Source organism: Pseudomonas sp. S5D5 (assembly GCF_003013355.1).
GTDB classification, from domain to species: domain Bacteria; phylum Pseudomonadota; class Gammaproteobacteria; order Pseudomonadales; family Pseudomonadaceae; genus Aquipseudomonas; species Aquipseudomonas aylmerensis.
The window spans coordinates 57,285-285,693 of record NZ_PTEO01000001.1; the positions used below are offsets into that span (position 1 = coordinate 57,285).

Genomic DNA, 228,409 nt, shown 5'->3' on the forward strand with positions numbered 1-228,409 from the left:
GCTGGGGACATCGAAGAATCTCCTGAACGAAAAACGCCGCCGGGCCCAGAGCATGCCCAAGGCCGGGCGGCGTGTCATCTATCTAGGCTTACGACGCTCAGCGTTGCGCTTGAGCGTTCAGTTCAGCCGATGCTTGAGCCGTTGGCTGCGACTTCACCGGATTCGCCGGCCAGGCCTTGCGATCCAGGTCCAGGTCAGGGAACTGGCTGGAGTCGAACACCGGGGTCTTGATGCCCGCTGCGCGCTGGTTGTCGTAGTCATTCAGGATGCGCATGGCGATCTTGAACAGGAACGCCAGGGCGAACAGGTTGACGAACGCGAGCATGGTCATGGTGATGTCGGCGAAGGCGAACACGGTGCTCAGGTTCTCGATCGAACCCCAGAAAATCAGCACCAGCACCAGCGCGCGGTAGCCCATCAACACTTTGCGGTTGTCGCCCACGATGAAGCGCAGGTTGCTCTCGCCGAGGTAGTAGTTGTACATGATCGAGGTGAACACGAACAACGCCAGGGCCACCGAGATGAACATCCGGCCCCAATCACCGACCACGGCCGCCAGGGAGTTCTGGGTCAGGGCAATGCCGTCGCCTTCAAAGCCCGGGGTGTAGAAACCGGAGAGCAGGATCAGCAGCGCCGTACAGGTGCAGATCACGAAGGTGTCGAGGAACACGCTGAACGCCTGCACCACGCCTTGGGCGATCGGGTGTTCTACCGACGCCACCGCTGCCACGTTAGGCGCACTGCCCAGGCCGGCTTCGTTGGCGAACACGCCGCGCTTCACACCCATGATGATCGCGCTGCCCACCAGGCCACCGAAGGCCTGGTCCAGGCCGAAGGCGCTCTTGACGATAGTCGCGAGCATGGCCGGCACGTGGTCGAATTGCAGCACGATCACGTACAGGGTCACGGCGATGTAGACGAGGGTCTTGACCGGTACCAGCAGGTCGGCGATCGAGGCAATACGCTTGATCCCGCCGATGAACACCAGGCCCAGCAATACCGCCAGCGCCAGGCCGGTGTAGGTGGTGTCCAGGCCGAAGGCGTTGTTCAGCGAGTGAGTCACGGCGTGGGCTTGCAGGCCGTTGAAGGCAAAGCCGAAGGTCACCAGCAGCAGGAAGGCCATGACCATGCCCAGCCAGCGTTTCTTCAAGCCATGCTGGATGTAGTAGGCCGGGCCGCCACGGTAGGTGCCTTCGGCGTCGGTGCGCTTGTACAGTTGGCCGAGGGAGCATTCGATGAAGCTCGAGGACATGCCCACCAGTGCGGTGACCCACATCCAGAACACGGCACCCGGGCCGCCCAGGGTCACGGCAATGCCGACGCCTGCGATGTTACCGGCGCCGACGCGACCGGCGAGGCTGAGCATCAGCGCCTGGAACGAGCTGAGCTGGCCGGAGCTGCTTTTCAGGCTGTCGCGAAACACCGAAAACATGTGGAAAAAGTGACGCAATTGAACGAAACGCGAGCGGATCGTGAAGTAGCCACCGAGCCCGACAATGAGCACGATCAATACTTTCCCTGAGAGGAAGTCGTTGATGACTTCTAGCATGGAGTGTTCCTCGCTGATTTTTCTAATGGCAAACGCAGGACGGTCCGACACGTCGTATGGCACCAGGCAGTGCACGACGGTTCGACCCCAATCCTTTTGCGGGTGTTGTTATTCATGCGGTTTCGCGCTTCCAGGGTCTCGTTACCGACGACCGCTGACGCGAAGAGGGGCGGCACTATACCTAGGAGTGTGTGATCCGTCTGCACGAGGCGATTAAAGGTTTCAGCAGGCCGGAATCGGGCAAGGCGGGTTTGCAGGGCGATATTGGAGTTTTTATGGACGTCATTTCACAACCTTGAGGCAAAAAAAAGGGCCTGAAGAACGAGCCTTCAGGCCCTCAAAAGGTGAGAGGTGTCTAGTCCCTCAACCTGGTGAGCGGTGCAACAAACGCTTAGGCCTTCAACGGGACCAAACGTGGGGCAATCATGTTTTCGGGGCGCAGGATGTCGTCGAGCATGGCGTCGTCGAGCAAGCCTTCTTCACGCACCAGTTCCAGCACGCCGCGGCCGCTTTCGAGGGCGATGCGCGCGATGCGGGTGGCGTTTTCATAGCCGATGTATGGGTTCAGCGCGGTGACCAGGCCGATGGAGTGCTCCACCAGTTCGCGGCAGCGGGCTTCGTTGGCGGTGATGCCGACGATGCAGTGCTCGCGCAGCATGTCCATGGCGCGTTGCAGCAGGCGGATCGAGTCGAAGATCTTGAAGGCGATCAGCGGCTCCATCACGTTCAACTGCAGTTGGCCGCCTTCGGCTGCCATGGTCAGGGCCAGGTCGTTGCCGATGACCTGGAACGCCACCTGGTTGACGGCTTCCGGGATGACCGGGTTGACCTTGCCGGGCATGATCGAGCTGCCTGGCTGACGCGCCGGCAGGTTGATCTCGTTGATGCCGGTACGTGGGCCGCTGGACAGCAGGCGCAGGTCGTTGCAGATCTTCGACAGCTTCACCGCGGTGCGCTTGAGCATGCCGGAGAACAGCACGAAGGCGCCCATGTCGGAGGTGGCTTCGATCAAGTCGGCAGCCGGTACCAGCGGCTGGCCGCTGATCAGGGCCAGACGCTGTACGGCCAGGGCCTGGTAACGCGGGTCGGCGTTGATGCCGGTACCGATCGCGGTGCCGCCCAGGTTCACTTCGGTCAGCAGCTCCGGCGCCAGGGTTTTCAGGCGGGCCAGGTCTTCACCGAGGGTAGTGGCGAAGGCGCGGAATTCCTGGCCGAGGGTCATCGGCACGGCGTCTTGCAATTGGGTGCGGCCCATTTTCAACACGTGACCGAACTCGACGCCTTTGGCAGCAAAGGCCTGGATCAGGCTGTCGAGGCTGGCCAGCAGCGCGTCGTGGCCCAGCAGCAGACCCAGGCGGATCGCGGTCGGGTAGGCGTCGTTGGTCGACTGCGCCATGTTCACGTCGTTGTTGGGGTGCAGGTACTGATATTCGCCCTTGTTGTGGCCCATGGCCTCCAACGCGATGTTGGCGATGACTTCGTTGGCATTCATGTTGGTTGAAGTGCCGGCGCCGCCTTGAATCATGTCCACCACGAACTCTTCGTGGAAATCGCCGCGGATCAGGCGGGCACAGGCTTCGCTGATGGCAGCGTGCTTGGCTTCGCTGAGCTGGCCCAACTCGCGGTTGGCGTCAGCGGCTGCTTGCTTGACCATTGCCAGGCCGACCACCAATTTCGGGTAATGCGAAATCGGAACGCCCGAGAGGCGGAAGTTATTCACCGCTCGCAGGGTCTGGATGCCGTAATACGCTTGGGCAGGTACTTCGAGTACGCCAAGCAGGTCTTTTTCTGTGCGGAATGATGCAGCGGAGGACATGACGGAAATCATCTCGATATGGACCCGGAACAGGCCGGAACGCTGCGAATGCTAGGCTTGTAGAAGTTTTTGGGCCAATGCTGTTAAACACTGGCCTATGCACAAACGGCATAATGTCGGTGTGACCCGGTTATCATGGCGGGCGTGTGTGCCAAAATGGTGCGTACCCGTGGGAGGAAGTGATGAACCTTGAGAGCAAATGGCTGGAAGACTTCAGCGCCCTGGCGGCAACCCGCAGCTTTTCCCAGGCGGCGGAGCGGCGCTTTGTCACCCAGCCGGCGTTCAGTCGGCGTATTCGCAGCCTGGAAGCTGCGCTGGGCCTGACCCTGGTCAATCGCTCGCGCACGCCGGTTGAACTGACGGCAGCGGGGCAGTTGTTTCTGGTGACCGCGCGCACGGTGGTCGAGCAGCTCGGTGAAGTGCTGCGCCATTTGCATCACCTGGAAGGCGGGCAGGGCGAAGTCATGCAAGTGGCGGCCGCGCACTCCCTGGCACTGGGATTCTTCCCGCGCTGGATCGCGCAACTGCGCAATGAAGGCCTGAACATCGCCACGCGGCTGGTGGCCACCAACGTCGGCGACGCCGTGCATGCCCTGCGCGAAGGCGGCTGCGACCTGATGCTGGCGTTCTACGACCCGGATGCGGCGATGCAGATGGACGCCGAGATCTTCCCGTCGCTGCACCTGGGCAACACCGAGATGCTCCCGGTGTGCGCCGCCGATGCGGATGGCAAGCCGCTGTTCGACCTGGAAGGCGAGGGCAGTGTGCCGTTGCTGGCGTACAGCGCCGGTGCGTTCCTGGGGCGTTCGGTACATCTGCTGCTGCGCCAGCGCGCATTGCGCTTCACCACCGTGTACGAAACCGCCATGGCCGACAGTCTCAAAAGCATGGCCCTCGAAGGCCTGGGCATTGCCTGGGTGCCGCAGTTGAGCGTGCGCGCTGAACTGGCACGGGGCGAACTGATGGTGTGCGGCGGGCCGCAATGGCATGTGCCGTTGGAGATTCGCCTGTATCGCTGCGCGCTGGTGCGCAAGGCGAACGTGCGGTTGTTGTGGCGTAAGTTGGAAGGTGGGGCGGCGCAGAATACTTGAGCCAACACAGATCAAATGTGGGAGCTGGCTTGCCTGCGATAGCGGTGTATCAGCCGACATTTCAGGCACTGACCCTCCGCCATCGCAGGCAAGCCAGCTCCCACAGTATTTTGTGGTGCTTTCGCTGACCTGGAAGTCAATAAAACCGCCTGTTTGAGGTGTAAGACAGATGGTCATCCAAGGGGCTGTTTATCTGGATTATTACGGTATACTGCGCGGCCTTCGGCCGGTCCAACCGGCCAAATTTCGTACAACAAGCCACGCCGGATTTCCCGCGTGGCTTGTTGTTTTTTGACGCGCCTGCGGGCGCCCAGAGAGAAGAGGCACGACGATGAGTGCATTGGTTGGCGTGATCATGGGCTCCAAGTCCGATTGGTCCACCCTTAGCCACACCGCCGATATGCTGGAAAAACTCGGCATTCCGTATGAAGTGAAAGTGGTCTCTGCCCACCGCACCCCGGATTTGCTGTTCCAGTATGCCGATGAAGCAGAATCCCGTGGCATCGAGGTGATCATCGCCGGTGCCGGCGGGGCGGCTCACCTGCCAGGCATGTGTGCGGCCAAGACTCACCTGCCAGTGCTTGGCGTACCGGTGCAGTCGTCGATGCTCTCGGGCGTGGATTCGCTGTTGTCCATCGTGCAGATGCCGGCCGGTATCCCGGTGGCGACCCTGGCGATCGGCAAGGCCGGCGCGATCAACGCCGCGTTGTTGTCCGCCAGCATCCTGGGCGCCAAGCACCCGCAGTTTCACGCGGTGCTGAAAAAATTCCGTGCTGAGCAGACAGACAGCGTGCTGGACAATCCAGACCCACGTATCGCCTGAGGTTGTTGACGATGAAAATCGGTGTAATCGGTGGCGGCCAACTGGGCCGCATGCTGGCCCTGGCGGGTACCCCGCTGGGGATGAACTTCGCTTTCCTGGACCCGGCGCCGGACGCGTGCGCGGCTGCACTGGGTGAACACCTGCGTGCGGACTACAGCGACCCGGACCATCTGCGCCAACTGGCCGACGAAGTCGACCTGGTGACCTTCGAGTTCGAAAGCGTCCCGGCCGAAACCGTGGCATTCCTCTCGCAGTTCGTGCCGGTGTACCCGAGCGCCGAAGCCTTGCGCATCGCTCGCGATCGCTGGTTCGAGAAGAGCATGTTCAAGGACCTGGGCATCCCGACCCCGGCCTTCGCCGATATCCAGTCCCAGGCCGACCTCGACGCTGCGGTGGCCAGCATCGGCCTGCCGGCGGTAATGAAAACCCGCACCCTGGGTTACGACGGCAAGGGCCAGAAAGTCCTGCGCACCGCCGCCGATGTGGTCGGTACCTTCGCCGAGTTGGGCAGCGTTGCCTGCCTGCTGGAAGGCTTCGTGCCGTTCACCGGCGAAGTCTCGTTGATCGCCGTGCGTGCCCGTGATGGCGAAACGCGTTTCTACCCGCTGGTGCACAACACCCACGACAGCGGCATCCTCAAGCTGTCCGTGGCCAGCACCGACCACCCGTTGCAGGCCCTTGCGGAAGACTATTCCAGCCGCGTGCTCAAGCAGCTGGATTATGTCGGCGTGATGGCGTTCGAGTTCTTCGAAGTCGACGGTGGCCTCAAGGCCAACGAAATCGCGCCGCGTGTGCACAACTCCGGGCACTGGACCACCGAAGGCGCCGAGTGCAGCCAGTTCGAGAACCATCTGCGGGCAGTGGCCGGCTTGCCGCTGGGCTCCACGGCCAAGGTCGGCGAGAGCGCCATGCTCAACTTCATCGGCGTGGTGCCGCCGGTTGACCGCGTGATCGCCATCGATGACTGCCACCTGCATCACTACGGCAAGGCCTTCAAGGCCGGGCGCAAGGTCGGCCATGCCAACCTGCGCTGCAAGGACCGTGCGACGCTGCAAGCGCAGATCCTCAAGGTCGAAGCGCTGATCGCCGAGCAATAACCCAAGGATCGGCGGGAACCATTGGTTGCCGCCGTCTCTCTGATTGCAGGATGGCGAAGCCTGACTAGGCTTTGACATGACTCACATTCAATCAGAGGGAAATGCCATGGGTATCATCGGAACCATCTTCATCGGCTTGATCGTCGGCCTGCTGGCGCGTTTCCTCAAGCCAGGCGATGACAGCATGGGCTGGATCATGACCATCCTGCTGGGTATCGCAGGTTCGCTGGTCGCCACCTACGGTGGTCAGGCCCTGGGCATCTACCAGGCGGGCCAGGGCGCAGGCTTCATTGGCGCGCTGATCGGTGCCATCGTGTTGCTGGTGATCTACGGCCTGCTGCGAAAAAAATGATTTAGCTTCATGGCCCTCTGCGCTGCGCAGGCGCGGAGGGCTAGAATGCCGACACTGTTAACCTTGTCGAGCCTCTCCATGCGCCGTCTTCTGTTCACTCTTCTATTACTGGGCTGCGGCCTGGCCCACGCCGGTGAATTGCCGGAAACCGACTGGCTCGACCTGATGCCGCTGTCGGACCAGAAAGCCCTCGAAGCGATGCCCGAGATCGATCACAACTCCCCCGAAGCCCAAGGCACGTTCACCGACAAAGGCGGCTTGAAGCAGAGCAAGGGCTTGCCGGCTGTGATGTATTCGACCAAGACCGTGGCCGCCATGAATGGCAAGAACATCCGCATCGGCGGTTACCCGGTGCCGCTGGAGACCGACGCCAAGGGTCGCAGCACGCTGTTTTTCCTGGTGCCCTACCCAGGCGCCTGCATCCACGTGCCGCCACCGCCACCCAACCAACTGGTGCTGGTGCGGTACCCCAAGGGTTTGAGGCTGGATGATATCTACACGCCGCTGTGGGTCACGGGCACGTTGAAGGTGGAGAAGGTCAACAATGACCTGGCCGATGCGGCCTATGCACTGGATGCGGGGAAGGTGCGGGTGGTGAAGGAATCCGACCTCTAGACACCGCGAAACCCGTAGGCGCTGGCAAGCCAGCTCCTGCATCGGGTTCGGGTTTACAGGGCTAGCGCTTTGATGCTCACGCCCAGGGTATGACTTTCGCCCGGCGCCAGGCTCACCACATCATCCAGCACATTCGCCGTCTCGATGCACAGCATGCCTGTCCACCCATCATCGGCCATGTCATCAAACGCCTTGGCGCGTTCGGTCCAGGGGTTCCAGATCACCGTCGACTTCGAGCCCTCGGCGGTGAGTTGGATGCGGCGCTGCCAGTCTTTGTCGACAATAGTCTGCTGGGGCGGCGTGTCGAGGTAGATGCGATCCGTCTCGGCGGTGAAGTGCAGCAGCCCCGATTGCGTCTTCTCGGTCCAGCCGTCGGCGGTATCGATGTACGCCAGACCGTCCAGGCCCTCGACCTGCACGTTGCGCACATCGCTCACGGCGAAGTAGGTGTGCAGCGCCTGGCTGAGCGTCACGGTATCAGTGCCGCGGTTGTGGCTGGTCAGGTGGATATGCAGTTGGTCGTCCAGCCGCAGGCTCAGTTTCAGGTCGACCTGATGCGGCCAGCCGGGGAAGCCTCCCGCAGGCACCGGCAACACCAGGTCGACCCGCAGCGTTTCGCCTTCGAGTTCCGTCGCGGCCAGTTCCCACAGGGCGGTGCGCACAAAACCGTGGGCGCCGGCGGGCTGGTCACTCTGGCGCATTGCCTTGACGCTTTGCGGATTGCGGTCAAACACGCCAAACCATGGCCAGCACACCGGAACGCCGGTGCGAATGCCTTTGCCTTGCTTGAACACCGCCTCAGGATTCGGCCAGATCAGCGGCTGCTCGCCTGCGCGTTGGTAACTGAAGATGTGCGCGCCTTGTCGGGCGACTTTCAGTTCGGCGCCGTTGTGGCGAATGTGCCAGCAATCCAGCTCGTCGATTTTCACGGTTTCAACGTGGGGCGTAGGCATACACAGCACTCTTTATGGCAGGCAATGGGGCAATTGACCGTCAAAATCCGATGAGGTTTAACGCGCGCGCGACGGGACCGAACGCGTGCGGCCGCTGCCATCGATGGCGACGAACACGAACACCGCCTCGGTGACCTTGCGCCATTCGCTGGACAGCGGGTCATCGCTCCACACTTCGACCATCATCTGGATCGAGCTGCGGCCGATTTCCAGGGCCTGGGTATAGAAGGAAAGCTGCGCGCCCACCGCCACCGGGACCAGGAACGCCATGCGATCAATCGCCACGGTGGCCACGCGGCCACCCGCGACCTTGCTGGCCATGGCGGTACCCGCCAGGTCCATCTGCGCGACCAGCCAGCCGCCGAAGATGTCGCCGAAACCGTTGGTTTCACGCGGGAGGGCGGTGATTTGCAAGGCGAGATCGCCTTGCGGGATAGGATCTTCTTGTTCGAGTTCGATCATGCCGAGGGTGCCTCTGACCCGTGACGCTTCATGGGTATTTCAAGTGGATAGCCGTCTTCTGGAAAAACGTTTCAGCACCAACATACACCGCGTGATGCGTTTCTCGTAAGGCGTACTAAAAGGGAAACTCTGCCAAATCGGCTGGATGGCACCCAACGACGTTTTGGCACAGCAGCCCCTCAAGACTGGGGTTCTGCGCTTGCAAGGGCCGAGTATATCGAGACACATGCGTCACGACGACCTCTGGGCACTCATTTGGTCGGCAATTCGCGGCTGTATCGCGGCTTTTTCCGGCAACTGTGCTTCTGATTGCGGTTAATGTGCGGTCACCGGGGATAATTTGCACACTGGAACTGTTATCAGCTCACCGCTGTGCTTTTCCAAGCGATTTGCTATCTTGCCGAACCCGCCCTGGCGCAGCCAGCACCCCGGATCTGCCGTCCTGACTAATAAGAGAAGCCTTGCCATGTCCTCCGTGCCCGCAAGCAGTGCGCAACCTTCGCGCCCGCTGACCCGCAACGACTACAAAACCCTGTCGCTGTCTGCCTTGGGCGGGGCGCTGGAATTTTATGATTTCATTATTTTCGTGTTTTTCGCCACCGTGGTCGGAAAACTGTTCTTCCCCGTGGACATGCCCGAATGGCTGCGCATGATGCAGACCTTTGGCATCTTCGCCGCCGGCTACCTGGCGCGTCCGTTGGGCGGCATCATCATGGCGCACTTCGGTGACCTGCTGGGCCGCAAGAAGATGTTCACCCTGAGCATTTTCATGATGGCCGTGCCGACCCTGATCATGGGCCTGCTGCCGACGTACGCGCAGATCGGCCTGTGGGCGCCGATCCTGTTGCTGCTGATGCGCGTCATCCAGGGCGCGGCGATTGGCGGCGAAGTACCGGGCGCCTGGGTGTTCGTTTCCGAGCACGTGCCACCGCGCCATATCGGCTACGCCTGCGGCACCCTGACCAGCGGCCTGACCGCCGGGATCCTGCTGGGCTCGCTGGTGGCCACCGCAATCAACACTATCTATAGCCCGGAGCAGGTCTCGGATTACGCCTGGCGCATCCCGTTCCTGCTCGGCGGTGTGTTCGGCCTGCTGTCGGTGTACCTGCGCCGCTGGCTGCATGAAACGCCGATCTTCGCCGAGATGCAGCAACGCAAGACCCTGGCCGCCGAGCTGCCGTTGCGCGCCGTGCTGCGTGATCACCGCAGTGCCATCGTGTTGTCGATGCTGCTGACCTGGCTGCTCTCGGCCGGCATCGTCGTGGTTATCCTGATGACCCCGACCGTGTTGCAGACCGTCTACCACTTCAGCGCGACCGTGGCGCTGCAGGCCAACAGCCTGGCAATCGTCACATTGAGCCTGGGCTGCATCGCCTCCGGCGCGCTGGCCGACCGTTTCGGCGCCGGGCGTGTGTTGATCTTCGGTTGTGCCCTGCTGCTGGCGACCTCCTGGACGCTGTACCACAGCCTCATCGCCCACCCCGACTGGCTGTTCCCGCTGTACGCCTTGACCGGTTTGTTCGTCGGCACCATCGGCGTGGTGCCGTACGTCATGGTCAAAGCCTTCCCGCCGGTGGTGCGTTTCAGTGGGTTGTCGTTCTCCTATAACGTCGCCTACGCCATATTCGGCGGCCTGACGCCGCTGGCGGTGTCGCTGCTGATGAAGGAAAGCCCGATGGGCCCGGCTTACTACGTTGCTGTCCTGTGCGTGATGGGGATGGTTGTGGGTGGGTTCCTGTGGAAACGCGGGCGCTAAGACCCGCCCGATCATCCAGTGTGGCGAGGAAGGCGGCTCGCGCAGCGGCGAAAAAGGCAGTGCTGCGCAGTCCCGCGGGAGCCAGCGCCCTCGTCACAATTCAATGTTTCTGCCCTCGTAGCCTGCGCTCCTCTCGATAGTGGCCTTTCATCTAATTGTCACATTGCAGACATAGAGTGTTCACACGGCCTCTCGATACTTGGCCCCGATCCAACTATCCCTATCTGCTAGGAGCAAGGCATGAAACTGAAGCGTTTGATGGCGGCAATGACTTTTGTCGCTGCTGGCGTTGCGACCGCCCACGCGGTGGCCGCTGGTGTTGACCCGGCAATTCCGGCTTACGCCAAGACCACTGGCGTATCGGGCAACTTGTCCAGCGTTGGTTCCGACACTCTGGCGAACCTGATGACTTTGTGGGCTGAGTCCTACAAAAAGGAATACCCGAACGTCAACATCCAGATTCAAGCTGCCGGCTCCGCCACTGCGCCACCTGCGCTGACTGAAGGCACCTCCAACCTGGGCCCGATGAGCCGCAAGATGAAGGACACCGAACTGGCGGCCTTCGAGCAGAAGTACGGCTACAAGCCAACCGCAATCCCGGTTGCCGTGGATGCCCTGGCGGTATTCGTCCACAAGGACAACCCGATCCAGCACCTGACCATGGAACAAGTCGATGCGATTTTCTCCTCGACGCGTCTGTGCGGTGGCAAAGCCGACGTGAAAACCTGGGGTGACCTGGGTGTGACCGGCGACCTGGCCAACAAGCCAGTGCAATTGTTCGGTCGTAACTCGGTATCCGGCACCTACGGCTACTTCAAGGAAGAAGCCCTGTGCAAAGGCGACTACAAGCCAAACGTGAACGAACAACCGGGCTCGGCGTCGGTCGTGCAGTCGATCAGCTCCTCGCTGAACGGCATCGGTTACTCGGGCATCGGCTACAAGACCGCCAGCGTGAAGACCGTGGCCCTGGCCAAGAAAGGCAGCACTGACTACATCGAAGACAGTGAAGAAAACGCCCTGAACGGCAAATACCCGCTGTCGCGTTTCCTCTACGTTTACGTCAACAAAGCCCCGAACAAGCCTCTGGCCCCGCTGGAAGCCGAGTTCGTGAAGCTGGTTCTGTCCAAACAGGGCCAGGAAGTTGTAGTGAAAGACGGCTACATCCCACTGCCAGCCAAAGTTGCCGCCAAGGCCCTGGCTGACCTGGGTCTGAAAGAAGGCAACTGATTGCCTCTGCGGGGCCGGCCTGCCGGCTCCGCATCCGAATTTTCTAGTCCGCTGCCAGCTTTGCTTCGCGGCGGATTTGTTGCGTCACTGCACTGTCATCTTTCTGTCATACAGGATCGCTAGGGTGTGCGCATGAATGATCTGGCCAATTCCACCATGACGACGACTTCCCCTCCCAAGCGCATTGATTTCAATACGCCTGAGCTGCAACGCAAGCGCCGCATCCGCGCCCTCAAGGATCGCCTGACCCGTTGGTACGTGCTGGTAGGCGGCCTCGCCGTCCTCGGCGCCATTACCCTGATCTTCTTCTTTCTGGCCTATGTCGTCGCGCCACTGTTCCAGGGCGCCTCGCTGACCAAGGAAGACGCCCTGACCCCGGCCTGGATCCAGGACGCCGGCAAGCCGCTGATGATCTCCCTGGAAGAACAGAACCAAGTCGCCATGCGGGTTTCCGACAAGGGCCAGGCGCTGTTCTTCAACGTCGAGACCGGTGCCGAGCTCAAGCGTGTCGACTTGCCACTGCCCGCCGGCACCCGTGTTGCCTCCATCGGTGAAGACCAGCCCGGCAGCCCGCTGGTGATCCTCGGTTTGTCCAATGGCCAGTCCCTGGTATTCCGCCACACTTATAAGGTGTCCTACCCGGACGGCAAGAAAACCATCACCCCGGCGATTGAATACCCTTACGGCGAAAACCCGATCGTGCTCGACGACGCCGGTCGCGCGCTGGAGCATGTGGCCCTCAACGCCACCGACTCCTCCCTGGTCGTTGCAGGCTCCGCCGGTTCGCACTTGAACGTGCTGACCCTGAGCCGTGAAGAAAACATGATGACCGGCGAAGTCACCAGCGAGCAGAAGCGCATCGAGCTGCCGCAGATGACCGAGCCGGTGAAGGCGATTTTCATCGATCCGCGCCAGCAGTGGCTGTACGTGATCAACGGTCGCGCGCTTGCGGATGTCTTCAGCCTGCGCGACAACAGCCTCAACGGGCGCTACAAATTGTCGGAAGATGGCACTGCCGAAATTACCGCCAGCACCCAGTTGGTGGGCGGCATCTCGCTGATCATCGGTAACTCCAAGGGCGGCCTGGCTCAGTGGTTCATGGCCCGTGACCCGGATGGCGAGCAGCGCTTCAAGCAGATCCGCACGTTCCAGATGGGCACGGCGCCTATCGTCGAGATTACCGCCGAACAACGTCGCAAAGGCTTCACCGCCCTGGATGCGTCCGGCAAATTCGGCGTGTTCCACAGCACCGCGCACCGCACCTTGCTGGTGGACCCGGTGGTCGACGGCCAGGGCGTGTTCGGCATGTCGCCACGGGCCAACCGCGTGATCGTCGAAGCCGGCGGCAAGTTGCAGCCGCTGGTGCTGGACAACCCGCACCCGGAAGTGTCCTGGAGCGCGTTGTGGAGCAAGGTCTGGTACGAAAACTACGACGAGCCTAAATACGTCTGGCAATCGACCGCCGCCAACACCGATTTCGAACCCAAGATGAGCCTTGCGCCGCTGACCTTCGGCACCCTGAAGGCCGCGTTCTACGCGATGCTCCTGGCCGCGCCACTGGCGGTTGCCGCCGCGATCTACACCGCCTACTTCATGGCCCCGAGCCTGCGCCGCAAGGTCAAGCCGGTGATCGAGCTGATGGAAGCGATGCCGACGGTGATCCTTGGCTTCTTCGCTGGCCTGTTCCTGGCGCCGTATGTGGAAGGGCACCTGCCGGGGATTTTCAGCCTGCTGATGCTGCTGCCGATTGGCATCCTGGTGGCCGGTTTTGTCTTCAGCCGCCTGCCTGAGTCGCTGCGCCTGCGGGTGCCGGACGGTTGGGAGAGTGCGATCCTGATCCCGGTGATCCTGTTTGTGGGCTGGCTCTCGCTGTACATGAGCCCGTACCTGGAGACCTGGTTCTTCGGCGGTGATATGCGCATGTGGATCTCCCACGACCTGGGCATCACCTACGACCAGCGCAACGCCTTGGTGGTCGGCCTGGCCATGGGCTTTGCGGTGATCCCGAACATCTACTCGATCGCCGAAGACGCCGTGTTCAGCGTGCCACGCGGCCTGACCCTAGGCTCGCTGGCCCTGGGTGCCACGCCGTGGCAGACCATGACCCGCGTGGTGATCCTGACCGCCAGCCCGGGCATCTTCTCGGCCCTGATGATCGGCATGGGCCGCGCCGTCGGCGAGACCATGATCGTGCTGATGGCCACCGGTAACACGCCGGTGATGGAGATGAACCTGTTCGAAGGCCTGCGCACACTCGCGGCCAACGTCGCGGTGGAGATGCCCGAGTCGGAAGTCGGCGGCAGTCATTACCGCGTGCTGTTCCTCTCGGCGCTGGTGCTGCTGTTGTTCACGTTCGTCATGAACACCCTCGCCGAGCTGATTCGTCAGCGTCTGCGCAAGAAATACTCGTCGCTTTAAGAAAGGTAGAAGTCTGTGAAACAGAACTCCCTGAATGGATGGTTCAAGAGCGGCGCCCCCGGCGTCTGGATCAGCGGTGGCGCAGTGTCCATCGCGGTCATCATGACCATTGGTTTGCTGGCCGTGATTGCAGTGCGTGGCTTGGGCCACTTCTGGCCGGCCGACCTGATCCAGGCCAACTACGACGTGCCGGGCCAGGCTAACCATATCGTCATCGGCGAAGTGGTGCAGAAAGAAGAAGTGCCGCGCGAGCGCCTGAAAAGCGCGGGCCTGCCGGTGCCGGATGCGGGTCCGGAATTCATGACCCGCGAGCTGATCAAGGTCGGCAACCGCGACCTGAACGGCAATGACTTCACCTGGATTGTCGGCGAATGGCTCAAGGACCAGACCACGCCGGCGAACTTGATGACCATCGAGCGTCGTGAGTGGGGCAACTTCTACGGCACCCTGGTCAACGTCAAGCAGGATGGCAAGGTCATCGCCGAAGGCGACGCCGCGTGGCCGGAGCTGCAGGCGCGTGTCGACCGCGTCAACAAGCTCGCTGCCCAGCTCAAGACACTCGAAAAATCTGACATCGGCGCGATCAACGCCGGGCTTGAACGCATCCGCCTGCATGGCCGCAAACTGGAACTGGAAGGCAAGCTCGACGCCGCCGCCCAGGCCGACATGGACTCCGGTCGCGCCGAGCTGAATGCCCGTTACCAGGACATCGAAGCGCGCCTGGCCGACCTGCACGCCCAGTTCAATCGCGATGCCCTGACGGCGCGTGATGCGAACGGCAAGGAAGTCGAAATCGGCATCGGCAAAGTCGTTCATGCCTACCAGCCGAACGCCATGGGTACACTGACCAAGATCGGCTTCTACTTCAGCAAGGTCTGGGAATTCCTCAGCGATGACCCACGGGAAGCCAACACCGAGGGCGGGATTTTCCCGGCTATCTTCGGCACCGTGATGATGACCCTGATCATGGCAATGATCGTCACCCCGTTCGGCGTGCTGGCAGCGGTGTACCTGCGTGAATACGCCAAGCAGAACACCCTGACCCGCGTTATCCGGATCGCCGTGAACAACCTGGCCGGCGTACCGGCCATCGTCTACGGCGTGTTCGGCCTGGGCTTCTTCGTGTATGTCCTGGGTGGCTCGGTTGACCGTCTGTTCTTCGCCGAAGCCCTGCCGGCCCCGACCTTCGGTACGCCGGGCCTGCTGTGGGCCTCGCTGACCCTGGCGCTGCTGGCGGTGCCGGTGGTGATCGTGGCCACCGAAGAGGGCCTGGCGCGGATTCCTCGCACTGTGCGCGAAGGGTCCCTGGCTCTCGGCGCGACCAAGGCGGAAACGCTGTGGAAGATCGTACTGCCGATGGCCAGCCCGGCGATGATGACCGGCATGATCCTCGCCGTGGCCCGTGCCGCCGGTGAAGTGGCGCCGCTGATGCTGGTGGGCGTGGTGAAACTGGCGCCGTCGCTGCCGCTGGATGGCAACTACCCCTACCTGCACCTGGACCAGAAGATCATGCACTTGGGCTTCCATATTTATGACGTCGGCTTCCAGAGCCCCAACGTCGAAGCCGCGCGGCCGCTGGTGTACGCCACCGCCTTGCTGCTGGTGCTGGTGATTGCCACGCTCAACTTGTCGGCGGTGTGGATTCGCAACCACCTGCGCGAAAAATACAAAGCGTTGGACAGCTAAAGCTATTAGCCACAAGCGGCAAGCTACGAGCCGCTTTTGCCCAAATCTTGCAGCTTGCAGCTAGAAGCTGGCAGCTACGAACGGAGTGAGACCATGCAACACGACACCCATTCCCACGGCATCAACATGTCTGCCCTGGGTCGCGACAAGCAGGGCCTGAACCTGGCCCAGGAAACCGTGGCCATTGAAGTGCCAGGCCTGAGCCTGTACTACGGTGAAAAGCAGGCGCTGTTCGACGTCAGCATGAACATCCCCAAGCAGCGCGTGACGGCCTTCATCGGCCCCTCGGGCTGCGGCAAGTCGACGTTGCTGCGCACCTTCAACCGCATGAACGACCTAGTTGACGGTTGCCGCGTGGACGGCGCCATCAACCTCTACGGCACTAACATCTACCGCAAGGGCGAAGACGTGGCCGAGCTGCGTCGCCGGGTGGGCATGGTGTTCCAGAAGCCCAACCCGTTCCCCAAGACCATCTACGAAAACGTGGTCTACGGCCTGCGCATCCAGGGCATCAACAAGAAGCGCATCCTCGACGAAGCGGTTGAGTGGGCTCTCAAGGGCGCGGCGCTGTGGGACGAGGTCAAGGACCGCCTGCACGACTCGGCACTCGGCTTGTCCGGTGGTCAGCAGCAGCGCCTGGTGATCGCCCGTACCATCGCGGTGGAGCCGGAAGTGCTGCTGCTCGACGAGCCGTGCTCGGCACTCGACCCGATTTCGACGCTGAAAGTCGAAGAGCTGATCTACGAGCTCAAGTCCAAGTTCACCATCGTCATCGTGACCCACAACATGCAACAGGCGGCGCGCGTTTCCGACTACACCGCGTTCATGTACATGGGCAAGCTGGTGGAATTCGGCGACACCGATACGCTGTTCACCAATCCGGCGAAGAAGCAGACCGAAGACTACATTACCGGTCGTTATGGCTAGTAGCGGCAGTTGCAAGCCGCAGGTTTCAAGCGGCAAGTAAAAGCAGCTCAATGGAACGACACACATCAGCTTGCAGCTTGTAGCTTGCGGCTTACAGCTTTTGCGGAGCAAACGCATGATTAGCAAAGAAGGCCTTACCCACCACATCTCCGCGCAGTTCAACGCCGAGCTTGAGGAAGTGCGCAGCCACCTCCTGGCGATGGGCGGGCTGGTGGAGAAGCAAGTCAACGACGCAGTCACCGCGCTGATCGAGGCTGACTCGGGCCTGGCCCAGCAAGTGCGCGAGATCGACGACCAGATCAACCAGATGGAACGCAACATCGACGAAGAATGCCTGCGCATTCTGGCCCGTCGCCAGCCGGCGGCGTCCGACCTGCGTTTGATCATCAGCATTTCCAAGTCGGTGATCGACCTGGAGCGCATCGGCGACGAAGCCACCAAGATCGCCCGTCGCGCTATCCAGCTGTGCGAAGAAGGCGAAGCGCCACGCGGCTACGTGGAAGTGCGCCACATTGGCGACCAGGTGCGCAACATGGTGCGCGATGCCCTCGACGCATTCGCCCGCTTCGACGCCGAGCTGGCGTTGTCGGTGGCCCAGTACGACAAGATCATCGACCGCGAATACAAGACCGCGCTGCGCGAGCTGGCCACCTACATGATGGAAGACCCACGCTCTATCTCGCGGGTCTTGAGCATCATCTGGGTCCTGCGTTCGCTGGAGCGCATCGGCGACCACGCGCGCAATATCTCCGAGCTGGTGATTTACCTGGTTCGCGGGACCGACGTGCGGCACATGGGCCTCAAGCGCATGAAGGCTGAAGTTGAAGGGTCAGCCGATCTAATCCCTAATGTTCCGGGCGAAACTGACGATAAGTAAGGTTGCCCGAGAAATTAACGCCCGGCCCTTGGCCGGGCGTTTTTGTTTGTGGCAGCTGGATTTTTTGCGCGTCGGGTCAAAGAAAGTCCCGCCGTGACTACAGAGTTTTGGCAAAATGCCATCAGTCAGGCGTTCTGCGTGCCGCGGTTTTTATAGGAAATAGGGTCGATGAGTAAAGTCAGTGTATTAGTGGTGGATGACGCCTCGTTTATTCGCGACCTGGTGAAGAAGTGCCTGCGCAACTACTTCCCCGGGATCAAGATCGAAGATGCGGTGAACGGCAAAAAGGCCCAGGCCATCCTGATGCGCGAGACCTTCGACCTGGTGCTGTGCGACTGGGAAATGCCCGAGATGTCCGGGCTTGAGCTACTGACCTGGTGCCGTGAGCAAGCGCACCTCAAGGCCATGCCGTTCGTGATGGTGACCAGCCGCGGCGACAAGGAAAACGTGGTCCAGGCCATCCAGGCCGGGGTTTCCGGCTATGTCAGCAAACCGTTCACCAACGAGCAGTTGCTGAACAAGGTCAAGCAGGCCCTGCACAAGATCGGGCGTCTCGACGCACTGATCGCCAGTGCGCCGACCAAGATGAACTCGGCCTTTGGCAACGACTCCCTCAGCGCCCTGACCGGCGGCAAGCCCGAAGCCGTGCGCGCGGCCCCGGTTGCAGCGGCTGCCCCGGCGCCCAGCAAAGGCCTGCTCAACAGCCCACCGGTGCAAGCGCCTGCCGCCTCGCCGGCGGGTGGTCGTGGCCAGGGCCAATTGCGCCTGTCCAGTGGCAACCAGCAATGTGTGATCAAGGCGCTGAGCATCAAGGAAGCGCTGCTGGTGGTGCGTCGCGGTGAAGTGCTGCCGCAGGTGTTGGAAAGTGCCGTGCTCGACCTTGAGCAAGGCGACAACGCTGAAATCGCCCGCCTCAATGGCTACCTGCACGCCGTCGTCGCCTTCGAACCCAAGCCTGATAGCGACTGGCTGCAACTGACCTTCCGGTTTATCGACCAGGACGCGCAGAAGCTCGATTACATCTCCCGCCTGATCGCCCGCGGCACCGCGCAGAAGCACTTCGTGCCGGGTGCGTGACCCCCTGAATACCGGAGTCGACCGGTTGTCTGATTCGCGCTCGATGCCCGACGGGCAGCCGGTTTTCAGTTGGATCTCTTGCAGGCTGCACTAAGACTTCGGATCAGCCAGCCCCGTCTTAACCACGTCCTCACTGGCAAGATCGACAAACTGTCTCTGGATGCGCGGGTCAATTTGTCGGCGGCGGCCCGGATAAACGTGGGTATCGGTTTCAACGGACTGCCAGCCTAAAGCTGTCATCAAGCCTTGCTAGCCTGCCGTTCAGTCATCCTGGCAGGTTTGCGTCATGCTCCTTCGCCTATTGCTGTTCTGCATGCTGTCCACGGTCGCCACCTCGACCCTGGCCATGACCCTCTATCAATCCACCGATGCCAATGGCGCGGTGTTTTTCAGCGATCGACATACCCCGGGGTCCCAGGCGTTCGTGATCCAGGAACGCAGGGTCGAGCCTGTACGACGGCCGCTGTTGCAAAGGCCACGCGCAGTTAACCCACGACAAGCCTACCGCTACCCCTTGCCCTGGCGTGGCGGTCCGTTCCGCCTGACCCAAGGCCCCAACGGCAGCTTCAGCCACACCGACGCCAAGAGCCGCTATGCCATGGACATCGCCATGCCCGAAGGCACGCCAATCATTGCGGCGCGCAGCGGTACGGTAGTGAAGACCGAGAACAGCCAGATCGGGCGCGGTAACGATGCGTCCGGCAATTTTGTGCGCGTGCAGCACGATGACGGCACCCAGGGCGTGTACCTGCACCTCAAGCAAGGGTCGGTCAGGGTGCGGGTGGGGCAGCGTGTCACGGTGGGAAGCCTGCTGGCACTGTCGGGCAATACCGGCAACAGCAGCGGCCCGCATCTGCACTTCGTGGTGCAGCAGAGCACCGAGGCCGGGCTGGTGTCGATCCCGTATGAGTTCAACCAGCCCGTCGGTACATTGCCCAACTTCGCAGCGGGACTGTAGGAGCCGGGCTCCTACAGGGGTTTGGGGTGGCTCAGTCCAGCAGCAGGACTTTGGCCAAGACGATCTTCGGCCCTTTCATCTTCTTGATGATGATCCGCAGGCCTTCAACCTCCAGCACTTCTTCCTCTTCCGGCACGCGCTTGAGGGTGTCGTAGATCAGCCCGGCGAGGGTTTCGGCTTCGATATGGTCGAGGTCGACACCCAGCAGGCGCTCCACCTTGAACAACGGCGTGTCGCCACGCACCAGCAATTTGCCGGGCTGGTAGGCGAGGATGCCGCGCTCGGCCTTGCGGTGTTCGTCCTGGATATCGCCGACCAGCACTTCAAGCACGTCCTCCATGGTCAGGTAGCCGATGATCTTGCCATCGGCTTCTTCGACCAGGGCGAAGTGCGCGCCGCCTTTGCGGAACTGCTCCAGCAGTTGCGACAGCGGCATGTGCCGCGACACACGCTCCAGCGGGCGGGTCAGCTCGGCCAGATTGAACGATTCGGGGATGTGGTCCAGGGCTGCCAGCTCGAGCAGCAGGTCCTTGATGTGCAGCAGGCCCACGAACTCGTTGCGCACCGCGTCATACACCGGGTAGCGGCTGAATTTGTGGCGACGGAACAGCGCGAGGATTTCCTTCAACGGCGCGTTGAAGTCCAAGGTGACCAGGTCTTCCCGGGAGTTGGCCCAGTCGACCACTTCCAGTTCGCCCATTTCCACGGCCGAGGCCAGCACGCGCATGCCTTGGTCGCTCGGGTCCTGGCCACGGCTGGAGTGCAGGATCAGCTTGAGTTCTTCACGGCTGTAATGGTGTTCGTGATGCGGGCCGGGCTCGCCTTGGCCGGCGATGCGCAGGATGGCGTTGGCGCTGGCGTTGAGCAAGTAGATGGCCGGGTACATGGCCCAGTAGAACAGGTACAGCGGCACTGCCGTCCACAGCGACAGCAGCTCGGGCTTGCGAATCGCCCAGGACTTGGGCGCCAGCTCACCGACCACGATGTGCAGGTAGGAAATCACGAAGAACGCAGCAAAGAACGACACGCCCTTGATCACTTCCGGCGACTCGACGCCCACGGCGCCCAGCAGCGGCTCGAGGATATGTGCAAAGGCCGGCTCACCGACCCAGCCCAGGCCCAGGGAGGCGAGGGTGATACCCAGCTGGCAGGCCGACAGGTAGGCGTCGAGCTGGCTGTGCACGGTGCGCAGGATCTGCCCGCGCCAGCCGTTCTTGTGGGCGATGGCCTCGACCCGGGTGGCGCGCAGTTTGACCATGGCAAACTCCGCCGCAACGAAGAAACCGTTGAGCAGTACCAGGATCAGTGCAAAAAGAATCATGCCGAAGTCGGCGAAGAGTGTAGCGAGGGTGATACCAGGGGAAGGGTCCATGATGGGGTTTTGCAGGTTCCGTGTGTTCAATTAGGGGTGGCAGGTGGGCCTGAAAGACAGGCGCAAGTCGGCCAATGTAGCGGCTGACGGGGCGCTTGCCTAGTGCCCACTGCCCGGCGGGACTTGGAATGCCCTTTCCACGACAACACAAATCCAACGTGGGAGCGGGCTTGCTCGCGAATGCAGTGGGTCAGTCAACCCATGTGTCGCTGACCGACCGCATTCGCGAGCAAGCCCGCTCCCACATTTAGGGGTGTGTCGTTTTCAAGTTACTCATCTGTTCCAACCCCCCGCGAACGGGTTACCTGCGCCGGCGGAAAATGGCAGGTGAACGTACTGCCATGGCCCAGCACGCTACTGATTTCCAGGCGCGCGCGGTGGCGCAGCAGCACGTGCTTGACGATCGCCAGGCCAAGCCCGGTGCCGCCGGTGTTGGAGTTGCGGCTGGAGTCGACGCGGTAGAAACGTTCGGTCAGGCGCGGCAGGTGCTTGGCGTCGATGCCGATGCCGGAGTCCTGCACGCTCAAGTGCGCGCCGTGCTCGTCGGCCCACCAGCGGATGCGGATATTGCCCTTGTCCTGGGTGTACTTCACGGCGTTGAACACCAGGTTGGAAAACGCGCTGCGCAACTCGCCTTCGCTGCCCTTGAGCAGCACGGCCGGATCGGCTTCCAGGGTGATCTGCTGCCCGCGTTGGCCGGAAAGCGCCTGGGCGTCGTTCTTGATGGTCTGCAACAGGCTCTGCACGGCCACCGGATGGTTATCCGAGGGGTAGTCGGTGGCTTCGAGCTTGGCCAGCAACAGCAGGTCGTTGAGCAGTGTCTGCATGCGTGAACCCTGCTGCTGCATCTGCTGCAGGGCACGGCTCCAGCGCGGGTTGATCTCGTCGACATTGTCCAGCAGCGTCTCCAGGTACCCGCAGATCACCGTCAAGGGCGTGCGCAGTTCGTGGGAGACGTTGGCGACGAAGTCCTTGCGCATCTGTTCCAACTGGTGGATACGCGTCACGTCGCGCACCAGCATCAAGTGCTCGTTATTGCCGTAGCGCGTCAGGTACAGCTGGATCCGTACGCGGTCATTGGTGGGCGAGGGGATTTCCAGGGCTTCTTCGTAGTTCTCCTGCTCGAAGTACTCCTTGAAGCGCGGGTGACGCACCAGGTTGGTCACCGGCTGGCCGCTGTCCTGGGGCGTCTTGAGGCCCAGCAGGGTTTCGGCGGCGCGGTTCCACCATTCCAGGTTGCCGTCGCTGTCGAGCATGATCACCGCGTCTTTGAGCGCGGCGGTGGACTCCTGCACCCGGTCGATCACCGCTTGCAGGCGTCCGCGCACCCGTTGGTCGCGGCGTTGCAGGTGGTAGATGCTGTCGAACACCTCGCCCCACAAGCCGTAGCCGTCGGGCGGCGCTTCGTCGGGTTTGTGCTGGCGCAGCCATTCATGCAGGCGCAGCAATTGCTTGAGGGTCCAGCCCAGGTACAAGGCAATGCCGACTGCCAGGCTCCAGCCGTAATAACCACTCACCAGGCCCACCAACAGGCAGCCGGTGATCAGCAAAAGCATGTGGCGGATCAGGGTGCCATGCCAGTTTTGGTTCACAATCGGTCCTTCGGACAGTGAAAATTTTCAAGCTGCAAGCTTCAAGTCAGAGCAGATCAGCTTCTACTTGCCGCTTGTAGCTGAGAGCCTGCAGCTGCTTTCAACCCTTGGTGGAAAACCGATAACCGGTGCCGCGCACGGTTTGTACCAGATTCTCGTAGGCATCGCCCAAGGCTTTGCGCAGGCGGCGGATATGCACGTCCACAGTGCGCTCTTCGACATACACGTTGCCGCCCCACACCTGGTCGAGCAACTGGCCACGGGTATAGGCACGCTCCTGGTGGGTCATGAAGAATTGCAGCAGGCGGTATTCAGTCGGGCCCATCTCGGCTGGCTTGCCGTCGATGGTCACGCGGTGGCTGATCGGGTCCAGCAGCAGGCCGCCGACTTCGATCGGTGCTTCACCATCGGTAGGGCCGGCGCGCCGCAGTACGGCTTTGAGGCGAGCGACCAGTTCGCGGGGGGAAAACGGCTTGGTGATGTAGTCGTCGGCGCCGACTTCCAGGCCCTGGATCTTGTTGTCTTCCTCGCCCTTGGCCGTGAGCATGATGATCGGGATGTCCCCGGTCAGCTCATCGCGCTTGAGGCGGCGGGCCAGTTCGATACCGGAGGTGCCGGGCAGCATCCAGTCCAGCAGGATCAGGTCCGGCTTGCGGTCGACGATAATGGCATGGGCCTGCTGGGAGTTCTCCGCCTCCAGGCAGTCATAGCCGGCCATTTCCAACGCAACGGCGATCATCTCGCGAATGGGCGCTTCGTCGTCAACGATCAGAATGCTCCTGCCAACCATGCCTAAAATCCTCTTGTCATTTAACTGTCTTGCGCCGCATTAGATAACGGAATTATTGCAGTCGTGTGACAGTAATTTAGTCGCTTGGGCAATTCGCGCCTCTCTGGACTACGCTTTGGGTCCGAATCCTTACAACCAAAAAAGGAAGGTTCCGATGACTTACAGCACAATTTCCTGGAAAGCCCTGCTGGTCACGGCGGCGTTGACGCTGCCGACCCTGGCATTCGCGGCGGAGCCGGCGATGACTAAAGACGGGATGCTTGTCGACCACAAGGGCTTGACCCTCTACACCTTCGACAAGGATGCCGACGGCAAATCCGTGTGCAAGGATCAATGCGCGACCAACTGGCCGCCGCTGAAGGCGGATTCCACCGACAAGTCGACCGGTGATTGGACGGTCATCACCCGTGACGACCAGACCAGCCAATGGGCCTACAAAGGCAAGCCGGTGTACACCTACAAGGATGACAAAAAGGCCGGTGACAAGACCGGTGATGGCAAGGGCGGTGCGTGGCACATCATCAAGCCGTAAGGTAATCCTGTCGCGGGCGGGCCTGTCGTGGTGAGCGGGCTTGCCCCGCGTTGGGCTGCGCAGCAGCCCCAGTAGAAACTACTGCGGTATTTCAGGAATAACGCGTCGCCAGGTTTTGGGGGTGCTTCGCACCCCAACGCGGGGCAAGCCCGCTCGCCACATCAAGCTCCATCGCCCTGGCAGCCCGGCTCACCGCAATGCGTAATCCGCCACAATCCCGACAAATATCGCCAACCCGGCCCAGTGGTTGTGCAAGAACGCCTTGAAGCATTTGAGGCGGTCCCTGTCGCGGGTGTACCAGAACTCCCAGGCAAAACAGCCTGCCGCCGCCAACAATCCCAAGTGGAACCAGCCACCCAGCTCAAACCTTGCGCCGGCGAGCAACAGGCACACCAGTGCCAGGCCCTGCAGGGTCAGGATGATCACGCGGTCCGCATCGCCAAACAGAATGGCGGTGGATTTCACGCCGATCTTCAAGTCGTCGTCACGGTCTGTCATTGCGTAATAGGTGTCGTAACCCACCGTCCACAGCAGGTTGGCGATATACAGCAGCCACGCCGTGGCCGGCAGGTGGCCGGTCTCGGCGGTGAACGCCATCGGCATGCCCCACGAAAACGCCGCGCCCAGCACCACCTGCGGGTAATAGGTGTAGCGCTTCATGAACGGGTAGCTCGCCGCCAAGGCCAGGCCGCCCAGGGACAGCAGGATGGTGGTGGCGTTGGTCAGCAGTACCAGCAGGAAGCTGATGCCCATCAGCACCGCGAAAAACACCAGCGCCTCTTTCGAGCTGATCTTGCCGCTGACCAGCGGGCGTTGCTCGGTGCGCTTCACATGGCCGTCGACCTTGCGGTCGGCCCAGTCATTGATCACGCAGCCGCCGGCCCGGGTCAGCACCACGCCCAGCACGAAAATCACGATATTGCCCAAGGACGGCGAGCCCTTGCCGGCGATCCACAGCGCCCACAGCGTCGGCCACAGCAGCAGGTAGATGCCGATGGGCTTGTCCATGCGCGTCAACTGAATGAAATCCCAGGCCCTAGGGTTTAGGCGGTTCAGGGACTTGAGCAGACGTTGGTACATCAGCAGTTCTCCGGATGATCATGCAGCGCCTGCCAGAAGCTCGGCAGGAAGATTTCCGCCACCAACACGCTCAGCGGCCCGCGATCAAAGCGCGAGCGACGTGCCCACAGCCCGTCGACCTGGTCCGCGGTGGGCAGCCATGGGCGAGGGTAGCGGCATACTTCGATGGCCTGGCGGGTGAACGCATGGTCGCAGAACAACAGTTCGCCCAGCGAGCGGCTGCCGAGTTCGTCCATGTGCAGCCCGTCGCCCTGCAGTGCGCTGCGGGCCGCGACGCTGCGGGCGAACACCCACGGCTGGCCGTGCCCGCGCAAATACACTTCGCGTACCCAGCCGATCGTGGCCGGGGCCAGGCCCAATGCGGCACATTCATCGTCGCGCAGCGGCTGCCAGCCTTCGAACAGCGGTGTCACGCTGAAGCCGTCGTCGGACAGCCACGTCAGCCGGCGCGTGAGCGAGCCTTCGTCGAACAGCCAATCGAGGGTCAAGGGTGCAGGCGCTGGGACCAGAAGGCTCTGGGTCAGCCATTGGCAAGCATCGGGAAGGGCGGTTGAGTGCGGCACAGTGAGTCAGTATTGGCAGCAAAAGAGGCGGCGAGCTTACCATGGCATCCTGAGCTTTTGCCGGGCGGAACCCGCCGTTTGCGTCGATCATGCTTGCATCTGCCGGCCCCGATCAGTACAAAACGCCCTGAGCCGCACGGCAACGTTGGTCTATCGACCGTCGGCCAAGATGCCTGGACCCTGAGGAAGCAAGTAATGAAGAAGTGGCAATGTGTAGTCTGCGGCCTGATCTATGACGAGAAAGACGGCTGGCCGGATGACGGAATTCTGCCTGGCACCCGTTGGGAAGACGTCCCGGAAGATTGGCTGTGCCCGGACTGCGGCGTGGGCAAGATGGATTTCGAAATGATCGAAATCGGCTGATCTGAACATTTAAGAAACGTACTACAAGGAGAAAGGAATGAACGCACCTGTCGTGATCATCGGCACAGGATTGGCCGGTTACAACGTGGCCCGGGAGTTTCGCAAGCTCGACAGCGAGACCCCGTTGCTGCTGATCACTGCGGATGACGGCCGCTCCTACTCCAAGCCCATGCTCTCCACCGGCTTTGGCAAGAACAAGGAAGCCGATGGCCTGAGCATGGCCGAACCGGGAGCCATGGCCGAGCAACTCAAGGCCGAGGTGCGCACTCACACCCGCGTCAGCGGCATCGACCCCGGCCACAAGCGCCTGTGGATCGGCGAGGAAGCCGTGGCCTATCGCGACTTGATCCTGGCCTGGGGCGCTGAAACCGTGCGCGTGCCGGTCGAAGGCGATGCGGGCGAGCTGGTGTTCCCGATCAACGACCTCGAGGACTACGCGCGCTTTCGGGCTGCCGCCGCCGGCAAGCGCCGCGTGCTGCTGCTTGGCGCCGGGTTGATTGGCTGCGAATTCGCCAACGACCTGATCCTCGGCGGCTATGAAATCGACCTGGTGGCGCCGTGCGAGCAAGTCATGCCGACCCTGCTGCACCCGGCGGCAGCCGCGGCCGTGCAGGCCGGGCTCGAGAGCCTGGGCGCACGCTTCCATCTCGGCCCGGTGCTCAATCGCCTGCAGCGCAGCGCGGACGGCCTGGAAGCGCACCTGTCCGACGGTGAAGTGGTCCACTGCGACCTGGTGGTCTCGGCCATCGGCCTGCGTCCGCGCGTCGACCTGGCGGCGGCTGCCGGCTTGCAGATCAATCGCGGGATCATGGTCGACCGCCACCTCAAGACCTCCCACGCCAATATCTACGCCTTGGGCGACTGCGCCGAAGTCGACGGTCTCAACCTGCTGTACGTGATGCCACTGATGAGCTGCGCCCGTGCCCTGGCCCAGACCTTGGCCGGCAACGCCACGGCGGTCAGCTACGGCCCGATGCCGGTCACCGTCAAGACGCCGGTCTGCCCGCTGGTGGTGTCGCCACCGCCACGCGGCACCGAAGGCGTGTGGAGCGTTGAAGGGCAGGGGGCCGACATCAAGGCCTTGTGCCGCGACGCCAGTGGCCGCCTGCTGGGTTATGCCCTGACCGGCAGCGCCGTGATGGACAAACTGGCCCTCAACAAAGAACTTCCGCCTTTGCTGGCGTAAATACCGGTCGTTCTGTCGGAATAAGCACGTTTTTGTGCCCAGAAAGGTCGCGGCGAGACTGGCGGAGCGTGCGAGGGCATGCCATCCTCACTCCCGTCTGCCGCAGAGTAGAGCCTGCGGCGCCTTGGGCGCTGCTCCAGAAGAGAGCAGCACGGACATAACAACAAAAAACCGTCAAAGAGGCTTCACTTATGCGTAAACCAGAACTCGCAGCCGCTATTGCAGAAAAAGCAGACCTGACCAAAGAACAGGCCAACCGCGTACTCAACGCCGTACTCGAAGAAATCACCGGCGCGCTGCATCGCAAGGACAGCGTCACCCTGGTTGGCTTCGGCACCTTCCTGCAACGCCACCGCGGCGCCCGCACCGGCAAGAACCCGCAAACCGGTGAGCCGGTGAAGATCAAGGCGAGCAACACCGTTGCGTTCAAGCCGGGCAAGTCGCTCAAAGACAGCGTCAACCCGTAATAGCGATACCGTCTCGTAGGGAGGCGGGGCGGTAAAGAAGATGGGCACGCCGACTGGGTCGGGTGCCCATTTTTTGTGGGGCGGAGCTCAAAAATAAGAAAATGGAAGTTTGTACAGGTCGATGCCCAGCGACGACAGTGCCTGAACGGTTTCTCTTTCGTCCTTGGGTGAGGGGTCTGCTATTTCCATTTTGGCTTCTAGTTGACGAATGATGTCGGCCAACATGATCCAATCCTCGATGGAAATACCCATGTTCTTTATAGTTTTCAGCGACAGGTTTTCGTCATTGTGTTCGTAGTAGCCAACCTGGTTCTCAGTTCTTCCCAGCAACCAGAAATCACCTTGCCCACTGGCGGCAAACACTGTCCATAGAGGGCTCGCTGCAGGGCATTCGGTGTGCAGGAAATCGTTATACGCCTGTTGGGTATCAGGATCACAGACGATGAAGTCACTGGCCAATTCGATGCCTGGCAATTTCCCAAGCGTGGTAGTGGCATAGCCAGGAAGGTCCAGTGGCGATGTACTTACCTGGGCGTGCTCATCGACGATGGCTTTCAAGGACCTGCATTTAATCGGCATTTGGCTATTTTCCACATTTAGATTGGAACTGAGAAATACGCGCTTTTTTCGCAATACTTCTCAAATGTCGGGTAATTGATTTAGCCGCTCTTGTCTTGCCCATAGACGTTAGTCGCTTGTTATTCCTGCCGATCCATTTTTTCCAATGAGCGTTCCATTCCTGGCCCAATGGGCTGGAGTTTGTATGTACGCCATCCGGCTTCAGAATGTGATTCTTGGCAGGCAGATCATAGAAGAATTCACCGTTATTGACGTCCAGATCGCCGAGCGCCATGAAAGTGTCTTTCATTTCTTCCGGTAGACCATGGTGAATCTGGTTGGAAGACGCTTCGCCCGTGTAATCTTTCCAGATCCTACGGAGCTTTGCGGTAGAGGTTTTTGCCAAGCCCAGAGGGTCGATGTAGCCCTGTGGGTTAGGCGCGTACTGATATAGGTTGATCCCGCCTGCCAAACCAATGGGGTCTGGACTGATAAAGCGGCCGATGTCCGGATCGTAAAAGCGGAATGTGTTGTAGTGCAGTCCCGTTTCGCGATCCAGATACTGCCCCTGGAATCGCAGATTCTGTTCTTCGATATAGAACGGTTCGCGAACCTCTTCGAGCGTATTGCCCCAAACCCGATAGCTCGCGCGCCAGACAAGTGCGCCGGCGCTGTCTGTGAGTTGTTCAGGCATTCCGTTGACGTCGGTGTGGTAATAGCGAACGTGTTGCTGAAAGCCAATACCGTCGATACGGGCCAATGGCTCATAGCCGCCATCCGAATACAGGTACAGGCTGGTTTGATTATTGCTGTGCTCCTGTATCAGCTGCGGCCCATCCCAAGTGAACCTGACGGTGTTCAGTGGATAGCCGGCGCTATTTTCCTGAGTTTTTTCAATCCGTCTTCCCAGTGGGTCGTAAACCATCCGAACCACTGTGTGATTGGTAGAATCCTGGCACCTGACCTCGACCAGTCGATGTTCCGCGTCATAGCGAAAGTGCTGAACTCCGTAGCGGGCACTGCGCTTTTCAACCATTCGGCCAAAGCTGTCATAGCGATAGCGCTTGTCCTGATGGACCAGCAGTTGGTTGTGCACAACCAAACCGCCTTGTTGTGGCCCCTCCAGCAAATTTGCAGCGGCGTCATAAGCGAACACCTCGCTTTGCCCTTGAGCGCTGCCCTGGCAGGCGATGATGCGGCGTGTGGCGTCGTAGTGCAGCAGTTGCCGGTGCTGGCCCTCGGGGCGCTGGTCAAGTTTGCCGACCAGATTATCGCTGGGGTCATACTCGAAAATTTTCTGGTCGGCAGGCGGTAGCAGGGATGATTGATTATTGCGCCGGCTCAGACGACTGCGTAGGCGACCGTTACGATCATATTCCGTGCGGGAGGTCATCTGCCCTTGCGTGCGCAAAACCTCGCGATGCAGACGATCTCGTTCGAAGTCGCTGATGACCATGCCATCGACATTCAGTTGATGGAGATGACCACTGCCATAGTAAAGCCGGTTTATCCAACGACCGTCGGGCAATAGAGTCTGTGTGACGTTGCCAAGCTCGTCGTAAAAATGTTGCAGGCTGCCAGCCGAACTGTCTTCTTGGGTCAATTGGCCCAAGGCGTCGTAAGTCAACCCCAGCTTTTGCTGTGTGCCGTCTTTGTGTGTGAAGACCACGGCTATCGGTTGGTCAAGCGGGTCGTATTGATACTCCGTCCGACCATCATCGGTGATTTTTACAACCAGGCGACCTACGGCATCACGTTCAAAATAGTGGAACTGAGATTCGTGAGGGGTAGACGGTACGATAGCCATCCCGTTGCCGTGAGGCGCCGGGACAAACTCCAGGGCCGTCATATTATCCAGGGTGTCGTAGGTATAGCGTTTGGCCCCCCCATCCAGTCCCTGTTGTGATGTCATCCGATCGCCATCGTCCCAGGCAAATCGATAACTCTCGCCGTTTTCGTTGGTCAGGGCGAGCAATCGGCCATACGAGTCGTAGGTAAAATTGACTTTTCGGCCATGAGCATCGGTTCGTAAGCGAACCTGGCCTCGGCTGTTGTATTGGTAGCACGTTGTGTGGCCGGAAGCATCGGTGTAGCTCATGAGCTGTCCGCTGGCGTCCCGATGAAATTGTTCCACGCTAGCATCGGGTGACTGGCTAGATATCAGGTGACCCTGAGCGTCGTAGCTGAACCGTGTACGCTCGCCTAGGGCGTTGGTAATGACTAGCAAGAGGCCCTGGTGGTTATAGTCAAACCGAGTGGGGGAGCCGGAACAGTCGATATGTTCAATCAGTTGCCCGAACGGGTTCCAACGAAGTTTCTTGGATTTTCCTGTTGCGTCGATGATCTCTGTAACCAGGCCGTGGGTGTCATAACGGTATTGAGTGACATGGCCGAGCGGGTCGATTTCGCGAATGCAGTTGCCGCGTGAATCATAGTTATATTTCCAGCTGTTTCCGGCTGCATCTGTCTCCGCCAGCGGCAGTGCCCAATGGCCCAGCCATAGGGCTGAATCCGTACGCCCCAGTGGGTCCAGCACACCCATCAAGTTGCCTGATTCGTCGTAGCTGAACGAGTAGACACCACCTTGCGGGTCAGTTGCACTGAGCCACTGACGCTCGTCGTTCCAATCAAATAACCACGTTTGGCCAAGGTTGTCGGTGTAAGCAGTAATCTGGTGCTGACGGTTCCAGATCCTTGTGCTGACACGCTGCAAGCCATCGATGACGCGCGTGACGCCCGCCTGCAGGTCATAGTGGAAACGGTACTCGTCGCCTCCATCTGTCCAGTGCCGCACAACACGCCATTCAATACCCTCTATCAGCGCCCATTCGTAGAAGCAACGTAGCCCGGTCGGCAGTTGATGCTCGACCATTCTTCGCGATACGTCGTAGGTGAAGCGCCGTTGAATCTGGCCGGCAGCATCACGCACGATTGCCAGGTCGCCGGCCGAGTCATATTCATAACTGACAAGCACTTCCCGCGACTGATCGGCATAAACGCGTTGAATGCGGCAGACGCGACCTTGCTCGCGAATCAACTCGACCTGTACCAGGCTGAAGGTATCGTGCAACCCGACCAAGCGCCCGGCGTTGTCATAGTCTAGATAAATACGGTTGTCGTTGCGGTCGCCCAGTTGGCTCAAGCGCATCAACGACATCGCCCCGGGTGTCGCGTCAAACAGGCGATACAGCCCTTCATCGCTCTCGATCAACAACTGCCCGTTACGGTGACGACGAATGTTAAGTCCTTCGCCAGGACTGAACATCGCGCTGCCCAGCGCCATCGAGCCCAGGTTTATCCGCCGGCCCTGTTCGTCGGTATAAATCAGCTCTTCGCCACCCTCCGGATGCGCGCAAATCTCGACGGAAATTTCGTAGGGGGCACTCCAACCTGCGCCAAATATCCCGTTTTGGCGCTCGTCACGGCTGTTATAAAATCTGCGCCACTCAATAGGCAAAACACCGGGCAAGGCAAAATCCAGTTCGGTATCCCCGCCCAATACCTTGGCGCCCGTCGCTGCATGCACCGGGTTCATAGAGCCCATCGTTGCATTCGTCATCGCCCCGATGGCCTGGCTCACCGCGTATGAACCCACCCCGCCGAGCAACATGCACGGCAAATTACTCAGCGTCTTGCCCTTGGCTCCTTTAAGCATCATCAATGCTTCAATTGCCAACCCCACTCCTGGGGTTTTCCCGCTGCGGATCTCCTGCACCACCACCGTGCCGCCGCCAATCGTGACATTCGGCGAGATCAGCCCCGACGACACCACAGTCGCCTCGCACATGCTGCGATCACCGCTGCGCACGGCGGGTTGCCCATTGATGGTGACCTTGTCCGAACCCTCGGCCAGGAGCTGCGGCGGCATCGGTGGGTGGCGGGCACACAGGACCATGTCGGTAAGCGCCGGTACCACGCCCGGTGCAGGCGTGGCGACGGTGGGCCGCCATAGCTGGGAGAAGAAACCCTCGGCCATGTCAAGGAAGCCAGGCTCGGGTTGTGGCTCGGGGTCGGGCTCAGGCGGTGCCTGCTCAAGCTCCGTGCCTGCGGGAGCCACGTGCGAGGGGATCGACCCTGCAGCACGCGCAGCCGGAATGCTGTTGACGAAAGTGTCGGTCGAACCCACCGCAATCGTGGCTTCCACCACGGGCGGGAACAGCGCGTTGGCGAAACTCTCGCACATCTTACTGAGGCCCTTGTCGGCCCCTGTCTTGCTCATGGCCATACCGACCACGATGCCCACCACTGCACCGAGGATGCAGCCACCGATACCTGCAGTGGCGACGGTGACGCCAATCGCCGCCGCCACCGCCGCAGTCGCCAGTGCCGTGATCGCCACGTTGGCCGCCACCTCCAGCACCCCACCGAGGATATCCGCCATCATCGAGGTGTGGGTCAGTGCATCGCCCATCCGGGCCGCCCATAACGCGTCAGACATGCAGGCAACTCATCAGGAAACAGCGTCGAACGACAGCGAGTTTTTGATCAATGCCCAGTGCGCCGCCTCGGCATCCCCAAGCGTGTCTGCCTTCACATAACTCAAGGCGAGCATCTTGCGCGTGCCCGGTATCACCAATGCCAGCTGATACTGGAAAACCTTGTCATTGCCCTTGTTGAACTGGCTGCGCAGCTCGATGCCTTGCACCTCTTGGGCGGCGCCCAGACGCACATCGACCCCCGGTTGGTAGCGCAGATCCTGCACCTGTTTTTCCAGGCGCTGGAGTTGGTCATTGAAGTTGCTGTGCAGGGTTTCACCCTCGGCGAGCAGGCTGCGGCTGACGATCAGGGATGTCCCCAACTCCGGAAACTTGAGGATATTGATGGTCGCGTCCTGCAGCTCGCTGGCGGGCAGTTGAAACTGGAATTCGTTAATCCGATACGTCATGAAAACAGGTCTCGTCAGGAGCTTTTAGGCGCGGGGAACGCGGCTTTGATGTTGGCGTCGATGGCGCTTTTCTGGCCTTGGCCATCGGGTGTGGCGCCGGGGCCGCCGCCGTTGTTCAGGTGCAGCACGCCGCCGGTGTTGAATTCGGCATCACCGCTGGCGTAGAAGCTGATTTGCACGCCGGTGAGGTTGATCTGCCCGCTCGCGTTCAGCTCCAGGATGCTTTCACCGCAGACCAGGCGCAGGTTTTCGCCCACTTCAATCACGTAGCTCTGGCTGATGCTGTCGGTCTTTCTCTGGCCTACCGAGAGGATGTCTTGCTGCTTGACGATGCGCAGGCGGTTATTGCCAATCGTCACCGTCTCGTTGTGGCCAATACTTTTGTTACGGTCATGCCCCACCGAGTGGCTTTCATCCACCTCCACCACGATGTCCTGATTACGCTCGGCATGGATGTACAGCTGCTCCAAGCCCTTCTTGTCCTCCATACGGATTTCATTGAAGTTGGCCGGCGTGCCGCCCTTGCTCGAGCGGCTTTTCATGCCGCTCTGGGTCGCGTTTTCCGGCAGGTCGTAGGGCACCGTCTGCTCGGCGTTGTAGACGCGTCCGGTAATGATCGGCCGGTCCGGGTCACCTTCCAGAAAGCTCACAATCACTTCCTGGCCGATCCTTGGGATCTGCATCGAGCCCCAATTCTTGCCGGCCCAGGATTGCGACACGCGAATCCAGCACGAGCTGTTTTCGTTGGATTGGTCGTGGCGGTCCCAGTAGAAATGCACCTTCACGCGGCCGTACTGGTCGGTCCAGATTTCTTCGCCTTTGGGGCCGACCACCAGCGCGGTTTGCGGGCCCTTGACGATTGGGCGGTGGGTGTTGGCCAGTGGCCGGAAGCTTTGTTGCGCGTCGATGCAGGTCAGGCTGCTTTCGAACTGTGCAGACCCCGAGCCGCCGCCGCTTTCCAGGCTTTCCTGGACGATGTAGTAACGGCAGCCGACGATCAGGTATTCGCGGTTCTGGTCCTGGCGGCTGAAGCCGGTAAGGCTGAACAGGTGACCCGAACCCAGGCCGCGGGCATTGCCGCTGAACTCGATCTGTTCATGCAGGGTTTGCAAGGCTTCGATCCGGGTGCGGGCGTAGTGTTCGCCGTCTGCGCTTTGCACGTAGGTGCCGGGATAGTCATACAACGGGTAGTCGCCGGCGGTGTGCGGGCGCGGCATTGCCGAGCGCACGTCGATGCTGGCGCTGGGGCGCTGGAAGTCGTAGTCGTTGAGCTCCAGCGAGCCCGGTTGTACTTCCTGCGCCAGGTGCCAGTTGTGCATATGGTCGCGTTCGCGCTGCTGCTCGTCCTTGGGGTAGTACGGGATCGACGCGTAGCCGGGCACTGTGGCGTGGGCGCCATAGGCGTCGGCCAGCACCAGCACGTGGCGGTCCTGTTCGTGACGGAAGAAGTAGTAGATGCCTTCCTGTTCCATCAGGCGGCTGACGAAATCGAAACTGGTCTCGCGGTACTGCACGCAGTATTCCCACTCGCGGTACGGCCGGCTCAGGGCGTCCTCGAAGTCGGAAAAACCCAGGTCGCGAAACACCTGCTTGATGATCTGCGGGATGCTCAGGTTCTGGAAAATCCGGCAGTCCGAAGTGCGGCTCAGCAGCCACAGCCATGGGCGCAACGTCACCTGGTAGCTGGCGAACTGGCCCTGGTCGATATTCTGGCTGCAGCGCGCGACGATGCCGTGAAAGTGTCGCTCGCCACCGTCCGCCAACTGCAGGCCGACGCTCATCGGCTTGCCCAGCAACTGGTTGAGGTCGATGTTGGCGTCCAGCGAGGTCAGTTGCAGCTCGTAGTTGAACAACCGGCCCAGCTCTTCACCGCCGCCCATTTCATTGAGCAGCAGCACATCCGGCCCGAGGGGGCTGGTGATCTTGGCCAGGCGTGTGGCTTGGTTGAATAGCATCGGTTAACCCGTAAATGACTTAATAACTGAAGAAACCGAATCCAATGTGGGAGTTGCCTTGTGTGGGAGCAGGCAAGCCAGCTCCCACACAAGGCAACTCCCACAGTTTTTATCGCATTCCGTCAGGTCAATCGTTGAAGTCGTAGTGCAATTCGTTATCCCGCGTGCTGATACCCACGCCCGCCAGCGCCTTGCCTTCGAGCATGCGCGTGAGGAATTCACGGCTCATGTCCGGCAGCAGGCTGTTGGTCAGAATGGTGTCGATCATGCGCCCGCCGCTTTCGGTTTCGGTGCAGCGCGAGACGATCAGGTCGACCACCGCGTCGTCGTAGTCGAAGGCGACCTTGTGGGTGCTCTCCACGCGCTTCTTGATGCGGTCCAGTTGCAGGCGAGTGATCGCCTTGAGCATCGTGTCGCTCAGCGGGTAGTAAGGAATGGTCACCAGGCGGCCGAGCAGCGCCGGCGGGAAAATCTCCAGCAACGGCTGGCGCAGGGCCTTGGCGATTTCTTCCGGCTCGGGCGTGTTCGCAGGGTCTTTGCAGACATGCGAAATCAGCTCGGTGCCGGCGTTGGTGGTCAGCAGGATCAGGGTGTTCTTGAAGTCGATCACCCGGCCTTCGCCGTCTTCCATCACGCCCTTGTCGAACACCTGGAAGAAGATCTCGTGCACGTCCGGGTGGGCTTTTTCCACCTCGTCCAGCAGCACCACGCTGTAGGGTTTGCGCCGCACTGCTTCGGTCAGCACGCCGCCTTCGCCGTAGCCGATGTAGCCCGGTGGCGCACCCTTGAGGGTCGACACCGTGTGGGCTTCCTGGAACTCGCTCATGTTGATGGTGATCACGTTCTGCTCGCCGCCGTACATGGCTTCGGCCAGGGCCAGGGCGGTTTCGGTCTTGCCCACGCCCGACGTGCCGGCGAGCATGAACACGCCAATCGGCTTGCTCGGGTTGTCGAGGCCGGCGCGGGAGGTCTGGATGCGCTTGGCGATCATCTGCAACGCGTGGTCCTGGCCGATGATGCGCTTCTTCAGGTGCTGGTCGAGGTTGAGCACGGTCTCCAGCTCATTGCGCGCCATACGGCCCACCGGGATGCCGGTCCAGTCGGCGACCACCGAGGCCACGGCCTGGTAATCCACGGTCGGCAGGATCAACGGGGTTTCGCCTTGCAGGGCTGTGAGGCGCTGTTGCAGGTCGACCAATTGGGCGCGCAGCTCATCGTTGCCGCTGTCCACCACGCCGGCTTTTTCACGCAAGGTTGCGCGGGTCGCCAGCAGTTCGTCGACCAAGGTTTTCTCTTCGGCCCAGCGGCTTTCCAAGGTGGCCAGGCGTTCACGCTCGGCACTCAGCAAGGCTTCGCTGTTGGCCTGGCGTGTACCGATGGCGATGCCGATCGCGTGTTCGCGGGCGATGATCTGCAACTCGGTTTCCAGCGCTTCGATGCGGCGGCGGCTGTCATCGACTTCAGCCGGCACGGCATGCAGGCTGATGGCGACACGGGCGCAGGCGGTGTCCAGCAAACTCACGGATTTGTCCGGCAGCTGGCGCGCAGGAATGTAGCGGTGCGACAACTTCACCGAGGCTTCCAGGGCTTCGTCGAGAATCTGCACCTGATGGTGTTTTTCCATGGTCGAGGCCACGCCGCGCATCATCAGCAGTGCCTTGTCTTCCGACGGCTCGGCTACTTGCACGACCTGGAAACGCCGGGTCAGCGCCGGGTCCTTCTCGATGTGCTTTTTGTACTCGGCCCACGTCGTCGCGGCCACGGTACGCAAGGTGCCACGGGCGAGGGCAGGCTTGAGCAGGTTGGCGGCGTCACCGGTGCCGGCGGCGCCACCGGCACCTACCAGCGTGTGGGCTTCGTCGATGAAGAGGATGATCGGCTTGGGCGAAGCCTGGACGTCTTCGATGACCTGGCGCAGGCGCTGTTCGAACTCGCCTTTCATGCTCGCGCCGGCTTGCAGCAGGCCCACGTCGAGGCTGCGCAGTTCCACGTCTTTGAGCGCAGGCGGCACATCGCCGGCGACAATGCGCAGGGCGAAACCTTCGACCACGGCGGTCTTGCCCACCCCGGCTTCACCGGTGAGGATCGGGTTGTTCTGGCGCCGACGCATCAGGATATCCACCAACTGGCGGATCTCTTCGTCACGGCCCACGATCGGGTCGAGCTTGCCGCTGCGGGCCTGTTCGGTGAGGTCGACGGTGAAGCGCTTGAGGGCTTCCTGCTTGCCCATCGCACTCGGCGCCATCGCGCCGCTGGCTTCGCCTGGTACCGCACCGGCATTGAAACCGTCGCTGGCGCTCAAGGCATTTTCGGGCGAGTCGCCGACGTATTCGTCAAAACGTTCGCTCAGGGCTTCGGCCTTGATCTTGTCGAACTCCGAAGACAAGCCCAGCAACGCGTGGCGCAGGCTCGGGGTCTTGAGAATACCGAGCACCAGGTAACCGGTGCGCACCTGGCTTTCGCCGAACATCAGGCTGCCGTAGACCCAGCCGCGTTCTACGGCCTCTTCGACGTGGGATGACAGGTCAGTGATCGAAGTCGAGCCGCGCGGCAGGCGGTCCAGGGCTTCGGTCAGGTCGCGGGCCAGGCGTGCCGGCTCGACGTTGAACTGGCGAATGATGCGGTGCAGGTCCGAGTCCTGCAGCTGCAGCAACTGGTGAAACCAGTGGGCCAGTTCCACGTACGGGTTGCCCCGCAGTTTGCAGAACACGGTGGCGGCTTCGATGGCCTTGTAGGCCACGCTGTTGAGTTTGCCGAACAGTGCGGCGCGACTGATTTCACCCATGCTCTGGATTCCTTGAGGTGGTGGCGTGATCGGCGTAGTGCCGGGCCAGGATTAGGTCGTTGGCGTCTTGTGCAGGTTTGCCGAGCCAGGTGTTGAAGCCCAGGCGGAACTGGCCGTTGAGTTGCAGCGTCGGCACTTCGGGTTGTTGCAAAACCAGGTTCAGGTCCCAGTCCAGTTCATGGCCCAGGTACTCGGCCACCCACGCCACCAGCTCATTGAACGGCTGGCTGCCGGGCAGCATGCCCATGTAGTCATCGAGCTTGAGCGGGCCGAGGCGGATGCGAAATTTATGCTGGCGGTCCCACACGTGGCTGCCCAGGCAAAAGTCCACGCCCAGTTGATTGGCGCTCACGCTGACGCGGCTGCGCTCGGGCAGTTCCAGCCATTGACCGACGTATTCCTCGATCTCCACGGGCAGGCCGAAGTACTCGCCGAGGATCGCCTTCAAACCGTCCGGGTAGCGGGTTTGCGCCGACAGGTGACCGCTGTAGTGCAGCTTCGCGGTGTCCGGAATCAGGCCCTGGTTGAGCAGGCTCGGCATGCCGCGGCCACTCAAGGCCGCCAGGCGTGCGGACCAGTAGTCGTCGTCCGGACGGTCGTGGCTGACGGTCGGCCGCGCCTCGGCCCAGGCCCGGTAGAACAGGCTCAGCAGGCGGTGGTGGAAAATATCCAGGAACTGTTTGCTGGTGCTGTCGGCGTTGTTGCGCTGACGCTCGCGCACGTACTCGGTGATGTGCAGCGGCAACGGGCCGTTGGGGCCGCCGAGGCCGAAGAAGAACTGCTCCAGCCGCGCCGGCTTGCCGTCGCCACCCGGATCGACCGAGGCCAGGGTCGCCGGGGCGAAGGTGCAGTCGGCCTGTTGCCCGAGGCGCAGCGGGTCATCCGCCAGGCGCAGGGAATGGCCCAGGCGTGGCAGCTCCGGCGATTCGCACTCGATACGCCGCAATGCCTGGAAAAAATCGTATTCCCAGGGCTCCTGATGCATCGCATCCAGAGTATTCACAGGGTCGGACGCCGCCCGGGCTTGGCTTTCCATCGCATGATCTCGCCGCGTTCGGTGGTACGGATCACCGTCTCGGTAAAACTGTTGATCGACACGTAGCGTGCCAGGAAGCGCTCCAGCACTGCACCGAGCAGGAACACGCCAGTGCCGCGAAACGCGTTTTCATCGAATTCCAAGGTAATTTCCAGGCCGCGACCAAACACGATCGGGCCGGGCATCGGCAAGCGTCGGGTCACCGCTTTGCTGCTGACTTCGCGCAGGCCTTCGATCTGCAATTGCAGGGCGGCATCGTTGCTGTCGCCGTACAGGCGCAGCAGTTCGCGCAAGGCGCCGGCGCCCTGGCCTTGTTCGCTCAGCGACAGGTAGTTGAGCGACAACTGGCTGATCAGGCGCCAGGCCTTGGCATCATGGGCGTGGCTGGCGCGCGGGCGGCTCGGGCCGGCAACGCAACGCACGGCCAATACCGGGGCACTGTCGGCCAAGGTGAAGTCGGTCTTGCCGTTGCCCACACTCATGAACAGCGGCAAATCGCGGTTGGTGCACAGCGCGGTCACGCCAAGTTGGCGCAGGTCGTGGCGGTACGGCGCCTGCTGGCTGTCGACCAGGCTGACGAAGGTTTCACTGCCCACATACGTGGAGCGCGGACCATTGCGGCGCTGATCGCTGGACAGCACACGCGGCTCGCGGCGCACGGTGTAGTAGGCCTGGTCCCGACCATACCGCGACGGATCGCGTACCGCGTAGAACGGCAAAAACGGCTGTTCCGGCCCCGTGCCGTGGCCGGTGATGCCGCTCAACGAATGAATCTCGAAGTCCATCGGCCGGGTGCGGTCGGCGATCACATGGTGTTCGTTGACCCGGTCGGACAAGTGGATGCGGTCCACCCGTTTCGGAAACAGGTTGATGGCCGGCGTGCAGAACGGCATGAACTGCGCGGCGCCGACACTGCCTTCCAGGCTCGGCTCGTGACGGTCGAACAGGACGATCAGCTCCAGTTCCTGGCCGTCGCAGCGTTTGACCGCGCGGCCCAGCTCGGCGAATTCGACGAACAGGAAACGGTGGGGCAGGGCGAAGTATTCCTGCAGCAGGCGATAGCCCTGGAATGCGCGCGCGACCACGGGCATCGCCGCGTCGGCGTCGTCAAACCCCCGCGAGCGCAACGCGCCTTGAGGCAGGCGTTCGACCCAGTCGCCACCGGGCTTGCGCGCGAACACCGCGCAGGCGTTGCCGAGCAATTGCTCGTAGAGACGGAACGGTTGCTCGTCGGCGCCGCTCAGGTACAGCGGCAGGTTATCGAGGTCGAGGCTGTTGAACGGCAATTCGGCGCCGGTGCGCAGGGTCAGGCGCAGGCCGGCCTTGGCTTTCGGCTCGCTGGCGGCCAGGCGGCCGAGCACGGCGGCGGGGTTGCCGAAGTACTCGGCGCCGCTGACTTGCAACGGCCACAACGTCACCGGGTGTGCGGTGCGGTACTCGCAGCAGGTCTGGGTCTCGCGGCCCAGCGCGGCACGCAACACCGTGTCACGCGGCAGCGGGAAGCCACTGGCCAGGGAGCCTTCATCGGGATCGGTCTGCAATTGCACCACGGTCATCGACGGTGTCGGTGCCAGGTAGTGCGGGTAGGCGATTTCCAGCAGGTTGTGGGTGAAGGTCGGGTACTCGGCGTCGAGCTTGAGCTGTACGCGGGCCGTCAGGTAGGCAAAGCCTTCGAGCAGGCGTTCGACGTACGGGTCGGCGCAGTCCATGCCGGACAGGGTCAGCCGACTGGCGATCTTCGGGTATTCCTTGGCGAACTCGGCGGCGCTTTCGCGCACGTGGTGCAGTTCCTGGTTGTACAGCTCCAGCAGGCGCGGGTTCATGGGCGCCTCCGCTGGTCGGCATTCACCACGCGCACGTGGCCAGACTCCAGGTCGAGGTCGGTTTGCAGCAGCAGGCGCAATGGCACCGGTTGTGCCCACAGGTCGCCTTCGATCTCGAAACTCAGCGCGTTGTGGTTCATCTCGCCATGGCCGACGCGGGCTTTGACCCGCAAGGTGTGGCGCAGGATACGCGGCTCAAACGTGGCGATGGCCTGGTAGATCAGGGCTTCCAGGGCCTTGATATCGACGCTGGACACACTGTTGCCCGCCAGTGCCGGCAAGCCGTAGTTGACCACCGAAGTACCGGCCGGGGTGTGCAGGGTGGCATCGGCATCCAGCAACGACGTGGTGTTGAGCAGCCACGCCAGGTCGCGCAGAACCGAGGCTTTCAATTGGGTCAGGGACAGCACGCGTTTGTCGGCGCTTTCCTTGGGATTGGTCGGGTCGTCGTCGGTCAACCGGTCCAGCAGGGACGGTTGCAGACGGTCGCGGGAAGCGATTTCAGTTACCACCAAAGCAGCTCCACGGACGGATTGCGAGAGGAACACAAAGCCTTGGGCCGTGGCGCCGGGCCACGGCCACAAGGGCTATCAGCGCTTGGTGTTGGAACGGATGTTCCAGCCAAACTTGATCGCGCCGCCGTCTTTGGTGCCGTCGGCTTTCTGCGGCTGGTAGTCGACCATCACTTGGGCGAAGTTCAGGGTGACGTTTTCGGTCAGGCGGTCATCGGTGCCCGAACCGCCGGTGCTCAGCGAGGTGACCAGCACTTCTTCCAGGTTGATCACCATGTACTCGACCTGGCTCTCGCCACCGGCCTTGCGCACGGTCAGCTTGACCTTGTCGATGTGCTTGCCGCTGGCGCAGTGCATCATCAGGTTCGGCGACGCCTTGTCGACGTACTTGGTCAGCGACAGGTCCTGGATATTCACCTTGCCCGCACCGCCGCCACCGCCCACGTGCATGTTGCCGGACTGGGCCATGCCCCAGCTCCAGTTCAGCACGTCGATTTCGTCCTTGTGGGCCTTGTCCATGGACTCGCCCTTGATGTCGCCGATCTTGATGAAAATATCAACAGCCATGTTTTCTCCCTGTGTGGCGTGCGCCACTCGATTTGGTTTGTGTGGGAGCCCGCTTGTGTGGGAGCGGGCTTGCTCGCGAAAGCGGTGTATCAGCCTGAGATGTTTCGACTGACCCACCGTATTCGCGAGCAAGCCCGCTCCCACACAAGCCCGGCTCCCACAGAAGAGCTAGCTCATCCGATGTTTAGGCGCTTTTCGCCGAAGGCAGCTTCGATACCAGGCGCAGCGACACGGTCAGCCCTTCGAGCTGGTAGTGCGGGCGCAGGTAGAACTTGGAGTTGTAGTACCCCGGGTTGCCTTCGACGTCTTCCACGATCACTTCGGCTGCCGCCAACGGGTGCTGGGCCTTGGTGGTTTCGGTGGAGTGCGCCGGGTCGCCGTCGACGTAGTTGAGGATCCAGTCCTGCAACCAGCGCTGCATCTCGTCCTTCTCTTTGAAGGAGCCGATCTTGTCGCGCACGATGCACTTCAAGTAGTGGGCGAAACGGCAGGTGGCGAACAGGTACGGCAGGCGTGCGGCCAGGTTGGCGTTGGCGGTGGCGTCCGGGTCGTCGTATTCGGCCGGTTTCTGCAGCGACTGCGCGCCAATGAATGCGGCGAAGTCGGTGTTTTTCTTGTGCAGCAGCGGCATGAAACCGTTCTTCGCCAGTTCCGCTTCGCGGCGGTCGCTGATGGCGATTTCGGTCGGGCACTTCATGTCCACGCCACCGTCATCGGTCGGGAACGTGTGGGCCGGCAGGTTTTCCACTTCACCGCCGGACTCCACGCCACGGATGCGCGAGCACCAGCCGTAGTGCTTGAACGAACGGTTGATGTTCACGGCCATCGCGTAGGCGGCGTTGGCCCAGGTGTATTTGGAGCTGTCGGCGCCGTCGGTGTTTTCTTCGAAGGCGAAGGCTTCCACCGGGTCGGTCTTGGCGCCATACGGCAGGCGCGCCAGGAAGCGCGGCATGGTCAGGCCGATGTAGCGCGAGTCTTCCGATTCACGCAGCGAGCGCCAGCCGGCGTATTCCGGGGTGGTGAAGATCTTGGTCAGGTCGCGCGGGTTTGACAGTTCCTGCCACGAGCCCATGCCCATCACGGTCGGCGACGCTGCAGCGATGAACGGCGAGTGCATGGCGGCGCAGACTTTCGACAGCTCGCCCAGCAGCTCGACGTCGGGTGGCGATTGGTCGAAGTAGTAGTCGCCGACCAGGCAACCGTACGGTTCGCCGCCGAACTGGCCGTATTCTTCTTCGTACATCTTCTTGAAGATCGGGCTCTGGTCCCAGGCAGTGCCCTTGAATTTCTTCAGGGTCTTGTGCAGGTCCGGCTTGGAGATGTTGAGCACGCGGATCTTGAGCTGCTCATCGCTCTCGGTGTTGTTGACCAGGTAGTGCAGGCCACGCCAGGCGCTTTCCAGCTGCTGGAAATCCTGGTGGTGGATGATCTGGTTGACCTGGGCGGTGAGCTTGGCGTCGATGGCGGCGATGATCGATTCGATCGACTTGATCGCGTCATTGGACACCAGGTCGGTTTGCGCCAGGGCCTGCTCGGCCAGGGTGCGCACGGCGGTTTCCACGGCTTCGCGGGCACGCTCGGTCTTGGGCTTGAATTCTTGCAGCAGCAGATTCGCGAACTCGCTGGCTTCTTCGGTAGCCCCCAGGATCTGGGAGCCTTCGCGGGCGGTATTGTCCGTCATGATTATTGGTCCCCTGCAGGCTTGGGTGCGCTGGCAAGTGCCTGGAGCAATGCCGGGTCCTTGATCGCCTTCATGATGATTTCTTCAGCGCCAGTCTTGCCGTCCATGTAGGTCAGCAGGTTGGCCAGCTGGGTACGGGCTTCGAGCAGCTGGTTCAGCGAATCGACCTTGCGGGCCACGGCCGCCGGGCTGAAGTCGTCCATGCTTTCGAAGGTGATGTCCAGGCTCAGGTTGCCTTCGCCGGTCAGCTCGTTGGGGACGTGGAATGCCACGCGCGGCTGCATGGCCTTGAGGCGCGAGTCGAAATTGTCGACATCGACTTCAAGGAACTTGCGGTCGGCCACGGGCGCCAGAGGCTCGGCTGGCTTGCCGGCGAGGTCGGCCATCACGCCCATCACGAAGGGCAGCTGGACCTTTTTCTCGGCGCCGTAGAGCTCGACGTCGTACTCGATCTGCACTCGAGGCGCGCGGTTGCGCGCGATGAATTTCTGAGAACTTTGCTTCGCCACGTTGCTGCTCCTGGTCGCTTGAGCGACGGTGTTGTTACTGCACGCTCGGGCGGCTTACTCGCCGTCCGGACCGCGCAGGTTTTCAAATTGGGACATGCCGTCGGGAATCAGGTTGCGCACGATGGCCGCGAAGTCGGCGTGCACCAGATTCTTGGCCCGGTTCAACAACACCGGCAGCGGGCTCGAAGGCTCGTGCCGGGTGTAGTACGCAAGGATTTTGTCGAGGCTGCGCAGCACGTCATCGCGGCTGGCGATGTCGCCAGTGGGGCGCGGTGCTGCGGGGGCTGCGGCGAAGTCGACCGAGGGGGCATTGTCGTCACTGACGGCCTCGGGTTCGCTGCGGGTGTCGCTGTTCGGTACGAATTGGTTGAGGATTTGCAGGGCCTGCTTGAGCGGTTGCTTCAACAGGCTGAGGTCGACGCCCTGGGCCGAACCGACCTGGTCGCTGACCTGTTGTTCGATGGCTTCGCAAGCGGCGCGCGCGGCGCCCAGGGCATCGCGGGTGGCCTGTAATTGCTCGGGGTCGCTGTCCAGGAACGCGGCGTTGAGTTGCTGCGCGCCGAGCTGTTCATCGGGGAAATTCATCAGGCCGCTGGCGTTCAGCGCGGCCCGCAGGCTGACCGGGCCGAAGGTGCGCGAGCGGGTGAGGATGCTTTCGCGCAGCAGGCGAATGGTCGCGTCGCTGGTCAGGCCGGACAGTGCGTTGATGCGAACCGTGGGGTCGTTATCGTCGTCGGCATCCAGGCGCGGGTGCAGGTCGGCCCAGTATTCGCGCAGCAGCGCGTTGATCAGCGTGAGCACTTCTGCGAGCCCGGCCACGCCTTGCAGGGCGAGCGAGCTTTGCAACAGGAAATGGGTGATTCGCAGGTCCTTGCTGCGCTGCAACAAGTCGAGGCTTTGCTGCTGGATGCTGCGCCATTCCGGCGGTTCAGCGGGCAAAATCGAATCGCCCATGCTGCGCTCGGGTTGGCCCTTGGCATCACGCTCCAGTTGGAGAAAGTCCGCGTCATATTCCATGTCTTCGCCACACGGCGAAGTTGCGGAAACGGCGGTGAGCAGCAACGGCACATCCACTGAAATTGATCTCCCTATCAGCCCGTTAGATGGCGGGCAATGCATGCATTAGTTGCGCGAGGAACTTTGCATGTTTTCTTGGTCATATAAGCAAGATGCCACTAATGTGCCATCACTGGTATTCAAGAAGTTGTGCATTTTTGGTGTAGTACTTAGGGCTTGTCAAGGTAAGCTATTCGCCCTCTGTGACAGATGTGCGGTGCTTAACAACCTGCACGACTGGTGGGTCGAACGGCGTACCCGGACAGGATTTTTGTCATGGAGCCCAGTTAAGATCAGCGATCATGCTGGTATCGGCAGGTTGTGGACGGTCGATTGCACGACCAGATGGGGATCTCCCGGGAACCGCTCGGCCCGGGAATCGACTGCGCGCGAAGTATCAGCAAGGAGGCAAGATGTCGCTGTGTTTGACTATCACTAGTTATCACAAGATCACCCCTGGGCAATGCTCGGAAAAGTCCATGAATCAGGGCTCGATGGCTATCGGCCGCAGCGCGGACAATGACTGGGTGTTGCCTGACCCTGAGCGGCTGGTGTCTTCACAACACTGCGTTATTCAATACAAAGAAGGCCGTTATTATTTAACCGATAACAGCACCAATGGCGTGGAGTTGGTCAACGCCGGTATTCGGATGCGCCGGGGTAACAGCGAACCCCTGCAAAATGGCGAGTTGATCCGCATCGGCGATTACGAGATCCAGGCGCGTATCGACTTCAACGTGCAGGCGGTCGACAGCCAGCCGTTTGCCGGGGATTCACCGAACAGTTTTGAAGCGCTGATGGGCGCCGTGGTGAGCACCCCCACGCCGACGCCGGTGATTGCGCCGCAGTTCCATGGGGCGTCGTCGATGGACACGCTGCCGGACCTGTTCGACTTCCTCAGCCCCACTGCCGTACCGCCCGCGACGGTACCGGACCACGTGCCGTCCGAGCAGCATGACTTCCGCCCCCCGACCCCTGTGGTCGTTGAGAAACCCGTGGTGCCGAGTTCGGTCATTCCTGAAGACTGGGACCTGTTTGGCGACACGCCCGCACCGGTCGTCAGCGCACCGCCACCTTCGCCGTCACCGCCACCTGCGCCCATTACCCCGCCGCCGCCCGTGGTCGAGCCCGTGCTCCCCGTGGCCGACAGCCAACAGCCGGATCTGTTGCAGGCCTTCCTGCGCGGTGCCGGCCTGGACCAGTTGCGCCTCGACCGGGCCGATGCCTGCGCGCAGATGGAAAGTATCGGCCGCAGCTACCGGCTGATGGTCGAAGGCTTGATCGATGTGCTGCGCGCTCGCGCCAGTCTCAAGGGTGAGTTCCGCATGCAGCAGACGATGATCCAGCCCGCTGAAAACAATCCGTTGAAATTCGCACCGAATGCCGACGAAGCGTTACTGCTGCTGCTTCGCCATGGCAACCAGGCGTTTATGGCGCCCGATGCTGCCGTGCGCGACAGTTTCGACGACTTGCGCGCCCACCAGTTGGCGGTGATGGCCGGTGTGGAAGCAGCGATCAAACACCTGCTCGGGCGTTTCGAGCCGGCGCAGCTGGAAGAGCGCATGGGCAAGCCCGGCGGGCTCTCGAGTCTTTTCAACGGCTCACGCCAGGCCCAGTACTGGCAGCAGTTCACCGAGCTCTACAGCAACATTTCCCGCGAAGCCCAGGAAGACTTCCAGGACCTGTTCGGCCGCGAATTCAGCCGAGCCTATGAGGAACACAGCGCACGCCAGCGTCGCTGACCCGCAACACATGGATTAACGGATAGCTAAGTACGTCATTGAGGACGCAGGATGATTCCCAGGTTTTTATTCGCAGTCGCCACACTGCTTCTGCTGACGGCGTGTGCCAAGGATGCCGCCAAACCCGACGCCGCCACCGAGGCGCCAGCGGACACTGCCGCCGTCGAGCTGCACTTTCACGCGATTGCCGGGCTCAACCCCGGCGCCAACGGCCAGGCCGCCCCGGTACGGGTGCGCATCTTCGAACTGAAAAACGCCGCCACCTTCGCGCGCTCCGATTACTTCGCCCTGGCTGACCGCGCGCAATCCACCCTCGGCCTGGACCTGCTGGACCAGGATGAAGTCATGGTGCAGCCCGGCGAGCAAATTAGCATCCAGCGCGACCTCGACCCGTCCACGCGCCAGATCGGGCTATTGGTCGGCTATCGCGAGCTGGACCGCGCGCAGTGGCGCACGGTGATCAACGTGCCAGCGCGCCAATACACCGAATACCAGATCAGCCTCGATGTACGCGCGGTGCGCGCCGACGTCGTGGTTGCCCCATCCAGCCCTGCCCAATAACGCAATCGGAGCCCCCATGTCCTGGAACAATCGCGTGGTCTGGTCGGAAGGCATGTTCATCGGAACGCAGCACTTCCAGCAGCATGACCGTTACCTGGAAAACCTGATCGACGCCCGCAGCCGCCCATTGTCCGTGGGCGCCTGGGGGTTCTCCGAGCTGCTGATCGACCAGGGCCTGCTGGCCCAGGGCAAGCTGGCGATCGTCTCGGCGCGCGGCCTGTTACCCGACGGCACGCCGTTCAACATCCCCCAGGATGACCTGGCGCCAAGCCCGCTGAATATTGATGACTCCCTGCGCGACGGCCTGGTGTACCTGGCCTTGCCGCTCAAGCGTGCGGGCGCCCGTGACACCGTTGATGACGGCGAAGACTTGGGCGCTGCGCGCTATGTGAGCCAGGTGCGCGAAGTGCGCGACGACAACGCGCCGTTCGAGAACCGCGCGCCGGTAGCCGTCGGTTCGCGCGCCTTGCGTCTGTTGACCGCGCAGGATGGCATCAGCGACTACGCCGCCATCGGCCTGGTGCGCATCAAGGAAAAACGCGCCGACCGCGCACTCGTGCTCGATGACAGCTACATCCCGCCAGTCCTCGATGTGGCCGCGAGCAAACCGCTGACCGCGTTTCGCAGCGAACTGCTCGGCCTGCTGCACCAGCGTGGCGAAGCCCTGGCTGGCCGCGTGGTCGCCTCGGGCGCGGGAGGCGCCTCGGAGATTGCCGATTTCATGCTGCTGCAACTGGTCAACCGGGCGCAGCCGCTGCTCCAGCATTTCAGCCAATTGAGCCCGCTGCACCCGGAGCGCTTCTTCAGCGAACTGGTGAGCCTGGCCGGGGAGTTCTCGACCTTTTCCACCGCCGGCCGACGTCCGCAGGAATACCCGCAGTACCAGCACGACGACCTGGCCCTGAGCTTCGCGCCGGTGATGGCGGCCCTGCGTGAGGCCCTGTCGATGCTGATCGACAGCAAGGCCACGCCGATCCCCATTGTCGAGAAAGCCTATGGCGTCCACGTGGCGATGCTGGCGGACAAAACCCTGCTCGACAGCGCCAGTTTCATCCTCGTGGTGCGCGCCGATGTGCCGGGCGAAACCCTGCGCGGGCGCTTCGGCCAGCAGAGCAAGGTCGGCTCGGTGGAGCACATCCGCGACCTGGTCAACCTGCAACTGCCGGGCATCGGCCTGCTGCCGCTGCCGGTGGCGCCGCGCCAGATCCCGTACCACGCAGGCTCCACCTACTACGAGCTGGACCGTGGCAGCGAGCACTGGCAGCAACTGAGCAACTCCGGTGGTTTTGCCTTTCATATCGCCGGGCAATTCCCGGGCTTGAACCTGGCCTTCTGGGCGATCCGAGGATAATCCGCGATGCATCCCAATGACGATGACCGCACCCAGTTCATGCCGCGCCCGGGTGGCCGGGCGCCGGAGCCGGTGCGTGCACAACCGGCCCCGCTGTCGATGCCGGCGGCGCCGATCCTGACCGGCAAGAGCCAGGGCCTCAACCCGCTTGAAAGCGCCGCCGGCCCGCTGCTGGCTCTGCTCACGCGCCTGCGTAGCACCATCGCCCATCCGGCGCCGGCCAGCCTGCGCGCGCAATTGCTGGCCTACCTGCGCCAGTTCGAAGAACGTGCCGAAGCCGCCGGCGTGGCGCGCAACGAAGTGCTGCTGGCGCGTTACGCGCTGTGCACCGCCCTTGACGAAGCAGTGCTGAGCACGCCGTGGGGCAGCACCAGCGACTGGGGCAAGCAGAGCCTGCTGATCACTGTGCACAACGAGGCCTGGGGCGGCGAAAAGGTCTTCCAGCTACTCGACCACTGCCTGCAAAGCCCACGGGAACGCCTGTACCTGTTGGAGCTGTTGTACCTGTGCATGTGCCTGGGTTTCGAAGGTCGCTACCGCGTGATGAACGACGGTCGCAGCCAGTTGGAAGCCCTGCGCGAACGCACCGCCGCTGCCATTCGCAGTGCGCGTGGCGAGCACGAGCGCGAGCTGTCGCCGCATTGGCGCGGTGTGACGGTGGCGCGCGACCGGTTGGCGCAGTTCATGCCGCCGTGGATCGCCGTGGCCATCGGCCTGGCGCTGCTGCTGGCGCTGCTGTTTGGTTTGCGCATGAAGCTGGCCGCGGACGCCGAGCCGGTGTTCAAGAATATCCATGCCCTGGGCGAAATCCCGGTGCAGGCCATCGACCGTCCGGTGGCGCAGCCCAAAGTCATCGAACGGCCGCGCCTGGCGGGTTTCCTGGTGGAAGACATCAAGGCCGGTCGCGTTGCGGTGGAGGATGCGGTCGACCGTTCCGTGGTGACGATCCGCGGCGATGAACTGTTCGCCTCCGCCAGCTCCAGCATTGTCGATGACTACCAGCCGCTGATGCTGCGCATTGCCGACGCCATCCGCAAGGTCAAGGGCCAGGTGCGCGTGACCGGGCACAGCGACAACCGCCCGATTGCCACGCTGCGCTTCCCATCGAACTGGGCGCTGTCCGAAGCACGCGCCAAGTCGGTGCTGGAGATCCTGGCGGCCAAGACCGGCCAGGCCGATCGCTTCAGTGCCGAAGGCAGAAGCGACACCGAGCCGGTGGCGACCAACGCCACTGCCGAAGGCCGTGCCCGCAATCGTCGGGTTGAAATCACCGTATTGGCGGAGGGCGTCGAGTGAAGGCGTTTTTCAGTTTCATGATTCGCTGGGTGATCCCCGTCCTGGGCCTGATCGCCCTGAGCCTGATCATCTGGTTTGTCGGGCCATTGCTCGACGTGCTGGTGCCCGAAGGGCGACGCTGGGCGCTGATCATCCTGGTGTTTGCGCTGTGGATCGCCTACCGCGTGTTCCGCATCCTCCAGGCCCGGCGCCAGGCCGCCGAAGTGATGCGCAGCCTGGCGGCGGAAACCCCGGCCGACCCCAACAGCGTGGCCACCGCCGAAGAACTCACCACCCTGCGCCAGCGCATGGACGAAGCCCTGGCGCTGCTGAAAAAGGCCAAGCTGGGCGGTGATGAGCGGCGCAACCTTTACGAGCTGCCGTGGTACGTGATCATCGGCCCGCCGGGTTCGGGCAAGACCACTGCGCTGGTCAATTCCGGGCTGCACTTTCCTCTCGCCGCCCAGTTGGGCGCCGGAGCGGTGCGCGGTGTCGGTGGTACGCGCAACTGTGACTGGTGGTTTACCGACCAGGCCGTTTTGCTCGACACCGCCGGCCGCTACACCACCCAGGACAGCAACTCCACGGTGGACAAGGCTGCGTGGCTGGGCTTTCTCGACCTGCTGAAAAAGCAGCGTTCGCGCCGCCCGATCGATGGCGCCTTTATCGCCATCAGCCTGTCGGACCTGCTGTTGGGCAGTGACGAGGAACGCGCTGCCCACGCCGCCGCGATTCGCCTGCGGATCCAGGAGCTGTACACCCAGCTGGGCGTGCGCTTCCCGATCTACCTGATGCTGACCAAGCTCGACCTGGTGCCGGGCTTCATGGAATTCTTCGACAACCTGAGCAAGGAAGAGCGCGCCCAGGTGTGGGGCATGACCTTTGCCCTCGATGACGGCAAGAACAGCGACAGCCCGCTGGCGCACTTGCAAAGCGAATTCGCCGGCCTGGAGCAGCGCCTCAACGAGCGCCTGGTCGAACGCCTGCAACAGGAACGCGACCCGGCGCGACGCGACCTGATCTATGGCTTTCCGCAGCAGTTCGGCGCCTTGAAGGATTGCCTGCAAAGCTTTCTTGAGGGCGTGTTCAAGCCCAATGCCTTTGAAGAGCGCGTGCTGCTGCGCGGCGTGTACTTCACCAGCGGCACCCAGGAAGGCAGCCCGATCGACCGCCTGATCGGCGCCATGGCCCAGAGCATGAACCTGGACCGCCAGCACCTGGCGCGCCAGAGTGGCACCGGGCGCAGTTACTTCATCGAAAAACTCTTCACCGCCGTGGCCTTCGCCGAGCGCGGGCTGGTGGGGGTGAACCCTAAGGTCGAGCGCCGACGCAAGTGGATCGCGCGCGGCGTGCTCGCGGCCACCGTGGCGTTGGTGGTGGTGGTCAGCGGCCTGTGGTGGGTGAGCTATCGCGCCAACCAGGCGTATATCGCCCAGGTCGACCAGAAGGTCGCGCCGCTCGGCCAGACCGTGCAGAACCTCAGCCCGGCGCAGCGTGATGTGCTCGCGGTGCTGCCGCTGCTCAACGCGGTTAAAAACCTGGCGGGCGACTCGCCGAGCTGGTCCGAAGGGTTGGGCCTGTATCAGGGCGACATGCTTGAAGCCGAGTCCGCCAGCGTCTATCGCAAGCTGTTGATCGCCGTCTTCGCGCCACGCCTGGTGACGCGCATCGAAGAGCAACTGCACGGCGGCGGCAATTCGGACTTCCTCTACGAGGGGCTCAAGGCTTACCTGATGCTCGCCGACACCGAGCACTACGACCCGGACTTCATCAAAGCCTGGATCGCCCTGGACTGGGATCGCAACCTGCCGCGCGACTTGCCGGCCGACCAGCGCCAGGCCTTGACCGGGCACTTGCAGGCCCTGTTCGAACGCCATCCGCCGAGCGCGCGGCTCGACCCGCGCCTGATCGACGACCTGCGTCGCCAGCTGCAGCAACTGCCGGTGGCGCAGCGCGTCTACGACCGGGTCAAGCGTCAGAAGCTGCCCGAAGGCATCCCGGACTTTCGCCTCAACGAAGCCGCTGGGCGTGACGCGGCGCTGGTGTTCAGCCGCAAGAGCGGCAAGCCGCTGGGCGAGCCGTTGAGTGGGTTCTTCACCGCCAAGGGCTATCGCCAGGCGTTTCTGCTGAGCAGCCTGAATCAGACCGGCACCCTGGCCGAGGAGCAATGGGTGCTCGGCCATGAGCAGGCCGACCAGCAAAACGTGGTGAGCCTGGCCGCCGATGTGCGGCGCCTGTATTTCCAGGATTACCAGCGCCAGTGGGATGCCTTGCTCGCCGATATCGACTTTGTGCCGATCACCAGCGTGGCCCAGGCCGCCGACGTGCTGCGGGTGATTTCCGGCCCGACCTCGCCGCTGAAAAAACTGCTGGTGGCGGTGGCCAGGGAAACCGATCTGCAAGCGGAAGAGCGCCAGCTGGCGGCCAAGGGCGTACCGGTGGAAGGCGGCGTCGACAAGCTCAAGGAGCGTCTCGGCAGCCTGCTCGGCCAGGAGCAACCTGTCGCCAATGCACCGCAGGCGGCAGACGATCCGGTGACCGCGCACTTTGCCGAACTCAACAGCATCGTCAGCAAGAACGAAGGCGAGCCGGCAGCTATCGACGGTTTGCTGGCGGACATGAACGCGCTGTATGTGCAGGTCAGCGCCATGGTCGGCGCCAGCGGTGATGCCTTGCTCGGCGAGGCGAAGAACCAGGCAGCGGCGGCAGCCACGCGGGTCAGCCTGAATGCCGAACGCCAACCGCCGCTGGTGCAGGGCATGGTCAAGTCGGTGGTCAATTCCACTACCAACAGCATGATGGGCGGCGTGCGCAACCAGCTGAACGCGGCTTGGGTCAGCGAAGTGGTCAACGTGTATCGCCAGTCCCTGGCCGGGCGCTACCCGATGGCGCCGGGCAGCGCGCGGGATGCCACCCTGGATGACTTCGGTCAGTTCTTCGGCGTGGGCGGGGTGATGGACAACTACTTCCGCAAATACCTGCAGCCGTACGTGGACACCTCCGCGCAGACCTGGCGCTGGCAGCCGGGCGCGGCGCAGAAGCTCGGCATTGCGCCGGGCGTGCTGCAGACCTTCCAGCGCGCCGCGACGATTCGCGATGCGTTCTTCCGCGCCGGCGGCACCCAGCCGATCGTGCGGTTCGAACTCAAGCCGGTGTCGATGGACCCGACCATCACTCAGTTCCTGCTTGACCTCGACGGACAGCAATTGAGTTACGACCATGGCCCGAGCCGCCCGGTGGCGATGCAATGGCCGAACCCTGGCAGCATTGGCGTGGTGCGTATTTCGATCATGCCGCCGTCGGCCAGCGGGCGTTCCGGGGTGACGTTGGACGGGCCGTGGGCATGGTTCCGCCTGCTGGAGCAATCGGACCTGACCGCCGGCAACTCGCCGGATCGCTTCAACCTGCGCCTGCGGGTCGACGGCGCGAGCATTGCCTACGAACTGCGCGCCAACAGCGCTTTCAACCCGTTCAAGAGCCGTGTGCTCAGTGGCTTCAGCCTGCCGGAGCGGCTATGACGACCCTGGGTTTCTACGGCAAGCTGGCCAGCCGCGGTGACTTTGTCAGCCGCGCCTTGCCGCAGAGTTTTATCGGCCCGTGGGACAGCTGGCTGGCGGCGGGACTGCTCGCCAGCCAGCACAGCCTCGGCGCCGACTGGCTCAACGTGTACCTGGTCAGCCCGCTGTGGCGCTTTGTACTGGCGCCGGGCGTGTGCGGGCCGGACGCGGCGGCAGGCGTGGTGATGCCGAGCATCGACCGGGTCGGGCGCTATTTCCCGCTGGCGGTGGTGGCCTTGCTGGATCACGACACCAATCCTGCCTCCCTGGTGGGCGGGCCGGACACCTGGTTCGAACACGCCGAAGAGCTGTTGCTCAGCACCCTGGATGCCGGCGCCTCGTTCGAAAGCTTCAATGCTGGCCTCGACAGCCTGGGCGTGCCGGCAAGCACATTGCGCGCGGTGGACAGTCGTTTCGCCGGCCTGCAACGCGTGGCGGCCAGCGAGCCCGAGCAGCGCATGAATGCGCTCGCCGAACAGGCCTGCGACGGTGCGAGCCTGTGGTGGGGCCGTGGTTCGCAGACGATTTCCCCTGGTTTATTGCGGTGTCAGGGCCTGCCTGCCACCGGCGATTTTGCGCAGTTTTTGCTCGGACAAGAAGGTGTGGTGTAGATGGGGTCGACGTACAAATCCGCGAGCAAAAGCCATGTGGGCATGGTCCGCCAGGTCAACGAAGACGCGTGCCTGGACCTGCCGGAGAATCGCCTGTGGGTGGTCGCCGATGGCATGGGCGGGCATGCGGCGGGGGACTACGTCAGCAGCCTGATCGTCGACAGCCTGCGCAGTCTCCCTGTGGGGCGTTCCCTCGACGAATACTCGGCGGCGCTGCGCAATGACCTGATCCGCATCAACGCGGCCGTGCGTGAAGAAACTGCCAACCGTGGTGTGACGATGATGGGCAGCACCGTGGTCGTGCTGGCCGCGCGCGGCTTGCGCGGCGTATGCCTGTGGGCGGGCGACAGTCGCCTGTACCGCCTGCGCGACGGCGTGCTCGAAGGCATCTCCCGCGACCACAGCTACGTCCAGGACCTGCAAGACAGCGGCCTGCTCAGCGAAGCCGACGCCCGTGTGCACCCGCGCGCCAACATTGTCACCCGCGCGATTGGCGTGGAAGCCCAGTTGGAGCTGGCGGTAATCGACCTGCTGATCGCACCTGGCGACAGCTACCTGTTGTGCAGCGACGGCCTGAACAAAACCGTCGAAGACCATGAAATCCGCGAAGTGCTCAGCCACGACGCGCCGGATGAAATCGTGCGCAGCCTGGTGCACCTGGGGCTTAACCGCGGTGCGCCGGACAACATCACCGCCATCGTCGTGAAGGTATCGGCATGAACATCCTGATTCCCGGCTATGACATCGAAGGCGAAATCGGCGAAGGCGCCATGGCCAGCGTGTACCTGGCGACCCAGCGTTCGCTGGAGCGCAAGGTCGCGTTGAAGGTGATGGCGGCGGCACTGGCGGCCGACCCGAGCTTCTGCGAACGCTTCCTGCGCGAGGGCAAGACCCTGGCGCGTTTGTCGCACCCGCACACAGTGACCATCCATGACATCGGCAATGTCGGTGAGCTGTATTACATGGCCATGGAATACCTGCCCAACGGCACGCTGAAAGAGCGCATCGCCGCCGGCCTGACGCCGGAGCAGGGCGTGACGCTGATTCGCCAGATCGCCTCGGCACTTGGCTATGCGCATGCCCAGGGCCTGGTGCATCGCGACGTCAAGCCGGCGAACATTCTGTTTCGCGCCGATGGCACGGCGGTACTGTCGGACTTCGGCATCGCCAAGTCCCTGGACGACCGCACCCAGTTCACCCAGGCCGGGTTTGCCGTGGGCACGCCGAGCTACATGAGCCCGGAGCAGGCGCGGGGCCAGGAGATCGATGGCCGCGCCGACCTGTATGCGTTGGGCGTGGTGTTGTATGAAATCCTCGTCGGCAAGCTGCCGTACAACGGCACTGATGCGCTGTCCACGGCACTGGCGCACCTGACCGAGCCTTTGCCGGAGCTGCCGGTGCACCACGGGCGTTATCAGGACGTGCTGCGCAAGCTGTTGGCCAAGGACCCGGCGGAGCGTTTCCCGGATGCGGCGGCGTTGCTGGCAGCGCTGGACAACCTGCCAGCGGAGTCGTTGGAAGCCACCCTGGTGCGGCCGTTGCCGATCCCGCTGAGCTTCGACCTGGCGGGCATGACGCCGGTCACCATCGACATCCCGACCGATAAACCCCAGCCGCAGCCGGTGCGTCAGCCGGTGGTGACGCCGACCCAGCACAACGCCGTGTCCGAGCAGCGCCGTGGGCCGGTGTTGGCATTGGCCGCCGTGGCCGTGGCGGTCGCGTTGGCCATTGGTGGCGCGAGCTACTGGTGGCTGAGTGGCAACGATGAGCCCGCCAAGCCGCCGGCTGCCGTGCTGCCCAAGGCGCCGCCGGCCGAGGCGACACCGGCAGTGGCCGAGGTGGACGGCGGTCAGCGCCCGCTGCTGATGGCCGGCAAGAAAACCTTGTTCCAGCGCGTGCTCAGCAAGCCGGGCGCCAAGCTCTCGCATGATGCCGGTGGCGCGCCAGGCGAAGGACTGCCGGCGTTTTCCGTGCTCTACGTTTATCAGCGCAAGGACGTCGATGGTAGCCCGTGGGTCCGCGTCGGCGCCGCCACCGATGGCCGCAGCGATGGCTGGTTGCCGGCCGCGCAAGTCAGTGACTGGAAGCAGAGCCTGGTGCTCAAGTTCACCGAGCGCTCGGGCCGGGCGCCGGTGATGTTCCTGCGCCAGTCCAGCGAAGTCGAGAAGCTGCTGGCGGACCCCGCCGCCGCCAAGGGCGCGTTGGCCAAGGCGCAGAAAAACAGCGACGACAACGGCCAGGTGCTGGCCCTTGAACCGACCGCCAGTGCGGTGCCGCAGAACCAGTTCTACCTGCTGCCGATCTTCGATTCCAAAGAGAGTTTCGACGAAAACGGCCAGCCGGTGCAGTTGCTCAACGTAGCCTCCATCGACCCCGGCACCGCCGCCGCAAAACCCGCCAAACCGGCCACGCCGGTGCTCAATGCCAACGCGGACGCCTTCCGTACCGCTGTGGTGTTGGTGGTCGATACCACCGTGTCCATGCAGCCCTATATCGACCAGATCCGCGATGTGGTGCACGAGCTGCAAACCCGCATCGCCGAGCGTGGCGAGTTGGACAGTGTCAGCTTCGGCATGGTCGGTTTTCGTAGCAGCATCAAGAAAACCCCGGGCCTGGAATACGTGGCCAAGACCCTGATCACCCTCGACCAGGGCCGCGAACCGCAGCGTTTTCTCGACATGGCGCGCCAGGTCAAGGCGTCCACCGTGTCCAGCCACTCGTTCAACGAGGACGCGTTCGCCGGCGTGATGCAGGCCGTGGACGGCATGGACTGGTCCGGCTATGGCGGTCGCATCATCCTGCTGGTGACCGATGCCGGCGCGCTGCGCAAGAACGACCCTTTTGCGGCCACCCAGATGAACGAAGCCGAAGTGCGCCAGGCTGCGCTGGGCAAGCAGATCAAGATCTACGCGCTGCACTTGCGCACCGACGCCGGCAAGAAAACCCACGCCGGTGCCGAGAGCCAGTACCGCATCCTCACGGCCGACGCCAACCCGCAGATCGGCGATCTGTACACCGCGGTGCCGGGTGGCGATGTGCGCAAGTTGGGTGAGCGTGTCGACGAGATCGGCACGGTGTTCGCCAACCTTGTCCACCAGGTGCGCAGCAATACGCCGCAGCCGGTGCCGCAGTTGAGCAGTGCACCGAGCCTGGCGGACAAATCGGCGGCGGTCGGCTACGCGATGCACATGGATTTCCTCGGGCGCAAAACCGCGAGCCAGGCGCCGCAGCTGGTCAGCGCCTGGACCGCCGACCGCGACCTGACCAACCCGGCGCTGCCGGCGTTCCAGGTGTGTGTGATGCTGACCAAGCTGCAGCTCAATGACTTGCAGCAGTCGCTGAAACTGATTGTCGACGCGGCGCGCAAGACCCAGACCTCGCCCAAGGATTTCTTCCAGGAAATTGCCAGCGCCTCGGCTTATATGAGCCGCGACCCACAAGCCCTGCGCAAGGGCGGCAACCTGGCCGACGGCGGCATTCTCGGCGAATACCTGGAAGGCCTGCCGTACCGCAGCAAGTCCCTGAACATGACCCAGGACTTGTGGTTGTCGTTGAGCGTGGCCGAGCAGGAAGACTTTATCGACGAGCTGGACTCGAAAATCCGTCTGTACGAAACCTTCCACAATGACGTGGCCAACTGGGTCCGTTTCGGCGATGCCGAGCCGGGCGATGCGTTGTACCGCGTGCCGCTGTCGACGCTGCCTTGATGCTGAACCTGAGCGCGGTGCACAAGAGCCGGGGTGTCGGTAGCCAGCGTTACAGCCTGGTGATTCCGGCGCTGGCGCTGCGTGCCGGTGAGCAAGTGGCAATCGTCGGTCCGAGCGGCTGTGGCAAAAGCACCTTGCTGGATTTGCTCGCGCTGGTATTGGCGCCGGATCAAGTCGGCCAGTTTGACTTCCATCAGCAGGATATCACCGCGTTGTGGCGCGCCGATCAGCAATCCACCCTGGCCGAGCTGCGCAGCAGGCACCTGGGTTATGTGCTGCAAACCGGCGGGCTGCTGGGGTTTCTGGATGTGCGCAGCAATATCGCGCTGTCGCGGCAACTGCTGGGCCTGAAGGATGACGGCAGCGTGGCGCGCCTGGCCGCGCAGTTGGAAATCAGTGATCAGTTGATGAAGAAGCCGGCAGCGCTGTCGGTGGGGCAACGCCAGCGTGTGAGCTGCGCCCGCGCGCTGGCCCATGCGCCGCAGCTGGTGCTGGCGGACGAGCCGACCGCCTCGCTTGACCCGCTGAACGCCGAGCGCGTGATGCACGCGCTGCTGGCCCAGGCTCGCGAGCATCGCGCCGCCTGCGTGATTGCCACCCATGACGAGGCCCTGGCGCGTGCCAGCGGCTTGCAGGTGCGGCGCATCAGTTGTCGTCGCGACACCGACGGTGGTGTCACCGCGACGCTCGGGGAGGCGAGTTGATGCGCATCCCTCTGGTGGCCTCCCTGGCTTGGCAGGATTACCGCAACGACGCGTGGCTGTCGGCCTGCTCGGTGCTGGCACTGGTCGCCGTGATCGCGCCGTTGCTGGTGTTATTCGGCCTGAAATTTGGACTGGTTAGCAGTTTGACCGAACGTTTGGAGACCGACCCCGCGACGCGTGAAATTATTCCGTTGGGCGGTGGTCGATTCAGCAGCGCATTTGTCGAGCAACTGGGCCGGCGCCCGGATGTGGCTTTTGCACTGCCACGTACACGGCAGATTGCAGCCACCGCGCAAGTGGGCACTCTGACCCTGGAAATGCTGCCGACGGCGTCGGGCGATCCGTTGCTGGCGGGCGTGCCGATGCCGCGCGGGCTGGATCAGATCGTGCTGAGCCACACCGCCGCCGAAAAGCTCGCGGCGCGGCCAGGCGATTGGCTGGAAACCAGCTTTGCACGGCAGGTGGCGGGGCGCGTCGAGGCCCGGCGCACACGCCTGCAGGTGCTGGCGGTAGTGCCGCTGGAAGCCTTTGCGCGCGACGGGTTGTTTGCTGATTTGAGTTTGCTGGAAGCGGCCGAGGATTACCGCGATGGCCGCGCCGTACCGGCATTGGGTTGGGACGGTGAAGCCGTGGGTGTGAGCGAGCAGCGCGTGTACCCGGCGTTTCGCTTGTATGCGCGCAGCCTGGTCGACGTGGAGCCGCTGCGGGTGTATTTCGCCGGGCAGAACCTGCTGGTGTCGACCCAGGCGCACACCATCGCCCAGGTGCAATCGTTGAGCCGCAACCTGTCGATTGTGTTCTGGATCATCGCCGGGTTGGCGTTGGCGGGGGCGTTCGCAGCGATCTTCGCCGGGGCGTTGGCTGCGGTGGCGCGCAAGCGTCGGGAATTGTCGGTGTTGCGCCTGCTGGGCTTTTCCACCGGCGCGCTGTTGCTGTTTGTGGTGATGCAGGCGCTGTACAGCGCAGGTGTTGCCGCCGTGCTGAGTGCCGGGCTGTATGCACTGGCCGAGGCGGGGTTGAATCAATTATTCGTGCAGGTGCCGGGCGAACACGCCAGCCACCTGCTGGCGCGTCATTACGCCCTGGCCCTGGTTGCAGTCCTTGGCGTCAGCGCCGTGGCGGCGGCCTGTGGCGGTTGGCGAGTGGCGCGTATCCAGGCTTCTGAAGGAATCAGAGATGTATAAGTTACTGGGCGCCTGTGTGGCGCTGAGCCTGGCCTCGATGGCCTGGGCCGATGAGGCAAGCGACAAGCTCGACAACCCCAAGCCGTTGCCCGGCGACGTCAGCCTGCCGCTGCCGTGCGAAGGCAATATGCTGTTTCGCTACGCCTACGTCCTGGCCCAGGGCACCCTGGACGATCGCGAGATCAGCCTCGGCTATCCCTTTGCCGAAGGTGAGGCCGGCTACCAGCAGTCGTTTATTTCCGGTTACCGCCGCGACTTCATCAACGGCCAGTTCACCCTCAAGGACCTGCCGAAGGAGTGGAACAAAGTCATCGCGCCACTGATGCCGAAGACCGACGCCAAGACCCCGCTCAAGCCCATGCTCTACTTCATCGGCAAGTACGAAGTGACTGCCCGCCAGTACGCCCAGGTGATGTCCCAGGCGCAGTCGCTGGCCAGCGGCGAGCCGGCGCCGGCCTGCGATGTTCCCAGCGGCATGGCCGGGCGCTTGCCCAAGGTCAAGCTCTCGCGCTTTGAGGCCGAGCGCTTCTCGGCGGTGTACAGCGCCTGGTTGATGAAATACCACCGCGACTTGCTGCCGGTCAGCGGGCGCGGTTCGTCGGCGGATGACGGCGGCCTGGGGTTTGTGCGCCTGCCCACCGAAGTGGAATGGGAGTTCGCCGCGCGCGGCGGCCACGCGGTGAGCCGCCAGGATCTGGAAGGGCGCCTGTTCCCGCGCCGCACTGACGGCAGTGACAGCGACGGCCCGCTAGGTGATTACGCAGTCTTCAACCAGGTCGCCGGTGGCACCGGGCAGGCGGCGCGGTTGATGCCCATCGGCACCAAATTGCCCAACCCGATCGGTATGTTCGATGTGATCGGCAACGCCGCGGAAATGGTCCAGGAGTCTTTCCAACTGGTGCACGCCGGGCGTCGCCAGGGCACCTACGGCGGCTTTGTGGTCAAGGGCGGCAACTACCTGGAAGGTGAGGGCACGCTGTTCACTGGCATGCGTCGCGAATACCCGCTGTTCGCTGCCGATGGTACCGAGCAGAGCAACGAAACCACCGGCTTCCGGGTGGCGATGGGGGCCTTGTCGGCGCCGCGCTCGCGCTACAAGGAATTGTTCGCGCAGTGGCAGAAAGAAGGTCGCCTGGCCGCGCTGACCGACGCCATCGACGATGCCCAGGACCCGACCAAGCGCCTGGACAGCATCATCGCCGCCAGCGCCAACCCCAAGCTGCAGGCCGAGCTGGGGCTGGTCAACGAAGAGCTCAAGCGCAATGTCTCGCTGATCGCCCAGCAACGCGAAGAGGCGGCGGGCAACCTGATCCAGTCGGCCGCGTTGGTGGCCGAGACCATCAGTAACTACAACATCCGCCTGGCCAACCTGCAGAAGAGTCGCCAGCAGGCCCTGGACAACAAGGACGAGGCCAGCGCGCAGCTGTTCGCCACCGCCATCGACAACGGACGCAGCGCCCTCGACGGCGCGGTGGCGATCTACATCGACAACCTGGCCACCGGCACGCGCTACACCGATGCGGTGATCCAGGCGCAGTTTCAACGAATCAAGGAAGAGTTGGATCGCAAACCCGTGCTCGGCAAGAGCCTGGTGACGCGCGCAACACTGTTCGTTCGCCATGTCGGCAACTACCGCAAGCAACAGCGGGCCGACCCGGCGACGATCTTGAAGGAATTGCTCGCAGCGAGCGGTCAGCGGTCTTGATCGTTGGCTGTATGGCGAGCTTGGAAGGGACTCAGGCGGCGGTGGGCCGTGCTGGGCAAGTCAAACTTAAAAGAGAACACATCTATGCTTTTTTCCCGTAAGGCGGTTTCCAAGCGTCACTTGCTGCTGATCGCGGCCGGTTTCAGTACCGTGCTGACTGGCTGCGCCACGTCGCCGGCGTCCAAGGTCGCGTCGAGCACCAAGGTCGAGTACTACCCCAACTGCTACGAGCCGGTGCAGCACCTGCGCGCCACCGATTCGGACATGACCAAGTCGGTCGTCACCGGTGCCGCCCTCGGCGCGGCCGGCGGTGCACTGCTTGGCGCCTTGACCGGTGACTCCGACAAGCGCGGCCGCAACGCGGCGATCGGCGCAGCGGGCGGCGCCCTGGCCGGCGGCGCGGCGGGTTACTACACCGAGCGTCAGAAGCAGATCACCGATGACAACCAGCGCATCGCGTCGTACTCCACCGACTTCAACAAAAGCGCCTCCGACATCGACCGCAGCACCGCGTACGCCAAGGCGTCCCAGCAGTGCTACCAGAGCGCGTTCACCAAGCTGGTGGCCGACCGCAAGGCCAAGACCGTCAACGACACCGAAGGCCGCAAGCGCCTGGCAGAAATCGTCGCGGGCCTGAAGGAGTCCAATGACCTGATCGTCGCGGTCAACGGCAAAGCCAGCGAAGACCTGAACAACTATACCCAGGCCTACGAGCAAGACCTGCAGCAGGTAGGCGTGCAGCGCGCCGACGTGGTCACCGTGGCCACCGCCGACACCACGCCGCCCGTGGCCCCGGCCAAAGGCAAGAAAGCCGTGAAGCCAGCGAAGAAGCCTGCGCTGCCAGTGGTGCCTAAAGAAGCGGTAACCACCGAGAAGAGCATCCAGACCGTGCAGGCCAAGCAAGCTGAAAGCAAGCAGGTCGCCAGCGCCGGCAAGGCGCAGATCGAAGGCACCTGCCGCGATCCAAACCTGGCCGACTGGGCGCCGGTGCCTTGCCCTAACGTTTAAGCAACATGTTGCTATAAGCGTTAAACGCCAGCCGATCTCCGTCTAAAGCGCGAGATCGGTGGCGTTTCTCGATCAAATCGTTACACTGCTGCGGCCACTCAATAATTACACCGAGGCCGTGTGCATGAAATTTCGTCTTCTGCTGTGGGTGCTGGGCCTGCTGATGGGCAAAGCCAGCCGCACCAATCCTGCCTTCCAGCAACAGCTGGGTGACAAAGACCTGGCGTTCCAGTTGCAGACACTGGACGGCAAGGTTGCCCGTCACTTCATCGTCAAAGACCAGCGCATTACCAGCCACTCGGGTGTTCACCCGACGCCGGCGTTTGCCATCGCGTTCAAGGATGCCGCCTATGGCTTCGCCACGATGCAGGCGAAGAACAAGCAACTGGCGTTCATGACGGGGATTCAGGACAAGTCGATCCAGATCAAGGGCAACCCGGCGCTGGTGATCTGGTTCCAGGGGCTGACCAAGTATTTGAAGCCGAAGAAAAAGAAGAAAACCTGAAGCCACCTTTTTCGCAGGCGATCCTTTTTGTGGCGAGCGGGCTTGCCCCGCGTTGGGCTGCGCAGCAGCCCCCTGTTCAGGCCACCGCGTCATTTCATCAAGCGTGGGACGTCAGGTTTTAGGCCCGCTTCGCGGCCCGACGCGGGACAAGCCCGCTCGCCACAATTGCACTTGAGGGTTAGGCCTGGCTGAACTGCGAAGCCAGCTCACGCAACAGCACCTCGGCATCCAGTACCTTGCCTACAACTTCTTCAGCCTTGTCGCGCGTCAGTCCCAGGCGCTCAAGCAGCGCGTCCGGAATCGCCTCGTCCGGCCCGGAGCCGATCCCACGGCTGCGCAGCAGGCGCACGGCCAGGCACACCAGGTTCGGGTACTCGGCGTATTGGCCGTCGTAGGTCGGGTCGTGCTGGAAGCGCAGGGCGGTGGACAGTTCGTCCGGCATGTCCCAGTAGCGCATCAACCAGGCGCCGATCTGCTCGCGGCTGATGCCCAGCAAGTGCTGTTCGACATAGCTGTGGCACAGGTGCGGGTTGACCTCCAGGTGCCGGCAGATCAGCGAAAAGTGCGGCGGGAACACGTGGGCCAGCAACAGGTAGCCGAAGTTGTGCAGCAAGCCGGCCAGGTAGGTCAGGCCCGCTTCCGGGCGCTGGGCGCGCGGCATGGCGCGGGTCAGGCCTTCGATCACGGCGGCGGTGTAGATCGACTGGTGCCAGTACGGCGTCGACTGATGCGGGTGGTCCTTGGGCAGGCTCAGGGTCTTGCCCAGGGCCAGGCCCAGCGCGAGGTTGATCACCAGGTCAAAGCCCAGCACGCGCACGATGGCGTCTTCCACCGAACGGATCTTGCCCGGCGACGCGTAGTACGGCGATGCGGCCCAGCTCACTACCTGCGCGGCCAAGGCCGGGTCGGTTTCCACTACACCGGTGATGTCGTCGATGGTGGCGTTGGGGTCGACCCGCAGCTTGATGATTTTCTGCGCGGTATCGGCCAGCGGTGGAATCTCGATGGTCGCTTCCAGGCGCTGCTGGATCCGGCGGGCAGTGAACGCCTGCATCGCCTGGGTGATTTCCTCGCGGTCATCATTGGGGCGATCGAGGTTGGGGCGAATATTACTCAGCGGCTCGCCGAAGTGGCCGGCGCTGGCCTTGGTGAGCATCGTCTTGAATGCGTCGCTGGTGATTTCCAGCAGCAGCCCGGCTTCGCCCGAATGCACCAGCAGGCTCGGCTCGTCGAGCAGGCTGCCTTCATACAGGCACGGCGAACTGGTGAGTGGCGGCAGGCCCGGCAGCAGGCTCAGGTCATGCTTGCCCAGCATGCGTTCAACGCGGTCCGGCGACACGGCGGTGAGGCGGCGCCCGGTGAGTTCGGCGAGGCGGTTGAGATCGAGCAACTGGTTCTGCGGGAACAGCACCATCAGTGCGCCCACCGCATCTTCCAGCAGCACGGCCTGGACCTTTCGCGCAGGATTCAGGCCCGGTTGGTCGGCAACTTCCGTGTAGCTGACGGCGAGCTTAGCGAGCAGAGCCCGAATGACCGGCGGGGCGGTCAGCGGGGCTGTGGCGAGGGCAACTTCTGACATGGCCTGATCCAATTTCCTACAGTCACCGAAGTATAACCAGCTTGATACATATGTTGGTCGACTAACTGCGGTTTGTGACGCGGTTAGCGAAGGGGCCGGGCGTTCTGGCGCTATCGCCGGCGGGGAGGGTCAGACCTGGCCGTATTGTTGGCCGTGGCGCAACCAGCGATCCAGCAGCGGGCTGACGTGGTCCGGCCAGCGCTCGAGCAGCGCCTGCGCGGCATCGCGTACGGCGGGCAGCAGGTCGGCGTCGCGCATCAGGTCGGCGACCTTGAATTGCAGCAGGCCGGTCTGGCGCGTGCCGAGCATTTCGCCGGGGCCGCGCAGTTCGAGGTCCTTCTCGGCGATGACAAAGCCGTCGTTGGTTTCACGCATGATGCCCAGGCGCTGGCGGCCGATCTGCGACAGCGGTGGGTGGTAGAGCAGCACGCAGTGGCTGGCCGCGCTGCCCCGGCCGACGCGGCCGCGCAATTGGTGCAGCTGCGCCAGGCCCAGGCGTTCTGGGTTTTCGATGATCATCAGGCTGGCATTGGGCACGTCCACGCCGACTTCAATGACGGTCGTGGCGACCAACAGTTGCAGGTTGCCAGCCTTGAACTCGGCCATCACCGCGGCCTTTTCTGCGGGTTTCATGCGGCCGTGGATCAGCCCGACCTTGAGTTCGCCCAAGGCGCTGGTGAGGTCTTCATAGGTGGTTTCGGCGGCCTGGCAGGTCAGCTCCTCGGACTCCTCGATCAGCGTGCACACCCAATAGGCCTGGCGGCCCTCGGCGCAGGCTCCACGCACGCGCTCGATGACTTCGACGCGGCGGGTGTCGGTGACCAGCACGGTGTTGACCGGGGTACGACCGGGGGGCAGTTCGTCGAGGATCGACGTGTCGAGGTCGGCGTAAGCGCTCATGGCCAGGGTGCGCGGGATCGGGGTGGCGGTCATGATCAACTGGTGCGGGCTCATGCGTCCGCCCACGCCTTTCTGGCGCAGCGCCAGGCGTTGTTGCACGCCGAAGCGGTGCTGTTCGTCGATGATCACCAAGGCCAGGTTCTTGAATCGCACTTCGTCCTGGAACAGCGCGTGCGTGCCCACCACCATGGGCGCGCCGCCGGCGATTTGCTCCAGCGCTGCTGCGCGGTTCTTGCCCTTGAGCTTGCCAGCCAGCCAGGCCACTTCCAGGCCCAGCGGTTCGAGCCAGCGCTTGAACGTGATGAAGTGCTGTTCGGCGAGAATCTCGGTGGGCGCCATCAGCGCCACTTGGTAGCCGGCCTCCAGGGCTTGCAGGGCCGCGAGGGCCGCGACCACGGTCTTGCCTGCGCCCACGTCGCCCTGGATCAGGCGCAGCATGGGTTCTTTCTGGCTCAGGTCGTAGGCGATTTCATTGCCGACGCGCTGCTGGGCACCGGTCGGGGCAAAACCGAGGTTGGCCAGGTATTGCGCAGGCAGGCGCGTGGCCTTGGGCATGGCCGGCGCGCGCAACGAACGCATGCTTTCGCGCAGGCGCTGCTGGGACAGTTGGTGTGTCAGCAATTCTTCGAAGGCCAGGCGGTGCTGGGCCCAATGATGACCGAGGGCCAATTCGTCGACGTCGGCGTCGGCCGGCGGGTGATGCAGGTAGCGAATCGCATCGTCCAGTGGCGCCAGTTGGTAGTCGCGAGCCAGCTCCAGGGGCAGCCAGTCGGGCAGGCTCTTGGGGCCGAGCAGGGTCAGGGTTTGCATGCACAGCTGGCGCAGGCGCTGTTGGGTCAGGCCTTCGGTCAGCGGGTAGATCGGGGTGAGCGTGGTGTCCACCGGCGGCGGCTCGTCGCCGGTGATGGCGCGGTATTCCGGGTGGTAGATCTCCAGGCCGGACGCGCCGGGGCGAGCTTCACCGTAGCAGCGCACGCGGGTCCCGCGCTTGAGACCTTCTTTCTGGGCGTTGCTGAAATGGTAGAAGCGCAGGCTCAAGCCGCCGGTGCCGTCCTGAAGGCGCACGACCAGACTGCGGCGCTTGCCCATCACCACGTCGGCGCCGCTGACGGTGCCTTCGACTACCGCGTCCTGCCCAGGGCGCAAATGGCCAATCGGCACCACGCGGGTACGATCCTGGTAACGCAGGGGCAGGTGGAACAGCACGTCCTGGAGGTTTTCCAGGCCGACCTTGGCCAGCTTTTCAGCCATGGCCTCACCGACACCCTTGAGTGCCGTCACCGACACCTGCGACAGCTCAGTCATACCGTTAATCAGCTCGCAGCAGGCGGCTTGGCCACCGAGCACAGGCGGATCGAGTCCGCGAGGATCTCAATGGCCTTGGGCCGTGGGAAGCTCGCGCGCCAGGCGATCGCCACGGTACGAAACGGCACCGGTGGCGTCAGTGGGCGTACTTCGATCACGCCGGGGGCGTAGTGATGGCTGTCCACCGCCGACAGCGGCAGGATCGAAATGCCCAGGCCGGAGGCCACCATGTGGCGGATGGTTTCCAGGGAGCTGGATTCCACAGTGGTGTGCTTGGCGCCGTCGTTGCCTTTGGTCAGGGTCGGGCAGGCTTCCAGGACCTGGTCGCGGAAGCAGTGACCTTCGCCGAGCAGCAGCAGGCTCTTGTCGTTGAGCAGGCCGGCGTCGATGGTGTCTTTTTTCGTCCACGGGTGGGAGGCCGGCATCAGCACGTAGAACGGCTCGTCGTAGAGCGGCAGGGTCAACACATCCGCTTCATTGAACGGCAGGGCGATGATGATCGCGTCCAGTTCACCGTTGCGCAGCTTGTCGCGCAGGATGTGGGTGAAGTTTTCTTCGATATACAGCGGCATCTGCGGCGCGACGCGATGCAGTTGCGGGATCAGGTGCGGGAACAGGTACGGGCCGACCGTGTAGATGGCGCCGACTTTCAGCGGTGCGGTCAGCTGGTTCTTGCCGGCCTGGGCCAGTTCGCGAATGCTTTGCGCTTGCTCCAGCACCTTCTGGGCCTGGGCCACGATACCTTCGCCCACCGGGGTGAGGCGCACGGCGCTCTTGCTGCGCTCAAAAATCAGCACACCGAGTTCGTCTTCAAGCTTTTTCACGCCCACCGACAGCGTCGGCTGGCTGACGTGGCAACGCTCGGCCGCATGGCCAAAGTGCTGCTCTTGGGCGAGGGTAACGATGTAGCGTAATTCTGTAAGAGTCATAGCGGGCGTCCATGAGGTTGCGAGCCAAGCATACCGGCTGCAATCGATAGACGCACGTTATCAGAACTTTGGTGGGGATTGAGCGGGGAGTGTGGCGGATTTTGCTGAAGCGATAAAAACAATCTGGGCTTGCCTGCGATGCACACACCTCGGTCTATCCGTTGCACCGAGGTGATGCTATCGCAGGCAAGCCAGCGCCCCCACAAGTTGACTCCCGCAATCCTTAGCGGCGGCGTTTCTCGATGTTGTACACGAACGGTGCAACGATCTCGATGCTGCCGCCCTTGAGCATGTCGGCCGGAGGCTTGGGCAGCGGCTGGGCACGACGGATCATGTCCAGGGTGGCGCGGTCCAGGTCGGCGTTGCCGGAGCGGCCCACCAACTCGTAGGACAGCACATTGCCGTCGGCGTCGACCACAAAGCGCAAGCGGTTCAGGCCTTCCTTGCCACGCGCCTGGGCACCTGGCGGGTACTTCTTGTACTTCTGCAAGTGAGCCAGCAGGGTGCCTTCCCAGGACGCCTTGGCCGCGACTTGCTGCGGCGACGGGCCTGGAACCGGCTGGGCCGATTTCTCAGCCGGCGCGTTGGTCGGCGGCGCGTCGCTCGGCGGCTCTTCGGACGGTTTCTCCTTGGGCGGCTCGGGCTTTTTCTCCACCGGCTTGGGCGGTTGTGGCTTGGGCTTGGGCTTGACCGGCTTGGGCACCTGGATCGTCGGCTTGGGTGCCTCGGCCAGTTTCGGCAGCGGCAGCTCTTCCACCGGCGCCGGTGGTTGCGGCGGCGTTACGACTTTGGGCGGAGCCGGCGGCGGCGGTGCAGGCATCGGTGCCAGGTCGATGACCATGGCGGCCGGTGGCAGCTGCACCGTATGCGGCGCCGACCAGTGGAGCGCGATGGCAATCGCGACGGCATGCACGCCCAGCACGACGGCGAGGCTGGTGCCATAACGCGTCAGTTTGTGGCGCGTCGTGATCATTTTTTGGCTGCCGTCTCGAGTCCGACCAGGCCCACCTTGAGGTAGCCGGCTGCCCGCAGGGCATCCATCACGCTCATCAGGTCGCCGTAGTCCACGCCCTTGTCAGCCTGGAAGAAGATCGTCGTGTCTTTCTTGCCTTGGGTCTTGGCGTCGAGCACCGGCCCCAGGGTTTCAGCCTTGACTTCTTCTTCGCCCAGGAACAGGCGTTGGTCCGCCTTGACGCTGAGGAAGATCGGTTTCTCTGGCCGCGGCGCCGGCTTGGCGCTGGAGGCGGGCAGGTCAACCTTGATGTCCACGGTCGCCAGCGGTGCCGCCACCATGAAGATGATCAGCAGCACCAGCATCACGTCGATAAATGGCGTGACGTTGATTTCGTGGTTCTCGACGAGTTCGTCGTCGCCTTGATTCAAATGCAGGCCCATGGCCGATTACCCCACTTTCACCATGTGCGGTTGCGAGCTGCGCTCGGTAGGCAGGTGATCGAGGTCGCGGCTGACCAGCAGCAGGACTTCTGCCGACGCGTCCGACACCTGGGCCTTGTAGCCGGCGATCGAACGGGCGAAGACGTTGTAGATCACCACCGCAGGAATTGCCGCAACCAGGCCCAGGGCGGTTGCCAGCAGGGCTTCGGCGATGCCCGGGGCAACGACGGCCAGGTTGGTGGTCTGGGTTTTGGCGATGCCGATGAAGCTGTTCATGATGCCCCATACGGTACCGAACAGGCCGACGAAAGGCGCGGTGGAACCGATGGTCGCCAGCACGCCGGTGCCGCTGCTCATGTTACGACCGCAGGCGGCTACCAGGCGCTCCAGGCGGAAGGCCACGCGTTCCTTGATACCTTCTTTTTCGCGGGTGTTGGCCGACAGGCGCATTTCTTCCAGCGCGTCGTGCACCAGGGTGTTGGCCAGGGTGCCCTTCTTGGTTGCCGTCTCGCTGGCTTCCTTGAGGGTGGTGGCTTTTTTCAGGTGGACGATCTCGGTGCGCAGGCGACGCTTGGCGCCCAGCAGCTCGAAGCCCTTGGCGATCCAGATGGTCCAGGTGATGATCGAGGCGATGGCCAGGCCGATCATCACGGCTTTCACCACCACGTCAGCGTTCTGGTACATGCCCCACGGCGACAGGTCGTGGGCCATGCCCAGGGTGTTGTCTTCTTCCAGGACCACACCGGTATCGTCAGCGGGAGCGGCTGGGTCTGCAGCCTGGGCCGGGTCGGTGGCGGCTGGCGCAGCGGCTGGAGCAGCCGTGCTGTGCTCGGCTGCCGGGGTCGTGGCGGGTGCGGTGGCGTCAGCGAATGCGGCGGTCGGTGCCAGCAGTACGCTGAACAGCAGCGCAGCAATCGCGCGCCAGGCGCGGGATGGGCTGTGAAGCTTGGTTGGCGAAGCGGGGTTTGTATTACGTGTCATGCTGGCCGGACCTGAGTAAAGAAAATGAGTTGAGCGTCCTTCCAGGCCTGGGGGCCGAGGACAAATGGGCGGTTATTATTGCAAGTAATTCTTGTTAACAGAAGTAATACAGTTACTTTATTTGTCCTTTTTGTGGCCGCCTGTCATGTGTGAAGGCTAACCTAGACCTTTCTGTACGGAGTTTTCTGATGTCTGCGCCTTCTGTTGTGATTGCCGGTTGTGGCGATGTGGGTAGTCGGCTGGCTAGCCAATTGCTTGCCTCGGAATGGGAGGTTTATGGCCTGCGACGTGATATTTCACGCCTGCCCGACGGGGTGATCGGCATCGCCGGCGACCTGTTCAAAAAGGATTGCCCTGACACCTGGCCGATCGGCGGGGTGGATTACCTGGTGTATTGCGCCGCCGCGACGGATCACGATGAGGCCGGCTATCGCGCAGCCTACGTACAAGGTTTGCAGCACGTGCTGGAGTGGCTGGGCGACTACGGCCAGGCGCCGAAACACCTGCTGTTTGTATCCAGCAGCAGCGTCTACGGGCAGCAGAACGGCGAGTGGGTCGACGAAACATCCGAGACCCAGGCGAAGGGCTATTCCGGCCAGGTGATGTTGGAGGCCGAGCAAGTCGCGCTCAACAGCGGTATCCCCGCCAGCATCGTGCGCCTGACCGGCATCTACGGCCCGGGCCGTGAGTGGCTGTTGAGCCAGGTCCGGCAGGGTTACCGCGTGGCGATCGACCCGCCTTTATATGGCAACCGGATTCACGCGGACGATGCCGCGGGCCTGTTGGCTTTTTTGCTGCGGCACGTGGAGCAGGGCGGTTCGCTGGACAAGGTCTACATCGGCGTCGACGACGCGCCTGCGCCATTGGCGGAAGTGGTGGGCTGGTTGCGTGAATACCTGGGCGTGACCGAGTGGGCCGCCGACGCCAGTGTGCGTCGTGCCGGCAGCAAGCAGTGCAGCAATGCCCGCGCCAAGGCGCTGGGCTGGAAGCCTACGTACCCAACCTATCGAGAAGGCTACGCGTCGATTCTCAAAGGCTGAAACACGGCCAGAGAATGTGGGAGCTGGCTTGCCTGCGATGACGGTGGCACATCCAGCAAATAGGGTGACTGGTAAACCGCTATCGCAGGCAAGCCAGCTCCCACATTGAGGTCGCAGCGCCCGAGCCAATGCGCTGATCTGGAAGCCGACTTATCCAACTTACCGAGAAGGCTACGCGTCGATTCTCAAAGGCTGAGCACGGCCAGAGAATGTGGGGCTTGCTTGCGATGACGGTGGCACATCCAGCAAATAGGGTGACTGGTAAACCGCTATCGCAGGCAAGCCAGCTCCCACATTGAGGTCGCAGCGCTCCAGCCAATGCGCTGGGCTGGAATCCAATTTACCCGACTTACCGAGAAGGCCGCGCGGCGCTCCTCGAGGATTGAAACGCGGTGAAAATGTGGGAGCGGGCTTGCTCGCGAATGCGCAGTATCAGTCACTGAATATGTTTCTGATGCACCGCTTTCGCGAGCAAGTCCCGCTCCTAGATTCAGTTCAGCGCTCGGCCGCTTATTGCTTTTCCAGCAACCACTGCCGAGGGCCTGGGGTGAACGAGGGCACTTCGTCTGTCTGGGCAGTGTTGATGGCCTGGAAGATTTCCAGCTGCTTGCCCTTGCGCACGAAGATCCACGGGTTGCCCTGGCCGTTGAGCTGCAGCCAGATACTGTCGTAGCCGCCGCTCATGGAGGCGCAATCGCCCGCCAGGCACAGTGAGTACTGATCCACATTGGGCAGGCCCGCGACCTTGCCGTTGGCCTGGAACTGCACGATGGCGCCGTTGCCGAAGCCGTCCGTGATCTTCCAGTCGCCGCCCATGTAGGCCGCGTACAGTGCCCGCTCGAAGTTGGCGCCCAGGGGCGCCCCCTCCGGGGCCGGGTCTTTGGCGCGGGCGAACAGTTGCTCGGGCTCGTTATCGTTGGCCACCTGCAGCAATTGCTTGCCTTTGCGCTTGAGTTCGGTCGCGGAGCTGCCGTAGAAATCCACGCTCCAGGCACCGGATTTTTCGCCGAGCAACTTGCCCTCGGCGACTTCGAAACCGTTGTAGTAGCGCGCCTGCGAAGCCTTGGTGTTGATTTCCCACTCAAGGTTCGGGCCGTAGCTTTGCAGCGCTTCACGCAAAGGGCCGCCCTTGGACGCCGCGTCGATGGCGGCCTGGTTGATCCAGGTACCGCTCACATCCACATCGGCAGGGTTGCTGGCGCAGCCGCCGAGCAACAGGGCCAGCGTTGATAGGGCTACAAGCGCTTTGCGCATCATGAAATCCTTCTGAAACGAAGTCGGCGCAGCTGGGGAAGCTGCGCCGGGTGTTTTACTCGATGACCAGGATCGCGTCCATCTCAACCTGCGCACCCTTTGGCAGGGCGGCAACGCCAATGGCGGCGCGGGCTGGGTACGGCTGTTCGAAGTACTTGCCCATGATCTCGTTGACCTTGGCGAAGTGGCTCAGGTCGGTGAGGAAGATGTTCAGCTTGACGATGTCCTTGAACGAACCGCCAGCCGCCTCGGCCACCGACTTGAGGTTTTCGAAGACCTGTACAGTCTGTGCTTCGAAGCCTTCAACCAGTTCCATGGTCTTTGGGTCCAGCGGGATCTGGCCGGACATGTAGACGGTGTTGCCCGCCTTGATGGCCTGGGAGTAGGTGCCGATGGCGGCCGGGGCCTTGTCGCTGGTGATAACGGTCTTGGTCATGAGTGACTCCTTGTAAGAGGTGGGTTATGCACGCATACGGGTGATGCGGATCACACCGGTCAAGGCGCGCAGTTTCTTGATCACGCGGGCCAGGTGCACGCGGTCGTGCACGCTGACCACCAGTTGGACCACGCTGATGCGACCATCACGCTCGTCCATGCTGATTTTCTCGATATTGCCGTCGGCCGCGTTGACGCTGCTGGCCAGCAGGGCGATCAGGCCACGCTGGTGCTCCAGCTCTACCCGCAGCTCGACATTGAATTCGCCGGTGACATCCTTGGCCCAAGAGAGCTGGATGCATTTTTCCGGGTTGTGGCGGATTTCGCTGATATTGCGGCAGTTGTCCAGGTGCACCACCATGCCTTTGCCCGCCGACAGGTGGCCGACAATCGGGTCGCCCGGGATCGGCGTACAGCACTTGGCGTAGCTGAGCACCAGGCCCTCGGTACCACGAATCGCCAGTGGGCCTTCCGGGCTCGGTAGCTGTTCGCCTTCGCCGAGCAGGCGGCGGGCGACCACGTAGGCCATGCGGTTACCCAGGCCGATATCTTCCAGCAGGTCTTCGATGGTTTCCTGGCGATACTCATGCAGCATCGCTTGCACGCGCTCTGCAGGAATCTTGTCCAGGGCGCTGTCGAAACCGTTGAGCACTTTGTTCAGCAGGCGTTCGCCGAGGCTGATGGATTCGGAGCGGCGTTGCAGTTTCAGGGCGTGGCGAATATGCGTACGCGCCTTGCCGGTGACCACGAAGTTGAGCCAGGCCGGGTTCGGGCGAGCGCCTGGAGCGCTGACGATCTCGACCGTGGAGCCGCTTTGCAGCGGTTCGGACAGCGGCGCGAGACGACGATTGATCCGACAGGCAATGCAGCTGTTGCCCACGTCGGTATGCACCGCGTAGGCAAAGTCGACAGCCGTGGAGCCTTTGGGCAGCTCCATGATCCGGCCTTTTGGCGTGAACACGTAGACCTCGTCCGGGAACAGGTCGATCTTCACGCTTTCGATGAATTCCAGGGAGTTGCCAGCACGTTGCTGCATCTCCAGCACACCCTTGACCCACTGGCGGGCGCGGGCATGCGTGCCCTTTGGCTGCTCGTCGCCGGTGGACTTGTACAGCCAATGGGCGGCAATACCGTTGTTGGCCATCTCTTCCATTTCGCGGGTGCGGATCTGGATCTCGATCGGCACTCCGTGCATACCGAACAGCGTGGTATGCAGCGACTGGTAGCCGTTGGCCTTGGGAATCGCGATGTAGTCCTTGAAGCGTCCCGGCAGGGGTTTGTACAAATTGTGTACAGCACCGAGCACGCGGTAGCAGGTGTCGACCTTGTCGACGATGATCCGGAACGCGTACACATCCATGATCTCGTTGAAGGCCCGGCGCTTGCCGCGCATCTTCTTGTAGATGCCATAGATGTGTTTCTGCCGGCCGCTGACTTCGCCCTCGATCTCGTCGATCGCCAGGCAATGGCTCAGCGACTCTTCGATCTTGTTGACGATTTCCTTGCGGTTGCCCCGGGCGCGCTTGACCGCCTGGTAGATGCGCGCCGAGCGCATCGGGTGCATGGCCTTGAAGCCGAGGTCTTCGAACTCGATACGAATGGCGTGCATGCCCAGCCGGTTGGCGATGGGCGCGTAGATTTCCAGGGTTTCCTTGGCGATGCGCCGGCGTTTTTCGCCGGACAGCACTTCCAGCGTGCGCATGTTGTGCAGCCGGTCGGCCAGCTTGACCAGGATCACCCGGATGTCCCGTGCCATGGCCATGGCCATCTTCTGGAAGTTTTCCGCCTGGGCTTCGGCCTTGGTCTCGAAGTTCATCTGGGTCAGTTTGCTGACCCCGTCGACCAGTTCGGCCACGGTTTCGCCAAATTGCGCGCTGAGCGCTTCCTTGGCGATGCCGGTGTCTTCGATCACGTCATGCAGCATCGCGGCCATCAGGCTCTGATGGTCCATGTGCATGTCGGCAAGAATATTTGCCACCGCAAGAGGATGGGTGACATACGCCTCGCCGCTGCGGCGGCGTTGGCCGTCGTGGGCTTGTTCGGCGTAAAAATACGCTCGGCGGACCAGGTTGACCTGGTCTGGGCCGAGGTAGGTCGATAAGCGATCGGCGAGGGCGTCTATGCTCGGCATAGGAATGACTCCTGCCGTTGGCTGTGACCCTGCGCCGTGCTACGTCGACCAGGCATAGGCTTAGACGGCCTCGTTGGACTCGTCCTCGAACGCTGCAAACAGCGGTTCGTCTTCAACGATTTCGGCGTTGGCGATGAACTCGTAGCTCATCAGGCCTTCAGCGATTTCACGCAGCGCTACAACGGTAGGCTTGTCGTTTTCCCACTGGACCAGGGGCTCTTTGCCGCCAGTGGCCAGTTGACGGGCACGCTTGGTAGAGAGCATGACCAGCTCAAAGCGGTTATCCACGTGTTCTAGGCAGTCTTCAACGGTTACGCGGGCCATGGTATTCCTCGGAGCGAATGCAAGATGCGCGCTGCCCGGTTGGGCGAGCGGACTAAACAGTTTAAAAAATCACCAGCGTTTAGGGAAGCGCTGATTTTTCCCGCGTCCTCGCAAAACCGCTACAAGTGCCAATGTAAAGCCCTTGCAGCGGTTTTGGGAAGAGCCAATCAGCCGAGCAGTTCAGCGAGTAATTTGCCGAAACGTTGCTGTTGACGCTTTTGCTGGAGCTGATTGGTGCGGAAAATCGCCTTCAAATCATCCAGCGCGTGGGCAAAATCGTCGTTGATGATCAGATAGTCGTAGTCGACGTAGTGGCTCATTTCGCTGACGGCTTCACGCATGCGGCCTTCGATGATCTCGTCGCTGTCCTGGCCACGGTTGGTCAGGCGCTGGTGCAAAGCCTCAAGCGACGGCGGCAGGATGAAGATCGAGCGCGCCTTGGGCATCAGTTGGCGCACTTGCTCGGCGCCCTGCCAGTCGATTTCCAGGATCAGGTCGTGGCCTTCATCCAGGGTCTGCTGCAGGTGGCTTTGCGAGGTGCCATAGAGGTTGCCGAACACTTCGGCGCGCTCGAGGAAGTCGCCGTGCTCGATCATCTTGACGAACTCGGTGCGCTCGACGAAGTGATAGTGCACGCCGTTCACCTCGCCCGGGCGCATGGCGCGGGTGGTGTGGGAGACCGAAATGCGGATCTGCTCGTCGGCGTCGGTCAGGGCCTTGACCAGGCTGCTTTTGCCCGCGCCCGAGGGGGCGGAAATGATGTAGAGGGTGCCGGTGCTGTGGGTCATGGAGGTTGCCTTACTCAATATTCTGTACTTGTTCGCGCATCTGCTCGATCAACACCTTGAGGTTGACCGCTGCCTGTGTGCTGCGCGGATCGAATGCCTTGGAGCCCAGTGTATTGGCTTCGCGGTTGAGTTCCTGCATCAGGAAGTCCAGGCGCCGACCGGCGGCACCGCCGGACTTGAGGACGCGGCGCACTTCGAGGATGTGGGTGCTCAGGCGGTCCAGCTCTTCGGCGACGTCGCTTTTTTGTGCGAGCAGCACCATTTCCTGTTCCAGGCGAACCGGGTCCAGGTCTGCCTTCATGTCGGTGAAGCGGTCGAGGACCTTCTGGCGCTGGGTGGCGAGCATCTGTGGCACCAGTTCGCGCAGGGTCACCACGTCTTCTTCGATCGAGGTCAGGCGCTCGTTGATCAGGCGGGCCAGTTCGGCGCCTTCGCGTTCGCGGCCAGCCTTGAGCTCCTTCAGGCCCTGGTTGAACAGGGCAAGGGCTTCGGCATTGAGGGCTTGCGGATCGGTGGCGTCGGCCACCAGCACGCCAGGCCACGCCAGCACTTCCAGGGGGTTGAGCGCGGCCGGCTGCTTGATCAGGCTGGCGATGGTTTCGGCGGCGGCAACCAGTTGCGCAGCGCGCTCGCGGTCGACCTGCAGCGGCTTGCCGGTGGTTTCCTCGGTGAAGCGCAGGGTGCATTCCAGCTTGCCGCGGGAGATGCCCTGGCGCAGTGCTTCACGCACGGCCCCTTCGAGGTCGCGAAATGATTCGGGCAGGCGCAGGTGCGGTTCCAGGTAACGGCTGTTGACCGAGCGCAGTTCCCAGCTCAGGGTGCCTTGTACGCCGGCTTTTTCGACGCGGGCGAAGGCGGTCATGCTGTGCACCATGGAGGTACCTCGCGATGCAGTCCCGCATAACGGGCTGGTGGATGGGTTGCAGCCGACCGGCTGCGAAGGCGCAGGAGTGTAGCGCAACGGCGTGGGAGGCCCCAAACGCTGGCGTTAACAAAGCATGACAAACCGCCCATTCGTAACCGAATTTTAAGAAGTGCCCCGAATCGGCTCGCGGCTCTATAATGCTCGGCAGTTTTTCGTCCTCAGTACAGGTATCCCCTATGAAACGTCCAAGTGGTCGCGCTGCCGATCAGCTCCGCTCGATCCGCATCACCCGCAACTACACCAAACACGCCGAGGGATCCGTACTGGTCGAGTTTGGCGATACCAAGGTGATCTGCACCGTCAGCGTCGAAAATGGCGTACCACGTTTCCTCAAGGGCCAGGGCCAGGGCTGGTTGACTGCCGAATACGGCATGCTGCCGCGCGCCACCGGCGAGCGTAACCAGCGTGAAGCCAGCCGTGGCAAGCAAGGCGGGCGTACCCTGGAAATCCAGCGCCTGATCGGTCGTTCGCTGCGCGCCGCCCTGGACATGTCCAAGCTGGGCGACGTGACCCTGTACGTCGATTGCGACGTGATCCAGGCCGACGGCGGTACCCGTACCGCGTCCATCACCGGTGCCATGGTGGCCCTGGTCGATGCGCTGAAAGTGATCAAGAAGCGTGGCGGCCTGAAAGCCGGCGACCCGCTCAAGCAGATGATTGCCGCTGTCTCGGTGGGCATGTACCAGGGCGAGCCAGTGCTGGACCTGGACTACCTGGAAGACTCGGCCGCCGAGACCGACCTGAACGTGGTCATGACCAGCACCGGTGGTTTCATCGAAGTGCAGGGCACCGCCGAAGGTGCGCCATTCCAGCCGGCCGACCTGAACGCCATGCTCGCCCTGGCCCAGAAAGGCATGACTGAAATCTTCGAACTGCAGAACGCCGCCTTGGCTGACTGAACCCGCCTCAAGGAGAAGCGCCATGAATGACAACCAGATGCTGGTGCCCACGCCTTCCTACGAAGTGCGCCAGGCGGCAATGCTGTGCCATCTCGCGGCGTTTCTCGGGTTTGTGTTCCCCTTCGGCAGCGTCGTCGGGCCGCTGATCCTGTGGCAGATGAAGAAGGAAGTGGACCCGTTCATTGATGACCAGGGCAAGGAAGCCTTGAACTTCCAGATCACCGTGGCCATCGCCTGGATAGCCTGCATCGTGCTGGCCTTCGCGGTGGTCGGGTTTTTCCTGATGTTTGCCCTGGCGATCGCCACCGTGGTGCTGACCATCATTGGCAGCATCAAGGCCAACAAGGGGATCGTCTATCGCTACCCCTTGACCTGGCGCGTGATCAAATAATGAGCGCCCACAAAAAAACCGACAGTGATGTCGGTTTTTTTGTGTCTGGGAAAAGACCTCAGATGGTCAGTGTCCAGTCGTAGTCCACGATCAGTGGCGCGTGCTGTGAGAAGCGCGGCTGGCGCGGCAAGCGTGCACTGCGCACGAACCGACGCAGGCCCGGAGTCAGCAACTGGTAGTCGAAACGCCAACCCAGGTTGAGCATCTCCGCCTGTTCGTTGTCCGGCCACCAGCTGTACTGGTCGCCTTCGCGACTGACTTCGCGCAGGGCATCCACATAGCCCATGTTGCCGACAATCTCGTCCATCCAGGCCCGTTCCGGCGCCAGGAAACCCGGGGATTGCTGGCTGTCGCGCCAGTTCTTGATATCCAGCTTCTGTTGCGCCACGTACAGCGAGCCACAATAAATGTACTCGCGACGTTTGCGTCGCTGTTTATCCAGGTAACGGGCGAAATCGTCCATTAGCTTGAACTTCTGGTTCAAGTCTTCATCGCCGTTCTGCCCCGAAGGAAGCAGCAAGGTCGCGATGCTGACCTTGTCGAAATCGGCTTGCAGGTAGCGCCCGTAGCGGTCGGCTGTCTCGAAGCCGAGGCCGCTGATGACCGCCTTGGGTTGCAACCGCGAATACAAAGCCACGCCACCTTGGGTGGGCACTTCGGCATCGCAGGCATAAAGGAAGTAGCCATCCAGTTGGAAGGCTGGGTCGTCCAGTTCAAAGGCGGAGGCGCGGGTATCCTGCAGGCAGATGACGTCGGCATTCTGGGCTTGCAGCCAACTGAGCAAACCACGCTCGACTGCAGCCTGAATACCATTAACGTTCACACTGATGATCCGCATAAATGGCCCCAAAAATCGCGTGCGTGTATGATACACGCCGTCTACCTAATTAGCTAAATCCGTGGTATCTGAGGCTTTTTTCATGCAGGCGTATCAACGCGATTTCATTCGTTTTGCCATCGATCGCGGGGTTTTGCGCTTCGGTGAGTTCACCCTGAAGTCCGGGCGCACCAGTCCATACTTCTTCAATGCGGGCTTGTTCAACTCGGGTTCGGCCCTGGCTCAGCTGGGTCGTTTCTACGCGGCAGCCATCGTTGACAGCGGCATTTCCTTCGACGTGCTGTTTGGCCCGGCCTATAAGGGCATTCCCCTGGCGGCCGCGACCGCCGTGGCGTTGGCTGAACATCATGAGCTGGATCTGCCGTGGTGCTTCAATCGCAAAGAAGCCAAGGCTCATGGCGAAGGCGGCAGCCTCGTCGGGGCTGCGCTCAAAGGCGACGTGCTGATTATCGACGACGTGATCACCGCCGGTACCGCGATCCGTGAAGTGATGCAGATCATTGCTTCCCAGGACGGCGCCAAGGCCGCGGGTGTGCTGATCGCGCTGAACCGCCAGGAACGCGGCAACGGTGAGTTGTCGGCAATCCAGGAAGTGGAACGTGATTTCGGCATTCCCGTGGTCAGCATCGTGTCGCTGAACCAGGTGCTGCAGTTCCTGGAAGATGATCCACAGCTCAAGCAGCATCTGCCGGCTGTACGTGCGTACCGCGAGCAATACGGCGTCTGATACCGGACCTGTAGGAACCGGCTTGTGTGGGAGCGGGCTTGCTCGCGAAAGCGGTCTGTCAGTGACACATGTGCTAACTGACCCGACGCTTTCGCGAGCAAGCCCGCTCCCACAGGGGGATGCATTTAGCAGTTGGATCGCGATCGCACGCATAAAAAAGCCCCGCTCAATTCGATTGAGCGGGGCTTTTTTGTTTTTGCTTAAGGACGCTTGCGGTTACTGATCAGCGTGCCCATGCCGGTATCGGTGAAGATTTCCAGCAGTACCGCGTTCGGAACCCGGCCATCGATGATCAACGAGCTGCCCACGCCGCCTTGCACCGCTTCCAGTGCGCAGCGGATCTTCGGCAGCATGCCGCCGTAGATGGTGCCGTCAGCGATCAGGTCGTCGACCTGTTGGGTGGTCAGGCCGGTCAATACCTTGCCTTCCTTATCCAGCAGGCCGGCGATGTTGGTCAGCAGCATCAGCTTTTCAGCCTTGAGTGCCTCTGCCACTTTACCGGCTACCAGGTCGGCGTTGATGTTGTAGGACTCGCCATTGGCGCCCACACCGATCGGTGCGATCACCGGAATGAAGTCGCCCTTGACCAGCAGGTTCAGCAGGTCGGTGTTGATGCCGATCACTTCGCCCACTTGGCCGATGTCGATGATTTCCGGCTGTGTCATTTCCGGCGTCTGGCGGGTCACCGTCAGTTTTTTCGCGCGGATCAGCTCCGCGTCCTTGCCGGTCAGGCCGATGGCGCTGCCGCCGTGGCGGTTGATCAGGTTGACGATGTCCTTGTTGACCTGGCCACCGAGGACCATCTCCACCACGTCCATGGTCTGCGCGTCAGTGACACGCATGCCATCGATGAAGTGACTCTCGATCGACAAGCGCTTGAGCAGGTCGCCGATTTGCGGGCCGCCGCCGTGGACCACTACCGGGTTGATCCCCACGGCTTTCATCAACACGATGTCGCGGGCAAAGCCGGTTTTCAGCTCGTCGCTTTCCATGGCATTGCCGCCGTACTTGATCACCAGCGTCTTGCCGACATAGCGTCGGATGTAAGGCAACGCTTCGGACAGGACCTTGGCAGTATTGGCAGCGGCTTCGCGTTCGAGGGTCATTCAGGGCTCCGGTAAAAAATCAGAACGGTAATTGGAGATCAGGGGCAACACGTTTCAACTGGGCGTGGAACACGTCCTTGATGCGCTGCAACTCAGCCTCGGTATCCGCCTCGAAGCGCAACACCAGCACCGGTGTGGTGTTGGATGCGCGCACCAGGCCCCAGCCTTTGGCGTAATCGACTCGCACACCATCAATGGTGGTCAGGTTGGCGCCTTCACCCCATTGCGCATCGTGCAGTGCGTCAATGATGCTGAATTTGCTCTCCTCGGTCACATGGATATTGATCTCTGGCGTAGAAATATCGTTCGGGAAGGTCTCAAACAGCCCTTGCGCGGTGGATTTTTCCTTGCTGAGGATCTCCAGCAGGCGCGCAGCACTGTAAATGCCGTCGTCAAAGCCGAACCAGCGTTCCTTGAAGAATACGTGACCGCTCATTTCGCCGGCCAACAGGGCGCCGGTTTCCTTCATTTTCTTTTTGATCAACGAATGACCGGTCTTCCACATTAGCGGGCGGCCGCCATATTCCTTGATCAGCGGGGTGAGACGGCGGGTGCACTTGACGTCGAAAATGATCTCGGCGTTGGGATTGCGCGCCACCACGTCACGGGCGAAGAGCATCAGCAGGCGGTCCGGGAACACGATTTCGCCGGTTTCGGTCACCACGCCTACGCGGTCGCCGTCGCCGTCGAAGGCCAGGCCGACGTCGGCGCCGGTTTCCTTGACCTTGGCGATCAGGTCGACCAGGTTTTCAGGCTTGCCGGGGTCCGGGTGGTGGTTGGGGAAGTGGCCGTCGACATCGCAGAACAGCGGGATCACTTCGCAGTTCAGGGCTTCGAGCAGTTGCGGGGCGATCACGCCGGCTGCACCGTTGCCGCAGTCCACCACGACTTTCAGGCGGCGCGCGAGTTTGACGTCGCGGGTGATTTCATCGGAGTAGCGCTGGAGGATGTCGACCCGGGTGATGCTGCCTTTGCCGCTGGTCAGGTCGTTGGTCTTCAGGCGCTGATGCAGGGCCTGGATCTGTTCGTTGGCGAGGGTGTCGCCCGCGATGACGATTTTGAAACCGTTGTAGTCAGACGGGTTATGGCTGCCGGTCAGCATCACGCCGGACTTGCCGGCCAGCACGTTGGCGGCGTAGTACAGCGCAGGCGTGGGCACCAGGCCGACGTCGCTGACATGGCAGCCGCTGTCGGCCAGGCCCTGGATCAGTTGCTCCACCAGCTCCGGGCCGGACAGGCGACCGTCACGGCCGACCGAAACATTGGGCTCACCCTGGGCCAGGCTCTGGGAGCCGATGGCGCGGCCGATCCAGTAGGCGGTTTCGGCGGTCAGGGTCTTGGGCACTACGCCACGGATGTCATAGGCGCGAAAGATGCTGTCGGGGAATGTCGGGGCTACTCGGGCTGCGGTACTCATCGCGGGGGGAAACTCCATCTGAAGGGGGCAAGGCTGGCCTTAAAGTGGCGGACCGGCAGGCTCAAACTGAAGGGTATGACGGTGTTTTCGGCAGAGAGTTCGTGGTGCAAAAATGCCATCGGCGCTTGCGATTCGACTGTTATGTGCCGTAATACATTGATTTCAAAAGGGAAATCTTGATGATTAAATCCGCGCATTCTTCGTCCTGAAAAGCCTTGCGGTGGGCGTCGAGCCGGGCAGTGACGCCCGGCCAGAATCAGCTTAGTCAGTGACTGCCGGAATGCCCAAACCCCCCTGCGCCACGTTGTGTTTCATCGAATTGCTCAACCAGTTCGAAATGCGCCTGCACCACGGGCACCAGCACCAGTTGGGCAATGCGCTCGCCGACCGCGATGTTGAACGCAGTCTGGCCACGGTTCCAGCACGACACCATCAGCTCGCCCTGGTAGTCGGAGTCGATCAGGCCGACCAGGTTACCCAGCACGATCCCGTGTTTGTGGCCCAGGCCGGAACGCGGCAGGATCAGCGCCGCCAGGCCTGGGTCGCCGACGTAGATCGACAGGCCGGTGGGAATCAGAATGGTCTGGCCCGGCTCGAGGACGGTGTCTTCCTTGAGCATGGCGCGCAGGTCCAGGCCGGCGGAGCCCGGGGTGGCGTAGGCCGGCAGTGGGAAATCGGTGCCGATGCGTGGGTCGAGGATCTTGGCTTGCAAAGCGTGCATGGAAATTAAACCTGGTTCAGCCGTTGGGCGATAAAAGAGATCAGTTGGCGGGCAATCTTGCCCTTGCTGGTCTGGGCGAAAACGGTGGCGTGCAACTCGCGGTCGATCACGCTGATGGCATTTTCCTCGCTGTTGAAGCCGATGCTCGGGTTGGCGACATCATTGGCAACGATCAGGTCGAGGTTTTTGTCTTTCAGTTTGCGTGCGGCGTAGTCCAGCAGGTGCTCGGTCTCGGCGGCAAAGCCGACGCTGAACGGACGGTCCGCACGCGTGGCGATGGTGGCCAGGATGTCCGGGTTACGCACCATTTGCAGGAGCAGGCCGTCGCCGCTCGTAGGGTCTTTCTTGAGCTTTTGCGGGGCGACGACTTCCGGGCGGTAGTCTGCAACCGCAGCGGAAGCGATAAACAAATCACAGGGAATGGCCGCCTCGCAGGCCGCCAGCATGTCCCGCGCGCTGACTACGTCGATTCGCGTGACGCGATCGGGGGTCGGCAAATGCACCGGGCCGGTGATCAGGGTGACGCGTGCGCCTGCCTCGACCGCGGCTTCGGCCAGTGCGAAGCCCATTTTTCCTGAGCTATGGTTAGTGATGTAGCGCACCGGGTCGATGTTTTCCTGGGTCGGGCCGGCGGTGATCAACACGTGCTTGCCGGTCAGGGCCAGGTGCTGGAAGCACTCGGCGGCGCACAGCGCCAGGTCAGTGGCTTCGAGCATGCGGCCCATGCCGACGTCGCCGCAGGCCTGGCTGCCGGAGGCCGGGCCGAACACCTTGAGGCCACGGCTTTGCAGGAGTTGAGTATTGGCTTGGGTGGCCGGGTCGCGCCACATGGCCTGGTTCATGGCCGGGGCGATGGCGACGGTGGCGTCGGTGGCCAGTACCAGGGTGGTCAGCAGGTCATCGGCGATGCCCTGGGCCAGGCGGGCGATCAGGTCGGCAGTGGCCGGGGCGATCAATACCAGGTCGGCCCATTTGGCCAGCTCGATATGGCCCATGGCAGCTTCGGCCGCCGGGTCCAGCAGGTCCAAGTGAACCGGGTGCCCGGACAAGGCCTGCATGGTCAGCGGAGTGATGAACTCACTGCCGCCGCGGGTCATGACCACGCGCACTTCGGCGCCCTGGTCCAGGAGCCGGCGGACCAGCTCTGCGCTCTTGTAGGCGGCAATGCCGCCGCCGACGCCGAGAACGATGCGTTTCCGATACAGACGCTGCATTGGTTTGCCTTTCCAGTTCAGTGATGCCAGTTCAGTGACGCGTGCGATGCCCCCTCCCCAGGTGAAATCGCATGCAAAAAAGAGGGCCTACGATAACACAGCGCCTGCCGTGCAACAGCGGCGTACATGTGGCGCACAGGGAGAGGGAGGTGAGATGAGTATTCGCGATTGGCCATTGGCAGAACGGCCGCGGGAGAAACTTCTGGAGTGGGGGGCGGCGAGTCTGTCCGACGCCGAGTTGCTGGCAATCTTCCTGCGGACCGGGGTTTCCGGCAGGAGTGCAGTGGACCTGGCGCGCCATCTGTTGGCGCAATTTGGCGGCCTGCGCCCGCTGCTGGAAGCCAGCCAGACGCTGTTCAGTCAGCATCTGGGCCTCGGCCCGGCGAAGTTTGCGCAATTGCAGGCTGTGCTGGAAATGTCCCGACGGCATCTGGCCGAGCGGCTGCGCAGCGACTCGGTGCTGGAAAATCCGGTGGCGGTGCGCGATTACCTCAAGGCCCTGTTGCGTCATGAGCCCCACGAGATCTTCGGCTGCCTGTTCCTGGATTCAAAGCACCGGGTGCTGGGTTTCGAGGCGCTGTCCCAGGGCACTATCGACGCCGCGACCGTTTATCCCCGGCAGGTGGTGAAGCGCGCCCTGGCGTACAACGCTGCGGCCTTGATCTTGTGCCACAACCATCCATCGGGGAGCGTGGAACCCAGCGCGGCTGATCGAAAATTGACCAAGCTGCTGCAAAAAGCCCTGGAAGTGGTGGATGTGCGGGTGCTGGATCACATCATCGTGGGCGATGGTGACCCACTGTCGATGGCCGAATATGGATGGATGTAAGTGCTTTCAGCAGGAGCCGGCGTGCTGGTGATGACATCCGCAAAATCACCAGGGATTTAACGGACGCCATCGTCGGCAACTCGGCTTCTACAAGAGGATGGTCAAGGTTTCACGCTGACCTTGGAGAAATCCTGGCGCCCGAACGGGCTCACCTGGTATCCCTCGACGTTCTTGCGCGCCAGGGCAAATGCCGTCGGGTGTGCCAGTGGTAGCCACAGTGCCTGCTGCTGGATCTGTGCCTGGGCCTGCTGATACAGCTTGCTGCGCACGCCTTGCTCGTTGGTGGTCTTGCCGGCGCTGATCAGCTTGTCCAGCGCCGGGTCGCAGTAGCGGGCGAAGTTGGTGCCGGATTTTACCGCCGCGCACGAGAACTGCGGGGTCAGGAAGTTATCCGGGTCGCCGTTGTCGCCGGCCCAGCCCATGAACAGCAGGTCGTGCTCGCCGGCCTTGGCGCGGCGAATCAGTTCGCCCCATTCGATCACGCGAATCTCGGCCTGGATGCCGACCTTAGCCAGGTCAGCCTGCAGCAATTGCGCGCCGAGGTTAGGGTTGGGGTTCAGCAGGCTGCCGGTGGGGCGTGTCCAGATCGTGGTCTTGAAGCCGTCCTTGAGGCCGGCGCGATCCAGCAGTGCCTTGGCCTTGGCGAGGTCCTGTGGATAACCCGGCAGATCCTTGGCGTAGCTCCAGGTGTTGGGCGGGTAGGGGCCGTTGGCGGCTTCGGCGGTGCCTTCAAACACGGCCTTGAGGTAGCTGGCCTTGTCGAAGGCCAGGTTGATCGCCTGGCGCACTTCGGGCTTGTCCAGCGGTGGGTGCTGGCTGTTGATGGCGACGAAGGCGGTCATGAAGGCGGCAGTCTTTTCTACCTTGAGTGCGGGATCCTTCTCGGCCTTGCCGACATCCAGGGGCTTGGGCGACAGGGCGATCTGGCATTCATCGCGATGCAATTTCTGCAGGCGCACGTTGGCGTCAGGGGTAATGGCGAAGATCAAGTTATCCACAGCCGGTTTGCCGGCGAAGTAGTCCGGGTTGGCCTTGTAGCGCACCACGGCGTCTTTCTGGAAACGGCTGAAGATAAACGGGCCGGTACCGATTGGCTGGCTGTTGAGTTTTTCCGGGGTGCCGGCCTTGAGCAGTTTGTCGGCGTATTCGGCCGGGTAGATAGAGGCAAAGCCCATGCTCAGGGCAGCGAGGAAGGTGGAGTCGGCGTGGTCCAGGGTAAAGCGCACGGTCAGCGGGTCGAGGGCGTCGATCTTCTTCACCAGCGTGGGCAATTGCAGGGACTGCGCATGCGGGAAACCGCTCTGGGCGATCTGGTGCCATGGGTTGGCCGGGTCGAGCATGCGCTCGAAGCTGAAACGCACGTCTTCGGCGGTCAGTGTGCGGCTTGGGGTGAAGTAGTCGGTGCGATGGAATTTCACCTCCGGGTGCAGCTTGAACGTGTAGGTCAGGCCGTCTGGCGAGACTTCCCAGCTGTCCGCCAGGCTGGGCACCAGTTTGCCGCTGGCGGCGTCGTAGTCCACCAGGCGGTTCATCAGCACGTCGGCCGAGGCGTTGGTGGTGGTCAACGAGTTGTATTGCACCACATCGAACCCTTCGGGGCTGGCCTCGGTGCAGACGCTCAGGTTGCTGGCGGCAGAAGCCAGCGGCGCGATAAATAGAGGGGCTAGCAATAGCGGTAGGGCAGCGAGGCGCATGTTCGGTTTCCTTTGCAGATCGAAGGCCCATCTGCGAGTGCAGTCTGGAAAAGTCCTACCGTAGTGGTCTGCCGGATAAATGACTAGCCCATTTTTGCCTGTGCTTTTGCCTCAAATGCTGTTTTGATGGCGCCTCAGCGCGTTTCGTCGTGCGCTTTGCCGCGCGCAATGCCGCTGTAAATCATTCTGTGCGACGAGCGGTCGGCTGTTGCAGCGGCCCCTCCTGGCAACGGTTCGGGCGTCTGTCGCCGAGATTTACGCCGGGAAAAACACACGGGCTGTTGTTGCACTGGGGTCTTTCTGGTATAAAGCAGCGCTCTTTTCTAGGGGCCCGGTTCCTTCGCTTGTAGGTGTAGCCGGTAAGACCCTAAAGAAACGCGGCGCCTGGCGCCAAATGACTGAGAGATTAAGCGGCCAACCCATGCCGGGTTGGGCATGTGGTTTTAGAGGGCTGAGGCATGTCGAGAGTCTGTCAAGTTACCGGTAAGGGTCCGGTGACTGGGAATAACATTTCCCACGCAAATAACAAAACCCGTCGTCGTTTCCTGCCGAACCTGCAGCATCACCGCTTCTGGGTTGAAGAAGAGAAACGTTTTGTACGCCTGCGCGTATCCGCCAAAGGCATGCGCATCATCGACAAGCGTGGCATTACTGTCGTGCTGGCCGAAATCCGCGCCGCTGGCAAGATCTAAGGAGCTCTATCATGCGTGAATTGATTCGAATGATCTCTAGCGCCGGTACTGGTCACTTCTACACTACCGACAAGAACAAGCGTACTACCCCGGACAAGCTCGAAAAGAAAATGTTCGACCCGCGCGTTCGCAAGCACGTGATCTACAAAGAAGGCAAAATCAAGTAATTGATTTTCCTCCTTGTGAAAAAGCCCGTATCTCACGATACGGGCTTTTTTTTTGCCTCGGATTTGCCGGATCAGGCTTTCTGCTCGAACACCACGTAGATCTTGCGGCACGGCTCCAGCACTTCCCAAGTGCCGCTGAAGCCGGCGGGGATCACGAATCGGTCGCCGGCGCGCAAGGTCTTGGCGTTGCCCTCGGCATCGCGCAACACGGAAACACCCTGCACGATCTCGCAGTACTCGTGCTCGGTGTAGTTGACCTTCCATTGTCCGACGTCACCTTCCCAAACCCCGGCACTCATCTGGCCGCACGGGCTGTTGTAGTGGTTGTAGATCGTTTGTTCGGGGTCGCCCTTGAGGATTTTTTCCGCGGCGGGGCGGTAGCGGTCTGGGGCGGTATTGGCCTGGCTGAAGTCGACGATGTCCTGGATGCTCATGTGCGTGTCCCGTCTGGCCTGCGGTTGGAGAGCCCAAAGTCTATGTTTATTAAAATGAACATCGCAAGGGCGTTTACCGGCGTTATGTCAAATATATTGAAACATCCCCAGCCGCTGGTTTAGGGTGGTAGCCGCCTTGAGCCGAACAGCAGGCTGGCCGGGCAAGAATTCTTTGAGGCTGCCGGGGGACATCACCTGGCCCTTGTATTCAATAAGAGGAGGACACTCGCATGACCACCCTGACCCGTGCCGACTGGGAACAACGCGCCAAGGATCTGAAGATCGAAGGTCGCGCCTACATCAACGGCGAATACACCGCCGCCGCTTCCGGCGACACCTTCGAATGCATCAGCCCGGTCGATGGCCGCCTGCTGGCCACCGTTGCCAGCTGTGACGTCGCCGACGCCCAGCGTGCGGTAGAAAATGCCCGCGCCACCTTCAATTCCGGTGTGTGGTCGCGCCTTGCGCCGGCCAAGCGCAAAGCCGCGATGATCCGTTTCGCCGCGCTGCTCAAGGACAATGCCGAAGAGCTGGCGCTGCTCGAAACCCTCGACATGGGCAAGCCCATCAGTGACTCCCTCGGCATCGACGTGCCCGGCGCTGCCAACGCGCTGAGCTGGAGCGGCGAGGCGATCGACAAGATCTACGACGAAGTCGCCGCCACCCCGCACGATCAACTGGGCCTGGTGACCCGCGAGCCAGTGGGCGTGGTCGGTGCCATCGTGCCGTGGAACTTCCCGCTGATGATGGCCTGCTGGAAACTCGGCCCGGCGCTGTCCACCGGTAACTCGGTCATCCTCAAGCCGTCCGAAAAATCCCCGCTGACCGCCATTCGCATCGCCGCCCTGGCCGTTGAAGCCGGTATCCCGAAAGGCGTTTTCAACGTGCTGCCGGGCTACGGCCATACCGTGGGCAACGCGCTGGCGCTGCACATGGACGTCGACACCCTGGTGTTCACCGGTTCCACCAAGATCGCCAAGCAGCTGTTGATCCGCTCCGGCGAGTCGAACATGAAGCGCGTGTGGCTGGAAGCCGGTGGCAAGAGCCCGAACATCGTGTTTGCCGATGCGCCGGACCTGCAAGCCGCCGCCGAATCCGCCGCCGGGGCGATCGCCTTCAACCAGGGCGAAGTCTGCACCGCGGGTTCGCGCCTGCTCGTCGAGCGCTCCATCAAGGATAAATTCCTGCCACTGGTGATCGAGGCCCTCAAAGGCTGGAAGCCGGGCAATCCGCTGGACCCGGCGACCAACGTCGGCGCATTGGTGGACACCCAGCAGATGAACACCGTGCTCTCGTACATCGAAGCCGGCCATGCTGACGGCGCCAAGCTGGTGGCGGGCGGCAAGCGCACCCTGGAAGAAACCGGCGGCACCTACGTCGAACCGACGATTTTCGACGGTGTGACCAACGCCATGAAGATCGCCCAGGAAGAAATTTTCGGCCCGGTGCTCTCGGTGATCACCTTCGACAGCGCTGAAGAGGCGATCGCCATCGCCAACGACACCCAATACGGCCTGGCCGCAGCGGTGTGGACGGCGGATATCTCCAAGGCGCACCTGACTGCCAAAGCGCTGCGCGCCGGTAGCGTGTGGGTCAACCAGTACGATGGCGGCGACATGACTGCGCCATTTGGTGGCTTCAAGCAGTCGGGCAATGGTCGCGACAAGTCGCTGCACGCGTTCGACAAGTACACCGAGCTGAAGGCGACCTGGATCAAGCTGTAAGCCTGTAGGCAACACCGCCGGCCAAATGTGGGAGCCGGCTTGTGTAGGCGCTGGCTTGCCGGCGATAGCATCACCTCGGTGCAACTGAAAAACCGAGGTGCCTGCATCGCGGGCGAGCCCGGCTCCCACATAAGCCCGCTCCCACGCTGCTTTGTGTGAACTCGAAAATTATCCACAGGAGCGTGGACATGCGTTGGGCGACTTACTTCGCCGTGCTGGCCTCGGTGCTCAGCGTCGGCCTGGCGCTGGGCGTGAGCATGCCGTTGGTATCGCTGCGCCTGGAGGGCTGGGGTTATGGCAGTTTTGCCATCGGCGTGATGGCGGCGATGCCGGCCTTCGGCGTGCTGCTGGGTGCGAAAGTCTCCAGCCGGTTGGCCGCGTGGCTGGGCACCGCCAACCTGATGCGCCTGTGCCTGTGGGCCGGCGCGGTGTCTATCGGCTTGCTGGCGATACTGCCCAGCTATCCGGTGTGGCTGGTGCTGCGCCTGATGATCGGGGTGATCCTAACCATCGTGTTCATTCTCGGTGAAAGCTGGATCAACCAGTTGGTGGTGGAGCAGTGGCGCGGTCGCCTGGTGGCCCTGTATGGCTGCAGTTATGCCTTGAGCCAACTGTCGGGGCCGTTGCTGCTGGGCCTGATTGGCACAGACCATGACTACGGTTTCTGGGTCGGCGTCGGCTTGTTGATGGTCGCGCCGTTGTTGTTGCTGGGGCGCTCCGGCGCGCCGACCGCCGAGTCGTTCAGCGTGACCTTCGGCGACCTGTGGCGCTTCTGCCTGAGCCTGCCGGCGATTGCCTGGGCGGTGGCACTGTTCGCCGCCTTCGAGGCGATGATTCTCACCCTGCTGCCGGTGTATTGCCTGCAGCAGGGCTTCACTGCCGAGATTGCCCTGGCAATGGTCAGCACGGTGGTGGTCGGCGATGCGTTGCTGCAGTTGCCCATCGGCGCGTTGGCCGATTACCTGCCACGGCGCACGCTGTTCCTGGGTTGTGCGCTGCTGTTGCTGGTTTCGAGCCTGGCGGTTCCGCTGTTGATGCACACGCCGCTGATCTGGCCGGTGTGGGTGCTGTTCGGGGCGAGTGCCGGTGGGTTGTTCACGCTGTCGCTGATTCTGATCGGCGAGCGCTACCGCGATGACGCGCTGGTGCGCGCCAATGCCCACGTGGCGCAATTGTGGGGGATCGGATGCCTGATCGGCCCTCTGGTGGCCGGTGCCGGCAGCCAGTGGATCAGCGGGCATGCACTGCCGTTGCTGATGGCGGCGGGCTCGCTGGGCCTGGTCGTGCTGTTGCTGCGTCAAGGCGCATTCGGCGCCGCACAACCGGCCTGACTTGAAATGCATTCACCGTAGGCGCTGGCTTGCCAGCGACCACAGTTGATCTGTGTCGTTTTAGAGCATGCGTTCCAGCCCCACCGAGGTGGCGAACCAGGCATTGAAGCGACGCCACCAACTGCCGGGTTCTTCGGTGATTGTGTGTAACTGGCCGTTATCTTCGGTCACCCACACCACGTTGCCGTCCTGCAGTTTCGCCTCATAGCTCAAGGCTGGGGCCATGCCTTGCAGCGCCAGGTTGCGCACGTGCTCCGCCAGTTCGGGGCTGTCGACCAGCACGCCGACTTCGGTGTTCCACAGCACTGAGCGCGGGTCGAAATTGAACGAGCCGATAAACGACTTCTCGCGATCGAAGATCATCGCCTTGCTGTGCAGGCTGGAGTCCGAGCCGCGAAAGGTGCCGCGTCGGAACAGGTGCGGCCCACTGCCTGCGCTCGGGTCGCCCGGTTGGCGGCGCAATTCATAGAGTTTCACCCCATGCTCCAGCAGCGCCTTGCGGTAGGGCGCGTAGCCGCCATGCACGGCGGGCACGTCGGTGGCTTCCAGGGAGTTGGTGAGCAGGCTCACCGACACGCCGGCGTCGGCGCGCCCGGTCAGGTACACCAGGCCCGGTTGCCCCGGCACGAAGTACGCCGAAATCATCATCAGCTCGTGATTGACGCCCTCCAACTCCGGCGCCAGCTGTGTGGTGAGCAGCAATCGCGGGTCCGGATCGGCCTTGGCCAATACCTTGCTCGGTGCGTCCCACAGCGCCTGGTTCCAGGCCCAGATCAGCTCGCGGCGCCAGGTGTCCATGCGCGGTTGGGTCTGGTAGGTGCGCAAGCGGTTGTACAGCGCGTGATTCTGCTGGCGCGACTCGGCCAGGGAGTCTTGCAGGCGTACACGGGCAGCGGCCAGGTCGCCTTTGGACGGCGTGTTGGCGACAAAGTCGTCGATGGGCTTGCTCAGCGCGCTGTTCCAGTACTGGTCGAAGCTGTGGCCGAGTTGCTCGGCCACCGGCCCGACGCTGAGCATGTCGATGTCGGTGAAGTTCAGGTTGGGCTCGGCATCGAAATACTCATCGCCCAGGTTGCGCCCGCCAACGATGGCCACGCTGTTATCTGCCAGCCACAGTTTGTTGTGCATGCGCCGGTGTTGCAGCGACAGGTTGAACAGCCGCCCCATGGCCCGCGTCACACCGGTGCTGCGCCCCAGGTGCAGGGGGTTGAACAGGCGGATCTCGATCTTGGGATGAGCGGCGAGGGTGGCAATGATCTGGTCGAGGCCGTCGCTGGTGGTGTCGTCGAGCAGGATGCGCACGCGTACGCCACGGTCGGCGGCCTTGAGCAGTTCATCCACGAGCATCCGCGTGCTGATGCCGTCGTGGACAATGTAGTACTGCAGGTCGAGGCTGGTCTGGGCATTGCGGATCAGCTCGGCGCGGGCCATGAACGCTTCGCTGCTGTTGGGCAGCAGGCGAAAGCCGGAGCGACCTTGATAGGGCGCCGCCTGGGCCTGGATCGAGCGGCCAAAGGAAGACTGCGCAGCGGGCAGGGCATCGCTGGGGATGCGCGGGGAATCGATGGTTGCGCAGCCGCCCAGCGTCAAGGCGCCCAGCAGTAAAAACGGTAAAAGCCGTCGAATCATCAAGGGCACTGCTTCCAGGTCAGGGCGGTTGTGGGTATATGACGGCTATTTTCGGTGAAAGGTCAGTCTGCAACCTCGGCAAGCATCTTGATTGCGGCGGCACCGACTTTGCGTACCGCTTCTTCGATCTGCGGGGTTGGCTTGGCAGCGTAGTTCATGCGCAGGCAATTGCGGTACTTGCCGGACGCAGAAAAGATACTGCCTACCGCCACCTGTACGCCTTGTTCCATCAGGACGCGGTTGAGCTTCAACGTATCGAAGCCTTCCGGCAGCTCGACCCACAGCATGAAGCTGCCTTGCGGGCGGCTGGCGCGGGTACCCGCCGGGAAATAACGACTGACCCAATCAAGCATCAAGTCGCGATTGCGCTGGTATTGGGTGCGCATCCGCCGCAAATGCGGTTCGAAATGGCCGCCCTTGAGAAACTCTGCAATCGCAATCTGCGGCTGGGTGGCGGTGGAGCCGGTGCTGATGTATTTCATGTGCAGCACCCGCTCGAGGTAGCGTCCCGGCGCGACCCAGCCAATGCGCAGGCCCGGCGCGAGGGTTTTCGAGAACGAGCTGCACAGCAGCACGCGGCCGTCTTCGTCGAAGGATTTGATGGTGCGCGGGCGCGGGTAGCTGTAGGCCAGTTCGCCATACACATCGTCTTCGATGATGGCCACGTCGAAACGCTGGGCCAGGGTCAGCAACGCCCGTTTGCGCGCCTCGGGCATGATGTAGCCGAGCGGGTTGTTGCAGTTGGGGGTCAGTTGGATGACCTTGATCGGCCACTGCTCCAGCGCCAGTTCCAGGGCTTCGAGGCTGATCCCGGTGAGCGGGTCGGTGGGGATTTCCAGGGCTTTCATGCCCAGGCCCTTGAGGGTCTGCATGGCGCCGTGAAAGCTCGGCGAGTCCACTGCGACGATGTCGCCCGGCTCGCAGATCGCGTGGATGCTGGCCGACAGCGCTTCATGGCAGCCGGTGGTGATCACGATGTCTTCGGCGGTGAGTTGGCAGCCGGAGTCCAATGACAGCCGCGCAATCTGCGCGCGCAGCTCCATACAGCCAAGGATGTTGTCGTAATACAGGCCTGGCAGATCCTGGCGCCGGCTGACGCGTGCAAGGCTGCGCAGCAGTGGCTTCAGGGTGGGCGACAATACATCCGGCAAGCCGCGACCCATCTGTATGACATCTTTGCGCGGTACTGCGCGAATCAGCTCGAGCACCTGGTCCCACTGGGAAATCTCCACCGGCCGTTGGGCTGGGCGACCGATCTCGGGCAAGGCCGGCAGCTCACGGCTGACCGGTACAAAGTAGCCGGACTTGGGCTTGGGCATGGCCAGGCCGTTGTCTTCGAGCATCCGATACGCCTGCTGCACGGTGCTCAGGCTGACTCCATGTTCGACGCTCAAGGCCCGCACGGAGGGCAGTCGATCACCGGGGCGATAGAAGCCTTGCTCGATGCGCGTGCCCAGCAATTCGGCGAGATTGATGTAAAGCGTCATGGCGGTCGCTCCCGGGAGACCAGTACAGATACGGGGAAAATACAGGATTCAGCCGCGCATAGGCAGTGTCTGTATGGATTTAATAAAAGTTGGTTGAATCTGTAATGGTTTTGCCCGCTCACCCATTCTAGTCACTCAATGGCAACAGGCAATTGAGGGGCAAGACAATGAACGGCATGAGCGATGTGCGACTGATGTTACACAGTCAGGAATTGCAGGCAGGGCAGGAGCGGGCGACGGCGCCGCGCGATATCAATCGCTGGAGTCTGTTCTGGCACCGCCGCCACACGCGCAAGGCCTTGCTGCACCTGACCCGCGAGCAATTGCGGGATGTCGGATTGTCTGCTGAACAGGCGCGCCAGGAAGGGTTGAAACCGTTCTGGCGGGATTGATCAGAGCAGCTCTTTGAAGCGATGCCAGAGCATGCCCAGCGCCAGCAGCGGCGAGCGCAAGTGCTTGCCGCCGGGGAAGGTGATGTGCGGCACCTGGGCGAACAGATCGAAACGCGCCTGTTGCTGGCCGCTGATGGCCTCGGCCAATAGCTTGCCCGCCAGGTGCGTGGCGTTGAGGCCGTGGCCCGCGTAGGCCTGGGCGTAATACACATTGGGTTGATCGGCGAGCCGGCCGATCTGCGGCAGGCGGTTGGCGCCGATACCGATCATGCCGCCCCACTGGTAATCGATGTTCGCCTCGGCCAGCTGGGGGAACACTTGCAACATCTTCGGTCGCATATAGGCGCCGATATCGTTGGGATCGCGTCCGGAATAGTGGCAGGCACCGCCGAACAGCAGGCGACGGTCGGCGGACAGGCGGAAGTAATCCACCGTCACGCGTTGGTCACACACCGCCATGTTCTGTGGCAACAGCTCGGCGGCCTGGGCTTCGCTCAACGGCTCGGTGGCGATGATGTAGCTGCCGGCGGGCAACACTTTGCCGCTCAAGTGGGGGTTGAGGCCATTGAGGTAGGCATTGCAGGCCAGTACCAGGGTCTTGGCGCGTACATTGCCGTGGGCGGTGTGAACGTTGACTTCAGGGCCGTAGTCGATCCGCGTGACTTCGGACTGCTCGAACAGCTTCACGCCCAATTGCTGCGCGGCGGCGGCTTCACCCAGCGCCAGGTTCAACGGGTGCAGATGGCCGGAGCCCATGTCGATCATGCCGCCCACGTAGCGTTCGGAGCCGATCACACTGCCCATTTCGCCGGCTTGCAGCAGGCGCACCTCGTGGCGATAGCCCAGGCTGCGCAGTTCTTCGGCGTCTTCGGCAAGGCCTTGCAGGTCCCGGGGTTTGTTGGCCAAGTCGCAGTAGCCCCAGGTCAGGTCGCAGGGGATCTGGTAGCGCTCGACGCGTTCACGCACGATTTCCACGGCTTCCAGGCCCATCAGCTTTATCTGGCGCACGCCGTCGCTGCCGATGATCGGGGTGAATTGCTCCAGGCCGTGGCCGACGCCGCGAATCAGCTGGCCGCCATTGCGCCCACTGGCGCCCCAGGCGATCTTGCGCGCTTCCAGCAACACCACGCTGAAGCCGCGCTCGGCCAGCTCCAGGGCGGTGTTGAGCCCGGAGAAACCACCGCCGACCACGCACACATCGGCGCGCACATCACCCGTCAACACCGGGTAATCGGGCTGCGGCACGCTGCTGGCGGCGTAGTAGGAATTGGTGTGCCGGGCGCTGGCAGTCATCGGGAGCATCCCTGTTTGGAAAATTTGACGCAGGATACAGCGGTCGGACGAAGCTGTCTGCGCAGGGCGTTTTGCGTCAGAATCCACGCCTATTCGCCGTTCGGTACGTGTTTCGATGAGTTGCAACAGTCAGAAAATCAGCGCGCTGCGTCGACAGATTCCTTCGTTCGAGTGTGTCCCCGGTTGCCATGATTGCTGTGGGCCGGTGACGACTTCGCCCGAGGAAATGTCGCGCCTGCCACGCAAGACCGCCGCCGAGCAGGACGCGGCCATGGATGAGCTGAACTGTGTGCACCTGGGCCCCAATGGCTGCACCGTGTATGACGAGCGCCCGCTGATCTGTCGCCTGTTCGGCACGACGAAGACCTTGCCATGCCCGAATGGGCGGCGGCCGGTGGAGCTGATTCACCCGCGGGTCGAGAAGCAGATCCACGAATACATGGCGAGCACCCGGCAGGTGCTGGTGTAACCCGATCAAGCGGTAGACGCAGGCCTGGCGATGAAGATATTGACGCTAGAATCGCCATCGCCGACAAGCCGGCGCGTACAGTGATCTGCGCTGTGAGGTCAGTCCGGGATCGGCAGGTTCAGGCTCTCTTTCACCTCTTCCATCACGATATAGCTCTTAGACTCCCGCACGTGGGGCAGCTTGAGCAGGATATCGCCGAGCAATTTGCGGTACGAGGCCATCTCGGAAATCCGCGCCTTTACCAGGTAGTCGAAGTCGCCTGACACCAGGTGGCATTCCAGCACGTGGGGCAGTTTCAGCACGGCGCGGCGGAACTCTTCAAAGGTATCGCCGGACTTGTAATCCAGGCTGATCTCGACAAATACCAGCAAACTCCCCTTCAAATGCTGCGGATTGAGTCGTGCGTTGTAGCCCATGATGATCCCTTCACGCTCCAGCCGACGAACCCGCTCGGTGCACGGCGTGGTCGACAGCCCGACCTTTTCTCCCAGCTCCGTGAACGAAATACGCCCATCGGTCTGCAGGATGCGCAGGATATTGCGGTCGATCTTGTCCAGCTCCCGCTTGGTCTGGGTGTTGGTACGCATAGGGGATACGCCTCTGTGAAAAGGGTTTTTGCCGAGAATTGTCGCCAAATATAGGCATTTATATAGTGAAATGCACTGGCGATTGCTTTTTATACTGCGCCCATCATTGCTCGAATAACACACGTCAGCGGCTAAGCCCGTGATGAGGATATAAAAATGCGCGTTCTGGTCTTGGGTAGCGGCGTCATTGGTGTGACCAGTGCCTACTATTTGGCTCGGGCCGGTTTCGAGGTGGTTGTCGTCGACCGCCAGCCCGCCGCGGCCATGGAGACCAGTTTCGCCAACGCCGGCCAGGTGTCCCCAGGTTATGCGTCGCCATGGGCCGCACCGGGCGTGCCGCTCAAGGCCATCAAGTGGCTGCTGCAGCGCCACGCGCCCCTGGCCATCAAGGCCACCGCCGATATCGATCAATACCTGTGGATGGCGCAGATGCTGCGCAATTGCACCGCCAGCCGTTATGCGGTGAACAAAGAGCGCATGGTCCGCCTGTCCGAGTACAGCCGCGATTGCCTCGACGAATTGCGCGCCGAGACCGGCATTGCCTACGAAGGCCGCAGCCTGGGGACTACCCAGCTGTTCCGCACCCAGGCCCAGTTGGATGGGGCTGCCAAGGACATCGCGGTCCTCAAGGAGTCTGGCGTTCCGTTCGAACTGCTCGATCGCGCCGGCATTGCCCGCGTTGAGCCCGCCCTGGCCAGCGTCACCGATATCCTCGCCGGTGCCCTGCGCCTGCCGAACGACCAGACTGGCGACTGCCAGATGTTCACGACGCGCCTGGCCGACATGTGCAAGCAGTTGGGTGTGGAGTTCCGTTTTGAACAGGACATCCAGCGCCTCGACTACGCCGGCGACCGCATCAACGGCGTCTGGATCGACGGCAAGCTGGAAACGGCCGACCGCTACGTGCTGGCGCTGGGCAGCTACTCGCCGAAGTTGCTCAAGCCGTTGGGGATCAAGGCCCCGGTGTACCCGCTCAAGGGTTACTCGCTGACCGTGCCGATCACCAATCCGGCAATGGCCCCGACTTCGACCATTCTCGACGAGACCTACAAGGTCGCGATCACCCGTTTCGACAACCGCATCCGCGTCGGCGGCATGGCTGAAATAGCCGGTTTTGACCTGTCGCTTAACCCGCGTCGGCGCGAAACCCTGGAGATGATCGTCAACGACCTTTATCCTCAGGGCGGCAATTTGACCGAAGCCACATTCTGGACCGGCCTGCGCCCGACCACCCCCGACGGCACGCCGATTGTCGGTGCCACCCCGTTCAAGAACCTGTTCCTGAATACCGGCCACGGCACCCTCGGCTGGACCATGGCCTGTGGTTCCGGTCGTTTGCTGGCTGATTTGATGGCGAAGAAAACGCCGCAAATCAGCGCCGAAGGTCTCGATATTTCCCGTTATGGCAACCACCAGGAGTCCGCAAAACATGTCAATCCAGCGCCAGCTCACCAATGAGCGCATGAGCCAGATCGTCGTTCACAGCGGTACCGTGTATCTGGCCGGGCAAGTCGGCGACGACATGAATGCCGGGATTGAACAGCAGACCCGTGAAACCCTGGCCAATATCGAGCGGCTGCTCGACCTGGCCGGTACCGACAAGACCAAGCTGCTGTCGGTGACGATTTACCTGAAGGACATCGACGCCGATTTCGCCGGCATGAATGCGGTATGGGACAAGTGGCTGCCCAAAGGCGTCGCTCCGGCCCGTGCCACGGTTGAGGCGAAGCTGTGCGAGCCGCAAATCCTGGTCGAGCTGTCCGTCGTGGCCGCGCTGCCTTAAACAACGATCCCTCTCCCGGTGCCGAAGTGGTTGGTCGGTGCCGGTTTTTTCTTCACTCTGCCGCCTAGAAGCCTGCCGCCATGCGTCCTGCCCGTGCCCTGATCGACCTTGAAGCCCTGCGCCACAACTACCAATTGGCCCGTGAAGTGACCGGGGCAAAAGCCCTCGCCGTGGTCAAGGCGGATGCCTATGGCCATGGCGCCGTTCGCGTTGCCCAGGCGTTGGAAGCCGAGGCGGATGGGTTTGCCGTGGCGTGCATCGAGGAGGCATTGGAGCTGCGCGCTGGCGGCATTCGTGCGCCGGTGTTGCTGCTCGAAGGTTTTTTTGAAGCCGACGAGTTGCCGCTGATCATCGAGCACGATTTCTGGTGCGTGGTGCATTCGCTGTGGCAATTGGAGGCAATCGAACAGGCCGTGTTGAGCAAGCCGCTCACCGTGTGGCTCAAGCTGGATTCGGGCATGCACCGCGTCGGCCTGCATCCCAAGGATTACCACGAGGCCTACCAGCGCCTGCTGGCCAGCGGCAAAGTGGCCAAGATTGTATTGATGAGCCACTTCGCCCGCGCCGATGAACTCGATTGCGTGCGCAGCAATGAACAAGTAGCGGTGTTCGACGCGGCGCGCCAGGGCTTGTCGGCCGAGGTCAGCCTGCGCAACTCGCCGGCGGTGATGGGTTGGCCGAATGTCTCCAGCGATTGGGTACGCCCGGGCATCATGCTCTACGGCGCGACGCCGTTTGGCGAAAACCAGGCCATCGCCGCGCGTTTGCAGCCGGTGATGACCCTGGAATCCAAAGTCATCTGCGTGCGCGAGCTGCCAGCCGGCGAGCCGGTGGGCTATGGCGCCAAGTTCATCACGCCAAAACCGATGCGCATCGGCGTGGTCGCCATGGGTTACGCCGATGGCTACCCGCGCCATGCGCCGACCGGTACGCCGGTGCTGGTGGCAGGGCAGCGCACTCAGTTGCTGGGGCGCGTGTCCATGGACATGCTGTGCATCGACCTCACCGACGTGCCTGAAGCGGGCCTGGGTTCCACGGTGGAACTGTGGGGTAAAAACATCCTCGCGAGTGATATCGCGACCGCCGCCGAGACCATTCCCTACCAGATCTTCTGCAACCTGCGTCGGGTGCCAAGGCTCTATTCCGGCGCTTGATCGCACGCTACGAACGCCGCTGCCCGGGATTTAGGCCCAAGTGTTGTAAATACTGAACGCTGTCGCCATGATAACGCTCAACTACAACAAAGCCTGAATCCTAGGAGGCACCTGCATTGGACGTCGGCGAACGACTGCAATCCATCCGTAAACTGAAGGGTCTTTCCCAGCGTGAGCTCGCCAAGCGCGCGGGTGTCACCAACAGCACCATTTCGATGATCGAAAAAAACAGTGTCAGCCCCTCGATCAGCTCCTTGCGCAAGGTGCTGGGCGGCATCCCCATGTCGATGGTCGAGTTCTTTTCCGAGGAGATCCTCCAGGAAATACCGACGCAGATCGTCTATAAAGCCAATGAGCTGATCGACATCTCTGACGGCGCCGTCACCATGAAACTGGTCGGCCGCGCACACCCGAGCCGGGCCATTGCCTTTCTCAACGAAATCTACCCGCCGGGCGCCGACACGGGCGAAGAAATGCTCACCCACGAAGGCGAAGAAACCGGGATTCTGGTGGAAGGTCGCCTGGAACTGGTGGTCGGTCTTGAAACTTTTGTGCTCGAAGCCGGCGATAGCTACTACTTTGAAAGCACCAAGCCGCATCGTTTTCGCAACCCGTTCGACGTGCCGGCGCGACTAATCAGCGCAGCCACACCCGCGAACTTTTAACAATAGAGGCGCCCTGCCAGCGTTGCAGAGGTTCCCGTGGCAGTATTCCGTGAGGCTGAATCTCCCTTTGTTTAATAGGGTTGTTTCGGCCAGACGGGCTAACCGTTATACTTTCGCCGCCTGCGAAACCGTGGCCGCAGGCGTGAATAGCCACCATTGAGGGTGAACGCGTGAACCTAATTATGAAAATGCTGGCTGCACCAGCAACCGTACTGGCCCTATGGGCTGTCAGCGCTCAAGCTGCGACCAATGATGAAATTGCCAAACGCCTGGAGCCGGTCGGCCAAGTCTGCGTCCAGGGCCAGGAATGCAAAGGGATGGAAGTGGCGGTAACCGCTGGCGGAGGCGCTGCGAAGACGCCGGACGACATCATTGCCAAGCACTGCAACGCCTGCCACGGCACCGGCCTGTTGGGCGCGCCGAAGATTGGCGACACCGCGGCCTGGAAAGAACGTGCCGATCACCAGGGCGGCCTTGATGGCATCCTGGCCAAGGCCATCACCGGCATCAACGCCATGCCGCCTAAAGGCACCTGCGCGGATTGCACGGATGACGACCTGAAGGGCGCGATCAAGAAGATGTCCGGCCTGTAACCGCCGATCTTCGCCAAAAATGCCGCTTACGAGCGGCTTTTTTGTGCCTGCAATTTGTGTTTCGAGTCTGGTCTTTGCAGCAAAGACCCGCCACTCTCTGTCCAACCCCTAATCATGGAATGTTCAGGAGGGTCGGATGGTGCAGTTGTGTTCAATCGAGCAAGCAGTTGACGACGTACTGGCGCGCTTGCCGGCGCATATCCACATGGGCATGCCCCTTGGGCTGGGCAAGCCGAACCTGTTTGCCAATGCCTTGTACCGGCGCATCGCCAAGTTGCCGGACCGAGCGCTGACGATCTACACCGCGCTGAGCCTGGGCCGCCCGACCTTGGGCGACGGCCTGCAGAAGCGTTTTCTCGAACCCTTCATCGAACGCGTGTTTGGCGATTACCCTGAGTTGGACTTCCTCGCCGACCTGCAGAAGGACAGCCTTCCAAAAAATATCCACGTGCAGCAGTTCTTCATGCAGCCCGGCAGCCTGCTTCACAGCACCTCGGCCCAAGAGGATTACGTCAGCAGCAACTACAGCCATGCGGCCCGCGACATCAACGCCGCCGGCCTGAACCTGGTGGCGCAACTGGTGGCGAGCAGCGCCGAACACCCTGATCGCCTGAGCCTGAGCTGCAACCCCGATATCACCCTCGACCTGTTGCCGATGATCGCCAAGCGCCGCGCCGCCGGGGAAACCATCCTGGTGGTCGGTCAGGTGCACAGCGATTTGCCCTACATGCCCGGTGATGCCGAGTTGGGCATGGACGAATTTGACTACCTGCTCGACGAAAAGGACAACACCACGCTGTTCTCCACGCCGAACATGCCGGTGGGGTTCCAGGATCACTTTATCGGCCTGCATGCCAGCACCCTGGTACGTGATGGTGGCACCTTGCAGATCGGCATCGGCTCGATGGGCGATGCGCTGACGGCTGCGCTGTTGGCGCGCCAGGCCGACAACGAGTCCTACCGCTTGCTGCTGACGGATCTGGATGTGTACCAGTGGGCGCCCCTGATCAGCCATGAAGGCGGCGTCGATCCGTTCGCCCGTGGCCTTTATGGCTGCAGCGAAATGTTCGTCAACGGCTTGCTGGTGCTGGCTGACGCCGGGATCGTGCGGCGCAAGGTGTACCCGGATGTGGCGACCCAGGAGCAGGCCAATGCCGGCCTGATCGATGATGCCGCGCAGCCCGACGGTGTGTCGATCCATGGCGGGTTCTTCCTCGGGCCGCGTAGTTTTTACCAGCGCCTGCAGGAAATGACCCACGCCAAGCGCCTGGAATTCAACATGACCCGCATCAGCTACATCAACGAGCTGTATGGCCAGGAAGACCTCAAGCGCCTGCAGCGCCAGGACGCGCGGTTTATCAACAGCGCGATCATGGTGACGTTGCTCGGCGCCGGGGTGGCGGACCAGTTGGAAGATGGCCGCGTGCTCAGCGGCGTCGGCGGGCAGTACAACTTCGTGGCCCAGGGGCATGCGCTGGAAGGCGCGCGTTCGATCCTGATCCTGCGCAGCTGGCGCGAGTCGGCGGGGGAGGTCAGTTCGAATATCGTCTGGGAGTATGGCCACTGCACGATTCCGCGGCACCTGCGCGATATCGTCATTACCGAGTACGGCATTGCCGACCTGCGCGGTCAGACCGATGCCAAGGTGATCGAGGCCTTGCTCAACATCACTGACTCACGTTTCCAGGCTGACTTGATCGAGCAGGCGCAAAAGGCCGGCAAGTTGCCCAAGGATTTCGAGCTGGACCCGCGTTTCAGCGATAACACGCCGGAGCGCCTCAAGGCCATCCAGGCACGGCATCGTCGGCTGTTTCCGGAATATCCGCTGGGCAGTGACTTCACGGACGAGGAGCGGGACCTGCTGCGGGCATTGAATTGGCTCAAGAGCAAATTCAAGCTGACGGAGATCCTGGAGCTGGGCAAGGCGGCGTTGGACGCGCCGGAGCCGGAGGCGTTTCCCAAGCATCTGCAGCGGATGCGCCTGGATCAGCCGGAGGGGCTGAAAGAAGATTTGTATCAGCGCTTGCTGCTGGCCGGCCTACAAGCCACCGCGCACTAAAGCCCGTCACAAACCTACTGTAGGAGCCGGCAAGCCGGCTCCTACACGGTTTTGCGATTATTCGATGAAGGTGACCACACCACCGGCGAGGGATTTGACCCGTGCCAGGGATTCCACTCGGTATCCCTGCGCATCCAGCTCCGCACGGCCGCCCTGGAACGACTTCTCGATCACAATCCCCAAGCCGGCCACGGTGGCGCCGGCCTGCTTGATGATCGAAATCAGCGCCTGGGACGCCTTGCCGTTGGCCAGGAAGTCATCGATCACCAGCACGCGGTCGCTGCTGGTGAGGTGACGCGGCGAGATCGCGACGGTGCTTTCGGTTTTCTTGGTGAAGGAATACACCGTCGCCGACAGCAGGTTTTCGGTCAAGGTCAGTGATTGCTGCTTGCGCGCGAAGATCACCGGTACGCCGAGGTTCAGCCCGGTCATGATCGCCGGGGCGATGCCGGAGGCTTCGATGGTGACGATCTTGGTGATGCCCGAGTCCTTGAACAGCGCGGCGAATTCGTCGCCGATCAGTTTCATCAGCGCCGGGTCGATCTGGTGGTTCAGAAAAGCGTCGACCTTGAGTACCTGATCGGAAAGCACGATGCCTTCTTCGCGAATTTTCTTGTGCAGTGCTTCCACGGAAAGCTTCCTCTAATGGCGCGTTGTGCGCCGAAAGTAGATTAAAAAGTAGTCGATTCTAGCGCTTTAACATCGCGCGTATATCCGCCAGGGCGGTGTTGCCGCGAACGGCCTTGACCTCGGTCGGGGTGTCGTCATTGCCTTCCCAGGCGAGGTCGTCCGGTGGCAGCTCATCGAGGAACCGGCTGGGGGCACAATCGATGATTTCGCCGTATTGCTTGCGCTTGGCGGCAAAGGTGAAGGCCAACGTCTGACGCGCGCGGGTAATGCCCACGTAGGCCAGGCGCCGTTCTTCCTCGATGGTGTCGGCTTCGATGCTGGAGCGGTGCGGGAGGATTTCCTCTTCCATGCCCATGATGAACACGTAGGGGAATTCCAGGCCCTTGGACGCATGCAAGGTCATCATCTGCACACCTTCGGCGCCGTCTTCTTCTTCCTGCTGGCGCTCGAGCATGTCGCGCAGCACCAGTTTGCCGATGGCGTCTTCGACGGTCATCTCGCCGTCTTCGTCTTTTTCCAGGGTGTTCTTCAGCGCTTCGATCAGGAACCAGACGTTGCCCATGCGGTAATCCGCGGCCTTGTCGCTGGAGCTGTTGGTGCGCAGCCAGTTCTCATAGTCGATGTCCATGACCATGCTGCGCAGCGCGCTGATCGGGTCTTCGCCGGCGCACTGCTCGCGCACCTTGTCCATGAAGCGCTTGAAGCGCGACAGGCGATCGGTGAAGCGCGAGTCCAGGTGTTCGCCCAGGCCGATTTCATCGGTGGCGGCGTACATCGAAATCTTGCGTTCGGTGGCGTAGTTGCCGAGCTTTTCCAGGGTAGTCGAACCGATTTCCCTGCGTGGGACGTTGATCACCCGCAGGAAGGCGTTGTCGTCGTCCGGGTTCACGATCAGCCGGAAGTAGGCCATCAGGTCTTTCACTTCCTGGCGTCCGAAGAAGCTGTTGCCGCCTGACAGGCGATACGGCACCTGGTGGTGCTGCAGTTTCAGCTCGATCAGCTTGGCCTGGTAGTTGCCGCGATACAGGATCGCGAAGTCGCTGTACGGCCGGTCGGTGCGCAGGTGCAGGCTGAGGATCTCGACGGCCACGCGCTCGGCTTCGGCGTCTTCGTTGCGGCAGCGGATCACGCGGATCTCGTCGCCATGACCCATCTCGCTCCACAGTTGTTTTTCAAACTCGTGGGGGTTGTTCGAGATCAGCACGTTGGCGCAGCGCAGGATGCGGCTGGTGGAGCGGTAGTTCTGCTCCAGCATCACCACTTTCAGGGACGGGTAGTCGTCCTTGAGCAGCATCAGGTTTTCCGGGCGGGCGCCGCGCCAGGCGTAGATCGACTGGTCATCGTCGCCGACCACGGTGAACTGGTTGCGCGTGCCGATCAGCAGCTTCACCAGCAGGTATTGGCTGGCGTTGGTGTCCTGGTATTCGTCCACCAGCAGGTAGCGCACCTTGTTCTGCCACTTTTCGAGGATGTCGGCGTGCTCCTGGAACAGCTTCACCGGCAGCAGGATCAAGTCGTCGAAGTCCACCGCGTTGAACGCCTTGAGCGTGCGCTGGTAGTGGGTATAGACAATGGCGGCGGTCTGCTCCTTGGGGTTGCGCGCGGCTTCCAGGGCTTCGGCGGGCAGGATCAGGTCGTTTTTCCAGGCGCCGATCATGTTCTTGATCTCGTCGACGCCGTCGTCGCCCGCGTATTCCTTCTGCATGATGTCGGTCATCAAGGCCTTGACGTCGGTCTCGTCGAAGATCGAGAAGCCCGGCTTGTAGCCCAGCCGCACATGCTCCTTGCGGATGATGTTCAGCCCCAGGTTGTGGAAGGTACACACGGTGAGGCCACGGCCTTCGCCACCCTTGAGCAGGGTGCCGACACGCTCTTTCATTTCCCGCGCCGCCTTGTTGGTAAAGGTCATGGCGACGATGTACTGGGCGCGGATGCCGCACTGCTGGATCAGGTGCGCGATCTTGCGGGTGATCACGCTGGTCTTGCCGGAGCCTGCGCCGGCGAGCACCAATAGAGGGCCGCCGACGTAGTTCACGGCTTCTTGCTGCCGGGGATTGAGTCGGGACATACAGAATTCAGGGAGTCGTTGTTCAAAAGGGCGGGCATTTTAACAGGCTGGCAGGATTCTGCTCTGTCAGAACGACAGTGTGACGTACCACTCGATCTAAATTTGCCGGTTTTGATACTTTGCCGCAGGATGTCGGAGGCTTTTTGTGATTAGCTGCCACTAACCTTTACAGATGGCGTATTTGATAACCCCTATCATTGGTGATTATCAGGCCGCACGTCATAATGCCCGCCGCCAACGAAATTTTGCAGAGTCTAGGGAGCTAGCTTGTCTACGCCTGTCGAACCCTTGCGTTTGCTGCTACTGGCCGATGAGCCAGCGTGGGCAGCGTTGTTGCGCGAGTGCCTGGCGCCGATGGGCGATGGGGCTGTGCTGATCAGCGCACCAAACTGGGAGTCCGTGAGTCGTCTGTTCGATGACGATCACAGCGCCGTTCTATTGACCACGCCCAGCCTGCAACCCGGCCCTGGCCGTTGCAGCCTGCCGTGCGTGTTGTTGCTGGAGCAGGAACCCCTGGTTTCGCCCCTGGGCGTCAGTGACTGGCTGGTTCGTGCGGTATTGGACGCCGACACCTTGCGCCGCTGCCTGCGCCACGTTCGCGAGCGCGGCCTGCTGGAAAATACCCTGCAGCGCCTAGCCGAACAGGACCCGCTGACCGGTATCGCCAATCGCCAGGGCTTCCAGACCCTGCTGGCTGCGCGGCTGGCCGAGAATGAAGGTCGCGGCCTGGCCCTCGGTCACCTGGACCTCGATAATTTTCGCCATGCCAACGACGCCCTCGGCCACCAGGCCGGTGACCGCCTGATCCTGCAAGTGGTCTCGCGGCTCAAGAGCCAGCTAGAAGCGGGCGACCAACTCGCGCGCCTCGGCAGCGATGAATTCGCCCTGCTGATCGACACCCGCCGCGCACCCCAGCGTGCCGAGTGGATGGCCGAGCGCATCACCGAAGTGATGGCCGAGCCCTACTGGGTGGATGGCGAAAGCCTGCTGATCGGCTGCAGCCTGGGCGTCGCGCATGCCCGCGCACGCGCCGGTGCAGACCCGCTGATGTGGCACGCGCATATCGCCATGCAACAAGCCAAGAGCACCCAGGGCTGCACCTTTCATATCTTCAACGAACGCATCAACCGCAACGCGCGCAGCCTGGCCGACCTGGAAACCGAGCTGCGTCGCGCCTTGCGCCGCGACGAGTTGGAGCTGCACTACCAGCCTCGCCTGGACCTGGACGACGGCCATATCGTCGGCCTCGAAGCCCTGGTGCGCTGGCGCCACGGCGAGCGCGGCCTGTTGCCGCCCAGCGAGTTCGTACCGCTCGCCGAGCAGAGCGGGTTGATTGTGCCACTGGGTTACTGGGTGATTTCCCGGGCCCTGCGTGACATGCAGGACCTGCGTGAACGCGGCCTGCCGCCGTTGCACATGGCGGTCAATCTGTCATTTCGCCAGTTCCAGGACAGTCAGTTGCTCTCGACCCTCAGCCGGCTGATCAGTGAGCGCGGAGTGGAAGCGCAATGGCTGGAATTCGAACTCACCGAAACCGCCGTGATGCGCCGCAGTGACCTGGTCAAGCAGACCATGGACGCCCTTGGCCGCTTGGGCGTGCGGTTTTCCCTGGATGATTTCGGCACCGGTTTCTCATCCTTCGTGCACCTCAACAGCCTGCCGATCGCCTTGCTGAAGATCGACAAAAGCTTTGTCGGCGGCATGGAAGAGCGCGAAGAGAACCGCAAGCTGGTGCACGCGATGATCAACCTGGCGCACAACCTCAACCTGGAAGTGGTGGCTGAAGGTGTGGAAACTCCTGAGCAGCTGGCGTTGCTGCGCTTGTTCGGCTGCGACCAGGCCCAGGGTTACCTGATCAGCAAACCGCTGCCATTGCCGGAGCTTGTGGAGTACCTGACCTTCGGCAAAGGCCAGCAGGCCTTGCTGGGCTGAATCGAGTCTCGAACCCCACCAACTGTAGGAGCTGGCTTGCCAGCTCCTGCATTGATCCATGCAGCCTTCAGTCCGCCTGGGCAGCCTGCAGGGAGCTGTAGGTCTGCGGCTCCTGCCGAATCATGCGCTTCATCTTCGCCTCAAACGCCCAGGTCAGGCTGAGCGCCGCACATGCGAGGCCCAGCGCCAGCCCCCACCACACACCGGTCGGCCCCCAGCCAAGGGTGAAGGCCATCAGCCAGGCCGACGGAGCGCCGATCAACCAATAGCAACCCGCGCCGATCAGAAAGGTGGTCTTGGCGTCTTTCAGCCCGCGAATGCAGCCCATGGCGATGGTTTGCACGCCGTCGAACAGTTCAAACCATGCGGCCACGGCCAGCAGGCTGACGGCCAGGACGATCACGTCGTGGAACGCCGGGTCGTTGGGGTCGATCAACAGTCCGATCAGTGGAACGGAAAACAGCCACAGCACTGCGGCGAATCCCAACATCACCGCTGCGCCAAATCCGATGCCGACGCGACCGGCCAGGCGTGCATGCAGCAACTGCCCGGCGCCGTAATGTTGGCCGATACGCATGGTCACCGCGTAGGACATCCCCGCCGGCACCATGAAAGCCACCGAGACAATTTGCAACGCGACCTGGTGCGCGGCCAGCTGGGTGCTGCCCATCGTGCCCATGCACAGTGCGGCGAAGGCAAACAGCCCGACTTCCACCGCATAGGTGCCCCCAATCGGCAGGCCGAGGCGCCACAACTCCCGCAGGTACTGGGTGTTGAGGCGCAGCAGGCCGGTGCTCAGCGGGTAGGCGGCATAGGTGCGATTGCGGTGGATGTACACCATCAACGCCAACGCCATGCCATTGGCGACGAGGGCCGTGACCAGGCCGATGCCCATCAGGCCCAGTTTCGGCAGGCCGAACATGCCTTCGATCAATGCGTGGTTGAGCAGGTAGTTGGCCACCGCGCCGCCGAGGCTGATGACCATCACCGGCTTCGCCTTGCCAATCGCGCTGGTGAAACCGCGCAAGGCCATGAAGCTCAAGAAGCCCGGCAACGCGAACGGCAGGATCGTCAGGAACTGCCCTGCAGCGTGCACGTTGGTTTCGGTCTGGCCAAACATCAGCAAAACCGGCTTGAGGTTCCACAGCAGCAAACCGGCCGCCAGGGCCATCAGCCACGCGAGCCACAGCCCGGCCTGGGTCAGGCGGGTGGCGCCTTCGATATCGCCCGCGCCGTGGCGGATGGCGACCAGGGTGCCCACGGCGGCAATCACGCCGATGCAGAAAATCGACACGAATGAATAGCTCGCCGCACCCAGGCCGCCACCGGCCAGGGCCTCGGGGCTCAGGCGCGCCATCATCAGGGTGTCGGTCAGCACCATCAGCATGTGCGCCAACTGTGAGGCAATCAACGGCCCTGACAGCCGCAGAATGGCCCAGAGTTCGGTACGTGCCGGATGCTGCATGATCATCACGCTCAAAAAGTCAGAGGGTTGGGGGAGGGTTGATTCTCGGCGCTCCCAGCGCATTGCACAAAGGGATAAATGCGATCGCTTGCATGATTAAAACTCATGCCTGTTTGATTCTGGTAGGGTTTTGGCATTGCGCTGTCGGAGCTTTCCCTATGTCTCGTCGTCTTCCTCCGCTTTACGCGTTGCGTGCCTTTGAGGCCGCTTCCCGACACAACTCCTTCACCCGTGCGGCCGAGGAGCTGTCGATCACCCAAAGTGCGGTGAGCCGACATATCCGCACCCTCGAAGAGCACTTCGCCTGCCGGTTGTTCCAGCGCAGCGGCCGCAACCTGCAGCTCACCGAAGCCGCGCGCCTGTTGTTGCCTGGGGTGCGCGAGGGCTTCGCCGCGCTGGAACGCGCCTGCCATACCCTGAACGCCGAAGATGACATCCTGCGCATGAAGGCGCCGTCGACCCTGACCATGCGTTGGCTGCTCGCACGGCTCAGCCGTTTTCGGGCGTTGCAGCCGGGCAACGAAGTGCAATTGACCAGTGCCTGGATGAGCGTGGACGAGGTGGACTTCAACCAGGAGCCCTTCGACTGCGCGGTGCTGCTGAGCTACGGGCATTTCCCGGCGGACTGGGAGGCCAGCTACCTGTTTCCTGAACTGTTGATCCCCGTCGGCGCCCCGAACCTGTTGGCGGATGGGCCCTGGGATGCCGCCCGGCTGGCCACCGCCGAGTTGCTGCACCCCACGCCGGACCGGCGCGATTGGCGCAATTGGCTGGAGCGCATGGGGTTGTCATCCCAGGTGTCGCTCAAGGGCGGGCAGGTGTTCGATACCCTCGAGCTGGGCATGATCGCTGCCGCGCGAGGCTACGGCGTGTCGATGGGCGACTTGCTGATGGTGGCTGAGGACGTGGCCCAAGGGCGGTTGAGCCTGCCGTGGCCGACCGCCGTGGCCAGTGGTGAAAATTATTACCTGGTGTGGCCGAAGACCCGCCCCGGCGGCGAGCGTTTGCGCCGGCTGGCAGACTTCCTACAGGGCGAAGTGCGGGCGATGGTTTTACCACCGGTCGAGCGCCTCGATTGAGTGGCCCGAGGCACGGGCGCGCAACCGTTTGCGAGATACCCCTGTGATTCGCTCAAGTATTTCCCGCGTCCGCCGAAGTAGGTGTGTTGGAACCATCGTGCACCAACGTTTCCCATCAGATAATTTGCCGAGCAGCGCTATGAGATCAGGATGATCCTGGCCTCGGCCAGGAGCCGTCATGTCTCAACCTCGCGCCCGGATTGCCTCACAGTTAGGCCTCGCATTAGCCGTGATACTGGCTGTTGTCATCAGCGGTAGTACGGTATTCGCCTTGCGTTCCCTGGACTCCGCCAACCTCGACACCCGCGAAGAGCACCTGGCCAGCGAGGCGCGGCTGCTCGCCGATCAACTCAACACCTTCCACAGCACCTTGCGCGAAAGTACCCAGCGCTTGAGCGGGCTGTTTGAAAAGCGCTTCGGCGCCGGGTTGAGCGTGCATGCGGATCAACCGGTTACCGTCGCCGGGATGCAGACGCCAGGCCTGTACCTGGGCAATGACGTGTTGAACAACGATTTCGATGAGGTCGATGAATTCAAGGACACCTCCGGCGGCGTGGCCACGGTGTTTGTGCGCAGTGGCGAAGACTTCATCCGTGTCAGCACGTCCTTGACCAAGCAGGATGGCAGTCGCGCCATCGGCACGGTGCTGGACCATCAGCACCCGGCGTATCAGCGCCTGCTTGCCGGGCAGAATTATGTGGGCCGTGCGGTGCTGTTCGAACGTTCCTACATGACCCAGTACACACCGGTGCGCGACGCGGCCGGCAAGGTGATCGCGGTGCTGTTTGTCGGCTTCGACTACACCGACGCGCAGAATGCCCAATTCGAAAACCTCAAGCGCTTCCGCATCGGCAAGACCGGCTCCCTCGCGTTGTTGGACGAACAGAAGCGCTGGCTGGTGCCGCCCGCTGGTGTGCAGGCACTGGATCAGGCAATCCCGGTGATGCTCGACCTGGCGAAGAAGCCGGGCGAGGGCCGTTTCTGGAGCGACAAGAACGAAGACTTCTACAGCGTCTCGGTACCCTTCGAAGGCGGCCCGTGGTCGGTGGTTGCGAGCATGCCCAAGGCTGAGATCCGCGAAGTCACCTGGGCCGTGGGTATCCGCCTGGTGATCGGCAGCGTGCTGGCGATGCTGTTCGCGGTCGGCGCGGCGGTGTGGCTGTTGCGCAGCAAACTGCAGCCGTTGAGTGATCTGGTGAGTCAGGCCGAGGCCTTGGGTGCCGGTGATTTGAGTGCCCGCTTGAACGTGTCCAGCCATGACGAAATCGGCCAGTTGGCACGCAGCTTCAACCAGATGGGCGAGGCGCTGTCGACCATGGTCTCGCACATTCGCAGCGCAGCCGAAGAAGTTAATAGCCGTGCCCAGGCCTTGTCCGGTTTGTCCGGCGGGGCCTATGAGGGCATGGAGCAACAGTCGGGCGAAATCACCAGCATGGCCGGCGCGGTGGAAGAGTTCAGCGCCACCTCGCTGAACATCGCCGACAACATGGGCAATACCGAACGCCTGGCGCAGGAAAATGCGCAGCAGACCCGGATTGGCCGTACCTCGATGCAAGAGGCGTCGTCGTCGCTTGAGCACATCGCCACTGCGCTGAACAGCACCGCCACGGTGATCAACACCCTCGGCCAGCGCTCCCAGGAAATCGGCGGGATCGTCGGCGTGATCACCTCGATCGCCGAACAGACCAACCTGCTGGCACTCAACGCCGCCATCGAAGCCGCTCGGGCCGGTGAACAGGGCCGCGGGTTTGCCGTGGTCGCCGATGAAGTGCGCAACCTGGCGTCGCGTACCCGCCAGGCCACTGATGAGATTTCCGGGATGATCCAGAGTATCCAGCAGGAAACCGGCAATGCCATCAGCACCATGGAGCACGGCAATGTGTTGATGCAGGAAGGCCTGTCGCGCAACGCCGACGTAGCCTCGGCCCTGGCACGGATCGACGAACAGAGCCGCTCGGCCGGCCAGCAGTTTGCCGCGATCACCACCGCCACCCAGGAGCAGAGCAGCACCGCGACCTTGCTCAGCAGCAACTTGCAGAGCATTGCGCTGGCCAACAGCGAGCAGCGTGAAGTGGTGTCGAACCTGGCGATTACGGCCAAAGAGCTGGAGACGCTGGCAGCGAGCTTGCGGCATGAGGTGGATCGGTTTCGCTGAAACTGGATTTGCGCACACTTCCTGCCCAGGCCCTGCTGATGCTCAACAGGCTCAGGTGATCGCTGCCGGACGATATTGCAGCGCCTCTTGCAGGTGATGGCGAGCGATAGTGTCTGCTTGTTCCAGGTCCGCCAGCGTGCGCGCTACCTTGAGCAGCCGGTGGGCCGCGCGCAGCGACAATGTCAGTCGCTCGCAAGCGGTCTCCAGCCAGCTTTCGTCGACCTTTGCCAGCGTGCAATGCTTGCGCAGCCCCGGTAGATCCAGGAAGGCATTGGCGCAGCCCTGGCGCTTCAGCTGACGCTCCCGGGATTCGGCAACCTGCGCCGATGCCTTCGCCGTGTTATCGCCATCCTGCAGGGCCGGGTTCAGCGCGGTGGTCTCCCGGGCGACGGTGACGTGCAAGTCGATCCGGTCCAGCAGCGGCCCGGAGAGTTTGTTGCGATAGCGCTGAATCTGCTCCGGCGTGCACCGACAGCGCCCGCTGGGATCGCCCATGTAGCCGCAGGGGCAGGGGTTCATCGCCGCCACCAGTTGAAAGCGCGCCGGAAAACTCACCCGGTCGCGGGCGCGAGAAATCACGATATGCCCCGATTCAAGGGGCTCGCGCAGCACCTCCAGGACCTTGCGATCAAACTCCGGCAACTCATCCAGGAACAACACCCCGTGATGGGCCAGGGTGATCTCCCCCGGCTGCGGCTTCGAGCCGCCGCCCACCAAGGCCGGGCCTGATGCAGAGTGGTGCGGCTGACGAAACGGTCGGTGCGGCCAATGGCTCAGCGGCGCGAGGCTGACCACTGACTGAATCGCTGCCACTTCCAGGGCTTCCTGTTCGCTCAACGGGGGCAATAACCCAGGCAGGCGGCTGGCGAGCAAGGTCTTACCGGTGCCGGGCGGTCCGCTCAGCAACAGGTTGTGCGCGCCTGCAGCGGCAACCAGTAGTGCACGCTTGGCCATTGACTGGCCTTGCACTTCGCTCAGGTCCGGGTACGGCTTGTTCAGGTACAGCAGTCCATCGGACTTGTAGGGCTCAATCGGCGCATGCCCATTCAGGTGTGCCACCACTTGGAGCAAATGGTCGACTGCAATCACCGTCAGCCCGGACGCCAGGCACGCTTCCTCGGCATTCGCCCGAGGCACTATCACGGTGCGTCCGGCCTTGCGTGCTGCCAGCGCCGCGGGCAGCACGCCTTTCACCGCTCGCACCGCGCCGGACAGTGCCAGTTCGCCCAGGCATTCCACGTTATCCAGGGTCAGCGCCGGCACCTGCACGCTGGCCGCCAGGATCCCCAAGGCAATCGCCAGATCAAAACGCCCGCCGTCCTTGGGCAGGTCGGCGGGCGCGAGGTTGAGGGTGATCCGGCGGTCGGGGTATTTCAGCGCTGAATTGAGAATGGCACTGCGTACACGATCCTTGCTTTCCTTGACTGCGGTTTCCGGTAAACCCACCAGAGTCAGGGACGGCAGCCCATTGGCCATATGCACTTCGACGGTGACGGCAGGGGCTTCGACGCCAATTTGGGCGCGGCTGTGGACAATGGCGAGGGACATGCTCGTTCCTTGAAAGGGAGGGCCGCTTCCTGCGGTTTTTCAAGGGTAGACGAGGTGGAATAGAGCGGGGCGTGGAGGTTTTACAGAACGTATCCAGAGAACGAGGCAGAACAAATGTGGGAGCAGGCTAGCTCGCGAAAGCGCTGGATTTGCCAGCATCTGCATGTCTGACAGACTGCATTCGCGGGCAAGCCTGCTGCCACATTTTGACCCCGTTGCGTCAGTTACTCGGCCGGGGGTGTCAACCGCGCTTCCAGCTCAGCCACTTTGGCTTCCAGGCTCTCCAACCGTGCACGTGTGCGGGCCAGCACGACCATCTGGCTATCAAACTCTTCGCGGCTCACCAGGTCGAGTTTGCTGAAGCCGCTTTGCAGCAGCGCCTTGAACTGGCTTTCGATTTCATTGCGGGGCAGCGGGGTGTCGCCGCTGAACAGGCGAGAGGCGTGGCCGCTCAGGGCATCGAGGAGATCTTTGGGCGCGAGCATGGGAAATATTCCGGAAAACTGTTGGCCGGCAGTGTATCACGCAGCGTCTATAGTGATTTTCACGGCCTGCCGCGCACGCTTTTCGCGCAGCTGGCCGTAGGGCGACGCACTGTTTTTGTGCGCATTGCGTTCGCCAGAAAGCCCCGCAGGTGGGCATAAGTGAGCAAAGGACTGATTTCAGTGATTTTTACGGAGCTGGCAAGGTTTCTGCTTAGACGATCATGACCCATGCACTGATGCAGTCGCTGTGACGAATGCAGTGCGCCGACGGATCAGGGGTACAGGTTTCGTCACCAGTGGTTCGCTGGCGTCGCCACGGCAATTGCCCTTGCGACGACGCGTTACAAAGCCAGGCACTGCGCTTAGACTTGAGACGGGTTTGTTTTCCTGGGGCAAGTCCACCAATTCGGGAGAGAGTTTTCATGAAGCTAGTCACTGCCATCATCAAGCCGTTCAAGTTGGACGATGTACGCGAGTCGTTGTCCGAGATCGGCGTGCAGGGCATTACCGTTACTGAGGTCAAAGGCTTCGGTCGGCAGAAGGGTCACACCGAGCTGTATCGCGGCGCGGAATACGTGGTCGATTTCCTGCCGAAGGTGAAGATTGATGTCGCCATTGACGACAAGGATCTTGACCGGGTTATCGAGGCGATAACCAAGGCCGCCAACACCGGCAAGATCGGTGACGGCAAGATCTTCGTGGTCAATCTGGAACAGGCTATTCGCATCCGTACCGGCGAAACCGATACCGACGCAATCTAAGCCGCCAAACCCCAACGCCCCAGGAGAAAACAATATGACTCTGCGTAAATTCGCAGGGCTCGGAGCCCTGTTGTCCATCGTAATGCCCAGCCTGGCCATGGCGGCAGACGAAGTGGCTGCTCCAGTCCTCAATTCCGGCGACACTGCATGGATGCTCACATCCACTGCGCTGGTGCTGTTCATGACCATTCCAGGCCTGGCGCTGTTCTACGGCGGCATGGTGCGTTCCAAAAACATTCTTTCCGTGATGATGCAGTGCTTCGCCATCACCGGCCTGATCACCATCCTGTGGTTCGTGTACGGCTACAGCATGGCGTTCGACACCACCGGGATGGAAGCGGGCGTCGTCAACTTCAACTCGTTCGTCGGCGGCTTGTCCAAGTTGTTCCTGTCGGGCGTGACCCCTGCGAGCATCACCGGCCCTGCGGCGCTGTTCCCTGAGGCGGTGTTCGTCACCTTCCAGATGACCTTCGCGATCATCACCCCGGCGCTGATCGTCGGTGCCTTCGCCGAGCGTATGAAATTCTCCGCGATGCTGATCTTCATGGGCGTCTGGTTCACCCTGGTCTACGCACCGATTGCCCACATGGTCTGGGGCGGCCCGGGTTCGTTGCTGGGCGACTGGGGCGTGCTGGACTTCGCAGGCGGCACCGTGGTGCACATCAACGCCGGTGTGGCTGGCCTGGTGGCGTGCCTGGTACTCGGCAAGCGCAAAGGCTTCCCGACCACTCCAATGGCGCCGCACAACCTCGGTTACACCCTGGTGGGTGCCGCGATGCTGTGGGTCGGCTGGTTCGGCTTCAACGCCGGCTCCGCAGCGGCAGCCAACGGCACTGCCGGCATGGCGATGCTGGTCACCCAGATCGCTACCGCTGCTGCAGCGCTGGGCTGGATGTTCGCCGAGTGGGTCACCCACGGTAAGCCAAGCGCACTGGGCATTGCCTCGGGTGTGGTCGCTGGCCTGGTGGCAATCACGCCAGCTGCTGGCACCGTGGGCCCGATGGGCGCCCTGGTGATCGGTCTGGCTGCCGGTGTGGTGTGCTTCTTCTGCGCCACGACGCTGAAACGCAAGCTGGGCTACGACGACTCCCTGGACGCCTTCGGCGTACACGGTATCGGCGGTATCCTCGGCGCGATCCTGACCGGCGTGTTCGCTGCCCCTTCGCTGGGCGGCTTCAACGCGGCCACCACTGACATCGCGGCGCAAGTCTGGATCCAGTGCAAAGGCGTCGGCTTCACTGTGATCTACACAGCCATCGTGACCTTCATCATCCTCAAGGTGCTGGACGTGGTGATGGGCCTGCGTGTGACCGAAGAAGAAGAGGCGGTCGGCCTCGACCTGGCGCAACACAACGAGCGCGGCTACAACTTGTAAGTACGCGAAAAAAAGATGCCCGGCTTGCCGGGCATTTTTTTGCCTGGCGTTTGTCAGTCATAACAAGCTGTGTCGGTTTTTGCGCCCAGTTTGTGATGGGGCGCACGCGGCACTTTCCAGCGTGCGAATGTCTTACAGGCATGTAGGCGTATTCGGCACTTTGTTTTTTCCCAGAGCGCGCTAGAATGCGCGCCGATGGGCGGAGAACTGTATGTGGCAACAGACCCTGATCACCCTGCGGGCAAAGCCCCGGGGCTTTCACCTGGTAACCGACGAGTTACTTGCCGGCCTGCCTGAATTGAAGGCATGTCGCGTGGGCCTGTTGCATCTGTGGCTGCAGCACACCTCGGCCTCGTTGACCGTCAACGAGAATGCCGACCCGGCGGTTCGTCGTGACTTCGAGCGTTTCTTCAATTCGCTGGTGCCGCAAGGCCGGGCAGGATTCGAGCACAACGACGAAGGCCCGGACGATCTGCCGGCGCACTTCAAGGCCAGTCTCCTGGGCTGCCAGCTGAGTTTGCCGGTAAAGAACGGCCGCTTGGCGATGGGGACCTGGCAAGGTGTTTATCTGGGCGAGCACCGTGATCATGGCGGTGCTCGTAAAGTCCTCGCCACTCTGCACGGTGATGGGGCATAAGCCACTGGTTATCCAGTGGATGTTGATTTTTTTCCGGCGACCTCGACAGAGGGTGAAGCTGGGCTATAACTAATCTGCTTTTCGCAAGTCATGAGGTAGAACATGAGCGACGATGATCTGGAAAACGACGAACTGGAAGTAGGTGACGAAGACGACACCGAAGAAGGTCTTGAAGCGGCGGCTGAAGACGTTGCTGACGACGACGGTGGCGATGATGCGCCTGTTCCGGCTGCCAAGGGCAAGGCCAAGGCTGCTGTTTCGGTAGACGAACTGCCGAGCGTCGAGGCCAAGAACAAAGAGCGCGATGCGCTGGCCCGTGCGATGGAAGAATTCCTCGCTAAAGGCGGCAAAGTGCAGGAAGTCGAGGCCAACGTGGTGGCAGATCCACCGAAGAAGCCAGATAACAAGTACGGCAGCCGACCTATCTGAGGTCTGCCACCTGCTTGCTGAAAGAGCCCGCCGTCGCTGCGGGCTTTTTCATGCCTGTAGCAAACTGGCTGGCCCACCGCATTCCTGTGTGGGCGCTGGCTTCAGTGTGTATGCCAACTGCGCAGCAGTGGCGGCAGTTCGGTCAAGCTGCGAATCTCGGCATCCGGGCGCTTTTCACCTTCCCACGGCTTGCCTGTCGGGTTGAACCACACCGCACGCAGGCCCGCCTGCTGCGCCCCGGCGATGTCATCACCCGGGTGGTCGCCCACGTGCACCGCCTTACTGGCATCCACGCCACCGCGCTGCAACGCTTCCTGAAACAATCGCGCATCCGGCTTCGCGATGCCGACATCTTCGGCGCGCAGGGCAAAGTGAAAGTAGTCCGCCAGGCCCACGCGCTGCACATCAGCATTGCCATTGGTGATCACCCCCAGCAAAAAGTGCTGGCGCAAGGCTTGCAGCATCGGCTCGGCTTCCGGGAATACGCTGAGCTGGTGGCGTGCGTGGATGAACGCCTCGAAGCATACATCGGCCATTTCCGTGGCCTCGGGCTGTGGATAACCGGCCTCTTCAAAGGCGTGCATCAACACCCGGTGGCGCAGGATGCTGATGCGGTATTTCAGCTCGGGATGACGCTCCAGCACGTGTTGGCGCAGCTTGGCGAAATGCTCCAGGGGCAAGTCGCCGACCTTGGCGGCGTTCACCGCCAGCCATTCGCGCATCGACGCCTCGGCGCTGATGATGACGGGTACGTTGTCCCAGAGTGTGTCGTCCAGGTCGAAGGTGATCAGCTTGATACTCATGAGTCGCCGCCCTTGATGCGTTTGGCCCGTGGATGGGCGCTGTCGTACACCGTTGCCAGGTGCTGGAAGTCGAGGTGGGTATAGATCTGCGTAGTCTTGATATCGGAGTGGCCGAGCAGCTCTTGTACCGCGCGCAGGTCCTGGGACGATTCCAGCAGATGGCTGGCAAAGGAGTGCCGCAGCATATGCGGATGCAGGTTCTGGCCCAGCTCGCGCTCGCCGGCAGCCTTGACCCGCACCTGAATGGCCCGAGGCCCCAGGCGCCGACCTTGCTGGCTGATAAACACGGCGTCGTCCACCGGGTTGGCCAGGGCGCGTAGCGGCAACCAGAGTTGCAGCGCCTCGCGGGCCTTCCTGCCGACCGGCAGCACGCGGGTCTTGCTGCCTTTGCCAAGCACTTGCACCAGGCCGTCCGCCAGGTCCAGTTGATCCAGGTTGAGGCCGGTCAGCTCCGACAGGCGCAGGCCAGAGGAATAAAACAGCTCGAGGATCGCCTGGTCGCGGTGGGCGAGGAAGTCATCCTCTACCGCACCCTCCAGCAGTTGCAGGGCGCGATCGGTGTCGAGGGTCTTGGGCAGGCGCCGCTCGCCCTTGGGCGGGGACAGGCCGTTGGCCGGGTCGTGGTCGCACAGGCCTTCGCGATTGAGGTAGTGATAGAGGCCGCGCACCGCCGACAGCAGGCGCGACAGGCTGCGCGAGGACTGGCCCTGCTGGTGCAGGCGCGCGATCAGGCTGCGCAGGCCCTGGATATCCAAGGCTTTCCAGCTGCTGATCTGGTGTTTTTCGCAGTACGCCAGGACCTTGTTCAAGTCCCGTCGATAAGCTTCCAGGGTATGGGGCGACACCTGGCGCTCGTTGCGCAGGTGAGCGCAATAAGCGTCCAGTTGCCGTTCCATGGCTAGCGCACCGCGCGCAGGGCGGTGGTAAAGCGCGGTAATACCCGGCCCAGCACTTCGGCGATATAGGTCAGGAACAGCGTGCCTACCGAGCTTTTGTAGTGTTGCGGGTCACGGCTGGCGATGGCCAGTACGCCGTGCAGGCCTTGATGGCTGAGCGCGACCACGGCGGTGGAGCCGATCTGTTTGCGCTGTTCGGCGCCAAACAGGAAGTCCAGTTCGTGCTCGCGCAAGGTACCGCTGATGGTCTTGCCTTCGGACAACAGGCCGCCGATCGCGGTTTGCGCATCGCCACCGCTGACCCAGCGACCCACCGGCATCGGGTTGTCGCTGAACAGGATCAGGCTGACAAAGGGCACCTGGAAGTCCTGGCGCAGGCTGTCTTCGACGGCGATCACCGTTTCTTCCAGGCTGGTGGCGTCCATCAGGGTGAGAATCAGGCGGCGGGTCTTGTCGAAAAGGCGGTCGTTGTCGCGGGCCACGTCCATCAACTGCGAGAGCCGATGGCGCATTTCGATATTACGCTCGCGCAGGATCTTCATCTGCCGCTCCACCAGCGACACGGTATCGCCGCGCTGGTGAGGGATGCGCAGGGCCGGCAGCAGCTCTTCGTGCTCGACGAAGAAATGCGGATTCGCCTCAAGGTACGCCGCGACGGCAGCGGCCTCCAGACTGTCGCTCGGGGTAGCTTGTGCGGGTACTTGAGGCTTATCGGTCATTAGCTTTGCTCACTCATAGACGGACCTGTCCTTCGTATACACGCGAGGCCGGCCCGGTCATCATCACCGGGTGGCCAGGGCCTGCCCATTCGATGGACAGGCGTCCACCGGGCAGGTCGATCAGCAGCGGCGAATCCATCCACCCCTGGCTGATCGCGGCCACGGCAGCGGCGCAAGCACCGGTACCGCAGGCCTGGGTTTCGCCGGCGCCGCGTTCCCACACACGCAATTGCGCGCGGGTACGGTCGATCACCTGCAGGAAGCCCACGTTGACCCGTGCCGGAAAGCGCGGGTGGTGTTCGATCTTCGGCCCCAATTCATGCACGGGCGCGTTGTTGATGTCGTTGACTCGCAGTACGGCATGGGGGTTGCCCATGGACACCGCGGCGATATCGACAGTCTTGCCTTCCACGTCCAGCGCGTAGCTGGTGGCCTGCTCGGTGGCCTGGAACGGAATGTCCGCCGGCACCAGGCGAGGGGCGCCCATGTTGACGCTGATCTGGCCGTCGCTGCGGATATCCAGCTCGATCACGCCGCTCTTGGTCTCGACGCGAATCTGCCGCTTGGCGGTCAGGCGCTTGTCCAGCACAAAGCGGGCGAAGCAGCGCGCACCGTTGCCGCACTGTTCCACTTCGGAACCGTCGGAGTTGAAGATCCGGTAACGGAAGTCCACCTCCGGGTTGCTCGGTGCCTCGACGATCAGCAATTGGTCGAAGCCAATCCCGGTATGCCGGTCGCCCCACTGTTTAGCGTGCTTGGGCAGGATGTGCGCGTGCTGGCTGACCAGGTCGAGGACCATGAAATCATTGCCCAGCCCGTGCATCTTGGTAAAACGCAGCAGCATGGCTTACTCCGGCAGCAGGCTTTCGCCAGCATACAACTCGGCTACCGTCTCGCGGCGACGCACTTCGAACGCTTGATCACCGTCCACCAGCACCTCGGCGGCACGGCCGCGGGTGTTGTAGTTGGAACTCATGACAAACCCGTAGGCACCGGCCGAATGCACGGCCAGCAAGTCGCCTTCCTCCAGTGCGAGCTGGCGGTCCTTGGCCAGGAAGTCGCCGGTCTCGCAGATCGGGCCGACGATGTCGTAGGTGCGCGGGGCGCTGTCGCGAGGTTTCACGGCAGTGACGTCCATCCAGGCCTGGTACAGCGCCGGGCGGATCAGGTCGTTCATCGCCGCGTCGACGATGGCGAAATCCTTGTGCTCGGTGTGCTTGAGGTACTCGACCTGGGTCAGCAGCACGCTGGCGTTGGCGACGATGTAGCGGCCCGGCTCGAACATCAGCGTCAGGTCGCGGCCTTCGGTGCGCTCCCGCACGGCCTGGATGTAGTCGGCAATCAGCGGCGGTTCTTCGTCGCGATAACGTACGCCGACACCACCACCCAGATCGATGTGGTGCAGGTAGATGCCGCACTCGCCCAGGCGATCGATCAACGCCAACAGGCGGTCGAGGGCATCCAGGAACGGTGGCAGGGTGGTCAGTTGCGAACCGATGTGGCAATCGACACCCAATACTTCCAGGTTCGGCAGCTGGGCGGCGCGGATGTACACGTCCTCGGCGTCGGCAATGGCGATGCCGAACTTGTTCTCTTTGAGACCGGTGGAAATGTACGGGTGGGTGCCGGCGTCGACGTCCGGGTTGACGCGCAGGGAAATCGGCGCGCGAACGCCCATCTCGGCGGCCACGGTCTGCAGGCGTTCCAGCTCATCGGTGGATTCGACGTTGAAGCAGTGCACGCCCACTTCCAGGGCGCGGCGCATATCTTCGCGGCTCTTGCCGACGCCGGAGAACACGATCTTGTCAGCCTGGCCGCCAGCGGCCAGTACTCGTTCCAGCTCGCCACGCGACACGATGTCGAAACCAGCGCCCAGGCGCGCCAGGACATTCAGTACGCCGAGGTTGGAGTTGGCTTTCACCGCGTAGCACACCAGGTGCGGCACGCCGTTCAGCGGGTCGGTGAACGAGCGGTACTGCGCTTCGATATGCGCGCGCGAGTACACGTAGGTCGGGGTACCAAAGCGCTCGGCAATCGCGGACAACGCCACGCCTTCCGCGAACAGCTCGCCGTCCCGGTAGTTAAAAGCGTCCATGATCTTCCCTTAGTAGGTGTCGTGCTTATGCGCTTTAGCGGGTTTTTGCGACGATTGCGCCTGTTCATTCGGATCTTTGCTGTCATCGGGCAGGTACAGCGGGCCTTTTTGACCACAGGCACTAACGAGGCAGGCGACCGCGACGAGCGCAGCAAGGGAAGAGATCAGGCGCTTCATGGCGAAATCCTTGAATATGCATTAATTGCGCCCGAGTATACCGACCACCCGCCAGCTTGCCTATGCGCTGGAATACCCGTCCAGCGGGGGTTTGCCGAGATAGTCGGGAAACGTCCTACGCTCGATGGGGATATTTCATTCCGTCGATCGTGATGAAATCGGTATCCTTTGCAATCGGCGGGGCTCGCCCGTATCGTGCGGCGCTTGAGCAAAACCAGACACTTTTGAGGTTGCCACAATGAGTTTGACCGAAGCCCGTTTTCACGACCTGGTGGATTCGACCCAGCAGGCACTGGAAGATATTTTCGACGACAGCGGCCTGGACGTGGACCTGGAAAACTCGGCCGGCGTGCTGACCGTCAAGTTCGAGAGCGGCCAGCAGTTGATCTTCAGCCGCCAGGAGCCGCTGCGTCAGCTGTGGCTGGCGGCGCGCTCCGGTGGCGTGCACTTCGACTACGAAGAAGAAAGCGGCAAATGGCAGTGTGACAAGAGTGAAGAGCTGTTGGGCGAGATGGTCGCGCGCCTGGTCCACGAATATACCGGCGCCGAGCTGGATTTCGACGAGATCTGACCGTGACCCAGCCTGTACCTGTCCGCCCGCCGAAGCCGCTGTTCAGTAACGTCAGCCCGGCGGTACCGTCACCTTGTATCAGTTTGTGTCGCCTGGACGAGCATAAAGTCTGCCTTGGTTGCTTCCGCCACGTAGAAGACATCCGTGAATGGCGCTCCGCCGATGATGCCCGGCGCCGGGTGATCTGCCTGGATGCCGAGCAGCGCAGGGCGCGCGCCTGAGGTCGTCTTGTTTATTTGTGACGCTGTGGTAGTGTCCGGGTACGCCTCAACTCATCGAGGCCCGTGAGAACCCCGCCTTTTCCTGGCGGGGTTTTGCTTTTTTGTGCAGAAAAAAGGAGTCTGCCTGAATCATGACCACCGCACCGTCCATCATTCTTACCCGTCTTGACGTGCAGCGTCTGGAGCAACTGATCGACCGCTTGGGCGACGAGTCTCCCGGCGTCGAAGCGTTGCAAGCCGAACTCGACCGCGCCGAAGACGTGGTCGGTCACGATGAAGTGCCTGCGGGTGTCGTGACCATGAACTCCAGCGTGCATTGCCGTGAGCAAGGCAGCGGCAAGGACTACCACCTGACCCTGGTCTACCCCAAGGACGCCAACGCCGACGAAGGCAAGATCTCGATCCTGGCGCCGGTCGGCAGCGCGTTGCTCGGCCTGCAGGTGGGCCAGCATATCGACTGGCCAGCACCAGGCGGCAAGACGCTCAAGCTCGAATTGCTCAGCGTTGAAGGCCAGCCCAAGGATGGCGGCGCCTTTCCTCTCTAAATCTGGCTCAGCGCCGCATTGAGCGACAGCTCCAGCTCGGCCTTGTAGCGCAGGTACAAATTGCTCGGGCTCTGTACATCACCGAGCAGGCCCGACAGGTCCAGGTCGGTGATGTAGCAGCGGTAACGTTCGGCTTCCCGACGTTGCCCGACAATCTCCTGGGCGACCACTGCAAACAGCTGGTCGCCAAACTCCAGTTCGCAAAACTCCCGCTGATTGCAGTACAGGGTAATGCCCACTTGGCCGGGCGCCGCCTTGCCAATAATCGCCTGCACGTCATAAAACGGTTTGTTTGTCGGGTTTTGCGGTGCCGGCCGCGGCTCGATGCCGCGTGCGCGACTGCTGCCCGACGGCAACAGCTGGTAATAAAAGATTTGCACCTCGCCCAGCGGTTGTTGCGGGTCCAGCGGTGACAGCGCATCCCGGCGATAAATGATCGATTGCAGGAAGCGCTGCAACGGCGCCAACAAGCTCTGCTCATCATGGAACGGCAAGCGTTGCTGCCAGAGCGCGTTGAACTCATCCAGCACATACAGCTCGGCGAAACCTTCGTTGACCCGGTAGAACACCTGCACGCAATCGGCCATGCCCATCGGCAGCAACAAGGCCAGGTCGTGGTCTTCCAGGGCCATGGCGTCCAGGTGCAGCGGGCTGTAGCTGGCCAATTCTTCGCTGAGGTAGGCAATCAGCGCGTCCTGGGTCGCCAACGACACATGGGTGGCCTGGCCCGGCGTCAATTCCATCACGTGATAGTGCTGCTGTACCTGGAGCAGGTAGCGGTGATTGCCCTGGCCGAGCAGCAGGTTCTGCGCGGTGTCGAAGATTTCTTCGACGCGCTGGGCAATGAACTGCGCACGGTTGTGACAGAAACAGCGCACCCGCAACCGCGGCAGATGGTCGGCCGGCAGTTGGTTGAGGTAGTCGCGCAGGCAGTCGAGCAGCGCATGGGGGCCGTCGTAACGACTGACCATCACCTCGTTCCAGCTATTGAGCGTGACCTGGTCCAGGGTCAGCACCAGGTTGTCGCGCACCCCGGCATAACTCAGCGAGTCGGTACGCTCGGTGGTCATCAGGATATTCAGGTCGCGGTGATGCTTGAGCGGGTCTACGCCGACGTTGATCAGCAACAACACCTCCTCGGGCACCGCCGAGCGCAGCAGGCGCTCCTCATCGACGCTGGCCAGCGGCAGGGCGATGGTCTGTTGCAGGCTGCCGAGCAGGTTGAACAGCTCGAACTCGGTCATGTCGCTGACGCCTGGATGCAGCGCCAGGCGGGTGCTGCTGTCGATCACGCCGTTGCGGTGGCACCAGGTGAGCATTTCCAGCAGGTCACGGCTGCGCTTGATCGGCGCGAAGTGTTCCCATTCCAGGGCTGTGAGGTTGCCGTTGTACAAGCCCCAATGGTGCTGGCCCGGCTCCTTGCGATTGGGCGACTGCACCAGGGTGAGGGTGTCTTCGGCCAGGTCCGGGGCGATGCCGGGGTTGATGAATTCGACCTTGCCGGCCTTGCGTTCGAAGGCGGCATACAGGCGCCGGCCCAGCACATTGAGGTCGCGCTTGTTGATCAGGCTGACGGTCTGTTCGGTGCGGGCGAATTGGGTCAGGAAGCGATAGCTGTAGTTCAGCTCGTTGACCAGGGCGCGGCGCTCGGACGCCACCTGGCGTACTTTCCACTGGCTGCGGCTGTCCAGCAGCGCCAGCTGGCGTTGGTCCCAACCCCACTCATGCGCCAGGCGCTCCAGCAACAGCCGCTGCCAACTGGTCGCGCGCTGGCCGACGGTCAGCTTGCGGTTGACCTTCAGGTACAGCGCCCGCCGTACCAGTTCCAGGCGTTCCGGCTCGTGACGGGCCTTGAGGTATTCCTCGATGCGACGGTAGACCACGATGTACGGGTCGAGCTCATCCAGGTCCATCTGGTTGGCGAACACCGCGCGCTTGAAGCGCAGGCTCAGGCACTGCACGTTCGGGTGCTCGCTGGCGTAGACCTCGGTCAGCAGCAGCTTGAGCACCGACTTGTAGGGTGACTCGATGCCCTTGAACAGCTGCCACAGCCCGGCGCCGATGAATTCGCCCGGGGGAATGTGCGCCAGGTGGCCGAGGTCGAGGGTTTCATCGGCGCGGATAAAGCGCTTGGATATCAGCGTATGGGTGAACTCGGCATAGCGGGTTTCTTCGTACACCGGCACCAGCCACCAGATCGGCGTGCGCCCGGCCAGCCAGATGGCGGTGCGGTAGAACTCGTCCAGCAACAGGTAATGCTGGGTGGTGCCGCAGTCGTCGGAGCTCAGTTGCGTGTCGCGCTCGCCGAGCACAAAGCGCGTCGGCTCGATCAGGAAGAAGTGTGCTTCGGCGCCCATGCTCAGGGCCCAGGCCTCCAGCAGCTGGCATTTTTTGCGCAGTTCGGCCAGCTCGGCTTCGCCGAGGTCCGGCGCATGGCACACCCACACGTCCATATCGCTCTGATCCGCCTGGGCCAGGGTGCCGAGGCTGCCCATCAGGAACAATCCATGAATCGGCCGTGGCGGGTTGCCATGGCGTGGCTTGTAGGAGAACGAGCGAGTCAGACGCTGGGCTTCGGTCAGGGCTTGGGCGTCGGGCTCGAAATTTGAGAGCCCCGCAGGCGTGCTGCCCGAGACATAGCCTGGCAGCAGCGGGTGATTGACGTGAAAGAACAGCGGCAACAGGGTCAGCACGCTTTGCTGGCGTGGCGTCAGCCCCTCGACGGCCCGGGCCATGCGGCCTTCGTTGAGGGCCATGAAACGCGCGCGCAGTTGGGCCAGTACCTTGCGGTCAATGCCTTCGTCCAGGTCGGGGCGGATTTCGTGGGTGCGGGTCATGTCGAATTCGTTGGCTCGCAGGGCCCAACGTGGGCGGCCGTGTCGGAGTTTACAGCCAGTAGCGTAGGAGGTTTAGAGGGAAATTGTTTTTGGCGCCAGAATTTTGTGGCGTCCACGGCAACGCCCCCGGAATCCGCAGAGCGCGGACTCCATGGGCGGTCTCAGGGATCAGGCAGCTTCTTTGGTGGTGGCAGTGGTGAGGATGGTCAGCAGCGTTTGAGCCTGCTCTGCAGCGTCCCGGCCAAGGCTGGTCAGGTAGCCCCCGTCTGGCTGGTCGATAAGTCCTTTCGCATGAAGGCGTTTGGCAGCGGCGATGGCAGTGGGAGCGGCGGTCTGGTGGACTTTCAGACCTTCCTTGGTGCTGTCCAAGGGGAAGAGTACAAGGATTTCCAGTTCGGCAACCAACTCAGGGGTATACGACATAAGGACTCCAGACTTTCTAAAATTTATTAGAGGCTAGCAGGGCATAAGGTGAACGCACTTTGCCGGGCTGTCCAGTAGGAGCAAGCGCGCTCGCGAAAAACCTGAGAGCGCCGCGTGTATTCAGGCTGCTCGTGTTGGCGTTGGCGGTTTTCGCGCGCAGGCCGGCTCCTGCCAGGTCTGGTGACTTAGTTGTTTTCCGGAGGCAGCTCTGGCAGTGCCCGCAGCGCTGTTTCGTACCATTCGGTATCGAATGCGCGGTCTTCTTCGAGCATCTTGTCGATTTCCACGGCCAGCACATGGGCCATGAGATTCAGAATGTCGTCGCGCTCATAGCCCACCAGCGTCAGCTTGTTGAAGGTGGCTTTGGCGGCAGGCGGGTTGTCGCTTTCGATTTGGTTTTCGATGGCCTGGGTCAGCGTACTTTCGGTGAACTCTTCTTCGTCGCTGTCGATATCGGTCGGCTCGCTCATGGCAGGCTCCTGTAGGAAAGGGCGCCAGTCTACCCCCATTCAAGCGGTTGATGCTGCTGGCAAGGCCAGGCCCGGGGAGCTATAACGCTTGCAGCCAACCCCATTCCCGGCCTGGAGGCAATCGCAATGCTCAAGCTCTACGGATTCTCGGTCAGCAACTACTACAACATGGTCAAGCTGGCGTTGCTGGAGAAGGGGCTGCCTTTCGAAGAGGTGCCTTTTTACGCCGGGCAAACCCCCGAAGCCCTGGCGGTGAGCCCGCGCGGCAAGGTCCCGGTGCTGGGCGTCAAGCAGGGCTTTATCAACGAAACCAGCGTGATCCTCGAATACATCGAGCAAACCCAGGAAGGGCCTTCCCTGCTCCCGGCCGAGCCGTTCCAGCGCGCCCAAGTGCTGGCGCTGTGCCGAGAAATCGAGCTGTATATCGAATTGCCGGCTCGCGCCTGTTTCTCCGAAGCCTTTTTCGGCATGCCGGTGCCGGAGGCGATCAAGGAAAAATCCAAGGCGGAGCTGTTGCTCGGGGTTGGCTCATTAGGCCGGCACGGTAAATTCGCGCCGTTTGTGGCGGGGGAGAGCTTCACGATTGCGGATCTGTATTTCATGTACAGCGTAAACCTCGCCTGCGCGGTGGGCGAGAAGCTGTTTGGCCTGGATCTGCTGGCTGAGATGCCGAAGGCTAAAGCGTTGCTGGAACGTTTGCACGGGATGCCCAACGCGCAGAAAGTGGCGGCGGACAGGGAGGCGGCGATGCCGGCGTTCATGGCCATGGTGGCGGCGAAGAAATAGCGGCGCTCACACGTGTAGGAGCCGGCTTGCCGGCGATGGCGGCCTCAAGATCAACTGCGATCTCAAGGGCCTCATCGCCGGCAAGCGAGTGCTTAGCGGCTGGCGAGCAGGGCCTGGCCGCGCGCGACGGCAGCCTTCACCTGCGCCGGCGCAGTGCCGCCCACATGGTTACGGGCATTCACCGACCCTTCCAGGGTCAGTACCGCGAACACGTCCTGCTCGATCTGGTCGCTGAACTGACGCAGCTCTTCCAGGCTCATTTCCGCCAGGTCCTTGCCGGTGTCCACGCCGTATTTCACGGCGTGGCCGACGATTTCGTGGCAGTCACGGAACGGCAGGCCACGGCGCACCAGGTAGTCCGCGAGGTCAGTCGCGGTGGAGAACCCGCGCAACGCCGCTTCACGCATGATCGCGTGCTTGGGCTTGATCGCCGGGATCATGTCGGCAAACGCGCGCAACGAGTCGCGCAGTGTATCGGCGGCGTCGAACAGCGGTTCCTTGTCTTCCTGGTTGTCCTTGTTGTAGGCCAGCGGCTGGCCTTTCATCAGGGTCAGCAGGCCCATCAGCGCGCCGAACACGCGGCCGCTTTTGCCGCGTACCAGCTCGGGCACGTCGGGGTTTTTCTTTTGCGGCATGATCGAGCTGCCGGTGCAGAAGCGGTCCGGCAGGTCGATGAACTGGAATTGCGCGCTGGTCCACAGCACCAGCTCTTCGGAGAAGCGCGACAGGTGCATCATCGCGATGCTCGCGGCGGCGCAGAATTCGATGGCGAAGTCACGGTCCGACACACCGTCCAGGGAGTTGCCGCCCACGGCGTCAAAACCCAGCAGTTGCGCGGTGTATTCGCGGTCGATCGGGTAGGTGGTGCCGGCCAGTGCGGCGCTGCCCAACGGCATGCGGTTGGCGCGCTTGCGGCAATCCACCAGGCGCTCGTAGTCGCGGCTGAGCATCTCGAACCAGGCCAGCAGGTGATGGCCGAAGGTCACGGGCTGTGCGGTCTGCAGGTGGGTGAAGCCGGGCATGATGGTGTCCGATTCACGCTCGGCCTGCTCCAGCAGACCTTTTTGCAAGCGGGTGATTTCGGACAGGATCAGGTCGATTTCGTCACGCAGCCACAGGCGAATATCGGTAGCCACCTGATCGTTGCGGCTGCGGCCGGTGTGCAGCTTCTTGCCGGTCACACCGATGCGGTCGGTGAGGCGGGCCTCGATGTTCATGTGCACGTCTTCCAGGTCGACGCGCCAGTCGAACGTACCGGCTTCGATCTCGCCGCGAATCGTGGTCAGGCCGTCGATGATGCTGTCGCGCTCGGCGTCGGTCAGCACGCCGACCTTGGCCAGCATCGTCGCGTGGGCGATGGAGCCCATGATGTCGTGGCGGTACAGGCGCTGGTCGAAGGTGACGGAGGCGGTGAAGCGGGCGACGAAGGCGTCGACGGGTTCACTGAAGCGGCCGCCCCAGGACTGGTTGGTCTTGTCGGTGCTCATGGATTCGCTCGTGATCTGCTTAATAAAGAGGCATGGAAGTGTGCCGGCGATAATAACAGGGTTGCCCGTTGAGGCGGTGCTGCGGGTCGTCGGCATTTTTATTTGTGCAAAGCTGGCTAAGTGCCTTGCCGTCGAACGCGTCCGGGAAGAGACTGGGACAAGGGTTTATTGAAACGATATTTGACGATTGAGCAATGTCGTCTCAGTGAGCGTCTACAGTTGGACTGATAGTGTGTGAATGCACCAAAGTCGGGTGATGCGGTCATAGCCCAGACTAACCATTAAAAAGGGGGGTATTCGGATTGTGTATCAGCAAACCCTACGACAGTGCCCGCAGGCAGCAGGTCTTGGGCGCTATTGAACAGGTCCGGGTAAATATGGGTGCCGCTGTCGGGGCACTTTTTGCCGCTCGCGCTAGTCTTAGCGTGGATCGCTGTGACGCAAGTCACCGCACCTGTCTACGCTATCCTTGTGCGAGACTCACGCAGGAATCCAGCGCAATATGAATGTCCTGATCGTTGATGACGAACCCCAAGCCCGCGAGCGACTGAGCCGTTTGGTCAGTGAACTCGAGGGTTATACAGTCCTTGAGCCGAGCGCCACCAACGGGGAGGAGGCGTTGACGTTGATCGACAGCCTCAAGCCCGATGTGGTGCTGCTCGATATCCGCCTGCCGGGCCTTGATGGCCTGCAAGTTGCCGCCCGCCTGAGTGAGCGAGAATCGCCACCTGCCGTGGTGCTGTGCGCGGCCCAGGAAGAGTTTTCCGCCGACACGCTCGAAGCCAGCGGTGTCAGCTTCCTCACCAAACCCGTGGCTGGCGACGCGTTGCTCAAGGCGCTGAAAAAGGCCGAGCGGCCCAATCGCGTCCAGCTCGCCGCACTGACCCAGCCCGCCGCCCAAAGTGGTAACGGGCCACGCAGCCACATCAGCGCCCGCACACGCAAAGGTATCGAGCTGATTCCGCTGGGCGAGGTGGTCTATTTTATTGCCGATCACAAGTACGTGACCCTGCGCCACCAGGGCGGCGAAGTGCTGCTCGATGAACCGCTCAAGGCGCTTGAGGATGAATTCGGCGACCGCTTCGTGCGAATCCACCGCAACGCGCTGGTGGCCCGCGAGCGAATCGAACGCTTGCAGCGTACACCCCTGGGGCATTTCCAGTTGTTCCTCAAAGGGCTGAATGGCGATGCATTGATCGTCAGCCGACGCCATGTCGCCGGTGTGCGCAAGATGATGCAACAGCTTTAGCCTGGGGCCTGCGGCGATGCCTGTACCTCTTATCCCGGTGCGACGCGGCCAGGGAGGCCCCGCACTTGCTGATTCAAATCAAAGCGTATTTGCCTGAGCTGTTATTATCTGCCGTATCTATTCAGTACGGATTGATCCATGTCCTCTCGCGAAATCCGCATCGCCACCCGTAAAAGCGCCTTGGCCTTGTGGCAGGCCGAATACGTCAAAGCACGCCTTGAGCAGGCCCATGCCGGCCTCAAGGTGACCCTGGTGCCCATGGTCAGTCGCGGCGACAAGCTGCTGGACTCGCCGCTGTCGAAGATCGGCGGCAAGGGCCTGTTCGTCAAGGAACTGGAAACCGCGCTGCTGGAAAACGAAGCCGACATCGCCGTGCATTCGATGAAAGACGTGCCCATGGATTTCCCTGAAGGCCTGGGCCTGTTTTGCATCTGCGAGCGTGAAGACCCGCGCGACGCCTTTGTTTCCAACACCTACGCGTCGTTGGATGAGCTGCCGCTGGGCAGCATCGTCGGCACGTCCAGCCTGCGTCGTCAGGCACAGTTGCTCACTCGCCGCCCGGACCTGCAGATTCGTTTCCTGCGCGGCAACGTCAACACCCGCCTGGCCAAGCTGGATGCCGGCGAATATGACGCGATCATCCTCGCCGCGGCCGGCTTGATCCGCTTGGGTTTCGAAGACCGCATCACCTCGGCCATCAGTGTCGAGGACAGCCTGCCGGCCGGTGGGCAAGGCGCAGTGGGCATCGAATGCCGCACCGCCGACACTGAAATTCATGCCTTGCTCAAACCCCTGGACCACCACGACACCGAAGTGCGCGTCACGGCCGAACGCGCCCTGAACAAGCACCTCAACGGCGGCTGCCAGGTGCCGATTGCCTGCTACGCCGTGCTCGAAGGCGACAATCTGTGGCTGCGTGGCCTGGTAGGCGATCCGGATGGCGGCACCCTGCTGACTGCCGAGGTGCGTGGTCCGCAGCGTGATGCCACGGCCCTGGGTATCCAGGTGGCGGAAGAGCTGCTGGACAAGGGCGCTGGCGCCATCCTGCAAAAAGTCTATGGCGAGGGCGGCCCGCAGTGACCGGATGGCGACTGCTGCTGACGCGGCCTGCCGAGGAATCAGCAGCCCTGGCTTCGGCATTATCAGACGCCGGAATCTTCAGCAGCAGCTTACCCTTGCTGGACATCGAGCCCTTTGCTGTTACCCCCGAGCAGCAGGCCGTGTTCCGCCACCTCGACCGTTACTGCGCAGTGATCGTGGTAAGCAAACCGGCCGCGCGCCTTGCCGTGCAACAGCTGACCCAAACCTGGCCGCAGCTGCCATGGTTCAGCGTCGGCGGCGCCACCGCGCAGGTGTTGGCCGAACACGGCCTAAACGTTGATTACCCCCAGTCTGGCGATGACAGCGAGGCTTTGCTTCAATTGCCTGCGTTGCGCGAGGCTATCGCGCGCCCGGATGCGCGGGTGTTGATCCTGCGCGGCGAGGGGGGGCGGGAGTTGCTGGCTGAGCGTTTGCGTGAGCAAGGTGCTAGTGTCGACTATCTGGAGTTGTATCGTCGTTTCTTGCCGGACTATCAGGCGGGAGTACTGATGCAACGCATCCAGTTGGAACGCCTGAACGGCCTGGTGGTCAGCAGTGGGCAGGGTTTGTTGCACCTGCAGGCCCTGGCTGGCGCCGATTGGTCTCAGGTGGCCCGGCTTCCGTTGTTCGTGCCCAGTCCGCGAGTCCAGGAGATGGCGCGGGCCGCAGGCGCAGAAAAAGTGGTGGATTGTCGCGGCGCGAGTGCCGCGGCTTTGTTAGTGGCGTTGGGCAGCTGTGTCTTGTGACGGCCGCCCCCACTCTCTGATACACAAAGGACGGATACGTGAGCGAAACAGCCTTGCCTAAAGATGAAACCCAGCCCGCACTCGATGCGCCGGCTGAGTCACCGGTTACCGCGCCGCGCCGTGGCAATGGCCTGGCAATCGTCGCCCTGCTGCTGGGCGCTGCCGGCGTTGCCGCAGGCGGTTGGGGGATCGTGCAGGTCCGCGCCTTGCAAGCCAGCAGCCAGCAACAGCTGGGGCAGGTGCAGACCCTCGACGACCAGTCCCAGACCCTCAAGCAAAGCCAGCAGCAACTGGCGGCGCGCCTGGCCCAGTTGCCGGGTGCCGATGAGCTGGAGGAGCGTCGCCGTCTGGTCGCGCAACTGCAGGGTGACCAGCAACGCTTGAGCCAGCGGCTGGAAACCGTGCTGGGCGCCAGCCGCCAGGATTGGCGCTTGGCTGAGGCCGAGCATTTGATCCGCCTGGCGAGCCTGCGCCTGTCGGCCTTGCAAGACATCAACAGTGCGCAGTCGCTGGTGCAGGGCGCCGACGAGATCCTTCGCGAGCAAAGCGATCCGGGCTCTTATGCTGCTCGCGAGCAATTGGCCAAGAGCCTGGCCGCGCTGCGCAGCACTGAGCAGCCAGACCGCACCGGGCTGTACCTGCAATTGGCGGCCTTGCGTGACCAGGTTGTGCAATTGGCGGCCATCGCCCCTGAATATCAACTGACCGATCCCGCTTCCCAAGGGCGCCCGACCACCGATACCGAGAGTCGTTGGAGCCAGTGGTGGGAGCAGATTTCGCGGTACTTCCGCATCGACTTCAACCCTGACGACAACATCCGTCCGTTGCTGGCCGGCCAAGGCCTGAACCAGGTACGCCTGGCCCTGAGCCTGGCCCTGGAGCAAGCACAGTGGGCCGCGCTCAATGGCGAGTCGGCGGTCTACAGCCGCTCGCTGGGCGAGGCGCGCAGCGTGCTGCAGGACAACTTCAACCAGGACAACCCGCAAAGCAAGGCGATGCTGGCACGTATCGCCGAGCTTGAGCCCAAGGCCGTCTCGGTGGTGACCCCGGACCTGGCCGCGAGCCTGGCCGCCGTGCAGGCGTACCTTGACCGTCGTCATCTGTCTGCCGACGAAGCCAAGGCGGCCGCGGGCACGCCGGCAACCCAGGAGTAGAGCCGATGAAGCGTTTCTATGTGATCCTGGTGCTGGCGATTGCGATCGCCCTGGCACTGGCCGTGGGCATTTCCAAGCACACCGGCTACGTGCTGATTACCTACCCGCATGTGCTGCATTACGAGTCGAGCCTGTGGGCCACCTTGGTGGCCGTGTTTGCCATCGGCCTGGCGATCTACCTGATCCGCGTGTTGTTGAGCCTGGTGACCACCTCCGGTGGGGTGGTCAACCCGTGGTCGCGGCGTAACCGCAGCCGCCGCGTGCAGATTGCCATCGAACAAGGCCAGATGGACCTCGCCGAGGGCCGCTGGGCCAGCGCCGAGCGCCATTTGCACCGTGCCGCCGAAGCCGAGCGCCAGCCATTGCTGTATTACCTCGGCGCCGCTCGTGCCGCCAATGAGCAAGGCCGCTACGAAGAGGCAGACGGCTTGCTCGAACGTGCCCTGGAGCGTCAGCCCCAGGCCGAGCTGGCGGTTGCCTTGAGCCACGCGCAGCTGCAGCTGGACCGAGGCGATACGGAGGGCGCGTTGACCACCTTGCAAGCGATGCACGAACGTCACCCGCACAATGCGCAGGTGTTGCGTCAATTGCAACGCCTGCATCAGCAGCGGGGCGACTGGTCATCAGTGATCCGCCTGCTGCCGGAACTGCGCAAGGACAAGGTGCTGCCTGCCAGCGAGTTGGCCGAACTCGAGCGCCGCGCCTGGGGTGAAAACCTGAGCCTGGCTGCACAGCGCGAAGACCAGGGTGAAGCGGGCTTGCAGTCACTTGAGCGGGCCTGGCAGCAACTCACCTCTGCGCAGCGGCAGGAGCCGCAATTGGTCCTGGCCTATGCCGAGCAATTGCGTCAGTTGGGAGCCGACGCGGAGGCCGAAGAAGCGCTGCGTGGCGCGATCAAGCGCGGCTACGACAGTCACCTGATCCGCCTCTACGGCCTGTTGCGTGGCAGTGATCCCGCCCGCCAGTTGAAGTTTGCCGAAGGTTGGCTCAAGGACCATCCCGGCGATGCCAGCCTGCTGTTGACACTGGGCCGCTTGTGCCTGCAAAACAGTCTGTGGGGCAAGGCGCGTGACTACCTGGAGAGCAGCCTGCAGGTACAGCGCAATCCGGAAGCCTGTGCCGAACTGGCGCGGCTGCTGGCCCAACTGGGCGACACCGAGCGCAGCAACCAGCTGTTCCAGGAGGGGCTGGGCCTGCTGGATAGCCGCTTGCTGGCGTCACCGCTGCCGGTACCTGCGCGAGTTTGAAGTAGGATGTTATCCAAGGGTTGGCTCAGACAAATCTGATAGCCAACCCTTCAATGTCTCGCAAACGCGTTGGCTAGAGCCTTTATAGGCATGCTCCTACGTTCAATAGTTTGAAGTCTTCCATCCTCTGACGGGTTGTCCTTATCCTCTTGCGGAATCGTCTGCTCTAGCATGTATTGAAAGGGGTCGGGCCTTTCCTCTACCGTATTGACCTATATTTCGCGGTGCGGATAAAGCATGTCTTTGGCCCCTTCACGTTCCTTGTTTTTCCTTGCATTCCTGGCAGGTGGGCTGACGTTGGGTGCGTCCTTCTACCTGGAATTTGGCGCGTCGTTGCGGCCTTGTTTCCTGTGCCAGTTGCAAAGGGTCTTCCTGGCGGCCTTCACGCTGATCAACCTGGCCGCCGCGCTCTACAGCCCCAAGCGTTCTGCCATCTACCTGTACGGTCTGGCGAGCATGGGCTGCGCATTACTCGGCGCCATCACTGCCGTGCGCCAGGTACTGTTGCAAAATGCCGCACCCGACCAGGCTGGCGACTGCTGGCCGAGCCTGCAATACATGATCGAAAACCTGTCGCTGTGGCAGGCATTGCAATCGGCCGTCAAAGGCACGGTTGATTGCGTTGATATCAACTGGACGTTGTTCGACCTGAGCCTCCCCGAGTGGAGCCTGCTGTTCTTCCTGGGCATGCTGATCCTGGGCGCTACGCAGTTTTCGCGGCTGATTTCGAGCCAGCGTTTGCGTCCTGCTCGGCACTGAAAGGCCGTCACACTTTGCAGAAGGGGATTAAACACTTGTATGAACTTTCTCTCCTGCGTACCTTGAAGCCACAGTCATGCGGGCATAATCTGGCCCGCACGCGTTAATGAAACCGTTTGTCAGATGTGGCCTTGTCCGGCTGCCGCTTTAATCCTTGAAGTGTTGCGCGGGCACCAGGCAGCAGCGCCCCTATAGGGAAGAGAGATCATCATGCTGGAAAGTTGTCAGAATGCTCAGGAACGCTGGGGTGGGGTGCACAAGCTGATCGACAGCTGGTTGAAGGCACGTCACGAACTGGTTCGGGCCTTTGATGCTCTCGGCGCCAAGCCCGAGGCACTGGCTGAGAACCGCGAACCGTTGCAGGATTTCTGCGCTGTGTTGGTGGACTACGTATCGGCTGGACATTTCGGTGTCTACGAGCAACTGACCAAAGAAGCGGAAGCTTTTGATGATCAGCGTGGTCTGGAATTAGCCGAGACCCTTTACCCACGTATCGATGTGATCACCGAAAAATTGCTCGCGTTCACCGACCTGTGTGATGCCGGTAATTGTGTCGCCGAAAAATTCAAGGAGCTGGGTGGCCTGCTCCATGAGCGTTTCGAATTGGAAGATTGCCTGATCGAAGTGCTGCACAACGCCCACAAGGAAGAGGCGGCCACCCAGGCCTGATCTTTGCTGGCGGGATAAAAAAACGGTGCGCATTGCGCACCGTTTTTTATTGGGTCAGTGACGAGTACCGAGCAATTCGATCTCGAACACCAGCGGCGTATACGGCGGGATCAACTCGCCGGCGCCGTCGGCGCCATAAGCCTGGGCTGAGGGAATCACCAGGCGCCATTTCGCGCCCACTGGCATCTGTTGCAGCGCGCTGCTCCAGCCGCTGATCACGCTGTCGAGGCGAAACCATTGGGGCTGCGTGCTCTGATCGAACACCGTGCCATCGGGAAGGCGTCCCACGTATTTCACTTGGACCTGATCACTGGCCAACGGCTTGTTGCCCGTGCCGGCAGTGAGTTCGGTGAGCAGGATGCCATCCGCCAGTTCGCGCACACCTTTTGCGGATTTTTCCTTGGCTAGAAATTGCTGTTCGGCGGCCAGTGCTTTTTCACTCTGGGGTGCCTGCGCGTCGGCTTCGGTTTGCGCTTCGTGCTGGGCCAGAAGCTGCTCGATACGCGCGTTATCCAGCGCCAGCGGTTTGCCTTGATAGGCCTGCTTGAGGCCGTCGATCAAGGCCTGGATCTGCAAGTCCGGAACCTCCTGGCGCAGGCGTTCGCCGAGGCTGGCACCCAGGCTGTAGGCGAGGTCGTGTTGATCCTGCGCGGTGGTTTTCGCCGGTGATTGCTCGCCCGCATTGGCCATCGAGATTGCCAGGCCAAGCACAAGAAAAAGGTAACGCGACATGAGCATTTCTCCCGCCGAAAGTGCGACGGATTATGCCAGTGTGGGAGCGTAAAAAGTGCCGCGCATTTTCGTTATATCGATAAGAATTTTCGTACGTTGCAACGCAAGGCAAACGATACTGTCAACATGCCCTAGCGGCGGTAAGAGCAGAGGGCTAGTATGAGCCGCACCCACGTCAGCCAGGAGGTAAACCATGTCGGCCAAACAGAAGCCTGTTAATACCCCGTTGCATTTACTCCAACAACTTTCGGGCAGCTTGCTCGAACACCTGGAAAGCGCCTGTTCCCAAGCGTTGGCCGATGCAGAAAAGCTGCTCGCCAAGCTGGAAAAACAACGCGGTAAAGCGCAAGAAAAGCTGCACAAATCCCGCACCAAACTGCAAGACGCCGCGACTGCCGGCAAGGCCAAGGCACAAGCCAAAGCCAAAGACGCTGTCAAAGAACTTGAGGACTTGCTGGACGCCCTCAAGGATCGCCAAGCTGAAACCCGCACTTACATTTCCCAACTCAAAAAAGATGCTCAGGAAAGCCTGAAACTGGCCCAGGGCGTTGGTCGTGTGAAGGAAGCCGTGGCTAAAGTGCTGGGCGCTCGTACCCCTGCAAAAGCCGTTGCCGCCAGCTCGGCGAAAAAGCCGGCAAGCAAGGCTGTTGCTGCGAAACCAGCGGCCAAGCCAGCTGCTAAAACCGCTGCTGCAAAATCAGCCGCCAAGCCAGCTGCCAAAACTGCTGCTGCAAAACCAGCCGCCAAACCAGCTGCTAAAACTGCTGCTGCAAAACCAGCCGCCAAGCCAGCTGCTAAAACCGCTGCTGCAAAACCAGCCGCCAAGCCAGCTGCTAAAACTGCTGCTGCGAAACCAGCCGCCAAGCCAGCTGCTAAAACTGCTGCTGCGAAACCAGCCGCCAAGCCAGCTGCTAAAACCGCTGCTGCAAAACCAGCCGCCAAGCCAGCTGCCAAAACTGCTGCTGCAAAACCAGCCGCCAAGCCAGCTGCTAAAACCGCTGCTGCGAAACCAGCCGCCAAACCAGCTGCTAAAACTGCTGCTGCAAAACCAGCCGCCAAGCCAGCTGCCAAAACTGCTGCTGCAAAACCAGCCGCCAAGCCAGCTGCCAAAACTGCTGCTGCAAAACCAGCCGCCAAGCCAGCTGCCAAAACTGCTGCTGCAAAACCAGCCGCCAAGCCAGCTGCCAAACCTGCTGCTGCAAAACCAGCCGCCAAGCCAGCTGCTAAACCTGCTGCTGCAAAGCCAGCCGCTAAGCCAGCTGCTAAACCTGCTGCTGCAAAGCCAGCCGCTAAGCCAGCTGCTAAACCCGCTGCAGCCAAGCCAGCTCCGGCAAAGCCAGCGACCCCGGCAGCACCTGCTGCTACCGCAGCGTCCAGCGCTCCAACCGCACCGACCAGCAGCACTCCTGCACCGGTAGCGCCAAGCACCACCCCAACCAGCGCTTCCTAAGCGCCGGTGGCCGCGACGCGCAGCTGCTGCAGCGCGTTGTGGTCAAGGTTGGCGGCATCCTCAGCCGCCAGTCCTTCAAGCCATCGCGGTTGCCCCGCCCCGTCATCACCCGGCCATGCTTGCGCCAGCGCTTCCAGGCGCTTGAGCAGCGAGCGTTCGGCATCCAGTTCCAGGGCCTTGACCCGTTCGCGTAACGCCGCTACTGCCTCATCCTGCTGCGCCATGGCCCGCCATTGTGTGCGCACGTGCCGTAACGGTCCGACCACCTGTGCCTGCCAGGGCCCGGCAATCTGTTTCAGCGCCTGGATACGTTCGGGTGTCGGCGCTACAGCGCGCCGTTCCAGCCACGCGCCGCAGAGCAACAGGCACACATCTGCACCTTGCGCCTGCATGCGCAGGCAAGCGGCTTCGCACCCTGGGCGGGCGTAAGTCGAGAGGGCAAAGCTCCACAGGTCAGCGCACATATTCACACCCAAGCCAGCGGCCAACGAAGCTGGTAGACTCCGCCGCCATTATGATCCGACTTCAAAGCCTAACATTACAGCGTGGCCCGCAACGTCTTCTTGAAGACGCCGAGCTGACCCTGCACGCCGGTCACAAAGCCGGCCTGATCGGTGCCAACGGCGCCGGCAAATCCACGTTGTTCGCCTTGTTGCTGGGTGAGCTGACCCCGGATTCCGGGGACTGCCTGCTACCGGCTGACTGGCGCATCGCCCACATGCGCCAGGAGATCGACACCCTGGACCGCATCGCGATCGACTACGTGCTCGATGGCGACCTGCGCCTGCGCCAGGTGCAACACGACCTGGCCGAGGCCGAGAAAGCCCAGGACGGCGCGGCCCAGGCCCGCCTGCACTCGGAACTCGACAGCGCCGACGGCTACACGGCCGACGCCCGCGCCCGCAAGATGCTCGCCGGGCTGGGTTTCACCAACGAACAGATGGACCGCCCGGTCGCCGACTTCTCCGGCGGCTGGCGCATGCGCCTGAACCTGGCCCAGGCGCTGATGTGCCCCTCGGACCTGTTGCTGCTCGATGAACCGACCAACCACTTGGACCTCGATGCGATCCTGTGGCTGGAAGACTTCCTCAAGAGCTACCCAGGCACCTTGCTGCTGATTTCCCACGACCGGGATTTCCTTGATGCCGTGGTCGACAATATCGCCCACGTCGAACAGAAGAAAATCACCCTCTACCGGGGCGGCTACACTGCGTTTGAACGCGCGCGCGCCGAACGCCTGGCCCAGCAGCAACAGGCCTACGAGAAGCAACAGGCGCAACGTGCGCACATGGAAAGCTACATCGCCCGGTTCAAGGCCCAGGCCACCAAGGCCCGCCAGGCCCAGAGCCGGATCAAGGCCCTGGAGCGCATGGAAGAGCTGTCGGCGGCCCACGTCGATTCGCCGTTCGATTTCGTGTTCCGTGAGTCGGTGAAAATCTCCAGCCCGCTGCTCGATCTTTCGGATGCACGCCTGGGTTATGGCGACAAAACCATCCTGGAGAAGGTCAAGCTGCAGCTCACGCCGGGTGCACGCATCGGTTTGCTCGGGCCTAACGGTGCGGGCAAGTCGACGCTGATCAAGAACCTGTCCGGCGAGTTGCAGCCCCTGGCCGGCCGCCTGACCCGTGGCGAGAACCTGGTAGTGGGCTATTTCGCCCAGCATCAGTTGGACTCCCTCGACTCCAAGGCCAGCCCGTTGCTGCACCTGCAGCGCCTGGCGCCGACCGAGCGCGAGCAGACCCTGCGCGACTTTCTCGGCGGTTTCGACTTCCGTGGCGCGCGCATCGATGAGCCGGTGCTGAATTTCTCCGGCGGCGAAAAAGCCCGCCTGGCCCTGGCCTTGATCGCCTGGGATCGCCCGAACCTGCTACTGCTCGACGAACCGACCAACCACCTGGACCTGGAAATGCGCCTGGCGCTGACCATGGCCTTGCAGGAGTTCAGCGGTGCGGTATTGGTGGTGTCTCACGATCGCCACTTGCTCAAGAGCACCACCGACAACTTCCTGCTGGTGGCGGATGGCAAAGTCGAAGAGTTCGACGGCGACCTGGACGACTACGCGCGCTGGCTGACGGATTACCGCCTGCGCAACGCGCCGGTCAGCAACACCCCGGTCAACCCGGACAAGACCGACAAGAAAGCCCAACGCCAGGCCGCTGCTGCGTTGCGCCAACAGTTGGCGCCGCACAAGCGTGAAGCCGACAAGCTGGAAGCCGAGTTGGGCAAGGTGCACGAGCGCCTGGCCAAGATCGAGACCAGCCTGGGCGACAGCGCCGTGTATGAGGCTGCGCGCAAGGATGAGCTGCGCGACCTGCTTGCCGAACAGGCCAAGCTCAAGGTGCGTGAAGGGCAGCTGGAGGAAACCTGGATGGAAGCCCTCGAGTTGCTGGAAACCCTGCAGGCGGAGCTGGAGGCGCTGTCCTGATGGAAGCGTTGCAGCTGCCGATACCGACGCAATGGGTCGAGCCCGTGTGGATCGGTGTGCAAATCCTGTTGATCCTGCTGGCCGGCTACCTCGCCCAGCGCTTTGTCGCCAAGGGGCTGACGCGCCTGGGCGAGCGCTACCCGCTGCCGCCGCAATTGCTGATGCCGCTGCGCGGCGGCTTGCGCTGGCTGATCATGGGCAGTGCGCTGATCTTCGTGCTGGGCCGCCTGGGAGTGTCTGCCACGGTGTTGTGGACCGCGCTGTCGGGGTTCGTGGCGGTGGCGGCGGTGGCGTTCTTCGCCATGTGGTCGGTGCTCTCCAACCTGCTGTGCGCGATTCTGATCTTCACCGTCGGGCCGTTTCGCCTCGGTGATATCGTCGAGCTGGTGGATACCGTCGACAAACCCGGCGTGAAGGGCCGGGTGGTGGCGATCAACCTGCTCTACACCACGCTGGTCGAAGTGGCAGAAGCCGGCACTGACAGCGCGATGGTGCAGGTGCCCAACAGCCTGTTCTTCCAGCGCTCGGTGCGGCGTTGGCCAGGGACTCACGTGTTCCCCGGCGATCGCTAGTATTCACATCTTGTAAAAAAATCTATAGCCAGCCTTTGGTCGGCGGAGTTAGCTTTAGGCATAACCGCTAACTCTTCCCTGAGGTGTGTAATGGCACTCGACACATGGCTGGCCTTTTTCGTGGCCAGTTGGATCATCTCCCTTTCCCCCGGCGCCGGTGCCATCGCGTCGATGTCCAGCGGTCTGCAATACGGTTTCCTGCGCGGCTATTGGAACGCCATCGGCCTGCAACTGGGCCTGGCGATGCAGATTGCCGTGGTAGCGGGTGGCCTGGGAGCGATTCTGGCGGCATCGTCTACCGCGTTTTATGCGATCAAATGGTTCGGCGTGGCCTACCTGGTGTACCTGGCCATCAAGCAATGGCGTGCCTTGCCCATGGACATGAGCGAAGACGCGACGGTACGCCCGATCGGCAAGCCGATGGCGATGATGTTCCGTGGTTTCCTGGTCAACGCCAGCAACCCCAAGGCCTTGGTGTTCATGCTGGCGGTACTGCCGCAGTTCGTGAACCCGCAGGCGCCGCTGCTGATCCAGTACCTGATCCTCGGCGCGACCATGATCAGCGTCGACATGATCGTGATGGCGGGCTACACCGGGTTGGCCTCGAAAGTGTTGCGCCTGTTGCGCACACCGAAGCAGCAGAAACGCATGAACCGCACGTTTGCCGGGTTGTTCGTGGGCGCGGCGGGTTTCCTCGCCAGCTTGCATCGCGCAACGGCGTAACTGACGAAACCGGTTAAAAAATGTGGGAGCGGTCTTGCTCGCGAATGCGCAGTGTCAGTCACCAGATGTATTGACTGATCCACGGCATTCGCGAGCAAGCCCGCTCCCACATTGGTTTTATGTCGGTAGCGGGATTTTCATTCAGCGCAGGATCTTCGGCGCTTCATCCCGTGGCAGGTTATTGCGCAATGCCGGCTGCCCAGGTTGTTCCTGATAACCACCACCCAATTGTTCGGCCAGCTGCCGCGCAACATCCTCACCCAAGGCTTTCGACACCTCTTTAACCACGCGTGGTCGGTTCAGGCTGACGCGTACGTCACGGTTGTTGACCAGCTTGGTGTCCTGGCCTTCGCCCATGGCGGTGAACGCCGAGGTGATCTCGTAGGTGCGCGTGTTGATCAGGCTGAAATCCGCCACCAGCGTCAGGCCCAGCACCGCCGAGTAACTGTTGGTGTGGTCCAGGGCGTTGATGTCCTGGGTAAAGTCGATGTCCGACAGCGTGCCGAACAGCACATAGTCCGCGCCCTTGAAGTGACCGGCCTTGATGCGCTTGATCACGTCGTAGACGTCACCCTTGGCGTCAGCGGTGTAGGGCGTGCCCTGCACCAACTGGAACTGCCGGGACTTGAGGATCTCGCCCTTGATATCACCGCTGAACTTGCGCAGCTCGGTCTGCTCGATGTAGCTGGTACGGCTTTCGTACTCGCTGTAGTTCGAGGACCCGCTGGCGTGGTAAGCGCTGGCCTGGAAGTTGTTATTGGCCGACACCTGGTGAATGTATTCCTCGACCCGCGCCTCATAGGCCAGGTCGGTCACCGCGATCTTCGGGGCGGCCGAGGCGCCAAAGGCGCACAGCAGGCCGATCATGCCGATCCATGCACGCATTGCTTAGCGCTCCGTAGTCTTGCGGATTTCTTTTTCGTCCATCCATTCGGCCAGGCCGCTCTCGACGTCGATCAGCTGCAGGCTGAACTTGTAGAACACGTCCTTGTAGTCCGAGCTGCGCTTGACGATGGAGCTGATCGAGCCTTCCAGGCGGTACTTGGCGGCGACCATGTTGCCGGTCTTGCTCACGGTGGATTTCTTGTACAGGCCGCTCTGGTTCTGCAGCTTGAGCTGGTCGACCTGGCTCTGCATGTCGGTGTTGTCGCTGGCGAAGCGCGCGGTGCCGGTTTTCATCAGCTGGGTCTTGATCGACGTGGTGATCTCGCGGGTGTCGATGTATTCGCTGGTCTTGTTCTTCACGTCATACACCTGCACCACCGGGCGGCCCTGCAGGATGCCGGACTGGGCCAGGGAGCGGGTCATGCTTTCGGCGATCATCTGCAGGTCGGTGGAGCCGAACTCGTTGGTCACCAGTTCCACGGCCTTGGTGTCGCCGTAGCTGATGTTCTTGCCGCCCAGTACCGGCGAGGTGTTGGCGCAACCGCTGGCCAGGACGGCCACCACGGCGAGGATCGAGAAGCGTGCAAACATGGGGAAATCTCTCAAAAAGGGTGGACGGCTCAAGGGGTTTTGACTTCGAGACGGAAGTCCGCCGCTTGCGGCAGATTGGCGATGGCCGGCAGGAAGGTTGCCTGGTTGGCGTACAGGTTCAGCACTTTCCAGGTTTCTTCGTCGCCCACCGGGAAGCCATCGGCGCCCAGCCAGGCGAAGCGGTAATACATCATCTGGTTGCTGCTGGTGATGTTGCTCAACTGCACCTTGGCGGTGAGGAAGCCATTCTCGCGCGCGACGCGAATGGCGCCGACGGCGATGCCCTTGAACTTGCCCATTACCACGATTTTGCTCGCGGCGCTGCCAGGCTCCGGCGGCGGCGGGGTGGCGCAGCCGGCGAGCAGGACCAGCGCCAGGGCGCCGAGGATGAAATGACGCATAGCGTGCTCCTTAAGGTTGTTTGAGGGTGGCAATGGCCTGGGGCGGCGTGCTCGGCACCACATGGGCCGCAAGCCCGCCGGCGAACACCTGGTTGCCGACCACGCGCAGCGTGATCACCTGGTAGCGCTGGTCGGCCTTGACCGTCACCAGCGTGCCGCCCAGGGCGTTGGGCAGGCTGACCTGGTGTTCGCCATGCTTGAGGCGCAGGCGAGTGACTTGGGTCATGTCCGGCAGGGTGCGCCAGGTGCGGGTGTCGGCGCCTTCGGTCACGGCCGAGGCGATACCCAGCACCAGGCCCGCCATCGGGTTGGTCTTGTTCAGGTTGTTTTGCGCCACGCCACGGGTGACTGCCCGCACGGTGGTGCGCAGGATAATGCCGGGCATGTCATCGCGCAGCGCACGGCGGGACATGGCCGTGGTGCTGTTGAGCGCGGTGAGGTTCTGCTGCTGGCCGTCGATGCCGATCTGGGCGAAGGTCGCCGTGGAGGTGTCGGCCTTGATTACCGGGAACGACAGCGGGGTGATCACCAGGTTGCCGTTGATCGGGATCGGCAGCGGCAGGCGAATCGAGTCGCGCGCGGGTGCCAGGCCGCTCTGGACCACGATCAGCACGTCGGTTTCGTCGGCGCCGACTTTGGATTTGTCCAGGTCCAGCAAGGCTTGTTCCAGCAGCTTGGTGTTGGGGCGCAGCTCGGCGGCCTTGCGATAGCCGGGCGCGGCCAGGTCTTTTTCACCCAGGGCTTCGTAGACGAAACCGGCAAGGTAATGGCTGAACGCACTCTGGTAGCTGTTTTTCAGGCCGACCACTTCCGGCGCGTCGAGGGACTCCACCGGGTAGCCGCGCAGGTCTTTCATCTGGGTGGTCACGCCTTCGCGCTGGGCTTCGTCCTCACGCTTGAGGTATTCCTTGTCGCGCAGGTCGGCGATCACGGCTTCGCGCTCGTGGGTCTTCTTGATTTCGGTGCGTGCGCCGTCGAAGTCGTTCAGGGCCAGCAGGTTCAGAGCCATCTGCGTGGTCAGCATGACCTTTTCGTAGTCATAGCCTTCGTAGCGACGCACCTTGTCGTTGACCAGGAAGCTGCCGAACTGGGAGAGGTACTTTTCGCTGTCGAACTTGACCGACTCTTCCCACTTGTAGACTTGCAGGTCGGCGCTGCGCCAGGCGGTCTGGCTGCCGGTGATGTCGCCCTTGGCCCGCAGCAACTCGCCTTTCTCGAAGAAATACAGCAGGTCCTTGTCGTCGCCGCTGTTGTTCTTTTCCAGCAGCGTCAGGGCGCCGTCGACGTTGCCAGTGGCCAATTGCTGGTTGGTGGCTTGCAGCTCGGTGTCGTAGCTGCGGAACATCGAACAACCGGACAGCAAGGTAACCGCCACGAGCGCGAGCGGAGGTAAGGCGCGAAATGCCATGCAACTTCTTCCCTGAAAGTGTTCAGCTGATGTGATGATTCCTCATAAAAACGAGGAACGAAATTCCCTTTCGCACTAACAGGGCGCGGCATTATAAGCGCCATTACTGGCAAAACAATGGCTTTTTGCTTTGAATGGGTCGACGCGGATGCCACTACTGCGCCGCTGAAATTTCCCGCCCTCGCAAACGACAAACCACTAACGCCTTGAGTCAAATCCTTTAAGGCTTAACAATGTGTTACTTCGTATTTCCCTTTGAGATTCATTCATGACTGCCCCCTTCCGTTTTCTCGCCTGGCTGCTGTTGCCGGCGTTGATGTCGTGCAGCTTCAACCTGTTGGCCGCGACTGCCGAGGGCGCCCCCCAGGCCCTGCATTTGCTGGACTACATTGGCGCCGACTACCCACCGACGGTGGAGGCGGGCAAGGTCATCGATGAGTCCGAATACAGTGAGCAGCTGGAATTTCTCGGCGTGTTGCAGGGCCTGGTCGCCGAGTTGCCGCAGCGCCCGGAACGCGCGGCGCTGGTAAAGGGTGTCGATGAACTCCTGGCCGCGGTAACCGCCCGCCAGGATGGCGGCGCAGTTGCACGCCAGGCGCGCCAGCTCGGTGCCCAGTTGGCGGTGGCGTATGAAGTCAGCCAGGCGCCGGCGATCACGCCCGACCCCACGCGCGGCGCACCGCTGTACGCGCAGCATTGCTCGGTGTGCCATGGCACGGCCGGCGCCGGTGATGGCCCGGCCAGCGTGGGCATGACGCCACCGCCGGCCAACCTGCGCGATGCCGCGCGCCTGGATCGCCTGAGCCTCTACGCGATCTACAACACCCTCGGCCTGGGCGTCGAAGGCACGGATATGCCGTCTTTCGCCGACCAATTGGATGATCGCCAGCGCTGGGACCTGGCCACCTACATCGCCGGATTCACTGCCGACCCGGCTGCGGCGAAAACCGAGCAACCGTTCAACCTTGCCGACCTGGCCCGCCAGACCCCCAATGAAGTGCTGGCCGCCAACGGCCCAGCCGCTGCCGCGACCTTCCGCGCCCAGCGTGCACAGCCGCCGCAAGTCAAGCGGGGCCCGGCGCAGTTGCTCGACTACACCGCCGCGACCCTGGACAAGAGCCTCGCTGCCTTCCGCAACGGCGACCATGACCAGGCCTACGACCTGTCGGTAGCCGCGTACCTGGAAGGCTTCGAGCTGGTGGAGAGTTCGCTGGATAACGTCGACGCCAACGTGCGCAAGGACACCGAGAAGGCCCTGATGGCCTATCGGCAGTCGCTGCAGGACGGTTTGCCGATCGAGCAGGTGCAACAGCGCCTGGACGTGGCCAAGGGCAAGCTCACGGAGTCTGCCGGTCTGCTCGGCAGCGATGGCCTGAGTTGGTCGTTGAGCTACATCTCCGGTTTGCTGATCCTGCTGCGTGAAGGGCTGGAAGCGATTCTGGTGCTGGCCGCGATCCTCGCGTTCCTGCGTAACACCGGCCAGCAATCGGCGGTGCGCAGCGTCAACGTCGGTTGGGGCCTGGCGCTGTTGGCTGGCTTGGCCACCTGGGCGCTGGCCGCGTATGTGATTGACGTGAGCGGCGCCCAGCGTGAATTGCTTGAAGGCTGCACGGCGCTGTTTGCCAGCGTGATGGTGCTGTGGCTCGGCGTGTGGATGCACGACCGGCGCCACGCAGCGGCCTGGCAGGACTACATCAAGAGCAGCCTGGTCGGCGGTGGCGGGCGTTTCGGCTTCGCGATGCTGGCGTTCTTCTCGGTGTACCGCGAGCTGTTCGAAGTGATCCTGTTCTACGAAACCCTGTGGCTGCAGGCCGGCCCGGCTGGGCACAACGCCGTGCTGGCCGGTGGCGCCACGGCGCTGGTGCTGTTGGTGGGCCTGGCCTGGGTGATCCTGCGCGGCTCGGCCAAGTTGCCGCTGGCGCTGTTCTTCGGTATCAACGCGGCGCTGCTGTGCGCGCTGTCGGTGGTGTTTGCCGGGCACGGCGTGAAGGCGTTGCAGGAAGCGGGCATCTTCGGCACGCGGCCGGTGGCGTTCTTTGACTTTGACTGGCTGGGCATCCACGCCGATGCGTACTCGCTGGGTGCGCAGGCCGTGGCAATCCTGGCGATTGCGGTGCTGTACGGCCGCAGCCGCCTGGCCGAAAAGCGCCGAGTGGTGGCATAGGCATGCGTGTCTGGATCGATGCAGATGCCTGTCCGCGGGCGGCCAAGGACCAGGTGGTGAAGTTCGCTTTAAAGCGTCAGTTCGAGGTGGTGCTGGTGGCCGGGCAGAGCCAGATCAAGCCGAGCTTTGCTTGCGTGAAATTGATCGTGGTGCCCAGCGGCCCGGACGCGGCCGATGATTACCTGGTGGAGCACGCGGTGCCCGGTGAACTGGTGATCTGCAGCGATGTGCCCCTGGCCGACCGGTTGGTGAAAAAGGGCGTCACGGCTCTGGACCCGCGCGGCAAGGAGTTCAGCCCGGCGAACATGAGTGAACGCTTGGCGGTGCGGAACCTGTTCACTGATCTGCGTGAGCAAGGCCAGATGGGCGGCGGTCCACCGCCCCACGGGGAGAAGGACAAGCAGGCGTTTGCCAATGCGCTGGATCGCCTCCTGACGCGGCTGATGCGCCAGGCCTGACGCCCCTTGTGGCAAACGGGCTTGTTTTCTGTGGCGAGCGGGCTTGCCCCGCGTTGGGTGGCGAAGCCGCCCTGAAACCTGTCACCCCGTTGTGCTGAATGACCGCGGTGCCCCACTGGGGCCGCTGCGCGCCCCAACGCGGGGCAAGCCCGCTCGCCACGGACAACGAGCTGCTTGCCACAATTAACGGGTCAGTCGTTCTCGTGCGTCAACTCCAGCACGCGATCCACCAGTTTGTTGATGCCTGACGCCACTTCGCTGATGTTTTTGCCCAGCATGTACGCCGGTGTGCTCACCAGCTTGCGCGCCTTGTCCTCGACGATGTCTTCCACCGTGCATTCGTGATGGGTGGCGCCCATCTTGTCGAGGGCGGCGGCGGTGTCGGCGTCGTTACCGATGGTGCAGGTCACGCCAGGGCCGTAGATCTTCGCGGCCAGGGCAGGCGAGATGCAGATCAGCCCCACCGGCTTGCCCGCTTCGGCAAAGGCTTCGGCCAGCTCCAGCACCTGTGGGTTGACGCTGCAACCGGCGCCTTCGACGGCAAAGTTCGACAGGTTTTTCGCCGCGCCAAATCCGCCGGGCACGATCAACGCGTCGAACTCGTCGGCGTTGGCGTCGCGAATGTCCTTCACCTCGCCCCGGGCGATACGGGCAGATTCCACCAGTACATTGCGTGATTCGGGCATCTCTTCACCGGTGAGGTGGTTGATCACATGCAGTTGCGCAATATCCGGGGCAAAACATTGGACCTGAGCGCCGCGCTGGTCCAGGCGCAGCAGGGTGATCACGCTTTCGTGGATCTCTGCGCCGTCATACACGCCGCAGCCGGAAAGGATCACTGCAATCTTTTTGCTCATGGGCATTTCTCCTGGGGTCTTGGCGTTAAATGTCTACTAATTTGTCATCTGTTGCCAATGGGATCTCGCGCCGCTGCACCTAATCTTGATGTAACAAAAATAGACCGGACCAGACCATGGACTTCGTGCCTTACGCGGTACCGTTTTTCATTGCCTTGATCGTGGTGGAGCTGCTCGCCGACCGTTGGCGCGGGCAGCGCAACTACCGTGTGGCAGATGCCATCAACAGTCTCAGCACCGGCGTGCTATCCACCACCACGGGCCTGCTCACCAAGGGCGTAGGGCTGTTGACCTACGCGTTTGCACTCAAGCACCTGGCCGTGATCGAGCTGTCGGCCCACAGCGTCTGGACCTGGGTATTCGCCTTCGTCTTCTACGACTTCTGCTACTACTGGCTGCACCGCTGCGGCCATGAGCGCAACATCCTCTGGGCCGCGCATTCGGTGCATCACCAGAGCGAGGACTACAACCTCACCACGGCCTTGCGCCAGACCAGCACCGGCTTTCTGCTGAGCTGGATCTTCTATCTCCCCCTGGCCGTGCTCGGCGTGCCGCTGGTGGTGTTCATCAGCGTGGCGTCGCTCAACCTGCTGTACCAATTCTGGGTGCACACCCGCCATGTGCCCAAGCTTGGCTGGTTCGAATGGTTCTTCGTCACGCCGTCCAATCATCGGGCCCACCATGCACAGAACGCTCTCTACATGGATCGCAACTACGGCGGGGTGTTCATTATTTGGGACCGGCTGTTCGGCAGCTTTCAGGAAGAGGACGACAACGAGCCGGTGATCTTTGGCGTCACCACACCCCTGGCCAGCTGGAATCCGCTGTGGGCCAACCTGCAGTTTTATGCACAGTTGTGGAGTGATGCGCGGCGCACCGAGAGCGTGTGGGACAAGCTGCGTATCTGGTTCATGCGCACCGGCTGGCGGCCGGCGGATGTGAAAGCGAAGTATCCGTTGGCCAAGCCGGACCTCGCCCAGTTCCGCAAATTCGAGGTGCCGCTGGACGCGCGCCAGCAGGTATACGTCGCCCTGCAGTTTGCGGCGTATGTGGGTTTTGGCAGCTATTTGATGAATTTCGGCGAGGGGCTGCCCACTCAGGCGCTGGTGCTGGGCTGGGGCGCGATGGCGTTGGGACTCTTTACCCTGGGCGTTGCCTTGGAGAATCGCCCGTGGGCGCTGAAGGCTGAGCTGGTGCGCCTGGCGCTGAATGTGCCACTGGTGTGGCTGGCGCCGTTGGTCGGGCTATGGCCGGCCAGCAGCTTGGGCTGGCTGGGGCTGGCGAGTTACAGCCTGCTCAGCGTGATCGGCCTCTACTGCTGCAGGAGCCGGCTTACTCGACTGGTGTCTTAGGCGTCTCGACGGGGGCCGGCTCGGCGGCGAGCCGGGCCTTGGCATCCTCACACGCCTGGCGCGCAATCCGCGCGTTCTTGAAGCGGCGGCGTAGCCACAGCCCGAAGCCCAGCAGCAGCAAGGCGCCCAGCACCCACAGCTCGTACTTCTTGACGCTGCCGAGCATGCCTTCCAGCACTGCGCCGAAGTGGTAGGCCGCAGCCCCCAGGGCGGCAGCCCAGATCGCGGCGCCGATGCCGTTGAGGATCAAGTAGCGCGCCGGCGGATAGCCCGAAAGACCGATCGCCACCGGCATCACCGTGCGCAACCCGTAGACAAAACGGAAGCTCAGCACCCAGATATCCGGATGCTTGCGGATATGCTCCAGGGCCTTGTCGCCCATCAATTGCCAGCGCGGCTTGCGCGCCAACAGTTTGCGGCCGTGCTTGCGCCCAAGGAAATACCACAACTGGTCGCCGGCGTAGCTGCCGCAGAAGGCAACCACGACCACCAGGTTGATATCCATGTATCCACGGAACGCCAGGAAGCCTGCGAGAACCAGGATGGTCTCGCCTTCGAAGAACGTGCCTAGGAAGAGGGCAAAGTAGCCGAAGTCATGCAGAAATTGTTGAAGCATGGTCTGGGTGCTGGCGAAATGAACGCGCAGCCTACGCCTTCGCGAACATTCATGAAAGTATCGAGATGTGTCACGAAGTGAACAATTCCTACATAAACGACGAATGCGACTACAGGTCGCATCGATAAGCACAACTGTCATTCCTTCGTCATAATGGCCGCTTATAACTGCAACGCTCGCCCGTAAACACGGGCTCAGGAGTCTGTCGTGAGCTTTACCCCTGCCAATCGCCTGTTCCCTGCCACCCGCCTGCGCCGCAATCGCCGTGATGATTTTTCTCGTCGTCTGGTTCGTGAAAACGTACTGACCACGAATGATCTGATCCTGCCGGTGTTTGTGCTGGACGGTGACAATCGTCGGGAAGCGGTGGCGTCGATGCCGGGTGTAGAGCGCTTGACCATTGATCAGTTGCTGATCGAGGCGGCGAACTGGGTTGAGCTGGGGATTCCGGCGATGGCGCTGTTTCCGGTCACGCCGCCTGGGCTCAAGTCGCTGGATGCTGCCGAAGCCTGGAACCCGCAAGGCATCGCCCAGCGCGCCACCCGCGCCCTGCGCGAGCGTTTCCCGGAGTTGGGGGTGATCACCGACGTGGCGTTGGACCCGTTCACCACCCACGGCCAGGATGGCATTCTCGACGAAGACGGCTATGTTCAAAACGACATTACCGTCGACGCGCTGGTCAAGCAGGCCTTGTCCCACGCCGCAGCGGGCGCCCAGGTGGTGGCGCCGTCAGACATGATGGACGGCCGCATCCAGGCGATTCGCGAAGCCCTGGAACTGGCGGGCCACGTCAATGTGCGGATCATGGCCTACTCGGCCAAGTATGCCAGTGCCTATTACGGCCCGTTCCGCGATGCGGTGGGCTCGGCGCTTAACCTGGGCAAGGCCGACAAGGCCTCGTACCAGATGGACCCGGCCAACAGCCACGAAGCCCTGCACGAGGTGGCCGCTGACCTGGCCGAAGGTGCCGACATGGTGATGGTCAAGCCCGGGATGCCTTACCTGGACATCCTTTACCGGGTCAAAGAGGAATTCAAAGTGCCGACCTTTGTCTATCAGGTCAGCGGTGAATACGCCATGCACATGGCCGCGATCCAGAATGGCTGGTTGAGTGAAGGGGTGATCCTTGAATCCCTGACTGCCTTTAAACGTGCTGGCGCCGATGGCATCCTGACCTACTTCGCCGCCCGCGCTGCCCAATTGCTTAGAGAGCAACAATAGCCCTCACAGGAACACTCGATGAATACCGAAGGACTCTCCGAAGTTGCCGTAAAAGACGCTCACCCGGTGGTGGAACAAGTCACCGAGACCCCGCCGGAGCTGGAGCCGGCCGCGCCTGCCGTGGTGGCCGAGCCGCCTGTGCCGGCGCCGGTGGTCGCGGTGACCAACCTGGATGACAGCAGCCTGTACATCCACCGCGAGCTGTCACAACTGCAATTCAATATCCGCGTGCTGGAGCAGGCGCTGGATGAGTCCTACCCGTTGCTGGAACGGCTGAAATTCCTGCTGATTTTCTCCAGCAACCTGGACGAGTTCTTCGAAATTCGCGTCGCCGGCCTCAAGAAGCAGATCACCTTCGCCCGTGAACAAGCCGGCGCCGACGGCCTGCAGCCGCACCAGGCGCTGGCGCGCATCAGCGAGCTGGTGCACGGCCACGTGGATCGCCAGTACGCGATCCTCAACGACATCCTGCTGCCGGAACTGGAAAAACATCAGGTCCGCTTCATTCGTCGTCGTCACTGGACCACCAAGATCAAGACCTGGGTGCGCCGTTACTTCCGCGACGAAATCGCGCCGATCATCACCCCGATCGGCCTCGACCCGACGCACCCGTTCCCGTTGCTGGTGAACAAGAGCCTGAACTTCATCGTCGAGCTCGAAGGTATCGACGCCTTCGGTCGCGATTCGGGCCTGGCGATTATCCCGGCGCCGCGCTTGCTGCCACGGATCATCAAGGTACCGGAAGAGGTGGGTGGGCCTGGCGATAACTATGTATTCCTTTCGTCGATGATCCACGCTCACGCCGATGACCTGTTCCAGGGCATGAAGGTCAAGGGCTGCTACCAGTTCCGCCTGACCCGTAACGCCGACCTGGCGCTGGACTCCGAAGACGTCGAAGACTTGGCGCGCGCCCTGCGTGGCGAGCTGTTCTCGCGGCGCTACGGCGACGCGGTGCGCCTGGAAGTGGCCGACACCTGCCCCAAGCACCTGTCGGACTACCTGCTCAAACAGTTCAACCTGGGCGAGACCGAGCTGTATCAGGTCAACGGTCCGGTAAACCTGACGCGCCTGTTCAGCATCACCGGCCTGGACAGCCATCCGGAGCTGCAATACACGCCGTTCACTCCGCAGATCCCGAAACTGCTGCAAAACAGCGAAAACATTTTCAGCGTGATCAGCAAGCAGGACATCCTGCTGCTGCACCCCTTCGAGTCCTTCACCCCGGTGGTCGACCTGCTGCGCCAGGCCGCCAAGGACCCGCATGTCTTGGCCGTACGCCAGACCCTGTACCGCTCCGGCGCCAACTCGGAGATTGTCGATGCGTTGGTCGACGCAGCGCGTAACGGCAAGGAAGTCACCGCGGTGATCGAGCTGCGTGCGCGGTTCGACGAAGAATCCAACCTGCAACTGGCCAGCCGCCTGCAGGCCGCCGGCGCGGTGGTGATCTACGGCGTGGTGGGCTTCAAGACCCACGCCAAGATGATGCTGATCCTGCGCCGTGAAGCCGGTGAGATCGTGCGCTACGCCCACTTGGGTACCGGCAACTATCACGCCGGCAACGCCAAGCTCTACACCGACTACAGCCTGCTGACCTCCGACGACGCCTTGTGCGAAGACGTCGGCAAGTTGTTCAGCCAGTTGATCGGCATGGGCAAGACGTTGCGCATGAAGAAGCTGCTGCACGCGCCGTTCACCCTCAAGAAGGGCATGCTCGACATGATTGCCCGCGAGACCCAGTTCGCCCTCGACGGCAAGCCGGCGCACATCATTGCCAAGTTCAACTCGCTGACCGATCCGAAGATCATCCGCGCACTGTACAAGGCCAGCCAGTCCGGCGTGCGCATCGACCTGGTGGTGCGTGGCATGTGCTGCCTGCGCCCGGGCATCGCCGGCGTCTCGCACAACATCCATGTGCGCTCGATCATCGGCCGCTTCCTGGAGCACACCCGCGTGTTCTACTTCCTCAACGGCGGCGAGGAGCAGATGTTCCTCTCCAGCGCCGACTGGATGGAGCGCAACCTCGACAAGCGTGTGGAGACGTGTTTCCCGGTAGAAGGCAAGAAGCTGATCATGCGGGTCAAGAAGGAGCTGGAAAGCTACCTCACCGACAACACCCACAGCTGGAGCCTGCAATCGGATGGCCGCTACGTGCGCAACACGCCAACCGGCAACCAGAACCCGCGCAGCGCGCAGGCGACGTTGCTGGAGAAGTTGGGCAGCCCGATCCTCTCGGTGAATTGAGGCTTTACCTGGCAGCATGAAAAACGGCCCTTTAAGGGCCGTTTTTTTGTGCTGGGTGTAGCCCAATTATTGTGGCGAGCGGGCTTTTTTGTGGTGACCCGGTCTTTTGTGTGGAGTGGGCTCTTTGTGGCGAGCGGGCTGTTTGTGGGGAGTGGGCTGTTTGTGGTGAGCGGGCTTGCCCCGCGTTGGGTGGCGCAGCCGCCCCAAAACCTGCCAATGCGCTCCGACTGACGCTCCTCGGTGGCTTGATGGGGCCGCTTCGCGCCCCAACGCGGGGCAAGCCCGCTCGCCACAAGAAGTTCGCTTTCCACCCACACAAGGCCTACCTGCCACAGACAACACGCCTGCCTACTCCAACAAGGCCCGCTTGGCACAGACAACAAGCCCTCATGCCACGCTAGCTGCCTGCTTCGAGGTCAGCGCAGGTTCAGGCTGAACCCCACCCGCGTCAGCCACTCCGCTTCCTGGGCGAAGTCCGCCTGGGTCAGTTGGTTCTCGTCCAGCCAGCCTTTCGGGAACACCACGTCGAGGCTTTCGCCGTTGGCGCGCAGGGTCACCTGGGGCATTTCCTGGGTGCCGCGGATGTGGTGGAACAGGATCGCAAAGCGCAGCAGCACGCACAGGCGGATCAGCTTGATGCCTTCGTCGCCGAATTCGGCGAACTTGTCCTTGGGGATGTTGCGGCGATGGCCGCGCACCAGCAACGCCAGCATTTGCTGGTCCTCGCGGGAGAACCCGGCGAGGTCCGAGTGCTCGATGAGGTAGGCGCCGTGCTTATGGTAATGGTAGTGGGCGATATCGAGGCCCACTTCATGCACCTTGGCCGCCCAACCCAGCAGCTCACGCCATACGCCGTCCTCGAGGTCCCAGTCTTCGGCCACCTGGTCGAATGCGTGCAAGGCTTTGCGCTCGACACGGGCGGCCTGCTCCAGGTCGACGTGATAACGCTCCATCAGCGAGCTGAGGGTACGCTCACGCACGTCCTCATGGTGGTGACGGCCCAGCAGGTCGTAGAGCACGCCTTCGCGCAAGGCGCCGTCGCAGTGGTCCATGCGTTGCAGCTCGAGGGCGTCGAAGATTGCTTCGAGGATCGCCAGGCCGGCCGGGAAGATGGCGCGACGGTCGGGCTTGATGCCGTCGAAGTCGATTTTCTCGGCATCGCCCAGTTTGAACAGCTTGCGCTTGAGCCACGCCAGGCCTTCGGCGTTGACTTCGCCGGTGCCATGGCCGCCGGCTTTCAAGGCCAGGCCGATGGCACGGATGGTGCCGGACGACCCGATGGCTTCATCCCAGGTCAGGCGATGCAGGGCGTGTTCGATGCTCATGATCTCCAGGCGCGCCGCCGTGTAGGCCTGGGCGTAGCGTGCCGGGGTGATCTTACCGTCCTTGAAATAGCGTTGGGTAAAGCTGACGCAGCCCATCTGCAGGCTTTCGCGCAGCAGTGGTTCGAAGCGTTGGCCGATGATGAACTCGGTACTGCCGCCGCCGATGTCCGCGACCAGGCGCTTGCCCGGTGTGTCGGCCAGCGTGTGCGAGACACCCAGGTAGATCAGGCGCGCCTCTTCACGGCCGGAGATGACCTCCACCGGATGCCCGAGGATTTCCTCGGCGCGGCGGATGAATTCGCCGCGGTTGCGTGCTTCGCGCAGGGCGTTGGTGCCGACGATTCGTACGGCGCCCAGGGGCATGCCGTTGATCAGTTGGGCAAAACGCTTGAGGCAATCGAGCCCGCGCTGCATGGATTCTTCATTGAGCTGGCGCTCGTCGTCGATCCCGGCGGCCAGTTGCACTTTCTCGCCGAGCCGCTCAAGGATGCGGATTTCGCCGTTCTGGGCCTTGGCCACGACCATGTGAAAGCTGTTGGAGCCCAGGTCGATGGCGGCGATCAGGGACAGATTCTTGGCTTGGGATTGCGGCATGGTTTGGGGGTCTCGGTCGATAACCTTGCCATCGTGCCACGATCGACCGCCAACGCCAACGCGTAGTGCTGCGGGAATTTCTCTCAGGTCGTCTGTAGGCGATTACTGTAGGAAATGTAGTCAAACTTTCCGCACCACTGTTAGCACAGTCGTTGGAAGCTGTAGGAATATATAACTTCGTGCTTCTGGACGGCTGATCATGATTTCGCCTACAAATTAAACGTCAGGGTTCTATTCGTTAAGTGGTTCGGGACTACTGTTGCGGCGCGCTCAGACGACAGTTTGTTTATATCACTCCCACAGTAATCACGGTGTCGTCTTATTCTTTGTTCGGGCATCAAAGCGACAGACTGTCACTCGGCAATCTTGCCGTGGTGTTATTTATTTATGGCTTGTTTATTCAAGCGCAAATAAAGGCGCCTCCTAACTTTAGATGACAGGTCGATTATGAAAAAAATTGTTGGATTGACTCTTGGTATCGCGTGCATGGCTGGCGCCCTCAATGTTCATGCGTCCACCAGTGCCGAGCTGATTGTCAGGGGCACTATCAAGCCCACCGCCTGCAACCTCAGCATGACCGGTGGCGGGATTATCAACTACGGCGATATTCCCTCGGGCACGTTGCAGCAGACCGCCTTCAACCCCCTGGCCGAACGAACCACGCCCCTGAGCGTCAGTTGCGGCAGCACACCCATGACGTTCGGACTGAGATTTGTCGACCTGCAGTCCGCCAGCAAGGTCTCGGGGATCCTCAATGCATTGGGTTCGGGTTATACCGAAACGCATAACTATGGCTTGGGCATGGTGTCTGGTCGGCGCACCGGCGGCTTTGCGGTCACCCTCAGGGATCTGAGGACAAGCACTGCGACACTGTTTCCGATCATGCGTGTCGGTTCCGGTGGCTGGCAGAGCAGCGACGGTAAGGTCGCCCAATCGCCCTCTCAATACTCGTGGCGCAGCGGCACTGCGATTTCCCCGGCCTCGATTCCTCAGCTGACCGGGACCATTGCGGTGCGCGCAGTGATCAACAGGGCGCAAGACCTGGACCTGAGTCGTGACATTACCCTTGATGGGCGCGCAACACTTGAGTTGAGTTACATCTAAGCGACTGAATGATAGCCGATCAGAAATGTGTGTATTTCTTGTCGGCTGTTTTATCCGGGCCTGATTATCAATCGCCAACTTATGTCGTGGGGAATACTGGGTGCTTAGTCTTTCAGTCATAAATAATGCGCGGTTGTTTTGTGCAGGTTTGTTGTTGTGTTTTAACAGTGTTGCCCTCGCGGATGGCATGTTGCCGGAAACCACCGTCGTTGTGCTTTATGAAGCACAGGGCGAAGCGACGATAAATATCAAGAATACCGACCCTGGGCCGGCGCTACTTCACTCAGTCGTGGAAAATGTGCCTGAAGACGTCGAGCCTCTGTTGATCGTGACGCCGCCCATCACACGCGTGGAGGCGGGTGAAACCCAGTTGGTACGTTTTATCGCCACATTGAAGGAACCCCTGAAGACCCAGCGATTGAAGCGGGTGTCTTTCGAGGGCATCCCCCAGGCACGCGGCCCAGGCGGTGCGACGATTGGTATCACCTTGCGGCAGAATTTACCGCTGATCCTGCACCCAAAGGATCTGCCTGTGCACGACACGCCCTGGGAACTGCTGAAGTGGAAGCGTGCGGGCAAAAGTCTCACGGTCCACAACGACAGCGCCTACGTGGTACGCCTGGAGCCACAGGTGCAGTTGCTGCCCCAAGGGGGGCTCGCCACCTTGCCGCGCACCTATGTGTTGCCGGGGGAAGCGCTTGCGGTGCAGGTCGACGGCGCGCTGGAGGGCATGACGGGCGTCGAGATCAGGCCGGCCACGCTCTACGGGTTTTCGGCGGATAGCTATCGGGCCCTGATCAATGCCGACGAGGGTTGATCGACCGATGAACAACCAGTCGAATAACAGGCGTGTGGCCTTTTTTGTGTGGCCGCGCCGACCCACGCTATTGATGGGGATGGCGACGCTATGGGGGCTGCCCGGCTTCGCCCCGGCGCTGGAGTTGGGGGAGGGGTTCGACCTCGCGGCACTCACCACCCACGGTATCGACCCGAAGGTCTCCGACTACTTTCGCAGTGCCGCGCGCTTTCGCGAGGGCGTGCAGGTGGTGGGGCTGCAGGTCAATGGCAATCCGCTGGGGTTGGTGGATGCTCGGTTCGACGCCCAGGGGCAATTGTGTTTTACCAAGGGGCTGCTGGAAAAAGCCGGGTTGATCGAGCCTGGCCGCGTGCTTCACAAAGGCGCGACCGCGGACCAGGCTTGCCATGACTTCCTTGGCGCGTTCCCGACGACGATGGTGCGCCTGCGCCCCGGCAACGAGGAGATCGCGTTGGTGGTGCCCACCGGATCACTGCGTGAGCCGCAATGGGAGGCGGGGCAATTTGCCCGGGGTGGTGCGGCGGCGTTATTCAACTATGACGTACAGGGGTTCAACAGCTATTCGGACAGTGGGCCCAATCGCTTCGTTTCGGCCTATACCGAGGCCGGCTTCAACCTCGGCGACTGGATTGTTCGCAGCCGCCAATTCTATGTATCCGACAACGGTGTAGCCCGCAACGAGCACCTGTACGCCTACGCCCAGCGGGACCTGAGTGCGTTGCAATCGACCTTCCAGGTGGGACAACTCTCCAGCAACAACCCGCTGTTTGGTGGCCTGCAGTTATCCGGCGTGCAGTTTTCTCCCGATGGGCAATCGCGAGCGCCGGCCGGCAGTAACAACGCCGTGGTCGAGGGCTTGGCCCAAAGCCAGTCGCGTATTGAGGTGCGCCAGTCCGGCGTGTTGATTCACAGCACGCTGGTGCCCGAAGGCCCCTTTCGGCTGACCGGTTTGCCGTTGCTCAACAGCACCAGCGACCTGGAGGTCAGTGTCATCGATGTGCGGGGCGCCAAGCGCAGTTTCGTGGTGCCGGCGGCGTCGTTCGCAGGGAGTACGCCGGCGGCACCTGGGTATTATTTATCGCTGGGCAAGGTGCGCAAGAATGCACATGAACAAGGCCCCACGCCGGTGGTCGCCATGGGCAGCGGCACGTGGGGCCTGGGACGCGATTCGTCCGCCGGCCTTGGCCTGTTGAGCACCGACGAGTATTGGTCGGCAGGTGGCACCCTGGGCAGTGTGCTGTTCCAGCGGGTTTCCGTGGGGGCTCGCCATAACGTGTCTCGTGATAGCCGTGACGCGGTATCCGGGGCTCGCAGCAGCGTATCGGTGAGCAGCCCGGTCTACCCCAGTGTGGACGTCAACCTCAGCGCGACCACGCAGACCCGTGGCTATCGCGAAGTCCATGAAGCGGGCCGCTCAGCCAGGGCCGATGACCTGGATGCGCGTTTCAAAAATCAGTACACGGCAGGTGTGAGCTGGGTCGACACCACCCTGGGAGCATTTTCCCTGGGTTATACCCGTAGTGCCCAGTTTGATGGGCAATCGGCCGACCATGTGTTTGCGTCGTGGAATAAATCGTTCCGGCACGCCGATGTCGCGTTGGTGGCCGACTCACAGGTGGGCGGCCGTCAGTCACGCCGTGACGGCACACGCGATGACAATCGTCGCGATGCGGCCCTGGACAATGATCTGTCCGTGCGGCTGCAGGTCAGCGTGCCGCTGGGCAGTGACCGTCGCGTGAACAGCTATATCAGTCGGCGTGGTGATCAATCCCGTGCCGGCACTGCGCTCAGTGAGCGGGTCAATGATTACGTCAATTACGAGGTGGGCGTCGAGCGTGACCTCAGTGCCCGCGAGCAGTCGATGCGCGGCCATGTGGAGTTGATGCCACGTTACACGCGGGTCGGCCTGGGCGTCAGCCAGGACCCGCTGGGCACTCTTTACAACGGGCAGTTACAGGGTGGGGTGGTGGCGCACGCCGGCGGGGTGACCTTCTCGCCGTATGCGGTGCAGGACACATTTGGCATTGCATCGGTGGGCAACATCGGCGCTGCGAAACTCGACACCCCGTACGGCCCGGTATGGACGGACTTCAGCGGACAGGCCGTGATCCCGGGCTTGCCCGCCTATACCGACAGCCGTATTGAAGTGCAGACCCAGTCCCTGCCAAAACGCGTTGACCTGAAAAACGGCACCCAAGTGCTGGCCGCCGGGCGAGGGTCGGTTAATACCGTGGCATTCGATGTGGTGAGCGTGCGCCGTGTACTGCTCACCGCCACTGATGAGCAAGGCCAAGCGCTGCCACAGGGCGCTGCGGTGTTCGACAAAAACAAGCGCTTCCTGACCAGTGTGGTGGGTGACGGCATGATCTTCCTGAATGACGTCAATGACTCGCAAGACCTCAGGGTTGCACTGCCGGACTCATCCTCTTGCCGGCTCAACGTTGTTCCCGAGGTCGAGGCCGACAATGACAAGTTCTATGAGACAACCTCGGCGGTGTGCCATGTCCTTTAAGTTAAAGACCAAGTGTCTTGCCCTGTTCTGTACGGTGTTGATCACTGAGGGTGTACAGGCTGAAAACTGCCGGCTGTCCGTCAGCCAGCCGCGTATCGACTATGGCGTCATCCGCAACGAGTCGCGTGCCGAAAGCCCCTTGCTCGCCCTCGGTAAGCGCAGGGTGCAGCTCAATGTGCTGTGTGTGGAGCCCTCGGCTATCGGCGTGAGATTTACCGGCGCAGCAGACGGGCAAGGGTATTTGTTTGGCCGGCAGGGGCGCTTTCGCCTGGCTCTCATGCAGGCCCAGGTGGATGGGCGCGTCGTCGAGTGGACGCTGGCACATCGGCCTGGTGAGACCGCCGACGGGCAGTTGTTGCCAGGCCAGGTCCTGGTGGCTCAGGCGGCCGGCAAGCGACTGACGGCTCAGGTCGAAATCGATACCGACCTGCCCACCAGCGCCCTGCAGGTACGCAGCCAGACAGTGCTGGAGGGGCAGGGCCATTTCGAACTGGTCAGTCCGGCTGCTCCACTGAGCCGATGAAGTTGGCGAACTCAGGGGTTTGCGGGTTGGCGAACAGCACTTTGGGGTCGCCCACTTCATGCACCTTGCCCTGGTGCATGAACACCAGTTTGTCGCCCACTTCCCGGGCGAAGCGCATCTCGTGGGTCACCATGATCAGGGTCATGCCGTCCTTGGCCAGTTGGCGTACCACGCTGAGCACTTCATTGACCAACTCCGGATCGAGGGCCGAGGTGATTTCATCGCACAGCAGTACCTTGGGCGACATGGCCAGGGCGCGGGCGATAGCGACCCGCTGTTGCTGGCCGCCGGACAGGCGATCGGGGAAGGCATCGAATTTCTCGCCCAGCCCGACGCGCTCCAGCATCTGCCGGGCCAGTTGGGCCGCCTTGGCTTTCGGCACTTTCTGCACCACCTGCGGCGCGAGCATTACGTTTTCGCCGACCGTCAGGTGCGGAAACAGGTTGAACTGTTGGAACACCATCCCGACTTTCTGTCGCAGGCTGCGCAGATCGGCACGGGCGGCATCGAGGTACTCGCCATCGACTTCGATCACGCCGTCGTTGATGGATTCCAGGCCATTGAGTGTGCGCAGCAAGGTGGACTTGCCCGAGCCGCTGCGGCCGATGATCGCCACCACCTGGCCTTCTTCGACGGTCAGGTCGATGCCCTTGAGTACATGGTGATCGCCGTAATACTTATGCAGGGCGGAAATTCTAAGCAGAGGCATGCAGTCTCCTTTCCAGGTAGCGGGCACTGAGGGACAAGGGGTAGCAGAGCAGGAAGTAACCGAGGGCGACCAGGCCGTAGACCATGAACGGTTCGAAGGTGGCGTTGGCGAGCATGCCGCCGGTCTTGGTCAGCTCGGTGAAGCCAATGATCGAGGTCACCGCGGTGCCCTTGATGACTTGCACCGAGAAACCCACGGTCGGCGCCACGGCAATCCGCAGGGCTTGGGGCAGGATCACGTAGCGCAGTTGCTCCAGCGGGTTCAACGCCAGGCTGGCCGAGGCTTCCCATTGCCCGTGGGCGATGGAGTCGACGCAGCCGCGCCAGATTTCGGCGAGGTAGGCGCTGGTAAACAGCGTCAGGGCAATCGCGGCTGCCAGCCAAGGCGAAATATCCACCCCGAGCAGGGCAATGCCAAAAAACACCAGGAACAGCTGCATCAACAGCGGCGTGCCCTGGAACAGTTCAATGTAGGTGCGGGCGACATTGCGCGGGAAGGCTTTGCGGCTGATGCGCATCGTCATCACCAACAAGCCGATCACGCCGCCGCCGATAAACGCCACCAGCGACAGCAGCAACGTCCACTGCAAGCCGATGGCCAGGTTGCGCACGATGTCCCAGAAGGAGAAATCACTCATCGGCTGTTCCTCATCACAAACCGGCGGCCGATCCAGTTCAGCAACTGGCGAATCATCAGCGCCATGCACAGGTACACCAGGGTGGTCAGGGCATAGGTTTCGAACGCACGGAAATTGCGCGACTGGATAAAGTTGGCGGCAAAGCTCAACTCCTCGGTGGCGATCTGCGAACACACCGCCGAACCGAGCATCACGATGATGATCTGGCTGCTCAGGGCCGGCCACACCTTGCCCAGCGCCGGCAGCAGCACCACATGGCGGAACGCCTCGAAGCGCGTCATTGCCAGCGCCGCAGCGGCTTCCAGTTGCCCACGGGGGATGGCCTGGATGCCGGCGCGGATGATCTCGGTGGAGTAGGCCCCCAGGTTGATCACCATCGCCAGCACGGCGGCTTGCCATTCGGTGATCTTCAGCCCCAGGGACGGCAGGCCGAAGAAGATGAAAAACAACTGCACCAGAAACGGCGTGTTGCGGATCAACTCGACGTACACCCCGAAGAACCACGCAAACGGCTGGATCTTCCACGCCCGCACCACCGCGCCGACGGTGCCCAGGGCTACGCCCAGGATGGCGCCGATGGCGGTCAGCTCAAGGGTGAACAGCGCGCCGCGCAACAGCAGGTCGGTATTGGCCAGCACCGGCACAAAGTCGAATTGATAGGCCATCAATCAGCTCCGCTTCACAGATCGGCAGGCAGTGGCTCTTTCAGCCATTGCATTGCATTCTTTTCCAGGCTGCCGTCAGCTTTTGCCGCGACCAGGATCTGGTTGACCTTCTCCAGCAACGCCGGCTCGTTCTTGTTCACGCCGACGTACACCGGCGAATCCTTGAGTTTCACTTTCAGCGCCGGCACGCGTTTCGGGTTGCGCTCGCTGATCGCCACCATCACTACGTTGCCGCTGGCGATGAGGTCGACCTGGCCGGCCAAGTAGGCGGCGATGGTCGAGTTGTTGTCTTCGAAGCGCTTGATCGTGGCCTCTTTGGGTGCCACGGCGGTCAGCTCGATGTCTTCAATGGCGCCACGGGTCACGCTGATGGTCTTGCCCTTGAGGTCGTCGGTGGTGCTGATCGCCGCGTCAGGCGGGCCGAATACGGCGAGGTAGAACGGTGCATAGGCCCGGGAGAAGTCGATGACCTTTTCGCGCTCGGGGTTTTTACCCAGGCTGGAAATCACCAGGTCGACCTTGCCAGTGGTGAGGAACGGAATGCGGTTGGTGCTGTTGACCGGGGTCAGTTCCAGCTTGACCTTGAGCTGGTCGGCCAGCAGCTTGGCGGTGTCGATGTCCAGGCCGCGAGGCTTCATGTCCGGGCCGACCGAGCCGAAGGGCGGGAAGTCCTGGGGCACGGCGACCTTGAGGGTGCCACGGGCGACAATATCGTCCAGACCGTTGGCCTGGGCGGGTGCCTGGCTCAGCATCAGGCTGGCAAACAGGGCAGTGAGCAGGGCGCTGTAGCGCTTGGTCATGGCAACTCTCCGAGAAGGGCGAAGGAATTTTCTGATTTTGCTCAGTGCACAGCCCATGCCAGCCCTCTCGGAATCGTCTGAAGGGCCGGGATTTGTTGAGGTTTGGTGGTCTTACTGGTCTGAACAGTCAGATGGCTTTTCGCACCTTTTTCGAGCGCCGGTAAAACCCCGCGAGCCCCTTTGGGGCGTGGCTTGCCGTGGCCTTCGAATAGCTTTACAACTAGCCGCTCTGATGACGAGAACCTTGAGTTTTTTATGAATTCCATCGCCCAAGCCGTACCGGAAGCGGCCCTGCAGGCCATCCGTAAACTGATCAAGGAGCAAGGCTTCGGGCCGGGCGACGCCCTGCCGTCCCAGCGCGACCTGGCGGTGCAGTTGGGGGTGAGTCGGGCGTCATTGCGCGAAGCGTTGTCGTCCCTCAGTGCCCTGGGGGTGGTCAGCGTGCAGCCAGGCAAGGGCGTGTTCGTGCAGGCGGCAGAAGAGGCGCCGGGGTTTGCCTGGCCCTTCGCGGCGCAGGCCACGCCGTTGGATATCTTCCAGTTGCGCTACGCCCTCGAGGGGTTTGCGGCAGGGTTGGCGGCGATGACCTTGACCCTCGATGAGCTGGACAGCCTGGAAGATAACGTCGAGGCGATGCGCAAGGTGCTCAAGGCCGGTGACTTTGAAGCGGCGGCCCGGCTGGACTTCGAATTCCACCAGCGCATCCTCCTGGCCAGCGGCAATCAGGCGATGGTGAGCATCCTGAGTGCCAGCGCCGAGGTGTTCCTGGAGAGCCAGAAACTACCGTTCATCCGGCCGGAGCGGGCCATGGAGACCTGGCAGGAGCACCGCAGGATCCTGCGCGCCCTGGCCCGTCGCGCCAGTGCGGCGGCACAAAAAACCATGCAGGAACACGTGCGCAATGCGGCATTGCGCACTGGCATCGCCTTCGTGACGCCCGTCACGCCCTGAGTCGGGCCATACCCAAACTCATGCGCCATCATAGGAAGACTCAATCAGAGGCGGCTTCCTGAACGGGGGAAGGGCGGCTATGATGGGCAACGTTTTTTTTGCTTACAATCCGGAGACATCCATGAGCAACGATCTTATCAAGCACGTCACCGACGCGACCTTTGAGGCCGAAGTACTCAAGGCTGCTGGCCCGGTGCTGGTTGACTACTGGGCTGAATGGTGTGGCCCTTGCAAAATGATCGCTCCGGTCCTGGACGACATTGCAACCACCTACGAAGGCAAGTTGACCATTGCCAAGCTGAACATCGACGACAACCAGGAAACCCCGGCCAAGCATGGCGTGCGTGGTATCCCTACGTTGATGCTGTTCAAGAACGGCAACGTCGAAGCCACCAAGGTCGGCGCGCTGTCGAAGTCCCAGCTGCAAGCTTTCCTCGACGCGAACATCTAAACGTCGTCAAAAAAGCCCCGCAAATTGCGGGGCTTTTTCGTGAAACAGGGCTAGACGCTCCGAAACTCAGGTGGTACATTCGGCCCCGCACTGGTTTCTCCACTGCCCCCTGCAAGCCGTCGCCGACGCATTCCTTTTCGATTAGTACGCGATCCTGTCGCCTTCTCTGCGGCGCGGCCTCATTAAGCCAAAAGCTTAATTTCCCCCCTCCATAAATGATTACGTCATTCCTATATGAATCTGACTGAACTCAAGCAAAAGCCGATTACCGACCTGCTCCAATTGGCCGAAGAAATGGGCATAGAAAATATGGCCCGTTCGCGCAAGCAGGACGTGATTTTCTCCCTGCTCAAGAAGCACGCGAAAAGCGGCGAGGAAATCTCCGGTGATGGCGTGCTGGAGATTCTCCAGGACGGCTTCGGCTTCCTCCGCTCTGCAGACGCCTCCTATCTCGCCGGCCCAGACGATATCTACGTCTCGCCGAGCCAGATCCGTCGCTTCAACTTGCGCACCGGTGACACCATCGTTGGCAAGATCCGCCCTCCGAAGGAAGGCGAGCGTTATTTCGCCCTGCTCAAGGTCGACACGATCAACTTCGATCGCCCCGAGAACGCGAAAAACAAGATTCTCTTCGAGAACTTGACCCCGCTGTTCCCGACCGTGCGCATGAAGATGGAAGCCGGTAACGGTTCCACCGAAGACTTGACCGGTCGTGTGATCGACCTGTGCGCCCCGATCGGCAAGGGCCAGCGTGGCCTGATCGTGGCACCGCCGAAAGCCGGCAAGACCATCATGCTGCAGAACATTGCCGCGAACATCGCGCGTAACAATCCTGAAGTTCACCTGATCGTGCTGCTGATCGATGAGCGTCCGGAAGAAGTGACCGAAATGCAGCGCACCGTGCGCGGCGAAGTGGTTGCCTCCACATTCGATGAGCCGCCAACCCGCCACGTGCAGGTTGCCGAAATGGTGATCGAAAAGGCCAAGCGCCTGGTCGAGCACAAGAAGGACGTGGTGATCCTGCTCGACTCCATCACCCGTCTGGCCCGTGCCTACAACACCGTGATCCCGAGCTCCGGCAAGGTATTGACCGGTGGTGTCGACGCCCACGCCCTGGAGAAACCGAAGCGTTTCTTCGGCGCCGCGCGCAACATCGAGGAAGGCGGTTCGCTGACCATCATCGCCACCGCGCTGGTTGAAACCGGCTCGAAGATGGACGAAGTGATCTACGAAGAGTTCAAGGGTACCGGCAACATGGAACTGCCCCTGGACCGTCGCATCGCGGAAAAACGCGTCTTCCCGGCCATCAACATCAACCGCTCCGGCACCCGCCGCGAAGAGTTGCTGACTGCCGACGACGAACTGCAGCGCATGTGGATCCTGCGCAAGCTGCTGCACCCGATGGACGAAGTCGCCGCCATCGAGTTCCTGATCGACAAGCTGAAAACCACCAAGACCAACGACGAGTTCTTCCTGTCGATGAAGCGTAAGTAATACGACGTTTCAGGTCCGAAAAAATGGCGCCCCCAGGGGCGCCATTTTTTTTCGTGTGTTTTTTAAGCACCTTCGGCACGCAAATGCACCGCGATAAGCTGCCAGCCGCCGCCAGAGCAGGTAGGATGTACGCCTATTTTACGGGTGGCATGGTTAATGAAATTCAAGGATCTTCGGGATTTCGTGCAGCAACTTGAGCAGCGCGGAGAGTTGAAACGTATCCAGATGCCGATTTCGCCGGTGCTGGAAATGACTGAGATTTGCGACCGTACCCTGCGCAACAAGGGCCCGGCGCTGCTGTTCGAGAAGCCGACCGGTTTCGATATCCCGGTGCTCGGCAACCTGTTCGGCACCCCCGAGCGCGTGGCGTTTGGCATGGGCGCCGAGTCGGTCAGCGAACTGCGCGAGATCGGCAAGCTGCTGGCGTTCCTCAAGGAGCCTGAGCCACCCAAGGGCCTCAAGGATGCCTGGTCGAAGCTGCCGATCTTCCGCAAGATCATTGCCATGGCGCCCAAGGTGGTCAAGGACGCGGTGTGCCAGGAAGTGGTCATAGAAGGCGATGACGTCGACCTTGCCATGCTCCCCGTGCAAACCTGCTGGCCCGGCGATGTCGGCCCGCTGATCACCTGGGGCCTGACCGTCACCAAGGGCCCGAACAAGGACCGCCAGAACCTCGGCATCTATCGCCAGCAAGTGATCGGCCGCAACAAGGTGATCATGCGTTGGCTGAGCCACCGTGGCGGCGCCCTGGATTTCCGCGAGTGGTGCGAGAAGCACCCCGGCAAGCCGTTCCCGGTGTCCGTGGCCCTCGGCGCCGACCCGGCGACCATCCTCGGTGCCGTCACCCCGGTGCCGGACAGCCTTTCCGAGTACGCCTTCGCCGGCCTGTTGCGCGGTAACCGTACCGAACTGGTGAAGTGCCGCGGCAACGACCTGCAAGTGCCGGCCACCGCCGAAATCATCCTCGAAGGTGTGATTCACCCTGGCGAGATGGCGGATGAGGGCCCTTACGGCGACCACACCGGCTACTACAACGAAGTCGACAGCTTTCCGGTGTTCACCGTCGAGCGCATCACCCATCGGATCAAGCCGATCTACCACAGCACCTACACCGGCCGTCCGCCGGATGAGCCGGCAATTCTCGGCGTGGCGCTGAACGAAGTGTTCGTGCCGATCCTGCAGAAGCAATTCCCGGAGATCACCGATTTCTACCTGCCGCCCGAAGGCTGCTCGTACCGCATGGCCATCGTGACCATGAAGAAGTCGTACCCGGGCCATGCCAAGCGCGTCATGCTGGGTGTGTGGTCGTTTTTGCGACAGTTCATGTACACGAAGTTCGTTATCGTCACCGACGACGACATCAACGCCCGCGACTGGAACGACGTGATCTGGGCCATCACCACGCGCATGGACCCCAAGCGCGACACGGTGATGATCGACAACACGCCGATCGACTACCTCGACTTCGCCTCGCCGGTGTCGGGCCTGGGGTCGAAGATGGGCCTGGATGCCACGCATAAATGGCCGGGCGAAACCACCCGCGAGTGGGGTCGGGTCATCGTCAAGGATGAAGCCGTGACGGCGCGTGTCGATGCGATCTGGAAAGAATTGGGAATAGATTGATGCGTGTAACCCTGCAACCTTCCGGCGCGGTGCTGGAGCTGGTCCCCGGCGAGCGAATCCTCGAAGGCGCGCGTCGCCTGGGCTATGAGTGCCCCCAGGCATGCCGCAATGGGGTGTGCCATGTGTGTGCCGCGTTGCTGGTTGAGGGCCGGGTGCAACAAGGCGGTGAGGTGCGTGACCACGGTGAGTTCTACACCTGCATCGCGGAGCCGCTGGAAGATTGCATTGTATTGTGGGATGGCGTGCTGGCGCCGGGAGAGTTGCCGTTGCGCAAGTTGTCGTGCCAATTGAGTGAGTGTGTGGATGTCGGTGGCGATGTGTGGCGCGTGCGCCTGCGGGCTCCGGCCGGCAAGGCCGTGCGTTACCACGCCGGGCAATACCTGATGATCGAACGGGAAAACGGTGAGAAGTCGGCGTTTTCCCTGGCGTCGGCGCCTCACGCCGGGCGCGAGCTGGAGCTGCATGTGCTGGTCCGCGAAGACAGCGCGCGCAGCCTGTTGGAGCAGCTGCAGCGCAACCAGATGGCGCGTATCGAACTGCCGTTCGGTGACACCCACCTGGCGGAGCTACCGGACGGGCCGCTGGTGTTAATCGCCGCCGGCACTGGCATGGCGCAGATGCACAGCCTGATCGAGCACTGCCGCGCATCCGGCTTCAAGCACCCGGTGCACCTGTATTGGGGCGTGCGTCGACCGGAAGATTTCTACCAGATCGAGCATTGGGACCAGTGGCAGCAACTGCCCAACCTGTTCCTGCACAAGGTTGTCAGCGACCTGTGCGGCTGGGAAGGGCGCTGCGGCCTGCTGCATGAAGCCGTGTGCGAAGACATTGCCGACCTCAAGACGGTGCATGTCTACGCCAGCGGCTCACCGGCGATGATCTACGGCACCCTGGACGCGCTGGTCGACGCCGGCATGGATGCACACCAGATGCGCGCCGATGTGTTCGCCTACGCGCCTCGGCCCTGAGCCGAGCAAACATCACGGGTATTTGCCGATCAATTGCGGGAGCTGGCTTGCTCGCGAAGGCGCCAGATCAGCCGCCCTCTTCAGCGACTGATACACCGCTTTCGCGAGCAAGCCCGCTCCCACAGTTTTGATCGCTGTTCGGGCTGGAGGGCCGGGGTGCTGCACCGGCATTTGAGCGGTCGATACAACTCGGTTCCAACCTTGAAATACAGTCCAAATGTGGGAGCTGGCTTGCCTGCGATAGCGGTGGGTCAGCGCAATATCTGCTGACTGGCATACCGCAATCGCAAGCCCGCTCCCACATTGGCTCGCACCGTGTCAGCTTCAGAAGCGCACGCCAGTCGTCACCATCGCCGCATTGAACCCCAACAGTACAAACTCTGCCGCCACCGGCCCGTAATGGGTGCCTACCGACGGAATGATCACCGGTGCCACGCCGAAACGGTTCAAGGGGATCTTGTCGCGGTACTCGCCGCGATAACCCTGGATCGCCCCGCCTGTCAGCTTCAAGTACACCGGATAGTCCGACATGTCATAGCGCTTGCCCGCGTAGGCGTAGTAGGAACGCTGGCGGAACGAATTGCGAAATGTCGCCCCGCCATACACAAAGCCTGACGCCTTATTGCGTTCCAGGCCGATCAGGTCCTGGTGGTTGTTGTGGTCCGGGTCGGGCGCAAAGTGTCGGGTATAGACACTGGTCTGCGCGTACCAGAAACCTTTGTCGTCGTTGGCCGGCGGTGTCTCTCCGGCCAGCGCAGTGGTGGCCTGGGCGAGAAACAACAGGCCAGGCAGTCGAAATGTCTTCATGGGTGCGACCTCGATAGTCGGTTTGATCGGCGGCTAGGTGGGTCGTGATGTGCGCGCTATTTTGACGGCAGGAGCATTCCCAAGGCTGAACCCGGGCTGAAAGTAACGGGATTGCCACCCTCAATCCTGACGAGTGGGGCGCCGTGCTTATGCATTCGCTTATTCCTTAAAGGTATTTAATTTGTTACATAAATATCTTTAAGCTATATCTCAACGGACTACCGATTTTTTCTTCCAATGACCAACAACTGACCGCTACCGCCCGCCAGCCGGATCGATCGTACGAACTCAGGACACTGACGTTCTGAATTTTGATTTAGGGGAGCGGTATGGGGAGCTACAAGAAACACGCGTTGTACACAGCGATTTTGTCGGCCAATTTGCTGACCGCTGTGGGATTCAATCCAGTCCTGGCGGCGCAAACGCCCGCCGCCGATGCACCCAAACTCGACACCGTCATCGTTACCGGTACCCGCGCCCAGGAGCGCACGGCCAGTGCGTCGCTGTCGCCTATCGATGTGATTTCCGGCGATAGCTTGCGCAGTACCGGCTCCGATGAGCTGGGGGCAGTGTTGGCGCGGCTGATTCCGTCGATCAACTTCCCGCGCCCAAGCCTGGTGGACGGCGCCGAGCTGGTTCGCCCGGCGCAGTTGCGCGGGTTGTCGCCGGACCAGGTGCTCGTGCTGGTCAACGGCAAGCGCCGCCACACCAGCGCGTTCGTCAACCTGGGCGGGGCGGTAGGCCGTGGTTCGGCACCGGCAGACCTCAATGCGATCCCGCTGTCGGCGGTGGACCACATTGAAGTGCTGCGCGACGGCGCTTCCGCGCGCTATGGCTCCGATGCCATTGCCGGGGTGATCAACGTGATCCTCAAGCACGCCGACCATGGCGGCTCGATCTCCAGCAAGTTTGGCGAGTACAAGAAAGGCGATGGTATCCAGCGCAATATCAGCGGCAACACCGGCCTGGCAGTAGGGGACAACGGTTTCATCAACCTCTCGGCCGAGGGGGCGGACAACGATTACACCAACCGCGCCGGTAAAGACTTCCGACCCGCCAGCGTAGGCTCTACCACCTACGGCCAGCAGGTGTTTCGCCAGGGTGAACCGGCCACCAATGAAGGCAAGCTGGCGTTCAACTCCGAGTATTCGTTCAACGATGGGCTGGAGTTCTACACCTTCGGTGGCTATAGCAAGCGGCGGGGCGAGACGGCGGCGTTCTATCGGGCGAGCAATGCCTCCAACAACATTCCGGCGCTCAACCCCAACGGCTACCTGCCGCTGATCAAGGGCAACCTGGAGGACACCTCGCTGGTGGTAGGCCTGCGCGGCCTGCTGGCCTATGACTGGCATTACGATTTGTCGGCCAACTATGGCAAGAACCAATACGAGCTGAGCACCGAAACCATCAACACCTCCCTGGGCCTGGCCACGCCGCGCAAGTTCGATAACGGCACGCTGAGCAACGATCAGAAACAAGTCAGCCTGGACCTGTCCCGTGAGTTCGATGTGGGCTGGCTGCCGTATCCGGTTTCGGTAGCGTTCGGCGGCGAATACCTGCACCAGGGCTACGAGATCGAGGCGGGTGAGCCGGCGTCCTACTACCAGACCGGCAGCTCCGGCCTGGGTGGATTCCGCGATGCCGATGCCGGCACCAGCTCGCGGCATAACTGGGCCCAGTACCTGGACCTGGAAACCAATTTCACCGAGAAACTCAGCGCTTCTGCGGCCGTGCGCCATGAGGACTACAGCGACTTCGGCTCCAATGTCAGCGGCTCGTTGTCGGCGCGTTATGACTTCACGCCGCAGGTGGCCTTGCGGGGCAGTGTCTCGAATGGCTTTCGCGCGCCGTCCCTGGCCCAGCAGAACTTTGCCTACACCTCGTCGCAGTTGATCGGCAGCACTATCCAGGAAGCGGGTACCTTTCCCGCCAACAGCCAGGTCGCCCGCCTGCTCGGCGCTGAAGACCTCAAGGCCGAGAAATCGCGCAACTACAGCCTCGGCCTGGTGCTGGAGCCCGCCGATGACCTGACCGTGACGCTCGATGTCTACCGCATCGACATCCGCGATCGCATCAGCCTGTCGTCGAACCTCAACCTCAACCCGGCGGCCATTGCCTACCTGCAAGCCAATGGCGTCGGCAACATCAACTACACCAGTGCCCGCTATTTCACCAATGCCACCAACACCAGCACCGATGGCGTCGACCTGGTAGCCAACTATCGCTACCAGTTCGATAACGGTATCCGCTGGAACAGCACCGTAGGCTACAACTACAACCACACCAAGGTGACGGACGTGAAGGCCAACCCGGCGATTCTCGACAGCCTGGGCGTGAACCTGCTGCGTGTGGACCGTCGCGAGCGCATCGGTTTGCTCGGCGATACCACGCCGCAGCACAAGCTGAGCCTGGGTAACGACTTCACCTTCGGAAATTGGGCTTTGCACAGCAACCTGGTGCGCTATGGTGAATTCACCAGCTACCAGGCGGACAAGGTCAACGACCAGACCTTCAAGGCCGCCTGGGTGCTGGATTTGTCAGCGGACTACAAGCTGAAGAACTGGACGTTCACCCTGGGCGGCGACAACGTCACCGATAAATACCCGGAAAAGGTCAACGCCTTCGCCAGCAGTGGTGGCAATCTCGCCTATAGCACTTTTTCGCCGTACGGTTACAGCGGCGCGTTTTATTACGGTAAAGTTGCTTACAACTGGTAACACACAGGAGGCGTACCGCTTTTCGCCATGACCGCCATTGAATCCGATCTTTTGCAATTGGCTTACCCTCCGCGGCTCGATCTGGGGCCGCAACTCACTCACGAACAGTTGTTGAGCTCGATGCAGGCCACCATGGGTCGGCACAAGGGTGGGCCGGTCTGGCTATTTGCGTATGGTTCGCTGATCTGGCGCCCTGAATGCTCGTCCACCGAGCGGGTGCGGGCACGGGTCCACGGTTATCACCGGGGCCTGTACCTGTGGTCTCACGAACATCGGGGTACGCCGGAGTTGCCGGGGCTGGTGTTCGGGCTGGATCGCGGGGGTTCCTGCAGCGGATTTGCCTATCGGCTGCCGGAAGATCAGCTGGAAGCGTCGCTCTACGCCCTGTGGCGCCGCGAAATGCCCTATCCCTCGTACCGGCCACATTGGCTCAGTTGCCGTCTTGAAGATGGCAGCCAGGTGCAGGCGTTGGGGTTTGTGTTGGAGCGGCACTTGCCCAGCTACGCCGGCAACTTGCCCGACGAAGTGCTCAATCATGTGCTGGAAAGCGCTTGCGGGCGTTACGGCACGACTCGCGATTATGTCGAGCAGACCGTCAACGCCCTGCGTAGCCACGCCATGCCAGATAAAAACCTGGAGGCGCGGCTCAAGCGGTGTGCCAAGGATTGCTCAGGCGGTTAGCGCGCCGCGCTGACGCTGTTGGTGTGCCACAGCGTGGGGATCAGGAACGCGATAGCCAGCAGGCACGCGGCGATCAGCAGCACAAAACCACCGTCCCAGCCGAAATGGTCCACGGTGTAGCCCATGGCCGCACTCGCCGCCACCGAACCGCCCAGGTAACCGAACAGACCGGTGAAACCCGCAGCTGTACCGGCGGCTTTCTTCGGTGCCAGTTCCAGCGCCTGCAGGCCGATCAGCATCACCGGGCCGTAGATCAGGAAGCCGATGGAGAACAGCGCGATCATGTCGATCACCGGGTTGCCTGGCGGGTTGAGCCAGTACACAAGGGTCGCCACGGTCACCAACGCCATGAACACGATGCCGGTCAGGCCACGGTTGCCCCGGAAGATCTTGTCCGACATCCAGCCGCACAGCAGCGTGCCCGGAATGCCCGCCCACTCATAGAAGAAGTACGCCCAGGACGACTTGTCGACCGTGAAGTGCTTGGCTTCCTTGAGGTAAGTCGGCGCCCAGTCCAGCACGCCGTAGCGCAGCAGGTAGACGAACACGTTGGCGAACGCGATGTACCACAGCATTTTGTTGCGCAGCACGTATTTGACGAAGATTTCCTTGGCGCTGAATTCGTCTTCGTGGCTGGCGTCGTAGCCTTCCGGGTAATCATTCTTGTATTGCTCGATCGGCGGCAGGCCTACCGATTGCGGGGTGTCGCGCATGGTAATGAAGGCGAAGGCCGCCACCAGCAACGCCACGGTGGCCGGGACGTAGAACGCTGCGTGCCAGTCGTTGAACCACGCCATGCCGAGCAGGAACAGCGGGCCGATCAGGCCGCCGCCGACGTTGTGCGCCACGTTCCACACGGAGACCACGCCGCCGCGTTCTTTCTGCGACCACCAGTGCACCATGGTCCGCCCGCTTGGCGGCCAGCCCATGCCCTGGGCCCAACCGTTGATGAACAGCAAAATGAACATCATCGTCACGCTGGACGTGGCCCAAGGCGCGAAACCGAAAATGAACATCACCCCTGCCGACACCAGCAGGCCGAAGGGCAGGAAGTAGCGCGGGTTGGAGCGGTCGGACACCAGGCCCATGAGGAACTTGGACAGGCCGTACGCAATCGCGATGGCCGACATCGCCAGGCCCAGTTCACCTCGGGTGTAACCCTCGTCGATCAGGTAGGGCATGGCCAGCGAGAAGTTTTTACGCAGCAGGTAGTAGCCGGCATAACCGAAGAAAATACCGGCGAAGATCTGCCAGCGCAGGCGTCGGTAAGTGCTGTCTATTTTTTCTTCAGGCAGGGGGGCCTGGTGTGCGGCAGGACGAAAGAAAGCAAACATTCAAGAGCTCCAAATTTCTTGTTTTGACTGCGGATGCGAATGTTACAGTTTCGTTACCGAAAATAGCATTGCCTCTTATCCGCAAATACAGGAAATGGGAGCAATCGCATGTTCTCTTACGAACATGTCGCTAATAGATAAGTGATGGTCGGTATCAGGTCTTGAGGCCCAAGGAGATCAACGGTGGGAGCTGGCTTGCCTGCGAGAGTGGTCTCGCAGCTGCACTTGTGTTGGCTGACCCACCGCTATCGCAGGCAAGCCAGCTTCCACATCAGCCACATTTCAATCGGTCAGCGGGTTTGGACCACGACTTTGCCCACCGCCTTGCGCTGCCCCAGGTCATTGATCGCCTGCGCGGCTTGCTCCAGCGGGTACACCTGCGAGACCAGCGGCTTGAGCTTGCCCTCGGCATACCAACTGAACAGTTGCTGGAAGTTCGCCGCATTGTCCTGCGGCTGGCGTTGCGCAAACGAGCCCCAGAACACCCCGACCACTGCCGCGCCCTTGAGCAGCGCCAGGTTGACCGGCAGTTCCGGGATGCGTCCGCTGGCAAAGCCCACCACCAACAGGCGGCCGTTCCAGGCGATGGCGCGGATGGCCTGGTCAAACAGGTCGCCACCCACTGGGTCGTAGATCACATCGGCGCCGTTGCCGTCGGTCAGGCGCTTGATCTCGTCCTTGAGGCTGGCTTCGCTGTAGTTGATCAACTCATCGGCGCCCGCAGCCTTGGCCACGGCCAGCTTGTCGGCGCTGCTGGCGGCGGCGATCACCCGCGCGCCCATGGCCTTGCCGATTTCCACGGCGGCCAGGCCGACGCCACCGGAGGCACCGAGGACCAGCAGGGTTTCGCCGGGTTGCAGGTTGGCGCGCTGTTTCAGCGCGTGCATCGAAGTGCCGTAGGTCATGCTGAAGGCGGCGGCGGTGTTGAAGTCCATGCTCGGCGGGATCGGCAGCACGTTATAGCCGGGCACCGCGACCTGTTCGGCAAAGCTGCCCCAGCCGGTCAGCGCCATGACCCGGTCACCGACTTTCAGGTGGCTGACCTTTTCTCCCACTTCACTGACTACGCCCGCCGCTTCGCCACCCGGCGAGAACGGGAAGGGCGGCTTGAACTGGTACTTGCCCTCGATGATCAGGGTGTCCGGGAAATTCACCCCGGCGGCATGCACGTCCAGCAGGATTTCGTTCTTCTTGATCGTAGGGCTTGCGGTCTCTTCCAGCACCAGGGTTTCGGCGGGGCCGAAGGCTTTGCACAGCACAGCTTTCATCGGACTATTCCTTTTGGCATCGTGGCCGATAAGTGTAGGAGGGTACGCCCGTGGGTCAACGAGCATGCCCCGGCCTGATAAGCCGCCATAAGCTTGTACTCAGCCTTGCTAGCGTTATGCTACCGGGCAACCGAATTTGAGGAATGAACTGTGAAAGCGTGGATCCTGTTGATGCTGGCCCTGACCTTGCCGATGGCAGCGCAGGCCGAAGAAGCCAAAGAAGGCGAGGCGCCGAAGGTCAGCTATATCAGCCTGAGCCCGCCGTTCGTGGGCAACTACGGCCTGGACGGCACGGCGAAACTCAAGGTATTCAAGGCCGACATCGCCCTGCGCGTCACTGGCCCCGAGGCTGCCGCAGCGGTCAAAGCCAACGATGCGTTGATCCGTAACCAGCTGGTAGCGCTGTTCACCCAGCAGACCAGCGAGACCATGAGCACCATTGAAGGCAAGGAAAAGCTGCGCCAGGAAGCCCTCAAGCAGACCCAGCAAGTGATGAACGACGAGACGGGCAAACCGGTGGTGGAAGACCTGTTGTTCAACAACCTGATCATCCAGTAACGCGGCAGAACAGGCCTGTCGTGGCGAGCGGGCTTGCCCCGCGTTGGGTGGCGAAGCCGCCCCGAAACCGTACGCCTCGGTGTGTCTGAAGAAATGTGAAACTCGATCAGGGCAGCTGCGCAGCCCAACGCGGGGCAAGCCCGCTCGCCACAACAAGCCCGCTCGCCGAGAACCGGTTCATAGACGTTAGGAGGCCAGGCTTTTACGGAACCTGGCCAACGCCACCGCAAAAAACAGCAAGCCAATCCCCGCCAGCGCCAACAAGTCAGGCCACACCACGCTCACCCCCGCATCCCGAAACAGAATCGCCGCGCTCAGGCTTACAAAGTGTGTCGAAGGCGAGCCCTGCATCACCCACTGCAACCATTCGGGCATGCTGTCCAGCGGCGTGCTACCGCCGGAGAGCAACAGCATCGGGATGATCACCGGGATCGCCAGCAAGCCGAACTGTGGTGTCGAGCGGGCCAGGGTGGCGAGGAAGATACCCAGCGCGGTGCTGGCAAACAGGTACAGCGCCGTCACTAACAGAAACAGGCTCAGGGATCCGGCCAGCGGCACGCCGAGCAAGCCTTTGACCACCACCTCCAGCGACAGCCAGGTACACAGCACCACCACCAGCATGTTGCTCCAGATTTTCGCCAGCATGATTTCCAGCGCCGTCAGCGGCAGCACCAGCAGGTGATCAAGGGTGCCGTGCTCGCGCTCGCGCAGCAGCGCGGTGCCGGTCAGGACGATGGCGAGGATGGTGATGTTGTTGACGATCTGGATCACCGCCAGGAACCAGCCGCCCTCCAGGTTGGTGTTGAACAGCGCCCGGGTGGTCAGCAGGGCGGGCGTCTTGCCCGCAGCATCGGTTTGACCGCTGTAGTTGAGCAATTCGCGCTGGAAAATCCGCCCGATGTAGCCCGCGCCCATGAATGCCTGGCTCATCGCCGTGGCGTCGACATTCACCTGCACGCCTGGCTGGCGACCGGCCAACAGGTCGGCCTGGAAGTTTGCCGGCACGTTGATCACGAAGGTGTATTCACCGCTGTCCATGACCTTGTCCAACTGGTCGTAGGCCAGCGGCGCAGGCGTCTGGAACTCCGGTGGTTGCAGGGCTTCGGCCATCTGTCGTGAAAGTGCACTGTGGTCTTCATCGACAAATGCCACGCTGGCGTTGTGCACGCCAATCACCGAGCCGGCGGCGGGCATGTAGATGGCCACGGTAAAGGCGTAGAACAGAAACAGCAGCAGCACGCTGTCGTGACGCAGGCTGGTGAGTTCCTTGAGGCCCAGGCGCAGGATGTGAGAGAGCGTGTGCATCAGGCCTCCTGCTTCTTGAGCATGACCAGGCTCAGCCCGGTGAACCCGACGAAAAATCCGAACAGCGCCAGGCACTGTGGCCATAACTGGCGCAGGTCGAGGGCTTTGGTGAAGGTGCCCACGGCAATATCCAGGAAGTGTCCGGCCGGAAACAGCGTGCCCATCAGGGCGGCCGCACCTTCCAGGGACGAGCGCGGCACGATCAGCCCGGAGAACTGGATGGTCGGCAGGCTGGTGATGATCATGGTGCCGAGGATCGCGGCGATCTGGGTGCGGGTGAATGCGGAAATCAGCAGGCCCATGCTGGTGGTGGCCAGCACGTACAGCAGGCCGCCGAATGCCAGGGTCAGGCCGCTGCCCTTGAATGGCACGCCGAACAGCCAGCGGTTCATCGCCACCAACAGCGCCAGGTTGACCAGGCTCACCGCGAGGTACGGCGCCTGCTTGCCGAGCAGGAATTCCAGGCGGGTCAGCGGTGTGGCATAGAAGTTGGTGATCGAGCCCAGTTCCTTCTCGCGCACGATGCCCAGGGCGGTGAGCATTGCCGGGATAAACGCTAGGATCAGTGCCATCACTCCAGGACCGATGGCATTCACGCTGACCACGTCCTGGTTATAGCGAAAGCGCGTTTCGAGTTTGACGGCAGCCTGGCTGCTGCGGGGCAGGCTGCTCAGTTCGGCCAGTTGCTGGAGATTGCCCTGGTGCACCGCTTCCACATAGTTACGGCTGGTTTCCGCCCGAAACGGCATGCCACCGTCGAGCCACGCAGCTACCGTGGGTTGGCGACCGGCGTAGAGGTCACGTCCGAAACCCGGCGGGATTTCCAGGGCCAGTTTGATTTCCGAACGTTGCAGGCGCCGGTGCAACTCGGTGGCGTCGCGGATGGCGGGTTGTTCGGCGAAATAGCGCGAGCTGCGAAAGGCTTCCAGGTAGGCGCGGCTTTGCGGCGTCTGGTCCTGGTCGTAGACGGCGAAGGCGAGATTTTCCACGTCCAGGGAAATGCCGTAGCCGAAGATCACCATCATGAACATCGCCCCAAGCAGGGCAAACGCCATGCGCACCTTGTCGCGCAGCAGCTCTTTGCCTTCACGACTCGCCACCGCCAACAGGCGCGAGAGGCTGAAACCGCGCTTGCTGACCGGCGGCGTGCTGGTTTCGCTGACGGTTTGCGCGGGCGCAGTGGGTTCGGTTTCGCCCTGGGCTTGCTCCAGGCAGGTGACGAATGCGGCCTCCAAGGTGTCGCCGTGGAACTGCCGCTGCAGCGCGTCCGGCGTATCACAGGCCAGCACCTTGCCCGCATGCATCAAGGAGATGCGATCACAGCGTTGGGCTTCGTTCATAAAGTGGGTGGACAGGAAAATCGTCACGCCTTGTTCGCGCGACAGCTCGACCAACAGCCGCCAGAAATCATCCCGCGCCGCCGGGTCGACGCCCGAGGTCGGTTCATCGAGGATCAGCACTTCCGGGCGGTGCAGCACCGCCACTGCCAAGGACAAACGCTGGCGCAGGCCCAGAGGCAGCTCGCCGGACGGCTGCTCGGCGACGTCACCGAGGTCGAAGCGCTGGATCAGCTCATCGATGCGCGGGCCGCTGTCGGCCTTGGGCAGGTCGAACAATTGCGCGTGCAACACCAGGTTCTGGCGCACGCTGAGTTCGCCGTACAGCGAGAAACTCTGCGACATGAAGCCCACACGCTTGCGGGTGGCCAGGTCCTTGGCATTTACCGGATTGCCCAGCAGCATGGCACTGCCTTCAGTGGCCGGCATCAGCCCGGTGAGGACTTTCATGGTGGTGGTCTTGCCACATCCGTTGGAGCCGAGGAAGCCGAAAATCTCTCCCCGCCCAATCGCGAAGCTGACCTTGTTCACCGCAGTGAAATCCCCAAAGCGCAGGGTCAGGTCGTGGGCTTCGATGGCGATATCAGTGTTGGCGTTTTCCCTTGGCGGGATCACCAGTGGCTGGTTGTTGTGGGCGCTGTCGCCCTGGAAGTGCGTAAACGCTTCATCCAGTTTGCCGCTGGGTGTCGTCGCCGCCAGGTCCCGGCTCAGGCCATCGGCGATCAGCTTGCCACGGTCGAGCATCAGGCAATGTTCGAACTGCTCGGCCTCTTCCATGTAGGCCGTGGCCACCAGCAATGTCAGTTGCGGGCGCTCGCTGCGCACGGTTTCCACCAGTTCCCAGAAGCGCCGGCGCGACAGCGGGTCGACGCCGGTGGTGGGTTCGTCGAGGATCAACAGGTCCGGGTCGTGGATCAGTGCACAGCACAGGCCGAGCTTCTGTTTCATGCCGCCGGAGAGCTTGCCGGCAGGGCGCTCGGCGAAACGGGCGAGGTCGGTGGCCAGCAGCAGGTTGTGCATGCGCTGGTCGCAATCGGCTTTCGACAGGCCGAACAGTGTCGCGAAGAAGCGAATGTTCTCGCTGATCGACAGTTCGGGATACAGGTTGCCGCCCAGGCCCTGGGGCATGAACGCGATGCGCGGGTAGAGGCTGTTGCGATGACGACGATCGGCGATGGAGCCGCCGAGCACTTCCAACTGGCCGTCCTGCAGTTTCTTGACCCCGGCGATCAGCCCCAGCAGGCTCGACTTGCCCGCGCCATCCGGGCCGATCAGCCCGCAGCGAGTGCCCGCGGGCAGGCTGAAGGCGATGTCCAGCAGTGCCTGTTGTTTGCCGTAGCGGTGGTTGATCCCGGTGGCGTGCAGCGCCAGGCCGGTCATTGCAGGTTGGCCGGCCAGTCGATATCCGCCGTACGCACATAGCCAGCGCCGGGCATGCCGGGCTTGGCTTGCGGCACGGCGCTGGGTTCGGTCAGGCGCAGTTTGACGCGAAACACCAGTTTCTGGCGTTCGTCGCGGGTTTCGACTTCCTTGGGGGTGAACTGGGATTTGGCCGCGACAAAGCTGATCTTGGCCGGCAGCGGCTGATCGGGCAGGGCGTCGAGCAGCACGCGCGCCTCACTGCCGACGGTCAGGCGACCGGTGACGGAGGCGGGCAGGTAGAGGTTCATGTACTGGTCCTGCGGATCGATCAACAACAGCACGCGCCCCCCGGCGCCAAGCACTTCACCGGGCTCGGCCAGGCGCAGCTGGATAATCCCGTCGATGGGCGCGCGCAGGCTGCTGTCATCGATTTCGCTGGTGAGCTGGGCGACCTGGGCCTGGGCGGCGCCAATCGCGGCTTTCACCGAATTGACCTGGGCTTGCGCGGCAATCACGGCGGCATTGCCGGTGTTCTGGCGTGCCTGCTGTTGATCGATCAACTGGCTGCTGGCGAAGCCGCGCTTGTACAACTCCTGGGTCCGCTTGAGTTCCTGGTTGGCGAGCAATTGCTCGCTCTGGCGCAGTTGCACATTGGCCTCGGCGGCGGCGAAGTTTTCCCTGGCGCGCAGCACCTCGGCTTCGGCCTGGGCGCGCTGGGCCTCCAGGGTGCGGGTGTCCATGCGGGCCAGCAGTTGGCCCTTGAGCACTTTGTCGCCTTCATCCACCCGCACTTCGGCGAGGCGCCCAGGGATCTTCGCGGCGATCTGCACTTCAGTGGATTCCAGGCGGCCGTTACCCATGCTCAGGCCTTCGGGCAGGCGGTCCTGGGTGGACTTCCAGTAACCGAAGCCGCCGGCGGCGACCAGTAACAGGATCAGCAACGTGGCAAATAGCTGGGAGGTGCGGTGGTTCGTCGACATGGGTGCATCCTGCGGCGTTAGCGTCCTAGTTTGACCGGTGTTGCCTCAGCGGGCCTTGATACCGGTCAAATGAAGCGCAAGCCTAACCCGGTTACCGTGCAGATGCATGCGCCGGGAGCGTGACTGCAGGGTTCTGCTCTATCAGCGCAGTGCGAGTATCGCCGACCATTGCTCGGCAGTGACCGGCATCACCGAGAGGCGGCTGCCTTTTTGCACCAGCGGCAGTTCGGCAAGTGCGGCCTGTTGCTTCAAGTAGCCAAGGCCCAGCACGTTGGCAAACGTTTCGACATGAGCGACGTTGATCGCACTCCACGGATTTTTCTCGGCGCTGGCCTTGGCGTCGAAATAGTGGCTGTCGGGTTCCAGTGCGGTGGGATCCGGGTACGCCGCCGCGACGATTTTGCCGATGCCGGCGATGCCTGGCTCGGGGCAACTGGAGTGGTAGAAGAAAAATTGGTCACCCACCGCCATGGCGCGCAGGAAATTTCTCGCCTGGTAGTTGCGCACCCCGTCCCAGCGGGCTTCGCCAAGCTTTTCCAGGCCTTTGATGGAGAGTTCGTCGGGCTCGGATTTCATCAGCCAGTAGGCCATTTTGGGGCTCCTGAAACAGGCATTGGGAAAGTTGTCAGGCAATTCCATGACAAACCGACAGTCGGTTGGCGCCAAGGTTTGCGTGTTGGTTCACGTTAACGCAGAATGCCGGGATTTTAAGCTTGACGCAGCTGCAACGGACTACTTTGGAACGTTGTTGTCATCGTGTACGAGGTGCCTGAAGGGGGGCAATCGATGCAACGTAAACCGGATTTACTATGGATTTTGGTGATTTTGTTTGGTCTGGGTGTCGTGACCACCGGGTATGCGCAAAGCCTGTGGTCGAACAAGACCGATGCTCCCGTTGAACTGGCTCAACAGCAGCCACAGCCGTTCAAGCGTTAACCCTTCTTTCAAGGCGCCGCTGACTCCAGTGGCGTCTGTGCGATATACCATCCCTTGTCACTGACAGTGCCCGCCAACGGCACGTCCCAACTCGCCTGCACCAGTCGTTCGACTTTCTGACATTCATGGGCCAGGCCCAGCAGCGTCGGCTTGCGCCAGCTTTGGCGGCGAGCCAGATAGGCCAGGCTGCGGTCGTAGAAACCGCCGCCCATGCCCAGGCGTCCGCCCGCGTCGTCGAATCCCACCAACGGCAGCAGCACCAGGTCCAGCGCCCAGACCTTGCGTTGCCGGCTGAGATTGACCCGGGGCTCAAGGATGCGAAAACGGTTGGGCAAGAGTTTCTCCCCAGGCCGCACGCGCTGGAACACCATCTTGGTCCGTGGCCAGGCGCTGAGCACCGGCAGGTACGTGGCCTTGCCCCGGCGCTGTGCGGCACGCAGCAGCGGGCGCGGATCGATTTCACCGTCCGTCGGCAGGTACAAGGAAATATGTTTGGCCCGGCGAAACAGCGGGTGCTGTGCCAGTTGCCGATACAGGCCTTGGGCGGCCCGGCGCTGCTCGCTCGGCGTGAGGGCGCGGCGGGCGTTGCGCAACATGCGTCGAAGTTGCGGACGAGAAAGCGGCGCAGGTTCGGTCATGGTTTTTCGGCTCATAAAACAATGCCAGTCCTGGGACTGGCATTGATTTGGAATTCAGGCTCCCCGACAGAGCCGCTGTCGACTTAGCCCTTGAACCCGAAAGTTCAAGGTGGAAGAAGCAGTAGGCTTTAAGGCTTTCCGTCTAGCGGACATGCACACCAGCCCAACGTGCAACTTCCAGGGTAGTGCGAATCGGCTCAGGGACATCGCCGACTGGCAAACACGCCAGGGAGTGGGGCGAGTATACCCTAAACCGTCTCGGCAATCAGCCCTTGGGTGCGTCTGAATCGCTGGAAAGCACCAGATCAACACGTTCCAGCAGGTCACGCACCTGCTCGCGCGTCGAGCCGCTGGCCTGCACGTCAGGGCGTTCCTGCTTATGCAGCAAATCGTGGGTGATGTTCAGCGCGGCCATCACGGCGATGCGATCGGCGCCGATGACTTTGCCGCTGCTGCGGATTTCACGCATCTTGCCGTCCAGGTAGCGGGCGGCGCTCACCAGGTTGTTGCGCTCTTCCTGCGGGCAGATGATCGAATACTCTTTGTCGAGGATCTGCACGGTGACGCTATTGCTTGAACTCATGAGTCTTGCTCCAGGGCCTTCAGGCGCGAAATCATCGATTCGACCTTACGCCGGGCGATTTCGTTTTTTTCAATGAGGTGAGCGCGTTCCTCGCGCCAGGTCTTTTCCTGAGCTAATAGGAGTCCGTTTTGACTCTTAAGTTGCTCGACCCGAGTAATTAGCAATTCGAGTCTGGCCATCAGCGCTTGCAGGTCGGTGTCTTCCATTGGGTTCCACTGGATTTGTCTGATGAATGGCAACTGCAGGATAAACGATCTGACGCCCTTGATAGTCTTGGTACGTCTGCCGGTGCTAGGATACAGCGCTCCATTCTAGACATTGCGCCGTCTGGCGCCTAGCTCACCATGCCCATTCAGAACTCCCCGTACGACGCTTTTTCCAAACTGCTGAGCTCCAGCGGCCACCCTTGCTCGCCTGCCGAACTGCACGGCGTGTTGCTCGGTCGCAGCTGCACCGGCGTGGGCTTCGATGCCGACAACTGGCTGGCCGACGTGGCCGAGCTGCTGGAAACCGAACCGACCGAAAACGTGCGTAACGCGCTGATCGGCCTGCAAGAGATGGTCAAGGGCGAACTGACCGGTGATGACGTCACCGTGGTCCTGCTGCTGCCGACCGATGACGCGCCACTCGCCGACCGTGCTGCCGCACTGGGCCAATGGTGCCAGGGTTTCCTGCACGGCTTCGGCGTGAATGCCGGCGGCCTGGACCTGAGCACCGATGCCCAGGAAGTGCTGCAGGACCTGGCGGCCATCTCCCAGGTGCAAGACGCCCTGGAAGAGTCCGAAGACGGCGAAAGCGACTACATGGAAGTCATGGAATACCTGCGCGTCGCGCCGCTGCTGCTGTTCACCGAGACCAAGAAGTCCGCTGAACCGGCCGCCCCCAAGCCGTCGCTGCACTAAGAAAGGACACCCCTCTGCCCATGATCCATATCCCCAAAGCGGAATACACCCGGCGCCGCAAGGCGCTCATGGCGCAGATGGAACCCAACAGCATCGCGATCCTGCCGGCCGCCGCCGTGGCCATTCGCAATCGCGATGTCGAGCATGTCTATCGCCAGGACAGCGACTTCCAGTACCTCAGCGGTTTTCCCGAGCCCGAAGCGGTGATCGTGCTGATGCCCGGTCGCCAGCATGGCGAGTACGTGCTGTTCTGCCGCGAACGCAATGCCGAACGCGAACTGTGGGACGGCCTGCGCGCCGGCACCGAAGGCGCGGTGCGTGACTTCGGCGCCGACGATGCTTTCCCCATCACCGATATCGACGACATTCTGCCCGGCCTGATCGAAGGTCGCGACCGGGTGTACTCGGCCATGGGCAGCAATGCCGAATTCGACCGGCACCTGATGGAGTGGATCAACGTGATCCGCTCTAAAGCGCACCTGGGCGCCCAGCCGCCGAACGAGTTTGTTGCCCTGGATCATCTGCTCCACGACATGCGCCTGTATAAATCGGCGGCAGAAGTGAAGGTGATGCGCGAGGCCGCGCGAATCTCCTGCGCCGCCCACGTGAAGGCGATGCAAGCCAGCCGCGCCGGCCTGTACGAGTTCAGCCTGGAAGCCGAGCTGGATTACGAATTTCGCAAGGGCGGCGCGAAGATGCCGGCCTATGGCTCCATCGTCGCCGCCGGGCGCAACAGCTGCATCCTGCATTACCAGCAGAATGATGCGGTGCTCAAGGACGGCGACCTGGTGCTGATCGACGCCGGTTGCGAGATCGATTGCTACGCCAGCGACATCACGCGCACCTGGCCGGTCAATGGCAAGTTTTCCCCGGAACAGAGGGCGATCTACGAGATTGTGCTGGCCTCCCAGGAAGCCGCCTTTGCCGAGATCGCGCCAAATAAACACTGGAACCAGGCCCATGAGGCAACGGTGCAAGTCATCACCGCGGGGCTGGTAAAGCTGGGACTGCTGCAGGGTGACGTCGACGAACTGATCGCCAGCGAAGCCTACAAACCGTTCTATATGCACCGCGCCGGCCACTGGCTGGGTATGGATGTGCATGACGTGGGCGAGTACAAGGTGGGCGGCGAATGGCGCGTGCTGGAAATCGGCATGGCGTTGACCGTGGAACCGGGCATCTATATTTCGCCGGATAACCAGGCCGTGGCGAAGAAATGGCGTGGCATTGGCGTACGTATCGAGGACGACGTGGTGGTGACCAAGCAAGGCTGTGAAATTCTGACCGGCGGCGTGCCCAAGGCTGTCGCCGAGATTGAAGCACTGATGGCGGCTGCCCGATGAGCCGGGTCAACCTGGCGATTATCGGTGGCGGCCTGGTGGGTGCCAGCCTGGCGCTGGCGTTGCAGGCCGGAGCCAAGGCGCGGGGCTGGAAGATCGTGCTGATCGAGCCCTTCGCGCCGGGCGACAGCTATCAGCCAAGCTACGATGCGCGCTCTTCGGCGCTGTCGTTCGGGGCCCGGCAGATCTATCAGCGTCTGGGCATCTGGCAGGACATTTCCCGCCGCGCCGAGCCGATCAAGCAGATTCATGTGTCGGACCGTGGGCGGTTCTCCACCGCACGCCTGTCCGCCATGGAGGAGGGGGTCCCGGCCCTCGGCTACGTGGTGGAAAACGCCTGGCTGGGCCAATGCCTGTGGCAGGGCCTGGACAAAGACGTGGTGAGCTGGCGCTGCCCGGCGGAAGTCACGCGCATGGAACCGCTGCCGGATGGCTATCGCCTGACCCTCAATGATGAAACCGTGCTTGAGTGCGACTTGGCGGTGCTGGCCGATGGCGGCCGCTCCGGCTTGCGCGAGCAACTGGGCATCGGCGTGAAAACCCGCCCCTACAACCAGAGCGCGCTGATCGCCAACATCACCCCGAGCGAAGCCCATAACGGCGAAGCGTTCGAGCGCTTTACCGATGAAGGCCCGATGGCCTTGCTGCCGCTGCCGGACAACCGCTGCGCGCTGGTCTGGACCCGCATCGGCATGGACGCACAGCGCCTTGCCAACCTTGATGAGCGCAGTTTCCTGAGCGAGCTGCAGGGTGTGTTCGGCTACCGCCTGGGTACCCTGAAGCAAGTGGGCGCGCGTCATCTGTATCCGCTGACCCTGGTGGAAGCCGAAGAACAAGTGCGCTCGCACCTGGCGATCCTCGGCAACGCCGCCCACAGCCTGCATCCGATTGCCGGGCAGGGGTTCAACCTGTCCCTGCGTGATGCGAATGCCTTGGCCGAGGCTTTGTTGGCCGGGCCGGCGGTGCCGGGTGACCTGGCGACCTTGCAAGGCTATCGCGAGCGCCAGCGCCTCGACCAGCAACTGACCGTGGGCTTCTCCGACCAGGTCACGCGGCTGTTTGGCAGTGCGCAACCGTTGGTCGCGCTGGGCCGTAATATGGGGCTGCTGGGGCTGGACCTGTTGCCCCCGGCCAAGCGCTGGTTCGCCCGTCAGGCCATGGGCCTGGGCACGCGTCCCAATGCGTAGCTGGCTTACCCGGCGTGTGGGCAAGGCGCGGCTGCTGCGCTGGTTCTTGACCCTGTACCCGCCGTACCTCGGCGCGGGCGTGCGTGTGCAGGCGCTGAGTGCCGACTTTCGGCATGCCAAGGTGCGCATGGGCCTGGGCTGGTACAACCGCAATTACGTGGGCACGCAGTTTGGCGGCAGCCTGTATTCGATGGTCGACCCGTTCTACATGCTGCTGTTGATGGAAAACCTGGGCCGCGACTATATCGTCTGGGACAAGGCCGCGAGCATCGACTTTGTCTCGCCGGGCAAGGGCCCGGTGTATGCCGAGTTTTCCATCGACGACGCCTTGCTCGATGAGATTCGTCGACAGACCGAGGGTGGCGAGAAGTACCTGCCGCATCTCAAAGTGCAGATTCATGACGGCTCCGGCACCCTGGTGGCGCGGGTCGACAAAACCCTTTACGTGCGGCGCAAGCCGCCAGCGAGACAGGCTTAAAGCATGGACATGCGCGCAGATGTGCTGATTGTCGGGGCCGGAATGGTCGGAAGCGCCCTGGCGCTGGCGTTGCAAGGCAGTGGCCTGCAGGTGCTGCTGCTGGATGGCAGCCCGCTGAGCGTCAAGCCGTTTGACCCCGAAGCGGCCTTCGAGCCACGGGTGAGCGCCTTGTCGACCGCCAGCCAGCGCATCCTTGAGCGCCTGGGTGTGTGGGACGGCATCGTCTCGCGACGTGCCAGCCCTTACGGCGAGATGCAGGTGTGGGATGGCAGCGGCACCGGGCAGATCCACTTTTCGGCGGCCAGCGTGCATGCCGAGGTGCTCGGGCACATCGTCGAGAACCGCGTGGTGCAGGATGCCTTGCTCGATCGCTTGCACGACTGCGACCTGGGCCTGTTGGCCAATGCGCGCCTGGAGCAGATGCGCCGCTCCGGCGACGACTGGCTGCTGACCCTGGCCGACGGTCGCAAGCTGCGCGCGCCGCTGGTGGTGGCCGCCGATGGCGCCAACTCCGCGGTACGCCGCCTGACCGGCACCGCGACCCGCGAATGGGATTACCTGCATAACGCTATCGTCACCAGCGTGCGCAGCAGCCAACCGCACCAGCGCACGGCGTGGCAACGCTTTACCGACACCGGCCCGCTGGCGTTCTTGCCGCTGGCGCGCGATGGACAGGAAGACTGGTGCTCGATCGTCTGGTCGACCACACCGGCAGAATCCGAACGCTTGATGGCGCTGGATGACGAAAGCTTTTGCCGTGAACTCGAGCGCGCCTTTGAGGGGCGACTCGGCACGGTGATCAGCGCCGACCCGCGTGTCTGCGTGCCATTGCGTCAGCGTCACGCCAAGCGCTATGTGGCCGAAGGCCTGGCGCTGATCGGCGATGCGGCCCACGTGATCCACCCGTTGGCGGGGCAGGGCGTGAACCTGGGCTTTCTCGACGCGGCGGTGCTGGCCGAGGTGCTGTTGTCGGCGACCGAACGCGGCGAGCGCCTGGCCGATGTGAAAGTGCTGAGCCGCTACGAACGCCGGCGCATGCCCCACAACCTGGCACTGATGGCGGCGATGGAGGGCTTTGAGCGCCTGTTCCAGGCCGACCAACTGCCGTTGCGCTGGTTGCGCAATGCGGGCTTGAAGCTGGTCGACCAGATGCCGGAAGCCAAGGCGGTGTTTGTGCGCCAGGCGTTGGGCCTCACCGGCGATCTCCCGGAACTGGCCAAGCCATGAGCTCAACGCGACCTGTGTAGGCGCCGGCTTGCCGGCGATGAGGCGAGCCTCGTGCAACATCTGGTAACGCCTCCGCCAAGCGCCACTAAATGTGAGTCCTTATCATTTGCCTTCTTTTTGCAAATGAGAGACCGCACCCATGTTGGCACCCAAGCGCCTCCTGACTGCCCTGGCACTCACCCTTCTCGGCAGCACCACCGTGCAGGCCGCCGATGAAGTCGTGGTCTACTCCTCGCGCATCGACGAACTGATCAAGCCGGTGTTCGACGCCTACACCCAGAAGACCGGTGTAAAGGTGAAGTTCATTACCGACAAGGAAGCCCCGCTGATGCAGCGCATCAAGGCCGAGGGCGAAAACGCCACCGCCGACCTGTTGCTGACCGTCGACGCCGGCAACCTCTGGCAGGCCGAGCAAATGGGCATCCTGCAGCCGTTCACCTCCGCGGTAATCGACAAGAACATCCCCCTGCAATACCGCTCCTCAAACCACGCCTGGACCGGTTTGAGCCTGCGCGCGCGGACCATTGCCTATTCAACCGACCGGGTCAAACCGGGTGACCTGACCACTTATGAGGCCTTGGCCGACAAGCAATGGGAAGGCCGCCTGTGCCTGCGCACGGCGAAGAAGGTCTACAACCAGTCGCTGACCGCGACCCTGATCGAAACCCATGGTGCGGCCAAGACCGAAGAAATCGTCAAGGGCTGGGTCAACAACCTGTCCACCGATGTGTTCTCGGACGACATCGCGGTACTGGAGGCGATCAACGCCGGCCAATGCGACGTGGGTATCGTCAATACCTACTATTACGGCCGCCTGCACAAGCAGAACCCGGCGCTCGCGGTGAAGCTGTTCTGGCCAAACCAGGGCGACCGTGGCGTGCATGTGAACCTGTCGGGTATCGGCCTGACCAAAAACGCGCCACACCCGGAAGCCGCCAAGGCCTTGGTGGAGTGGATGACCACGCCTGAGGCGCAGAAGATCTTTGCCGATGTAAACCAGGAGTTCCCGGCCAACCCGGCGGTACCGCCGTCGGCCGAAGTGGCGACCTGGGGCAAGTTCGTCGCCGACACCTTGCCGGTTGAAGTCGCGGGCAAGCGCCAGGCCGAGGCGATTCGTTTGATGGATCGGGCGGGTTGGAACTGAGTACAATTTTCAAGACACCGCCGATCTAATTGTGGGAGCGGGCTTGCTCGCGAAAGCGCCGTGTCAGTCGATACCTGAGTGACTGATACACCGCTTTCGCGAGCAAGCCCGCTCCCACATTGGTTAGCGGCGCCTTCAAAATCTTTATTTTTCTGAGAGCTTCTCCTTGGCCCACCCCGCCCAACGCCGCTGGTACCTGCCGGTCTTCACCGTCGCTGCCTTGGTGCTGCTGCCGCTGAGCGTACTGTTGCTGTCCTGGCAAAGCATCGATGCGCAAATCTGGTCCCATCTGTGGGAAACCCAGATGCCTCGCCTCTTGGGCAACACCCTGACCCTGGTGCTGGGGGTTGGCGTCGGCGTCACCCTGTTGGGCGTGAGCCTGGCCTGGCTGACCAGCCTCTGCGAATTCCCCGGCAGGCGCTGGCTGGATTGGGCGTTGATGCTGCCCTTCGCTATTCCGGCCTATGTGCTTGCGTTTGTGTTCGTCGGCTTGCTGGACTTCGCCGGCCCGGTGCAAACCCTTCTGCGCGAATGGTTTGGCACCGGCTTGCGCCTGCCGCGAGTTCGGTCCACCAGCGGCGTGATCATTGTGTTGGTGCTGGTGTTCTATCCCTACGTGTACCTGCTGGCGCGCACCGCGTTTCTGGCCCAGGGCAAAGGCCTGATGGAAGCCGCGCGGGTGTTGGGGCAGTCGCCCTGGCAAGCGTTCTGGCGTGTCGCTTTGCCCATGGCGCGGCCGGCGATTGGCGCGGGTGTGGCGCTGGCATTGATGGAGACCCTGGCGGATTTCGGCGCGGTCTCGGTGTTCAACTTCGACACCTTCACCACCGCCATCTACAAGACCTGGTACGGCTTTTTCAGTCTGTCCAGCGCAGCGCAGCTGGCCAGCCTGTTGCTGCTGGTGGTGATGCTGGTGCTGTATGGCGAGCGGCGCGCACGAGGTGCCAGCCGCCCAGGCAATGAACGACCACGGGGTAAAGCCCTGTATCACTTGCGAGGGTTCAAGGCGGTCGCGGCCAGCAGTTGGTGTGGCCTGGTGTTTGCCTGTGCCTTTGTGATTCCGATGCTGCAACTGGTCGCCTGGTTCTGGCAGCGTGGCCGCTTCGACCTGGATGAACGTTATTCAGGCCTGATCGTGCATACCCTTTACCTGGGCGGCATCGCGGCGCTGATCACCGTCAGCGTGGCGTTGCTATTGGCGTTCGCCAACCGCCTGGCGCCGACCCGGGCGATTCGCTCCGGCATCAGCCTGGCCAACGTCGGCTACGCCCTGCCGGGCTCGGTGCTGGCTGTGTCGATCATGCTGGCGTTCAGTTACCTGGACCGTGAGCTGGTGGTGCCACTGTCGGCATGGCTCGGCGGCGCGGGCAAGCCCTTGCTGTTGGGTAGCCTGTCGGCGCTGGTGCTGGCGTATCTGGTGCGTTTCCTGGCGGTGGCCTATGGTCCGCTGGAAAACAGCCTGGCACGCATCCGCCCGTCCCTGCCGGAGGCGGCGCGCAGTCTCGGGGTGAGTGGTCCACGACTGTTTTGCAAAGTGTATCTGCCGCTGTTGTTGCCCGGGACATTGAGCGCGGCGCTGCTGGTATTTGTCGATGTGCTCAAGGAAATGCCGGCAACCCTGCTGATGCGGCCTTTTGGCTGGGACACCCTGGCCGTGCGGATTTTCGAAATGACCAGCGAAGGGGAGTGGGCGCGGGCGTCATTACCGGCCTTGACCCTGGTGTTGGTGGGCTTGCTGCCGGTGATCGGGCTGATCCGACGCTCTGCCCGGCAAATCGGTTAGGTGCCAGTCCTACGGCTTGAGGCTACAATGCGCGGCATTCGGTGCGGTCCGTCTTTCGGATCGAGTCGCTGTGCGTGGCTGCAGGCCTTGTAAATCAAGGTGTCCAGCGCGGACGGCAACGCTGCGCACCTTCGCCACGCCCGGAAGGAGAAACCCATGGGACAGCGTACGCCTCTGTATGACCTGCATCTCGCCCTAGGCGCGAAAATGGTCGATTTTGGCGGTTGGGATATGCCTCTGCACTACGGCTCGCAAGTTGAAGAACACCATCAGGTGCGACGCGACTGCGGGGTGTTTGATGTATCTCATATGACCGTGATCGATGTCACCGGCCCCCAGGCCAAGGAATGGCTCCAGCACCTGCTGGCCAATGATGTCGATCGTTTGCATGGCTGCGGCCGTGCGCTCTACAGCGCCATGCTCAATGAGCAGGGCGGAGTGGTGGACGACATGATCGTCTACCGTACCGAAACCGGCTATCGCCTGGTGGTCAATGCTGCCACCCGCGACCAGGACATGGCCTGGATGCAGGCGCAACTGGGCAGCTACCCGGTGCAGCTGCATGAGCGCCCCGAGTTGGCCATGCTGGCCATTCAAGGCCCGCACGCCCGGCAGAAGATCGCCGAACTGGTGACCCAGGCGCGCGCCACCCTGATCCACCAGCTCAAGCCCTTCGAAGGCCAGGCCGATGGCGACTGGTTTATCGCACGCACCGGTTATACCGGTGAAGACGGCCTGGAAATTGTGCTGCCTGCCGATCAGGCCCCGGGTTTCTTCAATGACCTGGTGGGTGCCGGTATTTCACCCATCGGCCTTGGCGCCCGCGATACGCTGCGCCTGGAGGCCGGCATGAACCTGTACGGCCAGGATATCCACCAGGACGTTTCGCCGCTGGCGGCCAACATGGCCTGGAGCATTGCCTGGGAGCCGGCCGAACGCGAGTTCATCGGGCGCGCCGCGCTGGAAGCTGAACTGGCGGCGGGTGTGCAGTTCAAACTGGTCGGGCTGGTGCTTGAAGAACGCGGGGTTTTACGCGCTCATCAGGTGGTTCGTATCGCCAATGTTGGCGAAGGAGAGATCACCAGTGGTAGTTTCTCTCCTACGCTGAGCAAATCCATTGCCCTGGCGCGTGTACCGACGGCGACAGCCGATCGGGCCGAAGTGGAAATCCGCGGCAAGTGGTACCCGGTTCGAGTGGTCAAGCCGACCTTCGTGCGCCATGGCAAAACCCTGATCTAACTATTTCCGGCAGGCCAAAGGCCGCTGACATTACTTCTTGAGGACACAGATTATGAGCGATATCCCTGCCGACCTGCGTTTTGCTGAAAGTCACGAATGGGCTCGTCTGGAAGCTGACGGCACGGTGACTGTCGGTATTTCCGACCACGCTCAGGAAGCGCTGGGGGACGTGGTGTTTGTTGAGCTGGCCGAGGTTGGCGCCCAGTTTGGCGCGACTGATCAGGCGGGTGTGGTGGAGTCGGTCAAGGCCGCTTCGGATATCTACGCCCCGGTGGCAGGCGAAGTGATTGCCGTCAACGAAGAGCTGAGTGGTAGCCCTGAGCTGCTGAACTCTGACCCGTATGGCGCGTGGATCTTCAAGCTCAAGCCAAGCAACCCGGCTGACCTGGAAAAACTGCTGGACGCCGCCGGCTACAAAGCTGCCATCGGCGAGTAAACCATGTAGGCGCTGGCTTGCCTGCGATGCGGGCACCTCGGTGTATCAGTGATACCCAGGTGATGCAGTCGCAGGCAAGCCAGCTCCCACGGTCGATTGTGACTAGCCGGCTTGCAGCACTGCCTTGACGGCTGCCACCGAACGCTCCACATCTGCCTCTGTCATCGCCGTAAACATCGGCAACGACACGATCAAACGTCCCACACGCTCAGCTACCGGAAACATGCCTTCCTTGAATCCCTGCGCCCGATACAGGCTCAGCAGGTGGATCGGCGGGTAGTGATAGCCAATGCCGACGCCATGGGCTTGCATCTGCTCCATGAAGGTGGCGCGGGCGGGCAGGCCGTCCTGACGCTCCGGCAGCACCAGCTGGAACAGGTGCCAGTTACTGTTCTCGAAGTCCGCCGGCGGCAATTGCGCGCCATACTTTTCCTCGAAGTCGCTGCCAAAGCACTTGAAGTAGTGTCGCGCCAGATTCTGGCGATGGGCGGTGATCTTCTCGATATGCGCGAACTGCCCCAAGCCGATGGCGGCGGCGATATCGGTCATGTTGAACTTGCCGCCCAGCACATCCACATCGAGGCCGTCGAAACCCGTGCGGGTGACGCCCTGCAGGCGATATTTTTCTGCCAGGCGCGCTTCTTCAGCGTTATTCAGCACCAGACAACCGCCCTCGGAGGAGGTGATGTTCTTGTTGGCCTGGAAGCTGAACGACACGAAGTCACCCGTGGCCCCAATGCGCTCGCCATCCCAGCTGGAACCCAGCGCCTGGGCCGCGTCTTCAATGATGCGCAAGTTGTACTTGTTAGCCAGGGCATAGAGCATCGGCATATCCAGCGGCAGACCGGCGAGGTACACCGGGATGATCGCCTTGGTACGCGGGGTAATCGCTGCTTCGACCTGGGCCAGGTCGATATTGCGAGTGACCGGGTCGATGTCGGCGAACACCGGCGTGGCGCCCACTTCCAGGATCACGTTGGCCGTGGCAACCCAGGAGATCGGCGTGGTGATGACTTCATCACCTGGGCCGATGCCCGCGATGCGCAGGGCTATCTCCATGGTGCAGGTGCCCGAGTTGAACGTACGCACCGGGCGACCGCCAAAGTATTCCGACAGCTGCGCCTCGAATGCCTGCACTTTTGGCCCGCTGGTGATCCAGCCCGAGCGCAATACATCGCCCACCGCCGAGATGGTGGCTTCATCGATGGTAGGTTTGGAAAATGGCAGAAAAGGCTGTTGGCTCATGACGACGAAGGCATCCGTTTCAGATTGGCGATGAGTAGGCAAGGTATCAGTACCGGCATGGTTGCACGGCTAGACTGAATATAGCCTGTCATCCGTGAATGAATCGTCGTGTCACGGGCAAAAAAATGCCGCTTTATCAGCGGCATTCTTCAGGGAGTGAAAATCACTCGGTGACAGCGTTTTTCGCGAGGATGGCGTTGGCCAGCTCCATGTCCGTGGCCTGCAGGCCAGGGTTATCGGCGCGGACTTTCTGCATCGCAGCTTCCAGGTATGGGCCACGGATGCCGCCGTCGCTGGCAACAAAGCTGCCGGCATCGTCTTGTGCGGCGACCACCAGCTTGTGGTCCTTGAAAGTCAGGTACGTCGAGCCGGTGGTGGCGCCCGACGAGATGACATTGCGCCAGAAGCTGTCGGCCATGGCTGAACCGACAGGGAGGGAAAGCACAGCAAGGGTTGCGACAGCATATTTGAGACGCATGATGGGTGACTCCGGGTGGGTTATCTGTACTTTATGATTGTAGTAAGCCCAGCCGAGTTCCATCACTGACTAAACAGTTTCAACCTTCAATACGGCACCTTCCCGACCAATTACCCGTACATGAGCGCCTACAGGGCTGTCGGGACCGGTGACCATCCACACGCCATCGCCGACTTTTACCTTGCCGCGACCCTCGACAATTGCCTGATGCACCACAAAGGTGCGCCCGACCAGCTCGGAACCACGCTCGTTCAGCCCCGGTTGGTCACTGACCTTGGCGCTGCTGCGCTGGCGTTTCCACCAGTACACCGCCGTGAGGATCGACAATACGGCGAACAGCAGCAGTTGCCATTCCAGTCCCAAGGGCGGGACCAGGAACTTGATCACGCCGACTGCGGCTGCTGCGATGCCCATCCACAGCAGGTAGCCACCAGCGCCGAATACCTCGAGTATCAACAGCACGGTGCCGAGTGCCAGCCAATCCCAGAATGACAAATTCAGCAGGAAATCCCACATGGCGATGGCCTCAGCCTTTCTTGCTGTCGAACGTTGCCTTGACGATCTCACCGATACCGCCGACCGCGCCGATTACTTGGCTGGCTTCCAGCGGCATCAGGATGACCTTGCTGTTGTTGGCCGAAGCCAGCTTGCCCAGGGCGTCGATGTATTTTTGCGCGACGAAGTAGTTGACCGCCTGCACGTTGCCCGATGCGATCGCCTCCGACACCACCTGGGTGGCGCGCGCTTCGGCTTCGGCCTGGCGCTCGCGGGCCTCGGACTCAAGGAAGGCCGCCTGACGGCTACCTTCGGCTTCGAGGATCTGCGCCTGCTTCTTGCCTTCGGCGGTCAGGATCGCCGATGCCCGCAGGCCTTCGGCCTCGAGGATTTGTGCACGCTTGATCCGCTCGGCTTTCATCTGGCCGGACATGGCAGCCATCAGGTCGGCGGGCGGGCTGATGTCCTTGATCTCGATACGGGTGATCTTGATACCCCAGGGGGCGGTGGCTTCATCCACGGTTTTCAGCAGTTTTTCGTTGATGCCGTCACGCTGGCTGAGCATCGCATCCAGCTCCATCGAGCCGAGCACCGTACGGATATTGGTTTGCAGCAGGTTGCGGATGGCGTGCTCGAGGTTGTTGACCTCGTAGGCGGCCTGGGCGGTATTGACCACCTGGAAGAAGCACACGGCGTCGATCTGCACGGTGGCGTTGTCGGCGGTGATCACTTCCTGCGGCGGGATATCCAGCACGCTTTCCATCACGTTGATCTTGCGACCGATGCGGTCCATGACCGGGATGATGATGTTCAGGCCGGGCTTGAGGGTGTTGGTGTAGCGGCCAAAGCGCTCGACCGTCCACTGGTAGCCCTGGGGCACTACCTTGAAACCCATGAAGAGGATGGCGACGGCCAACCCCACGAAAAGAAGCAGTACGGTTCCGATCTGCATAGCGATTCCTTATCTAAGAATGTCAGTAAAACGACAGTCGGCCGATTGTAACGGGGTTGTCACCGATAAAGACGCTTTCACCGCGCAACCAGCAAAGGATTTGTTACCGAATCCCCAGGCGTTACCCGTAATACCTCCGCTAGCGAGGTGAGCCCCGCCTTTACCTTGTGCATGCCGGCCATGCGCAAGCTGCACATGCCCTGGGCAATGGCCGCCTGACGCAGGGCGTGCACATCGGCGCCGGGCGTGATCAGGGCCTTGAGGTTTTCAGTCATGACCATCACCTCGTAGACCCCGGCACGGCCGCGGTAGCCGCTGTGCCGGCACTCCACACAACCGCTGGCCTCGTGGGTGTCACCCATGGCGCGCTTGCAGTGAGGGCATAACAGGCGCACCAGGCGCTGCGCCATGACGCCCAGTAGCGTCGCCTTGATCAAATAATGAGCAATTCCAAGCTCCTGCAGGCGGCTGATGGCACCCGGTGCATCGTTGGTATGCAAAGTCGACAGCACGAGATGTCCGGTCAGCGCAGCCTGGATCGCCATTTCTGCGGTTTCCTGGTCGCGAATCTCGCCGATCATGATGATGTCCGGGTCCTGGCGCAGCAGGGCGCGGATGCCGCTGGCGAAGGTCAGTCCGATGCTGTGTTGCACCTGCATCTGGTTGAACGAAGGCTCAACCATCTCGATCGGGTCTTCCACGGTGCACAGGTTGACCTCGCGGGTCGCGAGTTGCTTGAGCGTGGTGTAAAGGGTGCTGGTCTTGCCTGAGCCGGTCGGTCCGGTCACCAGGATGATGCCATTGGCCTGGCGGGTCATGGCCTGCCAGCGTTGCTGGTCGTCGCTGGAAAGGCCCAATTGGTCAAAATCCCTGAGCAGTACCTGCGGGTCGAAAATCCGCATCACCAGTTTCTCGCCAAACGCGGTGGGCAAGGTCGAGAGGCGCAGCTCAACTTCCGCACCTGTCGGGCTCTTGGTCTTGATCCGACCATCCTGGGGTTTGCGTTTGTCCGCGACGTTCATGCGTCCCAGGCTTTTCAAGCGGCTGACCACCGCCATCGTGACCTGGGGCGGAAACTGATAAACGTCGTGCAACAGCCCGTCGATGCGAAAGCGCACCCGGCCCTGGTCGCGGCACGGTTCGACATGGATATCACTGGCCCGTTGGCCGAATGCGTACTGCAACAGCCAGTCGACGATATTGACGATATGCGCGTCATTGGCATCTGCCTCCTGGTCACTGGCACCGAGGTTGAGCAGGTCTGCAGTGCCGGGCGTCGCGACCTTTTGCTCTGCGCCACTGACGGACTTCGCCAACCGATAAAACTCGCCGATGCAGCGTTGGATCTCTTGCGGGTTGGCCACCCTGCGCTGGATCGAGCGCTTGAGCACTTGGGCAAGTCCGGCTTCCCAGCTGGTGATATAGGGCTGGGCGCTGGCGACCGTGACGGTCTGCGCATCCACCGCGACCGCCAGGATGGCGTGGCGTTGGGCGAAGGCGTAGGACATCAGCGGCACAATCGTCGCCACGTCGATCTTCAGCGGGTCGATGCGCAGATACGCTTGCCCGACATGCTCGGCCAGCCACTGGGTCAGGGTTTCCAGGCAGGGGCCTGCGGCAGCGATGCATTCCAGTGGATGCCGGCTGTGACTGGCCGGCAGGGTCGACAACCGTTGCGCCACCTCGGGTGTGACCAGCCCATCGTCGACCAATGCCGGCAGCAGTTGATGCAGTTCCAATCGACGGTCAAGGGGCATGCGGGTTTCCTGGCTGGCAGCGGATGTAAGCTACACGCTAGCCAGCGCCTGGATATCTTCCTCCCCGCGTGTATTGCAGCCTTTTACCGAATCGCTGCCACCAGCGCCTGAGCCCCTACGCAGTCGGCTTGGTCCACGTGCAGCGAGCACACGCTGATCAGGTTTCGAATCTTTTCACCGATCACCTGGGCGCGGTGCCAGCTCAAGCCATCCATCATGATTTCGATGTACAGCAGGTCTGCCTCGCGGTTCACCGACACCCGCGCGGGGGTGAGGAACTGCAGGGCGAAATAGTTGAGTACCCGGCACACCACATCGGGTTCAGCCTCGGCAACGATCTGATAATGCGCCTGGCAATGGGCGCTGCTGACGGCCCATGCATCGACGCGGGTTGCAGGGTGGGTGGTTTCGACGGCGTGCATGCGGACTCTCCAGATTCGACTGGAGAAATTTTTACATTCGCCACCGGAGATTTCTTATCTAAGATGGGCACAATTGACGATTAAAAAACTAAATCAATTCAAGATAAGCATCAGAACAGGTATTTTTATGCACGGCGAATTGGACGCCTACGACCGCCGCATCCTGGCCCTGCTGCAAGAGGATGCCTCGCTTTCCAGCGCGCAGATCGCCGAGCAGGTCGGTCTGTCCCAGTCGCCGTGCTGGCGGCGTATTCAGCGGCTCAAGGAGGAGGGCGTGATCCGTGGCCAGGTCACCCTGCTGGATCGCAAGAAGATCGGCCTCAACACGCAGATTTTCGCCGAGATCAAACTCAACGCCCACGGGCGGTCCAACTTCACAGAGTTCACCGAGGCGATTCGCGGGTTTCCGGAAGTGCTGGAGTGCTATGTGCTGATGGGGGCGGTGGATTTTCTGTTGCGCATCGTGACGGCGGATATTGAGGCGTACGAGCGGTTTTTCTTCGAAAAGCTGTCGATGGTGCCGGGGATCCAGGAGGTCAACTCGATTGTCGCGTTATCCGAGATCAAGTCGACCACCAGCCTGCCGGTCCTGCGCTGACCGAGCAGGCCGCATCGCGGCCAAGCCCGGCTCCCGCAAGGGAGTGCATGCCAATGCAGGCGCCAGCTTGCTGGCGATAGCGCTTACAGACGCAGCAGGGTCTTCCACGCGCGGTTCTGATACACCGCAATCGCCTGGTGCATGCGCGCATCCAGCGATTCATCGGTGATCGGCTGGTTGGCCAGTTGCACCAGCTTGTTCAGCTCACCGTACAGACGGTCCAGTTCCGGAATGTCCACCACCTGGCGGGCATGATGCAGCCAGGCCTGGATGCGTTCGATACGCGGCAGTTGCTCGGCGAGGTCTTCCGGTTGCTGCTGGTAGCGCGGCAGTTGCAGGGCGACGGCATCGTCGGCGAGCAGGCGCGGCAGCCAGTTGGTGATTTGCGCGGCGCCCTGGCGGTTGCCACGCACATTGCGATCGGCCGTCCAGGCACGCGCCAGCAGCCAGCGCGAAGCGTTCAGTGAGAACAGGCCCCAGCGCACGTCGTCCAATTCTTCGATGAACTGCTCCGGCGCGGCTTTGCGAATGTCTTCATCGTCGTCACCGGCCTGCACCAGCGGGCGCCAGTCTTCCAGCAGGGCATCCAGTGCGCTGCGCAGTTCGCTGGTGGATTGACGCGGTGCGGCCTGGCCGAGGCTGCCGATCAGGGCACGCAGTTCGCCGAGGTTGTCGACCCAGTCCTGCAACAGGCGCCAGTGACCATTGAAACGGTATTGCTCGGCCAGGCGCTGGCTGCTGCCCAACAGGTGCCACATGATCGCGGCGAATGCGTCATCCAACGGCATTTCGGCGTGCAACTGCGGCGCTGGCAGGCTCAGGGAGTAGCTGCTGGCGTCGTACAGGCGGTAGCCGCGCTCGGCCTTGCTGATGTCGCACGGCATCAGTGCGAGGGTGGCGGCCAACTCGGCGGCCAGTTCCAGCAGGGCCGCCGGTTCGCCTTCGCGCAGTTCCAGTTCCAGCTCGCAGATTTCTTCTTTCTGCTTGCCGACCACCACGTGGCCGAGGTCCAGGGCCGCTTCGATCACGACTTTGGCCTTGCCTCGGCCCCAGGCGATTTCGGCGCGCTCACGCACGAAGTCAGTGGTGAAGATTGGCTTGAGGGTCTTTTTATCCAGCTCGGCCAGTTGCTCGGGCCAGCAGTCGCCGTCGAGCTTCTTCACGTCGAGCTTGGCTTTGGGCAATTCCCAGTTGTACTCGTTACGTTCCGACAAACCGGCGACGCTCTGGCCACGGGTCTTGAGGGTCTGGATCACGTCGTCACCGTCCTTGCGCAGGCGCAGCGCGACCTTGGCCTGGGCCAGGTCGCGTTCGGGGGTGTCGAAGTACTGGTTCATCAACTCACGGCGTTCCCAGCCACTTTTGTTGCGTTTTTTCAGTAGCGGGTGCTCACGCAGCGCGGCGAGTGTTTCGCGGCTGACGCGGAGCTTGATTTCGGTTTCTTTCTGCATGGCCGGAAAATCCAGGATCGGGAGCGCAGCCGGGGAAAAGAGTGGCTGCCAAGGCCGTGCAGTGTACAGGACTGAGCCCGGCAACGCGCCGCAACGGTTTATTGTGTCGTGCAGATGGCTCTATAGTGGGGCTCATCCGGGAAGTTGAGAGGCCGCGCATGCCATTACCGTCCATGAAAGAGCAGTTCGCCGCGCTGATTGCCGCGCCTTCGGTCAGTTGTACCCAAGCGTCTCTCGACCAGACCAACCGACCGGTCATCGATTTGCTCGCCGGTTGGCTGGGCGACCTGGGTTTCGTCATCGACATCCAGCAGGTCAGCCCCGGCAAATTCAACCTGCTCGCCAGCTTCGGCAGTGGCCCCGGCGGCCTGGTGCTGGCCGGCCATAGCGATACCGTTCCGTATGACGCTGCGTTGTGGAAGACCGATCCGCTCAAGCTGACGGAAGTCGACGGCCGCTGGGTAGGACTGGGCAGCTGCGACATGAAGGGTTTTTTCGCGCTGGCGATTGAGGCCGTGTTGCCGTTGCTCGATCAACCGTTCAAGCAGCCGTTGCTGATCCTGGCCACCTGTGATGAAGAAAGCTCCATGTCCGGCGCCCGCGCGCTGGCCGAGGCAGGTCGCCCGTTGGGCCGTGCTGCGGTGATCGGCGAGCCTACCGGCCTCAAGCCGATCCGCCTGCACAAAGGCGTGATGATGGAGCGCATCGATATCCTCGGCCAGAGCGGCCATTCGTCGGATCCGAGCCTGGGCCACAGTGCCCTGGAGGCCATGCATGACGCTATCGGCGAACTGCGCGGCCTGCGCCTGGCCTGGCAGCGCGAGTACCGCAACCCGCAATTCAGCGTACCGCAGCCGACCATGAACTTCGGCTGCATTCATGGTGGCGACAACCCCAACCGTATCTGCGGCCAGTGCTCCCTGGAATTCGACCTGCGGCCATTGCCCGGCATGGACCCGCAGGTGCTGCGCGCCGCGATCCGGCAGAAGCTCGAACCCTTGGCCGAGCGCCACAAGGTCAAGATCGACTATGCGCCGTTGTTCCCCGAAGTGCCGCCGTTCGAGCAAGCCGAAGACGCCGAGTTGGTGCGGGTTGCGGAACGATTGACCGGTCATCGTGCCGAAGCAGTAGCGTTCGGCACGGAAGCGCCTTATCTTCAGCGCCTTGGTTGTGAAACCCTGGTGCTCGGCCCTGGCGATATCGCCTGCGCCCACCAGCCGGGCGAGTACCTCGAAATGTCACGCTTGACGCCTACAGTGCGTCTATTGCGTGAATTGATCGAACATTACTGCCTGAAACCTGCATAAATTAACCCTTGCCTGTTCGTACATAGAAGGAGAGCGAGCGTGTCGCCAAGCCTGTTCCGACGATAACCATCAGCCCGCTGTGCGTTTTCACGATTCATCCTTTTTCGGCTGCTTTTTATTACAGGCCCAGGTTTTATGCCCGAATACGTCAATTGGCTTCGTCACGCTTCGCCCTACATCAATGCTCACCGGGACTGCACCTTCGTGGTCATGCTGCCTGGCGACGGTGTGGAACATCCGAACTTCGGCAATATCGTCCACGACCTGGTACTGCTGCACAGCCTCGGCGTGCGCCTGGTGCTGGTGCACGGTTCGCGCCCACAGATCGAAGCGCGCCTTGAGGCGCGCGGCCTGACCCCGGCTTACCACGAAGGCCTGCGCATCACCGATGCCGCAACCCTGGAGTGTGTGATCGACGCGGTCGGCCACCTGCGCATCGCCATCGAAGCGCGCCTTTCCATGGACATGGCCTCGTCGCCGATGCAGGGCTCGCGCCTGCGGGTGGCCAGCGGCAACCTGGTGACCGCGCGACCTATCGGCGTGCTCGAAGGCGTGGATTACCACCACACCGGCGAAGTGCGCCGCGTCGACCGCAAGGGCATCAATCGCCTGCTGGACGAGCGCTCCATCGTGTTGCTGTCGCCGCTGGGCTATTCGCCGACGGGTGAGATTTTCAACCTGGCCTGCGAAGACGTCGCCACTCGCGCCGCCATCGACCTGGGAGCCGACAAGCTGTTGCTGTTCGGCGCCGACCTCGGCCTGATCGATGAAAATGGTCGCCTGGTCCGCGAGCTGCGTCCGCAGCAAGTGCCGGCGCACCTGCAACGTCTGGGCAGCAACTACCAGGCCGAGCTGTTGGATGCCGCCGCCGAGGCTTGCCGTGGCGGCGTCGGGCGCAGCCATATCGTCAGTTACGCCGAAGACGGCGCGCTGCTTACCGAACTGTTCACCCGGGACGGCGGCGGTACGCTGGTGGCCCAGGAACAATTCGAGCTGGTCCGTGAGGCGGCGATTGAAGACGTCGGTGGCTTGCTGGACCTGATCAGCCCGCTGGAAGAGCAGGGCATCCTGGTGCGTCGTTCGCGCGAAGTGCTGGAGCGTGAGATCGAGCAATTCAGTGTGGTCGAGCGCGAAGGCATGATCATCGCCTGTGCGGCGCTGTATCAGATCGCGGATTCGGATGCAGGTGAGCTGGCGTGCCTGGCGGTGAACCCGGAATACCGCCACGGCGGGCGCGGTGATGAGCTGCTCGAACGCATCGAAACTCGTGCGCGGGCCCAGGGTTTGAAGACCTTGTTCGTGCTTACCACGCGCACTGCCCACTGGTTCCGCGAGCGGGGCTTTGTGCCGAGCAGTGTTGATCGCCTGCCGTCGGCACGGGCGTCGCTGTACAACTACCAGCGTAACTCGAAGATCTTCGAAAAGGCGCTGTAACCCCCCATTCTGCAGGAGCCGGCAAGCCGGCTCCTGCAGGGTCAGGGCTTGATGAATTGGTCGGTCACAAAGGCCGAATAGTCCGGCAACACTGTCTCGACCTTGCCTTGTTCCTTCAAGAACTTCGCTGTCTCCCCAATCGCCTTCGCCGTGCCGCCTTTGAGCAGTGCGTCGGTCTGCTGCGCCTTGGCGTCCGGGAAGGTGGTACCGGCCAACAGCTCTGGAATGTCGGCGGCGTTTGAACCTGTCAGTTTGGCGATTTTCTGTACCGGCTCGGAGTCCACTGTCCAGGCATCTTTATGGGCCGCGTAGTCGGCGAAAGAGTCCAGCGTGACCTTGGCAAACCTGGCCACTACGTCAGGATGTTTTTGCGCAAAATCCTTGCGTGCTACCCACACCTCAAACGTCGGTGCTCCCCACTGACCCACCTGGGCCGCGTCTGTCAGGGTCTTGCCGGTCTTGCGGATCTCTCCGAGCGCAGGTGACCAGACAAAAGCGCCGTCGATATCACCCCGTTTCCACGCGGCGGCAATTTCGGCGGGTTGCAGGTTCACCACTTTGACTTTCCGGGTGTCCAGCCCCCAATGCTTCAATGCACCGAGCAGGCTGTAATGAGAGGTGGAGACAAAGGGCGTGGCGATGGTCTTGCCGACCAGGTCTTCGGGTTTGTCGATGCCGCTGCCGTTGCGCACCACCAATGCTTCAGAAGTATTGATCTGCGCCGATACGATAAACGCGACGATCGGTAGATTGCGCGATGCAGCTGCGGCGAGGGGGCTGGAACCGAGGTTGCCGATTTGCACATCACCCGAGGCGATCGCGGTGACGACTTCCGGCCCGCTGTTGAATCGGCGCCAGGCAATTTTCTCGCCAATGGCCTTTTCATAGAGGCCATCGGCCTGTGGGACTTTGCTGGGATCGATACCCGTTTGGTAGCCGACGGTTAAATCGGCGGCTTTGACACCAAAAGAAAGTATTAGTGACACAAAAACTGTAACAAATTGACGGGAGGATGTGCCTTTGGCCATGATGGCGTCGCCTTTTTGATCGTGGGTGACGTATGAAACGGTACGGCCACACTAATCGATCTAAAAAAGCGCTAACAAATACCCTTTGGGAATTAGCTTATGGAGCGGCTCGTCTATGCTGACCTGTTCGCGCCATGGAAAGTCTTATTCCCGAATCGTATGAAAAAGAATGAAACAATTCTTTTTGGGTGTATGAAAAACTCATTACCCTGCAGGGACCAAATTAACTGCGATTAGACGAAGGTAGTAGACACACAAGGTTACGATTGACTTGGTAGTCACTATCTGGCGCTAATCGCGCATCTGTGGATCGAGGGCGTCAGACCCGAGACCAAAGAAATACAAAAATTAGAAATGAGAGGAGCGGTACATGAAGAAGTCAACATTGGCGTTGGCCGTGGCTGTAGCTGCGATTGCCCAACAGGCAAACTCCGCCGGTTTCATCGAAGATAGCAAGGCAACACTGGGGCTGCGTAACTTCTACATCAACACCGATAACCGTGACGACGCTACCAAGGCGGCCGGTGCGCAGAGCAAGCAAGAAGAATGGGGTCAAGCCTTCGACCTGCGTTTCATCTCCGGTTATACCCAAGGCACCGTAGGCTTCGGTCTTGACGCTATCGGCCTGCTGGGCGTGCGCCTGGATTCGGGTGGCGGCACCAACGGCGCCACTGCTCGTTCGACTGGCAACGCCGGTTCTTACGGCGGCACGGTTTTCCCGAGCAAGTCCAACGGCGAAGCTGTTGACAACTACTCCAGCCTGGGCCTGACCGCCAAGGCGAAGATCTCTCAAACCGAACTGAAGCTGGGTACTCTGCAACCCAAGCTGCCGGTTATCGTGACCAACGATGGTCGTCTGCTGCCGCAAACCTTCCAGGGCGGCCAGATCACCACAAACGACATCAAAGACCTGACGCTGGTTGCCGGTCAGATCGAGAAGGTCAAGGGTCGTAACTCCAGCAACGTCGAGAACCTTTCTATCGCAGGTGCCAACGGCCGTACAGCCGCTGGCCGTGACAGCAACAAGTTCTACTACGCTGGTGGCGACTACAAAATCACCAAAGACCTGACTGCCCAGTACTACTACGGCAATCTGGATCAGTTCTACAAACAGCACTTCCTGGGCTTGCTGCACAACTGGGCAATCGGTCCTGGCGTGCTGAAAACCGACCTGCGCTATTTCAATAGCCGCGACGATGGCGCCAACGGCCACGACGCGAATTACTACACCACAGGTGACTACGGCACCAACGCCGCCGGTGCGACCATCACCAAAGGTAAGGTCGACAACAACCTGTACAGCGGCTTGTTCCTGTACACCCTGGGTGGTCACACCTTCGGTGGTGGTTACCAGGTCAGTAACGGTAACAGTGACTTCCCTTGGTTGAACCAAGGCGACGGTTCGTCGGCTTACCTGACCACCGACATGCAGATTGCCAAGTTCGCCCGTGCCGGTGAACGTACCTGGCAAGCTCGCTACGCCTACGACTTCGCCAAGGTTGGCGTACCAGGTTTGACCGCCGGTGTGGTCTACCTGCGTGGTGACAATATCGACACCCGCGGTAACGTCGGTTCGACCCGGCCGCAACGTGCTGTCAATGGCGACGGCGGGAACGAGTGGGAACGTGACATCACTGTTGCCTACGTCGTACCAGAAGGTCCGCTGAAGAACGTCGGTGTGGCATGGAAAAACGCCATGTGGCGCAACGACATTCCTGGCCAGCGTAACCAGGACGAAAACCGCCTGATCGTCAGCTACTCGCTGCCACTGTTCTAGTAGCGTGAAGCTGTAGTAAGACTGTAAACCTTGCCCGGCGCTACGCCGGGCAAGGTGTCTTGCGTTTCAAGTCGGGCCAAACCCCCGCAGGCCCTTCCTGAACCCCTCTTTTTACAGCGTCTCAAGGCCTTCTCGAACCTTGAAGCGGATGTTGCTCCTCGCCCGTTGCGGCGTCCAATGAACAGATTTTTAATATTCCTTTATCGTCTAGATAAATCGATATTTATTCTTTTTAAATAATCGTCAATCCATGCACAGTGGGCTCCATAAGCACTCACCAGGAGCCACACCATGAGCCTAAGACTGGGCGATATCGCCCCCGACTTCGAACAGGATTCCAGCGCCGGCAAGATTCGTTTCCACGAATGGCTGGGCGATAGCTGGGGTGTGTTGTTTTCCCACCCGGCGGACTTCACCCCGGTGTGCACCACCGAGCTGGGCTTCACTGCCAAGCTCAAGGATGAGTTCGCCAAGCGCGGCGTCAAGGCCATCGCCCTGTCCGTAGACCCGGTGGACTCGCACCACAAGTGGATCGAGGACATCAACGAAACCCAGAACACCATCGTCAACTTCCCGATCCTGGCGGATGCCGATCGCAAGGTGTCGGACCTTTATGACCTGATCCACCCGAACGCCAGTGACACCCTCACCGTGCGCTCCCTGTTCGTGATCGATCCGAACAAAAAGATTCGCCTGACCATCACCTACCCGGCCAGCACCGGCCGCAACTTCCACGAAATCCTGCGGGTCATCGACTCGTTGCAGCTGACCGACAACCACAAGGTCGCCACCCCCGCCAACTGGCAGGACGGTGATGAAGTGGTGATCGTGCCTTCGCTCAAGGACGAGGAAGAAATCAAGAAGCGCTTTCCGAAGGGTTACCGGGCGGTGAAGCCGTATCTGCGCCTTACCCCTCAGCCTAATCGTTAAGGCTGACACCGCCATCGCCGGCGAGCCGGTTCCTACAGGTGATCGCATTCCATTTGTAGGCGCTGGCTTGCCGGCGATAGCAATAGTTCCGACGACTCACATAGCAAGGGTTTTCAGGCCGTTTCGACGGCCTTTTTTTTCGCCTGGGATTTGATAACTCTCATATGCATTTAAAGAATAAACACATGAAAAAATAAGATTTAAAGATATATAAATCTGCTGATAAGGTCTGTTCCATCTTGGCGCCATCGTCACACAGCGAACCGCCGACACCTGCTCAAGGAATTCCTGCATGTTGGTCGTAACACTTGGAGGCAGTCCCAGCCAGCGTTCCCGCTCCGGGGTCTTGCTGGATAAAACCCGTCAGTGGTTGCAAGACAAAGGGGTGGAAGTGGTGAGTTACCAGATACGGGACTTCCCGGCTGAAGACTTGCTGCACGCGCGCTTCGACAGTCCCAAGGTCATTGACCTGTTGCAGCAAGTGGCTAACGCCGATGGCCTGGTGATCGCCACGCCGGTGTACAAGGCGTCGTTCTCGGGCGCGCTGAAGACCGTGCTCGACCTGCTGCCCGAACGCGCCCTGGCTCACAAGATTGTGCTGCCGATGGCTACCGGCGGCAGCATCGCCCACATGCTGGCGGTGGATTACGCCTTGAAGCCGGTTTTGTCGGCCCTCAAGGCGCAGGAATTGCTTCACGGCATCTTTGCCGAAGACAGCCAGATCGCCTATGGCGAAGGCAGTGCCCAGGCGCAACTGGTGCCTGTGCTCGAACACCGTTTGCACGAGGCCCTGGAGACGCTGTACGGCGCCATGGCCCGTCGCCCGAAACCGCTTGACCCCCATGTGTTGAATGAACGTTTGTTGAGTGCTCGCTGGAGCATCTGAGCCTCAGCCAGCCATTAAGAAGTACTCACCTTACTCAGCCGCCAACGGCCAAGCAGGTGCAGCCAACCCCCTAATCGCACTATTTGGAGAGAGCGCCATGCGCACTGTCATCTTGCGTCGTGGTCTGGTCGCACTGTTTGCTGCGGCTGTGTCCTTCGGCGCCATGGTTCAAGCCCAGGCTGCCGAAACCTTGCGTATCGGTTACCAGAAATACGGCACCCTGGTGCTGCTCAAGGCCAAGGGCACCCTGGAAAAACGCCTGGCCGCCGAGGGCGTGCAGGTGCAGTGGACCGAGTTTCCCGGCGGCCCGCAATTGCTCGAAGGCCTGAACGTCGGCTCGATTGACTTTGGCGTCACGGGCGAAACCCCACCGGTATTCGCCCAGGCGGCCGGTGCCGATCTGGTCTATGTGGCCTATGAGCCTCCAGCGCCGACCAGTGAAGCGATCCTGGTGCCGAAAGATTCGACGATCAAATCGGTGGCCGAGCTCAAGGGCAAGAAAATCGTGCTGAACAAAGGCTCCAACGTGCACTACCTGCTGGTGCGTGCGCTGGAAGATGCCGGCCTCAAATACACCGACGTGCAGACCGTCTTCCTGCCGCCCGCCGATGCGCGTGCCGCGTTCGAGCGTGGCAGTGTCGATGCGTGGGTGATCTGGGACCCCTACCAGGCGGCCGCCGAGAAACAGCTGCAAGCGCGCACCCTGCGTGACGGTACCGGCATCGCCGACAACCATCAGTTCTACCTGGCGACCAAGCCCTACGCCGAAAAACACCCTGGAGTGGTCAAGGCGCTGATTGAAGAAGTGCGCGCCGTGGGCGAATGGTCCAAGGCCAACCCGCAGGAAGTCACTGAACAAGTGGCGCCGCTGCTCGGCCTGCCGGCTGACATCACCCTGACCTCGGTGAAACGCCAAGGCTACGGTGCGCATTTCCTGACGCCGGAGGTGGTGGCGGCCCAACAGAAAATCGCCGACAGCTTCTACCAACTCAAATTGATCCCCAAACCCTTGAACATCAAGGACGTGATCTGGACGCCACCTGCCGCTGTGGCCAAAGCGCCGTAATCCGACTTCTTCAGGAGACAACTCCATGAGCCTCAATATTTTCTGGTTCCTGCCTACCCACGGCGACGGCCATTACCTTGGCACCGCCGAAGGCGCTCGCGCCGTTGATCACGGTTATCTGCAGCAAGTGGCCCAGGCGGCGGACCGCCTCGGGTTCGGTGGGGTGCTGATCCCTACCGGTCGCTCCTGCGAAGATTCGTGGCTGGTGGCGGCTTCGCTGATTCCGGTGACCCAGCGTTTGAAATTCCTTGTCGCACTGCGCCCCGGGATCATTTCCCCGACGGTGGCCGCGCGCCAGGCCGCGACCCTGGATCGCCTGTCCGGTGGCCGTGCACTGTTCAACCTGGTGACGGGCGGTGATCCGGAAGAGTTGGCCGGCGACGGTTTGTTCTTGAGCCATGAAGAGCGCTACCAGGCCTCGGTGGAATTCACGCGGATCTGGCGGCGTGTGCTGGAAGGCGAAACCGTCGATTACGACGGCGAGCACATCAGTGTCAAAGGCGCGAAATTGCTCTACCCGCCGATCCAGCAGCCGCGTCCGCCACTGTACTTCGGCGGCTCCTCCGAAGCGGCCCAGGACCTGGCAGCCGAACAAGTGGAAATGGTGCTGACCTGGGGCGAGCCGCCGGCGGCTGTCGCGGAAAAAATCGCGCAGGTGCGGGCCAAGGCTGCGAAGCTGGGGCGCACCGTGCGCTTCGGTATTCGCCTGCATGTGATCGTGCGTGAAACCAACGAAGAGGCGTGGAAAGCCGCCGACAAACTGATCTCCCACCTGGACGACGACACCATCGCCCGTGCCCAGGCCTCCCTGGCGCGCTTCGATTCCGTCGGCCAGCAACGCATGGCTGCCTTGCATGGCGGCAACCGTGACAACCTGGAAGTCAGTCCCAACCTGTGGGCTGGCGTCGGCCTGGTACGCGGCGGTGCAGGCACCGCGCTGGTGGGCGATGGCCCAACCGTGGCGGAACGCGTGAAGGAATACGCCGCACTGGGCATCGACACCTTTATCTTCTCCGGTTACCCACACCTGGAAGAGTCGTATCGCGTCGCGGAACTGCTGTTTCCCCACCTGGATATCGAACGTCCCGAGCTGCCGAAAAGCGCCGGTTACGTCAGCCCGTTTGGCGAGATGGTCGCCAACGACATCCTTCCCAAAGCTGCGTCACAGAGTTGAGGCGCCGCCATGAACTTTGAAAAATTGAGCCATCGCGTGGCACCGTGGGTGCTACCGATTCTTTTGCTGGCGGTGTGGCAGTTGTCGGTGTCGGCGGGCTGGTTGTCGACGCGCATTCTGCCGGCGCCGAGCGCGGTGATCGAGGCCGGGATCAACCTGGTCCGCAGCGGCGAAATCTGGACGCACCTGGCCATCAGTGGCTGGCGTGCCGGCCTGGGCTTCGTGATCGGCGGCAGTATCGGCCTGGCCCTGGGTTTTATCACTGGCCTGTCGACGTGGGGCGAACGCCTGCTGGACAGCTCGGTGCAGATGATCCGCAACGTGCCGCACCTGGCGCTGATCCCGCTGGTGATCCTGTGGTTCGGCATCGACGAAACCGCGAAGATTTTCCTGGTCGCCCTCGGCACGCTGTTCCCGATCTACCTGAACACTTATCACGGCATCCGCAACGTCGATCCGGCGCTGGTGGAAATGTCGCGCAGCTATGGTTTGTCCGGCTTCAGCCTGTTCCGTCAAGTGATCCTGCCGGGCGCGTTGCCATCGATCCTGGTGGGCGTGCGTTTCGCACTGGGCTTTATGTGGCTGACGCTGATCGTGGCGGAAACCATCTCGGCCAGCTCCGGCATCGGTTATCTGGCGATGAACGCCCGCGAATTCCTGCAAACCGACGTGGTGGTCCTGGCCATTGTCATGTACGCCATCCTCGGCAAGCTCGCCGACCTGGCCGCCCGCGGCCTGGAGCGTGTGTGGCTGCGCTGGCACCCGGCTTACCAAGTGAATAAAGGAGGTGCGGCATGACCGCTCAACAACCTCCACGCCTGTTGAAGGGTATCCCGCTGGCGGTGCGCAAATTGCGCAAGGCCTTTGGTGCGCGGGAAGTGCTCAAGGACATCGACCTGCACATTCCGGCCGGCCAGTTCGTGGCCGTGGTCGGCCGCAGCGGCTGCGGTAAAAGTACTTTGCTGCGCTTGCTTGCCGGCCTGGACAAAGCCAGCGGCGGCGAGCTGCTGGCCGGTTCCGCGCCGCTGAGCGAGGCAATTGAGGACACGCGGTTGATGTTCCAGGAAGCGCGCCTGCTGCCGTGGAAAAAGATCATCGACAACGTTGGCCTGGGCCTCAAGGGCAACTGGCGTCCCAAGGCGCTGGAAGCCCTGGAAGCGGTGGGCCTGGCCGAACGTGCCAATGAATGGCCAGCGGCCTTGTCCGGTGGCCAGAAGCAACGCGTGGCCCTGGCCCGTGCGCTGATCCACCAACCGCGCCTGTTGCTGCTGGATGAGCCGCTGGGCGCGCTGGATGCCCTGACCCGTATCGAGATGCAGCAACTGATCGAGAACCTCTGGCAAAAGCACGGTTTCACCGTGTTGCTGGTGACCCACGATGTCAGCGAAGCGGTGGCGATTGCCGACCGGGTAATCCTGATCGAAGACGGCGAAATCGGTCTCGACCTGATCGTGGACCTGCCGCGCCCACGGGTGCGGGGCTCACATCGCCTGGCCGCGCTGGAAGCCGAAGTATTGAACCGTGTGTTGTCGTTGCCCGGCACGCCGCCGGAACCCGAACCTGTTTCACCGCTGCCTACGCAACTGCGTTGGGCGCAATAAAGCAGCGGCAAGCTTTCAGCTTCACGCTGCAAGGGAAAGCAAAGTGCTTTGACTTGCAGCTGGTAGCTAACAACTTGCAGCTATTTCGACCCCAGGAGAAATCGCATGACTATTAAAGCCATCAACGTTCGTAACCAATTCAAAGGCACCATCAAGGAAATCGTCGAAGGCGACGTGCTGTCGGAAATCGACGTACAGACCGCCTCCGGCATCGTCACTTCGGTGATCACCACGCGCTCGGTCAAAGAGCTGGAGCTGGTGATCGGCAGCGAAGTGATTGCCTTCGTGAAATCCACCGAGGTGTCGATCGCCAAGTTGTGATTGGCGCCCTCGAAATCGCTATCGCAGGCAAGCCAGCTCCCACATTTAACGGCATTCCAACCTAGGAATGCGGTCAATGCGGGAGCGGGTTTGCTGGCGAAAAGGCCGACCCCGCCAACGCAAGACTTATCGTTTGGGCAGGTAGGGCGGCAGGTAAAGGCCCACATAGGCATCGAACACCCGCATGCCTTCCTCGGCCATGCGCGCAGTGATCTGCCCATGCTGATGCACCGAACGTGCGTACACGCGGTCGCTCAGCTCCAGCGCCAGGGCAAACACATCCACGTCCGTGGGCAGTGTCGGCACCTCGAAGTGGCGATTGAATACTTCGAGCATCAAATCCCCCAACTCCAGATCATGCTGGCGGTCCGCCTGGGTCACTTCGGTCAACCCGTGCTGGGCGAGGATCAGCTGACGTGCTGCCGCGTCGTTGCTGTAGATGGTGAGCATGCGTTGCTCGACGATGCAGGACAGGTCACGCCAATGCTGGAGTGACTCATGCTCGATGGGCGCCTGGATGGCCGCCCGGAAAGCTGCGTGGACGTCTGCCGTGAGCGCCTCGAGCAGCGCCGGCACACTCGCAAAAAAGTGATACACCGACGACGGTGGAATCTGCGCACGCTCGGCCACGCTGTAGATCGACAGACTTGCCACGCCTTCGGCGGCCAGCAGGGTGCGGGCGGCATCGAGAATCGCGTCGATCCGTGCCTGGCTGCGGGCGCGGGGTTTGCGAAGGGTGGCGGGGCGGGTGGTCATGGATGTCTCCTACAAGGCAGAGCGCATTGTACGCAGAGCTTAGGGATGATCCATACCTGTGAGGCGACTGTGTAGGTGTGGCAAGTGAGCCTGTTGTGGCATGCAGTCAACCAGGCAGGCAGCAACCAAGCAGACAGGCATACCAAGCGAACAGGCACCAAGCAGACAGGGCAGACCAAGCAGACAGACAGGCACACCCAGTGTGGCGAGCAGGCTTGCCCTGCGTTGGGCTGCGAAGCAGCCCCCTTCAAGCAGAACCCGATGCACCAGGTACACCAAGTCGCCCATTCCAGGACCGCTTCACAGCCCAACGCAGGACAAGCCTGCTCACCACAACCGTCAGACGGTATGCAGGTACCAGTTGTACTCAAGGTCGGAGATGGAGTGTTCGAACTCTTCCAGCTCACTTTCCTTACAGGCGACGAAGATATCGATGTATTTAGGATCGATGTACTTGGCCATCACCTCGCTGTCGTCCAACTCACGCAGTGCATCACGCAGGTTGTTCGGCAGGCTTTGTTCGTTCTGCTCGTAGCTGTTGCCTTCCACCGGTGCGCCAGGTTCGATCTTGTTGGTCAGACCGTGGTGCACGCCTGCCAGGACCGAAGCCATCAGCAGGTAAGGGTTGGCGTCGGCGCCGGCCACGCGGTGCTCGATACGTACGGCGTCGGACGAGCCGGTCGGTACGCGAATCGCCACGGTGCGGTTATCCAGGCCCCAGCACGGCGAGTTCGGCACGTAGAACTGTGCGCCGAAACGACGGTAGGAGTTGACGTTGGGGCACAGGAACGCCATTTGGGCGGGCAGGGTCTCGAGCACACCGCCGATCGCGTGACGCAATGCGGCGTTCTGCTCGGGATCCTCGCTGGCAAAGATATTCTTGCCGTCCTTGTCCAGGATCGAAATGTGTACGTGCAAACCGTTGCCTGCCTGGCCTGGGTAAGGCTTGGCCATGAAGGTGGTGTCCATCTCATGGTCGTAGGCGATGTTCTTGATCAGGCGCTTGAGCAGTACCGCGTAGTCGCAGGCCTTGATCGGGTCGGCCACGTGGTGCAGGTTCACTTCGAACTGTGCCGGGGCACTTTCCTTGACGATGGCGTCGGCCGGGATGCCTTGCTCTTTTGCACCTTCCAGGATGTCCTGGAGGCAGTCGACGTATTCGTCGAGGTCGTCGATCAGGTAGACCTGTGTCGAGTGCGGGCGTTTGCCGGAGATCGGCGAGCGGGGCGGTTGTGGGCGGCCGTTCACGTTCTCCTGGTCGATCAGGTAGAACTCGAGTTCGAAGGCGGCGCAGATGGTCAGACCGAGGTCGTCAAATTTGCTTACAACTTGGCGGAGCACTTCGCGCGGATCGGCGAAGAAAGGTTCACCTTCAAGTTCGTGCATGGTCATCAGCAGTTGCGCGGTAGGGCGCTTTTGCCAGGGTTCATTGCACAGGGTGTCGGGGATCGGATAACAGATTCGGTCAGCATCACCGATGTCCAGGCCCAGGCCGGTGCTTTCCACCGTAGAGCCGTTGATATCCAGGGCAAATAAAGAGGCAGGCAGGTTAATGCCCTTCTCGTAAACCTTGTGGAGGCTGGTGCGTTCGATGCGCTTGCCGCGCACCACACCATTCATATCCGCAATTAGAAGGTCTACGTACAGAACCTCAGGATGATCCTTAAGGAACGCGTTCGCTTCGTTAAGCTGAACGGCACGCGGGGGTACCGACATGATGCAACACCTTTGTTGTTAAAAATATCAATCATTGATCTTTTCTGGTTTCAGTCAACCCGAACGGCATGCCGAAGTCAAGCGAGGCCTTTTTTGCCCTAAAAAAGCGCCGCAAAGGCTTTTTTGGGGCTTTTTGGGGCGGTTTTTTGGGTTTGAAGGGCTTGGGACTCGCAGGCTTGAGCGGGCCGTGTTGTATTTTTTACGGGGGTGTTGTGTAAAAAAATGAACAAGGCTAAGCTCGATTCAAACCCATAACAGCAATAATACCGGGGTGCTTCATGTGTTTCCTGCCGCCACTTGGCGTCTCGGCCTGCTCCACGCAGGCGTTGTCATCCGTTCATTCATCCTGTGTGAACGCCCGCGCCCCGGCCAATATTCTTGACGCCTGGGCGGACCTCTTCTTTGCCCCTTTGCTGCCCTCGAATTTGCCTGTGAACGGTGCCTGCGCCAGGTGCTGCTCATGATTCTGCACGACTTTGGCTTGAGGAATGCAACGCTGCAGCAAATGGCAGGTAAGCTCCTACCCTGAACGAAGAGACGACGCGGATGCTGCGTCAACCAACGCCTGACCTTTTAATGGATGTCAGGAAACCCAGCCCAGAGGCATTTATGAGTAACAACCTCGACCAGCTCACCGATTGGTTGAAAGACCACAAGATCACAGAAGTCGAATGCATGATTGGCGACCTGACGGGGATCACCCGGGGCAAGATCTCGCCGACCAACAAGTTCATCGCCGAAAAAGGCATGCGCCTGCCCGAGAGCGTTCTGTTGCAGACCGTGACCGGCGACTATGTCGAAGACGACATCTATTACGAATTGCTCGACCCGGCCGACATCGACATGATCTGCCGCCCCGACCAGAATGCGGTGTTCCTGGTGCCTTGGGCCATCGAGCCCACCGCCCAGGTGATCCACGATACCTACGACAAGCAAGGCAACCCGATCGAGCTGTCGCCGCGCAACGTGCTCAAGAAAGTCCTCAAGCTCTACGCCGACCGCGGCTGGCAGCCCATCGTGGCGCCGGAGATGGAGTTCTACCTGACCAAGCGCTGCGAAGACCCGGACTTCCCGCTGCAACCGCCGATCGGCCGTTCCGGTCGCCCGGAGACCGGTCGCCAATCCTTCTCTATAGAAGCGGCGAACGAATTCGACCCCTTGTTCGAAGACGTCTACGACTGGTGCGAGCTGCAGGAGCTGGACCTCGACACGCTGATCCACGAGGACGGCACCGCGCAGATGGAAATCAACTTCCGTCACGGCGATGCGCTGTCCCTGGCTGATCAGATCCTGGTGTTCAAGCGCACCATGCGCGAAGCCGCGCTCAAGCACGACGTGGCCGCCACCTTCATGGCCAAGCCGATGACCGGCGAGCCCGGCAGCGCGATGCACCTGCACCAGAGCATCATCGACATCGCCACCGGCAAGAACGTCTTCTCCAATGAAGACGGGACCATGAGCCAGCTGTTCCTCAACCACATTGGCGGCCTGCAGAAATTCATCCCTGAGTTGCTGCCGCTGTTCGCTCCCAACGTGAACTCGTTCCGTCGCTTCCTGCCGGACACCTCGGCGCCGGTGAACGTGGAGTGGGGCGAAGAAAACCGCACCGTCGGCCTGCGTGTGCCGGATGCCGGCCCGCAAAACCGCCGCGTGGAAAACCGCCTGCCGGGCGCCGACGCCAACCCGTACCTGGCGATTGCCGCCAGCCTGCTGTGCGGCTACATCGGCATGGTCGAAGGCCATAACCCGAGTGCGCCGGTGGTGGGCCGTGGTTACGAGCGCCGCAACCTGCGCCTGCCGTTGACCATCGAGGATGCCCTGGAACGCATGGAAAACAGCAAGACCATCGAGAAATACCTGGGTCAAAAATTCATCACAGGCTACGTCGCGGTCAAGCGGGCCGAGCATGAAAACTTCAAGCGCGTGATCAGTTCGTGGGAGCGGGAATTCCTGCTCTTCGCCGTCTGATGCGCCGGGCGCGCCGTGGGAACGGCGCGCCCTCACCTGAAATGTCTAGGAGATTGGTATGTCCAGCAACAACCCGCAAACCCGTGAATGGCAAGCCTTGAGCAGCGATCATCACCTGGCGCCGTTCAGCGACTTCAAGCAATTGAAAGAGAAAGGCCCACGGATCATCACCAAAGCCCACGGCGTTTACCTGTGGGACAGCGAAGGCAACAAGATCCTCGACGGCATGGCCGGCCTGTGGTGCGTCGCGATCGGTTACGGTCGCGATGAACTGGCTGACGCCGCCGCCAAGCAGATGAAAGAACTGCCGTACTACAACCTCTTCTTCCAGACCGCTCACCCGCCGGTGCTGGAGCTGGCCAAGGCCATCTCCGACATCGCCCCCGCCGGCATGAACCACGTGTTCTTCACCGGTTCCGGCTCCGAAGGCAACGACACCATGTTGCGCATGGTTCGCCACTACTGGGCGATCAAGGGCCAGCCGAACAAGAAAACCATCATCTCGCGCAAGAATGGCTATCACGGCTCCACCGTGGCCGGTGCCAGCCTGGGCGGCATGACCTATATGCATGAGCAGGGCGACCTGCCGATCCCGGGCATCACCCACATCGCCCAGCCGTACTGGTTCGGTGAAGGCGGCGACATGAGCCCGGAAGAGTTCGGCGTGTGGGCGGCCAACCAGCTGGAAGAAAAGATTCTGGAGCTGGGCGTGGACAACGTGGGTGCGTTTATTGCCGAGCCGATCCAGGGCGCCGGTGGCGTGATCGTGCCGCCAGCCACTTACTGGCCGCGCATCAAGGAAATCCTCGCCAAGTACGACATCCTGTTTATCGCTGATGAAGTGATCTGCGGTTTCGGCCGTACTGGTGAGTGGTTCGGCAGCGATTTCTATGACCTCAAGCCGCACATGATGACCATCGCCAAGGGCCTGACCTCGGGCTATATCCCGATGGGTGGGCTGATCGTGCGCGACGAAGTGGTCGCGGTGTTGAACGAAGGCGGCGATTTCAACCACGGCTTCACCTATTCCGGTCACCCGGTGGCGGCAGCAGTCGCCCTGGAAAACATCCGCATCATGCGCGATGAACAAATTGTTAAGCGTGTGCATGACGAAACGGCACCCTACTTGCAAAAGCGTTTGAGGGAGCTGGCTGATCACCCGTTGGTGGGTGAAGTTCGCGGTGTCGGCATGCTCGGTGCGATCGAGCTGGTGCAGGACAAGGCGACGCGCAAGCGTTACGAAGGCCGTGGTGTGGGCATGATCTGCCGCACGTTCTGCTTCGAGAATGGCCTGATCATGCGCGCCGTGGGCGACACCATGATCATTTCGCCGCCGCTGGTGATCAGCAAGGCTGAAATCGACGAGCTGGTGACCAAGGCGCGGCAGTGCCTGGACCTGACTTTGGCGGCATTGCAGGGCTAAGTGCTAGGCTCAGTGCGCAGCGGCTTCGGGCGCTGCGTCTGGGTTGTTATAAAAACGGGGCTTTGGTTGAAAGCCGGCCCCGGAACTTGCCAGACTGTCGCCCTGTTTTGTTGCCCTTTCGAAGGGCTGCCAGACACAAGAGCTGTGGCCCAAAAAAGAAAAAATTGGAGCATCACCAAATGAAGGCATTAGGTTTGAAGAACGCTGGCAAGACTCTCCTCGCCTTGTCCCTGATGGGCGCAATGGCGGGCGCGGCCCAGGCAGACGATAAAGTGCTGCACGTCTACAACTGGTCCGACTACATTGCACCGGACACCATCGCCAACTTTGAAAAAGAGTCGGGCATTAAAGTGGTGTACGACGTTTTTGACAGCAACGAGACCCTGGAAGCCAAGTTGCTGGCAGGCAAGTCCGGCTACGACATCGTCGTACCGTCGAACAACTTCCTCGCCAAGCAGATCAAGGCCGGCGTCTACCAGGAGCTGGACAAGTCCAAGCTGTCCAACTACGGCAACCTGAACAAGTCCCTGCTCAAAGCCGTGTCGGTCAGCGACCCGGACAACAAGCATGCCTTCCCGTACATGTGGGGCTCGATCGGCATCGGCTACAACCCGGAGAAGGTCAAGGCTGCGCTCGGCGTCGACAAGATCGATTCCTGGGACGTGCTGATGAAGCCGGAAAACATCGCCAAGCTGAAAAGCTGCGGCGTGAGCTTCCTCGACTCGCCAACCGAAATGCTGCCGGTGGCGCTGCACTATCTGGGCCTGCCGACCGACACCCAGAAGAAAGAAGACCTGAAGAAAGCCGAAGAGCTGTTCCTCAAGCTGCGTCCTTCGATCGGCTACTTCCACTCGTCCAAGTACATTTCGGACCTGGCCAACGGCAACATCTGCGTCGCCGTGGGTTACTCGGGTGACATCCAGCAGGCCAAGTCCCGCGCGGCTGAAGCCGGTGGCAAGGTCAAGGTTGCCTACGACATTCCGAAAGAAGGCGCCGGCAGTTTCTATGACATGGTCGCCATCCCTAAAGATGCCGAGAACGTCGAAGCCGCCTACAAGTTCATGAACTACCTGCTCGAGCCGAAAGTAATGGCGGCGATCACCGACAGCGTACGTTTCCCGAACGGTAACGAGAAAGCCACCGCACTGGTCGACAAAGACATCACCAGCGACCCGGGCATCTACCCGCCAGCGGATGTGCAGGCCAAGCTCTACGCCATTGCAGACTTGCCGGCTGCTACACAGCGTGAAATGACACGCAGCTGGACCAAGATCAAGTCGGGCAAGTAAGCCTTAAAACCTGTGGGAGGGGGCTTGCCCCCGATGGCGTTGTATCAGAAACACCTGTGCAAGCTGACACATCGCCATTGGGGGCTAGTCCCCCTCACACACATTAAATGACAGAAAGTTTTGCCGGATCGGTTTATCGAGGGTAAGTTGCGCGCCGGTTTTGTTGCCGGGCAACAACTTTGGGCCCAACTATTTAAGAGGACCTCCACTTGCCATTTTCTTTATTTCGCAAAGCCTTGCTGGTAGGTGCAGGTATCACGCTGGCTGTCAGCGTGCAGGCCGCACCGACTGTGCATGTTTATAACTGGTCGGACTACATCGGCCCGGACACCCTGGCCAACTTCGAAAAGGCCACCGGTATCAAGCCGGTGTATGACGTGTTTGATTCCAACGAAACCCTGGAAGGCAAGTTGCTCGCCGGGCGTACTGGCTACGACGTGGTAGTGCCGTCCAACCACTTCCTCGGCAAGCAGATCAAGGCCGGGGCGTTCCAGAAACTCGACAAGTCATTGCTGACGAACTATGCCAACCTCGACCCGGTGTTGCTCAAGCGCCTGGAAAAGAACGACCCGGGCAACCAGTACTCCGTACCGTACCTGTGGGGCACCAATGGCATTGGCTACAACGTCGATAAAGTGAAGGAAGTGCTGGGCGTCGACCATATCGATTCCTGGGCCGTGCTGTTCGAACCGGAAAACATGAAGAAGCTGGCGACCTGCGGTGTGTCGTTCATGGACTCGGCGGATGAAATGCTGCCGGCGGTGCTCAACTACATGGGCCTGAACCCCAACAGCACCAACCCCGAGGACTACAAGAAGGCCGAAGAGAAGCTGCTGAAAGTGCGGCCCTACGTGACCTACTTCCATTCTTCCAAATACATCTCGGACCTGGCCAACGGCAACATCTGCGTGGCAGCCGGCTTCTCCGGTGATGTGTTCCAGGCCAAGGCGCGTGCGGCCGAGGCGGGCAAAGGCGTGAACATCGCCTACGCGATTCCGAAAGAAGGCGGCAACCTGTGGTTTGACGTGCTGGCGATCCCCAAGGATGCGACCAACGTCAAAGAGGCCCACGCCTTTATCAACTATTTGCTGCAACCTGAGGTGATCGCCCAGGTCAGTGATTACGTCGGTTACGCCAACCCTAACCCGGGGTCGGACAAACTGATGAAGCAATCGATACGCACCGACGAAGCGGTTTACCCACCGCAGGCGGTTCTCGACCGGACATTCGTCAACTTCGAGCTACCCCCGAAAGTGCAACGTTTAATGACCCGTAGCTGGACCAAGGTCAAGACGGGCAAGTAAGGCTTAAAGCTCAAACTATCCAAGGTTCGCCCGCCACGGGTGAACCGCACTCTTTTTTCTGGGAGTTTCGTAAATGGCAGTTGCCTCCGGCGCCTATAAGAAAGCCCTCGAGGGCGACCAGACACCGAAAAAGGTGCTGGTCAAAATCGACCGGGTCACGAAGAAGTTCGACGAGACGATTGCCGTGGACGATGTGTCCCTGGAAATCAAGAAGGGCGAGATCTTCGCCCTGCTCGGCGGTTCGGGTTCGGGCAAGTCCACCTTGCTGCGCATGCTCGCGGGTTTCGAACGCCCGACCGAGGGGCGCATCTACCTCGACGGCGAAGACATCACTGACATGCCGCCCTACGAGCGGCCGATCAACATGATGTTCCAGTCCTACGCCTTGTTCCCGCACATGACCGTCGCGCAGAACATCGCCTTCGGCCTGCAACAGGACAAGATCCCCAAGGCCGAGGTCGACGCCCGCGTGGCCGAGATGCTCAAGCTGGTGCAGATGAGCCAGTACGCCAAGCGCAAGCCGCACCAGCTCTCCGGTGGCCAGCGCCAGCGGGTGGCGTTGGCGCGTTCGCTGGCCAAGCGTCCGAAACTGCTGCTGCTCGATGAGCCGATGGGTGCACTCGACAAGAAGCTGCGCTCGCAGATGCAGCTGGAGCTGGTCGAGATCATCGAGCGCGTCGGCGTGACCTGCGTGATGGTGACCCACGACCAGGAAGAGGCCATGACCATGGCCGAGCGCATCGCGATCATGCACCTGGGCTGGATCGCCCAGATCGGCAGCCCGATCGACATCTACGAGACCCCTACCAGCCGCCTGGTGTGCGAGTTCATCGGCAACGTCAACATCTTCGATACCGTGGTGGTGGATGACGCCGAAGGCCACGCGGTGCTCAAGTGCGCCGACCTGGACCGCGATATCTACGTGGGCTACGGCATCGCCACGTCGGTGGAAGACAAGTCGGTGACCTACGCCATTCGCCCGGAAAAACTGCTGGTCACCACCGAAATGCCGACCTGCGAGCACAACTGGTCCAGCGGCAAGGTGCACGACATCGCCTACCTCGGCGGGCACTCGGTGTTCTACGTGGAACTGCCAAGCGGCAAGCTGGTGCAGTCCTTCGTGGCCAACGCCGAGCGCCGTGGCCAGCGACCGACCTGGGGTGACCAGGTCTACGTTTGGTGGGAAGACGACAGCGGCGTGGTACTTCGCTCATGAATATGAAGAAGCTCAAGCGCCGCCTGCAACGAATAACCCCCAGTGGCCGTCATGCGGTCATTGGCATTCCCTTCCTGTGGCTGTTCCTGTTCTTCATGCTGCCGTTCTTCATCGTCCTGAAGATCAGCTTTGCCGAAGCCGACGTGGCGATCCCGCCTTACACCGAGATCTACACCTTCGTTGAGCAGAAACTGCAGTTGGTGCTCAACCTGGCCAACTACGCGATGCTCGGCGACGACGAGTTGTACATCGCCGCGTACCTGGGCTCGCTGAAAATGGCGTTCTTCAGCACGCTGCTGTGCCTGCTGATCGGCTACCCGATGGCCTACGCGATTGCCAGCGCGCGCAAAGAGATGCAGACCGTACTGGTGCTGCTGATCATGATGCCGACCTGGACTGCGATCCTGATCCGCGTGTATGCGTGGATGGGCATCCTCAGCAACAACGGGCTGCTCAATGGCTTCCTGATGTCCATCGGGCTGATCAACGAGCCGCTGCAGATCCTCAACACCAACATCGCGGTGTACATCGGCGTGGTCTATTCGTACCTGCCGTTCATGATCCTGCCGCTGTACGCCAACCTGGTGAAACACGACCAGAGCCTGCTGGAAGCCGCTTCGGACCTGGGTTCGAGCACCTTCAACAGTTTCTGGAAGATCACTGTGCCGCTGTCCAAGAACGGCATCATCGCCGGCTGCATGCTGGTGTTTATCCCGGTGGTGGGCGAGTTCGTGATTCCGGAACTGCTGGGCGGCCCGGAAACCCTGATGATCGGTAAAGTGTTGTGGCAAGAATTCTTCAACAACCGTGACTGGCCGGTGGCGTCTGCCCTGGCGGTGGTGATGCTGGCGATCCTGATCGTGCCGATCATCCTGTTCAACCGCAGCCAAGCCAAAGAGATGGAGGGCAAAATATGAAGCGCTTCAGTTTCTCAAGCTTCATGCTGGTGGCGGGGTTATTGTTCATCTACCTGCCGATGCTGATCCTGGTGATCTACTCGTTCAACGAATCCAAACTGGTGACGGTGTGGGGCGGTTGGTCGATCAAGTGGTACGTGGGCCTGCTGGACAACACCCAGTTGATGGGCTCGGTGATGCGCTCGCTGGAAATCGCCTGCTACACGGCGGTGGCGGCAGTGGCGTTGGGTACGTTGGCGGCGTTCGTGCTGACACGCATCAGCCACTTCAAGGGCCGCACGCTGTTCGGCGGCCTGGTGACGGCGCCGCTGGTGATGCCGGAAGTGATCACCGGTCTGTCGCTGTTGCTGCTGTTCGTGGCCATGGCGCAGATGATCGGCTGGCCTCAGGAGCGTGGCATCGTCACGATCTGGATCGCCCACACCACCTTCTGTGCGGCGTACGTGGCGGTGGTGGTGTCGGCGCGTCTGCGGGAGCTGGACCTGTCGATCGAAGAAGCGGCGATGGACCTCGGCGCGCGGCCGTGGAAGGTGTTCTTCCTGATCACCATCCCGATGATCGCGCCGTCGTTGGCGGCGGGTGGGATGATGTCCTTCGCGCTGTCGCTGGATGACCTGGTACTGGCCAGCTTCGTGTCGGGCCCTGGATCGACCACTTTGCCGATGGAAGTGTTCTCGGCGGTACGCCTGGGGGTCAAACCCGAGATCAACGCCGTGGCCAGCCTGATTCTGCTGGCGGTGTCGCTGGTGACCTTCCTGGTGTGGTTCTTCAGCCGCCGTGCCGAAGAGCTGCGCAAGAAGGCGATCCAGCAGGCGATTGAAGAGGCGGCGGCCGATGGCTGGCAGCAGCCTGACAAGCGCCGGGCGCCGGCTCCGGTCTAAAACCAGGCGCGGTCGAAATGTGCGGGCTTTTGTGGTGAGGGGGCTTGTCCCCCGTTGGGCTGCGCAGCTGCCCCAAAACCGGATACCGCATTCTGTCTGAAAGAATGCGGTGGCCGAAGGGGGCCGCTGCGCAGCCCAACGGGGGACGAGCCCCCTCGCCACAGGGTTCGGGGTGTTATGCCACCCAGGGCGATTTGCGAATCACCTCGACAAAATTCATCGGCTTGAACCCCGGCTCCTGATCCACCAGCACATCGGTCTTCACGTTGCCAAACGTGGTCTGCGGACGATGGCGCAAGCCGTCGGCAAACGCGCAGATGATGCACTCCTTGAACCCTTCACCCCGTGGATGCGCATGCACCACTGCTTCGCGCTGCACAGTGCTGAATGCGGCGTAGTCCATGCCCAGCACATCCATTTCCACGCCGGCGGTAACCAGCGCCACGGTCGGGCGCAGGTGTTGCGGCACGCCCGGCGTAGTGTGCAGGGCGATCGACAGCCACACTTGTTCGATATCGTCATCGCTCAGGCCGTAGGGCTTGAGGAACGCGGCGGCGGCATTGGCGCCATCGACTTCGAAACGCTCGTCGTCACTGCGATGGCCCTCGACCAGGCCCAGGTCGTGGAACATCGCGCCGACGTACAACAGCTCCGGGTTGTAGGCCAGCTGTTTGCGTTCACCGCTCAACGCGCCGAACAGGAACACCCGGCGGGAGTGGTGGTAGAGCAGGTCGGATTCGATGTCGCGGATGTATTCGGTAGTGGCCTTGGCCAAGGCGCTGTCCGGGATCTTGATGCCGGCGATGGTGGTGCTCATGGTCGTTCTCCTCAGGCAAGCGCCGGGGTTGGCGCCGAGGTGTCCAGTGTGGTCGCGCACCCGCGAACGGGCCATCGCGGCGAGGATGCGATCCCGGCCAATGTGCTGCCACATCGTGCCAAGACAAAATCGGCTAGGGTGTAGCTGGCGATTGATCCATCGAAGCCTGCGAAAATCAAAATGTGGGAGCGGGCTTGCTCGCGAATGCGGTGATTCAGTCAACACCTGTATCAACTGACATACCGTATTCACGAGCAAGCCCGCTCCCACAGGGGATTTGTGTTCATTCAGTTAATCAAGGCTTACCACCCATGGGCAAAACCGTCGCCATCCTGATCTTCCCCGGCGTCCAGTCTCTGGACGTGACCGGCCCCATGGATGTGTTCTGCGAGGCCAACCGTTTTCTGGCGCCGCCGGATCACTACCAACTGGAAGTCATCGGTTTTGGCCACGGCACGATGGCCGCCTCCAACGGCCTGTCATTGCAGGCCCACCGGCATTACAGCGAGGCGCTGCAGGCCTATGACCTGCTGCTGGTAGCCGGTGGCCCGCAATTGCCGTTCGAGGATTTCGGCCCGGCGCTCGATGATTGGCTGCGCGCCGCCGCTGGCCGGGCGCAACGCTACGGTTCGATCTGCAATGGTGCGTTCATGCTGGCCCGCGCCGGATTGCTGGAGGGCAAGACCGTCACCACCCACTGGAATGATGCCGCCGACCTGGCGCGGTTGTGCCCCTCGGCCCAGGTCGAGGCCGATCGGCTGTATGTGCAGGATGGCAACCTCTACACCTCGGCCGGGGTCACGGCGGGTATCGATTTGTCGTTGTACCTGCTGGCCCAGGACCACGGCCCGGAGGTGGCCTTGAGTGTGGCCAAGCGCCTGGTGGTGTTCACCCAGCGTTCTGGCGGGCAGTCGCAGTTCAGCCCGTTCCTGACGCCTCACGCTGAAAGTACCTCGGCGGTGGCGCTGGTGCAGCTGTACGTGCTGGCCAACCTGACCGGAGACCTGGGCATCGCCGACCTGGCCAAGGCTGCCAACATGAGCGCGCGCAATTTCTCACGGGTGTTCGCCCGTGAAGCGCGGATCACTCCGGCGGAGTTTGTCGAGCGGGCGCGGGTGGATGCGGCGCGGGTGATGCTTGAAAGCAGCCCGGCGCCGTTGAAGACGGTCGCCTACCAATGCGGGTTTCGCGACGCGCAGCACATGCGCAGTGTGTTCAACCGCCGGCTGGGCGTGACGCCGCAACAGTTCCGGCTCAACTTTGCGGCGCCGGTTTGAGGGGGGTGAGCGTGGGTCGACCTGTGGGAGCTGGCTTGCCTGCGATACAGGCACCTCGGTCCATCGCGGAAACCGAGGTGATGCAATCGCAGGCAAGCCAGCTCCCACCGTGATCGCGGTTATCTGGCTGGGAGCAGCTTCAACGTGCCGCGCGTATTCGCGGTGACTTCCTCGTCACTGAAATGCGCCTGCTCGTAGCCCCCTTCGATGTAGGTTTCTGCCTGGTCGCCGTAGTGCTTGTCGAACGGCACGCCGCTTTGCCCGACCGGGTTGATGGTGAGGGCGTGGGCCGCGTCGGCGAAGTCGATCAGGCGACGGGTCGACGGGCCGTACGTGACTGGCCACGGCGCCGGGCCGATGTTCGCCGACTGGTTGTTCGGCACTTCGTGGGTGCCGGGGGCCGGGAAGGGGCCGACGTTGACGATCAGGTCCAACGGCTTCTGCGAGCCCAGCGGGTGGCCATGGGTGAGGGTGTGCGCCTTGCCCCACTGCCACTGGCTCGGATCATCGCCGAAGGTCGCCTTGAGGTGCGCGAGGCTGTTGTCCCAGGCGAGCTTGACCGTGTCGGCGCGCTTGCCGTCCCACCACGGCGAGTCGGCACTGGCCGCGAGGCGAGGCAAGGCGGCGTCGATCACACGGGTGCCGAGCAGGGTCTTGAACATGCCATCGCCCAGTTTCGGGTGGAAGGTGGCGTCGGCCAGGTTGAACAGGAACTGGTTGAACAGGGTGGCACTGGTGGAGTCCAGCGGGTAATCGCCTTTCCACGTGGCCAGCTGCTCCACCAGTTTCAGCTGCGCCGGGTCCTTGACCACTTCACGCAGTACCGGCAGCAGCGGTGCCAGCAGGCGTGGGCCGAAGGCGGTGGTGGTGCCGAGCTGCAAGGCCTGGCTGTTGTTCACGTCCCACTTCACGCTCTTGTCGCTCAACTGCGTGTTCAACTGCTGGCCACGGTCGGCGAGGTTGTAATAACCGGCGATCTCCATGCCGGTGGGCGATACCGGCTGGGCATTGGCGGACACCACATAACCGCGCGCCGGGTTTTCTTCCTGGGGGTTGGCGCTGAAGGGGTAGAACCCCAGCTTGTCGGCCTGTGTCGTGCTGCCGTCGAGGATAAACCCAGGATTGACCCCGGCCGGGCGAATCGGCAATTGCGCCGCCGCCCACCAGCCGATATCACCCTTGGCATTTGCCCACACGATATTCAGCCCCGGCGCCGAGACCTTGGCCGCCGCCGCGCGTGCCTTGGCCAGGGTGTCGGCGCGGTTGAGCTGGTAGAAGCCTTCGAGGATCGGGTTCTGGGTATCGAGGAACGCCCACCACATGGCGATCGGCGTGTTGCCGCCGTTCTCGCCAAGCACGTCATTGATGATCGGGCCGTGGGGCGACTGGCGCAGCGTCAGTGTCACGGGCGCCTGGCCCTTCACCGCGATCTGTTGCTCACTGTGGGTCATGTCGACCCACTGGCCGTGGTACCAGACCTGGTTGGCGTTGTCCGGGTTGACCTTCTCGGCGATCAGGTCGAGGTCATCGTTCTGGAACATGGTCAGGCTCCAGCCGAAGTCCAGGTTGTGCCCCAGGAAGGCCACCGGCACCAGCGCGTTGTGATAACCGTACAACTCGAAGCCCGGCGCGGAGAGTTGCGCCTCGTACCACACCGACGGCACCGAGAAGCGGATATGCGGGTCACCCGCCAGCAACGGTTTGCCGCTCTTGGTGCGGCTGCCGCT

At 61.9% G+C, this 228,409-nt stretch carries 208 protein-coding genes, 1 other RNA gene and 3 pseudogenes (2 of these 212 only partly in view); 116 read left to right on the top strand and 96 right to left on the bottom strand.

All coding sequences use genetic code 11. The annotated features are described in order from the left end of the window. The 3 genes from C9990_RS00250 to aspA form a co-directional block, all read right to left on the bottom strand. Window positions 1–11, bottom strand: partial view of an asparaginase gene (locus C9990_RS00250; RefSeq protein WP_106802266.1) — the 5' end (the start) only. 967 nt of this gene lie to the left of the window's left edge; 11 of the gene's 978 nt are visible here — the first part of the coding sequence; it begins with the start codon at window positions 9–11; its stop codon lies beyond the left edge, outside the window. An 86-nt stretch (window positions 12–97) separates the two neighbouring features. Beyond that, complete coding sequence (locus C9990_RS00255; protein ID WP_106802267.1) at window positions 98–1,549, bottom strand: sodium:alanine symporter family protein; 1,452 nt, start codon at window positions 1,547–1,549, stop codon at window positions 98–100. Window positions 1,550–1,940: 391 nt separating this feature from the next. Further along, window positions 1,941–3,365 carry an aspartate ammonia-lyase gene (gene aspA / locus C9990_RS00260; RefSeq protein ID WP_017135792.1) on the bottom strand — a complete coding sequence of 475 codons (1,425 nt, stop codon included), beginning with the start codon at window positions 3,363–3,365 and terminating at the stop codon, window positions 1,941–1,943. A 182-nt stretch (window positions 3,366–3,547) separates the two neighbouring features. Here aspA and C9990_RS00265 point away from each other — a divergent pair, with 182 nt between their 5' ends. From C9990_RS00265 to C9990_RS00285, 5 genes are all read left to right on the top strand, one after another. Then, window positions 3,548–4,456, top strand: coding sequence for a LysR substrate-binding domain-containing protein (locus C9990_RS00265; protein WP_106802268.1), 909 nt, complete (start codon window positions 3,548–3,550; stop codon window positions 4,454–4,456). Between the two features lie 331 nt (window positions 4,457–4,787). Further along, window positions 4,788–5,279, top strand: a complete 492-nt coding sequence (gene purE / locus C9990_RS00270) for a 5-(carboxyamino)imidazole ribonucleotide mutase (RefSeq protein WP_003195648.1) — start codon at window positions 4,788–4,790, stop codon at window positions 5,277–5,279. Between the two features lie 11 nt (window positions 5,280–5,290). After that, the gene (locus C9990_RS00275; RefSeq protein ID WP_106802269.1) at window positions 5,291–6,376 is read left to right on the top strand and encodes a 5-(carboxyamino)imidazole ribonucleotide synthase; all 1,086 of its coding nucleotides are present in this window, start codon (window positions 5,291–5,293) and stop codon (window positions 6,374–6,376) included. Between the two features lie 106 nt (window positions 6,377–6,482). After that, entirely contained in the window at window positions 6,483–6,728 is a 246-nt protein-coding gene (locus C9990_RS00280; RefSeq protein ID WP_010168336.1) for a GlsB/YeaQ/YmgE family stress response membrane protein, read from the top strand. Window positions 6,729–6,806: 78 nt separating this feature from the next. Further along, window positions 6,807–7,343 (top strand): DUF3299 domain-containing protein, encoded by a 537-nt coding sequence (locus C9990_RS00285; RefSeq protein WP_106802270.1) that lies wholly within the window; start codon window positions 6,807–6,809, stop codon window positions 7,341–7,343. Between the two features lie 53 nt (window positions 7,344–7,396). On the opposite strand, the gene C9990_RS00290 is transcribed toward C9990_RS00285, so the two are convergent. Both C9990_RS00290 and C9990_RS00295 read right to left on the bottom strand, forming a co-directional pair. Next, a complete protein-coding gene (locus C9990_RS00290; RefSeq protein ID WP_106802271.1) occupies window positions 7,397–8,296 on the bottom strand; it encodes a D-hexose-6-phosphate mutarotase in 900 nt (299 codons plus the stop codon). Between the two features lie 57 nt (window positions 8,297–8,353). After that, entirely contained in the window at window positions 8,354–8,758 is a 405-nt protein-coding gene (locus tag C9990_RS00295) for an acyl-CoA thioesterase (RefSeq protein WP_003176975.1), read from the bottom strand. Between the two features lie 466 nt (window positions 8,759–9,224). On the opposite strand from C9990_RS00295, the gene C9990_RS00300 reads away from it, so the two are divergent. The 8 genes from C9990_RS00300 to C9990_RS00340 all read left to right on the top strand — a co-directional run bounded on the left by C9990_RS00300 (window position 9,225) and on the right by C9990_RS00340 (window position 19,684). Next, window positions 9,225–10,514 carry an MFS transporter gene (locus C9990_RS00300; RefSeq protein WP_065902562.1) on the top strand — a complete coding sequence of 430 codons (1,290 nt, stop codon included), beginning with the start codon at window positions 9,225–9,227 and terminating at the stop codon, window positions 10,512–10,514. Between the two features lie 240 nt (window positions 10,515–10,754). Beyond that, window positions 10,755–11,741, top strand: a complete 987-nt coding sequence (locus tag C9990_RS00305; RefSeq protein ID WP_065902556.1) for a phosphate ABC transporter substrate-binding protein PstS — start codon at window positions 10,755–10,757, stop codon at window positions 11,739–11,741. A 384-nt stretch (window positions 11,742–12,125) separates the two neighbouring features. Then, complete coding sequence (locus C9990_RS00310; RefSeq protein ID WP_177343931.1) at window positions 12,126–14,159, top strand: ABC transporter permease subunit; 2,034 nt, start codon at window positions 12,126–12,128, stop codon at window positions 14,157–14,159. 15 nt (window positions 14,160–14,174) lie between these two features. Then, window positions 14,175–15,845: a phosphate ABC transporter permease PstA gene (gene pstA, locus C9990_RS00315; protein ID WP_065902554.1), complete on the top strand. Its 1,671-nt coding sequence runs from the start codon at window positions 14,175–14,177 to the stop codon at window positions 15,843–15,845. A 93-nt stretch (window positions 15,846–15,938) separates the two neighbouring features. Then, on the top strand, window positions 15,939–16,772 hold the full coding sequence (gene pstB / locus C9990_RS00320; protein ID WP_065902553.1) for a phosphate ABC transporter ATP-binding protein PstB: 834 nt from the start codon (window positions 15,939–15,941) through the stop codon (window positions 16,770–16,772). A 115-nt stretch (window positions 16,773–16,887) separates the two neighbouring features. Further along, complete coding sequence (phoU, locus tag C9990_RS00325) at window positions 16,888–17,649, top strand: phosphate signaling complex protein PhoU (RefSeq protein ID WP_025856390.1); 762 nt, start codon at window positions 16,888–16,890, stop codon at window positions 17,647–17,649. A 168-nt stretch (window positions 17,650–17,817) separates the two neighbouring features. Then, window positions 17,818–18,726 carry a response regulator gene (locus tag C9990_RS00330; RefSeq protein ID WP_065902551.1) on the top strand — a complete coding sequence of 303 codons (909 nt, stop codon included), beginning with the start codon at window positions 17,818–17,820 and terminating at the stop codon, window positions 18,724–18,726. A gap of 286 nt (window positions 18,727–19,012) precedes the next feature. Continuing rightward, window positions 19,013–19,684 (top strand): M23 family metallopeptidase, encoded by a 672-nt coding sequence (locus tag C9990_RS00340; protein ID WP_106802272.1) that lies wholly within the window; start codon window positions 19,013–19,015, stop codon window positions 19,682–19,684. Window positions 19,685–19,715: 31 nt separating this feature from the next. On the opposite strand, the gene C9990_RS00345 is transcribed toward C9990_RS00340, so the two are convergent. The 3 genes from C9990_RS00345 to phoB form a co-directional block, all read right to left on the bottom strand. Further along, window positions 19,716–21,056: a hemolysin family protein gene (locus C9990_RS00345; protein ID WP_010207573.1), complete on the bottom strand. Its 1,341-nt coding sequence runs from the start codon at window positions 21,054–21,056 to the stop codon at window positions 19,716–19,718. A gap of 269 nt (window positions 21,057–21,325) precedes the next feature. Continuing rightward, complete coding sequence (phoR, locus tag C9990_RS00350) at window positions 21,326–22,651, bottom strand: phosphate regulon sensor histidine kinase PhoR (RefSeq protein WP_256595149.1); 1,326 nt, start codon at window positions 22,649–22,651, stop codon at window positions 21,326–21,328. A 97-nt stretch (window positions 22,652–22,748) separates the two neighbouring features. Then, on the bottom strand, window positions 22,749–23,438 hold the full coding sequence (phoB, locus tag C9990_RS00355) for a phosphate regulon transcriptional regulator PhoB (protein WP_003176964.1): 690 nt from the start codon (window positions 23,436–23,438) through the stop codon (window positions 22,749–22,751). A gap of 154 nt (window positions 23,439–23,592) precedes the next feature. On the opposite strand from phoB, the gene C9990_RS00360 reads away from it, so the two are divergent. Continuing rightward, entirely contained in the window at window positions 23,593–23,970 is a 378-nt protein-coding gene (locus C9990_RS00360; protein WP_065902547.1) for a hypothetical protein, read from the top strand. A gap of 189 nt (window positions 23,971–24,159) precedes the next feature. On the opposite strand, the gene ubiA is transcribed toward C9990_RS00360, so the two are convergent. Continuing rightward, window positions 24,160–25,050 (bottom strand): 4-hydroxybenzoate octaprenyltransferase, encoded by an 891-nt coding sequence (gene ubiA, locus C9990_RS00365; protein ID WP_065902545.1) that lies wholly within the window; start codon window positions 25,048–25,050, stop codon window positions 24,160–24,162. Further along, window positions 25,050–25,613, bottom strand: coding sequence for a chorismate lyase (locus C9990_RS00370; protein WP_106802274.1), 564 nt, complete (start codon window positions 25,611–25,613; stop codon window positions 25,050–25,052). Before C9990_RS00370 ends, ubiA begins: the two co-directional genes overlap by 1 nt. 195 nt (window positions 25,614–25,808) lie before the next feature. Here C9990_RS00370 and C9990_RS00375 point away from each other — a divergent pair, with 195 nt between their 5' ends. The 3 genes from C9990_RS00375 (at window position 25,809) to C9990_RS00385 (ending at window position 27,629) form a co-directional block, all read left to right on the top strand. Further along, window positions 25,809–25,976 (top strand): rubredoxin, encoded by a 168-nt coding sequence (locus C9990_RS00375; protein WP_015886569.1) that lies wholly within the window; start codon window positions 25,809–25,811, stop codon window positions 25,974–25,976. Between the two features lie 37 nt (window positions 25,977–26,013). After that, window positions 26,014–27,162, top strand: coding sequence for an NAD(P)/FAD-dependent oxidoreductase (locus C9990_RS00380; protein ID WP_106802275.1), 1,149 nt, complete (start codon window positions 26,014–26,016; stop codon window positions 27,160–27,162). A 191-nt stretch (window positions 27,163–27,353) separates the two neighbouring features. Then, complete coding sequence (locus C9990_RS00385; protein WP_003213368.1) at window positions 27,354–27,629, top strand: HU family DNA-binding protein; 276 nt, start codon at window positions 27,354–27,356, stop codon at window positions 27,627–27,629. An 87-nt stretch (window positions 27,630–27,716) separates the two neighbouring features. Here C9990_RS00385 and C9990_RS00390 read toward each other — a convergent pair whose 3' ends face one another. From C9990_RS00390 to tssA, 12 genes are all read right to left on the bottom strand, one after another. Beyond that, window positions 27,717–28,187 (bottom strand): hypothetical protein, encoded by a 471-nt coding sequence (locus C9990_RS00390; protein WP_256595047.1) that lies wholly within the window; start codon window positions 28,185–28,187, stop codon window positions 27,717–27,719. 25 nt (window positions 28,188–28,212) lie between these two features. Next, window positions 28,213–32,625 carry an RHS repeat-associated core domain-containing protein gene (locus C9990_RS00395; RefSeq protein WP_106802277.1) on the bottom strand — a complete coding sequence of 1,471 codons (4,413 nt, stop codon included), beginning with the start codon at window positions 32,623–32,625 and terminating at the stop codon, window positions 28,213–28,215. 12 nt (window positions 32,626–32,637) lie between these two features. After that, the gene (locus tag C9990_RS00400; RefSeq protein WP_065902540.1) at window positions 32,638–33,072 is read right to left on the bottom strand and encodes a DcrB-related protein; all 435 of its coding nucleotides are present in this window, start codon (window positions 33,070–33,072) and stop codon (window positions 32,638–32,640) included. A gap of 14 nt (window positions 33,073–33,086) precedes the next feature. Next, complete coding sequence (locus tag C9990_RS00405) at window positions 33,087–35,027, bottom strand: type VI secretion system Vgr family protein (protein WP_065902539.1); 1,941 nt, start codon at window positions 35,025–35,027, stop codon at window positions 33,087–33,089. A 127-nt stretch (window positions 35,028–35,154) separates the two neighbouring features. Beyond that, entirely contained in the window at window positions 35,155–37,812 is a 2,658-nt protein-coding gene (tssH, locus tag C9990_RS00410) for a type VI secretion system ATPase TssH (RefSeq protein WP_106802278.1), read from the bottom strand. After that, complete coding sequence (gene tssG, locus C9990_RS00415; RefSeq protein ID WP_065902535.1) at window positions 37,805–38,848, bottom strand: type VI secretion system baseplate subunit TssG; 1,044 nt, start codon at window positions 38,846–38,848, stop codon at window positions 37,805–37,807. The genes tssH and tssG overlap by 8 nt, the downstream gene beginning before the upstream one ends. Next, window positions 38,812–40,671, bottom strand: a complete 1,860-nt coding sequence (gene tssF, locus C9990_RS00420) for a type VI secretion system baseplate subunit TssF (protein WP_106802279.1) — start codon at window positions 40,669–40,671, stop codon at window positions 38,812–38,814. The genes tssG and tssF overlap by 37 nt, the downstream gene beginning before the upstream one ends. Further along, window positions 40,668–41,183, bottom strand: coding sequence for a type VI secretion system baseplate subunit TssE (gene tssE / locus C9990_RS00425; RefSeq protein ID WP_005792513.1), 516 nt, complete (start codon window positions 41,181–41,183; stop codon window positions 40,668–40,670). Before tssE ends, tssF begins: the two co-directional genes overlap by 4 nt. A gap of 78 nt (window positions 41,184–41,261) precedes the next feature. After that, window positions 41,262–41,750 carry a type VI secretion system tube protein Hcp gene (locus tag C9990_RS00430; RefSeq protein ID WP_005792512.1) on the bottom strand — a complete coding sequence of 163 codons (489 nt, stop codon included), beginning with the start codon at window positions 41,748–41,750 and terminating at the stop codon, window positions 41,262–41,264. A gap of 184 nt (window positions 41,751–41,934) precedes the next feature. Next, window positions 41,935–43,431, bottom strand: coding sequence for a type VI secretion system contractile sheath large subunit (gene tssC / locus C9990_RS00435; RefSeq protein WP_032884437.1), 1,497 nt, complete (start codon window positions 43,429–43,431; stop codon window positions 41,935–41,937). Between the two features lie 2 nt (window positions 43,432–43,433). Further along, window positions 43,434–43,940: a type VI secretion system contractile sheath small subunit gene (tssB, locus tag C9990_RS00440; RefSeq protein WP_010207547.1), complete on the bottom strand. Its 507-nt coding sequence runs from the start codon at window positions 43,938–43,940 to the stop codon at window positions 43,434–43,436. Between the two features lie 54 nt (window positions 43,941–43,994). After that, window positions 43,995–45,014: a type VI secretion system protein TssA gene (tssA, locus tag C9990_RS00445; protein WP_106802280.1), complete on the bottom strand. Its 1,020-nt coding sequence runs from the start codon at window positions 45,012–45,014 to the stop codon at window positions 43,995–43,997. Between the two features lie 395 nt (window positions 45,015–45,409). Here tssA and tagH point away from each other — a divergent pair, with 395 nt between their 5' ends. From tagH to C9990_RS00510, 13 genes are all read left to right on the top strand, one after another. Continuing rightward, entirely contained in the window at window positions 45,410–46,738 is a 1,329-nt protein-coding gene (gene tagH, locus C9990_RS00450; RefSeq protein WP_065902525.1) for a type VI secretion system-associated FHA domain protein TagH, read from the top strand. Between the two features lie 51 nt (window positions 46,739–46,789). Further along, a complete protein-coding gene (gene tssJ / locus C9990_RS00455; protein ID WP_065902524.1) occupies window positions 46,790–47,299 on the top strand; it encodes a type VI secretion system lipoprotein TssJ in 510 nt (169 codons plus the stop codon). 16 nt (window positions 47,300–47,315) lie between these two features. Then, window positions 47,316–48,650, top strand: a complete 1,335-nt coding sequence (gene tssK / locus C9990_RS00460) for a type VI secretion system baseplate subunit TssK (protein ID WP_106802281.1) — start codon at window positions 47,316–47,318, stop codon at window positions 48,648–48,650. A 6-nt stretch (window positions 48,651–48,656) separates the two neighbouring features. Then, window positions 48,657–49,946 (top strand): DotU family type VI secretion system protein, encoded by a 1,290-nt coding sequence (locus tag C9990_RS00465; protein WP_065902521.1) that lies wholly within the window; start codon window positions 48,657–48,659, stop codon window positions 49,944–49,946. Next, on the top strand, window positions 49,943–53,443 hold the full coding sequence (gene tssM / locus C9990_RS00470; protein ID WP_106802282.1) for a type VI secretion system membrane subunit TssM: 3,501 nt from the start codon (window positions 49,943–49,945) through the stop codon (window positions 53,441–53,443). Before C9990_RS00465 ends, tssM begins: the two co-directional genes overlap by 4 nt. Next, a complete protein-coding gene (tagF, locus tag C9990_RS00475) occupies window positions 53,440–54,093 on the top strand; it encodes a type VI secretion system-associated protein TagF (protein WP_065902517.1) in 654 nt (217 codons plus the stop codon). Before tssM ends, tagF begins: the two co-directional genes overlap by 4 nt. Then, window positions 54,094–54,813: a PP2C family serine/threonine-protein phosphatase gene (locus C9990_RS00480; protein ID WP_065902515.1), complete on the top strand. Its 720-nt coding sequence runs from the start codon at window positions 54,094–54,096 to the stop codon at window positions 54,811–54,813. Next, window positions 54,810–57,800: a serine/threonine-protein kinase gene (locus C9990_RS00485; RefSeq protein ID WP_106802283.1), complete on the top strand. Its 2,991-nt coding sequence runs from the start codon at window positions 54,810–54,812 to the stop codon at window positions 57,798–57,800. Before C9990_RS00480 ends, C9990_RS00485 begins: the two co-directional genes overlap by 4 nt. Further along, a complete protein-coding gene (locus tag C9990_RS00490; protein WP_106802284.1) occupies window positions 57,800–58,504 on the top strand; it encodes an ABC transporter ATP-binding protein in 705 nt (234 codons plus the stop codon). The genes C9990_RS00485 and C9990_RS00490 overlap by 1 nt, the downstream gene beginning before the upstream one ends. Next, window positions 58,504–59,688, top strand: coding sequence for an FtsX-like permease family protein (locus C9990_RS00495; RefSeq protein ID WP_106802285.1), 1,185 nt, complete (start codon window positions 58,504–58,506; stop codon window positions 59,686–59,688). The genes C9990_RS00490 and C9990_RS00495 overlap by 1 nt, the downstream gene beginning before the upstream one ends. After that, window positions 59,681–61,393 carry an SUMF1/EgtB/PvdO family nonheme iron enzyme gene (locus C9990_RS00500; RefSeq protein WP_106802286.1) on the top strand — a complete coding sequence of 571 codons (1,713 nt, stop codon included), beginning with the start codon at window positions 59,681–59,683 and terminating at the stop codon, window positions 61,391–61,393. The genes C9990_RS00495 and C9990_RS00500 overlap by 8 nt, the downstream gene beginning before the upstream one ends. 84 nt (window positions 61,394–61,477) lie before the next feature. After that, a complete protein-coding gene (tagQ, locus tag C9990_RS00505) occupies window positions 61,478–62,401 on the top strand; it encodes a type VI secretion system-associated lipoprotein TagQ (protein ID WP_065902504.1) in 924 nt (307 codons plus the stop codon). Between the two features lie 124 nt (window positions 62,402–62,525). Then, the gene (locus tag C9990_RS00510; protein WP_065902893.1) at window positions 62,526–62,906 is read left to right on the top strand and encodes a helicase; all 381 of its coding nucleotides are present in this window, start codon (window positions 62,526–62,528) and stop codon (window positions 62,904–62,906) included. Window positions 62,907–63,084: 178 nt separating this feature from the next. Here the strand turns inward: C9990_RS00510 and C9990_RS00515 are convergent, their stop codons facing one another. From C9990_RS00515 to exbB, 6 genes are all read right to left on the bottom strand, one after another. Continuing rightward, window positions 63,085–64,485, bottom strand: a complete 1,401-nt coding sequence (locus C9990_RS00515; protein WP_065902502.1) for an aminoacyl-tRNA deacylase and HDOD domain-containing protein — start codon at window positions 64,483–64,485, stop codon at window positions 63,085–63,087. Window positions 64,486–64,614: 129 nt separating this feature from the next. After that, window positions 64,615–66,690 carry an ATP-dependent DNA helicase RecG gene (gene recG, locus C9990_RS00520; protein ID WP_106805596.1) on the bottom strand — a complete coding sequence of 692 codons (2,076 nt, stop codon included), beginning with the start codon at window positions 66,688–66,690 and terminating at the stop codon, window positions 64,615–64,617. Between the two features lie 8 nt (window positions 66,691–66,698). Continuing rightward, entirely contained in the window at window positions 66,699–67,619 is a 921-nt protein-coding gene (locus tag C9990_RS00525; RefSeq protein WP_065902501.1) for a hydrogen peroxide-inducible genes activator, read from the bottom strand. A 223-nt stretch (window positions 67,620–67,842) separates the two neighbouring features. After that, the gene (locus C9990_RS00530; protein ID WP_065902499.1) at window positions 67,843–68,592 is read right to left on the bottom strand and encodes a TonB family protein; all 750 of its coding nucleotides are present in this window, start codon (window positions 68,590–68,592) and stop codon (window positions 67,843–67,845) included. Beyond that, window positions 68,589–69,014 carry a TonB system transport protein ExbD gene (exbD, locus tag C9990_RS00535; RefSeq protein ID WP_003195519.1) on the bottom strand — a complete coding sequence of 142 codons (426 nt, stop codon included), beginning with the start codon at window positions 69,012–69,014 and terminating at the stop codon, window positions 68,589–68,591. The genes C9990_RS00530 and exbD overlap by 4 nt, the downstream gene beginning before the upstream one ends. A 6-nt stretch (window positions 69,015–69,020) precedes the next feature. Next, entirely contained in the window at window positions 69,021–69,995 is a 975-nt protein-coding gene (gene exbB, locus C9990_RS00540; protein WP_106802287.1) for a tonB-system energizer ExbB, read from the bottom strand. A 188-nt stretch (window positions 69,996–70,183) separates the two neighbouring features. On the opposite strand from exbB, the gene C9990_RS00545 reads away from it, so the two are divergent. Continuing rightward, window positions 70,184–71,035, top strand: a complete 852-nt coding sequence (locus C9990_RS00545; RefSeq protein ID WP_106802288.1) for an SDR family oxidoreductase — start codon at window positions 70,184–70,186, stop codon at window positions 71,033–71,035. Between the two features lie 510 nt (window positions 71,036–71,545). On the opposite strand, the gene C9990_RS00550 is transcribed toward C9990_RS00545, so the two are convergent. The 6 genes from C9990_RS00550 to C9990_RS00575 form a co-directional block, all read right to left on the bottom strand. Then, window positions 71,546–72,289, bottom strand: a complete 744-nt coding sequence (locus tag C9990_RS00550) for a hypothetical protein (protein ID WP_065902495.1) — start codon at window positions 72,287–72,289, stop codon at window positions 71,546–71,548. A 55-nt stretch (window positions 72,290–72,344) separates the two neighbouring features. Next, a complete protein-coding gene (locus C9990_RS00555) occupies window positions 72,345–72,725 on the bottom strand; it encodes a RidA family protein (protein ID WP_003176922.1) in 381 nt (126 codons plus the stop codon). Between the two features lie 24 nt (window positions 72,726–72,749). After that, on the bottom strand, window positions 72,750–74,855 hold the full coding sequence (gene spoT, locus C9990_RS00560) for a bifunctional GTP diphosphokinase/guanosine-3',5'-bis pyrophosphate 3'-pyrophosphohydrolase (RefSeq protein WP_065902493.1): 2,106 nt from the start codon (window positions 74,853–74,855) through the stop codon (window positions 72,750–72,752). 60 nt (window positions 74,856–74,915) lie between these two features. After that, window positions 74,916–75,179, bottom strand: a complete 264-nt coding sequence (gene rpoZ / locus C9990_RS00565) for a DNA-directed RNA polymerase subunit omega (protein ID WP_003176920.1) — start codon at window positions 75,177–75,179, stop codon at window positions 74,916–74,918. A 167-nt stretch (window positions 75,180–75,346) separates the two neighbouring features. Then, window positions 75,347–75,967: a guanylate kinase gene (gene gmk, locus C9990_RS00570; protein WP_010168203.1), complete on the bottom strand. Its 621-nt coding sequence runs from the start codon at window positions 75,965–75,967 to the stop codon at window positions 75,347–75,349. A 10-nt stretch (window positions 75,968–75,977) separates the two neighbouring features. Beyond that, on the bottom strand, window positions 75,978–76,841 hold the full coding sequence (locus tag C9990_RS00575; RefSeq protein ID WP_065902491.1) for a YicC/YloC family endoribonuclease: 864 nt from the start codon (window positions 76,839–76,841) through the stop codon (window positions 75,978–75,980). A gap of 227 nt (window positions 76,842–77,068) precedes the next feature. Between C9990_RS00575 and rph the strand changes: the two genes are divergently transcribed. Next, window positions 77,069–77,791 carry a ribonuclease PH gene (gene rph, locus C9990_RS00580; protein WP_010207511.1) on the top strand — a complete coding sequence of 241 codons (723 nt, stop codon included), beginning with the start codon at window positions 77,069–77,071 and terminating at the stop codon, window positions 77,789–77,791. A 22-nt stretch (window positions 77,792–77,813) separates the two neighbouring features. Continuing rightward, entirely contained in the window at window positions 77,814–78,182 is a 369-nt protein-coding gene (locus C9990_RS00585; protein ID WP_106802289.1) for a DUF4870 domain-containing protein, read from the top strand. Between the two features lie 58 nt (window positions 78,183–78,240). Here the strand turns inward: C9990_RS00585 and C9990_RS00590 are convergent, their stop codons facing one another. Beyond that, on the bottom strand, window positions 78,241–79,020 hold the full coding sequence (locus C9990_RS00590) for an exodeoxyribonuclease III (protein ID WP_003195493.1): 780 nt from the start codon (window positions 79,018–79,020) through the stop codon (window positions 78,241–78,243). A gap of 82 nt (window positions 79,021–79,102) precedes the next feature. Between C9990_RS00590 and pyrE the strand changes: the two genes are divergently transcribed. Next, complete coding sequence (gene pyrE, locus C9990_RS00595) at window positions 79,103–79,747, top strand: orotate phosphoribosyltransferase (RefSeq protein ID WP_106802290.1); 645 nt, start codon at window positions 79,103–79,105, stop codon at window positions 79,745–79,747. A 200-nt stretch (window positions 79,748–79,947) separates the two neighbouring features. Here the strand turns inward: pyrE and argB are convergent, their stop codons facing one another. From argB to coaBC, 4 genes and pseudogenes are all read right to left on the bottom strand, one after another. After that, window positions 79,948–80,853, bottom strand: coding sequence for an acetylglutamate kinase (argB, locus tag C9990_RS00605; protein WP_065902486.1), 906 nt, complete (start codon window positions 80,851–80,853; stop codon window positions 79,948–79,950). Window positions 80,854–80,872: 19 nt separating this feature from the next. Then, window positions 80,873–82,294 (bottom strand): annotated as a pseudogene (locus tag C9990_RS00610) (phosphomannomutase/phosphoglucomutase); the annotation flags it as partial. 241 nt (window positions 82,295–82,535) lie between these two features. Beyond that, on the bottom strand, window positions 82,536–82,991 hold the full coding sequence (gene dut, locus C9990_RS00620; RefSeq protein WP_065902484.1) for a dUTP diphosphatase: 456 nt from the start codon (window positions 82,989–82,991) through the stop codon (window positions 82,536–82,538). 5 nt (window positions 82,992–82,996) lie between these two features. Further along, entirely contained in the window at window positions 82,997–84,205 is a 1,209-nt protein-coding gene (coaBC, locus tag C9990_RS00625) for a bifunctional phosphopantothenoylcysteine decarboxylase/phosphopantothenate--cysteine ligase CoaBC (protein WP_010207499.1), read from the bottom strand. Between the two features lie 154 nt (window positions 84,206–84,359). Here coaBC and radC point away from each other — a divergent pair, with 154 nt between their 5' ends. Then, the gene (gene radC, locus C9990_RS00630) at window positions 84,360–85,034 is read left to right on the top strand and encodes a DNA repair protein RadC (protein ID WP_065902483.1); all 675 of its coding nucleotides are present in this window, start codon (window positions 84,360–84,362) and stop codon (window positions 85,032–85,034) included. Between the two features lie 101 nt (window positions 85,035–85,135). On the opposite strand, the gene C9990_RS00635 is transcribed toward radC, so the two are convergent. Next, entirely contained in the window at window positions 85,136–86,728 is a 1,593-nt protein-coding gene (locus C9990_RS00635) for an ABC transporter substrate-binding protein (protein WP_106802293.1), read from the bottom strand. A gap of 458 nt (window positions 86,729–87,186) precedes the next feature. Between C9990_RS00635 and rpmB the strand changes: the two genes are divergently transcribed. Next, window positions 87,187–87,420: a 50S ribosomal protein L28 gene (rpmB, locus tag C9990_RS00640; RefSeq protein ID WP_003176907.1), complete on the top strand. Its 234-nt coding sequence runs from the start codon at window positions 87,187–87,189 to the stop codon at window positions 87,418–87,420. 11 nt (window positions 87,421–87,431) lie between these two features. Further along, on the top strand, window positions 87,432–87,587 hold the full coding sequence (rpmG, locus tag C9990_RS00645) for a 50S ribosomal protein L33 (RefSeq protein WP_003176906.1): 156 nt from the start codon (window positions 87,432–87,434) through the stop codon (window positions 87,585–87,587). A 71-nt stretch (window positions 87,588–87,658) separates the two neighbouring features. On the opposite strand, the gene C9990_RS00650 is transcribed toward rpmG, so the two are convergent. Next, on the bottom strand, window positions 87,659–88,021 hold the full coding sequence (locus tag C9990_RS00650; RefSeq protein ID WP_106802294.1) for a cupin domain-containing protein: 363 nt from the start codon (window positions 88,019–88,021) through the stop codon (window positions 87,659–87,661). A 230-nt stretch (window positions 88,022–88,251) separates the two neighbouring features. Here C9990_RS00650 and C9990_RS00655 point away from each other — a divergent pair, with 230 nt between their 5' ends. Both C9990_RS00655 and C9990_RS00660 read left to right on the top strand, forming a co-directional pair. Then, window positions 88,252–89,745, top strand: a complete 1,494-nt coding sequence (locus C9990_RS00655; RefSeq protein WP_065902478.1) for an aldehyde dehydrogenase — start codon at window positions 88,252–88,254, stop codon at window positions 89,743–89,745. 188 nt (window positions 89,746–89,933) lie between these two features. Next, window positions 89,934–91,076 (top strand): MFS transporter, encoded by a 1,143-nt coding sequence (locus C9990_RS00660; protein ID WP_106802295.1) that lies wholly within the window; start codon window positions 89,934–89,936, stop codon window positions 91,074–91,076. 60 nt (window positions 91,077–91,136) lie between these two features. Here C9990_RS00660 and C9990_RS00665 read toward each other — a convergent pair whose 3' ends face one another. After that, complete coding sequence (locus C9990_RS00665; RefSeq protein WP_106802296.1) at window positions 91,137–92,705, bottom strand: phospholipase D family protein; 1,569 nt, start codon at window positions 92,703–92,705, stop codon at window positions 91,137–91,139. Between the two features lie 62 nt (window positions 92,706–92,767). Continuing rightward, window positions 92,768–94,192 carry a PLP-dependent aminotransferase family protein gene (locus tag C9990_RS00670; protein ID WP_106802297.1) on the bottom strand — a complete coding sequence of 475 codons (1,425 nt, stop codon included), beginning with the start codon at window positions 94,190–94,192 and terminating at the stop codon, window positions 92,768–92,770. 167 nt (window positions 94,193–94,359) lie between these two features. Between C9990_RS00670 and C9990_RS00675 the strand changes: the two genes are divergently transcribed. Next, window positions 94,360–94,584: a DUF1127 domain-containing protein gene (locus C9990_RS00675; protein WP_106802298.1), complete on the top strand. Its 225-nt coding sequence runs from the start codon at window positions 94,360–94,362 to the stop codon at window positions 94,582–94,584. Here C9990_RS00675 and C9990_RS00680 read toward each other — a convergent pair whose 3' ends face one another. Next, entirely contained in the window at window positions 94,585–95,877 is a 1,293-nt protein-coding gene (locus C9990_RS00680; protein WP_106802299.1) for an FAD-binding oxidoreductase, read from the bottom strand. A gap of 115 nt (window positions 95,878–95,992) precedes the next feature. Here C9990_RS00680 and C9990_RS00685 point away from each other — a divergent pair, with 115 nt between their 5' ends. Then, entirely contained in the window at window positions 95,993–96,346 is a 354-nt protein-coding gene (locus C9990_RS00685) for a YkgJ family cysteine cluster protein (RefSeq protein ID WP_016975913.1), read from the top strand. 98 nt (window positions 96,347–96,444) lie between these two features. Here the strand turns inward: C9990_RS00685 and C9990_RS00690 are convergent, their stop codons facing one another. Then, window positions 96,445–96,933, bottom strand: coding sequence for an Lrp/AsnC ligand binding domain-containing protein (locus C9990_RS00690; RefSeq protein WP_003176896.1), 489 nt, complete (start codon window positions 96,931–96,933; stop codon window positions 96,445–96,447). A 156-nt stretch (window positions 96,934–97,089) separates the two neighbouring features. Here C9990_RS00690 and dadA point away from each other — a divergent pair, with 156 nt between their 5' ends. From dadA to C9990_RS00720, 6 genes are all read left to right on the top strand, one after another. Then, window positions 97,090–98,391, top strand: a complete 1,302-nt coding sequence (dadA, locus tag C9990_RS00695) for a D-amino acid dehydrogenase (protein WP_106802300.1) — start codon at window positions 97,090–97,092, stop codon at window positions 98,389–98,391. Continuing rightward, the gene (locus tag C9990_RS00700; protein ID WP_034110260.1) at window positions 98,363–98,716 is read left to right on the top strand and encodes a RidA family protein; all 354 of its coding nucleotides are present in this window, start codon (window positions 98,363–98,365) and stop codon (window positions 98,714–98,716) included. The genes dadA and C9990_RS00700 overlap by 29 nt, the downstream gene beginning before the upstream one ends. An 80-nt stretch (window positions 98,717–98,796) precedes the next feature. Then, entirely contained in the window at window positions 98,797–99,870 is a 1,074-nt protein-coding gene (alr, locus tag C9990_RS00705; protein WP_106802301.1) for an alanine racemase, read from the top strand. Between the two features lie 116 nt (window positions 99,871–99,986). Further along, window positions 99,987–100,535 carry a cupin domain-containing protein gene (locus tag C9990_RS00710; protein WP_003176893.1) on the top strand — a complete coding sequence of 183 codons (549 nt, stop codon included), beginning with the start codon at window positions 99,987–99,989 and terminating at the stop codon, window positions 100,533–100,535. Window positions 100,536–100,717: 182 nt separating this feature from the next. Beyond that, window positions 100,718–101,128, top strand: a complete 411-nt coding sequence (locus C9990_RS00715) for a cytochrome c5 family protein (protein ID WP_106802302.1) — start codon at window positions 100,718–100,720, stop codon at window positions 101,126–101,128. Between the two features lie 136 nt (window positions 101,129–101,264). Continuing rightward, window positions 101,265–103,187, top strand: coding sequence for an acetyl-CoA hydrolase/transferase C-terminal domain-containing protein (locus C9990_RS00720; protein ID WP_106802303.1), 1,923 nt, complete (start codon window positions 101,265–101,267; stop codon window positions 103,185–103,187). 57 nt (window positions 103,188–103,244) lie between these two features. Here C9990_RS00720 and C9990_RS00725 read toward each other — a convergent pair whose 3' ends face one another. Both C9990_RS00725 and rep read right to left on the bottom strand, forming a co-directional pair. Continuing rightward, the gene (locus tag C9990_RS00725) at window positions 103,245–103,817 is read right to left on the bottom strand and encodes a xanthine phosphoribosyltransferase (protein ID WP_003195447.1); all 573 of its coding nucleotides are present in this window, start codon (window positions 103,815–103,817) and stop codon (window positions 103,245–103,247) included. A 58-nt stretch (window positions 103,818–103,875) separates the two neighbouring features. After that, window positions 103,876–105,885, bottom strand: a complete 2,010-nt coding sequence (gene rep, locus C9990_RS00730) for a DNA helicase Rep (RefSeq protein ID WP_065902456.1) — start codon at window positions 105,883–105,885, stop codon at window positions 103,876–103,878. A 267-nt stretch (window positions 105,886–106,152) separates the two neighbouring features. On the opposite strand from rep, the gene C9990_RS00735 reads away from it, so the two are divergent. Then, window positions 106,153–107,817, top strand: a complete 1,665-nt coding sequence (locus C9990_RS00735; RefSeq protein ID WP_065902454.1) for a bifunctional diguanylate cyclase/phosphodiesterase — start codon at window positions 106,153–106,155, stop codon at window positions 107,815–107,817. Between the two features lie 67 nt (window positions 107,818–107,884). Here C9990_RS00735 and C9990_RS00740 read toward each other — a convergent pair whose 3' ends face one another. Next, window positions 107,885–109,288, bottom strand: coding sequence for a NorM family multidrug efflux MATE transporter (locus C9990_RS00740; RefSeq protein ID WP_106802304.1), 1,404 nt, complete (start codon window positions 109,286–109,288; stop codon window positions 107,885–107,887). 152 nt (window positions 109,289–109,440) lie between these two features. Between C9990_RS00740 and C9990_RS00745 the strand changes: the two genes are divergently transcribed. Both C9990_RS00745 and C9990_RS00750 read left to right on the top strand, forming a co-directional pair. Further along, window positions 109,441–110,361 (top strand): LysR substrate-binding domain-containing protein, encoded by a 921-nt coding sequence (locus C9990_RS00745; protein WP_065902450.1) that lies wholly within the window; start codon window positions 109,441–109,443, stop codon window positions 110,359–110,361. Window positions 110,362–110,539: 178 nt separating this feature from the next. Then, window positions 110,540–112,516: a methyl-accepting chemotaxis protein gene (locus C9990_RS00750; RefSeq protein ID WP_065902449.1), complete on the top strand. Its 1,977-nt coding sequence runs from the start codon at window positions 110,540–110,542 to the stop codon at window positions 112,514–112,516. Between the two features lie 51 nt (window positions 112,517–112,567). Here the strand turns inward: C9990_RS00750 and C9990_RS00755 are convergent, their stop codons facing one another. Together C9990_RS00755 and C9990_RS00760 are read right to left on the bottom strand one after the other, a co-directional pair. Next, window positions 112,568–114,064, bottom strand: coding sequence for a YifB family Mg chelatase-like AAA ATPase (locus C9990_RS00755; RefSeq protein ID WP_106802305.1), 1,497 nt, complete (start codon window positions 114,062–114,064; stop codon window positions 112,568–112,570). Between the two features lie 224 nt (window positions 114,065–114,288). Continuing rightward, a complete protein-coding gene (locus tag C9990_RS00760) occupies window positions 114,289–114,549 on the bottom strand; it encodes an accessory factor UbiK family protein (RefSeq protein WP_027608312.1) in 261 nt (86 codons plus the stop codon). 422 nt (window positions 114,550–114,971) lie between these two features. Here C9990_RS00760 and glnK point away from each other — a divergent pair, with 422 nt between their 5' ends. The 4 genes from glnK to sutA all read left to right on the top strand — a co-directional run bounded on the left by glnK (window position 114,972) and on the right by sutA (window position 117,751). Beyond that, the gene (gene glnK, locus C9990_RS00765; RefSeq protein ID WP_002555808.1) at window positions 114,972–115,310 is read left to right on the top strand and encodes a P-II family nitrogen regulator; all 339 of its coding nucleotides are present in this window, start codon (window positions 114,972–114,974) and stop codon (window positions 115,308–115,310) included. A 34-nt stretch (window positions 115,311–115,344) separates the two neighbouring features. Beyond that, window positions 115,345–116,685 carry an ammonium transporter gene (locus C9990_RS00770; protein ID WP_065902443.1) on the top strand — a complete coding sequence of 447 codons (1,341 nt, stop codon included), beginning with the start codon at window positions 115,345–115,347 and terminating at the stop codon, window positions 116,683–116,685. Window positions 116,686–116,896: 211 nt separating this feature from the next. Further along, on the top strand, window positions 116,897–117,322 hold the full coding sequence (locus C9990_RS00775; RefSeq protein WP_106802306.1) for a secondary thiamine-phosphate synthase enzyme YjbQ: 426 nt from the start codon (window positions 116,897–116,899) through the stop codon (window positions 117,320–117,322). 102 nt (window positions 117,323–117,424) lie between these two features. Further along, on the top strand, window positions 117,425–117,751 hold the full coding sequence (gene sutA / locus C9990_RS00780; RefSeq protein WP_015886504.1) for a transcriptional regulator SutA: 327 nt from the start codon (window positions 117,425–117,427) through the stop codon (window positions 117,749–117,751). 101 nt (window positions 117,752–117,852) lie between these two features. On the opposite strand, the gene C9990_RS00785 is transcribed toward sutA, so the two are convergent. From C9990_RS00785 to C9990_RS00810, 6 genes are read right to left on the bottom strand one after another with little or no spacing between them, the layout of a single operon-like run. Next, complete coding sequence (locus tag C9990_RS00785) at window positions 117,853–118,554, bottom strand: HAD family hydrolase (RefSeq protein ID WP_065902439.1); 702 nt, start codon at window positions 118,552–118,554, stop codon at window positions 117,853–117,855. Further along, complete coding sequence (gene xerC / locus C9990_RS00790; RefSeq protein ID WP_065902437.1) at window positions 118,551–119,450, bottom strand: tyrosine recombinase XerC; 900 nt, start codon at window positions 119,448–119,450, stop codon at window positions 118,551–118,553. The genes C9990_RS00785 and xerC overlap by 4 nt, the downstream gene beginning before the upstream one ends. A 2-nt stretch (window positions 119,451–119,452) precedes the next feature. Further along, window positions 119,453–120,169 carry a DUF484 family protein gene (locus C9990_RS00795; RefSeq protein WP_106802307.1) on the bottom strand — a complete coding sequence of 239 codons (717 nt, stop codon included), beginning with the start codon at window positions 120,167–120,169 and terminating at the stop codon, window positions 119,453–119,455. 13 nt (window positions 120,170–120,182) lie between these two features. After that, window positions 120,183–121,013, bottom strand: a complete 831-nt coding sequence (dapF, locus tag C9990_RS00800) for a diaminopimelate epimerase (protein WP_106802308.1) — start codon at window positions 121,011–121,013, stop codon at window positions 120,183–120,185. A 3-nt stretch (window positions 121,014–121,016) separates the two neighbouring features. Continuing rightward, window positions 121,017–122,264, bottom strand: coding sequence for a diaminopimelate decarboxylase (lysA, locus tag C9990_RS00805; protein WP_106802309.1), 1,248 nt, complete (start codon window positions 122,262–122,264; stop codon window positions 121,017–121,019). A gap of 9 nt (window positions 122,265–122,273) precedes the next feature. Continuing rightward, window positions 122,274–122,441: a lipoprotein gene (locus C9990_RS00810; RefSeq protein WP_017845169.1), complete on the bottom strand. Its 168-nt coding sequence runs from the start codon at window positions 122,439–122,441 to the stop codon at window positions 122,274–122,276. A gap of 238 nt (window positions 122,442–122,679) precedes the next feature. Between C9990_RS00810 and cyaY the strand changes: the two genes are divergently transcribed. The 3 genes from cyaY (at window position 122,680) to rnk (ending at window position 123,778) form a co-directional block, all read left to right on the top strand. Continuing rightward, window positions 122,680–123,012, top strand: coding sequence for an iron donor protein CyaY (gene cyaY, locus C9990_RS00815; protein ID WP_065902433.1), 333 nt, complete (start codon window positions 122,680–122,682; stop codon window positions 123,010–123,012). A gap of 2 nt (window positions 123,013–123,014) precedes the next feature. Then, window positions 123,015–123,233: a DUF1289 domain-containing protein gene (locus C9990_RS00820; RefSeq protein WP_106802310.1), complete on the top strand. Its 219-nt coding sequence runs from the start codon at window positions 123,015–123,017 to the stop codon at window positions 123,231–123,233. Between the two features lie 131 nt (window positions 123,234–123,364). After that, window positions 123,365–123,778: a nucleoside diphosphate kinase regulator gene (gene rnk / locus C9990_RS00825; RefSeq protein ID WP_010207444.1), complete on the top strand. Its 414-nt coding sequence runs from the start codon at window positions 123,365–123,367 to the stop codon at window positions 123,776–123,778. Here rnk and C9990_RS00830 read toward each other — a convergent pair. From C9990_RS00830 to C9990_RS00840, 3 genes are all read right to left on the bottom strand, one after another. Beyond that, window positions 123,775–126,615, bottom strand: coding sequence for a class I adenylate cyclase (locus tag C9990_RS00830; protein ID WP_106802311.1), 2,841 nt, complete (start codon window positions 126,613–126,615; stop codon window positions 123,775–123,777). The genes rnk and C9990_RS00830 overlap by 4 nt on opposite strands. A gap of 168 nt (window positions 126,616–126,783) precedes the next feature. After that, the gene (locus C9990_RS00835) at window positions 126,784–127,038 is read right to left on the bottom strand and encodes a TIGR02647 family protein (protein ID WP_010207442.1); all 255 of its coding nucleotides are present in this window, start codon (window positions 127,036–127,038) and stop codon (window positions 126,784–126,786) included. 185 nt (window positions 127,039–127,223) lie between these two features. Next, window positions 127,224–127,508 carry a hypothetical protein gene (locus C9990_RS00840; RefSeq protein ID WP_106802312.1) on the bottom strand — a complete coding sequence of 95 codons (285 nt, stop codon included), beginning with the start codon at window positions 127,506–127,508 and terminating at the stop codon, window positions 127,224–127,226. Between the two features lie 126 nt (window positions 127,509–127,634). Here C9990_RS00840 and C9990_RS00845 point away from each other — a divergent pair, with 126 nt between their 5' ends. Continuing rightward, a complete protein-coding gene (locus C9990_RS00845) occupies window positions 127,635–128,294 on the top strand; it encodes a glutathione S-transferase family protein (RefSeq protein WP_106802313.1) in 660 nt (219 codons plus the stop codon). Window positions 128,295–128,386: 92 nt separating this feature from the next. Here C9990_RS00845 and argH read toward each other — a convergent pair whose 3' ends face one another. Next, a complete protein-coding gene (argH, locus tag C9990_RS00850; protein WP_034110688.1) occupies window positions 128,387–129,781 on the bottom strand; it encodes an argininosuccinate lyase in 1,395 nt (464 codons plus the stop codon). A 389-nt stretch (window positions 129,782–130,170) separates the two neighbouring features. On the opposite strand from argH, the pseudogene C9990_RS32965 reads away from it, so the two are divergent. The 8 genes and pseudogenes from C9990_RS32965 to C9990_RS00885 all read left to right on the top strand — a co-directional run. Further along, window positions 130,171–130,287 (top strand): annotated as a pseudogene (locus C9990_RS32965) (sensor histidine kinase); the annotation flags it as partial. Beyond that, on the top strand, window positions 130,284–131,030 hold the full coding sequence (locus tag C9990_RS00855) for a LytTR family DNA-binding domain-containing protein (protein WP_106802314.1): 747 nt from the start codon (window positions 130,284–130,286) through the stop codon (window positions 131,028–131,030). The pseudogene C9990_RS32965 and the gene C9990_RS00855, both read left to right, overlap by 4 nt. A gap of 138 nt (window positions 131,031–131,168) precedes the next feature. Then, window positions 131,169–132,110 carry a hydroxymethylbilane synthase gene (gene hemC / locus C9990_RS00860; RefSeq protein ID WP_106802315.1) on the top strand — a complete coding sequence of 314 codons (942 nt, stop codon included), beginning with the start codon at window positions 131,169–131,171 and terminating at the stop codon, window positions 132,108–132,110. Then, window positions 132,107–132,856 carry a uroporphyrinogen-III synthase gene (locus tag C9990_RS00865; protein ID WP_106802316.1) on the top strand — a complete coding sequence of 250 codons (750 nt, stop codon included), beginning with the start codon at window positions 132,107–132,109 and terminating at the stop codon, window positions 132,854–132,856. Before hemC ends, C9990_RS00865 begins: the two co-directional genes overlap by 4 nt. Window positions 132,857–132,894: 38 nt before the next feature. Further along, window positions 132,895–134,010, top strand: coding sequence for a uroporphyrinogen-III C-methyltransferase (locus C9990_RS00870; protein ID WP_065902417.1), 1,116 nt, complete (start codon window positions 132,895–132,897; stop codon window positions 134,008–134,010). A 5-nt stretch (window positions 134,011–134,015) separates the two neighbouring features. Continuing rightward, window positions 134,016–135,257, top strand: a complete 1,242-nt coding sequence (locus C9990_RS00875; protein WP_106802317.1) for a heme biosynthesis protein HemY — start codon at window positions 134,016–134,018, stop codon at window positions 135,255–135,257. Window positions 135,258–135,494: 237 nt separating this feature from the next. After that, window positions 135,495–136,016, top strand: coding sequence for a disulfide bond formation protein B (locus C9990_RS00880; RefSeq protein WP_065902411.1), 522 nt, complete (start codon window positions 135,495–135,497; stop codon window positions 136,014–136,016). Between the two features lie 210 nt (window positions 136,017–136,226). Beyond that, the gene (locus C9990_RS00885; RefSeq protein ID WP_065902409.1) at window positions 136,227–136,685 is read left to right on the top strand and encodes an Rsd/AlgQ family anti-sigma factor; all 459 of its coding nucleotides are present in this window, start codon (window positions 136,227–136,229) and stop codon (window positions 136,683–136,685) included. Between the two features lie 54 nt (window positions 136,686–136,739). Here C9990_RS00885 and C9990_RS00890 read toward each other — a convergent pair whose 3' ends face one another. After that, a complete protein-coding gene (locus tag C9990_RS00890) occupies window positions 136,740–137,417 on the bottom strand; it encodes an FKBP-type peptidyl-prolyl cis-trans isomerase (protein ID WP_065902408.1) in 678 nt (225 codons plus the stop codon). A 193-nt stretch (window positions 137,418–137,610) separates the two neighbouring features. Here C9990_RS00890 and C9990_RS00895 point away from each other — a divergent pair. Then, a pseudogene (locus C9990_RS00895) lies at window positions 137,611–138,687 on the top strand (AlgP family protein); the annotation flags it as partial. Window positions 138,688–138,863: 176 nt separating this feature from the next. On the opposite strand, the gene C9990_RS00900 reads toward C9990_RS00895, so the two are convergent. Then, window positions 138,864–139,331: a TIGR02444 family protein gene (locus C9990_RS00900; protein ID WP_106802319.1), complete on the bottom strand. Its 468-nt coding sequence runs from the start codon at window positions 139,329–139,331 to the stop codon at window positions 138,864–138,866. A 50-nt stretch (window positions 139,332–139,381) separates the two neighbouring features. On the opposite strand from C9990_RS00900, the gene C9990_RS00905 reads away from it, so the two are divergent. The 3 genes from C9990_RS00905 to C9990_RS00915 all read left to right on the top strand — a co-directional run bounded on the left by C9990_RS00905 (window position 139,382) and on the right by C9990_RS00915 (window position 142,587). Next, complete coding sequence (locus C9990_RS00905; protein ID WP_065902402.1) at window positions 139,382–141,292, top strand: ATP-binding cassette domain-containing protein; 1,911 nt, start codon at window positions 139,382–139,384, stop codon at window positions 141,290–141,292. After that, window positions 141,292–141,864: a mechanosensitive ion channel family protein gene (locus C9990_RS00910; RefSeq protein ID WP_065902400.1), complete on the top strand. Its 573-nt coding sequence runs from the start codon at window positions 141,292–141,294 to the stop codon at window positions 141,862–141,864. Before C9990_RS00905 ends, C9990_RS00910 begins: the two co-directional genes overlap by 1 nt. Window positions 141,865–141,954: 90 nt before the next feature. Next, window positions 141,955–142,587: a LysE family transporter gene (locus C9990_RS00915; RefSeq protein ID WP_106802320.1), complete on the top strand. Its 633-nt coding sequence runs from the start codon at window positions 141,955–141,957 to the stop codon at window positions 142,585–142,587. 141 nt (window positions 142,588–142,728) lie between these two features. Here C9990_RS00915 and C9990_RS00920 read toward each other — a convergent pair whose 3' ends face one another. Genes C9990_RS00920 through C9990_RS00935 form a run of 4 tightly spaced genes read right to left on the bottom strand, consistent with a single transcriptional unit; the run spans window position 142,729 to window position 145,872 of the window. Continuing rightward, window positions 142,729–143,472: a penicillin-binding protein activator LpoB gene (locus tag C9990_RS00920; protein ID WP_065902396.1), complete on the bottom strand. Its 744-nt coding sequence runs from the start codon at window positions 143,470–143,472 to the stop codon at window positions 142,729–142,731. Between the two features lie 3 nt (window positions 143,473–143,475). Beyond that, window positions 143,476–144,063: a penicillin-binding protein activator LpoB gene (lpoB, locus tag C9990_RS00925; RefSeq protein ID WP_015886479.1), complete on the bottom strand. Its 588-nt coding sequence runs from the start codon at window positions 144,061–144,063 to the stop codon at window positions 143,476–143,478. 29 nt (window positions 144,064–144,092) lie between these two features. Continuing rightward, window positions 144,093–144,464 (bottom strand): YcfL family protein, encoded by a 372-nt coding sequence (locus tag C9990_RS00930; RefSeq protein WP_008439304.1) that lies wholly within the window; start codon window positions 144,462–144,464, stop codon window positions 144,093–144,095. A gap of 10 nt (window positions 144,465–144,474) precedes the next feature. Next, a complete protein-coding gene (locus tag C9990_RS00935) occupies window positions 144,475–145,872 on the bottom strand; it encodes a COG3014 family protein (protein ID WP_065902394.1) in 1,398 nt (465 codons plus the stop codon). Between the two features lie 268 nt (window positions 145,873–146,140). Here C9990_RS00935 and C9990_RS00940 point away from each other — a divergent pair, with 268 nt between their 5' ends. Then, window positions 146,141–148,036 (top strand): FTR1 family protein, encoded by a 1,896-nt coding sequence (locus tag C9990_RS00940; protein WP_106802321.1) that lies wholly within the window; start codon window positions 146,141–146,143, stop codon window positions 148,034–148,036. Between the two features lie 2 nt (window positions 148,037–148,038). Next, window positions 148,039–148,494 (top strand): YaiI/YqxD family protein, encoded by a 456-nt coding sequence (locus tag C9990_RS00945; RefSeq protein WP_065902390.1) that lies wholly within the window; start codon window positions 148,039–148,041, stop codon window positions 148,492–148,494. 191 nt (window positions 148,495–148,685) lie between these two features. Here C9990_RS00945 and elbB read toward each other — a convergent pair whose 3' ends face one another. Next, window positions 148,686–149,351 (bottom strand): isoprenoid biosynthesis glyoxalase ElbB, encoded by a 666-nt coding sequence (elbB, locus tag C9990_RS00950; protein ID WP_106802322.1) that lies wholly within the window; start codon window positions 149,349–149,351, stop codon window positions 148,686–148,688. 116 nt (window positions 149,352–149,467) lie between these two features. On the opposite strand from elbB, the gene C9990_RS00955 reads away from it, so the two are divergent. Further along, window positions 149,468–150,703, top strand: a complete 1,236-nt coding sequence (locus C9990_RS00955; RefSeq protein WP_106802323.1) for a sterol desaturase family protein — start codon at window positions 149,468–149,470, stop codon at window positions 150,701–150,703. On the opposite strand, the gene C9990_RS00960 is transcribed toward C9990_RS00955, so the two are convergent. Beyond that, complete coding sequence (locus tag C9990_RS00960) at window positions 150,684–151,319, bottom strand: DedA family protein (RefSeq protein ID WP_106802324.1); 636 nt, start codon at window positions 151,317–151,319, stop codon at window positions 150,684–150,686. The genes C9990_RS00955 and C9990_RS00960 overlap by 20 nt on opposite strands. Before the next feature lie 207 nt (window positions 151,320–151,526). On the opposite strand from C9990_RS00960, the gene hemB reads away from it, so the two are divergent. Further along, entirely contained in the window at window positions 151,527–152,540 is a 1,014-nt protein-coding gene (gene hemB, locus C9990_RS00965; protein WP_106802325.1) for a porphobilinogen synthase, read from the top strand. An 18-nt stretch (window positions 152,541–152,558) separates the two neighbouring features. Further along, entirely contained in the window at window positions 152,559–154,781 is a 2,223-nt protein-coding gene (gene ppk1 / locus C9990_RS00970; RefSeq protein ID WP_065902381.1) for a polyphosphate kinase 1, read from the top strand. A 416-nt stretch (window positions 154,782–155,197) separates the two neighbouring features. Here ppk1 and ppx read toward each other — a convergent pair whose 3' ends face one another. Continuing rightward, on the bottom strand, window positions 155,198–156,700 hold the full coding sequence (gene ppx / locus C9990_RS00975; protein ID WP_065902379.1) for an exopolyphosphatase: 1,503 nt from the start codon (window positions 156,698–156,700) through the stop codon (window positions 155,198–155,200). Between the two features lie 447 nt (window positions 156,701–157,147). On the opposite strand from ppx, the gene C9990_RS00980 reads away from it, so the two are divergent. From C9990_RS00980 to C9990_RS00995, 4 genes are all read left to right on the top strand, one after another. After that, window positions 157,148–157,804 (top strand): DUF1120 domain-containing protein, encoded by a 657-nt coding sequence (locus C9990_RS00980; RefSeq protein ID WP_106802327.1) that lies wholly within the window; start codon window positions 157,148–157,150, stop codon window positions 157,802–157,804. A gap of 100 nt (window positions 157,805–157,904) precedes the next feature. Then, window positions 157,905–158,621 (top strand): fimbria/pilus chaperone family protein, encoded by a 717-nt coding sequence (locus C9990_RS00985; protein WP_106802328.1) that lies wholly within the window; start codon window positions 157,905–157,907, stop codon window positions 158,619–158,621. A gap of 73 nt (window positions 158,622–158,694) precedes the next feature. Then, window positions 158,695–161,133 carry a fimbria/pilus outer membrane usher protein gene (locus C9990_RS00990; RefSeq protein WP_106805597.1) on the top strand — a complete coding sequence of 813 codons (2,439 nt, stop codon included), beginning with the start codon at window positions 158,695–158,697 and terminating at the stop codon, window positions 161,131–161,133. Further along, the gene (locus C9990_RS00995) at window positions 161,123–161,656 is read left to right on the top strand and encodes a hypothetical protein (RefSeq protein ID WP_106802329.1); all 534 of its coding nucleotides are present in this window, start codon (window positions 161,123–161,125) and stop codon (window positions 161,654–161,656) included. Before C9990_RS00990 ends, C9990_RS00995 begins: the two co-directional genes overlap by 11 nt. Here the strand turns inward: C9990_RS00995 and C9990_RS01000 are convergent. The 4 genes from C9990_RS01000 to C9990_RS01015 are packed head-to-tail and all read right to left on the bottom strand — an operon-like array spanning window position 161,628 to window position 164,467. Next, window positions 161,628–162,365 carry an amino acid ABC transporter ATP-binding protein gene (locus tag C9990_RS01000; RefSeq protein WP_065938032.1) on the bottom strand — a complete coding sequence of 246 codons (738 nt, stop codon included), beginning with the start codon at window positions 162,363–162,365 and terminating at the stop codon, window positions 161,628–161,630. The genes C9990_RS00995 and C9990_RS01000 overlap by 29 nt on opposite strands. Next, on the bottom strand, window positions 162,352–163,002 hold the full coding sequence (locus C9990_RS01005; RefSeq protein ID WP_065902373.1) for an amino acid ABC transporter permease: 651 nt from the start codon (window positions 163,000–163,002) through the stop codon (window positions 162,352–162,354). The genes C9990_RS01000 and C9990_RS01005 overlap by 14 nt, the downstream gene beginning before the upstream one ends. Beyond that, window positions 162,999–163,667 (bottom strand): amino acid ABC transporter permease, encoded by a 669-nt coding sequence (locus C9990_RS01010; RefSeq protein ID WP_017736949.1) that lies wholly within the window; start codon window positions 163,665–163,667, stop codon window positions 162,999–163,001. The genes C9990_RS01005 and C9990_RS01010 overlap by 4 nt, the downstream gene beginning before the upstream one ends. A 14-nt stretch (window positions 163,668–163,681) precedes the next feature. Beyond that, window positions 163,682–164,467, bottom strand: coding sequence for a transporter substrate-binding domain-containing protein (locus tag C9990_RS01015; RefSeq protein ID WP_065902369.1), 786 nt, complete (start codon window positions 164,465–164,467; stop codon window positions 163,682–163,684). 255 nt (window positions 164,468–164,722) lie between these two features. Between C9990_RS01015 and C9990_RS01020 the strand changes: the two genes are divergently transcribed. The 5 genes from C9990_RS01020 (at window position 164,723) to C9990_RS01040 (ending at window position 169,954) form a co-directional block, all read left to right on the top strand. Beyond that, complete coding sequence (locus C9990_RS01020; RefSeq protein WP_065902368.1) at window positions 164,723–165,418, top strand: FadR/GntR family transcriptional regulator; 696 nt, start codon at window positions 164,723–164,725, stop codon at window positions 165,416–165,418. A gap of 121 nt (window positions 165,419–165,539) precedes the next feature. Beyond that, the gene (trxA, locus tag C9990_RS01025) at window positions 165,540–165,869 is read left to right on the top strand and encodes a thioredoxin TrxA (protein WP_015886460.1); all 330 of its coding nucleotides are present in this window, start codon (window positions 165,540–165,542) and stop codon (window positions 165,867–165,869) included. A 234-nt stretch (window positions 165,870–166,103) separates the two neighbouring features. Continuing rightward, complete coding sequence (gene rho / locus C9990_RS01030) at window positions 166,104–167,363, top strand: transcription termination factor Rho (RefSeq protein WP_003176825.1); 1,260 nt, start codon at window positions 166,104–166,106, stop codon at window positions 167,361–167,363. 156 nt (window positions 167,364–167,519) lie between these two features. After that, window positions 167,520–168,986 (top strand): 4-hydroxy-3-polyprenylbenzoate decarboxylase, encoded by a 1,467-nt coding sequence (ubiD, locus tag C9990_RS01035; protein ID WP_065902367.1) that lies wholly within the window; start codon window positions 167,520–167,522, stop codon window positions 168,984–168,986. Next, window positions 168,986–169,954 carry a CDP-6-deoxy-delta-3,4-glucoseen reductase gene (locus C9990_RS01040; RefSeq protein ID WP_106802330.1) on the top strand — a complete coding sequence of 323 codons (969 nt, stop codon included), beginning with the start codon at window positions 168,986–168,988 and terminating at the stop codon, window positions 169,952–169,954. The genes ubiD and C9990_RS01040 overlap by 1 nt, the downstream gene beginning before the upstream one ends. Window positions 169,955–170,278: 324 nt before the next feature. On the opposite strand, the gene C9990_RS01045 is transcribed toward C9990_RS01040, so the two are convergent. Beyond that, a complete protein-coding gene (locus C9990_RS01045) occupies window positions 170,279–170,761 on the bottom strand; it encodes a sn-glycerol-3-phosphate transporter (protein ID WP_106802331.1) in 483 nt (160 codons plus the stop codon). A gap of 329 nt (window positions 170,762–171,090) precedes the next feature. Here C9990_RS01045 and C9990_RS01050 point away from each other — a divergent pair, with 329 nt between their 5' ends. Then, entirely contained in the window at window positions 171,091–173,478 is a 2,388-nt protein-coding gene (locus C9990_RS01050; protein WP_106802332.1) for a TonB-dependent siderophore receptor, read from the top strand. A gap of 27 nt (window positions 173,479–173,505) precedes the next feature. Further along, entirely contained in the window at window positions 173,506–174,159 is a 654-nt protein-coding gene (locus tag C9990_RS01055; RefSeq protein ID WP_065902362.1) for a gamma-glutamylcyclotransferase, read from the top strand. Here C9990_RS01055 and glpT read toward each other — a convergent pair. Both glpT and C9990_RS01065 read right to left on the bottom strand, forming a co-directional pair. Further along, window positions 174,156–175,493 (bottom strand): glycerol-3-phosphate transporter, encoded by a 1,338-nt coding sequence (glpT, locus tag C9990_RS01060; protein WP_065902361.1) that lies wholly within the window; start codon window positions 175,491–175,493, stop codon window positions 174,156–174,158. The genes C9990_RS01055 and glpT overlap by 4 nt on opposite strands. A gap of 290 nt (window positions 175,494–175,783) precedes the next feature. After that, a complete protein-coding gene (locus tag C9990_RS01065) occupies window positions 175,784–176,761 on the bottom strand; it encodes an NADPH:quinone oxidoreductase family protein (protein WP_106802333.1) in 978 nt (325 codons plus the stop codon). A 150-nt stretch (window positions 176,762–176,911) separates the two neighbouring features. Here C9990_RS01065 and C9990_RS01070 point away from each other — a divergent pair, with 150 nt between their 5' ends. Beyond that, a complete protein-coding gene (locus C9990_RS01070) occupies window positions 176,912–177,319 on the top strand; it encodes a flagellar basal body-associated protein FliL (protein ID WP_065902358.1) in 408 nt (135 codons plus the stop codon). Window positions 177,320–177,505: 186 nt separating this feature from the next. Here C9990_RS01070 and C9990_RS01075 read toward each other — a convergent pair whose 3' ends face one another. The 4 genes from C9990_RS01075 to C9990_RS01090 all read right to left on the bottom strand — a co-directional run bounded on the left by C9990_RS01075 (window position 177,506) and on the right by C9990_RS01090 (window position 182,894). Beyond that, window positions 177,506–178,624 carry an ABC transporter permease gene (locus C9990_RS01075; protein WP_106802334.1) on the bottom strand — a complete coding sequence of 373 codons (1,119 nt, stop codon included), beginning with the start codon at window positions 178,622–178,624 and terminating at the stop codon, window positions 177,506–177,508. Next, window positions 178,624–181,341 carry a ribosome-associated ATPase/putative transporter RbbA gene (rbbA, locus tag C9990_RS01080; RefSeq protein WP_106802335.1) on the bottom strand — a complete coding sequence of 906 codons (2,718 nt, stop codon included), beginning with the start codon at window positions 181,339–181,341 and terminating at the stop codon, window positions 178,624–178,626. The genes C9990_RS01075 and rbbA overlap by 1 nt, the downstream gene beginning before the upstream one ends. Beyond that, window positions 181,338–182,303 carry an HlyD family secretion protein gene (locus C9990_RS01085; protein ID WP_106802336.1) on the bottom strand — a complete coding sequence of 322 codons (966 nt, stop codon included), beginning with the start codon at window positions 182,301–182,303 and terminating at the stop codon, window positions 181,338–181,340. The genes rbbA and C9990_RS01085 overlap by 4 nt, the downstream gene beginning before the upstream one ends. Window positions 182,304–182,444: 141 nt before the next feature. Continuing rightward, on the bottom strand, window positions 182,445–182,894 hold the full coding sequence (locus tag C9990_RS01090) for an EVE domain-containing protein (protein ID WP_106802337.1): 450 nt from the start codon (window positions 182,892–182,894) through the stop codon (window positions 182,445–182,447). A 195-nt stretch (window positions 182,895–183,089) separates the two neighbouring features. Between C9990_RS01090 and C9990_RS32415 the strand changes: the two genes are divergently transcribed. Beyond that, entirely contained in the window at window positions 183,090–183,239 is a 150-nt protein-coding gene (locus tag C9990_RS32415; RefSeq protein ID WP_010207387.1) for a hypothetical protein, read from the top strand. Between the two features lie 8 nt (window positions 183,240–183,247). On the opposite strand, the gene C9990_RS01095 is transcribed toward C9990_RS32415, so the two are convergent. The 4 genes from C9990_RS01095 to C9990_RS01110 all read right to left on the bottom strand — a co-directional run bounded on the left by C9990_RS01095 (window position 183,248) and on the right by C9990_RS01110 (window position 184,666). After that, the gene (locus C9990_RS01095; RefSeq protein ID WP_106802338.1) at window positions 183,248–183,877 is read right to left on the bottom strand and encodes a 5-formyltetrahydrofolate cyclo-ligase; all 630 of its coding nucleotides are present in this window, start codon (window positions 183,875–183,877) and stop codon (window positions 183,248–183,250) included. A 56-nt stretch (window positions 183,878–183,933) separates the two neighbouring features. Continuing rightward, window positions 183,934–184,112: non-coding RNA, 6S RNA (ssrS, locus tag C9990_RS01100), on the bottom strand. Between the two features lie 30 nt (window positions 184,113–184,142). Next, entirely contained in the window at window positions 184,143–184,460 is a 318-nt protein-coding gene (locus tag C9990_RS01105) for a cell division protein ZapA (RefSeq protein ID WP_003176812.1), read from the bottom strand. Continuing rightward, on the bottom strand, window positions 184,457–184,666 hold the full coding sequence (locus tag C9990_RS01110; protein ID WP_007982902.1) for a TIGR02449 family protein: 210 nt from the start codon (window positions 184,664–184,666) through the stop codon (window positions 184,457–184,459). The genes C9990_RS01105 and C9990_RS01110 overlap by 4 nt, the downstream gene beginning before the upstream one ends. A 138-nt stretch (window positions 184,667–184,804) precedes the next feature. On the opposite strand from C9990_RS01110, the gene C9990_RS01115 reads away from it, so the two are divergent. The 9 genes from C9990_RS01115 to gcvH all read left to right on the top strand — a co-directional run bounded on the left by C9990_RS01115 (window position 184,805) and on the right by gcvH (window position 194,196). Continuing rightward, the gene (locus C9990_RS01115; protein ID WP_065902346.1) at window positions 184,805–185,362 is read left to right on the top strand and encodes a YecA family protein; all 558 of its coding nucleotides are present in this window, start codon (window positions 184,805–184,807) and stop codon (window positions 185,360–185,362) included. Between the two features lie 20 nt (window positions 185,363–185,382). Continuing rightward, a complete protein-coding gene (gene pepP / locus C9990_RS01120; RefSeq protein WP_106802339.1) occupies window positions 185,383–186,705 on the top strand; it encodes a Xaa-Pro aminopeptidase in 1,323 nt (440 codons plus the stop codon). Next, complete coding sequence (gene ubiH, locus C9990_RS01125; RefSeq protein WP_065902342.1) at window positions 186,702–187,889, top strand: 2-octaprenyl-6-methoxyphenyl hydroxylase; 1,188 nt, start codon at window positions 186,702–186,704, stop codon at window positions 187,887–187,889. Before pepP ends, ubiH begins: the two co-directional genes overlap by 4 nt. Continuing rightward, entirely contained in the window at window positions 187,882–188,367 is a 486-nt protein-coding gene (locus C9990_RS01130; RefSeq protein WP_065902340.1) for a DUF4442 domain-containing protein, read from the top strand. Before ubiH ends, C9990_RS01130 begins: the two co-directional genes overlap by 8 nt. A gap of 9 nt (window positions 188,368–188,376) precedes the next feature. Beyond that, a complete protein-coding gene (locus C9990_RS01135; RefSeq protein WP_162946171.1) occupies window positions 188,377–189,594 on the top strand; it encodes a 2-octaprenyl-3-methyl-6-methoxy-1,4-benzoquinol hydroxylase in 1,218 nt (405 codons plus the stop codon). 139 nt (window positions 189,595–189,733) lie between these two features. Beyond that, window positions 189,734–190,738: an extracellular solute-binding protein gene (locus C9990_RS01140; protein WP_106802340.1), complete on the top strand. Its 1,005-nt coding sequence runs from the start codon at window positions 189,734–189,736 to the stop codon at window positions 190,736–190,738. A 166-nt stretch (window positions 190,739–190,904) separates the two neighbouring features. Beyond that, a complete protein-coding gene (locus C9990_RS01145; RefSeq protein WP_106802341.1) occupies window positions 190,905–192,521 on the top strand; it encodes an iron ABC transporter permease in 1,617 nt (538 codons plus the stop codon). Between the two features lie 156 nt (window positions 192,522–192,677). Then, window positions 192,678–193,760 carry a glycine cleavage system aminomethyltransferase GcvT gene (gene gcvT, locus C9990_RS01150; RefSeq protein ID WP_106802342.1) on the top strand — a complete coding sequence of 361 codons (1,083 nt, stop codon included), beginning with the start codon at window positions 192,678–192,680 and terminating at the stop codon, window positions 193,758–193,760. 52 nt (window positions 193,761–193,812) lie between these two features. Further along, window positions 193,813–194,196 (top strand): glycine cleavage system protein GcvH, encoded by a 384-nt coding sequence (gene gcvH, locus C9990_RS01155; RefSeq protein WP_065902330.1) that lies wholly within the window; start codon window positions 193,813–193,815, stop codon window positions 194,194–194,196. A gap of 102 nt (window positions 194,197–194,298) precedes the next feature. Here the strand turns inward: gcvH and C9990_RS01160 are convergent, their stop codons facing one another. The 6 genes from C9990_RS01160 to C9990_RS01185 all read right to left on the bottom strand — a co-directional run bounded on the left by C9990_RS01160 (window position 194,299) and on the right by C9990_RS01185 (window position 199,545). Continuing rightward, entirely contained in the window at window positions 194,299–195,441 is a 1,143-nt protein-coding gene (locus C9990_RS01160) for a DegT/DnrJ/EryC1/StrS aminotransferase family protein (RefSeq protein WP_065902328.1), read from the bottom strand. 163 nt (window positions 195,442–195,604) lie between these two features. After that, entirely contained in the window at window positions 195,605–195,919 is a 315-nt protein-coding gene (locus C9990_RS01165) for a DUF2388 domain-containing protein (protein ID WP_003176799.1), read from the bottom strand. A gap of 69 nt (window positions 195,920–195,988) precedes the next feature. Next, entirely contained in the window at window positions 195,989–196,435 is a 447-nt protein-coding gene (locus tag C9990_RS01170) for an NfeD family protein (RefSeq protein ID WP_065902326.1), read from the bottom strand. A 10-nt stretch (window positions 196,436–196,445) separates the two neighbouring features. Continuing rightward, window positions 196,446–197,366: an SPFH domain-containing protein gene (locus C9990_RS01175; RefSeq protein ID WP_065902324.1), complete on the bottom strand. Its 921-nt coding sequence runs from the start codon at window positions 197,364–197,366 to the stop codon at window positions 196,446–196,448. 77 nt (window positions 197,367–197,443) lie between these two features. Beyond that, entirely contained in the window at window positions 197,444–199,123 is a 1,680-nt protein-coding gene (locus C9990_RS01180; RefSeq protein ID WP_106802343.1) for a GspE/PulE family protein, read from the bottom strand. An 83-nt stretch (window positions 199,124–199,206) separates the two neighbouring features. Further along, the gene (locus C9990_RS01185; protein WP_065902320.1) at window positions 199,207–199,545 is read right to left on the bottom strand and encodes a hypothetical protein; all 339 of its coding nucleotides are present in this window, start codon (window positions 199,543–199,545) and stop codon (window positions 199,207–199,209) included. 127 nt (window positions 199,546–199,672) lie between these two features. On the opposite strand from C9990_RS01185, the gene C9990_RS01190 reads away from it, so the two are divergent. Beyond that, on the top strand, window positions 199,673–200,143 hold the full coding sequence (locus C9990_RS01190) for an Lrp/AsnC family transcriptional regulator (RefSeq protein WP_106802344.1): 471 nt from the start codon (window positions 199,673–199,675) through the stop codon (window positions 200,141–200,143). 83 nt (window positions 200,144–200,226) lie between these two features. Here the strand turns inward: C9990_RS01190 and C9990_RS01195 are convergent, their stop codons facing one another. Continuing rightward, window positions 200,227–201,594 (bottom strand): inorganic triphosphatase, encoded by a 1,368-nt coding sequence (locus tag C9990_RS01195; RefSeq protein WP_065902316.1) that lies wholly within the window; start codon window positions 201,592–201,594, stop codon window positions 200,227–200,229. Window positions 201,595–201,752: 158 nt separating this feature from the next. On the opposite strand from C9990_RS01195, the gene argE reads away from it, so the two are divergent. Together argE and argA are read left to right on the top strand one after the other, a co-directional pair. Continuing rightward, entirely contained in the window at window positions 201,753–202,901 is a 1,149-nt protein-coding gene (argE, locus tag C9990_RS01200) for an acetylornithine deacetylase (RefSeq protein WP_106802345.1), read from the top strand. A gap of 135 nt (window positions 202,902–203,036) precedes the next feature. After that, the gene (argA, locus tag C9990_RS01205; protein WP_065902312.1) at window positions 203,037–204,335 is read left to right on the top strand and encodes an amino-acid N-acetyltransferase; all 1,299 of its coding nucleotides are present in this window, start codon (window positions 203,037–203,039) and stop codon (window positions 204,333–204,335) included. Between the two features lie 41 nt (window positions 204,336–204,376). Here argA and tauA read toward each other — a convergent pair whose 3' ends face one another. Then, window positions 204,377–205,363, bottom strand: a complete 987-nt coding sequence (tauA, locus tag C9990_RS01210; protein WP_065902310.1) for a taurine ABC transporter substrate-binding protein — start codon at window positions 205,361–205,363, stop codon at window positions 204,377–204,379. Between the two features lie 370 nt (window positions 205,364–205,733). On the opposite strand from tauA, the gene C9990_RS01215 reads away from it, so the two are divergent. The 8 genes from C9990_RS01215 to C9990_RS01250 all read left to right on the top strand — a co-directional run bounded on the left by C9990_RS01215 (window position 205,734) and on the right by C9990_RS01250 (window position 213,118). Beyond that, the gene (locus C9990_RS01215; RefSeq protein ID WP_106802346.1) at window positions 205,734–207,140 is read left to right on the top strand and encodes an OprD family porin; all 1,407 of its coding nucleotides are present in this window, start codon (window positions 205,734–205,736) and stop codon (window positions 207,138–207,140) included. Window positions 207,141–207,431: 291 nt separating this feature from the next. After that, on the top strand, window positions 207,432–208,070 hold the full coding sequence (locus C9990_RS01220) for a peroxiredoxin (protein ID WP_003213910.1): 639 nt from the start codon (window positions 207,432–207,434) through the stop codon (window positions 208,068–208,070). Window positions 208,071–208,362: 292 nt separating this feature from the next. Beyond that, on the top strand, window positions 208,363–208,956 hold the full coding sequence (ssuE, locus tag C9990_RS01225; protein ID WP_015886424.1) for an NADPH-dependent FMN reductase: 594 nt from the start codon (window positions 208,363–208,365) through the stop codon (window positions 208,954–208,956). 97 nt (window positions 208,957–209,053) lie between these two features. Then, entirely contained in the window at window positions 209,054–210,022 is a 969-nt protein-coding gene (locus C9990_RS01230) for a sulfonate ABC transporter substrate-binding protein (RefSeq protein ID WP_106802347.1), read from the top strand. 25 nt (window positions 210,023–210,047) lie between these two features. Next, window positions 210,048–211,196: an FMNH2-dependent alkanesulfonate monooxygenase gene (gene ssuD / locus C9990_RS01235; RefSeq protein ID WP_065902304.1), complete on the top strand. Its 1,149-nt coding sequence runs from the start codon at window positions 210,048–210,050 to the stop codon at window positions 211,194–211,196. 9 nt (window positions 211,197–211,205) lie between these two features. Next, window positions 211,206–211,994 carry an aliphatic sulfonate ABC transporter permease SsuC gene (gene ssuC, locus C9990_RS01240; protein ID WP_065902302.1) on the top strand — a complete coding sequence of 263 codons (789 nt, stop codon included), beginning with the start codon at window positions 211,206–211,208 and terminating at the stop codon, window positions 211,992–211,994. Next, a complete protein-coding gene (ssuB, locus tag C9990_RS01245; protein ID WP_065902300.1) occupies window positions 211,991–212,797 on the top strand; it encodes an aliphatic sulfonates ABC transporter ATP-binding protein in 807 nt (268 codons plus the stop codon). Before ssuC ends, ssuB begins: the two co-directional genes overlap by 4 nt. A 105-nt stretch (window positions 212,798–212,902) precedes the next feature. Then, window positions 212,903–213,118 carry a molybdopterin-binding protein gene (locus tag C9990_RS01250; protein ID WP_003213899.1) on the top strand — a complete coding sequence of 72 codons (216 nt, stop codon included), beginning with the start codon at window positions 212,903–212,905 and terminating at the stop codon, window positions 213,116–213,118. A 126-nt stretch (window positions 213,119–213,244) separates the two neighbouring features. Here C9990_RS01250 and C9990_RS01255 read toward each other — a convergent pair whose 3' ends face one another. Next, the gene (locus C9990_RS01255; RefSeq protein WP_106802348.1) at window positions 213,245–213,874 is read right to left on the bottom strand and encodes a TetR/AcrR family transcriptional regulator; all 630 of its coding nucleotides are present in this window, start codon (window positions 213,872–213,874) and stop codon (window positions 213,245–213,247) included. Between the two features lie 339 nt (window positions 213,875–214,213). Beyond that, window positions 214,214–215,590, bottom strand: coding sequence for a glutamine synthetase family protein (locus C9990_RS01260; protein ID WP_003213894.1), 1,377 nt, complete (start codon window positions 215,588–215,590; stop codon window positions 214,214–214,216). A 609-nt stretch (window positions 215,591–216,199) separates the two neighbouring features. Between C9990_RS01260 and C9990_RS01265 the strand changes: the two genes are divergently transcribed. From C9990_RS01265 to C9990_RS01295, 7 genes are all read left to right on the top strand, one after another. After that, on the top strand, window positions 216,200–217,558 hold the full coding sequence (locus C9990_RS01265; protein ID WP_065902296.1) for a glutamine synthetase family protein: 1,359 nt from the start codon (window positions 216,200–216,202) through the stop codon (window positions 217,556–217,558). Between the two features lie 58 nt (window positions 217,559–217,616). Next, a complete protein-coding gene (locus tag C9990_RS01270; RefSeq protein WP_065902292.1) occupies window positions 217,617–218,981 on the top strand; it encodes an aspartate aminotransferase family protein in 1,365 nt (454 codons plus the stop codon). A 194-nt stretch (window positions 218,982–219,175) separates the two neighbouring features. After that, a complete protein-coding gene (locus C9990_RS01275; RefSeq protein WP_065902887.1) occupies window positions 219,176–220,270 on the top strand; it encodes a polyamine ABC transporter substrate-binding protein in 1,095 nt (364 codons plus the stop codon). 209 nt (window positions 220,271–220,479) lie between these two features. Further along, the gene (locus tag C9990_RS01280; protein ID WP_106802349.1) at window positions 220,480–221,574 is read left to right on the top strand and encodes a polyamine ABC transporter substrate-binding protein; all 1,095 of its coding nucleotides are present in this window, start codon (window positions 220,480–220,482) and stop codon (window positions 221,572–221,574) included. A gap of 73 nt (window positions 221,575–221,647) precedes the next feature. Beyond that, window positions 221,648–222,790: an ABC transporter ATP-binding protein gene (locus C9990_RS01285; protein ID WP_065902288.1), complete on the top strand. Its 1,143-nt coding sequence runs from the start codon at window positions 221,648–221,650 to the stop codon at window positions 222,788–222,790. Next, window positions 222,787–223,707: an ABC transporter permease subunit gene (locus C9990_RS01290; protein ID WP_065902286.1), complete on the top strand. Its 921-nt coding sequence runs from the start codon at window positions 222,787–222,789 to the stop codon at window positions 223,705–223,707. Before C9990_RS01285 ends, C9990_RS01290 begins: the two co-directional genes overlap by 4 nt. Next, window positions 223,704–224,588 (top strand): ABC transporter permease subunit, encoded by an 885-nt coding sequence (locus tag C9990_RS01295; protein WP_065902284.1) that lies wholly within the window; start codon window positions 223,704–223,706, stop codon window positions 224,586–224,588. Before C9990_RS01290 ends, C9990_RS01295 begins: the two co-directional genes overlap by 4 nt. Before the next feature lie 175 nt (window positions 224,589–224,763). Here C9990_RS01295 and C9990_RS01300 read toward each other — a convergent pair whose 3' ends face one another. Beyond that, window positions 224,764–225,405, bottom strand: coding sequence for an HD domain-containing protein (locus C9990_RS01300; protein WP_065902282.1), 642 nt, complete (start codon window positions 225,403–225,405; stop codon window positions 224,764–224,766). Between the two features lie 311 nt (window positions 225,406–225,716). Here C9990_RS01300 and C9990_RS01305 point away from each other — a divergent pair, with 311 nt between their 5' ends. Next, window positions 225,717–226,682, top strand: coding sequence for a GlxA family transcriptional regulator (locus C9990_RS01305; protein ID WP_106802350.1), 966 nt, complete (start codon window positions 225,717–225,719; stop codon window positions 226,680–226,682). A gap of 119 nt (window positions 226,683–226,801) precedes the next feature. Here the strand turns inward: C9990_RS01305 and C9990_RS01315 are convergent, their stop codons facing one another. Next, window positions 226,802–228,409: the 3' portion of a penicillin acylase family protein gene (locus C9990_RS01315; protein WP_106802352.1), read on the bottom strand. The gene runs 738 nt beyond the window's last position; 1,608 of the gene's 2,346 nt are visible here — the last part of the coding sequence; its start codon lies beyond the right edge, outside the window — the gene reads right to left on this strand; its stop codon occupies window positions 226,802–226,804.

Bases quoted from the DNA above. Each gene is read 5' to 3' on its own strand.
- lpoB (WP_015886479.1), bottom strand. From the start codon at position 144,063: ATGTTTGCACGCTTCTCGATCCTCGCCGTGGTGGCCGTCCTGGCCAGC.
- C9990_RS00430 (WP_005792512.1), bottom strand. From the start codon at position 41,750: ATGGCTGTTGATATTTTCATCAAGATCGGCGACATCAAGGGCGAGTCC.
- gcvH (WP_065902330.1), top strand. From the start codon at position 193,813: ATGAGCGATATCCCTGCCGACCTGCGTTTTGCTGAAAGTCACGAATGG.
- C9990_RS01265 (WP_065902296.1), top strand. From the start codon at position 216,200: ATGAGTAACAACCTCGACCAGCTCACCGATTGGTTGAAAGACCACAAG.
- tagH (WP_065902525.1), top strand. From the start codon at position 45,410: ATGTCGCTGTGTTTGACTATCACTAGTTATCACAAGATCACCCCTGGG.
- C9990_RS01055 (WP_065902362.1), top strand. From the start codon at position 173,506: ATGACCGCCATTGAATCCGATCTTTTGCAATTGGCTTACCCTCCGCGG.
- C9990_RS00405 (WP_065902539.1), bottom strand. From the start codon at position 35,027: ATGCTATTCAACCAAGCCACACGCCTGGCCAAGATCACCAGCCCCCTC.
- rbbA (WP_106802335.1), bottom strand. From the start codon at position 181,341: ATGACCGGCCTGGCGCTGCACGCCACCGGGATCAACCACCGCTACGGC.
- C9990_RS00955 (WP_106802323.1), top strand. From the start codon at position 149,468: ATGGACTTCGTGCCTTACGCGGTACCGTTTTTCATTGCCTTGATCGTG.
- C9990_RS01015 (WP_065902369.1), bottom strand. From the start codon at position 164,467: ATGACCAAGCGCTACAGCGCCCTGCTCACTGCCCTGTTTGCCAGCCTG.
- C9990_RS00890 (WP_065902408.1), bottom strand. From the start codon at position 137,417: ATGTCGCGTTACCTTTTTCTTGTGCTTGGCCTGGCAATCTCGATGGCC.
- C9990_RS00875 (WP_106802317.1), top strand. From the start codon at position 134,016: ATGAAGCGTTTCTATGTGATCCTGGTGCTGGCGATTGCGATCGCCCTG.
- C9990_RS00285 (WP_106802270.1), top strand. From the start codon at position 6,807: ATGCGCCGTCTTCTGTTCACTCTTCTATTACTGGGCTGCGGCCTGGCC.
- gcvT (WP_106802342.1), top strand. From the start codon at position 192,678: ATGGGACAGCGTACGCCTCTGTATGACCTGCATCTCGCCCTAGGCGCG.
- C9990_RS01045 (WP_106802331.1), bottom strand. From the start codon at position 170,761: ATGAAGACATTTCGACTGCCTGGCCTGTTGTTTCTCGCCCAGGCCACC.
- C9990_RS00935 (WP_065902394.1), bottom strand. From the start codon at position 145,872: ATGGCATTTCGCGCCTTACCTCCGCTCGCGCTCGTGGCGGTTACCTTG.
- tagF (WP_065902517.1), top strand. From the start codon at position 53,440: ATGACGACCCTGGGTTTCTACGGCAAGCTGGCCAGCCGCGGTGACTTT.
- rpmB (WP_003176907.1), top strand. From the start codon at position 87,187: ATGTCGAGAGTCTGTCAAGTTACCGGTAAGGGTCCGGTGACTGGGAAT.
- C9990_RS00500 (WP_106802286.1), top strand. From the start codon at position 59,681: ATGTATAAGTTACTGGGCGCCTGTGTGGCGCTGAGCCTGGCCTCGATG.
- C9990_RS00395 (WP_106802277.1), bottom strand. From the start codon at position 32,625: ATGTCTGACGCGTTATGGGCGGCCCGGATGGGCGATGCACTGACCCAC.
- C9990_RS01110 (WP_007982902.1), bottom strand. From the start codon at position 184,666: ATGGAAGACACCGACCTGCAAGCGCTGATGGCCAGACTCGAATTGCTA.
- argH (WP_034110688.1), bottom strand. From the start codon at position 129,781: ATGAGCACCGACAAGACCAACCAGTCCTGGGGCGGCCGCTTCAGTGAA.
- C9990_RS00480 (WP_065902515.1), top strand. From the start codon at position 54,094: ATGGGGTCGACGTACAAATCCGCGAGCAAAAGCCATGTGGGCATGGTC.
- C9990_RS00885 (WP_065902409.1), top strand. From the start codon at position 136,227: ATGCTGGAAAGTTGTCAGAATGCTCAGGAACGCTGGGGTGGGGTGCAC.
- C9990_RS00375 (WP_015886569.1), top strand. From the start codon at position 25,809: ATGAAGAAGTGGCAATGTGTAGTCTGCGGCCTGATCTATGACGAGAAA.
- rep (WP_065902456.1), bottom strand. From the start codon at position 105,885: ATGTCCCGACTCAATCCCCGGCAGCAAGAAGCCGTGAACTACGTCGGC.
- C9990_RS00345 (WP_010207573.1), bottom strand. From the start codon at position 21,056: ATGGACCCTTCCCCTGGTATCACCCTCGCTACACTCTTCGCCGACTTC.
- sutA (WP_015886504.1), top strand. From the start codon at position 117,425: ATGAGCGACGATGATCTGGAAAACGACGAACTGGAAGTAGGTGACGAA.
- C9990_RS01130 (WP_065902340.1), top strand. From the start codon at position 187,882: ATGCGTAGCTGGCTTACCCGGCGTGTGGGCAAGGCGCGGCTGCTGCGC.
- C9990_RS00655 (WP_065902478.1), top strand. From the start codon at position 88,252: ATGACCACCCTGACCCGTGCCGACTGGGAACAACGCGCCAAGGATCTG.
- C9990_RS00275 (WP_106802269.1), top strand. From the start codon at position 5,291: ATGAAAATCGGTGTAATCGGTGGCGGCCAACTGGGCCGCATGCTGGCC.
- C9990_RS00750 (WP_065902449.1), top strand. From the start codon at position 110,540: ATGTCTCAACCTCGCGCCCGGATTGCCTCACAGTTAGGCCTCGCATTA.
- C9990_RS00700 (WP_034110260.1), top strand. From the start codon at position 98,363: ATGTCAATCCAGCGCCAGCTCACCAATGAGCGCATGAGCCAGATCGTC.
- C9990_RS00340 (WP_106802272.1), top strand. From the start codon at position 19,013: ATGCTCCTTCGCCTATTGCTGTTCTGCATGCTGTCCACGGTCGCCACC.
- C9990_RS00930 (WP_008439304.1), bottom strand. From the start codon at position 144,464: ATGCGTCATTTCATCCTCGGCGCCCTGGCGCTGGTCCTGCTCGCCGGC.
- ppx (WP_065902379.1), bottom strand. From the start codon at position 156,700: ATGCCGCAATCCCAAGCCAAGAATCTGTCCCTGATCGCCGCCATCGAC.
- ssuD (WP_065902304.1), top strand. From the start codon at position 210,048: ATGAGCCTCAATATTTTCTGGTTCCTGCCTACCCACGGCGACGGCCAT.
- C9990_RS00835 (WP_010207442.1), bottom strand. From the start codon at position 127,038: ATGTCGTATACCCCTGAGTTGGTTGCCGAACTGGAAATCCTTGTACTC.
- C9990_RS00495 (WP_106802285.1), top strand. From the start codon at position 58,504: ATGCGCATCCCTCTGGTGGCCTCCCTGGCTTGGCAGGATTACCGCAAC.
- C9990_RS00265 (WP_106802268.1), top strand. From the start codon at position 3,548: ATGAACCTTGAGAGCAAATGGCTGGAAGACTTCAGCGCCCTGGCGGCA.
- tssJ (WP_065902524.1), top strand. From the start codon at position 46,790: ATGATTCCCAGGTTTTTATTCGCAGTCGCCACACTGCTTCTGCTGACG.
- C9990_RS01005 (WP_065902373.1), bottom strand. From the start codon at position 163,002: ATGAGTGATTTCTCCTTCTGGGACATCGTGCGCAACCTGGCCATCGGC.
- aspA (WP_017135792.1), bottom strand. From the start codon at position 3,365: ATGTCCTCCGCTGCATCATTCCGCACAGAAAAAGACCTGCTTGGCGTA.
- C9990_RS00525 (WP_065902501.1), bottom strand. From the start codon at position 67,619: ATGACTCTTACAGAATTACGCTACATCGTTACCCTCGCCCAAGAGCAG.
- C9990_RS00660 (WP_106802295.1), top strand. From the start codon at position 89,934: ATGCGTTGGGCGACTTACTTCGCCGTGCTGGCCTCGGTGCTCAGCGTC.
- C9990_RS00590 (WP_003195493.1), bottom strand. From the start codon at position 79,020: ATGCGGATCATCAGTGTGAACGTTAATGGTATTCAGGCTGCAGTCGAG.
- C9990_RS01140 (WP_106802340.1), top strand. From the start codon at position 189,734: ATGTTGGCACCCAAGCGCCTCCTGACTGCCCTGGCACTCACCCTTCTC.
- C9990_RS00795 (WP_106802307.1), bottom strand. From the start codon at position 120,169: ATGACCGATAAGCCTCAAGTACCCGCACAAGCTACCCCGAGCGACAGT.
- C9990_RS00665 (WP_106802296.1), bottom strand. From the start codon at position 92,705: ATGATTCGACGGCTTTTACCGTTTTTACTGCTGGGCGCCTTGACGCTG.
- C9990_RS01305 (WP_106802350.1), top strand. From the start codon at position 225,717: ATGGGCAAAACCGTCGCCATCCTGATCTTCCCCGGCGTCCAGTCTCTG.
- C9990_RS01050 (WP_106802332.1), top strand. From the start codon at position 171,091: ATGGGGAGCTACAAGAAACACGCGTTGTACACAGCGATTTTGTCGGCC.
- C9990_RS00515 (WP_065902502.1), bottom strand. From the start codon at position 64,485: ATGTCAGAAGTTGCCCTCGCCACAGCCCCGCTGACCGCCCCGCCGGTC.
- glpT (WP_065902361.1), bottom strand. From the start codon at position 175,493: ATGTTTGCTTTCTTTCGTCCTGCCGCACACCAGGCCCCCCTGCCTGAA.
- C9990_RS00845 (WP_106802313.1), top strand. From the start codon at position 127,635: ATGCTCAAGCTCTACGGATTCTCGGTCAGCAACTACTACAACATGGTC.
- C9990_RS00690 (WP_003176896.1), bottom strand. From the start codon at position 96,933: ATGCGTACCAACACCCAGACCAAGCGGGAGCTGGACAAGATCGACCGC.
- C9990_RS00280 (WP_010168336.1), top strand. From the start codon at position 6,483: ATGGGTATCATCGGAACCATCTTCATCGGCTTGATCGTCGGCCTGCTG.
- C9990_RS00770 (WP_065902443.1), top strand. From the start codon at position 115,345: ATGACTCTGCGTAAATTCGCAGGGCTCGGAGCCCTGTTGTCCATCGTA.
- C9990_RS01170 (WP_065902326.1), bottom strand. From the start codon at position 196,435: ATGTGGGATTTCCTGCTGAATTTGTCATTCTGGGATTGGCTGGCACTC.
- C9990_RS00295 (WP_003176975.1), bottom strand. From the start codon at position 8,758: ATGATCGAACTCGAACAAGAAGATCCTATCCCGCAAGGCGATCTCGCC.
- C9990_RS00290 (WP_106802271.1), bottom strand. From the start codon at position 8,296: ATGCCTACGCCCCACGTTGAAACCGTGAAAATCGACGAGCTGGATTGC.
- C9990_RS01215 (WP_106802346.1), top strand. From the start codon at position 205,734: ATGAAGAAGTCAACATTGGCGTTGGCCGTGGCTGTAGCTGCGATTGCC.
- glnK (WP_002555808.1), top strand. From the start codon at position 114,972: ATGAAGCTAGTCACTGCCATCATCAAGCCGTTCAAGTTGGACGATGTA.
- C9990_RS01300 (WP_065902282.1), bottom strand. From the start codon at position 225,405: ATGAGCACCACCATCGCCGGCATCAAGATCCCGGACAGCGCCTTGGCC.
- C9990_RS00990 (WP_106805597.1), top strand. From the start codon at position 158,695: ATGGGGATGGCGACGCTATGGGGGCTGCCCGGCTTCGCCCCGGCGCTG.
- C9990_RS00755 (WP_106802305.1), bottom strand. From the start codon at position 114,064: ATGTCCCTCGCCATTGTCCACAGCCGCGCCCAAATTGGCGTCGAAGCC.
- C9990_RS00385 (WP_003213368.1), top strand. From the start codon at position 27,354: ATGCGTAAACCAGAACTCGCAGCCGCTATTGCAGAAAAAGCAGACCTG.
- C9990_RS01185 (WP_065902320.1), bottom strand. From the start codon at position 199,545: ATGCACGCCGTCGAAACCACCCACCCTGCAACCCGCGTCGATGCATGG.
- ubiH (WP_065902342.1), top strand. From the start codon at position 186,702: ATGAGCCGGGTCAACCTGGCGATTATCGGTGGCGGCCTGGTGGGTGCC.
- C9990_RS00880 (WP_065902411.1), top strand. From the start codon at position 135,495: ATGTCTTTGGCCCCTTCACGTTCCTTGTTTTTCCTTGCATTCCTGGCA.
- C9990_RS00485 (WP_106802283.1), top strand. From the start codon at position 54,810: ATGAACATCCTGATTCCCGGCTATGACATCGAAGGCGAAATCGGCGAA.
- C9990_RS32415 (WP_010207387.1), top strand. From the start codon at position 183,090: ATGCAACGTAAACCGGATTTACTATGGATTTTGGTGATTTTGTTTGGT.
- C9990_RS00775 (WP_106802306.1), top strand. From the start codon at position 116,897: ATGTGGCAACAGACCCTGATCACCCTGCGGGCAAAGCCCCGGGGCTTT.
- C9990_RS00945 (WP_065902390.1), top strand. From the start codon at position 148,039: ATGCGTGTCTGGATCGATGCAGATGCCTGTCCGCGGGCGGCCAAGGAC.
- C9990_RS01180 (WP_106802343.1), bottom strand. From the start codon at position 199,123: ATGCCCCTTGACCGTCGATTGGAACTGCATCAACTGCTGCCGGCATTG.
- C9990_RS01090 (WP_106802337.1), bottom strand. From the start codon at position 182,894: ATGGCCTACTGGCTGATGAAATCCGAGCCCGACGAACTCTCCATCAAA.
- C9990_RS01105 (WP_003176812.1), bottom strand. From the start codon at position 184,460: ATGAGTTCAAGCAATAGCGTCACCGTGCAGATCCTCGACAAAGAGTAT.
- rho (WP_003176825.1), top strand. From the start codon at position 166,104: ATGAATCTGACTGAACTCAAGCAAAAGCCGATTACCGACCTGCTCCAA.
- xerC (WP_065902437.1), bottom strand. From the start codon at position 119,450: ATGGAACGGCAACTGGACGCTTATTGCGCTCACCTGCGCAACGAGCGC.
- C9990_RS00490 (WP_106802284.1), top strand. From the start codon at position 57,800: ATGCTGAACCTGAGCGCGGTGCACAAGAGCCGGGGTGTCGGTAGCCAG.
- C9990_RS00855 (WP_106802314.1), top strand. From the start codon at position 130,284: ATGAATGTCCTGATCGTTGATGACGAACCCCAAGCCCGCGAGCGACTG.
- C9990_RS00830 (WP_106802311.1), bottom strand. From the start codon at position 126,615: ATGACCCGCACCCACGAAATCCGCCCCGACCTGGACGAAGGCATTGAC.
- C9990_RS00555 (WP_003176922.1), bottom strand. From the start codon at position 72,725: ATGACCAAGACCGTTATCACCAGCGACAAGGCCCCGGCCGCCATCGGC.
- lysA (WP_106802309.1), bottom strand. From the start codon at position 122,264: ATGGACGCTTTTAACTACCGGGACGGCGAGCTGTTCGCGGAAGGCGTG.
- C9990_RS01295 (WP_065902284.1), top strand. From the start codon at position 223,704: ATGAAGCGCTTCAGTTTCTCAAGCTTCATGCTGGTGGCGGGGTTATTG.
- hemC (WP_106802315.1), top strand. From the start codon at position 131,169: ATGTCCTCTCGCGAAATCCGCATCGCCACCCGTAAAAGCGCCTTGGCC.
- C9990_RS00740 (WP_106802304.1), bottom strand. From the start codon at position 109,288: ATGATCATGCAGCATCCGGCACGTACCGAACTCTGGGCCATTCTGCGG.
- C9990_RS00960 (WP_106802324.1), bottom strand. From the start codon at position 151,319: ATGCTTCAACAATTTCTGCATGACTTCGGCTACTTTGCCCTCTTCCTA.
- C9990_RS00360 (WP_065902547.1), top strand. From the start codon at position 23,593: ATGACTTACAGCACAATTTCCTGGAAAGCCCTGCTGGTCACGGCGGCG.
- C9990_RS00720 (WP_106802303.1), top strand. From the start codon at position 101,265: ATGGTGCAGTTGTGTTCAATCGAGCAAGCAGTTGACGACGTACTGGCG.
- phoU (WP_025856390.1), top strand. From the start codon at position 16,888: ATGATTAGCAAAGAAGGCCTTACCCACCACATCTCCGCGCAGTTCAAC.
- C9990_RS00650 (WP_106802294.1), bottom strand. From the start codon at position 88,021: ATGAGCATCCAGGACATCGTCGACTTCAGCCAGGCCAATACCGCCCCA.
- tauA (WP_065902310.1), bottom strand. From the start codon at position 205,363: ATGGCCAAAGGCACATCCTCCCGTCAATTTGTTACAGTTTTTGTGTCA.
- ssuB (WP_065902300.1), top strand. From the start codon at position 211,991: ATGACCGCTCAACAACCTCCACGCCTGTTGAAGGGTATCCCGCTGGCG.
- argB (WP_065902486.1), bottom strand. From the start codon at position 80,853: ATGACCCTCGAACGCGAAGCCGCTGCCAATACTGCCAAGGTCCTGTCC.
- C9990_RS01040 (WP_106802330.1), top strand. From the start codon at position 168,986: ATGCGTGTAACCCTGCAACCTTCCGGCGCGGTGCTGGAGCTGGTCCCC.
- ppk1 (WP_065902381.1), top strand. From the start codon at position 152,559: ATGAATACCGAAGGACTCTCCGAAGTTGCCGTAAAAGACGCTCACCCG.
- C9990_RS00940 (WP_106802321.1), top strand. From the start codon at position 146,141: ATGACTGCCCCCTTCCGTTTTCTCGCCTGGCTGCTGTTGCCGGCGTTG.
- pyrE (WP_106802290.1), top strand. From the start codon at position 79,103: ATGCAGGCGTATCAACGCGATTTCATTCGTTTTGCCATCGATCGCGGG.
- C9990_RS00585 (WP_106802289.1), top strand. From the start codon at position 77,814: ATGAATGACAACCAGATGCTGGTGCCCACGCCTTCCTACGAAGTGCGC.
- C9990_RS01065 (WP_106802333.1), bottom strand. From the start codon at position 176,761: ATGAAAGCTGTGCTGTGCAAAGCCTTCGGCCCCGCCGAAACCCTGGTG.
- rpoZ (WP_003176920.1), bottom strand. From the start codon at position 75,179: ATGGCCCGCGTAACCGTTGAAGACTGCCTAGAACACGTGGATAACCGC.
- radC (WP_065902483.1), top strand. From the start codon at position 84,360: ATGAGTATTCGCGATTGGCCATTGGCAGAACGGCCGCGGGAGAAACTT.
- C9990_RS01190 (WP_106802344.1), top strand. From the start codon at position 199,673: ATGCACGGCGAATTGGACGCCTACGACCGCCGCATCCTGGCCCTGCTG.
- C9990_RS00465 (WP_065902521.1), top strand. From the start codon at position 48,657: ATGCATCCCAATGACGATGACCGCACCCAGTTCATGCCGCGCCCGGGT.
- C9990_RS01075 (WP_106802334.1), bottom strand. From the start codon at position 178,624: ATGCACACGCTCTCTCACATCCTGCGCCTGGGCCTCAAGGAACTCACC.
- C9990_RS00680 (WP_106802299.1), bottom strand. From the start codon at position 95,877: ATGACTGCCAGCGCCCGGCACACCAATTCCTACTACGCCGCCAGCAGC.
- phoB (WP_003176964.1), bottom strand. From the start codon at position 23,438: ATGGTTGGCAGGAGCATTCTGATCGTTGACGACGAAGCGCCCATTCGC.
- C9990_RS01230 (WP_106802347.1), top strand. From the start codon at position 209,054: ATGCGCACTGTCATCTTGCGTCGTGGTCTGGTCGCACTGTTTGCTGCG.
- cyaY (WP_065902433.1), top strand. From the start codon at position 122,680: ATGAGTTTGACCGAAGCCCGTTTTCACGACCTGGTGGATTCGACCCAG.
- C9990_RS00550 (WP_065902495.1), bottom strand. From the start codon at position 72,289: ATGCGCAAAGCGCTTGTAGCCCTATCAACGCTGGCCCTGTTGCTCGGC.
- gmk (WP_010168203.1), bottom strand. From the start codon at position 75,967: ATGACCCACAGCACCGGCACCCTCTACATCATTTCCGCCCCCTCGGGC.
- argE (WP_106802345.1), top strand. From the start codon at position 201,753: ATGCCATTACCGTCCATGAAAGAGCAGTTCGCCGCGCTGATTGCCGCG.
- tssG (WP_065902535.1), bottom strand. From the start codon at position 38,848: ATGGAAAGCCAAGCCCGGGCGGCGTCCGACCCTGTGAATACTCTGGAT.
- C9990_RS00980 (WP_106802327.1), top strand. From the start codon at position 157,148: ATGAAAAAAATTGTTGGATTGACTCTTGGTATCGCGTGCATGGCTGGC.
- C9990_RS01250 (WP_003213899.1), top strand. From the start codon at position 212,903: ATGACTATTAAAGCCATCAACGTTCGTAACCAATTCAAAGGCACCATC.
- C9990_RS00810 (WP_017845169.1), bottom strand. From the start codon at position 122,441: ATGAAGCGCCTGATCTCTTCCCTTGCTGCGCTCGTCGCGGTCGCCTGC.
- C9990_RS00910 (WP_065902400.1), top strand. From the start codon at position 141,292: ATGGAAGCGTTGCAGCTGCCGATACCGACGCAATGGGTCGAGCCCGTG.
- C9990_RS00545 (WP_106802288.1), top strand. From the start codon at position 70,184: ATGTCTGCGCCTTCTGTTGTGATTGCCGGTTGTGGCGATGTGGGTAGT.
- argA (WP_065902312.1), top strand. From the start codon at position 203,037: ATGCCCGAATACGTCAATTGGCTTCGTCACGCTTCGCCCTACATCAAT.
- C9990_RS01260 (WP_003213894.1), bottom strand. From the start codon at position 215,590: ATGTCGGTACCCCCGCGTGCCGTTCAGCTTAACGAAGCGAACGCGTTC.
- rnk (WP_010207444.1), top strand. From the start codon at position 123,365: ATGACCACCGCACCGTCCATCATTCTTACCCGTCTTGACGTGCAGCGT.
- C9990_RS00840 (WP_106802312.1), bottom strand. From the start codon at position 127,508: ATGAGCGAGCCGACCGATATCGACAGCGACGAAGAAGAGTTCACCGAA.
- C9990_RS00300 (WP_065902562.1), top strand. From the start codon at position 9,225: ATGTCCTCCGTGCCCGCAAGCAGTGCGCAACCTTCGCGCCCGCTGACC.
- C9990_RS00785 (WP_065902439.1), bottom strand. From the start codon at position 118,554: ATGAGTATCAAGCTGATCACCTTCGACCTGGACGACACACTCTGGGAC.
- dapF (WP_106802308.1), bottom strand. From the start codon at position 121,013: ATGCTGCTGCGTTTTACCAAGATGCACGGGCTGGGCAATGATTTCATG.
- C9990_RS01175 (WP_065902324.1), bottom strand. From the start codon at position 197,366: ATGCAGATCGGAACCGTACTGCTTCTTTTCGTGGGGTTGGCCGTCGCC.
- C9990_RS00905 (WP_065902402.1), top strand. From the start codon at position 139,382: ATGATCCGACTTCAAAGCCTAACATTACAGCGTGGCCCGCAACGTCTT.
- C9990_RS00380 (WP_106802275.1), top strand. From the start codon at position 26,014: ATGAACGCACCTGTCGTGATCATCGGCACAGGATTGGCCGGTTACAAC.
- C9990_RS00715 (WP_106802302.1), top strand. From the start codon at position 100,718: ATGAAAATGCTGGCTGCACCAGCAACCGTACTGGCCCTATGGGCTGTC.
- tssF (WP_106802279.1), bottom strand. From the start codon at position 40,671: ATGAACCCGCGCCTGCTGGAGCTGTACAACCAGGAACTGCACCACGTG.
- C9990_RS00685 (WP_016975913.1), top strand. From the start codon at position 95,993: ATGAGTTGCAACAGTCAGAAAATCAGCGCGCTGCGTCGACAGATTCCT.
- C9990_RS00900 (WP_106802319.1), bottom strand. From the start codon at position 139,331: ATGTGCGCTGACCTGTGGAGCTTTGCCCTCTCGACTTACGCCCGCCCA.
- trxA (WP_015886460.1), top strand. From the start codon at position 165,540: ATGAGCAACGATCTTATCAAGCACGTCACCGACGCGACCTTTGAGGCC.
- C9990_RS01010 (WP_017736949.1), bottom strand. From the start codon at position 163,667: ATGGCCTATCAATTCGACTTTGTGCCGGTGCTGGCCAATACCGACCTG.
- C9990_RS01290 (WP_065902286.1), top strand. From the start codon at position 222,787: ATGAATATGAAGAAGCTCAAGCGCCGCCTGCAACGAATAACCCCCAGT.
- C9990_RS01000 (WP_065938032.1), bottom strand. From the start codon at position 162,365: ATGCCTCTGCTTAGAATTTCCGCCCTGCATAAGTATTACGGCGATCAC.
- elbB (WP_106802322.1), bottom strand. From the start codon at position 149,351: ATGAGCAAAAAGATTGCAGTGATCCTTTCCGGCTGCGGCGTGTATGAC.
- C9990_RS01115 (WP_065902346.1), top strand. From the start codon at position 184,805: ATGCCCATTCAGAACTCCCCGTACGACGCTTTTTCCAAACTGCTGAGC.
- tagQ (WP_065902504.1), top strand. From the start codon at position 61,478: ATGCTTTTTTCCCGTAAGGCGGTTTCCAAGCGTCACTTGCTGCTGATC.
- C9990_RS01255 (WP_106802348.1), bottom strand. From the start codon at position 213,874: ATGACCACCCGCCCCGCCACCCTTCGCAAACCCCGCGCCCGCAGCCAG.
- ssuE (WP_015886424.1), top strand. From the start codon at position 208,363: ATGTTGGTCGTAACACTTGGAGGCAGTCCCAGCCAGCGTTCCCGCTCC.
- tssK (WP_106802281.1), top strand. From the start codon at position 47,316: ATGTCCTGGAACAATCGCGTGGTCTGGTCGGAAGGCATGTTCATCGGA.
- ubiA (WP_065902545.1), bottom strand. From the start codon at position 25,050: ATGTACCAACGTCTGCTCAAGTCCCTGAACCGCCTAAACCCTAGGGCC.
- C9990_RS00745 (WP_065902450.1), top strand. From the start codon at position 109,441: ATGTCTCGTCGTCTTCCTCCGCTTTACGCGTTGCGTGCCTTTGAGGCC.
- C9990_RS00400 (WP_065902540.1), bottom strand. From the start codon at position 33,072: ATGACGTATCGGATTAACGAATTCCAGTTTCAACTGCCCGCCAGCGAG.
- C9990_RS00305 (WP_065902556.1), top strand. From the start codon at position 10,755: ATGAAACTGAAGCGTTTGATGGCGGCAATGACTTTTGTCGCTGCTGGC.
- C9990_RS00255 (WP_106802267.1), bottom strand. From the start codon at position 1,549: ATGCTAGAAGTCATCAACGACTTCCTCTCAGGGAAAGTATTGATCGTG.
- C9990_RS00510 (WP_065902893.1), top strand. From the start codon at position 62,526: ATGAAATTTCGTCTTCTGCTGTGGGTGCTGGGCCTGCTGATGGGCAAA.
- rph (WP_010207511.1), top strand. From the start codon at position 77,069: ATGAAACGTCCAAGTGGTCGCGCTGCCGATCAGCTCCGCTCGATCCGC.
- C9990_RS01285 (WP_065902288.1), top strand. From the start codon at position 221,648: ATGGCAGTTGCCTCCGGCGCCTATAAGAAAGCCCTCGAGGGCGACCAG.
- C9990_RS00635 (WP_106802293.1), bottom strand. From the start codon at position 86,728: ATGCGCCTCGCTGCCCTACCGCTATTGCTAGCCCCTCTATTTATCGCG.
- C9990_RS01270 (WP_065902292.1), top strand. From the start codon at position 217,617: ATGTCCAGCAACAACCCGCAAACCCGTGAATGGCAAGCCTTGAGCAGC.
- C9990_RS00675 (WP_106802298.1), top strand. From the start codon at position 94,360: ATGAACGGCATGAGCGATGTGCGACTGATGTTACACAGTCAGGAATTG.
- ssuC (WP_065902302.1), top strand. From the start codon at position 211,206: ATGAACTTTGAAAAATTGAGCCATCGCGTGGCACCGTGGGTGCTACCG.
- C9990_RS01020 (WP_065902368.1), top strand. From the start codon at position 164,723: ATGAATTCCATCGCCCAAGCCGTACCGGAAGCGGCCCTGCAGGCCATC.
- tssH (WP_106802278.1), bottom strand. From the start codon at position 37,812: ATGGGTGAAATCAGTCGCGCCGCACTGTTCGGCAAACTCAACAGCGTG.
- C9990_RS01195 (WP_065902316.1), bottom strand. From the start codon at position 201,594: ATGCAGAAAGAAACCGAAATCAAGCTCCGCGTCAGCCGCGAAACACTC.
- pepP (WP_106802339.1), top strand. From the start codon at position 185,383: ATGATCCATATCCCCAAAGCGGAATACACCCGGCGCCGCAAGGCGCTC.
- C9990_RS01165 (WP_003176799.1), bottom strand. From the start codon at position 195,919: ATGCGTCTCAAATATGCTGTCGCAACCCTTGCTGTGCTTTCCCTCCCT.
- spoT (WP_065902493.1), bottom strand. From the start codon at position 74,855: ATGCCGAGCATAGACGCCCTCGCCGATCGCTTATCGACCTACCTCGGC.
- C9990_RS01135 (WP_162946171.1), top strand. From the start codon at position 188,377: ATGCGCGCAGATGTGCTGATTGTCGGGGCCGGAATGGTCGGAAGCGCC.
- exbB (WP_106802287.1), bottom strand. From the start codon at position 69,995: ATGACACGTAATACAAACCCCGCTTCGCCAACCAAGCTTCACAGCCCA.
- exbD (WP_003195519.1), bottom strand. From the start codon at position 69,014: ATGGGCCTGCATTTGAATCAAGGCGACGACGAACTCGTCGAGAACCAC.
- dut (WP_065902484.1), bottom strand. From the start codon at position 82,991: ATGCACGCTTTGCAAGCCAAGATCCTCGACCCACGCATCGGCACCGAT.
- C9990_RS00995 (WP_106802329.1), top strand. From the start codon at position 161,123: ATGTCCTTTAAGTTAAAGACCAAGTGTCTTGCCCTGTTCTGTACGGTG.
- alr (WP_106802301.1), top strand. From the start codon at position 98,797: ATGCGTCCTGCCCGTGCCCTGATCGACCTTGAAGCCCTGCGCCACAAC.
- C9990_RS00530 (WP_065902499.1), bottom strand. From the start codon at position 68,592: ATGATCACGACGCGCCACAAACTGACGCGTTATGGCACCAGCCTCGCC.
- recG (WP_106805596.1), bottom strand. From the start codon at position 66,690: ATGACTGAGCTGTCGCAGGTGTCGGTGACGGCACTCAAGGGTGTCGGT.
- C9990_RS00760 (WP_027608312.1), bottom strand. From the start codon at position 114,549: ATGCTCGCGCCCAAAGATCTCCTCGATGCCCTGAGCGGCCACGCCTCT.
- purE (WP_003195648.1), top strand. From the start codon at position 4,788: ATGAGTGCATTGGTTGGCGTGATCATGGGCTCCAAGTCCGATTGGTCC.
- C9990_RS00915 (WP_106802320.1), top strand. From the start codon at position 141,955: ATGGCACTCGACACATGGCTGGCCTTTTTCGTGGCCAGTTGGATCATC.
- tssC (WP_032884437.1), bottom strand. From the start codon at position 43,431: ATGACGGACAATACCGCCCGCGAAGGCTCCCAGATCCTGGGGGCTACC.
- rpmG (WP_003176906.1), top strand. From the start codon at position 87,432: ATGCGTGAATTGATTCGAATGATCTCTAGCGCCGGTACTGGTCACTTC.
- C9990_RS01160 (WP_065902328.1), bottom strand. From the start codon at position 195,441: ATGAGCCAACAGCCTTTTCTGCCATTTTCCAAACCTACCATCGATGAA.
- C9990_RS00330 (WP_065902551.1), top strand. From the start codon at position 17,818: ATGAGTAAAGTCAGTGTATTAGTGGTGGATGACGCCTCGTTTATTCGC.
- C9990_RS01095 (WP_106802338.1), bottom strand. From the start codon at position 183,877: ATGACCGAACCTGCGCCGCTTTCTCGTCCGCAACTTCGACGCATGTTG.
- coaBC (WP_010207499.1), bottom strand. From the start codon at position 84,205: ATGCAGCGTCTGTATCGGAAACGCATCGTTCTCGGCGTCGGCGGCGGC.
- pstB (WP_065902553.1), top strand. From the start codon at position 15,939: ATGCAACACGACACCCATTCCCACGGCATCAACATGTCTGCCCTGGGT.
- C9990_RS00575 (WP_065902491.1), bottom strand. From the start codon at position 76,841: ATGGTGCACAGCATGACCGCCTTCGCCCGCGTCGAAAAAGCCGGCGTA.
- C9990_RS00670 (WP_106802297.1), bottom strand. From the start codon at position 94,192: ATGACGCTTTACATCAATCTCGCCGAATTGCTGGGCACGCGCATCGAG.
- C9990_RS01085 (WP_106802336.1), bottom strand. From the start codon at position 182,303: ATGTCGACGAACCACCGCACCTCCCAGCTATTTGCCACGTTGCTGATC.
- dadA (WP_106802300.1), top strand. From the start codon at position 97,090: ATGCGCGTTCTGGTCTTGGGTAGCGGCGTCATTGGTGTGACCAGTGCC.
- C9990_RS01220 (WP_003213910.1), top strand. From the start codon at position 207,432: ATGAGCCTAAGACTGGGCGATATCGCCCCCGACTTCGAACAGGATTCC.
- C9990_RS00920 (WP_065902396.1), bottom strand. From the start codon at position 143,472: ATGCGTGCATGGATCGGCATGATCGGCCTGCTGTGCGCCTTTGGCGCC.
- ubiD (WP_065902367.1), top strand. From the start codon at position 167,520: ATGAAATTCAAGGATCTTCGGGATTTCGTGCAGCAACTTGAGCAGCGC.